This window comes from Haloglomus halophilum, assembly GCF_024298885.1.
GTDB lineage: Archaea > Halobacteriota > Halobacteria > Halobacteriales > Haloarculaceae > Haloglomus > Haloglomus halophilum.
The window spans coordinates 3,705,666-3,929,019 of record NZ_CP101166.1 but is presented as its reverse complement, the minus strand read 5'-3'; the positions used below and the strand labels follow the sequence as shown (position 1 = coordinate 3,929,019).

Genomic DNA, 223,354 nt, shown 5'->3' with positions numbered 1-223,354 from the left:
CGTGGAAGGTCAGCATCACGGGGTGGCCCGTCTGGGCGGCCTGGAACGCCATCTGCCCCTCCGCCCCTCTGACCTCCCCGACGACGATGTAGTCCGGGCGCGACCGGAGCGCGGCCGCGACGAGGTCGAACATGTCGACGTCCTGACTGCCCTCACCCTCGCCCTCGCGGGTGAGCAGTTGCTGCCAGGTGTCGTGGGGTGGCAGGACCTCGGCGGTGTCCTCTGCGGTGTATATCTTGTCGTCCCGTGGGATGAACGCCATGATGGAGTTGAGCGTCGTCGTCTTCCCCGAGGCCGTCTCGCCGACGACGAACACGGTCTGTTCGTTCTCCAGGCAGAGCCACAGGTAGGCGGCCAGCTCCGGCGAGAGGGTGCCCCACTTCGTGATCTGGTTGACCGAGAGCGGCACCTCCTCGCCCTGGCGGATGGTGAGCGAGGGGCCCTTCAGCGACACGTCGTCGGAGTAGATGACGTTCAGGCGCGAGCCGTCGGGGAGCGTGGAGTCGACGATGGGGTCCGAGTCGCTCAGCGGGTCGCCGATGCGCTCGCCCATGTTCCGGAGCCAGGTGTCGAACGCCTTGTCCGACTCCCACTCGACGGTCGTCTCCAGCATCCCGTAGGTGCCGTGGTCGACGTAACACCCCTCCGGCCCGATGACGTGGATGTCCTCGTTCGCAGGGTCGCGCATCACCGGCTCGAGCGGGCCCAGCCCGACGATGTCGCGGTTGAGCCGGTAGCGGATGTTCTCGTAGGTGGAGCGCGAGACCTCCTGGACCGAGGGGTCGAAGCGGAACTTGATCTGTTCGAGGAGGCTGTCCGGGCCACCGTCCTCCTCGACCTGCGTGGTCTCGGAGAGCAGTTCCTCGATGCGGTCGCCGTACTCGGACTCGTTCTCCGGCGCCGGCTTGCTGACGCTCCGGCGCAGCAGTTCGTCCTTGATGTCCGCGTACACCTCTCGCTCCGCGCCAGAGAGCGTCGGCTCGATGGCGTAGTACTTCGTGTCCCGGCCGAGGTCGCCGTAGATGTGGCAGTAGATGGGGCCGCCGACCGAGTAGAGCACGTTGGGCCGGTGCGTCTCGTACTCGCCGGACGGCTCGTCGATGAGGAGTGGGAACTCGCCGGTGATCTGTTTGAACTTCTTGAGATGCTCGCGCAGGTGGGGCCTGCGGGCGGCCTCCTCGCGCAGCTCGTCCGTGGGCCGAGCGGTTCCCAGTTCCGTCATGCGATGGAGCGGTTCTCGATGACGATTCCGGTGCCCGACCGGACACTGTACCCGACCGAGTCACCCACCTGTTCCCCCATGCCGGCGAACCGCTTGACCGCGATCTGCCGGCGCACGTCGTTGCCGACCTCTATCATCTCCAGTTCGAAGAAGACGTCCGCGATGGCCCGGAACGGGCCGATCGCCTCCTGGTCTACCGTGGACGGGTCGACCGTCAGCACGATGACCTTCCCGCTGGAGATGATGTTCCGGAAGAAGGAGATGATCTCGAGGGCGGCCTGGCGCTCCTCGTTCTGTCGGATGAGCGCCTCGAACGTGGGGTCGTTCCGGAGGATGGCGTCGAAGGTGTCGATGATGACGACCTCGGGTTCCCACATCGTCTCGGCCTCCATCAGGCTCGAGAGGAGGTCCATCCGCTCGTTCTCGGCGTCACCGCCGCCCGACAGCACGCCCCCCGTGTCGATGTCGGCGTGGAGGAAGAGGAGGTCCTCGTTCAGGAGGTGGTCGACCACGCCGTACTCCAGGGAGTGCATCTGGTCGATGAACCCGCCGATGGTCAGCTCCGTCGAGAGGTAGGTGACGCTCGTCCCCGTCTCACAGAACCCGTAGGCGAGCCGCTGTGAGAGCGCGCTCTTGCCGGCACCGTAGTCGCCCTCGACGAGGACGATGCTCCCCCTCGGGATACCGCCGCCCAGTTCCTTGTTCAGCCGGTCGTGGTCACTCAGCCCGAGCGAGAGCAGGTTCCGTTCGGCGTTGGTGCCTGGCATCTTACTGGTCGGTGGGGTCGTCGGTCGATTCGGGGGTCGGTGCCTCGGCCCCGGCCCGCTCGACACCGCGGCGGCCACCCGGCGGCGGCCCGTCGTCGGTCCCCCGGGCCCGGGTCAGCCGTCCCTCGGGTGCTGGGTCGTGGGCCTCCCCGGTATCGGTCGCCCCCGACTCCGGCGGGTGCTGCCAGGCCGGTTCCCGGCCGTCGTCGGTTGCGGGGTCCGTCCCGCTGTCGGTCGGGTCCGTTCCACCGTCGGTCGCCGGCCCACCGGCCGCCTCCGCGGCGGGCGCGGCGCGTGCAGCCGAGTCGTGACCGTTGCCCGCCAGCCAGTCCGGGCGAGGCGAACGCGCGTCCGGCGCTGGGGCACGGGCGGCATCCCCCTCGTCCAGCCGGTCCATCACGTCCATGCCCATCGAGGCGCTGGAGAGCCGGCTGACGTAGCGCAGGCTCGTCCGGTGGCACTGCACGCTGAGCGGCGAGCGGGCCTCGACGGTCTCCGGGTCCGGAAGACCCTCGGCGGTGGCCTCGCCGAAGCCACCGAGATACGTCTGCAGGTCCTCGGCGGCGGCCTCGCCGAGCCAGCCGATGGACTCGTAGTAGGCGATGGTCCGGGCCGCACCGTCGACACCTCCCTGGTCGACCAGGAACTCGAGCCACTCCATCACGACCACGTCGCTGGCGTAGCCGTCCGGGAGCGAATCGAGATGGGGGCGACGGCCGTCCGAGGGGCCACTCGCCGCCGCGTCCGTGGTCGTGGCCCCCGCATCGTCGGCCGCGTCCTCGTCCAGCCCGTCGGTGCCGAACGTCTCGTCCGCGTCCGGAGCGTCCCCGCCGAGAGCATCATCGAGAGCCCCGTCCGTCCCGTCACCGTCCATCCCGGCCGGTCCCGAGTCCGGGGCGTCCAGCGCCTCCCCGGCGTCGGCCTCCTCACCCTGCCAGTCCGCGTCGCCGGCGTCGTACTCGGCCTTCAGCTCCTCGAACGACTTCCCCTCGTCGTCGGTGTCGCCGCCGTCACCGAGGTCGTCGCCGCTGTCGTCGAACTCGTCCATGCCACCGTCGAGGGCGTCCGCATCATCGTCGAAGTCGTCCATGCCACCGTCGAGGGCGTCCGCATCATCGTCGAAGTCGTCCATGCCACCGTCGAGGGCGTCCGCATCATCGTCGAAGTCGTCCATGCCACCGTCGAGGGCGTCCGCATCATCGTCGAAGTCGTCCATGCCGCCACCGAACTCGTCGCCCCCCTCGTCGAAGTCGCCCATGCCGTCGTCGAACTCGTCCTCGCCGAGGTCCTCGTCGAAGAAGTCCTCGGCGTCGGCGCCAGCGACATCCTCGTCGAGTGCTTCCTCGTCCCCGTCGCCGTCGTCGCCCCCGAACAGGCTGGCGCCACCGCCGGCGGCGCCACCGCCTCCGCCGCCGTCGAAGGCGTCGCCCAGGTCGTCCTCGTTGACGAACGGGTTGACGCCGCGGGTGACCATCTCGTACACCTCCAGTAGCTTCCGGATGTTCTCCTCGATGTCGTCGACGGACTCGCTGATCTGCTCGTTCTCGCTCTTGACCGTGTTCACCGTCGAGGAGAGGGAGCCGACCTCGTTCTCCAGCTCGTCCATCCGGTTCTCGAGTTCGGCGTTCCCGGCGCCGCCGGCACCGCCGTCGTCCTCCTCCATGTCGCCGAAGGTCATGTCGTCGTCCCCGTCGAGGAGGTCGTCGCCGCCGTCGTCGAGGAGCGGGTCGGTCGCCTCCTCGGGTTCCTCGTCCGCGGTGTCCTCCTCGTCGCCGCCACCGAACAACCCCATCAGTGACCACCTCCCGGAACGGTCACGTCGTCGGTCACCGGACTCGCCGCGGTCGGCGTGGCGGACGCCGGCCGGCCGGTCGCCGTCGGGCCCCGCTCGTGTCCGAAGGGGGCTCGTGCTGAGGTCTCGCGGGTGAGAGGCATGGGTTGGTACCACTTGTCCGGCACCCTCCTATTACGTCAGGCCCACTTCGAGCCCCGGAACGAGGGACAGGTTGAAGTTACCCGGGCAGCCCCGCCGCCGTGCCCGGGGAGGACTACAGGACGGTCCGTTCGCCGTCGGTACGCTCGACGGTCAGCTCGCCGGTGGCCGTGTCGAAGCGCATCGACCGGCCGTGGTCGCCGCCGACCTCCCGGCCGACGATGTCGATACCGGCCTCGTCGAGGACCTCCTCCGCGGCCGCCACGTTCCGCTGGCCGATGGAGCCGCCGGCGTCGTCGTTCCAGCCGAACTCGACGACTGCGGCGCCGCCGACCACGCGGGCGACGAGGCGCCGCCGGTCCGCCCCGATGTCGACGAGGTCGTCGACCAGCCGCTCGACGCCGGAATCGACGTACCGCTCCCGGCGGCGCGTCTCGTCCTCGCGGAACGGGAGCATGGGGTGGAGCAGTCCACCCACGCCGGCCTCCGGGTCGTGGAGCGCGATACCGAGACAGGACCCCAGGCCGCTGGTCCGGAGGCAGCCGCCGGCCGAAACGCCGCTATCGGCCACCGAGACCGAGAGATCCGCTGCGCCGGGAGCGTCGTCACTCGCCGGCACCGACATCAGAACACCTCGCTCGGGTCGGCCTCCAGCTGGTCCGCTCGCTCGACCAGCAGCGCGTCCAGCGCGGCGGTCAGCTCCGCCTCGTTCGGCAGGGCGAACAGCTCACACCGGAACGCCCGGTCGTCGGCCGTCTCGATGGTCGAGTCCAGCAGGAACGCGTGTTCCTGGCTCTCGGCCATCCGGCCGACGACGGGACTCAGGATGGACGACCCCATGTCCGCCACGAACTGCGGCGGGGAGTGCTGGATCTCGGATTCGAGGACGTTCGCCCAGCCGTCGATGAAGCCGCTGGTCATGATGTTGCAGAGCTCCTCCAGCGCGCTCTGTTCCATCTCGCCCCAGCCGTCCTCGCTCCCGCCGGGCATCATCGCGTCCACCACTGCCCGGGCCGAGGGCTGGTCGAACAGGATGACCAGGTAGCCGCCGATGGAGCCCTCGTACTGGAGGACCGTTCCGACGTAACGTTCGTCGCCGACCTGTGCCGGGACGTCCTCGATGGGGACGAAGCTCATCCGGTTGACCTCGAGGTCGGCGTCGATGCCGGTCATGGTGCTGATGTTGCCGGCGGCGTTGGCGCTCCCGGCGGCGGTCATCTCGTTGAACACCTCCAGTTTCTCGAAGTCGATGCCGCTGTCGGCGGCCGGCTCCATCGCCTCGGCCATCGTCGCCCGCTCGGGCATCAGGCAGATGCGGAAGTCCACGGCCTCGTCGACCGCCTGCACCCGGCTCCGGAACATCATCAGCTGCTCACCGCTGGCGACGTTCGTCGGGAGCACCTCCTCGCCGGACCCCTCGACGTACGTCGGCGGGCTCATGTCGATACCCGTGTCGAGGTGGTCGGCCCAGCCGTCGATGAAGCCGCTCATCATGATGTTGCCCACCTCCTCGACGGCGCTGCGCTCCATCGTTCCGTCCGGTGCCAGCACGTCCGTGATGGCTTCCCGGGCCTGGTTATCGAACGCCATCACCGTCTCGCCCGAGAACGCGCCGCCCAGCGCGATGCGGACGCCGGCGAACTCCCGACCGACGAACTCGTAGCGCAGGTCCGCCGCGGACGCCAGCGAGACGTTGGTCACGTCGACCCGGGTCTGGATGCCCGTCAGCTGCGAGAGCGACGCGGCCGCCGACTCCGCCCCGTCACGCGCCAACTCGTTGTACGTCTCCAGGGCGTCGATGTCGATCTGCATCAGCCGGTGACCTTCTGTATCTCCTGGAGCACGCTCGGCTTCTGGAAGGGTTTCTTGATGTAGCCGCTCGCTCCGGCCTTGATTGCGCTCTTCATCTTCTCCTCCTGCCCGACGCTCGTGCACATGATGACGTTCGCGGCGGGGTCGCCCGACGTGATCTCGTCGGTCGCCTCGATGCCGTTCCGGATGGGCATCGTGATGTCCATCATCACGAGGTCCGGCTCGGATTCCTGGTACAGTTCCACCGCTTCGACGCCGTTCTCGGCCTCGCCGACGACGTCGTGGTCCTCCTCGAGGATCTCCCGAAGGAGGTCACGCATGAAGTCCGAGTCGTCGACGATCAGTACGTCCAGCTCCATACTCCACGACAGGACGGATACCCCCGTTAACGTCCGGCAGCCCTCGGCGACCGAAACGCGGACCAGACTTTTTACGCCACCCGACCGGCCGGGTCACCTTCGACGAGCCGACGACTCGCCCGCCGAACGGTGGTCCGTGGCTGCCGACCTCGCGAGCGAAGACGGTCTGCGTGCCGGTCAGTCGCCAGACTCTGCCGTGATGGCCGCGACCAGCTCGGCGATGGAGTCGTGGGGGGTCAGGTCGTGTTTGTCCAGGAGTTCCTTCAGGTTCGGGGTCCCCGGGTCCGGAACCACGCTCGCCTCGCGGAGGAGGATCTCGATGACCTCCTCGGCCGGCGTCTCGTCGGAGACGTGGCGGGCGTACCAGAGCACCAGGTTCTCGAACGTCGCCACCACGTCGTTGGAGACGGTCCGATGCCGGGCGGACTCCCCGTCGAACCGCCCGACCACGTCGATGCCGTAGCGCGCCCGGGTCCGGCCGAGTTCCTCGCCGAGCAGGTTCCGGGCGGCCTCGGGGCTCGCCGGCCCGCCAACTCCCATGCCCGGAGTGCCGACGCCACCCCGCTCGTTCCCCGCGCCAGCGGGACCGGAACCGGAGTTCGAACCGTCGTTCCCACGGTCCGCGCCGGTCGTGGGGTCGGGCGGGTCGTCCGGTACGTTCGGCGGGCCGCCGCCCGCGGAGACGACGAATCGCCCGTCGTCTATCTCCTCGACGGCCTCGTCGTCGGTAATGTCGAGGTCGTTCGGCGAGAGGACGCGACCCTTCTCGGGCCGCCCCTCCGGCGGGCCCTCCCCGGACGGACTGTCGCCCGACTCGTCGACCGGGAACAGTGGCTCGTCCGTGTCGTCGGGCTCTTCGTCCGGGCTGTCTCGGTCGGACGGCGGGGTATCGTCGCTCATCTGGAATCAGTGTCTGAACCGCAGGACCTCTTCGTTCCCATTGACAATAACTGTCACGCGGTGGTCGCCGGTGGCGAGGCCGCCGTAGTCGATTGCCACCTTCACCACCTCGCCCGGGCCCCAGGAGCCACCGCCTCCGCCGGCCTTCGTCACCGTGAGGTCGCTCTCGCCGACGTAACTGCCGTTCACCAGCACGTCCAACTGCCCGGGGTCGGTCGCGAGCGTCCCCGAGCCGGTGTTCTTCACCAGCACCGTGATGGGTGCGTTCCCGTCGTAGATGGAGTCCGGCCGCCCGGCGTCGCTGATGATGGCGATGTCCGTGTTGATGTTCTCCTCGACGTCCTCGCCGCTGTCGGTCACGGAGTGGGTGATATCCCCGACCTGCGTGACGAGCGTGCCCGCGACGGAGGCCGCGACCACCAGGCTGGCGATGAAGATGATGAGCGAGGAGACGGAGGCGCTGGCCATCTAGGTGGCCACCTCCGTGGCGTCGGCGACGCCCGGCCCCGTCACGAGCTTGAGCCGGAGTTCGGCCCCGGCCGTCCCGGGCGTCGCCGATACCTCCACCCGGAGGACCTCGCCGGGGAGCCACACCTCGGAACCGCTGTTCCCAACGACGTCGACTGTCGCCCCGTCGCGGTAGGTGCCGTTGACGAGAACGTCGACCTCACCTACCGCCAGGGCGGTCGTGCCGCTGTTGGACACGTTGGCTGTCAACGTGTCGTTGCCCGCGTAATAGGTCGCGGTCTCGACCGTGAGCTCGCTGTTCTGCTGTTCGAGCATCCGGTCGGACTGCTGACCCTGGGCCTGCGAGATGGCCTCCGTACTGTCGACGACAGCAGGGTAGGCGCTACCGAAGGCGATGACCGCGCCGAGGAAGACGATGGCCGTCGCGCCGGAGACACTGAAGCCCATTTGTGTTTGTTCGCGGGAGATTTGAGAGGGTTAGTTAGCGGGCGAGACGAGGGAGTTGAGATTCGTTAGAGCCGGACCTGATCGCCGTCGTCGTCCGTCGTTAGTGGCTCGGGCACCGTCGCGATGACGGTTGACTGGCCCCCCGAAGGCGTGGTGATTGTCATCTCGACCTCATCGCCGGCCTGAAGATTGTTCACACCCAAATCAGCGAGACTGATGGTGATGGTAATCGGGCTGGAGTCGTCAGTCAGAATATCACTATCAGTAGTGAACCCCGCTGACGATTGCTCTGCTCCGATTAGCGTCGTCGCATCATCGGGGCTGACGTACTGGATGGTGGAGTTGGTCACGTTGACTGGTCCGGCCCCGGGCGATTTTGAAACGACCAGCTCGATGGTATCGATGTTACCGCTACCATCGGCGGTCCCGAGGGTGTTTTGGACATCCAGTGACTGGGTTACCTGATTTGTACTCTCCTGTCCAGTCGACTCGGCCTGGTTCTGCAGGAAGCCGGCGGTGTTGATGAGCACACCGGCGGCAATCGCTGCGACCAAGACGAGCGCGATGAACACGATGAGGGTACCGATTCCCACCTGTCCACGCTCCTCGTCGGTGTTGTTGATATTATCGAACATTGTTCTATAGCACCACTGCGTTGTCGTCACCGATTGGGTCGGGGACGTTCAGGACTTCTGTGGTCGTAGCTCCGGATTTGGTGATAATCTTGAACTCTGCCTCATCGCCTGGGTCCAGTCCCCCTACGGGAATTGAACCCGGCCCATTTTGAAGCTTGACAGTAATCTCAACGCGGTCACTCGATTGTGTAAGCGTCGTTGAACCGCCTTTAACCGCGTTCAAGCTTACGTCTGCATCCGTAGAATCGACTGTCGTCGCGGATTCGTCTAGGTACTCGAACTTCGCGTCGGTCAGGTCAATAGGGTCTGCGCCTGGTGACTGCGAAACGGTAATAGTGAATCTATCGACCGTATCATTGGCATCGTCAGAGATGCCAGAGGCAGAGACCACATTCACGCCGTTCGTCACTTGATCGCTACTCTCCTGTCCAGTCGACTCGGCCTGGTTCTGCAGGAAGCCGGCGGTGTTAATGAGGACACCGGCGGCGATTGCCGCGACCAAGACGAGCGCGATGAACACGATGAGGGTACCGATTCCCACCTGCCCGCGCTCCTCGTCTGAGTTGTTGATTGTCTCGAACATTGTTTTATAGACGCACGTCGTTGCCGCTCCCGTCGAACGGGTCCGGAACGTTCAGAACCTCGACCGTTTGCGAGCCATCCGGAGTCGTGAGGGTCAGCTCCGCTTCATCACCCTCTTGGAGGTTCTGTGCGAAGTCAGAATCGAGGTCGAACTCGACTTGAACGCGGTCGCCCTCTTCCAGATTGGTCGTTACAGGGGTGCCAAGATTTTTGCCGAGGACTGCGTTCGCCTGCTCATCAAGCAGTTCGAACCGGGTTTCACCGATGTTAACAGGGTCGGAACCCGGCCCAAGTCCAATCGTGATTGTGACGGTATCCACTGGGCCACCGGAGCTCGACATTGAGCCGGTCGCACTCAGGACCTCCACGTTATTCGACACCTGTTGTGTACTTTCTTCACCGGTCGATTCGGCCTGGTTCTGCAGGAAGCCGGCGGTGTTGATGAGCACACCGGCGGCGATCGCGGCGACGAGAACCAGCGCGATGAACACGATGAGGGTACCGATTCCCACCTGCCCGCGCTCGTCCGCGTCGCGTTCGATGTTTTCGAACATGTTACTTTGACTCGACGCCCAGCCAGTCCCGGGCCGACGCGTGTCGGCGCTGGGGGACGGCCCCGGGCGTTACCACCACCGAACCACCCTACTCCACTAAAGCCAGTATCGAGGTTCGAAACGGAATGGGGGGAAACTATTAAAAATGAGAAGCCGGAGTAGAACGATGATTTAAGTACTCTCTCGGACGAGACGACGGGTCGTGCAGCTCGCAGCCGCACCACTCCGGCTATCGGTGGTCCCGGTCGGCACGACGGCCTGCTGGGGGGCGGTCGCTGCTGGCCAGTGTCTCGATTTCATCGTGTACGGGCCCGCGCCACGCGTGGGGACGAGAATACGGGGACCGAATCATCGGTGCGGAGTGACGCATAGGGCAGGTGTCTCCGGGAGCAACTCGAGGCTATCGAAGAGCTTGCAGAACCGAACCGACGGTTTCCTGTCGCGTCGTCGCGGAGAAGTGGTCCTCGTGCTACTGGGTGGTTCCGTCGACCGAGAGGTCTGCGACGTAGTTCGCGAGCGCGTCGACGCGCTGTGACTGCTCCTCGGTGACGCTGACGATGTCGGCGGCGCGGTCGCCGGCGTGTTCGGACTGTTCGAGGGTCGCCTCCAGGGTGGCCGTCACCTCCTCGATGCGGGCGGCCTGGTCGTCGGTCGTGCGTGCGACCTCGGCGACGCCGTCGGCCGCCTCGTCGACCTCCTCGGCGATGGCCTCCAGCGAGTCGAACACCTCGCTCAGGCTGTCCTCTGCCGCCTCGATGCGGTCGTGCGAGCGCTCCGTGGCCGCGGCGGTCGCGTCCGTCCGGGACTGGAGTTCGGCCAGGCTCTCGCCGATCTCCTCGGTGTGGGCCTGGGTCTGGTCGGCGAGGTTCTTGACCTCCTCCGCGACGACGGCGAAGCCGGCACCTTCCTCGCCCGCGCGTGCAGCCTCGATGTTGGCGTTGAGCGCGAGCAGGTTCGTCTGCTCGGCCACGTCCGCGATGATCTCCGTGACGGCCTCGATGTCGTCCATCTTCTCGTCGAGGGCGGCCACGCTCTCGGCCAGTTCGTCACCGATCTCGACGACCTCCGTCGTCGCCTCGCGAGCCTCCTCGCTGGCTTCGAGGCCGTCGGTCGCGGCCTCCCGGGCGGTCGTCGTGGCGTCGTTGACGCGGTCGGCCGTGGCCGCGACCTCCTCCATCCCGGCCGAGAAGTTCCGGATCTCGTGGACGCTCTCCTCCAGGCTCTCGTTCTGCTCGGTGACCGTCGTGGAGATGGCCTCGGCCGCGGACGTGGCGGCCTCCGCGCCCGTCTCGAGTTCGTGGGTTTGTTCGGTCACCTCCGCCACGAGCCCGGCGAGGTTGTCGGCCATCTCGTTGACCGCGGTGACGACCGCGAGCAGGTCGTCGTCGAGGGTCGCGAACTCGTCATCGCGGGTGACACGGGCGTCGAGGTCGCCCGCGCCGATGGTGTGGGCGGTATCGCGCACCTCGCCGACGAGCGACTCGACGGCCTCGCGCTCGCGAACCTCCTCGGTCTGGTCGATGACCACCTCCAGCACGCCGACGAACTCCTCGCCGTCGTACAGCGGTGTCGCGTGGAAGTCGATGTGCTTCTCCTCCCCGTACTGGTCGACCATCGTACTGGTGTCGCCATAACGCGGGACCGACGGGTCCTTCACCCCGACGCCGAACTCGCTGGCCGCGCGCTGGGGGGCCTCGGTCACCTTGTCGGCGAGCGTCTTCGCCCGCCGGCCGTCGGGATAGAACAGCTCCGAGACGTGGGCGTGACCGATGGCATCGTCGCGTGTGGCCCCCGTCAGCTCCTCGATGGCGTCGTTCCAGCCCGCCACCGTCCCGTCGGCGTCGAGGACGAACGCGGGCACCCCCAGCGCATCGAGCACCTGTACGTGCCCGGCGGCCGCCATCGGCCCCGCCTCGGTCGTCGTCTCGGTGCTCGGGCGCTCCGAACCGTCGGTCATCGCTGACCCGGTCGGTCCGTCCCGCGCTCCGGCCGTACCCGATGTCGCCTCGGGTGCGGCCGGGGGATCCGGCTCGGCCGGCTCGGCCGAGGCGTTCGGCTCCTCGGTACCGTCCGCTGTACTCGAGTCGAGGACTGTCGCGCTTTCCCCTCCGTTCATCTCTTGACCACCGTCACTGCGGAGTGGGTGCCGTTCACGGCCACCGATTCGTGCGCGGATGCGTTCGACGAGTCCAAGCATGTCACCGACATCACTAGTACCGGTGATAAGTCGCGGCACGGACTCAGCGTTCGAAACGGTCGACGAGGGGGTCGTGGCCCGAATCGAGACTCGAAACGCGGCGAGTCACCTTCAGGGTGGGGGGCGACATCCCTGCCATGGCGACCGAGGAATCCTTCAAGCAGGCGGGGAGACCGGGAGAGCGGGCCCCAGAGGGGTACGTCTCCCCGACGGTCGATTTCCTGGCGCTCTTTGCCCTCTCGATGGGCATCGCGCTACTGGCTGCGAGCGTGCTCGTCCTGTGAGGTGGGCGAAGCCGTTACCACCGTTCCGGCGTACGAGTCACGCATGAACACGGAGGGTGCCGTCAGACGGCTCGGCGACCGCGACACCCAGCTCTGGGTCGCGGCGGTCCTCCTCTACGGTGTCGGTGACACCGTCGCAACCCTCTGGGGGCTCTCGACGCCGAACGTCGCGGAGGGGGGACCTATCGCGGGACCGGCACTGGCGACGTTCGGACCGCTGGGGCTCATCGGCCTGAAGTGCATCGTTCTCGCCGCGTTCTATCTCGTGTGGCGGTCCGTCCGGACGCCGGGGCGCGTGGCGCTCCCGCTCGCGCTCGCGGTCACGGGCGTCGTGGTGACCGGCTGGAACCTCCTCATCATCAACACGGCCTGAGCCGACCCGCTCGGCGCGGTGGGGGTTATAACTCTGTACCCGGTTTCGGGGTCGCGTAACCCCCCCGAGGACTATTGAGTACGGATACGGACGAGGAGTAATGGCATCCGAGCGTCCGGGCGGTGGGTCCTCCTCGACGGGGGGTGAGGTACCCGACAGCTGCGACCTGCGGGCGACGGTGGAGTGGCACTTCGGCGAACTCATCGAACAGGTCTCGGTCGAGCATCCAGTCTCCCGACGCGAGCTGCGGGCCGTGCTGGCCACGGTCGAGCACGAGGGCCAGCGTCGGGAGGAGGAACTCCGGTCGGTCGGGGTCCCAGTCCAGTGCGAGATGCCGGGTGCCGTGTTCCACCTCCCCGGTAGCGTCTGGCGGTCGGTAGAGGCTGCCGGCGAGGTCGATCAGCGGGAAGCCGTCGCCGCCCGGGATGTCCACCGCCGGATGGCAAGGACGGTCACACACTGCTCGGCACCCTCCGACGCCGAGACCGACCTGTTCGTCCTCTGCTCCCCCCGCCGTTCCCACCAGCGGTAACCCCACGCCCGCCTGCTCTGGATGCTCGGGAATCCGGCCCAGCCGTCTGACGTGCGCGTGCCGGACAGGTCACACACGGGGAGGGATGTTTTCACCCATATGTGGGATAAAATCCCCCGTGATCACTCCGCGACGGCCCCATCTATTATAAATGCGGTTTTCATGGCCAGATAACGCCCCTCGGGGGTTTTTATTCCCCCTCGATATCCCCCGCTCACACGATGTCATCGCGATCCGACGACACCATGGACGGAGATAGCTCGATCTCTGATTTACAGCGCCTCTACGCCGAGGTAACTGGAGGAGACGAGGAGGAAGGCTCTCCCGACTCGGTGCAGTCGGCGGACGAGTTCCTGTCGGAGGTGCTGGAGTCGTTCGCGCCGGCAGGTGAGTTCGCGTTCAGCGAGGAGACGGTGAAGGGTGACCTGAGTGAGATCCTGCTGACCCTGGTGGCCCACCGGTCGGCGGAGACGAACGGGAAGCGGCTGATGGAGGACCTGGGTCGAGTGTTCGACGCGGACCTGTCGCCGGGGACGGTGTACCCGCAGCTCCACGAGTTCGAGGAGGAGGGGCTGCTGGAGCGCCACGAGCTGGTCCGGACCAAGGAGTACCAGCTCGACGACGCCGAGGCCTGCCGCGAGCGGATCGCCGCGGAGATGCGCCAGCATCTCGTGCTGGGCCTCTTCTACCACCGCGCACTGGCGGAGCTCTGAGGGTCGGTTCCGGGTGGACATCCCCCATACGTCGCCGGGCCGCCCGACCGCTCGCGGTTTCAGTCCGCTTTTGGGTCTCGAACGGCCAGTGGTCACTATGTCCCCCAGGAGTTCCTCCGAGGCGACGGCCACGTCACACGACGACGGTGATGCCGGACCAGCGACCCCGACATCGCTCGACAGCGACGGGGCGTTCTCGACCGGTCAGCTCCTCCTCATGCTCACGCTGGTGCTGCTGACCGTGGCCTACTTCGTGACGCTCGTCGTGTAGGCCTCACGTCCACGTCAGAACTGCTATGTGGGAGGCCCGGTCGTTCCCGGTATGCGACAGGTCCTCGTCGCCGTACTGATGCTCATGCTGGTCCTCCCGACCTTCGCCGGCGTCGCCTCGGCACAGTCACAGCAGCGACTCGGTGGCACCGTCGTCGTCCAGGAGGGCGAGACGGTCTCCGGGTTCACCGCGTACGCCGGTCGCGTGGTCGTCAGTGGGCGCGTGGAGGGCGACCTCACCGCGTTCGGTGGCCGGGTGGTCATCGAGGAGGGTGCGACGGTCACCGGCCGTGTCAGAGCGTTCGGTGGGTCCGTCGTCGTCGCCGGGTCCACCGGCGGGAACACGGTGACGTACGCCGGCCACGTCGAGGTAGCTGAATCCGGCCGGGTCGGCGGGTCGTTCGGCGCCGTCGCCGGGAGCGCCGTCCTCGCGGGGACGGTCGACGACGACGCCACGACGGTGGCGGGAACCGTCACGCTGGCTCCGTCGGCCGATGTCGACGGCTTCCTGACGTACGTCGGCGAGTTCGACGACCGTGGGGGCACCGTCTCGCTCGGGGCCCGCCACGTGAGTGACCTCTCGCTCCTCCCGCCGTTGTCGGGTGCCGGCGGGGTGTTGTTCACCCTGTACCTGCTCGTCGCCGACCTCCTCGCCGGGTCCCTGTTGCTGTACGTCTTCCCGGCGTTCGCGAGCGACGCGGTCGAGACGGTGGGGGAGCAACCAGAGCGCGTCGCGGCGGCGGGCGCGGCGGCCATCGTCGGCATCCCTCTCGCCGTGGCGCTGGCCGCGCTCACCATCATCGGTCTCCCGCTCGCGCTCGCTGGACTGGCCGCGTACGTCGTGCTCCTCTGGGTCGGGAGCATCTACGGCCGCTACCTGCTCGGGTCGGGGGTCCTCTCGTACACGACCCGCGAGGACCGCTATCTCGCACTCCTCGTCGGCGTGCTCGTGATGGCCGTCCTCTCGCTCGTTCCACTCGTCGGTGATTTCGTCCGCCTGCTCCTGGTCGTCGCGGGGCTGGGCAGCGTTACGCTCGGGCTCTACGTCGCCTACGAGTCGGTGGGCGACCGACGCGCCCGGCAGTCCAGCGCGCTCTGACCGGGTGCGGACGACCTCCCGAGACCCGGGGGCGGGGCGACCGGTGAGCCACCAGAACGCCAACGTTGAGGTGGCCGCGGTACGCGGTCGCTCCCATGCTGCTGCTGGACCTCGAGGATTTCATGTTCGAGCTGAAAGACGGCGCCATCAAGCACGCGGGGGCCTCGAACCGGAGTGCCACCGCGAAGCTCTACGACGTCGAGGGCATCGATGTCCGGGAGTACGGCGACCGCCGGGTCAAACTCACCTTCGAGGACGAGGACGGGAGCGAGGTCGAGATCGCCCTCGCCCCGGACCAGGCGAGCGAGGTTGCCCGGGGCATCGAGATGTTAGAGGAGGAGAGCCGCGTGTTCGAGTGACGACAGGACTGCTGTCGGACGGCGCTGCCGCCGTCCGCCGGCCATCCGGAGGACCACTTTTGCCGGCGGCCCGCGTACCCCGGGCAGATGAGCCGGAACGACGACAGCGGGAGCGGGACCGTCGGCACGGAGCGGTGGGGATTCGATACCGGTGACCCGATAGAACAGCTCGCAGCGGCGGACGGGACCCTGTACGTCGGGAGTGGTCGGCACCTGCACGCGGTGTCCGCGACGGACGGCACCGAGCAGTGGCACGCGTTCACCAACGGGACCTCCCGGCCGGCGGTAACGGCGGGGACGGTGTACGTCGGTGGACGCAAGGGAGGGCTCCGCGCTATCGACACGGTGACTGGCGAGGAGCAGTGGCGCTTCGAGACCGGGGGCCCCATCCACGGGTCGCCGACGGCCGCGTCCGGGACCGTCTACCTGGGGAGCAACGACGACCATCTGTACGCGGTGGACGCGACGACCGGCGAGGAGCAGTGGCGTTTCGCGGCCGACGGTGGAATCGCGACATCACCGACCGTCGCCGACGGGACAGTGTACGCCGGCGGGTACGACGACCATCTGTACGCGATAGACGCCGCGACCGGTGAGGAGCAGTGGCATCTCGTGACCGACGGTCCCGTCGTCGGCTCGCCGGCGGTGGCCGACGGGACGGTGTACGCTCCGAGCGAGGACGGCACCCTGTACGTGTTGGCCGCGACGACCGGCGAGGAGCAGTGGCGCTTCGAGACCCGCCGGAACCTCCGGTCCCCGCCGGCCGTTTCGGGCGGCGCGGTCTACTTCGGAGGCGACGACGGCCACCTGTACGCGGTGGCCGCGAACAGCGGCGAGGAGCGGTGGCGCTTCGAGACCGACCTGTACGTCCGGGCCGGGCCGACGATCGCCGCCGGAACGGTCTACGTCGGAAGTCACGACGGCCATCTGTACGCGGTGGCCGCGAACAGCGGCGAGGAGCGGTGGCGCTTCGAGACCGACAGCCGGGTCAAGGCCACACCGGCGGTAGCCGGCGGGAGTGTGTACGTCGGTGGCACCGACGGTACCCTCTACGCGCTCAGGGCCAGCGATGACGCCGCACTCCCCGGTGATCAGCCGTCGACCGACAGGGTGGCCTCTGAGGGTGACGAGTCGAAAGGCCTCCCCGAAGACGAATCGGAAACCGGTAAGCTCGACGACCGCGACCGCTGTCGGGAGTGTGGTGGCGACCTGTCGCCGCTCGACGACCCGGCGTTCTGCCCGGACTGTGGTACCGAGCTGAACTAGGTGGCCGGCCTGCGGCGGTCACTGCCCGATTCGCTTGGTTCGGTTCCCGCGTCGCTCCTGCCGCATCTCAAGTACGGACGGAGACGACCCCAGCGGATTGAAATCCGGACCGGCATCACTCGAGACTCCGTGTAAGAACACTCTACGGGGCTGGCGGCGGCAGCATATCCGACTCCCTGTCACATCACGGCGGGACGAGGCCTGAGAGATTGGAACCACGGTCGGACGTGCTCGCTTCGCTGCGTGCGTCCTCCCTGATTCAAATCCCGCGGCCGCCGCTCTCGGTCACATCTGTTCGCGAGAAGCGAGGCCTGAGGGATTTGAACCCCCGGCAACGTGGTCCGAAGCCACGCACTCTGTCCGAGCTGAGCTAAGGCCCCTCATCGAAGCGAAGCGCCCTCCCGGACATAATTCTGTCCATACCCCGCGGCCGGCTCGTGAGCACGGCCCCGCCGTTCCACGCCGTTTATGCTTCGACCCCGACAGCCGACGGGTATGCGCGAGACTGCCGGGGGGCTGCTCGAACTCACGCGGCCGGGGAACGCCGTCGCGTCGGGTGTCCTCACGTTCATCGGTGCGTTCGTCGCCGGGCTCGCGGGGTCGACCGGCGGGCTCGTCGTCGATACCGCGCCCGAACTCCGGGCCGGCGCGGCCGTCCTCGCGACCGTTCTGGCCGTGGGGGGCGGGAACGCCATCAACGACTACTTCGACCGCGACATCGACCGCATCAACGCCCCGGGGCGCCCCATCCCGCGCGGGGCCGTCTCGCCACGTGGGGCGCTCGGCTTCTCGGTGGGCCTGTTCGGACTCGCGGTCGGACTGACGCTCCTCCTTCCCCCGCTCGCCATCGGTATCGCACTGTTCAATCTCGTGGCGCTGGTGGCGTACACGGAGTTGTTCAAGGGCCTGCCCGGGGTCGGGAACCTCGTGGTCGCGTATCTGGGCGGCTCGACGTTCCTGTTCGGCGGCGCGGCCGTCGGCGGTGATCTCTCGACGGCGGGCGTGCTGTTCGCGCTGGCCGCGCTCTCGACGTTCGCGCGCGAGGTCGTCAAGGACGTGGAGGATATCGCTGGCGACCGCGAGGAGGGGCTGAACACGCTGCCCATCGCCGTCGGGGAGCGCCGGTCGCTGGTCGTGGCGGCCGCCGCGCTGGGGCTGGCAGTGCTCGCGAGTCCGCTGCCCTACGTGACGGGCACGTTCGGCGCCGCGTATCTGGTGCTGGTGCTCCCGGCGGACGCGGTGATGGCCGCCGCCGCCTACGAGTCGTTCTCGGACGCGACCGCAGGCCAGTCGCGGCTCAAGTACGGGATGTTCCTCGCGATGGCCTCGTTCGTGGTCGGACGGACTGTGGTGGTCCTGTAGGAAACGGTCGGACACGCGCCGGCCGTTGCAACTCCCCTCCCGCATGTCACACGTTCACCAACCTTTATCAACACGTCAACCAACTCTGGAAGTGTGGTTTACGAGACAGGCAACCGGACGATAGACGACGCCGTCGAGCGCGTGCTGGCGGGCGAGCAGCTCGGCCGCCGCGATGGGCTGGCGCTCATCGCCCAGCCCGTCGAGGAACTCGCCGCCGCCGCCGATATGGTGCGCAAGGAGTTCTCCGACGGGACGGTCGACGCCTGCTCCATCGTGAACGCGAAGGCCGGCAACTGCGCGGAGGACTGTGGCTTCTGCGCCCAGTCGGCCCACTTCGACACCGGCATCGACACCTACGGGTTCCTCGAACCCGAGGAGATCCTCGACGCGGCCAAACGCGCCGAGGCCGACGGCGCCCAGCGGTTCGGCATCGTGGTCGCGGAGAAGGGCGTCTCCAAGGAGCAACGGCCCGACGAGTGGGAGAAGGTCATCCGCGCCGTGCGCCTCGTGCGCGACGAGACGGACGTGGAGGTCGACGCCTCGCTGGGCATCCTCACGGAGGAGGAGGCCGAGATACTCGTTGAGGAGGGGCTCAACCACTACAACCACAACATCGAGACCTCCCGGCGCTACTTCTCGGAGATCGTCGAGACACACGACTTCGAGGACCGACTCCACACGCTCCGTGTCGCGAAGGAGGCGGGGATGGACCTCTGTGCCGGCGTCATCCTCGGGATGGGCGAGTCGCCCACGGACCGCGTCGACGCGGCCATCGAACTGCAGGACATCGGCGTCTCCTCGCTCCCGGTCAACATCCTCAACCCGGTGGCAGGGACGCCGCTGGGCGAGGAACACGACACCGCGCTCATCAGCACGGAGGAGGTCATCGCGACCATCGCCGTCTACCGGCTGCTCCACCCGCACGCCCGCGTCCGCCTCACGGGCGGCCGCGAGGTGAACCTGAAAGGCGACGAGCAGCACCTCCCCTTCGAGGCCGGCGCGGACGGGATGCTCACGGGCGACTACCTCACCACCGAGGGCCAGGACCCCGCCGACGACATCGAGATCATGCGCAAGGCCGGCCTCGAACCGAACAAGTCGGTCAACGACTTCGACGAGGCGGCGGTCCGGGCGCGACACAGCGACGACGGCCCCGCGACGGCGGCCGGAACGGCCACCAGCAACGCCGAACTCGACGACTGACGAGATTATCGTTCGATTCGACGCAGAAGCGAACAATCTGAACACTTCACGACGAACACAGCGAATTACGAACCTATGCACGAAACGACGTTCGCGGTACTCGGCACGGGCGGCATCGGGCGGCGAGCACTCGAGGTCTCGAAGGACAAGGAGGAACTGACACCGGTCGCGGCCTGTGACCGCCACGGCGTCGCCGTCGACCACGACGGCCTCGACGTGGACGAACTGCTGGCGGCGACGGAGGGCAACATCGCCTCCGACGGTGGCACTGCAGCGGCCAAGAGCGAGGGCGGCATCAAACAGGCCGGCACCGACAAGGGCGTCGCTGCCTCCGTGCAGGCCGACCCGACAGAGACGCCCATCGACGACATCATCGACGAATCGGATGCCATCGACGCCGTCCTCATCGCGCTCCCGAACCTCGAGCACGACTTCATCCCGCGCGTGGCCGAGCGCTTCGCGGAGGCCGACTACGAGGGTGTCCTCGTGGACGTGCTCAAGCGCTCTCGCGTCATCGGGATGCTCGACGACCGCGAGGAGACGCTGCAGGACTCGGGCATCACGTTCGTCTGCGGCGCGGGTGCCACGCCGGGCTTCCTCACCGGCGCCGCCGCGCTCGCCGCGCAGTCGTTCGTGGAGGTCCACGAGGTCGACATCTGGTGGGGCGTCGGGCTGAAGTCGGGCTACGAGGACAACCGCGGCACCGTCCGCGAGGACATCGCCCACCTCGACGGCTACGACATCGAGACCGCCCGCGCGATGACGGACGAGGAGATCGAGGCACTGGTCGACGAGCACGACGGTGTGCTGGAGTTCCACGACATGGAGCACGCCGACGACGTGCTGCTCGAACGCGCGGGCATCTGCGACGCCGAGGACGTGACCGTCGGCGGCGTACTGGACCTCCGCAACGACGAGAAGCCGACCACGACGACCGTCACCGTCACCGGCGAGACGTTCGACGGCGAGGTCGCCACCAACACGTTCGAACTCGGCGACGACACGAGCATGGAGGCCAACGTCAACGGGCCCGCGCTGGGCTACCTGAAGGCCGCCGTCCGGCACAACCGCGCCGGCGACTACGGCGTCTTCGGCCCGGCCGAGCTGATGCCTGGCTTCTGAGCCAACCTCCGAACGCTCGATGAGCTTCGAATCGCGACACACCGACGACGCCCGGGAGGCGCGTGTCGAGCGGGGCTTCGACCTCGATGCGCGCCTCGCCAGTCGCGAGGCTGTCGACCTCCGGCGCGACCTCGCCCCCGTCGACCGCGTAGGTCCCCGCGCCCGGACCGCGCCCGACCCGAAGGGCCAACCGGCGGAGTGGACCGAGGAGCGCCTCGTCCTCGCGTCGAACGACTACCTCGGACTCGCGGGCGACCCGCGGCTGGCCGAGGCCGCCGCGAAGACGGCCCGCGAGGTCGGCGCGGGCGCCGGGGCGTCACGGCTCGTCGTCGGAGACACGCCCGCGCACCGTGCGCTGGAACGTGACCTCGCTGCCACCAAACGGACCGAGCGCGCGCTCGTCTTCTCCTCGGGCTACGCTGCCAACGTCGGTACCATCACCGCGCTCGACCCGGACGCCGTCTTCTCAGACGAACTCAACCACGCGAGTATCATCGACGGCTGCCGGCTCTCGGGCGCGGACGTTGAGATATACGACCACTGCGACCCCGACGCGCTCCGCGCGGCGATGCGCGAACGCGCCCGGGAGGTCGATGCGAGCGGCGAGTCGTGGCTCGTCGTCACCGACACCGTGTTCTCCATGGACGGTGACGTGGCCCCGCTGGCGGCGGTCTGCGACGCGGCCGAGGACTTCGGCGCGTGGACGATGGTAGACGAGGCCCACGCGACCGGCCTGTACGTCGATGGTGGCGGTATCGTCCAGCGCGAGGGCCTGAGCGAGCGCGTGGACGTGCAGCTCGGCACGCTGTCGAAGGCGCTCGGCGCACAGGGCGGCTACGTCGCCGGGAGCGAGCCGCTCGTCGAACACCTGCTCAACACGGCACGCGCGTTCGTCTTCTCCACGGGCCTGGCGCCGCCGGCGGCCGGCGCCGCACGCGAGGCCCTCCGCATCGCTCGCGCGGACCGGCGCCGTGACCGGCTGTGGGACATCGTCGAGCGGACCCGCGAGGGACTCGAAGCGCTGGGGTACGAGGTGCTCGGCGAGACACAGATCCTCCCCGTCGTCGTCGGTGATCGTGCCGATGCCGTCGCCCTGGCCGACCGCCTCCACGAGGCCGGCCTCGTCGCCCCCGCCATCAGGCCGCCGACCGTGCCCGAGGGAACCAGTCGCATTCGACTCGCGCCGACCGCGGCACACACCCGCGCCGATGTCGACCGCTGTCTCGCGGCGTTCGAGGCCGCCGGCACCGAACTGGACCTCCGCTGAGCCCGGTGCGACCCGCCGGGTTTCAATACCTCGTCCGCTCTTCGCGTTCCCATGTCGAACATCGCTGTCGTCGGGACCGACACCGGTATCGGGAAGACCGTCGTCACCGCCGGACTCGTGGGGCGCCTCCGGAACGAGGGCGTCGACGCGGTCGGGGTGAAACCCTGTCAGACGGGCCACCCGCCGGACGACGACGCCGGGTTCGTCCGCGAGGCCTGCGACGACGAGGCGGCGGGGGTCTGTGGCCGCTACCTCGGCCCTGCACTCGCACCCGAGGTCGCCGCAGACGAGGCCGACGAGGAACTCTCCTACGACGAGGTCCGTGACTTCTGTGCGACCGAACTCGACGCCGCCGAGGTCGGCGTGCTGGAGGGAATCGGCGGGCTCCGGGTGCCGCTCGCAGAGGGCCGCGAGGTGGTGGACCTCGTCGCCGACCTTGGCGTCCCGGCGGTCGTCGTCTCGCGCTCCGGACTGGGCACGCTCAACCACACCGCACTGACCGTCGAGGCCCTGGAGCGCCGCGACGTGCCGGTCCGGGGTATCGTCCTCAACGAGTACGAGGGCGCGTCGGTCGCCGAACGGACGAACCCCGCCGTCCTCGAGGAGATGACGGGCCACGAGGTGGCGACGCTCCCGCCGAGCGACCTCTCGGACCCGGCAGCGGCCGTCGACCTGGCCGCGGACCTGCCCCGATACGTCGACATCGCGTGACCCGGCGCTGGCGAGCGATGAGAACGGGCGAGAGGTCGAGCGTGGTCGAGACGCGGGGGTGTGTGCCCCGCGTGTGACACTACGGAGCCGACTTGGCTCCGTGGACTCGTAGTGCGGATTCGGTCATAAATTCCCGGGGACACGGCCGGCCCGGCGCACACTGGGCCGAAGGCTCATACTGCCTGCCGTTCTGTCCGCGGGTATGTACGAATCCATCCTCGTCCCCGTCGACGGGAGCGAGGCCGCCGAACGCGCGGCCACGGAGGCGTTCGATGTCGCCCGCGAGCACGGCGGCACGGTCCATCTCCTCTTCGTGCTCGACGAGTCGGCGACGGCGCTGCTCCTCTCCTCGGAGTCGATGGGCCACCGGTTCGACCGGCTCCGGGGGGAGGCCGAGGAGTTCCTCTCCGAACTGGCCGCTCGTGCCGACGGCGTGCCCGTCGAGACCGCCGTCGTCCGGGGGATGGGCGTCTATCGGGGCATCATCGACTACGCCGAGAATCAGGGGATGGACCTCATCGTGATGGGATCGACGGGCCGACACGGCCCGGGTGGGGTCCTGGGGAGCACCAGCGAGCGCGTCGCCGCCAACACCTCGCTCCCGGTGCTCCTCCTCTCGGAGCCCCGGAAGTCCGGAACGGACGCGAGCGACGATTCCGCCTGAGCCGACTACCGAACGACATGGCGGATGCCCACGGCCCCGGTCGTGGGGACCGCCGCTCTGCATCTCCCGACCGTGGGCGTCGGATATCCTCAGTCGCCCGTTCCCAGCAGCATCGCGTCCACGTCGGCGTACTCCCCCAGCAGGTCACCCATCCGTTCGACCGTCCGGGCGTCGCGGGCCCGCCCCGAGCGGATGACTCCCTCCAGCCGCTCGATGGCGGTCGTGGTGTCGGCCTGGACCAGCAGGACCGGGACGCCGGCCTCCTCCGCACGGCCGAGGACCGCCGCCGGCGGCTGGAACCCGCCGGTCAGGAGGATGGCCTCGATGCCGGACGCGTCGAGCGCCGCGGTGACGATCTCGGGGCGGTCCCCGCCGCTGACGAGGACCGCCGAGCGAGTCCGCCGGAGGGCCGGCAGCGCCTCGCCCGCGCTCATCGCCCCGACGACGAACCGCTCGACGATGGCGTCGGTCGGTGCCTCGTCCGTCAGCGTCCGGGCCCCCAGCTCCTGCCCGAGGTCGGCCACGGCGACGCCAGCGAGTTCCTTGACCCGCGGGAGCGTCCCGAAGGTCCGGACACCACGCCCGGAGAGGAACGGGACCACGTCGCTGGCGAGGTCGTCGAACGCGGCGTCGCCGACCGCGTTGAACAGGATCCCCGAGAGGCGGTCGCCGAACCGCTCGCTCGCCACGAGGACATCGTCGACATCCTCGGGGCCGCCGTACGGGGCCACCAGCAGCACCCGCGCGTCGAGCAGGTCCGCGACCTCTGGGTCCGTCAGGCCGACGGTCGCGCCGGCGTTCAGCCCACCCCCCTCGACCACCAGCAGGTCGCGCCCGGCCGCGAGGCCGTCGAAAGCCTCCCGCACGGTCTCCCGGAGCGCCGCCGGGTCCTCGCGGCCCCGGACCGCCTCGCGGATGAAGGTCGGCGAGTAGACGACCGGCTCCAGCTCGTGCATCGGGTCGTCGAGGTCGAGGAGTTCACGCGCCAGCATCGGGTCGGCGTCGAGCGTCTTGCCGACGTTGCTCTCGAGGCGGGTCCCCTTCGGTTTCATGTAGCCGACCGACTGCCCCTCGTCACGCGCGGCCAGCGCGAGGGCGAGCGCGACCGCCGTCTTCCCGGTCGAGTCCGCGGTCGACGTGACCAGCAGCGTCTCGGCTGCCCGGTCCCCACCGCCGTGTTCGTCGGGGTCGGTCGCCGCACTCGGCTCCGTCTCGGTTCGCTCGTCGGATGTGTCGTCGTGTTCGCTCATCGGTCCGTCTCCGTGGTGTCCGCGGTGTCGGTCGTCGTCCGGTGCTGGTCGCCGTCGGCCGCTTCCCCCGCGGCCTCGGGGTCGATGCCCGCGACCTCATCCGGATCGATGGTGAGCCGGATGTCGACGGCCGTCGCGCCCTCGGGTGTCACTACGAGTGGGTTCACGTCCAGTTCGAGGATCGCGGGGAAGTCGGTCACGAGCTGGGAGAGCCGCCCGATGGTCTCGACGATGGCGTCCTCGTCGACCGGCTCACGGCCCCGGGCACCGCGGAGGAGCGGCGCCGAGTCGATGTCGTCGAGCATCCGCCGGGCCTCCGGTTCGGCCACCGGTGCCACCCGGACGGTGGTGTCCTCCAGCACCTCGACGAAGACGCCGCCGAGACCGAACAGGACGAGCGGCCCGAACTGCGGGTCGCGGTTCGTCCCGACGATGGTCTCGACGCCGTCCTCGGTGTCGAGCAACTCCTGCACCTGGACGCCGAGGACCGTCGCGTCGGGCTGGTAGCGCCGGGCCCGCGAGACGAGGTCCTCGAACGCGTCGGCCACGTCGTCGGGCGGGACGCCCACCTTGACGCCACCGATGTCGCTCTTGTGGAGGATGTCGGGGCTGACGAGCTTCATCACGACGCCCGCCTCGTCGTCCGTGCCGTCGGCCGTGTCGCCCACGATGTCGCGCGCAACGCGCTCGGCCTCGCTCGGGGAGTCGACCACCTCGCCGGCGGGGGTCGGGATGCCGTACGCATCGAGCAGGTCCATCGCCTCGACGCCGAGGCGGGTCTCGTCGTTCCGTGCGGCCTCGGCGAGGCGCTCGCGGACGTGCCCGCGGTCGACATCGAACTCGGTCGGGGCGGCGTACTCGCGTTCACGCACCTCGCGGTAGCGCCGGAGCGCGTCCAGCGACCGGACCGCCCGCGCGGGGTCGAAGTACGTCGGGACACCGGCCTTCGCGAGTCGTCGGTTGGCGTTCGCCGCGTCGGCGCCGCCCATGAGACAGGCCGCGAGCGGCACGCCCGACTCGTTGGCCGCCACGACGGCGTCCCCGAAGTCGTCGAACGAGAGCGTCGCCGTCGGACAGGTGATGACGACGCAGGCACCCACGTTCGGGTCGTCGAGGACGATGTCCATCGTGTCGGCGATGCGCTCGACCGGCGCGTCGCCGATGACGTCGACCGGGTTGTAGACGTTCGCGTTGTCCGGGAGCCGCTCGGAGAGTGCCTCGTGGGTCGCGTCGGTGAACGAGGCGAGCTCGAGCCCGCTGTCACCGACGGCGTCGGTCGCCATCACGCCCGGGCCGCCGGCGTTGGTGACCACGGCGACGCCGTCGCTCTCGGGCACCGGCTGGCCGGCGAGGGCGGCCGCGGAGTCGAACAGCTCCTGGACGCTCTCGGCGCGCAGGACGCCCGCCTGGTCGAGGCCGGCCTCGTAGGCCGCCTCGCTCCCGGCGATGGCGCCCGTGTGCGAGGCCGCGGCGTGGGCGCCGGCCTCGGTTCGGCCCGACTTGACGAGGACGACGGGCGTCTCCGCGGTCACCTCGCGGGCCGTCTCGATGAAGCCCGCGCCGTCGTCGATGCCCTCGAGGTAGCCCAGCACCACGTCGGTCCCCTCGTCGGCGCCCCAGTGTGCGACGAAGTCCGATTCGTCGAGGACGGCCTTGTTCCCCAGCGAGACCACCTCGCGGAAGCCGAGGTCGCGCTCGGCCGCCCAGTCCAGCACGGCCGTCACGAACGCGCCGGACTGGCTCATGAACGAGATATCGCCCGGCAGCGCGTTCCGGGGGGCGAACGTCGCATTCAGCCCCACGGGCGTCGAGATGATGCCCAGGCAGTTCGGCCCGACGAGGTTGAGGTCGTACTCGTCGGCGACGGCCACGAGTTCGCGCTCGCGAGCGACGCCCTCCGGTCCACCCTCGCCGAACCCGGCGGTGATGACGACCACGTCGTCGGTGCCGGCCTCGCCGGCCTGTTCGACGACCTCGACCGCCGCCGCTGGCGGGACGATGACCACCGCGAGGTCGGCGTCCGCCTCGGCGACGCTGTCGACGGCCGACAGCCCCAGGACAGCCTCGGCGGAGGGGTTCACCGGGACCACGTCGCCGTCGAACGACCGTTGCAGGTTCGCCGTCACGGCGCGGCCGACGCTCCCCTCGCGCTCGGTGGCGCCGACGACGGCCACGCGCTCCGGGGCGAACAGGCCGGCGAGCGGACTGGCATCCGCCACCGTGTCGGCCGCTCCGGCGTCAGGGCTCGCCTGCCCGCTGCCCTCGTCCTCCCCGTCGACACTCGCGCCGTCGCTGCCGTCCATCGTGTACCTCCCACGACTCGGCCTCCGGGGATAAAACCACAGCCGAGGGCCGTGGATTGCCTCTTCTCGAGCGGCGCGATTGACCTGGTTGTGCGGTAATAGAAGCCACTGTCCAGAAGAAATTCACATTGGGGGCGAAATGGATATGTTTGTAGAAAATCACTTCGGCCAGATGGATACGCTCCAGTCAGCCGCCGGAGGCGACCACGACGACGGCGCCCTTCATGCCGAGCGACTTGTGCGGGACGCACTCGTAGAGCGCGACTCCGGCCTCCTCGAAGGTGAACTCGTAGCTGTCGTCCGCTTTCGCGCTGCCACTGTCGAGCGCGAAGTCCGAATCACCGGTTGCTACGACGTTGTGCTGGTTCCCCTTCCCGGTCCACTCCCAGTTCACGGTCGTTCCCGTCTCCACGGCGATGGCGGCGGGGGCGAACGCGTAGTTGCCCTGGTTCCCCTCCGCGCCGACCATCACGGTCCCGTCGCCGGCCGCCGCGATGGTGCCGTCGTAGTTGCTGGCCGACGGCTCGGCGGTGAGGAAGTTCTCGACGCGGGTCTGCGCCTCGCTGGAGACATCGAGCGAGGTACCACCGCCGCCATCCCCGCCATCGCCGTCACCGCCATCGCTGCCACCATCTCCGCCGTCGCTACCACCGCCGTCACCGCCATCTCCGCCGTCGCCGGTACAGCCGGCGAGCCCGACCGCGAGCGCCGAGCCTGTGGTCGCGAGTACACGCCGTCTGGTGGTACGTTCCATGAGTACCTGTAGGAGACGAGCCCTGAAAAGGGGGCGTCAGGGGGTGGGGTTTGCCGCTTCGGCGACTGTCTCAGTCGTCACCGAGTAGATCCCGAACGCGGTCGCCGAGTCGGTCACGCTGGTGGGCGAGGGCGCCAGCGGCCCCGCCCGCGGCGCCGAGCGTCAGGCCGCCGCCGAGGGTATAGACGCTCTGGGAACTCCCGGCGAGGGTGTGCCACGTCTCCCCGCCGTCGTCGCTCACCTGCATCGGGCCGAAGCTGCCGCCGCCGCTGCCGCCCGCGTCGGCGAAGTACCGCATGGCATCGTCACCGGACTGCGTCCCGGAGAACTGGACGAAGGTGTCCTCGCCGACCTCGACGTCCGTCCCGTCGCCGCCCGCGTACGACCAGCCCTCGGGGAGGCGGTCGCGGACCAGCAGGTCCCGGTCCGCGAACTCGAGCGTGAGGTCGACCTGGTTCGTGTCGCCGCTGCGGAAGACCTGCCCGTCCATCTCCCGCGAGACGTTCGCGACCGGGTCGGCGCCACCGACGGGGATGCCGTCGGCCTTCACCGCGTGGACGCCCTGGTTGATGTCGGAGGCGAAGGTGATGCCGTTGGACTCGGACGCCCCCCAGACGAACGGGGTGATGTAGTTGAGCCCCTCCAGCCGGGAGTCCTTCGGCGTGTCGTAGGTGGGCCGGGAGTAGCCCCGCTTCACGATGCGCCAGTCGGTCGTGTTGTGCGGTGCGGCGGCCCCGGAGAGTTCGTTCCCGTCGGCGTCCTTGACAGGTTCCTGGAAGCGGGCGTCCTCGCCCACGAGCCCGTCGTCATCGCCGGGCACGACCTCGAGGAACTGGATGCCGCCGCCGTAGTGGGCCTGGTGGATCCAGAACGACTCCTTCCCGCTCCGGTCCATGTGGCGAGCGAAGTCGGAGTTGTGCGGTGACAGCGAGAAGTCGTACGGGCCGAAGTCGATGTCGCTGTCATCGTTCGTCGTGTCGGTGCCCGTGTTGGCCTTCATCGGGTTCTCGTACTCGTTCTGCCACTCCCACATGTCGAGTTCGCCCATCTGGACGACGCCGTTCTCGCGGGGTACCGAGTCGAAGTTCGGGTCGCTCTCGAACAGCCCGTCACAGTCGACCAGGTAGACGCGGCCGGTGTGGTTGCTGTTCGCGGGCACCTCCTGACTGGCGACGGCGACGCGCTTGCCGTCGACGAGCGTCGGGGCCGGGGCGGCGAAGTGTGCCGAGCCCATCTCGAACTGCCCGAGCGCCTCCAGGTTCGACGGGTCGGAGGCGTCGAGTGCCCACATCCCGCGGCCCCAGTAGGCGAGATAGACGACGGGCGTGCCGGTCCGCGGGTCGTCCTGTACCTCCATGTCGTGGATGTACGCGCCGCCCTGAACGTTCTGCGCCCCGGCCTCGCCCTGGGCGAAGTTGCGCTCGTACTCCCACTGGTTGACCAGCTCCAGCGTCCCCGTCGTGCGGTCGAACCGGAGCACGAACATCCCCTCGCCGGCGCCGGCGAGGTTGCCCGAGTCGTTGATGGCGAAGATGTAGTCGTCGCCGCCGATGCGGTGATGGTAGGCGTTGTGCGAACCCGACCCCTCCAGCGAGAAGTTGCTCAGCACCTCGGGGTTGGACTTGTCGGTCACGTCGACGGCGACGATGCCCGCGACCTGCGTCGTGGCCCCCTCGTCCTCCAGGTTCGGCGTGGGGTCGAAGCCCTCGATGACCGTCGGGTCCTGTGTGTTCCCGCTCGCGGAGCCGAACAGCTGCTGATACGGCTGCGTGGAGAGGAACACGTAGTTCCCGTCGTCGCTCACCTTCACGTCCATCACGGACGCCGAGGCGGTGTTGTTCCGGAGGAAGGAGACGACGGAGATCTGGGCGTTCTCCAGCATCGCCTCCTGCTCGGGCTTCGGGGCATCGGCCGGGATGCGGTTGTAGTCCGAGATATCGAGGATGGCCATCCCGCGGCCGGGCGTCTCCGACCCCGAGGAGAAGAACCCGACGTAGGCGTAGTCTCCGTGGGTGCGGATCTCGGTGATGCCCCCGTAGTGTGGGTTCTGTGCCTCGGCCTCGGGGTCCGGGTTCGCGGTGTCGGCGTCGCCCAGCGCGTGGTAGCCGACGACCTTCGCGCCCTCGGTCTCCCCGCGGGAGTTCTCCCGCTGGCTGGTCCAGGTGTTCTCACCGGCCGGGCCGCTCTCGTCGCCCCACTCGTGAGCACTCGCGGTGCCCATCGCGCCGACACCGAGTGCGCCGGCGGTGCCCTTCAGCACGGCCCGCCGCGTCGCGTCCGACAGCTTCGGATCGTCCTTCCCTGACATAGCGTGTCCGCAACTCCCGAACGTACCTCAAAAGGGGTTCTGACAGACCCGTCCAAACCAACGTTACAGTCGCTGAACGTACATTCTGTGGTATCGGGCCATCGCTGGCGACCGCCAGCAGAAGCTGGATTCCTCCCGGCCTGGAATCGAAGAGAGTGAACTGTAACCTGCCCGTTGGGCGCTCACCCGGACAGTCGGCGGAGCCGGTCCTGGGCGTTCACGAGGGCGGTCTCGTCGTCCTCCGTGAGATACCGCCACAGCTCCCGTGTCGCCACCACGAGTACCTCGGCGTCCTCCGGCGGAACGTCGCCGTCGAGCGCCTGCATCCGCTTGGTATGGTTGTCCAGCGGCCCGAGTACGTCGGCCACGTCCGGGTCGGGATGCTCCTCGAGGTACTCTCTGAGGTCCCCACGATAGGCCTCGATAGCGGTGGCGTACGCGAGACCGCGAGCCGCCCGCAACGAGTCGGGTACCGCCTCAGGCCCAGGTCGTTCGGACACGTCGCCCTGCAATAGCGAGAGGAGGTAGTACTCCTCGGGTTCGTCGACGGCGCGATGGCGCGAGAGTTCGCTTCCGACGTGGCGAAGCTCCATCGCCGCGAGATAGCGGTCCGACAGTGGTTGCAACGCCCCCGCGTCGATGAAGCCGTACCCCCGGGTGAACTCGCGGGCGATCCCCGCGGCGGTCTCGGCGACCTGCCGGGGAGGTTTCCCCGCCTCCAGTTCGTCACGGGCCGGCGTGAGGTTCAACGACCGCGGGGTCGCCGTGTGGAGGGTCCGGTCGTCCTCGACACCGACCGACCGCAGGCTCCCACAGGACGGACAGTCGACGCTCCCGGTCTCGTAGTAGGCCCACCGCGTGCCACAGTCCTTGCACTCGCGCTGCCCGCGGATCTTCATGTGGCGGCGTACGCGGCACGAGCGGAAAAACTCTCAGTTCGGACCTGGCTCCCGAGCGTGTCGCTACTGCTCGACCGTCCCGCCTCCCTCCACCTCCTCAGCTGCCGCCAGGAGCTCGGCTGCGAGCCGCCGTGCCTCCGCCGGCGTGTACTTCGTCCGGTCCCCTCGGGGCTGGGTGATGTCCACGTACCGCTCTCGTGGGTCGATGTATATCGGGGCACGCTGTTCGAGCGAGGTCACGGACCGGGACTTCGACATACATCTTCCCTCGACCCGATATCTCTTCAAACTTATCCAGAGTAGTCGGAAGAGAACAGACGTACAATAATTTCTGAGCCGATACGACCGTCGTACATTTCGAATCCTCGGTAGTAGTCGTACAGGTGGTCGGTATCAGGGGTCGTCGACGCGCACGCTGCCGTCCGCCTCGGCCGCCTCGGCCGCCGTGAGGATCTCCTCGGCGATCTCTCGTGCCTCCTCGGGCGTGTACTTCGTGTGGTCGCCGAACTCCTGCTCGATATCCACGTATCCCCCCGTCTGTTCGATGAAGACGGCCGCTCGGTGCTCGATGGGCGTCACGGGGTCGGATTTCGACATGTCGGTATGTATGTTGGCAACGTATGTCAAACTTTCCCGTCGGAGCCTCGCTCGTACGGACTCCGTTTCGCGAGACCGGAAGGCTGATAGCAGACGGCCCGGCAGAATCTCCCTGTATGCTCAGGCGGTTGGTCCCCGCAGTAGTCGTGGCTGTACTGCTCGTCACGAGTCCCGTCGCCGCGGTGGCGGCGGTCCCTCCGGATAGCGGTGATGGCGCGGGTGGCACCCGGTCGGACGGCGCTGGGAACGGTAGTGCCGCTGGTAGTGCCAGTGGCAGTGCCTCCGGTGGCGTCGAGAGTGGCGCCGGCGGGAGCGGTGCCGCTGGGGATGCCGGGGGCGCAGCGAACGACACCCGTACGGTCCCTGGCGTCGGCGGTATCATCGATGCTGCTCCGGCGACCGATGGCGGCCGGTATCTGGTCGGAGCCATCGGTCTCCGCGAGACGAACTCGACGGTCACCCGGGTCGCCCCGAACGGGACGGTCCGGTGGACCCGTTCGTTCGGAAGCCCCAACGAATCCCGCCGTGTGACAGCCGTCGTCAGCGGTGACTCGCCCGGCGCCTTCCTGCTCGAAGTGAGCGGCCGCCCCGGTCCGGCCTCGGACGAGACACCACCGACGCTCCGCCTGCGCCGCATCACCGCGGATGGAGACCTGGCCTGGCAGCGCTCGCTCGGCAACGCCACGAGCGTCGTCCGAGGCCCGGTGCTGGTGGCGACCGACGACGGCGTGGCGCTCGCCCGAACCGTCGACTCGGAGCCGCCCGCAGCCCGTCTGACACGGTTCGCGCATGACGGTACACTCCTCGGCGACCGGACGTATCGTGGCGGCGTCCCGCGTGCGCTGGCCGAGACGGACGACGGCGGACTGGTCGTTGTCGGGCAGCGGGAGTTCCGACGTGGCTGGTACCTCCGGCTCGACGGTGACGGCGATATCGTCCGCAACGAGACCTTCGCGACCGGCGACCGGCGAATCGTTGGTGCCACGCCGGCTGATGACGGTGACCTGCTCGTCGCCGGAAGCGCGGAGGTCCGTGGATTCAGCGGGAGTGACCCGTGGGTGGCGCGGCTGGACGCCGACGGAACGGTCCGCTGGAGCCGCACCTACGGGACGACCGACCGGGAGTACCCCAGAACCGCGGTCGCGACGGACCGTGGCATCCTGCTGCTCTCGACGCGCGACACCGGAACCGGCGCGCGCTCGACGGTCCTGACACACGTCACCGCGGAGGGTGAGGTGGCCACCGGCGCCGTCGCCGCGGAGCGCGGACTCACGAGTCCGGTTCCGACCGGCGACAGGAGCGTCGACCTCTACGGCTTCGCGCTGGACCGCGAGAACCGAACCGCAACCGGTATCGCGCGGACCGTCGACCTACCGCGCCCGGCCGCCCCCGACTGGCCGGTTCACGACACGGTCACGTCGAACCGGACGTTCTACCGGGGCGAGAACCTCCGGCTCCCCGGAGACGCGAACCGCACGTACGGGCTGTATCAGCTCCCGGGCGAGTACACGGAGTTCGACCAGCCCCGTCTCGTCCGCCGGGTCGGCCCCACGACCGAGGGCGTCCCGGCGTTCGAGACCGCAACGCTCCGCAGCGGTAAGTACGCGTTCCGGGCGCCCGGCAGCTTCTGGTACCGTATCGACGACGGGCGCTACGAACTCGTCGAGGACCCCGGGGCGGCTGCGTTCACGCTCGCGGAGCAGGACATCTGGCGTATCCAGCCCCGGCGGTCGGTTCTCGAGACGTTCGCCGGCGACCGGCTCCTGCACGCTCGCGTGGAGTCGGACCCGGCCAGCATGACCGCCCGCGTCGGACTCGCCCGGATGAACGGCTCCAGCGTCGGGCAGGCGACCCTTGCGGACGCGCTCGCCCCCGGCGCCGACGAGCGGGTCGACGATGACCGCGTCTTCACCGTCGGCGACCGTGCGTACGGCACGGTCGAACTCCGTGATGACCGGAACCTCACGCTCGATGCCGGTGCGCTCCCGGCCGGACTCTACGAGGTGACGCTCACCGGTAACCGGACCGCCGACGCCACCGAACCGGCGACGGCCACGCTCGTCGTCGTGACGGAAGAGCGAAACGTCACGCTGACACCCGTGAACCGGACGCTGAGCGTCCCGCAGAACGGCACGGCCACGACGGACCTGACGCTCGCCGGCACGGACGCCGGCCTGCGCGCCATCCGAATCGATGCGGAACGACGAGGACAGCCAGCGCTCAGGCTGGATCTCGAACTGACCGATGCGCTCGATACCGGCTCGCTGCGGTCCGGTGCGGGCATCGGTGCCGGTCGCTCGACGGCGGACATCCAGACCCTCGATGTCCGCGAGGCACCCAACGGTAGCTTCGCCGTCGCAAGCCTGGCTGTCTCCCAATCCCAGTTCGGCCGGGACCGGTCCGACGGCGAGACGCCCGACCAGCAGACGGTCACCGTCGGGCTGACGTACGCCGTGGACGCCGAGGGTATCCCGTACAGCGTCGCTCAGGACGAGACCATCACGGTCGTCCTCGAGGACGAGGACGGTAACTGACGCCGCCTGGGGCCCTGGACGGCCCTACCGCTCTTGGAACAGCGTCCGCGGAGAAATGCTCCGGCAGGGATTTGAACACGGCGAGACGGTCGCCCTCACTTCGTTCGCGCGCTGCGACTCGCTTGCTCAGATCCGCCGTGCGCGTTTCGCTCGCACCGCTCCGCGGTGCGAGACTGCAATGCTCCGGCAGGGATTTGAACCCTGGTCGTCGGCTTTCTTCACCGGCGCCGATATGTCAGCGAGCCGATACGAAAGGCCAACATGATTGGCCGGACTACACCACCGGAGCGCAGTCGCAGGTTCCGGTTGCGGGGATAAAACGGGTTCGGTTCGGGAACGCTGCCGTCGGGTCGAGACGCCCCGTCGGCGCTCTACTTGCCCTCGAACTCGGGCTCCTCGTCACCCATGAAGGCGGTGATGCCCGTCATGAGGTCGTCCGTGTTGATGAGGTGGCCGAACGCCTGGCTCTCCAGCTCCAGTCCGGCCTCGCGGTCGTGGAGACCCTTCAGCATCGCACGCTTCGTGAGCTGCTGGGCGATCGGCGGCCCGCCGGCGAGGTCCGCGGCCCACTCGTGGGCCTTCTGTTCGAACTCCTCGTTGTCGACGACCTCGTTGACGTAGCCGTAGTCGTACATCGTCTCGGCGTCGAACCGCTCGGCCGTGAAGACGATCTCCTTCGCGCGGCCGAGGCCGACGATGTCGACCAGGCGCTGGGTGCCGCCCCAGCCCGGCAGCAGACCGAGGTTGTGCTCGGGCGTGCCCAGCTCGGACCGCTCGGAGGCGACGCGGATGTCGGCGCACATCGCCATCTCGAAGCCGCCGCCGAGGGCGAAGCCGTCGATGCCGGCGACGACCGGCATCGAGCACCCCTCCAGCTTGCCGAACGTGGACTGGCCCTTCTGCGAGAGCCCGATGGCGGAGATGGGGTCGGCGTTGGAGGCCATGCCCGTGACGTCGGCACCAGCGGAGAAGGCGCGGCCCTTGCCCGTGATGAGGATGGCGCGCACGTCGTCGTCCTCCTCGAAGAGGTCGACGGCGTCGGAGAGGTCCTCCAGCATCTGCGGGTTCACCGTGTTCATGCGGGCCTCACGGGACAGCTTGATGTGGCCGACCATGTCGCCGGGGTACTCCAGCTCGATGGTCTCGAACTCCTCGAGGTCCTCCTCGTCGTCGGCGTCGTGGAAGCCGCCGGCCTTGGCGGCCTCGCGGAGGCCGTCGCTGACCTCGTAGCGGGGGTGCTCGGACTCCTCGTACTTCTCGTCGAGGTGCTCGACGAGCGTCTCCAGCCCGGCCTCGTCGGCCATCTTCGCGGGGCCCTCGGGGTAGCCGGCGCCCAGCATGACGGCCTGGTCGATGTCGCGCGGGTTCGAGACGTCCTGCCCGACGAGGTTGCCGACCTCGTTGGCCATCACAGCGAGCAGGCGGTTCTCGATCTCCTCGTTACCCGCGTCGACGGGGACGTCGACGCCTTCGCCGTCCTCGTAGTCGTAGAAGCCCTCGCCGGTCTTCTTGCCGAACTTCTCGGCCTCGACGGTCTCCTCGAGGAACGGCGCGGGCTCGTAGGCGTCACCGAGCACGTCGTGCATGTACTCGAGGACGTGGTAGGTGACGTCGTTACCGACCTGGTCGCCCAGCTCGAACGCGCCCATCGGGAGGCCGACGTCGAACTTCGTGGTGGAGTCGATCTCCTCGATGGTCGCCTCGTCCTCGGAGACCATCCAGCAGGCCTCGTTCATCAGCGGGACGAGGATGCGGTTCACGATGAAGCCGGGCGAGTCCTTGCGGACGCGAACGGGGGTCTTGCCGAACGCCTCGGCGAGCTCCTCGGTCACGTCGAGGGTCTCGTCGGCCGTCTCCGCGCCGGAGATGACCTCGACCAGCTGCATCCGCACCGGCGGGTTGAAGAAGTGCATCCCGCAGAACTGCTCGGGACGCTCGGTCTCCTCGGCCAGGTTCGTGATGGAGAGCGAGGAGGTGTTGGTCGCGATGATGGCCTCCTCGGGGAGGTGCTCCTCGACGTCGCTGTAGACGTCCTTCTTGATCTCCATCTTCTCCGGGACCGCCTCGATGACGAAGTCGGCCTCGCCGACGGCCGCCTCCACGTCGACGTACGGCTCGACGCGGTCCATGGCACTGTTGGCCTCGTCCTCGGAGATCTGGTCCTTCTCGGCGAGCTTCTCGAGCGACCACTCGATCTGCTCGTAGCCGTTCTGGACGAACTCCTCCTTGATGTCCCGCAGGTTCACGTCGAACCCCGCGAGCGCAGCGACCTCCGCGATACCGTGACCCATGCTCCCCGCGCCGAGCACGGCAATCGTCTCGATTTCGTCGAACTCCATAACAGGTGTGTGGTCCCACGGGTCGGGTTTCAACGTTCCTTTTCGATAGGCCATAACCCCACCCGTCAGTGTGAGGGTGGGGTAGTCCCCTATCGCGCCTGCTGACCGCCGCTGCAGGCCGTGAGACGGGTTGCGTGTCAACGGCACTCGAAGGGTTTACAACCATGTACCTCTGCAGCGTGTCTATGGACTTCGGTCTGACAGACGAGCAGGAGCAACTCCAGAAGGAGGTCAAGCGGTTCGCCGACAACGAGATTCGACCCAACGCCGTCGAGTACGACGTCGAAGAGAAGTTCCCCCACGATATCGTGGACGAAGCCGCCGAGATGGGCCTCATCGGGATGTCCATCCCGATGGACTACGGCGGCGCGGGCTACGACCCCATCGACAACATCCTCGTCGGCGAGGAACTGTTCGCGGCGGACCCGGGCATCGGCCTCTCCATCATGGCCTGCTCGTTCGGGACCGAGAACATCATCGAGTTCGGGACCGAGGACCAGAAGGAGCGGTTCCTCCCCGACGTGGCCGCCGGCGACGCCATCTCCGGCGCGGCCATCTCCGAGCCCGACACCGGCTCCGACGTCTCCTCCATCTCCACGCGCGCGGAGAAGGATGGCGACGAGTGGGTCATCAACGGCAACAAGATGTGGATTACCAACGGGACCGTCGGTGACTACTTCACGACGCTGTGCAAGACGGACCCGGACGCTGAGGGCCGCTACAACGGCTTCAGCCAGATTGTCATCGAGGCCGACCGCGACGGCTTCGAGGCCGACAAGATCACCGGGAAGATGGGCATCCGCGCCTCGGACACGGCGGAGCTCATCTTCGACGACGTCCGCGTCCCCGAGGAGAACCTCATCGGGACGGAGGGCATGGGCTTCCTGCAGCAGATGCAGTTCTTCGACGCCACCCGAACCGGCGTCGCCGCGCAGGGTGTCGGTATCGCGAAGGGTGCCTGCGAGCGCGCGCTGGAGTACAGCCAGCAGCGCGAGCAGTTCGGCCAGCCCATCGGCGAGTTCCAGGCCATCCAGCACAAACTCGCCGACATGCACACGAAACTCGAGGCGGCCCGCCAGCTGACCTACAAGTCCGCCTGGTCCGTGGAGAACTCCGACGAGCCCGTCACGAAGCTCGCGTCGATGGCCAAGGAGTACGCCTCCCGCGTGGCCGTCGACGTCGCGAACGAGGCCGTCCAGATTCACGGTGGCGCCGGCTACGTCAACGACTTCGACGTCGAGCGGTTCTACCGCGACGCCAAGATCACCCAGATCTACGAGGGCACCACCGAAATCCAGAAGAACATCATCGCTCGGGAGCTGCAGGGCAAGGGCTTCTAACGCACCTTTTTTCGCCTCGGGTTCCGCGCCGGAGGCGCGGAACCACTCGGCCAAAAAATCTGCACCAAAAAAGCCGGGCCTCGCTTCGCTCGGCCCGGTGATCCGCTCGCGCGCCGGAGGCGCGCTCGCGGATGCAGAGCACAGACTACGATACACCGAGCAGCTTCCAGCATTTCCGGACATTATCGAGATATATACGAAATACTGAGTATATTCTGTGGATTTTCTCTTTGTCCTCCAGGCATAGATTCAAGTACGAATCCGCGACCAACGCCCCGCGTGACCTGACGAGCCATCGCCGGACCGCCGACCCGAACAGTCAGGACGCCACTGGCTGGTCGGTTCCGTCAGTGCGGCACCACGGTCCGGCGCGGGGAGCGGTGCCGCCTGTTCGCTATATCACTTCAGTGGGCCAGTAATAAACGGGCCTCGCTCGCGGCGGGGTACCTACATGGTTCTTCAGGTCGTGTGCTGTGGTGTCATGTCACGGTACGCCGACGACTCGCGGGAGATGCGGCTCGACCCGGACTCGTTCGCAGGGGGCTACTTCCGGCACGCCGTCTACAACCACTGGGACCCGTACGAGGATATCCCCGAAGAGAAGCTGGAGACGGACCTCGAGCGGCTGGTAGCCGACGAACCCAGCGAGGCCGAGTTCGACGAGTTCCGGCAGCTGCTTGCGCAGTTCGGCGCCGGCGAGGAGGCCGTGACCGAGGACCTCGCGCCGATGAGTATCGTCCTCGAGGACATCAACGACCAGCTGTTCCTCTCCAGTCAGATCTACGAGGAGGCCAAGCACACGGCCTTCTTCGACCGCTACTGGCGGAACGTCGTGAACCCGGCGGCCGAGGAACTCGGCTTCGAGGTCACGCCACCGACCCACGGGGACTACTTTAACGACTCCTACACCCACATCTTCGACGCGACCGAGCGCAACATGGCGCACCTGCTCGAGGACGACTCGCCCGAGCAGATGGCCCGTGCAATCGCTCACTACCATATCGTCGTCGAGAGCGTGATGGCCCAGACGGGCTACTACTCCTTCCAGGAGATCTACGGCGAGCAGGACAGCGACATCACCGACCGGGAGATGCCCCACCTCCCCGGCGTGCTGGAGGGCGTCGGCTACATCCGGAGCGACGAGGGGCGCCACGTCGGCTGGGGTGTCCGCAAGCTCCGGGAGTTCGTCCAGAACGATGTCGTCGCCCCGCAGGTCGTCCGTGACACCCTGCAGGACCTGATGGTACACGTCGCGAAGAACAACAACGACTACTCCGTCATCTCGGACCCCGGCGCGATGATCTCCTACTCCCGCGACAAGCTCACCCGTCGTATCGAGATCATCACCCAGGGGGACGCCGAAATCCCGGACGTGGAGGAGCTGGTGGCACTGGAGAACGAACCCGACGCGGCGGCCGACTGACCCCCTGCCCCCCGTCAGGAGAACAGCTGGTCGTTACAGCGCTTGATGAAGGCCGACAGGTCTTCGCTCACCGAGCGCTCCAGCGAGACGTACGCGGCCTCCTCCCCGCCCCCACAGGGAATCAGGAGCATGAACGCATCCTCGAAGGCGAACAGGCCGGCGTGGGACTGCCCCAGAGAGGTGTGGTAGGTGTTGAGGCCGTGGAGCGCCCCGGCGGTCTCCGTGGCCGCGTCCTCCAGCCCGTCCAGCTCGCTCTTCGTGTACCGGCGCTGCAGGTCGTCGCGCATGTAGGTGGGCTCGACGGTACCGTCGGTGACGAGGCCGACCGCGCGCACCTCGTCGCCGAGCTGCTCCCGGCAGAACCTGGCCAGCTGCTCGGCGTCGGCCATCGTCATAGCGGGCGATATCCCTCCCCGACACAAAACACCACGGGCCACCCGGCCGGTTCCTGGCAGGACGGGGAAGCCGCCGTTACTCGGCCCGTGTCGGTCGCTCCCGGGCGATACGCAGTACCGCATCGGTCAGCAGGTCGATACCGATGGGGAGCGAGCGCTCGTCCACGTCGAACGTCGACGTGTGGTGTCCGCCGGGATGGTCGGTGCCGACACAGACGTACGCGGCCTGCCCCCCACGCTCCTGGACGTAGCGCATCAGTTCGGTCGCGTCCTCGCTCCCGCCGAGGTCGTCACGGTAGACGACGGAGTCGACGCCGGCGACGCCACTCGCCACGTCCTGCACCAGCGAGACGAGCGCTTCGTCGCTCGTCGCCGAGGGCGCGGCGCCCTCGTTCTCGATGGCCACCTCGCATTCGTGCATCGTCGCCGCGGATTCGATGACGCGCTCGGCTCGGTCGAGCATGTAGTCCCGCAGCTCGGTCGTCTCACCGCGAACCTCGCCCTGGATGTGCGCCGATTCGGGGATGATGTTCGAGGCGGACCCGCCGCCCACCTGCCCCGCGTTGACCCGGGTCGCGCCGTCGCTGTGTCGCGGGATGGCGTACAGGTTCTGGACCGCCGTCGCCATCGCCTGCACGGCGTTGCGGCCCTCCTCGGGATGCGCGCCGGCGTGACCGGGTTCCCCCATGAACTCGGCCCGGAGCTGTGTGACCGCGAGGAACCCATCGATGCCCGCGACGACCTCACCGGTGGGGTGGTCGAGTCCGACGTGGACCGCGAGCAGGTAGTCCACGTCGTCGAGATGCCCGGAGTGCGCCAGCGGCTTCCCGCCGCCGATGACCTCCTCTGCGGGCTGGAACAGGAGCTTCAGCGTCCCCTCGAAGTCGCTCGCTCTGACCCATTCGAGGACGCCGACGCCGAACGTGGCGTGTGCGTCGTGGCCGCAGGCGTGCATCGCGCCCGTCTCCGAGCGGAACCCCTCGCGGGCCGGGTAGTGGTCGTCGTCGGTCGATTCCGCCCGCGGGAGTGCGTCGATATCGACGCGGAGCGCGATGGTGGGTCCGTTCTCGTGGTCGCCCTGCCGAACGACCGCGACCGCGCCGGTGACGCCCGCTCCCAGCTGCTCGACCACGTCCGGGTCGGCACCTGCCTCCAGGGCCCGCTCGCGCCACTCTGCGAGTTCGGCAGCCTCGGGGACCTGGACTCGATGTTCGGGGTCGATGGCGTCCGGGCCGAGGTAGAGGTCGTCGACGCCGATACGTTCGAGCTCCTCGACGATGCGCGCGGTCGTATAGAACTCCCGCCATGCGGGCTCCGGGTGCCGGTGGAGGTCACGCCGGAGGGCGACGAGGTGGTCGGGGGCCGTGGGGCCGGAGTCCGGTGACTCACCGTCCGGACCTGTGGGACTCTCGCTCATGCCCGTCCGCTGGTCGGCCGGGTGGTTAAACGCTCGGAGCGGTAGCCGGCGGCGATACCGATACGAACCGTCGAGCGCAGGGCTGTGGGAGCGCTGTCGGTGTCACGAACTCGCGTACCTGTCGCCCGGTTCTGCCCGGTGGCTCAGCCGGGGTTGCTGACCTGTTCGATGTCCGCCTCGATGTGGATACTCGACGGGTAGTCGGCGCCGGCCACGTTCCGTGCGAAGTCGTCGTAGCCGACGATGACGATGGAGCGGACGTAGACCGGGTACGTCCAGCCCTCGAACCGGCCGCCGTCGGGGTCGAGCCGGCGGTACTGGGGCGCCGTCACGTCACGCTGCGGTTCCGGGTTCGGCCCCCGGAGTTCGACGCCCTTGCGCTCGGCCCGCTCCTTGATGTCGGTGACGACCCGCTCGAGTGTCTCGCGGTCCCCGGACTGGAGCGTGAGCCGAGTCACGAACGGCATACCCGTCCGTGGTCCGGGCGCGGACAAAACGGGTTCGGTTGCCAGCCGGTGCGCGAGCAGTTGACGGGCCTCGCCCGCAACCGGCAGGTTGAGGCGGTGGCCCTCGCAGGGTCGGGTATGCGTGCCGCCGCGCAACTCGCCCTGTTCGGGAGCGGGTCGTTCCTGCTGGTCGGGCTCCTGACCGGGGTCTGGAAGTACGCCCATATCCGTGCGACGGCCGACGGGGCGGCCAGTGCCCCCACGTACGTCGATATCGCCCACCGGGCGTCGCTGCTCTACTCGTTCGCGGCGCTGGTGCTGTTCGAACTCGCCGCCGTCGCGCCGTTCTCGGAACCGGTCACCGTCGCGGCCGTGGTGCTCCCACAGGTGTTCTTCGCCGGCGCGGTCGCCTCGTACGTTATCCACGGCGTGTTGCAGGACACGAACAACCAGTTCGCCCGGCCGCACGTGCTGGGCGACCGTGAACTCGACCCGCGCCTGGTGACCGGAGCGATGGTCGCACTCGTCGTCGCGGAGGTAGGGGGCGTCGGAGTGCTGCTGGCTGGCTTCCTCGTCCGATACGGACCGTGAGACGGCCGTTCGGCCCGAGGATACGGGCGCCCGTTCGATTTATCACGGTCGATGGTGTATGACAACCCATGGCAGTGCAAGGCCCGACCGGCATCACGGCGCTCGACCGGCTGCGAGACAGACTGACCGAGACCGAGTCCCGCTGTCCGGAGTGCGGGAGCGACGCGGCCGAGTGGCGCTGTGAAACCGATGGCGGCCGGGTTCGCTACCAGCGGACCTGCCAGTCCTGCAACGCGGTCGCGAGTCGGACGCTCCGGCTTCGCGAGTAAGCCACGGCGACCCCCGAAAGGCTACGTATCCTCGGGATGACCAGCGGGTCGTGAGCGACGAATTCGAGAACTTCCGCGTGTCCGACGAGGACGGCGTCCGGCACGTCGTCATCGACAGCACGAGCAAGATGAACGCGATGAACCGGACGATGATCGACGAGTTGACCGACATCTTCGTCCAGCTCGAGGACGACCGGCCCCGATGTCTCGTCCTGACCGGCTCCGACGGCGTGTTCTGCGCCGGCGGCGACGTGCTGGACCTCGGGAGCGCCGATGCGGCGACGCCCGCCCGCGGCTTCCGGAAGGGCGCGGCCGTCCTCCACGACGCGATGCTCCACCTCCACCAGGCCGAGGTGCCGGTCGTCACGGGTATCAACGGTCCCGCCGTCGGCGCGGGCTTCTCGCTGGCCATCGCCGGCGACTACACCATCGCCTCCGAGGACGCCTACTTCCAGTACGGCTACCCCAGAATCGGGATGACCGGTGACGGTGGCTCCACCTTCTACCTCCCGCGCACGGTCAACCGGCGCGAGGCGAAACGGCTCGTCCTCCTCAACGAGCAGGTGAGTGCGGCCGAGGCCGCCGAGCGTGGACTCGCCACGGAGGCCGTCCCCGAGGACGAGTTCGACGACCGCCTCGACGAGGTCGTCGGCCGAATCGCCGAGGGGCCGACGGTCGCGCTGGGCCGGACGATGCGGCTGCTCGACGAGTCGTACGCCAACGACATGCCGACGCAACTGGCTCACGAGACACAGGGGATGGCCGACTGCGCGCAGACGGACGACCACCTCGAGGGCATCACGGCGTTCGCACAGAAGCGCGACCCCGAGTTCGAGGGGGAGTAGCGCGGTTCGAGAGCGGTCAGACCGTCGCGCCACACTCCAGACACACGGACCCGAGCCACGGCTTGTCGGTGTGGACGGCCGTCGTGCGGTCACAGCGCGGGCAGTGGGCTTCGTCGGTTCTGCTGGACATAGCTCGACGTGCTTCGCCCGACCACTTGCTTATCGACCCGATAATCGCCTTCGATCACGTACCGGTCCACGCACCGGTGTCCGTGCGCGACCGGGGAGGTGGGTTCTCCAGAACAGCGAGACAGCGTGTCGGTGCCGTTACTGCAGTTCAGCCGGGCGCTCGTACTCGGAGTCGACCATCTGGGCCGACATCGGGTGCGGGTCGCCCTCGGTCAGGTTGTACTCCGAGAAGTCCGTGATGCCCTTCTCGACGAGGAAGTCCTCGTCGTAGACCGCGTTGCCGGTGAACTCGGCGGGGTCCTCGTTCAGGATGCCCAGTACGGTGTCGGAGACGATCTGCGGGGTCCGCCAGTCGTCCTCCGTGCCCATGCCGAAGTGCCGGGTCGCGCGCGTGTCGATGGCGGTGACGGGCCAGAAGGAGTTGCAGCCGATGTCGTCGCCGGCCAGCTCGCCGGCCAGCGAGAGCGTGATGAAGCTCATCCCCATCTTCGACCACGCGTAGGCCGAGCCGCCGGTCTTCCGGTCGGTGCGGACGGGCGGCGCGTTCGTGAGGATCCACGAGTCCTCGTCGGCCTCGCGGAGATGCGGGATGAACGCCCGCGAGGTGATGTACGTGCCGCGGACGTTCACGTCGGTCAGCAGGTCGAAGCGGTTGGCGGGCAGGTCCTCGACGTTGGCGGGCTGGATGGCCGACGCGTTGTTGATGAGGATGTTGACCTCGCCGAAGTGGTCGACGGCCTCCTCGACGGCAGCCTCGACGACCTCCTCGTCGCGGACGTTGAGTTCGATGGGGTGGGCCTCGACGCCCTTCTCCTCGCACTCGCGGGCGGTCTGCTCGATGGTTCCCTCGAGACCCTTGTCCTCGCCGTAGTCGTTGTTCTCGCTGGTCTTGCCGGTCGAGACGATGTTGCAGCCACGCTCGGCCAGGTCCAGCGCGATGGACTTGCCGATGCCGCGCGTAGTTCCAGTGATGAACGCCGTACTGCCTTCGAGGTCCGGCCTCTCGAGACTCATAGGCGGCGTTCAGGTGGGTTCCGCATAATGCTATTCATTCACACTGACCCCGCGACGGGGACGGGATGGCGGTTCCCGCCGGACTACAGCTCGGCCAGCGCCGCCATCGTCCGCTCCTTGTCCTCCTGGCTCATCCCCGCGACGAACGCACACCGGACGGCGTCCACGCCGTCGACGCTCGCCAGTTCGCGGTAGTGCTCGCGGACCTCCTCGGGCGTCCCCGCCGCGGCGAGTTCCTCGAGCGCCTCGTCCGGGAGCGCGGCGGCCATCGCGGCCGTGTCCTTCTCCTCCCACGCCGCGCGGATCTCCTCGACGGCGTCGGGGTACCCCTGTTCGGCGACGGAGTTGCCGTAGAACGGGCCGTACGCGCCGACGAGGAACGCGACCATCTGCCGGGCCATCGACCGCGCGTGGTCGCCGTTCTCGTGGGCGAACGTCCGCACCAGCGGCGCGACGCGTACGTCGTCGACGGAGCGGTCACCGAGGTCGGCGCCGCGTTCGAGGTCCGCCAGCCGGTCGCGGAGCCCGTCGGCGGTGAACAGCTGCGGGACCCAGCCGTCCGCGAACCGCCCGGTCATCTCGACCGCCTTCGGCCCGAGCGTCGCGAGGTCGATGGCCGGCGGGTCGTCGGGGACCTGCCGGTCGTACCCCATTCCGCCCAGCTCGTACACCTCGCCGTCGTAGTCGACCTTCCCGCCCTCGTACACCGCGCGGACGATGTCGATGGTCTCGCGCGTGCGGCGGAGCGCCGGTTCGAACTCGCCCGAGTGCCACCGCTCCACCAGCGCGGGCGAGGACGGCCCCAGCCCCATCCGGTAGTCGCCGTCGCTGGCCTCGTGGAGGGTGAGTGCGGTCTGTGCCAGCATCGCCGGCGAGCGCGAGGGCGGCGAGAACACGTCGTTCGAGATGCCGATGCCGGTCTCACGGGCGATGGCCGTCAGCACCGGCACGATGTTCCACCCGGTCACCTCGCCCATCGAGACGCGCCTGAACCCGTGGTCCTCGTATCGCTGCGCCTGCGCGACGGCCTCGTCGATACTGGAGTGATCCGACAGCATCAGCGTGCCGTCCAGTGCCGCGTCGAAGGTCATGCCCACCGAGTCGGGGAGCCGTCACTTGAAGCTTCGTCCGCGACGGGGTCCCGGGTCACTCGGAGGGCCGACCGCCCGCCGCGGACACACGGCCTTCGTGGCACTCGGTGATGTATCGGATGGAGTTACACGCGTGGAAGACGGCGTGGCGCCGGCTCAGAGCGGCGGCCGGTTCCGTCGTCGTCGCACGGCGTCGCGAGCGTCCATGAGCGGCGCCTGCACCGCGGGCGGAAGCGAGAGGAACGCGCGCTTGATGCCCCACTCGACGAGGTGGTCGGTCGTGCCCTGCCGGCGCGTCGCATCCGTCCAGTCGGTCTGCCCGAGCAGGACCTGGCGGTAGTCCCACTTCTCGAGGAAGTACTCCTTGCTGTGTTCGAGTTTCGCCGCGCTCTCGCGGTTCGAGACGTATCCCTCGTCACCGCCGGGCCGGTGGTCGAACAGGACGGTCGGCGAGACGGCGAACTCCCAGTCGGTCCGCTCGGCGTGTGCGACGTAGAAGTCCAGGTGCTCCTTGCCGATGACGTACTCGTCGTCCCAGGCCTGCTCCTCGAGGCACTCGCGCCGGAGGAGCACGACGTTCGGGAGAAAATCGAACTCCACGAGCGGCGCTCCCGCTACCAGTTCCACCTTCTTGTCCTCGCGAACGTCACGGACCAGCAGGTCCCCGCGCTCGTGGAGGTCGTGGCAGGTGCCCCGTATCTTGCCGTCCTCGTAGAGGAGGCCGCTGATGCCGCCCAGGTCCGGCCGGGCCTCGGCCTGGGCGACCAGCGTGTCCACGTTCCCCGGGACGCGGTGGTCGCTGTCGACGACGAGGAGGTACTCGGCGTCGGACGCCTCGACGATGCGGTTCCGGCCCCGTCCCAGCCCGGCGTCGTACGGCAGGTCGAGGACGGTCAGGTCGAACGGGTACTCCGCGGCGTACAGCTCGTCCTTGCGGTCGCTCGGCTCGCCGTCGTCGGCGACGTACACCGCGTCCAGTCCGGCGGCGCCGGCCGAGTTCAGGAGCTCCCCGAGCTTGTCCGCCCGCGAGAACACCTTCGTCGCGAGCGCCACGTCCGTCATGGCGTGACCGGACAGCCCCCGGCTACAAGCCGGTTCCGGACGACGGTAGGTACGCTGCCGGCGGTTCGGGAGGGATGGCAGGAAATATGTGCGGCGTCGGCAGAGTACGGCTGTGCAGCCGAACGTCCTTCTGGTGGTGCTCGACAGCGTCCGGGCGCGGAACGTCGGCCACCTGGGACATCCCGAGCCGACGACGCCGCATCTCGACGCGTTCGCGGAGCGCGACCGCGCCGTCTGCTATACGAACGCCCGGGCGCCGGGGACGTGGAGCCTCCCGAGCCACGTCTCGATGTTCACGGGCCTCCACGTTCGGGAACACGGCATCACGGACCGGGCTCAGCGGCTCCAGCAGGGGCATACGATATGGGAGACGCTGGCCGACGCCGGCTACGAGACTGGCGTCTTCTCCTCGAACCCGTACCTGACCGAGGTCGACGTCGGGCTCCGTGACGCGTTCGGGACCGTAGCGGGCCGTATCGACCTCCCGTACCCGGCGGCGGGTGACCCGCGCGAGTTCGTCCGCCAGCACGGGACCGGCTCGTTCCTCGCGTACGTCCAGCACTGTCTCGAGAGCGACCGGCCCGCCCAGGGGCTCGTCAACGGGGCCTTCGAGAAACTGGAGCGGGACCTGCCGGCGGTCGCCGAGCGCCTCCCGGCCGGCCTCCGCCCCGGAACAGGGGGTGACGTGTACGCCGACCGCGTGCTGGAATGGACGGCGGACCGGACGGGCCCCTGGGCGGCCTGCGTGAACCTGATGGACGCCCATCATCCGTACGAGCCACGGCCGGAGTTCGACCAGTGGGGCGGTGAGCGACTCCGGGACCTGCAATCCGACATCGACAGCCACGCCTGGGAGTTCGTCGGTGGCCAGCGTCCCTGGTGGCAGCGCCGCGCGCTGGAGGCGCTGTACAACGGGGCCATCCGACAGGCTGACGCCGCCATGGGGGACCTCCTGGGGACGCTCGCGGACCGGGGTGTCCTCGACGAGACGCTCGTCGTCGTCACGAGCGACCATGGGGAGGGGTTCGGGGAACCGGACCCGTCACGGCCGGGACACCGAGCCGTCGGGCACGGCAACGGCGGCCTCGCCGAGCCACTGCTCCACGTCCCGCTGGTGGTCCGCTATCCGGACGGAGTGACACCGCCCTCGGTCCGAGAGACGCCCCCGGCGACCCTGACACGGTTCCCGGAGGTCGTGAACGGCACGCGGGAGGGCGAGGCGACCTCGTTCGCTCCTGAGGGCCCCGTGCTGGCCGCCACGACGGGACTCGACGGGCCGATGCGGAGCGCAGCCGCCGAATACGTCGACGATATCGGCCCGCACGAGGCCGGCGGCGACGCCGTCTACCGGGCGACCGAGGAGCCAGGCGTCGTCAGAAAGGCGACCCGTATCGGCGATACGTGGTCCACGCAGGTCGTCCGCGATGCACTCACCGCGTACGACGTGGACGGCGAGACCGCGACGGCGGCCGAGATCGTCGACGCCCTGACCGACGCGGGCGTCGGCGAGGCCGGTGGCGAGGTGTCGGACGCGGTCGCCGACCGGCTGGAGGACCTGGGCTACGCGTAATATGTCGATAATAATTTGATTCTGTGACAATATTGGGGGGTTATTCACTAATTTTGGATATTCACATGTATCCGAGGTCTTCCAGCTGTTCTTTCACGACGTCGGACTGCTCGCTGTGCCCGCTCGCCTCCGACCCGGCCCACGGGTCCGCGGGCGTGTGGTCGTTGGCGTCGAGTTCGGTGTCGATAGCCGCCCGCACGTCCGTCACGGAGTCGATGTCGGCGACCAGTCGCTCGCTGGTCCCGGCCACCATCGCCTCGTGGGTGTGGACGCCGTCCTGCAGGCCGTGGTCGGAGACGAGCAGGAGTTCGTCGTCCTCGCCGAGGTCCGCACGGAGTTCGCCGACGAACGCGTCGGCCTCCTCGTACGAGCGGTCCTGCAGGCGCGGCTCCTCGTAGGCGATGTGGCCGACCAGGTCCAGACCGCTGGTGTAGCCGAACACGAGTTCGTGGGTCCCGCTGCGGAGCCCCCGCCGCGTGCGCGCCAGCCGGATCATCAGCATCTCCAGGCACTGCTCGTAGAACTCGCGGGGCGCCGAGGAGACGTGTCCCCCGACGGCATCGGGGTCGCGCTCGAACAGGTCGCCGAGGTTGCGCCGGAGCTGGTGCTCGCGGTCCTCGGCGTCCGGGTCGGTCACGTAGTTGGGCACGCCGATGGCGAGCGCGTCACGCCCGTCGAACACCGTCGAGAGGCCGTGCTCGGCGTAGTAGGTCGCCGGCGTCCGGAAGGCGTCGGTCCCGGTGTTCGTGAGCAGCCAGGCGCCGATGCGGCTCTGGAGCCCGTCGGGGAGCACGCGGTCTGCCACGTCGCTCCCGAACTCCAGCAGCGGGTTCCCCCAGGCGACGCCGTCCTCGAGTTCGAGGCCGTGCTCGGGCGGGCGCAGCCCCGTGATGATGGTCGGCCAGAGCTCGTGGGTGCTCGGCTCGCCCGCGACGCTGTCGATGGTGTCGATGGTGCGGCGGGCATCGAGCGCGAGGTTCGGGTGCTCGTCGGGGTCGACGAGGTCCGGGTCGAGGGCGTCCAGCCCGAGGACGACGAGCGTCATGGCTCGCCGTCCGGCGCGTGCGGGCAAGACTCTGACGGGACCGGCCGCGGAGATGGAAAGGTTTGGTAATCCCGGCAGTCAACGCCGGCCATGGACAGCCGGCCGAACGTCGTCTGGGTCACCCTCGACAGCGTCCGTCAGGACCGGACCACGATGGGTGGCCACGACCGGGACACGACCCCGCGCCTCCAGCGCATGGCCGAGGCGGGCCGGTCGTTCTCGACCTGTATCGCCGCCGGTATCTGGACGTTGCCCTCCAGCGCGAGTATCCTCACGGGAACGTACCCATCGCACAACACGGTCGGCGTCGACGGGGAGACCATCCCGCCGGAGCTGCCGACGGTCGCCGAACGGTTCGACGACGCCGGCTATCGAACCGCCTGTCTGTCCCGGAACGGCCACCTGAGCGAAGCGACCGGGATGGACCGCGGGTTCGACCGGTTCGAGTGGATCGCTGCCTCGACGCTGCTCTCGGCGGCGGGCCCACGGACCCTCGCGAAGTACCTCCTCAACATCCGTCGACACTCCGCGGGGCTCACCACCGACACGGCGAAGCACGCCACCCCGTTCCTGATGAACGACATCGCGAAGCGATGGCTCGACGACCTCGCCGGCGAGGAGCCGTTCTTCTACTACCTCCACTACAACGAGCCGCACCGACCGTTCGTCCCACCCCTGCCGTGGCAGGACCGGTACACGGCGGACATCGACGCGACGGCCGAGGAGGCCATCGACATCGCGATGGACGCCCACCGGAACATGCACGCTCGCGTGGCGAGCGGTGACCCGTTGACCGAGCGCGAGCGGGAGGCACTGCTCGCGATGTACGACGCGGAGGTGGCGTACACCGACGAGTGCATCGGCCGCCTCCACGACAGGGTGCGGGGGCTGGACACCGACCGGGAGACCGTCTTCGTCGTCACCGCCGACCACGGGGAGATGCTCGGTGACCGCGGCCTCCTGGCCCACAACCTCGTCGTCGACGACGCACTCGTGAACGTCCCGCTCGTCGCCACGGGCCTCGACGACCTCGCTGTCGAGGACGACGACCTCGTCCAGCACACGGACCTGATGCGGACGCTCCTCGAAGCGGCTGGCGCCGACACCGACGGCGTCCAGGGGGTCGACCTCCGGGAGGAGGCTCGTGAGTTCGCCATCAGCCAGCGCGGCCCGGCCAACTTCGACCTGTACCTCGAACACGACGCCTCCTTCGACACCTCACGGTTCCACGAGTCGCTGCTGACCGGTCTCCGGACGGAGACCCACCGCTACCAGCGGAGCGAGGGCCGGTCGGAGCTGCTGGCGCTCCCCGACGAGACGACCGATGTAAGCGACTCGGAGCCGGACCTCGCGGCCGACCTCGCAGCGCGACTCGACGAGTGGCTGGCCACCGAGGGCGCACCCGTCGGCGAGGGCCGCGACGCGGAGTTCGACGACGCGATGCGCCGCCAACTGTCCGACCTCGGGTACGTGGAGTGAGATGCGGCTGGGTCGAACCGCGTTCCTCCACTTCCTCTCGCAGGTCGCCGTCTCGGTCTCCGGGTTCGCCGCCACCTTCGCCATCGCCCGACTCGGTGGTGCGGACGTCCTCGGACTGTACGCGGTCGCCGTCGCCCTGACGTTCTGGTTGAACGTTCCCGCCAACGCCATCGGTGACGCGCTGACCAAGCGGCTCAGCGAGGCGACGGACTCGCAGGGCATCGTCGCCACAGCCGTCCTGGTGAACGGGCTGTTGGCGGCCGTCATCGCGGTCGTGCTCCTCGCCGCCCGGCCGTTCGTCGAGTCGTACGTCGGTGCGCCCGTCGGTGGGCTGGTCACGGCCCTCGTCGTCAGCAATATCGGCCTCGTGACCGTCGTAGCGGTACTGAACGGCGAGAAGCGGGTTGGATGGTCCGGCGGGATCAAGGCGCTGGAGCGGGTGGTCCGTTCGGGCATCCACATCGGAGCCGTCGTCGCGGGGTTCGGGGTCGCCGCCCTCATCGCCGGGCACGTGGTCGCGACGCTGCTTGCGGTCGTCGTCGGGACCGTGCTGTCGACGGTCGTCATCGGTCGGCCGAGCCGTGAGCGGGGGCAGAGCTTGCTGTCCTACGCGCGCTACGCCTGGCTGGGGAAGCTGAAGACACGGGCGTTCGGCTGGATGGACACCATCGTGCTGGCGGTGTTCGTCTCGCCGACGCTCATCGGTGTCTACGAGGTGTCCTGGAACCTCGCGTCGCTGTTCGCCCTCGTCGCCGTCTCCGTACAGACGACGCTGTTCCCGGAGATGAGCGAACTCAGCGGTCGCGAGGACAGCGAGGAGCGCATCCACCACTACCTCAACGAGGGGCTGGTGTTCGCCGGCGTGTTCATCATCCCGGGCCTGTTCGGCGCGGCCGTTCTGGGCCGGCGGGTCCTCCGAATCTACAGCTCGGAGTTCACGCAGGGTGTCGAGGTCCTCGTGTTGCTGGTGGTGGCACGGCTCCTCGCGGTCTACGGTGAGCAGTTCCTCAACGCGGTGAACGCGGTCGACCGCCCCGACATCGCGTTCCGTATCAATCTCGCGTTCGTGGCGCTCAATCTCGTTCTGAACGTGGTTCTGGTCGCGACGTACGGCTGGCTCGGCGCTGCGGTGGCCACACTCGTCTCCGCGGGCGTGACCGCCGTCCTCTCCTACTGGGGGCTCGTCGCGGTCATGGGAGTTCCAGACCTGCCGTTCCGGGAGTTCAGTCGACAGGTCGTCGCGAGCGGCGTGATGGCCGGGGCCGTACTCCTGCTTCGTCGGGTCGCTCCGGGCTCCCAGTACGCGACTATCGGACTGGTGTTCGTCGGTGTTCTGGTGTACGTGGGCTGTCTGCTGGGCGTCTCGCCCCGCGTTCGCGAGAAGTTCGGCAACCTGGTCCGGTCGGCCGCAGGCTGAGCCCCGCCGGGGGCGGCCCTCAGTCGCCGACGGCCGCCGTCAGGATGGCCCGATAGCGCTCGATTGCCGCGTCGAGGCTGAACTCCGTCTCGATGAGCCGTCGCCCCCGCAGCGACACGTCGGCGAGGTCCTCGCGCGCCAGGATGCTCTCGATGCCGGCCGCGATGTCGTCCGGGTCACGCGAATCCATCAGGAAGCCCGTCTCGTTCGCCCGAACCACGTCCGGCACGCCGGAGACGGGGGTGGCGTAGACGGGCGTCCCGCAGGCGAGCGCCTCCAGGATGGTCGTTGGGAGCCCCTCGGTCGGCTGGGAGGGCATCACGAGCAACTGGAGCCGCGACAGCTCCGCCGGCACCTCGTCGTGGTCCACCCAGCCGCGGAGTTCGACGCGGCCGGCCGCGATCTCGTCGGCGAGTTCGGTCTCCAGCCACCCGGAGAGCCGGCCGTCGCCGATGAACGAGAACGTCACGTCGTCGGGCAGTCGCTTCGCCACCTGTGCGAGCTCCCGGACACCCTTCTCCTCGTCGAGCCGGCCGAGGAAGCCGACGCGGCGCTCGCGCTCCGTGAACGGCGTCCGGGGGCGGAACTCGTCGACACGGATGTAGCGCGCTCCGTTCGGGTAGACACGCGGCGAGTCGGGGTCGAGCCCCAGCTCCTCGGCCATCGACGGCGTGTACGTGATGGCGCCGTCGGCGATGGCGTAGTCCAGGCGCTCCAGCGCACGGACCGAACCGGCAAGCAGCCCCGCGAGCGGCGAGGGGACCCGCTGTTCCCAGTTCAGCCGGAGTGTCAGTGGCACGTCCCCGCGAGGCTGGAGCAGGACGGTCTTCCCGCGGAGTCGGGCGAACAGGACCGGCAGGAGGTACGCTGTCGCCCCGAAGAACAGCACCACCTCCTCGTCGCGCCGGGCTATCGCTCGGCACATCCGGAGCTGGTTGCGAAGGAAGCGGGTGGCGGCGACCGGGAGCGAGTCGCCGGCGCCCCGCTCGGTCAGCTCGACCACCTCGTGTCGGTCCCGGATCTCGGAGTCGGCCGGGAGGTCGGCCGTGACGAGCGACACCGTCGTCAGAGCACCGAGGATATCGAGGAGGCTCCGGGTGGCGTTCTCCCCGGCCGAGGAGAGTGGATGGGTGACGACGCAGACCTCGGGGACCGACTCGGACACGCCGGACCGTCCCGGAGCCGGCACCAAAGCGGTACCGGTCGCGGCCGTTCGGGGGCGACGGACTGTCGGTGGTCAGCGAACGACGGTCACGGGGGCGGGGGAGTTGTCGACGAGCCGCTTCGCGACGCTGCCGAGCACCCGCTCTTGCTCCTCGCTGAGGTCGCGATGGCCGACGAACACCCCGTCGGCGCCGATCTCCTCGGCGTACTCGGCGATGGCGCTCGCGGGGGAGCCGTAGAGCAACTCCGTCTCCGCGTTGACCCCTTCGACCCGCTCGGCGGCCCGCTCCAGGAGCTGCTCGCCGCGTTCCTCGGCGTCCTCGGTACTCTCCAGCAGGAGCCGCTCCTCGGCGTTGCTCCCGTCCCGAACGGGACCGTCCATCACCTCGTACACGGAGGGGTTGACCGCGTGGACCAGCACCAGGTCGGCGTCCGCCGCCCCCGCCAGCGACGCCGCGTGTTCCAGTACACGCTCGCTCCCGGGCGTTCCGTCGACGGCTACGACGAATCTCATACGTGGATGTTGTTCGTTGACACGCCTAAACGCATCGGTGATTCCGACTCGTATGTACGTGGGTGGCGGCGATATTACTGGCTTACTTACCTTTCTTCGGCACCGAAACCCGGCTATCTGGTTAAGATGGAGGATATGTGGTATGTCACAGCAATTGCTCCGAGATGATGTTCTTCTGTATCTCGGAGGTGCCGTCGTAGATCTTCGTGACGCGGGCGTCGCGGTAGTAGCGCTCGACGGGGTGGTCGTCGACGTAGCCGGCGCCCCCGTGGACCTGGATGGCCTCGTCGGTCACGTCGACGGCGTGCTCGGAGGCGAACAGCTTCGCCATCGAGGCGAGCCGGGTCGCCTCGTCCGTGTCGCCGCTGTCGATGGCCGACCCCGCCCGGTAGGCCAGCGAGCGGGCGGCCTCGATGTCGGTCGCCATCTCCGCGAGCTTGTGCCGGATGGCCTGGAACTCGGCGATGGGCTGGTCGAACTGCTCGCGCTCGCTCGCGTACGCGACGGCCGCGTCGAGTGCGGCCTGCGCGACGCCCGTAGCTTGCCCGGCCACGTCCGCACGGGCCGGCGCGAAGAACTCCATCAGCTGGTAGAACCCCCGGTCCACCTCCCCGACGACGTTCTCGGCCGGGATTCGGAGCCCGTCGAACCGGATCTCGGCGGTGTCCTGGGCGTGGATGCCGAGCTTGTTGGTGATGCGGGCGGCCTCGATGCCGTCCCGGTCGGACTCGGTGAGGAAGGCCGTGATGCCGGCATGGCCGTCCTCGGGTGAGGTCTTGGCCATCACGATGTAGACGTCCGCGACGGTGCCGTTCGTTATCCACATCTTCTCGCCGTCGATGACGTACTCGTCTCCCTCCTGCGACGCCGTCGCAGGGCTCGCCGAGCTTTGCTCGGCGGTGTCCTTCCGGGCGCGCGTCTCCATCCCGGCGACGTTCGAGCCATGGGCCGGTTCCGAGATGCAGGTCGCGATGGGCGTCTCGCCACCCGTGACCCGCGGCAGGACCTCCTCCTTCATCCACTCGTCGCCGTACTCCAGTATCATCCCGGTCCCGAAGTCGGCGGCGGCGATGGCGCCGCCGACACCGGGGTCCGCGCGCCACAGTTCCTCGGTGACGATGACCGTCGAGACGCCGTCCATCCCCGCGCCGCCGTACGCCTCCGGGATGTGCGGTGCCACGAGGTCGAGGTCGGCGGCCTGTTGCCGGAGTTCCTCGGGGTATCGCCCCTGCTCGTTGTACTCCTTCGCGACCGGCCGTATCTCGGACTCCCCGAAGTCGCGGACGGCCTCGCGGATCGCCCGTTGCTCGGCCGTGAGTTCGAACGACATGGCGTACGCTGGGGTCGGATGTCGCTTATGCGTTCGGCTGGGGTGGCGGTGGCTTCTCGCCGGCCGGCTCAGCCCCACTTCACGATGCCGTACAGGTAGCCCGTGCCGACAGCTCCCGTGAACACGAACAGGAACAGGAGCTGGAGCGCCGCGGCCGCGGATGGCCGCAGCACGAGGCCACGTAGCCGGTCGGGGACGAACTCACCGAGCAGATCGCCGAGGAACTCCCCCTCCGCGCCCGTCGACTCGGGGACGAACCGCTCCATCCCGCGCTTCGAGTAGCCCTGCCAGAACGCCCGCTCGAGGAGCCAGTCGGGTTCCGTCCGATACTCGAAGATGCGGTGTTCGACGGTCGCCTCCGGGACGTACCAGACGCGCTGGTCGTACTCGGCGCGCAGCCGGGCACAGAGTTCCGACTCCCCGCCCTGTAGGTGGTTGTCGCCCTTCCGCCCGCCGATGTCCACGTCGAAGCCGCCGAGTTCGGCGAACACCTCGGCCCGGAAGGAGATGTTCGAACCCATCGTGTTCCGGACCCACCCCGGCTCGCCGGGGTCGCCGTCCGGGCCGAAGCCGCGGTGGGTGACGCCGACGAGCCAGTAGAACTCCTCGGGGAGGATGCCCGGTTCGCCATCCGGTGCCTCCCAGCGCGGCGTCATCCGCCCGCCGACGGCGAGGGCGTCGTGCTCCCGATAGGCGTCGACCAGCAGTTCCAACCACGCCTCGCAGGCGATGGCGTCGTCATCGAGGAAGGCGACCACGTCGCCGGAGGCCAGCTCGGCGCCGTGGTTCCGTGCGGTGAGGAGGCCGCTGTTCTCATCGAGGCAGTCCGTCACGACCGTCGGATGGTCGCCGTAGTCCTCCTGCATCCGCTCGTACACCGCCTCGTTCCCGTCACTGACACAGACGAGTTCGAGGTCGTCGTACGTCCCGGTGAGGACGCTCTCGGCGGCGTCGGTCAGGTACTCGTAGCGCTCCAGCGTGTGCGTACAGAGGACGACGGAGACCTGCACGCCCGGCCGGTCCGGGGACGGCGCGCATAGGCTTTCCGGGTCCGGCCCCCGCGGTCACTCCTCGTCTCCCCCGACCGCGAACGGGCTCTCGCCCTCGGTCCAGTTCCAGCCCGGGAGGCGGGTCTGGAATCCCGCTGCGAGCGCCGCGTCGAGGTCGTCGGTGCCCGCGGGCTCGTCGGGAGTCCCGTGCGTACCCACGTCGGCGACGTGGAAGGTGGCCTCCGCGAGCATCGAGAACGGGCGGCCCTTCGTGCTGGCGATGGTCGCTGCCAGCTCGCGACCGAGATACTCGTCGACCACGAACCCCGGGTAGTCACCCTCGACGTCGAGGTCCCGCAGCAGCCCCACGAGCGCCGCGACGTTGACGGCCACGTCGCCGTCGGCGAAGACGCGGTCCACCTCCGTGCGGTACTGGTCGGTGGTGATGGAGTCCACACTCGTGTCGAACGCCGTGCCGAGGTCGGCACGGACCCGGTTCACGAGGTCGACCACCGAGTCACGGTCGCGGACCCACTCGTGCTCGTCGGCCACGACAGCAGGTGTGACGCGCATACACCCTGGTCGTCCCGAAGGCTTTTAATAACAGTCGGCGATAGGAGCAGGTACACGCGGGTTTTCCGGCACCACGTCCCGCAGACGTCCGGATACGCTCCGGACCGGTCAAGGGTATGATAGTTATCCCGTCGCACACGTCGTTGCACGGAGACGACCGACACGGTCGGTCCCGAGCTTCGGGTGGCAGTTGCCGGAGCCCGCTCTCGTATCTATGAGCGCAGTAGAGCGGCAACTCGACGAACTGAAGGAAACGATCACGGACGAGGTCCCCAGCGATATCTCGATCTCCGACGTGAAGTACGAGGGTCCGGAACTGGTCATCTACACGAGGGACCCGAAGAAGTTCGCGGAGAACGGTGACCTCGTTCGGAGCCTCGCCTCGAAGCTCCGCAAGCGTATCACCGTCCGACCGGACCCGGACAGCCTCTCGCGCCCGGACGACGCCCGCGAGCGCATCACGGGTATCATCCCCGAGGAGGCAGGTGTCACAGACCTCGACTTCCACGCCGACACCGGCGAGGTCGTCATCGAGGCCGAGAAGCCCGGGATGGTCATCGGGCGCCACGGCTCCACGCTCCGCGAGATCACGAAGGAGGTCGGCTGGACCCCCGAGGTCGTCCGCACACCGCCGATCGAGTCCTCGACGGTCTCGAACGTCCGGAACTTCCTCAAGCAGGAGCGCGAGGAGCGACGCGACATCCTCGAACGCGTCGGTCGGCAGATCCACCGCGAGGAGATGGCCAACGAGCAGTGGGTCCGCATCACCACGCTCGGCTGCTGCCGCGAGGTCGGCCGCGCCGCGTTCATCCTCTCGACGGCCGAGACGCGCATCCTCATCGACTGCGGCGACAAGCCCGGGGCCGAGGACGAGGTGCCCTACCTGCAGGTGCCCGAGGCCCTCGGCGCTGGTGCGCAGAACCTCGACGCGGTCGTCCTGACCCACGCCCACCTCGACCACTCCGCGCTCATCCCGCTGCTGTTCAAGTACGGCTACGACGGCCCCATCTACTGCACCGAACCGACACGCGACCTGATGGGCCTCCTGACGCTCGACTACCTCGACGTGGCCGCGAAGGAGGGCCGGACGCCGCCCTACGAGTCCGAGATGGTCCGGGAGGCCATCAAGCACTGCATCGACATCGAGTACGGCGACGTGACCGATATCGCGCCGGACATCAAGCTCACGCTGCACAACGCCGGGCACATCCTCGGCTCCTCCATCGCGCACTTCCACATCGGCGACGGCCTCTACAACGTCGCGTTCTCCGGTGACATCCACTACGAGGATACCCGACTGTTCAACGGAGCCGTCAACGAGTTCCCCCGCGTCGAGACGCTCGTCCTGGAGTCGACGTACGGCGGCCGCAACGACTACCAGACAGACCAGGAGGACTCAGAGCGGAACCTCAAGCGCGTCATCAACGAGACCTACGAGCGCGACGGGAAGGTCCTGATTCCGGCGTTCGCGGTCGGCCGCTCGCAGGAGATCATGCTCGTCCTGGAGGAGGCGATGCGCTCCGGCGACATCCCGAAGATGCCGGTCCACCTCGACGGGATGATCTGGGAGGCGACGGCCATCCACACCACCTATCCCGAGTACCTCCGCGACGACCTCCGCGACCGCATCTTCCACGAGGACGAGAACCCGTTCCTCGCCGACGAGTTCAACCACATCGACGGCGGCGAGGAGGAACGGGAGGAGGTCGCCGACGGTGGCCCCTGTATCGTCCTCTCCACGTCGGGGATGGTCACCGGCGGCCCCATCATGTCCTGGCTCCGCCACCTCGGGGGCGACGAGCAGAACCGGATGGTGTTCGTCGGCTACCAGGCCCAGGGGACACTCGGCCGTCGCATCCAGAACGGCTGGGACGAGATCCCGATGAACGACCGCGGCAACGGCGGCGGCCGCGGGAACACCCTCTCGCTGGATCTCGATGTCGAGACCGTCGACGGCTTCTCCGGCCACGCCGACCGCCAGGGACTGGAGAACTTCGTCCGCACGATGAACCCACGCCCGGAGAAGGTGCTCTGTGTCCACGGCGACGAGTCCTCCACGCAGGACCTCTCCAGCGCACTCTACCACGAGTTCAACATGCGGACGTTCGCGCCGAAGAACCTGGAGACGTTCCGGTTCAAATAGAGCTTTTCTGCGCGGCGGGTTTCCTCGGCGGGCGCCTGACGGCGTCCGCCTGCGGAACCGGCTGGTCGGCCACGCCGACCAGCTATTCGTTCGCGGGCGGAGCCCGCGAACCTCTTGCGCAAAAAACGTTCAGAAGAAGGCCGCTCCTCGCTCCGCTCGCGCGTATGCAGCGACGATATTGGTGGGGATTCTAGGTAAGTGACACGAATACCGGGACCGATACAGAGGGTGAGTTCATCGACCGCGTACGGACGACTGACTGCGACTGAATCCGGCCAGTAACTTTATTTTCCACGACTTCCCCAATTCACACATGAGTTTTAAGATTGACATGACTTCGATGAGTAAAAGGGCGGCATAACATGCCGGGTCAAGGATTTTCACGCCGGCGACTACTCCAGACGAGCGCCGCACTGGCCGCGGCGACAGGCCTCGCTGGCTGTTCCGGTGACGGGGAGAGCGGAAATGGCGGGGACGGGAGCGGCGAGGGCAACTCTGGAACAACCGTCCAGGACCTGTGTAGCCGCTTCCCGGGGGGGTTCGTCGCCTACGACGTCGGCGCGGTGCCCACGATCTGTGACTTCGACATCCCTGCGGTGCTGGAGGGGAACTCCTCATCCGGCGACCTCCCGGGCGACAATGGGTGGGGCATCGGGTCGGATGGGGCCAACGGCAGCAGAATCGGAGTCGCCGTCGGCATCAACCTCAATGAGGATGCCGTGACGGACGAGCCGGGTGAGCCCAGGGGGGAGCCAGCGGTGGCCGACGTCGAGTTCGGCAGCGAGACGGTCACGCTCTATTCGTTCGAGAGAGCCAATATCTCCAGCGAGACGGACGAGATATACAAGCTCAACGGACACCTGCCCTACACCGTCGGTGACACGAAGCTGTACTTCCCGGTCAACATCTCCAGCAACGCCAGGGCCGGGGCCGACGAGTCGATTCCCGAGGACTGCCGGGCGTCGGTCATGGAAGTCGCCCACCGTGTCGGCAAGAGCCTCCGTGTCAACGAGGAGACGACCGTCGAGGCGCACCTCGAACAGCGATGGGACGACCCACCCTGACGTCAGCACGGAACTTTGGAACTGACACCCACGGGCGATTCGATATCGCCGTTCAGCGCCGGAGAAGACCCTGCCCTCACTCACTCTCTCCGTCATCAGCGGCAACCGGCTCCTCGGACGCCACCACGCTCCCGGCTAGCCCCAGTTGCCGCTCGTGCTCTGCCATCGGCACCATCCGGCCGAACCGCGAGAGGCCGACGCCCTCGACGTTCCGGAAGAACGTCTCGTAGTTCTCGGGTTCGATGACGTACAGTTCGGCCCAGAAGGCGAGGCCGCCATCGTCGCCCTCGTTGAACCACCGCCACGCCGGGACGTGCATGTCACCGGGGTCGATGCGGTCCTCGCCAGTATCCCCGTCACGCTCGGCTACGATGCCGTGCTCACCGGGAGTCACTGGACCGTGTCGCTGGCCGGCTTCCTCGCGACGGGACTCGGAACCGTGCGACTCGTCCGTGCCGGTCGCGCGCTGTGACGCCCCGAACGCTATTGCCGGCGGACGGCGATGGGCGGGGCATGCATCGAACGGAACACCGTGGCGGGCAGGGGCGTGAACGGGTGACTCGGCGGTGACGGACTCCTCCGCCCTCGTCGATGAAGCCGCGCTCGCCGCGTTCTGCCGCGAGCAACTGGGTGGTGGGGCCGACACCGACCTCACCGTCGAACACCATGGCGACGGGCTCTCGAACGAGACGCTGTTCCTCGAGTGGGGCGACCGCGACCTGGTCCTCCGACGGCCGCCCGCCGGCGCCCACGCCGAGGGCGCCCACGACGTCCTCCGGGAGGCTCGTGTGATGGATGCCGTCGGGGGCGAGGTGCCCGTGCCCGAGGTCGTGGCCACCTGCGACGACGAGTCCGTCCTGGGCTGTGACTTCGTGCTGCTGGAACGGCTCGACGGGGACGTACTGCGGACGAGCGAGCCCGAGCGGTTCGCCACGGCCGACCACCGTCGAACCGTCGGCGAGGAACTGGTCGACACGCTGGCCGAGGTCCACGCTGTCGACCACGAGGCTGTCGGCCTTGCAGAGGGCGAGTTCGGCTATCCCGAGGGCTACCTCGAGCGCCAGGTCGAGACCTTCACCGAGCAACTGGAGTGGTTCCTCCCGACGACCGAGCAGGACCGCGAGGTCCCCCACATCCGCGAGGTGGGCGAGTGGCTCGCCGACAACGTCCCCGACGAGGCCGACCACACACTCGTCCACGGGGACTACAAGCTCGACAACGTCATGTTCGCGCCCGGAACACCGCCCGAGATCACGGGCGTGCTGGACTGGGAGCTGGCGACGCTCGGTGACCCACTCGCGGACCTGGGGTGGATGCTCGTCTTCTGGCGGGATGCGGGCGACGCCGAGCCCGCCCTGCCGGAGGGGCTGGTCCCGACGTTCATGGAGCAGGAGGACTACCCGACCCGGCGGGAGCTCGTCGCCCGCTACGAGGAGCGCACGGGTCGGGAGTTCACGAACGAGCGGTTCTACCGCGGCCTCGCGGCGTACAAGATCGTCACCACGACGGAGGCGATGTACTTCCGCTACCGGGCCGGCGACGCCGACGACCCGCTCTACCCCGCGCTGGAGGCGGGCGTCCCGAAACTGGCTACCCGGGCGAAGCGCATCATCGAGGGCGAGGAACCACTGTAGCGGACGCCTGCTCGAATCGTCCCGGTGCAAACGCCTTTGCCCTGTCCACTGCTGCCGAGTGTCATGGCAACCACTGAACGGCTGGACAGGTACCAGTTCCACGAGCACGACTGGGAGAGCTTCGACGAGTTGCGCGACTGGTTCGAGTGGGAAATCCCGGACCGGTTCAACATGGCGGCGTACGTCTGCGACCGCTGGGCCGAGGAGACACCCGACGAGACGGCGCTGTTCGTCGAGGACCACACCGCAGCGGGCGAAGCCCGCGAGGACGGGTCCGGCGAGCAGGGCACGTACACCTTCGCCGAGTTCGAGGCGGAGGCGAGCCGACTCGCGAACCACCTCGCCGCGAACGGCGTCGAGCGGGGCGATCGTGTCGGCGTGAACCTCCCACAGAAACCCGAGGCGGCTATCGCCCACGTCGCCGCGTGGAAGCTCGGGGCCGTCTCCGTGCCGCTCTCGACCCTGTTCGGGCCTGACGGGGTCGGCTACCGGCTGGCCGACGCGGATGCCAGCGCCTGCGTCGTCGACGGGAGCAACGTCGACGCGCTCCGGCGGGCCCGCGACGAGTACGACATCGGCCTCGATGCGGTCCTCGTCGTCGACGGGTCCCCGGAGGGTGACGAGCGGGCGTACAACGAGGCCGTTCCCGACCAGTCACCCGACCACGAGGCCGTCGAGACCGACGCCGAGGACGACGCGCTGCTCATCTACACCTCCGGGACGACGGGCGACCCGAAGGGCGTCCGGCACGCGCATCGGGTGCTGCTGGGCCACCTGCCGGGCATCCAGACAGTCGGTAACTTCGAGTTCGGCGAGAGGACGCGCTTCTGGACCCCCGCCGAGTGGGCGTGGATCGCCTCGCTGTTCAACATCGTCTTCTCGGCGCTGTTCTACGGGCGCCCGGTTCTGGCTCATCACGGGGGCGAGTTCGACCCGGCGACGGCGTTCGACCTGCTCGACCGCTACGACATCACGATGGCGTTCATCCCGCCGACCGCGCTCCGGTTCATGATGCAGGTGCCGAGCGAGGGGCACGACGTCGACTCGCTCCGCGTCATCGGGAGCGGCGGCGAGTCGCTGGGCGAGTCCGTCGCCGAGTGGGCCGAGGACACCTTCGACGGCGCGCTCGTCCACGAGGGGTACGGGCAGACCGAGGCGAACGTCTCCGTCGTCGAGAACGCCGCGCTCGCCGAGCAACGTGCCGGGAGCATGGGCCTCGCGACGCCCGGGTACGAGGTCGCCATCCTCGACCCGGAGACGGGCGAGGAGCCAGTCGAGCCCGGCGAGGTCGGCGAGATCGCCGTCCGGTACGAGGGGAACCCCATCTGCTTCAAGGAGTACTGGAACGAGCCCGAGAAGACCGCCGCGAAGGTGCAGGACGGCTGGCTGCTGACCGAAGATCTCGGGCGGATGGACGAGGACGGCTACTGCTACTTCGAGGCCCGGAAGGACGATGTCATCATCTCCTCGGGCTACCGCATCGGCCCCGAGGAGGTCGAGGACTCGCTCGCCAGCCACGAGGCCGTCGCCGACGCCGCCGTCATCGGCGTCCCGCACGAGGAGCGTGGCGAGGTTCCGAAGGCGTTCGTCATGCTCGCCGAGGGCCACGAGGCGAGCGACGACCTCCGGGAGGCGCTGAGGGCCCACGTGAAGGACCGGCTTGCGAAGTACGAGTACCCCCGCGAGATCGAGTTCGTCGACGAGCTGCCCCGGACATCGACCGGCAAGGTCCGCCGGCAGAGTCTCCGGGAGCGCGAGGGGCTGGCGGACTGACCCGGAGCCCACAACCCGACCGCCGGGGGAAGCTATTTCCCCACGCCACTCCGCCACCGTGCCATGTCCGAACCGGCCGATTCGACCCTCGACACCGCGGCGCTCCAGTCGTTCCTCGAGCGCGAGGTGGGTCCCGCCGACACGCTCGACGTGACCGGCGAGGGGGGCGGCTACTCCAACGAGACGCTGTTCGTGGCCTGGGGCGACCGCGACCTCGTCGTCCGGCGACCGCCGCCGGACGAAACGGCCGACACCGCCCACGACGTGCTCCGGGAGTACCGCATCCTCGACGCGCTCCAGGGGACCGACGTGCCGGTGGCACCGACGGTCGTCTCCTGCAGCGACGAGTCCGTGCTCGGTGTGCCGTTCTACGTGATGGACCGCGTCGCGGGCGACGTGATCCGGACCGACGAGCCCGACCGGTTCGGCACGCCCGAGCGTCGCGGCGCCCTCGCGGACGCGTTCATCGACGCGCTGGTCGCCGTCCACGAGGTCGACTACGATGCGGTCGGCCTGGAGGCGGGCGAGTTCGGCTATCCCGAGGGCTATCTGGACCGGCAGGTCGAGCGGTTCCAGGAGGCCTGCATCTGGGCGCTCGACACGACGAGCGAGGAGCGGGAGGTCCCCGAACTGTACGAGGTCGGCTCCTGGCTCGCCGAGCACGCGCCCGCCGAGTCCGACCACGCGCTCGTCCACGGCGACTACAAACTGGACAACGTGATGTTCGCGCCCGACGACGACCCGCGCATCGCCGGCGTCTTCGACTGGGAGATGTCCACGCTGGGCGACCCGCTCGCGGACCTGGGGTACGCGCTCCACTTCTGGCCCGACCCGGACGACCGGCGGCGAGTCGTCTCCGAACGGTTCGCACCCGCCTTCCTCGCCGGCGAGGACTACCCGACCCGCACGGAGTTCATCGAGCGGTACGAGACGCGCTCCGGCCGCGAGTTCACGACCCCGCGCTTCTACCTCGCACTCGCGGCGTTCAAGATGGCCGCGCTGGGCGAGATGTTCTACGCCCGGTTCCTGCGTGGCGGCGTCGACGACCCGATGTACGAGCGGATGGGCGAGGGCGTCCCCGCACAGGCCGAGCGGGCGCTCGCCATCATCGAGGGGGAGTGGACGCTGTGACCCGGCGACCGCATCGGGTCGGTATGGTCGACACTCGCTAGACAGGCAGTAGTTTTAACGCGAACTGACACTGTCATCCGTGCGGTGACTGAGAGTGTCTGACGCGGACGCACGCACGGGCCGGGCCGGGAGCAACACGGACGTAGACGCCGTCGTCGTCGGGGCGGGGTTCTCCGGGCTGTACATGCTCCATCGCCTGCGCGAGCGGGGGTACGACGTGCAGGTGTACGAGAAGGGCGACGGCGTCGGCGGGACCTGGTACTGGAACACGTACCCGGGCGCGCGCTGCGACAGCGAGAGCCACATCTACTGCTACTCGTTCTCCGACGAGATCCGCGAGACGTGGGAGTGGACCGAGCGCTACCCCGAACAGCCCGAGATCCTGGAGTACCTGAACTACGTCGCCGACGAACTCGACCTGCGACGCGACATCGCGTTCGAGCGCGAGGTGGAATCGGCCACGTACGACGAGGACGCGGGCACCTGGACGGTCGCACTGGCCGACGGCGAGGTGGTCGAGACGCGCTTCTTCATCACCGGCGTCGGCTGCCTCTCCGAGCCGTTCAAACCCGACTTCGACGGCCTCGACGAGTTCGAGGGCGAGTGGCACCACACCTCCCGCTGGCCCGACGAGGGCGTCGACTTCTCCGACAAGCACGTCGGCGTCATCGGCACCGGGTCGACGGGCATCCAGTTCATCTCCGAGACGGGCGGGAAAGCCGAGCACCTGACGGTGTTCCAGCGGACGCCGAACTACGCCGTCCCCGCGCGCAACCGACCGCTGGAGGACGACGAGTACGAGGAGATCCGCGCCAATTACGACGAGATCTGGGAGAAAGCGCGCGATTCACGGCTGGGGATGCCGTTCGACCACGAGCACTACTCCGCCGCCAGCCTCTCGGAGGAGGAGATCCGCGAGACGCTGGAGGACCGGTGGCAGCAGGGCGGCTTCCGCTTCCTCCACGCCTTCGAGCCGGGCCACGTCCTCACGAACATGGAGGTCAACGCCGTCGTCTCCGAGTTCATCCGCGAGAAGATCCGCGCGAAGGTCGACGACCCCGAAACCGCCGAGAAACTCGTCCCGAGCGACCACCCGTACGGCGCGAAGCGGCCGCCGATGGACTACAACGACTACTACCGCACCTACAACCGGGACGACGTCTCGCTGGTCGACGTCAGCGACGACGGCGAACCCATCGAGCGCGTCACCGCCCGTGGCATCCAGACGACCGCCGACGAGTACGACCTCGACGTCATCGTGTTCGCGACGGGGTTCGACGCGATGACGGGCGCCATCCTGGCGATGGACATCGAGGGCCGCGACGGCCTCACGATGCAGGAGAAGTGGGCCGACGGCCCGCGGACCTACCTCGGCCTGATGACCCGTGGGTTCCCCAACCTGTTCACCATCACCGGGCCGCAGTCCCCGTCGGTCCTGACGAACATGCCGCTCTCCATCGAGCAGCACGTCGAGTGGATCGAGGACTGCATCGGCTACATGGACGAGCACGGCCACGACACCATCGAACCGACGGAGGCGTCCGAGACCCAGTGGGTCACGAACACCAACATGCTCGCGGACAACATGCTGTTCTCGGAGGCCGACTCCTGGTACCGTGGTGACAACGTTCCCGGCAAGACGGCGGTGTTCACGCCGTTCCCGGGCGGCCTCGACATGTACCGCGACATCTGCGACCGCGTCGCCCGCGACGACTACGACGGCTTCGAGTTCTCGGACGCTGCTGACGCACCCCTGCCGGAGCAGTAGCTCTGGAACGATTCGAGCCGACTCCTCATCTGCCGAATAGGTCCGAAAACGAGGAGCCTATCCGGGTACTCGGCGAGTAGTTCTACTCTTCGTCGTCCTCGTCCACGTCCTCGAAGTCGGCGTCGACGTACTCCTCGTCGTCGGCCTCGGCGCCCGGGCCGGCACCGCCGGGGCCGCCGCCCATGCCGCCAGGGCCGCCACCCATGCCGCCCGGACCGGCGCCACCGGGACCGGCACCCGCGCCGGCACCGCCGGCGCCGGCCTGGGCCTGCTGCTGGTACATCTGCTTGCCGATCTCCTGAAGCTCCTGGCTCAGGCTCTCGGTCGCCGATTCCAGCGCCTCCGTGGCCTCGTCGATCTCCTCGAACTCGACGTCCTCGTACTCGTCGAGGGCGTCCTCGACGCGCTCGACCTCGGCCTCGATGTCGCTCCGGAGGTCGTCGTCGATCTCCTCCTCGTTCTCGTCGAGGAGCGTCTCGGCGCGCTGGACGGCCGACTCGGCCTCGTTGCGCGTCTCGACGAACTCGCGGCGCTTCTGGTCCTCCTCGGCGTGCTCCTCAGCTTCCTCCTGCATCTCCTCGATCTGCTCGTCGGAGAGGCCGGCGCCGCCCTCGATGGTGATGGACTCGGCGTTGCCCGAGCCCTTGTCCTCGGCCTCGACGTTGACGATGCCGTTCTCGTCGATGTTGAACGTCACCTCGATCTGCGGCGTGCCGGCGGGGGCCGGCGGGATGCCGGTGAGCTGGAACTCGCCGAGCAGCTCGTTGCCCTCGGCCATCTCCCGCTCACCCTGGAACACGCGGACGTTGACCATCGTCTGGTTGTCCGCGGCCGTCGTGAAGATCTTCGACTCCTCGGTCGGGATGGTGGTGTTCTTCTCGATGAGGCGCTCGAACAGGCCGCCCTTCACCTCGATACCGAGCGAGAGCGGCGTCACGTCCAGCAGGACGATGTCGTCCACGTCACCGGAGAGGACGCCACCCTGGATGGCCGCGCCCAGCGCGACGGCCTCGTCCGGGTTGACGGACTTGCGCGGGTCCTGGCCGGCCATCTCCTCGACCTTCTCGCGGACCTGCGGCATCCGGGTGGAGCCGCCGACGAGCAGCACCTCGTCGATGTCGGACTTGTCGTAGCCGGCGTCCGAGAGCGCCTGCTCCGTCGGGCCGACCGTCCGCTTGATGAGGTCCGACGTGAGCGACTCGAACTTCGCGCGGGTGATGGTCTCCTCTAAGTCCTTCGGGCCGTCGTCGTCGGCCGCGATGAACGGCAGCGTGACGGTCGCCTCCTTCCGGTTGGAGAGTTCGATCTTCGCCTCCTCGGCGGCGTCCTTCAGTCGCTGGAGCGCCTGCCGGTCCTCGCGGAGGTCGATGCCGTGCTCGGCCTGGAACTCGTCGGCGAGGTGGTCGATGAGCGCCTGGTCCCAGTCGTCGCCGCCGAGGTCGTTGTCACCGTTCGTGGCGACGACCTCGTACACCCCACCACCGAGGTCGAGGATGGAGACGTCGAAGGTGCCGCCCCCGAGGTCGTAGACGAGGACGGTCTGGTCGGACTCGTCGTCGAGGCCGTACGCCATCGACGCCGCGGTCGGCTCGTTGATGATGCGCTCGACCTCGAAGCCGGCGATCTCGCCGGCGTCCTTCGTGGCCTGACGCTGGCGGTCGCTGAAGTAGGCGGGGACCGTGATGACGGCCTTCTCGACCTCGTCGCCGAGGTAGTCCTCGGCGTCGCGCTTGATCTTCTGGAGGATCATCGCCGAGATCTGCTCGGGCGTGTACTCCTCGCCCTCGATGTCGACCGTGTAGCCGTCCTCGCCCATGTGCCGCTTGATGGACTGGATGGTGTGCTCGGGGTTCTGGACGGCCTGGTTCTTCGCGGGCTTCCCGACGAGGCGCTCGCCGTCGTCCGTGAACGCGACCACGGAGGGCGTGGTGCGGTCGCCCTCGGCGTTCGCGATGATCTCGGGGTCGCCACCCTCCATCACTGCGAACGCGGAGTTGGTGGTCCCCAGGTCGATGCCGAGGATCTTGTTGCTCGCCATTGTTGGACGGGAGTAGCAGTCTTGCGCCGTTAAGCCTTGCTGAATCGGGTCGATTCACCTCGTAGCGGCCCCGTCGCCCTCGTGCGGTTTTCCGTTCGACGATTCTCCGGGACCGACACGTACAAACAGAAGTGCATCACCAGTGCGCCGTCCCGGACTGGCCGCGGGTCAGTCCGGGCCCGCAGCACGCAGGTCGACCACGACGGGCAGGTGGTCCGAGGGGTGGCGCCACGTCGCGTCCACGTCGGCGGCCGTCGCGTAGAGGGCCACGTCGAAGCTGCGGACGAGAACGTAGTCGATGCGCTTGTCCCGGGTCGGGTCGCGGTCGGTGCCCTCCTCGACCCCCTCGCCGTCGAAGCCGACGTACGTCTCGCCGGGGCCGAACCGCGTGTCCGCGGCCTGCCGGGCGTCGGTGAACGGCCCCGGCGTCTCGACGAGCGAGCGGTACGGGCCGGAGGCGGGCCGGGCATTCAGGTCTCCCACGAGGAGTGCCGGGGCGGCGTCGAACCGTTCACGGACGAGGCGCGCGCTCTCGCGCCGTGCCAGCGCGCCCGCGTGGTCGAAGTGGACGTTGACGAGGTCGAACGTGTCATCCGTCTCCTGGTCCCGGAACCGAACCTCCGTCGCCACCCGCGGGACCGAGGCATCCCACCCCGTCGCGCCGATATCGGCGGGGTCGGGCGCCAGCGCGAACGGTTCCACCGTCTCGGCAGTCAGTCGCTCGGGCCGGTAGCCGACGGGCGTGTGCTCTCCCGTCTGCTGACGCTCCGTGGCCCACTCGTAGCCAGGGAGCCGCTCGCGGAGGTCCGGGAGCTGGTCCTGCCAGACCTCCTGCAGGCAGAGTACGTCGGGCCGGTGGACACGGACCGTGGCCGCCACGGCGTCCCGGCGGTTCGCCCAGGCCCGGGGGCCGTCGTCCAGCGTCGCGTAGCGGACGTTGTACGTCATCACCCGCAGCGGTGCGACGCCGCTCACGGTCGGTCGTCCTCCGTCGCCCTCCGGGGCCGTCCATGGCCGCGCTTCGTCATCACCCGAGCGTGCGCGGGCCGAGCGCAAAAGGGTGGTCCCGGTGGGTCGGCACCGGACCAGAATGTGGGGTGTCGGGTCGTGCTGGTTACTCGCCGGAGCCGTCGGAGACGGTGACCTGGGCGGCCTGCAACACCTTCTCGGCCATCTCGTAGCCCGGGCGGTGGAGCTCGTCGACGGTCCCCTCGGGCTGGTTGCTCCCGACCCGCATCAGCACCTCGTGGCGCTGGGGGTCGACCTCCTCACCCGGTTCGGGCTCGATGGCGACCACGTTCTCGGCGTCGAGCACGCGGTCGAACTGGTCCAGCGTCGTCCGCACGCCGCCACGGATGTCGGCGTCCTCGTCCTGCTCCAGCGCCCGGACGAGGTTGTTCCGGACGTCGAGCAGCCGCTCGACGAGTTCCTCGGTGGCGCGCTGCTTCTGCTCCTCTTGCTTGCGCTCCATCCGCTTCTTGAAGTTCTGGAACTCGGCCTGCTTGCGCTTGAGCTTCTCTTCGAGGTCCTCCACCCGTTCCTCGTACTCCGCGGCAGCGTCCTCGGCGTCGTGGCGGGCCGACCGGAGCGAGGCGATCTCGCGGGCGATGGTCTCCGGGTCCGACTCCTCGACCCGGGCCACGAGCTCCTCGTCGGCTTCGACGTCCGTGGCGGCGTCGTCCTCGGCGGCTCCGTCGGTGTCCGCCGCGTCCTCGGCATCGGGCGCGGCGTCCTTCTCGCTCATACGTCCGGATTGGCGACGGTAGCGGATAAGGGTTGTAGATGCGACTCCGCGTCCGGACTGGCTCGGTCGGGTGGTGACGGAATCCGGGGCCCTTATCCTCGGTCCTCCGGCTCGGCGCGCTCTCCCCCGGAATGGCCGATTCCGTCTCCTTCCGGGACGGCCGCCTCGCAGCGCTCGCTCGCGTAGGCGTATTCATCGGCGTTCGCCCCCTCGATCTCGTTCCCGCACAGGACCGCCTGTGCTTCCGGGCTGGACCCGACGACATCCCCCGACGATTCGAAGTTGAATACCTTCTCGGAGAAGTCGGCGAACCGATTACCGTAGATTTCGTGGTCTCGTGCCCACTCGCTCCCGTCGATATCACCCGTCGGTACCCAGGCCGCGAGGTTCACGCCGACAGGCCCGTCCGCGAAATCGTTCCACCGTATCGTACAGCCGTTGCCGCCGAGATTGACAGCCGACCACGACGCGGGCTCGGTCGAGTGCCCCGAGTTGCGGTTGGTACAGTACTCGACCGTGACATCCGTACTGCCGAGTTTGATATCGACGAACTCGGCGTTCCGGTACCCCTCGCTGTTGTCGATGTGATGGATACGGATGTTCCGACTGCGGTCGAGTGTCTCCCACGGGTGATACGAGGTCCCGCGTGCGGTTTCCGAGTTGCCGATGTAGACAATCTCGCGGATGTGCCCCTCCTTGTGGTTCTCTACACGTTGATCGTAGTGCATCCCCACGGGTCCGATGAGCTCGAAGTCGCCGATCGACGCGTCGCGAAGCCGCATCGTCTGGATCAGGGCCCGACCGGAGTTCCCGATGCGAGACGGTTCGATGACGATATCGCGGAGATACTCGACTCCCGCCTCGTATCGCGGTGTCGGAGTGACGAGCACGCACCGGTCGGCCCACGCGCTGTAATCCGCGAACCTCCGCTCCGGTTCCAGCAGGCCGTCTATCGTTATCCCGGTGACGTGGAAGTGACTGTGGTGGACGATGAGACAGTCGTCCGACCGGGCCGGCGGTCGAACGACCGCCTCAGCGGGGCCGGTCAGCGTTATCGGTCGGTCGGATGTCCCATCCCGTGTTGTCCGCACGACCTCACGGTACTCGCCCGGGTGGAGACGGACCGTATCTCCGGGAATCGCCCGTCGGAGCCCCTCCTGAATCGATGCAAGCGGTGCATCTTCGATGCCAGGAGCGGAATCATCGCCGTCCGGGGCGACGTGGAGGACCTCCGGCGGCTCGACGGTAACGTCACCGGCGGGCTGACCGTCGACCGACACGCTCACGATGCCGGCTCGGGATGTTTCAGGGCTGGTCAGCACGACCCGGATGTCCTCCCCGGCTGGTACCTCGACCCGCTCTTCGCTGACCGCCTCGCCGTCGACACCGAGCGAGAGATCGGTCGTCCCATCGGCGTCACCGGAGTTGCGGGCGACGACCTCGACCTCGATGGGCTCGCCGACCGTAACGGTATCCGGCTGCAGTGTGATCGATGTGATCTCCAATTCGGCCTCGGGTTCCGGTGTCGATGTCGCCGTCGGCACTCCAGTCTCGGTCGGTGAGGCTGTCGTGGTCGTCGCTGGCGATGATGTCGGCGTGGTCTCCTCCTCGGACGGGGACCCACAACCGGCGAGAGCGCCAGCGATTCCCACGGCGGCGAGCATTCGACGGCGGGAAATCTCGTCGTCGAGCACAGATATCGAGTAGCAACACCGACACATCATTGTAGGGGCCAGGGGCAACACGCCCGGCGCCACCGGTTCCGCGACCGGGGGCGCTCGGCGGTCCCGGTGGGAGAGCACCCACACGATTCAAACCGGACGGGGCCGGACCCCCGACCGTGACCGACGCCGCGCCCGTCCGCCTGCGCTTCGACGAGGGGACCGTCCGCATCACCGGTCCCGAGTCCGTCGTCGCGGACCTCCCCGGTGCCGAGTACGACGACCGCTCGGAATCCTGGCGTGCCCCCGCCCACCGCTACGCCGACCTCCGTGACGCGCTCGCCGAGCGGGACGTGGCCGTCGACGACGCCGTCCTCGACGCCGGCGACCTCCCCGACCTCGCGACGGCGTACGAACTCCGAGACTACCAGCGCGACGCGTTCGACGCGTGGCGCGGGGCCGACTGCCGCGGCGTTCTCGAACTCCCGACCGGGAGCGGGAAGACGGTGGTCGCTATCGCGGCCATCGCCGCGCGCTCGGCCCCCACGCTCGTGGTCGTCCCGACCATCGACCTGCTGGACCAGTGGGAGCGCGAACTCGCGGCGGAGTTCGACGTGCCCATCGGCCGCCTCGGAGGGGGTGAGCAGCGCGTCGAGGACATCACCGTCTCCACCTACGACTCGGCGTACCTCCGGGCGGACGAACTCGGCGGGGACTTCGAACTGGTCGTCTTCGATGAGGTCCACCACCTCGGGGGCGAGGGGTACCGCGACATCGCGCGCCTCCTCGCCGCGCCCGCCCGGATGGGGCTCACGGCGACCTTCGAGCGCCCGGACGGCGCCCACGAGGTCATCGAGGAGCTGGTCGGGCCCGTGGTCCACCGGCTCTCGGCCGAGGACCTCGCGGGGGACCACCTCGCCGACTTCGACATCAAGCGCGTCGCCGTCGAACTCACCGAGGAGGAACGCGAGCGCTACGAGGAGTACCAGGGCACGTTCACGGACTACCTCGCGCAGTCGGGCATCCAACTGCGCTCGGGTAGCGACTACCAGGAACTCGTCAAGCGGTCGGGCAACGACCCGCGGGCACGGGAGGCGCTCCTGGCCAAACAGCGTGCCCGCGAGGTGATGATGAACGCCGAGAACAAGGTGCGCGAACTCGAGCGGGTGCTGGATCACCATCGCGAGGACCGCGTCATCGTGTTCACCGCGTACACCGACCTCGTCTACCGGCTCTCCGAGCGGTTCCTGATACCGGCCATCACCCACGAGACAGCCGCGGCCGAGCGGCGCGAGATCCTCGAGCGGTTCCGCGAGGGCGATTACTCGCGCGTCGTGACCGCGAACGTGCTCGACGAGGGCGTGGACGTGCCGGACGCGAACGTCGCGGTGGTGCTCTCGGGGAGTGGGAGCGAGCGCGAGTTCACGCAACGTCTCGGGCGGGTGCTGCGGCCGAAGGCGGACGGCGGGCGGGCGACGCTGTACGAACTCGTCACGGAGGAGACCGCCGAGGAGCGGGTGGCGCGGCGGCGGCGGTGAACGCGAGTGTACGTCCCCGCCGGCACCTGGCCGACGGGGCGAGGCGAACCGTTTTGTCGGGTGGCATCGCGCACCCCGTATGGCATTGCCGCCAGTGACGACGGGGATGGCCGTGACGTTCGGCCTCGTGTTCGCCGCACTGGCGCTGTTCGTCTCGGAGAAGCTCCCGCCCGACGTGACCGCTATCGGCGTCCTGGTGGCACTGGCCGTCCTCGAACCGCTCACGCAGGTCTCCCCCGTCGAGGCTCTCTCGGGCTTCGGGAGTGCGGCGACGCTCACCGTCCTCGCGATGTACATCCTCAGCGAGGGGGTCCAGCGGACGGGCATCGTCGAGCGGCTGGGCCTGTTCCTGGGCCGCATCACGGGCGGCGAGGAGCGACGCTTGCTGGCGGCGACGGTGTCCACGACCGGGCTCTCGGCCGGATTCGTCAACAACACCCCCGTCGTCGCCGTGTTCATCCCGATGGTGACCGGCCTCGCGGAGCAGGCCGGCATCTCGCGGTCGCGGCTGCTCATGCCCCTGTCGTTCGCGGCGATGCTGGGCGGGAAACTCACGCTGATCGGGACCGCGAGCAACCTCATCGCCAGCGACCTCGCCGTCGAACTCCTCGACCGCGGCCCCATCGGGATGTTCGAGTTCACACCGCTCGGTGTCGTCGTCCTCGTCGTCGGCATCGCCTACCTCCTGACGGTCGGGCGGTACCTCGTCCCGGAGCGCGTGGCGGCCGACACCGACCTGACGGAGGCGTACGAACTGGAGGACCATCTCTCGCTGGTGACGGTCCGGGAGGACTCGCCGTTCGTCGGGCAGTCGGTCCACGAGGTCCAGGAGACCATCGACGGCGAGGAGGACATCCGGGCGGACCTGCTGCGCATCGAGCGCGAGGGCGAAGGGGTCATCGCCGCCACCACCGACCGCATCGTCGAGGCGGGTGACGCGCTGGTCATCCGGTCGACGCTGCGCGACCTGAACCGCCTCGTCGAGCGCTACACGCTCCGGCAGTTCCCCCGCGAGGTCGTCACCGAGGAGGACCTGCTGGGCGAGCGCGGGCAACTTGTCGAGGCTGTCGTCCTCCCGGACTCGGACCTCGTGGGCACGAGCATCGGCGAGAGCATCCTCACCCGCCGCCTGGATACGACCGTCCTGGCGGTCAAGCGCGAGGGGGGGCTGCTCCGCGAGGACCTGCGCGAGCGTCGGCTCCGGGCCGGCGACACGCTGTTGCTCCAGACGACGCCCGCCGCGGCGCGATACCTCACCGACACCGACGACCTGGCGCTGTTGCGCGAGCCGAAGCGTCCCGTCGATTTCGACGAACTGGAGCCCGAACCGCTCTCGCCGCGGACGCCCGTCGCGCTCGGGACGCTCGTGGGCGTCATCCTGCTGGCCGCGCTCGACCTGCTCCCCATCGTAATCGCGGCGCTGGGCGGCGTCTTCGTGATGCTCGCCACCGACTGCCTCTCCACCCGCCAGGCCTACGACGCCGTCTCCTGGAACGTCATCTTCCTGCTGGCCGGCATCCTCCCGCTCGGGGTGGCGCTCCAGCGCACCGGCGGCGCGGCACTGGTGGCCTCGCTCTTCGCGGAGGTCAGCATCTACGTCCCGACCCTCGCGCTGCTGGGGGTGGTCTTCCTCGTCTCCGGCCTGGTCGCGGCCCTCATCACCCCCGTCGCGATGACGGTCCTGATGGTCCCGGTCGCCGTCGACACCGCCTCGCAGGTCGGCTCGGACGGGTTCGCGTTCCTGCTGGCGGTCCTGTTCGCCGGCGGGGCCGCCTTCGCGACCCCCATCGGCTACCAGACCAACCTGATGGTGTACGGGCCGGGCGGCTACCGGTTCACGGACTTCACCCGGGTCGGACTCCCGCTGCAGTTGCTCCTCGCGGTCGTCGTGACGCTCGGCATCGCGGTCATCTACGGCGTCTGAACGCCGTCGAGAGCGCACTCACCCCTCGGGGCCATCCCGCTGCCGGAAGTACGCCCGCGTCCGGCGTTTCCCGTTCCAGATGAACCTCAGTCGGTCCAGCCGTGTCGCGTTCCGCATCGATGTCGAGCTGCCGGGCTCGAACCGCACGCTGTCCGCCCCAGCGTCCGCGACGCGCCCCCGGAAGAGCCGCTGCCCGAGTTTCGACAGGTCCGGCGTGTGCCAGTGGCAGAGGAGGGACGCGGGCTGACCGTCCTCGACGGCGAGGGGTGTGTCCAGCACCACGGCGTCCGCGCCACGGTGCTCGACATCGCGGACCGTCCGTGTCGTCGGCCAGCCGTCCTCGCCGACGACGGTGAGCGCGAGCCGGTCGTACGAGTCGGCCTCCGCGGCGTCGACACCCTGCTCGGGCCACGGTGGCAACCGGCCGGGCGTCGCGTCCTCGAGCGGTTCGACGCGTACCGGCTCCACCTCGACGACCAGCCGCAGCGCGTACCAGCCGAAGAGGAACCGGCCGAGACGTGAGTCGAGCAGCGACGAGGTCTTCGTGAACCCCTCGCGCTTCTCCGACGGGGGCTCGGCCCGGATGAGGTTCTGGACGTACTCCGCGTTCGCCTCCAGGTCGTCGTCGCGGACGGTGCCGCGGCCGTACAGCACGAACGGCTCGCCGGCGTCGTAGAACAGCAGGGAGAGCTTCGGATTCTCGCGGACGGTGTCGACCTTGCCCGCGTAGGCCGGCGGGGAGGTGACGACCACGGCCTCGCGGGCCTCGTCGTAGAACGGCGTCAGCGGGTAGGTCCGTGGCCGGTCCCCGGCGGCCGTCGCCACCTCGACCGCCGGGGAGTCGTGGACGGCCCGCTGGAGGCGGTCGACATCGAGACCTGCGCCGTCGAGACTCATGGCCGCCCTCCGCTGTGCATATCGTGGCACGGTGTCACGCAGGTACTTAACTGGTTCCCGGCGGCGCGCCATCCGGACACGGCAGGGCACGCGGCAGGACTCACGACGGGGCTCGTAGCAGGACTCACGACGGGGCTCGTAGCAGGACTCACGACGGGACGCGCGACAGGAGGTGACGGCTCCGGTGGTGATGGCTCAATGGTGGCTCTCGGGCTCGGTCTCCGCCTCGAGGATGATGAGGTCGCGGGCCAGGTATCCGATACCGCCCATCATCACCAGCGTCCCCGCGAGAAGGGTCGGGTTGATACCCCCCTGGAGGACACCGAGAATCATGATGACCATCCCGACGACGGTGCCGGCGATCGGGATGCCGACCGAGACCGTGTGTGGGCTCATGTCCGGCCACTCCCCCCGGGAGACTGTAAATCTCTAGCATGGCTGGTGCCGATTCCGATGGTTCGGTCGAGCGACGGAGCCCTTAACCGCCCGCTCTCCGACCACCCGGCCGGATGCTGACGAAGGACCTGCTCCGTGTCTCGCGGGCCGGTGGCGGCTATCATCCCCGGTTCGTCGGCGACGACGCCGACGCCCGGGCGCTGGCGGCTCGTGCCATCGGGGTCTACCAGGGGCACGTCGGCGAGGAGCGAGCGACGCTGGACACGGTGCTGACTGACCTGGAGCGGTCGGCGAGCGACTTCAAACTCGTGCGTGGGTTCGCGAAGCTTCTGGAACGGGAGGCGACCTTCGAGACGCGAGCGGCCGTCGAGCCACGGCGCGCCCGGGCGGCCGCCTTCGAGGCCGCAGAGGCTGTGGGTGTCGTCACCGAGGGCGAGCGCGGGACCGCACTCGAGCGGGCGGCCGAGGGGCTCGACGCTGCACCCGGCGACGTGGCCGACTCGCTGTACGCCGACCTCGAATCCCGGCAGGTCCTCACGACGTTCGACTCGCGCTACGACCCCGAATCCCTCGTCACACAGTACGACCTCTCGCTGGCACAGACCGCGCTGTTCGACGCCGTCGAGGTGCGGGTGCGCTCGGCCGAGCCGAAGGAACTCGTCTCCGTGGTCAAGCGCCTCCGGCTGATGTACGAGGTGCGCCGCGTCGAGGACGGCGAGCGCGACGCCGGGCCGGGCGACCGCGAGGTGGTCGTCACTGGTCCGAGTGCTCCCTTCTCGCGCTCGCGCCGCTACGGCACCCGGTTCGCCCGTCTCCTGCGGACGGTCGCGGCGGCGCCCGAGTGGCGCCTCGAAGCCACCGTCGACGACCGCGGCACCGAGCGGCAACTGGTACTGACCGACGCGGACGTCTCGGTGCCGGGGACAGAGCCCGTCGTCGAGCCCACCTACGATTCGGGCGTCGAGCGCGACTTCGCCACCCGGTTCGCGTCGCTGGACCTCGACTGGGATCTGGTGCGCGAGCCCGAACCGCTCGCCAGCGGCGCACACGTCGTCATCCCGGACTTCGCGTTCGACTACCGACACGGGGATTTCCGCGTCTTCTTCGAGATCATGGGGTTCTGGACCCCGGAGTACGTCGAGAAGAAGCTCTCGCGGCTGGAGACGCTGGAGGACGTGACGATGCTGGTCGCGGTCGACGAGTCGCTCGGCGTCGGCGAGGCGGTCGCGGAGCTGACCGACGGCGCCATCCCCTACCAGGGGAGCGTCCGGGTGAAGGACGTGGTCGACGCCCTCCGACGGTACGAGGACGACCTCGTGGCGGACGCGGCCGCGGACCTGCCGGACGAGCTGGCACCGGACGACGACGTCATCACGCTGGAGACGCTCGCCGGACGCCACGGCGTCGGTGAGGAGGCGGTCGAGGACAAGGCGTTCCCCGAGCACGAGCGCGTCGGGCGGACGCTCGTTCGTCCCGCAGTGCTGGAGGCGGTGGGCGACCGCGTCGAAGCGGGGATGGACCTCGCCGACGCGGAGCACGTCCTCGACGAGTACAGCCTGGACGACGCGAGCGCGGTGCTCTCGCGACTGGGCTACCGCGTCGAGTGGGAGGGCCTCTCCGGCGGCACCGTCCGGGAGAAGTGAGCCGGCGGTGACGGATGTCGGGTGAGAGTTATGCCCACCGGTGTGGTACCCACCGCCATGCAGCCGGACACTCGCCCGCGTCGGGCGTGGCGCAAGCAGGCCACGGCCGTGGGCAAGCGCGTCCGTGAGGGGCGGCCGGGGACGAGCGGCGGGTCGGCGGGGGACCGGGAGGTTCTGGACCTGGTGGCGGAGCCGTACGACTCCGTCGCGGAGTCGGAGCGCCGGCTCGCCGAGTTACAGCGCGCCTTCGCGACCCGTGAGGACGACCGCGCGGTCTTCCTCGCCGTGTACGCCCGGACGACGGAGGCCGTCGCGGCCCGGATCGAGCGCGACGAGTTCGAGGACCCGGACTGGGTGGCGGACTACCTCGTCGCGTTCGCGAACCGCTACCGCGAGGCGGTCCACGACTACGAGCGCGGGGACCTGTCGGCCGTGGCCGACCCGTGGCAACTCGCGTTCGACTCCGCCGCGGCGCCGGATTCGCTCGTCATCCAGGACGCGCTGCTGGGCGTGAACGCCCACATCAACTACGACCTCGCGTTCGCGCTCGCCGACGTGGGTATCGACTCGGAGCGCTCCGCAAAGCTCGCCGACCATCGCGCCGTGACCGAGGTCCTCCGGACCATCGTCGACGACATCCAGGACCTGCTCGCCGAGACGTACGCCCCGGGCCTCGAACGGGTGGACGAATCGATGGGCCGGGCCGACGAACGGCTCGCCATCTTCACCATCGACGAGTGCCGGTCCAGCGCCTGGCGCAACGCCGTCGGCCTCACCTCGCGGTTCCGGGTCCGCCGCTGGTTCTCTCGCCGCATCACCCACGCCACCGCCACGGGTGCGGCCTACCTCCTTCTGGGCACCCGTGCGAGCGACACCGTTCAGGAAGCACTGGGGGAGTTCGAGTCCGGAGTGGAGACCGACGGGCAAGCGGAGGCACAGCACGGTGGGGCGGAATCGCAGGGCGACTCAGCAGGGGACGATCCGGTCCATGAGATGTGACTCGGCCCGGTCGAGGGTTCAGTCGCCCGCGACGACCGCCCGGTTGCAGGACAGACACTCCGGTACGAGGTCGGCTCGGGTGGGGGACCGGACGAGTCTGACCTGCTCGCGGGAGTGGTTCTCACCGCACTCGTGACAGCGGTAACTGGTCGACTCGGGGAGCCAGCACCCCGTCTCACAGACCCGAACCCGGCGGTCGATGGCGGGGTCGGGGTGGTCGATCTCGCGGAGTCGGTCCGCCGTGTCGCGACAGCGCCAGCAGACATCGAGGGGCGGGGAACTGCCACCGCGGGTGGATGCACTGGGATCCGGCGCCTCGTGGCGGGTCATATCGACCGACCCCGCTCTCTGTCCGCCCCGGATGGTGGGTACCTCCCGCGTTCGGCCTTCCGGACGGCGGTAGCGAGTGGAGAGGGCTTCGACATCGAATACGCGTACTTCTCGGAGACAGTAAAATTGTTCGACGTATGTTCTAGGCGGATTGATTAACCTCCGTGTCTGTTTAGAACTATGGAGTATTATTGATTCGGGGGTTGCGAGTGATTCCCTCGGTATCTCGCTGTCGGTCACCGCGCTGGAACCGCCGACGGCGGGTACATCGCTGACCGCGCCGAGAGGACATGGGCGGGGGTGCGGACCACTCTACAGGTCCCGCCGTCGTCCCTTCGGCACCTGCGAGCGCAACTCGCCGTGCAGGAACAGCCCCACGCCGATGGGTTCCGGGCGGCCGCTGTCGGCCCGGTCCGGCGCGGCTCCGGTCACGGACTCGCCACCGTACTCGTGCCGGACGATGAGATACCCCCAGTCCCCATCCCAGTCGAGTTCCTGGTCCTCTCCGGCGAGAAAGCGGGTCGCCTGCTCCCGTGAGAGGTCGATGACCGTATCGTCGGCCGTCGCGTAGCGGCCGAAGCGCTGGACGGCGTCCGTCGTCGGCTTCCAGTGCTCGCCGCCGGTTCGGAGGAAGGTCATCCCGAGCGCCTCCACCTCGACGGGCGAGGGGAGGTCGTCCGCGAACGCCCAGACCTTGCCCGCACCCTTCTCCCAGAAGGTGTAGCCCTCCCAGACCGACGGGTCGACGCCGTAGCGGTCCTGCCAGAACTCGACGACGCCCTCGCGCGTGGCGCGCTCGGGCACGTCGCGGTCGTCGGCGGTCGCGGGGAGGCGCTCGAACTGGTGGGGCTTGTTCTCTGCCGGCGCGCCGGTGCCGGTCGTGTCGTCGCCGGTCGTGTCGTCGCTCATGCCGCCACCTCCAGTTTCGCGCAGAAGAACCCGCCCGTGTCGTTGTGATGCGGGTAGATGCGCCGGGCCCGTTCGACGGCGGGGTCGTACGTCTCGCCGTCCCACTCGGTGACGCCGGGACGCGACTCGAGCGGCAGGTCGAACTCCACGAGGTCGCACGCGCTGTTGGCGAGCGCGTGGTCGAGGACGGCCTCGTTCTCCTCGGGCGCGAACGTACAGGTGGAGTAGACGACCGTGCCACCGGGCTTGGTCATCTCGATGGCCCGCTCCAGGATGCCCTTCTGGACGCCCGCGACACCCTGCACGTGGTCGAGCGTCCAGTCGGCCAGCGCGTCCGGGTTCTTCCGGATGGTCCCCTCGCAGGAGCAGGGCACGTCGACGAGGACGCGGTCGAACGGTTCGTCCTCGTCGCCCTCCGAGAACGGCTTCAGCGAGAAGTTCCGGGCGTCGGACTTCGTCACGGCGACGTTCGAGACGCCACAGCGCTCGGCGTTCGAGCGCAGCGCCGAGAGCCGCCCGAGGTTCGAGTCGTTGGCGACCAGAAGCCCCGTATCCTCCATCAGTGCCGCCAGCTGCGTCGTCTTGCTCCCGGGCGCCGCGCAGGGGTCGAACACCCGCTCGCCGGGCTGGGGGTCGAGCACGAGGGCCGGCACGGCCGAGACCTCCTCTTGGCCGTACACCCAGCCGTGGACGTACGCCCACGAGTGGCCGGGGTCGCCGTCCGGGAGTCGGAGCAGCCCGTCGTGCCAGTCGACGGGCTCGAAGTCGATACCCTCCTCCTCGAAGCCGGCCCGGACCTCGTCGGGCGTGGCCTTGATCTCGTTCACGCGGACGACTGCCGGGAGCGGCCGGGCGCACGCCTCGCGGAACGACTCGACATCGTCCACGAGGGGCTCGTAACGGCCGAGGACATCCCCGGGGTCGTCGATACCGTCGGTCATTGGCATCGCTGGGTGGGGGCGGGGTTAGTGGGTTTCGGAGCGGGCGGCGACACGGTCCTCAGCCGAACCGTTCGCGGAACAGGGCGACCAGCAACCCGAGGTGGACAGTGGCCCCGAGCGTGGCGGCGAGACGGCCACCCGTGACGAGGTACGTCCCCCCGCCGAGCAGGCCAGCGACCTCGACCAGCAGCCCGCCCGCGACGAGGCCGATGACGGCCAGCGCCGTCCGGTCACTGGCGCCCCGGAAGCTTCCCGCGGTCGGCGGGTAGAACTGGTAGCTCGCGCCGATGATGGCGAGCCCGAGGAAGCCCAGCACGTTCAGGCGGCGGTGAGCCGTCACGAGTTCGGCTGTCGGGGGGTCGACCGCGAACGTGAGCCCGAGGAACGCGGCGAGCGACCCCAGCGCCACCGCCACGAGGACGGCATCGAGGCCGATGCGGCCCCGGTCCGAGCGCACGAAGGTCACGCCGAACGCGGTCGCGAACCCGATGACGGCGGTCGCCTCGACCGTCGCGCCGAGGCGGAACATCGGCCCGGCGGGGAGCCCGACGGCGAGCAGTGCCGGGCCGACGGCCCCGGCCGGGAGGACGACCGCGACGAGCGCCCTGGGCGGGTGGGCGACGAGGAAGCGGGGCAGGAGCCGGAAGCCCACAGCGAACAGCGTAAGCGTGGCGAACCCGGCCCCGAGCAGGTGCGACGCACGGGGGGCGTAGCCGTCGAGGAGTGTCGGGAGCGGCGCGTGCGCCGCCAGCAGCGCGTACGACCCCAGAGCGAGATAGGCCAGCGCGACCGGCATCGCGAGGTTCGCGGCCCGGTCGACGGGTCGGCGCTCGGCGTTCGCCTCGCCGGTGCCCGTCGCCCCGCCGAGGAGGTTGTCGCGGACGGTCCAGCCGAGCGTCCCGAGGAAGACGGCGACGCCGACCGTCCAGAGGGCGGCGCCCGCCAGGGACAACAGCTCGACGGAGGGTGTCGGGAGGACCGCCTGGCCCACTCCGGACGCCGCCCCCGCGAGCAGGAGTGTCCCCGTCACCGAGCAGGCGAGGTGGACCGGCATGAGTCGCGTCGTCGCGAGGTCGCGGTCGAAGTAGGGTGGCACCAGCGCGTACGCCTTCCCGAAGACGGTATGCAGGACGAACCCCAGCAGTCCGAGCGTGACGGCCGCTCGCCGGGGGGTACCGGCCAGCTCGGCGACCTGCCAGACGGCGAGCCACGCGGCACCCGCCAGGACGAACCGGCGTGCCCACCGCGAGGCACGTTCGGCGTGGGTCATGGCGGGTAGCCACGGCGGAGGGCCTTGAATCCGGCCCCGAACGCCCGCGTCATCGGCAGCGCATCACCTCGACGGGACCAGTTCCACCGCGGGAGGCGACCCCTTAACATCCTGCCGGCCCTCCGTCGAGGCACGGATGGGGAGCCACGGCGACGACCTGTCGGGCGAGGGTCGCGAGCTACTGCGCGCGTGTCACGACGACCTCCCGTTCGACCCGACGACCGTCGACATCGACGACGCCGACGTGCTGGCCCGGCTGGAGCCGGAGGTCCGGGAGTGGTGGGCCGAGACCTTCGGCGAGTACGTCCCGGGCAACGGCGGGTTCTTCACGCCACCGCAGAAGGGGGCCATCCCGCTGGTCGACGACGGGGAGAACACGCTGGTCTGTGCGCCGACGGGAAGCGGGAAGACGATGGCCAGCTTCGCGGCCATCTACAACGACCTCTTCGGCCGCGCGAAGACCGACGACCTCGACAACTCCGTCTACTGCCTCTACCTCTCGCCGCTGAAGTCGCTCGCGAACGACATCCACCGGAACCTCGCCGAACCCATCGACGCCATCACCGAGAAACTCGCGGCGAACGGGCACGATGTCGAAGTCCGCCACGCCATCCGGCACGGCGACACGAGCGACAGCGACCGGCAGGCGATGCTGGAGACGACGCCGCACATCCTCAACACCACCCCGGAGACGCTGGCCATCCTGCTGAACTCGCCGAAGTTCAAGCGGAAACTGGAGACCGTCGAGTACGTCATCGTCGACGAGATCCACTCGCTGGCCGACAACAAGCGCGGGACCCACATGGCCGTCTCGCTGGAGCGACTGGAGGCGATGGCCGAGGAGTCACCGACCCGCATCGGCTGTTCAGCGACTGTCGAGCCGCTGTCGAAGATGGCGGAGTTCCTGGTGGGGTGCGAGACGCCCGGCGACCCGGACGCGGATGGAGATACTGCGGGTGCTCCGCAGTTCCGCGACTACGAACTCGTCGACGCGCGGTTCGTCCGCGACTTCGACATCGAGTTGCACTGCCCCACCGACGACCTCATCGACACGCACCCGTCGGTCGTCAACGACCGGTTCTACGACCAGTTGCACGAGTGGATCCAGGGCGCGACCAACACGCTCGTGTTCACGAACACCCGCTCGGGCGCCGAACGGGTTCTCCACAACCTGCGCGAGAACTACGACGGCTACGATGAGGCCAACTCCGGCTGCCACCACGGCTCGCTCTCGAAGGAGGAGCGCGAGCGCGTCGAGGGGATGCTGAAATCCGGCGATGTCGAGGTTGTCACCACGAGCACGTCGCTCGAACTCGGCATCGACATGCCCCACATCGATCTCGTCGTGCAGGTGGGGTCGCCGAAATCGGTCGCGTCGCTGCTCCAGCGCGTCGGCCGCGCGGGCCACCAGCTCGGCGAGACCGTCACCGGCCGCGTCGTGGCGCTGGACCGCGACGAACTCGTCGAGTGCACGGTGATGCTGAAGAAGGCCGAGGAGGGGTTCGTCGACAGGGTGTTCGTCCCGGAGGACGCCCAGGACGTGGCCGCCCAGCAGGTGTACGGGATGGCCATCAACGGGCCACGCCCGGAGGCCGAGGTGCGCGAGATACTCACGAGTGCGCACCCGTACCGGAGCTTCTCGGACGCGGAGTTCGAGCAGCTGTTCCGCTATCTCACGGCGGACTACGAGGGGCTGGAGGCGAAGAACGTCTACGCGAAGGTGTGGCGCGACACCAACGACGCGCCCGGCGGCGAGCACCACTACGAGGCGTACGCGCCGGGGACGCCGCTGGTCGGCAAGCGCGGCCGCATGGCGCGGGTCATCTACATGACCAACATCGGGACCATCCCGGATTCGTTCACCTGCGACGTGTTCGTCCGCGGTGGCGACGAGTGGGTCGGGCAGCTGGACGAGTCGTACCTCGACACCCTCGAACCCGGCGACGTGTTCGTCCTCGGCGGGTCGAACTACGAGTACCGCTACCGGCGCGGCTCGAAGGTGTACGTCGACCCCACCAGTGCCCGGCCGACGGTGCCGTCGTGGTTCTCCGAGCGGTTGCCGCTCTCGTACGACCTCGGCCGGGAGATCCTGGCGTTCCAGCGCGACCTGCTGGAGCGGCTGGCCGACGGCGGCCCGCCCGCGGTCCGGAACTGGCTCCGCGCGTTCCCACTGGACGAACACTCCGTACGCGCGGTGACGCGGATGTTCGACGAGCAGGTGCGGTACGCGGGTACCGAGAGCGTCGCGACCGACGGCCGCCTCGTCGTCGAGGAGGAGCTCGACCACGACGAGTACGAGCGCCACTACTACGTCCACTCCAACTACGGCCGCCGGTTCAACGACGGCTTCTCGCGGCTGCTCGCCTACCGTTGCGCGCAGGCGGCCGACGCCAACGTGCAGGTCGCCGTCGCCGACCACGGGTTCACGCTCTCGATGCCGCTCAACCGGAAGGTCGACGTGACAGGTGTCCTCGAGTCCATCGCGCCGGACGAGGCCCGCGCCGACCTCCGTGCCGCGCTCGACGGGACGGACCTGCTCAAGCGCTACTTCCGCATCAACGCCACCCGGTCGCTGATGATCCTCAAGCGGTACAAGGGGTACGAGAAGTCGGCCGCCCAGCAGCAGGTCTCCAGCGAGATGCTGCTCTCGTTCGCCCAGGACCTCGAGGAGTTCGCGGTCATCGAGGAGACCTACCGCGAGATCCTCGAGGACAAGCTCAACCTCGCGGGTATCGAGGACGTACTGCAGGACATCCAGCGAGGTGCGGTCGACGTGGTCCACCACACGGTCGAGACGCCGACACCGCGGGCATTCGGGCTGGCCACGCTGATGGCCAGCGACGTGGTGCTGGCGGAGGATGAATCGGCCGTCCTGCAGGAGTTCCATCGGCGGGTGCTGGATGCCATCGATGAGTCCGAGACTGAGGGTGACGGAGCGGTCGCCGAGAGCGACGACTAGTCCGGGTCCGTTCGGACGGTCGTGGCCGCGCCTGTGTGGGAGTGCTACACTCACGATGGGGTACCCTCGGGCGATTATTTTGCACTCTACGGAAGCCTTATGAATGGAAGCTCCTCCACTTGATTCAGGGGGACACATGACACTAGCTGACGCCTATCGCCGTCTCGGTACGGTTCTCTCGGGACTGGAAGCCGACGGTATCGAGGTGGTGGACGTGACGCCGGTTCAGGACGACTCGGGGGACGTGCTCCACGTCGATGTCCAGGTCGGGATTCCGACGGCCGCCGACGCCCCGGAACCCACTATCGGGGTGTCCAGCGAGCGGGGCCGAGCCACCGCGGATGCGGCGGTGGTGGGAGACAGCGACACGGACTCGGCCGACAGGACGGACGATGTCGACGGTCCGGACGCCGATGCCGAGAGCGACGCTGCGCCTGATGCCGGGTCGCCGTCCGGGCACGAGCAGGCGGCGGCCCATCCCTGCGAGGCGCCCGACTGCGGGGCCGGATTCGACTCGGCGGCGGCGCTGACGGTCCACCGGTTCGTGGCACACGACCGACCGGACGAGTCAATCCACAAGCACGAACCCGCCCTCCGGGCCGCGTACGACGCCTACGACTCGTTCTCGACGATGACCGATGCACTCGGCGCCGATGTGACGCCTCAGACTGTCCGTCGGAACATGCTGAAGTTCGGCATCCACGAACTGGACACCGCGGACGACGGTGCGGCATCCGCCGACGGGGACGGCACCCCATCGCCCGGCGGCAGCGACACTGGCGACGACGCCGTCGGGGAGACGGACGGCTCGATGGGTGCCGCCGAGGAACGGCCCGTGACTGACGGGGCTGGAAGCGCCGCGGCGGAGGCGGCTCCGGACGCGGAACACGACGGCCGGACCCCGGATACGCTGCCCGACGACATCGGCGTGGCCGTCCTCCGGGAGGCCGTCGTGGAGGGTGGGAGCCTGCGGGCTGCGGCCCGCCGTCTCGACCGCTCCCGGGGTGCTACCCGCGACCTGCTTCGGGAACACGACCTGCTGGACCTGGTCCATGGGCGGGTCGCGACGAGGCCGGGTCGCGAGGAACGGGCTGACGCCTTCGAGCAGTGGCTGGACGACCAGTGAGGCGGCGTCCAGTCCTGACCGTCGCGGGTGGCCGGAACCGTTTTGCTCCTCCTCGGTGTGATGCTTCCACATGGACGCGCGCGAGGGGGTCGCCTTCCTGACCGGGTCGGAGGGTCGGGTTGCCGTCCTTCGACTCCTCGCCGAGACGCCGTGCCGGCCGTGCGAGCTCCGCGAGCGGACCGAGGCCTCACGCACCGCGATCCACCGCGCCCTGACGGGCTTCGAGGAGCGTGGCTGGGTCCGCAAGGACGACAACCGGTACGCCCTGACCGCGGCCGGTCGACACGTCCACGAGCAGTACGAGGAACTCGCCGCGGCCGTGGAGACCGGCGACCGGTTCAGCGAGTTCCTCACGACGTTCCCGCGGGCCGATGACCTCCCTTTCCCCTTCGACGGGGAGGTGCGTGTGGCGACGCCGACCGAGCCACAGGCTCCCCGGACCTTCTTCCACGACCGGCTCCCCGCCGATGCCGACCGCTTCCGGGGCTTCACGCCGGTGCTCACCCAGCGACTCGCCGAGTCCCTCGAACCGACGGTCGAGGCGGGAACGGAGGTCGAACTCGTCTACGACGAATCGTACGCCCGGCAGGCGCTGCAGTCGTACCCGGAGACGATGGAGCTGGCGATGAGAACCGATAGCGTGACCATCCACGTGGTCCCGGACTCCATCGAGGCGGGACTGGCCATCGTCGACGGCGAGGTGTTCCTGAAGGCCTACGGCTCGCGTGGTGACCTCCGGGCCTGCCTCCACTCGACCGACGAACGCCTCCACGGATGGGCATCCGACTGGTTCGAGCAGGTCAGGTCCGGCTCGCGGTCACTGGAACGCTTCGCTCCGGAGACTCCGTACTGTTCCGGGGGGTGAAACAGTTGAGCCGGCGTTGCCAGTCCGTGGTGCCGGAACAGAACACCCCGGTAAATACTATAGAGAACAGACGTGACCCTCTTGCGGGACCGCCTAGCCGGACCCGGAATCTCGGGCCGAGATGGCGTCCCGAACGGGCACGCTCGGCGGTGGGGGGAGGAGGATGCACACCCTTGCGGGGGGAGGTGTGCACCCATCGGGCGAGGGAGGTAGAACGACGGACGGACCTGCCCCGTCCGTCCGGGTCGGCCTGTACCGACCCCGTTATCGGCCGCGTCGCCCCGGTCGAGTGCCGGCCACTACACCAGGAGCGAATCGAGCGCATCGGGCACGACGAGCACCCGACTCCCCGGTTCGATGGCCGCCGGAACGGTATCCCTGGCGTGCATCAGGCAGTCCTCGACGACCGCGGGTGCGGCCGAGTCGGTCACGTACAGGTCGTGGTCGCGGAGCGCTCGTGCGACGACGAAGGCGCGTTGGGCACCGGGTTCGTAGCCGTCGGCCAGCTCGCCGTACAGCGCACCCGCCGAGTCTGCCCCGGAGAGCCGGTCGTAGAAGCGCTGTTCCCCCGTTCCTTCGCCGGCGCCCTCGTGCAGGGCTGCCGGAACCACGACGCGCCCACGGCCGCAGCCGTCACCACCCGCGAGCGGGTTCTTCGCGCCCAGTGTGACGTAGGTGAATGCCCGCGTCGTCTGGTAGAGGTTCGCGTCCTTCGGCGCGCCGACGCCAGCGACGACCGCGTCGTACGTGTCGTCCACCTCGACGGAGAGCGCTTCGCGTGCGGTTCCGGCGAGGTCCCGAACGACCTGGCGTGGCTGTCCCGCTGCCGCCCCCAGGATTCCCGACGGGCCGTGGGTGACGTTGAGGCAGAAGTCGAGGCCGACCTCGTCGCCGGCACGGTCGACGGCCTCCCGGAACGGGTTGTCCTCGATGCGGCCGAGCCGGATTCCCTCCCGACCCAGCATCTCCGGGCCGTGGGTGTACCGGATGAACGACTCGCTGCCGGCACCGATGGCGACGGTCTTCGCGCCGCCCGAGAAGCCCGCGTACTGGTGGGGCTCGACCATCCCCGTCGAGACCACGCGGTCGGCGTGCGCGACCGAGGGGTGGACCTCCACGGCCACGTCGTCGACCTCACCGACCTGCACGCAGTCGTCGGGGTCGTGGTTCACCGCGCGGTCGGCGTACTCGCCGAGGCCGGCCTCGAGTTCACCGTCCGTCATCGGCCGGTGGAGACCGAGACCGACCAGCACCCGGACCTGCGCCGGCGGGATGCCCGCCCGCCCGAGTTCGTCGAACAGCGCATCCAGCAGCAGGTCGTCGGGCGTCGCGCGGGTCACGTCCGTGACGACGATGCAGACGAGGTCGTCGGCGTCGACGAGCTGCGAGAGGCGCGGGCCGTGCGGGTTCTCGACGGCCTCGTGGGCCGCCCTGGGTACGTCCACAGGCTCGGCACCCGGCGGCTCGGCCACGTCCACCTCGCAGTCGGGCAGGTCGAACCGTACGCTGCCGTCGCCGAGCGGGAGTTCGTACATCGGCGTCAGGCCGCGTCGGTCAGGTCGGCCACCTCTGCGTCCGTGAGTTCGATGTCGGCGGCCGCGACGTTCTCGGCCAGGTGGTCGCGGTCGCTCGTCCCCGGGATTGGGAGGGTCACGTCCGAGCGGTGGAGCAGCCACGACAGCGCGACCTGGTACCGGGTCGCGCCGTGGGCCTCGGCGATGGGGTCGATGGTGTCGGCGATGGTGTCCAGATCGCCCGCCCCGACCGGGAAGTACGGGATGAAACCGATGTCGTACTCCTCGCAGGCGTCGAGGACGCGTCGTCCGTCACCGCCGACCCGGTCGGTGTCGCGGGTAACGACGTTGTAGTGGTTCTGGACGGTGGCGACCTCGACGTGGTCGCGGGCGGTCTCCAGCTGATCGGCGCTCACGTTCGAGAGGCCGACATGGCGGACGAGCCCGTCGTCCTGCAGCTCGCCGAACGTCGTCACGGCGTCCTCGAACGGCGTGTCCTCGTCGGGCGCGTGGTACTGGTACAGGTCGATGGTGTCGACGCGGAGGCGGTCGCGCGAGGCGAGGACCTGGTTGCGGATGTAGTCGGGCTCCCCGTGGCGGAGCCAGTCGCCATCCGCGTTGCGCAGCAGGCCGGCCTTCGTGGCGACCACCACGTCCCCGGCGTCGACGCGGTCGCGGCCGTCGGGAACGGGGCCGTCGAGTGCGAGCGTCTCGCCGATGAGCCGTTCGCTGGTGCCGGGGCCGTACGAGTCGGCGGTGTCGATGAGGTCGACACCCTGTTCGACGGCGTCCCGGAGGATCTGCCGGGCGTTCGCCTCGTCCTCGGGCGCGCCGATGATGTCCGGACCACAGAGCCGCATCGCACCGAAGCCGAGCCGGTTGACCGTCAGGTCGCCGCCGATGTCGAAGGTCGCTGGTGGCATGGTCCGTTCCACTCGCGGCGGTCGGATAACGGTTCGTGCCGCGGGTGGCACGTGCCGGTCGGTGGCCCGTGCGCTCGCGTGTCACCCCCGGGAACGTTCATACACGCTTTTACGTGCCGGAGCGGAACGAGGGGGTACAGCCTGTACCGGGTTGTGATGCTCCTAGCCTCTCAGGATACGCCCCCTGTGGTCTCACGGGCGGGCCAGGGCGCGGTGCCCGAACCGGCGGGGGAGCGCGAGCCCGCGTACAGGAGGTGAACACATCATGTCAGTATACGTCGACTACGACGTTCCGGCGGACCTCGAGGACGACGCCCTCGAGGCACTCGAGGTCTCCCGGGACACAGGCGCGGTGAAGAAGGGAACGAACGAGACGACCAAGGCCGTCGAGCGTGGCAACGCCATGCTCGTCTTCGTGGCCGAGGACGTCAGTCCGGAGGAGGTCGTCATGCACCTCCCGGACCTCTGTGCCGAGAAGGACATCCCGTACATCTTCGTCGGCGCACAGGACGACGTCGGGCACGCGGCCGGTCTCGAGGTCGGCTCGGCCGCCGCCGCCATCGTGGACGCCGGCGAGGCGACCACGGACGTCGAGGAGATCGGCAACAAGATCGAGGAACTCCGGTAAGATGTCCGCGGAAGAAGGTGAGTCCGGTGCGACCTCCGCCGAGGTCATCGAGATCGTCGGCAAGACCGGGATGCACGGCGAGGCCATGCAGGTCAAGTGCCGCATCCGGGAGGGGTCGAACCAGGGCCGCATCATCACGCGAAACGTCCTCGGCCCCGTCCGGGTCGGGGACGTCGTTCAGCTGCGCGAGACCGCCCGCGAAGCAGACTCCATCGGAGGCCAATAATGGTACGAACGCGCGAGTGCAACTTCTGCGGGGACGACATCGAGCCCGGTACGGGCACGATGTTCGTCCGCGTGGACGGCACCACGGAACACTTCTGCTCGGCCAAGTGCGAGCGATCGGACGAGCTGGGTCGCGAGCCACGGAACGTCGGCTGGACCGAGGCCGGCCGACAGGCCGCTGAAGCGAACCGCGCGGCCGACGAGGCCCGCGCGGCCGACGCCGCCGAGGCTGAGCCGGAGCCCGAACCGGAACCCGAGGCCGACGCGGACGAATCCGACGCCGATGTCGACGAAGCGGCGGCGGAGGCCGAGGAGGACCCCGAAGCGGAAGAAGCGGAGGCTGACGCGGACGAATCCGACGCCGATGCCGACGCTGAGGCCGAGGACGAGGACGAGGCCGACGCCGAAACCGAGGAGGAGCAGGAGGCATGAGCCACCACGACGAGCGCACCTTCGTGATGGTCAAGCCGGACGGCGTCCAGCGCGGCCTCATCGGCGAGGTCGTCTCCCGACTCGAGGACCGCGGACTGAAGCTGGTCGGCGCGAAGTTCATGCAGATCGACCGGGACCTCGCCGAGGAGCACTACGGCGAGCACGAGGACAAGCCGTTCTTCGACGACCTCGTGGAGTTCATCACCGCCGCGCCGGTGTTCGCGATGGTCTGGGAAGGCGCCGACGCGACCCGCCAGGTCCGCCGGATGATGGGCACCACCGACCCCGCCGAGGCCCAGCCGGGCACCATCCGCGGTGACCTGGGGCTGGACCTGGGACAGAACGTCATCCACGGCTCCGACCACGAGGACGAGGGCGCCAACGAGCGCGAGATCGCCCTCTTCTTCGACGACGAGGAACTCGTCGACTGGGAGCAGTCCGCCGAGGGCTGGCTCTACGAGGACGCGGACTTCTAAGACGGGCTCTCCCCCGTCGTTCACGCCGACCGAGGAGCGGCCGCGCTCGGCCGCTCGCTCCGCGGTCCGCCGCGGCGTCGATCTCCGACTAACTCATCAATCAGTGAACTATCCATAGAAACTGACCCTCCCGAACGAAATCACCCGTATTACCGGAATACCTGCCATTCAGGGGCTCGCTACGGTTGACAACGTTTAACACTCCCAGTGTGCACCCGAAGGATATGCGCTTCGTGACGGGGACGATAAAACCGGACAAGGGGTTCTTCCAGCCGATGGAGGAGGCGCTGATGGCCGACCCAGAGGTGCGCCGGGAGGCCATCCACCATCTGGACCGGCTCGCCGACGGGTCGGCGGTCGCGATGTACGAGATCAGCGGGGACCCGGACCGCATCATGGGCATCATCCAGGAGCACGACCAGTCCATCGGCTACCAGGTCACCCGCGGGGAGGGGACCGTTCTCGAGCACGCGCATTTCGAGCCGACGCCGGTCGTCGACGAACTCCTCGACATGATGGAGGAGTACGAGTTCGCCATCGATATGCCGATGATATTCACCGACGACGGTCGACTCCGGGTCACACTCATCGCGAACGATAACACCATCTCAGAGGTGTTCGCGTCGGTCCCCGAGGATATCCACTTCGAGGTCGAGCGGACGGGTGAGTACGAGGCCGGGAGCAGCCGCATCTTCTCACTGCTGACCGAGCGCCAGCGCGAGGTGCTCCGCGCCGCCATCGAGTGTGGCTACTACCAGGAGCCGCGGGAGGCCACCCACGCGGACGTGGCCGACGCGGTCGGCCTGACGGCGACGACCGTCGGCGAACACCTCCGGCGTATCGAGGCGACACTGATGAACGAGGTCGTCCCCTGACGGCGGGCCCGATCCCCGGATAACCGGGGGAAGACGGAAGGTGGCTCCCCCGCCTCCCATCCCATGGTCGAGAACGCCATCGAGACCGTCGCCGCCGTCGAGGCCGGGGCTCGTGCCCCCGAAATCGTGCAGGTCACCGACCGAACCTACTTCTGTCCGCTGTTCAGCGGCGTCACTGCCTTCGAGACCGACGACGGGCTCGTTCTCGTCGACACCGGACTCCAGCAGCTGGCGCCCCACATCGCCGACGCCCTCCGCGAACACACGGACGCCCCCGTCGACACGGCCATCTACACCCACGGCCACGTCGACCACGCATACGGGCTCGAACCGTACCTCCTCGACGGGCAGGCCGACCCGGAGGTCGTCGCCCACGAGGCCGTCACCGAGCGATTCGCTCGCTACGGGCGGACCCGGGCACACAACGAGGCCATCAACGCTCGGCAGTTCGGCGGCACCGTCGACCTCGCCGACATGATGTACGAGGACGGCTCACCCTTCGGCTATCCCGACTACCAGCCGACGACGGAGTATCGCGACGAACTCGTCCTGACCGTGGGCGGCGAGCGGTTCGAACTCCACCACGGAAGAGGCGAGACCGACGACCACACGTGGGTCTACTGTCCCGGGCGAGAGGTGCTCTGCTCCGGGGACTTCTCCATCGGCGCGTGCCCGAACGCGGGCAACCCCCAGAAGGTCCAGCGCTACCCCGGCGAGTGGGTCGACGCGCTCCGCGAGATGGCCGCCGAGGAGCCCCGTCACCTCTGTCCCGGCCACGGCGACGCCATCGTCGACGACCCCGACGCCGTGGACGAGCGGCTCGTCCGGACCGCCGCGTACCTCGAGGACCTCGTCGACGAGACGCTGGCGGCACTCAACGACGAGTCCCCACCCCACGTCGACATCGTTCACGACGTGGACTACCCCGACGCCGACGCGGAGTGGCTCGCCCCGCAGTACGACGAACCCGAGTTCATCGTCCGGTCGGTGATCCGGCGCTACGGCGGCTGGTGGACGGGTCGGCCGTCGGAACTGAAACCGGCGCCGCGCGCGGCGCTCGCGTCGGAGGTGACCGCACTCGCGGGCGGACCTGCGGAATTGGCCGAGCGCGCGGAGGCGCTCGCCGACGATGGCGAGTACCGCCTCGCCGGGCACCTCGCCGACTTCGCGCTGGAGGCCGCGCCCGAGGACGACGCCGTGGCCGCGGCGGTCAACCGCGTCTACTCGGCGCGCGCCGACCAGGCGTCCAGCCTGATGGCCGGGAACATCTACCGGTCAGCCGCATCGTACGCGGGCGAGCGCCGGCCGTTCAGGTGAGGGCGGCGCGTGGGTGACCGCTGGGGACTCAGTCGTCCGTCTTCGGGGCCGCCTCGGAGTCGGCCGGACTCCCCGTGATGGCCGTCACCTTCTCCGGGTCGAGTTCGAGCGCCCGGATGGCCAGCACCCCAAGCAGCGGCGGGAGTCCGACGACGAGGACGGAGGAGCGGAGCCCGGCCGTGTCGAGAACACGGCCGCCCACGACGGGCGCGATGGTGCCGCCGAGCTGTCCGAGCGCCAGCAGTGCGCCGGCCATCGTCCCCGCGCGGGCCGGCCCGATGCCGGGGAGTTCGCCCGGGAGGACGTACAGCATCGCGAACAGCCCGCCGCCGAAGACGCCCGCCGTGACGAGCACGACGACAAGCGCCGGGATGGTGGCGACGAACCCACCCGCGACGAGGGCGAGCGCGTTCCCCACCAGCCCGAGATACAGTACGGGCTTGCGGCCGACCTGGTCGGAGAGCGGCGGCAGCGTGAGTGCCCCGACGATACCGGCGTAGAGCGGGATGCCGGCATACCAGGCGGGGACGGGAACCGGCGCGTGTTCGAGCCAGGAGGGGATGACCCCGAGGCCACCGATGACGGCGTAGAACGCACAGACCGCCAGCGCGACCGCGACGTACGTGTTCCGGCGGCCGAAGACCGCCCGGAGGGTCTCGCGTGTGGACTCGGCGGTCCCCTCCGCGACGGCGGCCGGGGCTCCCGCGGCGCCGCTGTAGTCCGGACGCTCGGCCTCGGTCGGGTTCCGGACCGTCGCGAGCCATACGACCCCGACGAGGACACAGACGACACCGTAGACCAGATACACGTCCGGCCAGTCGCCGACGGCAGCCAGCAGGATTCCGGCCGAGAGGGACCCAGCGAGGCCCGCGCCGACGTTGTACCCGGAGATGGTCACGCCCTGTGCCAGCCCGAGTTGCCCGGGCGGGAACCACTCCGTGACCGCCTTGATGACGTTCGGGTTCGCGAGCGCCATGCCGGCGCCCGTGAGGACGCTCGTGGCGATGAGCCCCCTGAAGGTCGGGACCACGGCCCGGAGCGCGGTGCCGACGCCGGCCAGCAGCACGCCGCCTCCGACGACCCACCGCAGCGGGTAGCGGTCGCCGAGCACGCCGGCCGGCACCTGTCCCACGAGGAGAACGAGATTGATGACGGCGTACGGCAGGAGTGCGGCTGTCGTACTCACACCGAGGTCCTCTGAGACGACGGGAGCGAGCGCGGGGATGGCCAGCCACACGACGCCGAGTGCGACGGCGTGGGTGACCGCTACGTTCGCCAGTACGACCCAGCGATAGGGAGCGGCCGCGCCCGACCGGGTCCCCGACCTCCCGTCGTCCGTTCGTGCCTCGGGCATCGTCAGACCAAGCCGGGGGACCGGGCCTAACCGTGCTGCCGTCTATAACAGGTCGGCGCCGAGAGCCGGTCGCCGCGGCCCGCGCTGCTCAGACCGTCGCCACGCCGATGGTGACGGTCACGCCCTCGAACTCCCACGTCTCGACGTAGTCGTCGGCGTCCGCGGCGTAGTTCTCACAGCGGGTCTCCTGAGCGATGAGCTCCCGGTGTCGCTCGATGAGGTCGTCGGCCTCCGCGTCCTCGAACTGGAGGTCGAGCTCGATGGACTGGTGCAGGTCGAGGTCCATCTCCTTGCGCATCTCCTGCACCCGACGGATGACCTCCCGTGCGTACCCCTCGCTCCGGATGTCGTCCGTGATGGTGAGGTCGACGTAGACGCTGCCCTGGCCGAACTCGGCGGCCGAGACGTGCTCGGGCACGGATTTCCGGAAATCGACCATCTCCTCGGTGACCTCGATGGTGTCGCCGTCGACCGTTATCGTCGGGTCTGCCTCGAACTCCGCCCGGGTCATCCCCCTGATGGCGTCGGCGATGGCGCTCGCCTCGCCGCCGAACTCCGGCCCGAGAACGTCCATCTGCGGGCGTGCGACGAACTCCACGCCGTCCCACGTCCCCTCCACGACCGTCACGTCGCGGCAGTTGATGCGGTCGCGCAGCACCGGCTCGAGCTCGGTGGCGGCCTCGACCACGTCGGCCTCGTCGGTGCTCACGATGACCTCCGAGACGGGCCAGCGGAGCTTCCGCCCGGCGTTCTGCCGGGCGTTCGAGGCCGCCTTCTCGATGGCCTGGACCGTCTCCATCTGCGCCTCCAGCGCCGTGTCGTGGTAGGCCGCCTCGGCGGCCGGCCAGTCGAGGTCGTGGACGGTCGTCTCCGACCCGACGAACGTCTGGTAGAGCCGCTCCGCGATGTGCGGGACGAACGGCGCGAGCAGGCGGCTGGACTCGTCGAACAGCCGGTACAGCGTCAGGTAGGCGGCGTGCTTGTCCGCGGAGTCCTCCGGCTCCCACACCCGGTCGCGGATGGACTGGATGTAGAACCGGGACACGTCCTCGACGAGGAAGGAGAGCACCGCCGAGAAGGCCTCCGGCAGGGCGTAGTCGTCCATATGGGCACCGACGACCTGCTTCGTCGACTCCAGCCGGGAGAGCACCCACTCGTCGATGGGGCGCAGGTCGGCGTCCGCCAGCGATTCCTCGCGGGGGTCGAACCCGTCCATCCGCATGTACGGCGCGGGGAAGCGGAAGACGTTCCAGACGATGTTGAGCTGGTCGGCCTGGTTCCCGATCTCCTCCCAGGAGAACCGCATGTCCTCGCCGTCCAGGTTCCGCGTGAGCAGGAACGAACGGACCGGGTCGGCCCCGTGGCGGTCGATGGCCTCCTGTGGCGTGACGATGTTCCCGCGGGACTTGGACATCTTCAGGCCGTCCTCGTCGAGGGCGTGCCCGTGCATCACGACCTCCTCGTAGGGGTTCTGGTCGAGAGCGGTCACGCCCATCCCGAGCTGGGACCAGAACCAGCCCCGGGTCTGGTCGTGGGCCTCGACGATGAGCTCCGTCGGCCACATCTCGTCGAACAGGTCGCTCCGGTTCGGGTAGTCGATAGCGGCCCAGGAGGTCACGCCGGAGTCGACCCAGACGTCGAACACGTCGGGGACGCGGTGGTACTCCTCGCCGTCCTCCGTGATGGTGATCTCGTCGACCTCGGGGCGGTGCAGGTCGATGTCGGCCGGGTCGAACTCCTGGTCGGCCCGCTCGCGGAGCTCCTCGACCGACTCGATGACGATGATGTCGCCGTCGTCGTTCTCCCAGATGGGGAGCGGTGTCCCCCAGTAGCGCTGGCGCGAGACACACCAGTCACGGGCGTCCTCGATCCAGTTGCGCTGCCGGTTGTCACGGGCCCACTCGGGGTGCCAGGTGCTCTCCTCGAGTTCCTCGAGCAGTCGGTCCTTGATCTCCGAGACCCGGATGAACCACTGCGCCGTCGCCATGTTGATGATGGGCGTATCGCACCGCCAGCAGTGCCCGTAGCGGTGCGAGACGGTGCCGGACGACAGGAGCGCGCCGCTCGCCTCCAGGTCCGCGATGATCTCGTCGTTGGCGTCCCAGACCTGCTGGCCGGCGTACTCCCCGGCGTCGTCGGTGAACACGCCGTCCGTGGCGACCGGCGCGAACACGTCGAGCCCGTACTGCTCGCCGAACTCCGCGTCCTCGACACCGTGCCCCGGGGCGGAGTGGATGAGCCCCGTGCGCTCGGCCTCGACGAAGTCCGTCGCGTACACCTGATGGTGGTCGGGCTCGTCGTCGTACTCGGCCTGGGCGGGCACCTGCTCGCCCAGCGGGCTCCGGTAGCTCGCGCCGACCAGGTCCGACCCCGGCATCGTCTCCAGTACCTCGTGCGAGTCCGCGCCAGCGGCCTCCACCACTTCCTCCACGCAGTTCGAGGCGACGATGACCTCCTCGTCGCCGTCGAGACGGAGTCGTGCGTACTCCAGTTCCTCGTCGACGGCCACGTAGAGGTTCGCCGGCAGCGTCCAGGGGGTCGTCGTCCAGATGACCAGCGACCCCGGCTCGTCGACCAGCGGGAACTTCACGTAGATGGAGGGAGAGTCGATGTCCTCGTACTCGACCTCGTTGTCCGCGATGGCGGTCTCACAGCGGGGACACTGGTTGATGACCTGGTGCCCGCGGTCGACGTGGCCCCGGTCGTACGCCTGCTTGAAGCCCCACCAGACCCCCTCGATGTACTCGTTGGAGGCCGTCCGGTACGGGTCGTCCCAGTCCATCCAGACCCCGAGCGACTGGAAGTCCTCGTTCATCTTCTCCAGGTTCTCCTCGGCGAAGGTCCGGCACTCCTGGATGAACGTGTCGATGCTGGCCTCGGCGATGTCCTTCTTGCTCTCGAAGCCGAACTTCTCCTCGACCTTCGTCTCGATGGGAAGCCCGTGCATGTCGTAGCCGGGGCGGTCGTAGACGGAGTGGCCCTGCATCCGGAGATATCGGATGATGGCGTCCTTCAGGGTCTTGTTCCAGGCCGTCCCCAGGTGCATCTGTCCGCTGGTGAACGGCGGCCCGTCCAGAAAGTAGAAGTCGGGGATACCCTCCTCGCGAACCGTCTCGTAGGCGTCGACATCGTCCCAGAACCCGTTGATGTCCGCCTCGACCTCGTGTGGGTCGTACTGCTGGTCTAGCTCCGAGAGAAACTCGAACTCGGACTCGGGGTCGCTCATAGCTGTTCGGGGCAGGCGCTCGGGCATAAATCATAACATCTCGTCGGCTTCCCGACGATTCCCGCCGGTGGTTGTGGCCGTCACCACCGAGATTAATGGGCCGCCGCGAGAGGCCACTCACGATGGCCGACGACGACGAGATTCCGATTCTGGAGCCATTCATGCCCGCCGAGGTCGGGGACCGGGTGGTCGAGGTCCTCCAGTCGGGGTGGATCGGGGGTGGCCCACGGGTGGAACGGTTCGAGGAACGCATCGGCGACCGCATCGACAACCCGCACGTGGTCGCGGTGAACTCCGGGAGCAGCGCGCTCTCGCTGGCCTACGACCTCGCCGGCATCGAGCCGGGCGACGAGGTCGTCACGACGCCGTTCACCTGCGCCGCGACCAACGTCCCGCTCCTCCACTTCGAGCCGGACCTCGTGTTCGCCGAGACGGACCCGGCGACGGGACTCCCGGACCCGGCGTCGGTCGCCGAACTGGTCAGCGACGAGACGACCGCACTGGTCGTCGTCGACATGCACGGGACGCCGGCGGCCTACGACGAACTCCTCGAGGTGGTCGACGAACACGACGTGACGCTCATTCAGGACGCCGCACAGAGCTTCGGCGGGGCCTACGACGGCGTCCCGGTCGGCGCCATCGCCGACTACACCACGTTCAGCTTCGGCCCGGTCAAGACCATCACCTCGGTCATGGGCGGGGCCGTCGCCGTCCCGGACGCGGCCACGGCAGAGCGGGCGAAACGACGCCGCTGGCACGGTATCGAGACCGACAAGGCCGACAAGCTGGACCGGAAGCGTCCCTGGACCTACGAGATCACCGAGCCCGGCTACCGGTACACGCTGAACGACGTGTTCGCCGCCGTCGGCAACGTCCAGCTCGACTACCTCGACGAACTGGTCGCGACCCAGCGCGAGCAGGCCGCCCGCTACGACGAGGCGTTCGCCGACCTGGAGGCCGTCCGGACGCTCTCGGTCCCGTCCGGGAGCCGGTCGGCCCGGTGGCTCTACCCGGTCCTCGTGGAGGACCGGCTGTCGTTCATCGACTTCATGGCCGACCGGGGCATCCAGTGCTCGGCGCTCCACCAGTCCAACATCGAGGCGTCGGTGTTCGACACGGCGGTCGACGAGCGGCCCCGGACGCGGTGGTTCGACCAGCGGGTCGTCTGTGTCCCGAACGGGTGGTTCGTGGACGAGGAGGCACGAGAACGCATCGTCGACGCCGTCCGGGCGTACGACGACGGGCAGCGGACGCCCGTCACGGAGCCGCCAGCGGGGGCGTTCTGAGACCGATGGCGGACTCGCTGTTCCTGCCGGCGGAGAACGAGCGGCTGTGGAACCGGCGGGTGGACGAGCAGGTATCGTTCCTGCTCGAGACGCTCCCGGAGCGGATTACCGACTCGCCGGACGCGACGCTGCTCTCGGCGGGCTGTGGCACTGGGCGGCTGCTGCGGGCGCTCGCCGACGAGACCGCGTGCGAGCTGGTCGGCTTCGATGTCGACCGGGAGATGCTGACGTACGCCCGCGAGCAGTCCGACGATATCAGGCTGTTCCAGGCCGACCTCCGGGAGTTCGGGAGCCGGTCGGTCGACGCTATCGTCTGCATGTACACGACGTTCAACTACCTCCTCTCGAACGCGGACGTGGTCGCGGCGCTGGACGCGTTCGGCGACGCGCTGGCCGAGGACGGCGTGGTCGTCGTGGACGCGTCCAACTTCATGGCCCATCTCGTCGACGGCTACGAGGCCGAGCTGACCGAGACGCTCGACCACGAGGACGGCCGCATCGAGAAGCACGTCAGCCACTCGGTCGACACCCTCGACAACCGGTGGCATCACGAGGAGACGCTCCGGGTGTTCGAGGACGGCGAACTGGTCGAGACGCACACGGCCACGCACGAACTCCGGTACGTGACGGCCCACGAGTTCCGCTTCGCCCACGACCGGAGTTCGCTCGCCGACCGCGAGGCCCACCTCGCGACGGGGTACGGCGACGATGACGACCGCCTCATCTACGCCGTGGGGGTGGAGCCGTGACCGACCTCGCGATACTGCTCCCCTACTACAACGGGGTGGACTACATCGAGCGAGGGTTCCTCGACGAGGTGCTCGATGCCGCGGCCGCCGCGACGCCGGAGACGGCGGTGCTCGCGCTCGACGACGCCTCCACGGACGCGACTCGGGAGCATCTGCGCGACCGCTCACGGCTCACCGTGCTGGGCCACGCCGAGAACACCCACTACGTCGGGAGCGTGAACGACCTGCTCCGGTACGCCGGCGACCGGCTCGACCCGTCGGCGTTCATGCTGCTCGACCAGGACGCGACGCTCGACGCCGACGCCATCGACCGGCTCTGGGCGACGCTCCGGGCGAACGACCGCCTCGGCGTCGTGCAGCCGCTCGTTCGGGATTTCCGCGGTGGCATCTACTCGGCGGGCCACCGGTTCAACCGCTACCGGATGTGCCATCCCATCACCCGCGAGCCGGATATCGACGACCGGCTCGTCCGTCGCCCCAGCGTGACCCTGCTCGGGACGGTCGTCCGCGCCGAGGTCGTCGCGGAGGTCGGTATCCTCGACGAGCGGTTCGGCATCTACTGGGAGAGCTCCGACCTCGGGTTCCGGGCGCGAAAGCGCGGCTGGGACGTGGCGCTCGAACCGCGGGCCGTCGCCAGGCACGACCGCTACCTCTCGGAGACCGACTCCGGCGGGCTCTACCACGTCTACCGGAACTGGCCGCTCTTCTGGGCGAAGTACGACCCACCGACCGCACGGCGGATACTCGACGAGTACTGGCCCAGCACGGACGGGCTGGCCGTCGGCATGGTCACCGAGGACGTGGACGAACCGGCGGACGCCGACTTCCTCGCCCGGGCCGCCGAGGACGCCCGCGAGCGCCTGGGTGCGTTCGTCCGGACGGTCGAGTACCGGATGGACGACTGCCCGGCGGACCGAGCGACCGTCGTCCGGGACTGACCGCGGTGGCGGTGCCGGCCATGTCCGTCTTGGCGGGCACGGTCACTACCGGTACACCTCGTCCCGGAGCGGCGACGTGACCCGGGCACCGGGCGCGACGATGCTCCGCGTGACGCTCGTGCCGTCGGCCACGGTGGCCCCCGAGAGCACGATGCTGTCGCTGATGCGCGCCTCGCTTCCGACCACGACATCAGCGCCGAGCGTGACGTTCGGACCGAGCTCCGTCCCGTTGCCGACTTCGACGCCCGCACCGACCGAGACGGGGGCCCGTACCCTGACCCCCTCCCCGAGTCCGGAGTCGGCGTCGGCGCCCACAGCGTCCGTGGCGGCGGCCGGTCCGGAGCCACCGGACGCGGCGAGTACGCGACGGTTCGCGGTGAGCAGGCCGTCGGGCGTCCCCGCGTCCACCCACCAGCCGTCGAACCGGTGGACGTGGGCCGAGCGGCCGACGTCGAGCAACGACCGGATGGCGTCGGTGACCTCCAGCTCGCCACGGTCGGAGGGTTCCAGGCGCTCGATATGGTCGAACACCGCCGGCGGGAATCCGTACAGGCCGGTGACGGCGTACTCGCTCGGCGGGTCGGCCGGCTTCTCCACGATGTCCCGGAGCGCGCCGGACTCGAACGCCGGAACACCGAACCGGGTCGGGTCGTCCACCCGACGGAGACAGAGGCCGACCCCGTCCTCGGTGGCCGCGAACCCGCGGACGAACGGCTCCAGCGACGGCCCGAACAGGTTGTCGCCGAGGTAGACGAGGAACGGCTCGTCGCCGACGAACGGCTCCGCGTGGGAGATGGCGTCCGCGACCCCGCGAGCGGCCCCCTGGACGGCGTAGCTGATATCGAGGTCGAACCGGTCGCTCTCCCCCAGGTGCTCTCGGATGGCCGTCGCGCCGGTCTCGCCGAGGACGACACAGACCTCGTCGACGCCCCCTGCCTCCAGGTCCGACAGGGCGTGTTCGAGCAGCGTCCGCTGGCCCACCCTGACGAGGTGCTTCGAGAACCCGTCGGTGAGTGGAGCCAGCCGCGTCCCGGACCCCCCAGCCAGCAGTACACACTTCATCCGACTGTCCGCCGAATCGAACCTGTCGGAAAGACAAAAGTATTATGAACGATACCGCAGTACAGCCGTCGGTTTTCGATGACTGACTCCGGTGAGACGAACGTGCTCTACGTCGTACTCGACGCGTGTCGTCGGGACGCGACACGGCGGGCGATGGACACGTTCGCCGACCTCGCGGCGTCGAACCTCACGTTCGAGCGCGCGGTGACGCCCGCGAGCTGGTCGCTCCCGGCACACGTCTCGATGCTTACCGGCGCGGACCCCTCCGAACACGTCCGGTACTCCCGCTCTGACCACTCCGTCGGCCGCCTCGACCTCGTCGAGGGGTTCCGCCAGCGGGGCTTCACGACCTGGGGCGTCTCGGCCAACATCTTCGCCTCCCAGCACTACGATTTCGACGCCTCGTTCGACGAGTTCCACTACACGAACGGAATCGACCGCGAACACGCCGACGGGCTGGACGCGTCGAACGCACTCGGGGAACACGGGGCGACGCCGCGTGGCTATGCCCGGGTGCTGCGTGCGGCGGCGACACACGAGAACCCGTCCGAGAGCCTCGTGAACGTGGCGCGGGCCACGGTCGGCCGGGCGGTGTCCCGCTGGGAGCCGCTCCGCCGGGTTCCGCACCCCTGGTTCACGAACGGCGGTCGCTTCGGTTACAGCTACGACGCCGCCGACAACACGGACCGCGTGGTGTCGTTGCTCCAACGGGCTGCCGAGGACGATGCGCCCTTCTTCGGGTTCGTGAACTACATGGACCTGCACTCGCCGTACCGACCGCCCGAGGCGTACCTCCCGGAGGGGCTCTCGCGCCGTGCGGCCGACCGGCTGAACCGGGAGTACGTCCTCCCGTGGTCGTTCCACGCGGCGAACGAGCGCGGCGACGTGGACGAGGCGACCATCGAGGCGATACGGGCCCTCTACGACGCCGAGGCGCGGGCCGTGGACGAGCAACTGGCGCGGCTCCGGGCTGCGCTCGACCGGCTCGACCTGCTGGAGAACACCCTGCTCGTCGTGACCGCCGACCACGGCGAGAACCTGGGCGAGCGGACCTGGCGCGGCGAGCGGGCGATGGGCCACGAGGCGACGACCAGCGACGCCGTCCTCGAGGTGCCACTCCTGCTCGCCCACCCGGCGCTCGACGGGCGCTCCGTACCCGACCGCGTCACGCTCGCGGACCTGCCGTCGCTACTCACAGACGACCTCGACACCGTGCTGGCGAGCGGCGGCCGGGACCTCGGCGCGTTCACCGGCCGCGAGGTCGTCCCGAGCGCCAGCCCGGCCCACGAATCAACCCAGCACTACGACGAGTTCGACGCGGTGCCACGGGAGCTGCTCGCCACGGCAATCGAACACCACACGACGGTCGCGTTCCAGGGTGACTGGAAGGTCGAGGCCCGGTCGGACGGCCACCGGCTGGCGACCTGCGACGGCGAGCGGCGCCCCTACGAGGACGCCCCCGAGGCGGCGCGACACTCCTGCGAACAACGCCTCGCGGCGTTCGACGGCGGGGAGGGGCCCACCGTCGACCTCGGCGGCGACGTGGAGCAGTCGCTCCGGGACCTGGGCTACCTGTAGGTTCCGAACGCGCCGGCACCGCTAGCCGCCGAACCGCTCGCGCCCCCACCGGATGGTCCGTTCGAGCCCCTCCTCCATGTCGACCGACGGCGCCCAGCCGAGGTCGCGGAGCTTCGTGTCGTCGACGTCGTACCGCATGTCGTGGCCCTGGCGGTCGGGGACGAACTCGACGAGGTCCCGCGACCGTTCGAGACGCTCCAGCACGGTGTGGACTAGCTCGAGGTTCGACAGCTCCCGCCCGCTGCCGATGTTGTAGGTCTCGCCGGTGGCCCCCTCGTCGAGGACGGTGGCGATGGCCCGGACGCAGTCGTCGACGTAGAGCCACTGGCGGCGGGCGCTGCCGTCCCCGTAGACCGGAATCGGCTCCCCGGCGAGCGCGTGGCGGAGGATGGTCGGGATGAACTTCTCGGCGTGCTGGCGCGGCCCGTAGGTGTTGCTCGGGCGCACGCTGAGCACGGGCAGGCCGTAGGTCGCCGCGTAGCTTCCCGCGAGATGTTCGGCGGCGGCCTTCGTCGCGCTGTACGGGTTCCGCGGGTCGAGCGGGTCGCCCTCGCTTTGCGCGCCGGTGAGCGTCTCGCCGTACACCTCGTCGGTGCTGAGCAGGACGAACCGGTCGATGTCGGCCGCGCGTGCGGCGTCGAGCAGGACCTGCGTGCCACGGACGTTCGTGTCGACGAACGCGCCGGGGTCGGCGATTCCCCGGTCGACGTGGGTCCGCGCGGCGAAGTGGACGACCCGGTCGACACCCTCGATGGCGGTCGCCACTGCATCGGGGTCCGTCACGCTCCCCTCTCGGAACGTCACGGCCTCGTGCTCGGGGACCCGGCCGCGGTCGCCCGCGTCGGTCAGGGCGTCGAGCACGACGATCTCGTCCACCGGCCGGTTCCGGGCGTACGCGCCGACGAAGTGACTCCCGATGAACCCGGCGCCGCCGGTCACCAGAAGTCTCATCCGTGGACCCGGTCGTCCGGCAGGACCCAGTCGTAGTCGATTTCGTCGGTGTCCGGGTCGTACCGGATCTCGTCGGGGTCCTCGTAGTCGTACGTCGTCGTGGGGACGTTCACCACCATCGCCTCGTCGTCACTGATGCATTTGAACCCGTGCGTGACGCCTGGCGGAATCGAGACCAGCCGGAAGTTCCGCTCCCCGATGAAGTACTCGGCTATCTCCCCCTCGGTCGGGGAGTCGGGGCGCGTGTCGGCCAGGACCAGTTTGATGCGCCCGGACACCGGGACGAAGTTGTCGCGCTGGGCCTCGTGTTCGTGCCACGCCTTGACGACGCCCGGGCGGGCCGTCGTGAGATACACCTGGCCGAACGCCTCGAACTCCGGCCAGTCCGAGCGAAGTATCTCCATCAGCCAGCCTCGCTCGTCGACAATCGGCTCGAGTTCCCGCTCGCGTACCCCCGCTATTCCGCTCACAGGCGCGGTTGGCCGCGCCCGGAGATAAATCGTCTGGAGGCGGCGCGGTCAGGGGGTGCGGTCGGGAGCGGCGCGGCCGATGGTCGGTGCAGGCTACCCCTCCCGGTCCACGTCGGCGCCGAGTTCGTACAGCACCTCGAAGAAGTCCGGGAAGGAGACGTCGACGTGCTCGGCCCCCTGGATGCGCGTCTCGCCGTCGGCGACGAGGCCCGCCACCGCGAGCGACATGACGATGCGGTGGTCCGCGCGGCCGTCGACGGTCGCGCCCCGCAGGTCCGTCTCGCCGCCGTGGACGACGAGTTCGTCCGTGAACTCCTCGACCGTGGCGCCCATCTTCTCGAGTTCCTCGGCCATCGCGCTGACGCGGTCGGTCTCCTTGTAGCGGACGTGCTCGCAGTCCGTGATGCGCGTCGTGCCGTCTGCCGCGGCGCCCAGTGCGGCGATGGTCGGGAGGAGGTCCGGCGTGTCGGCGACGCCGACCTCGACGCCCGTGAGCGACGAGCGCGCGACGGTGATGCGCTGCTCGTCGAGGTCCCAGTCGATGTCCGCACCCATCCGCTCCAGCACGTCGATGATGACGGTGTCGCCCTGGGCGCTCTCTTTGGCGCCCTGGACGACGAGTTCGTCGTCGGGTGCGGCAGCGAGCGCGCCCGCGGCGACGAGATAGGAGATGGAGGAGAAGTCGCCGGGGACGTGGTACTCGCCGTCGGTCGGCTCGTAGGACTGGCCGCCGTCGACCGCGAACCCGTCGTCGGTGTCCCACGCGGCGACGCCGAACTCGTCGAGGACCTCGACCGTGATGTCGACGTACGGTGCGGATTTCAGTTCGGTCTCCAGGTCGACGCGGACCCCCTCGTCGGTGACGGCCCCGGCCATCAGGAGCGCGGTGATGTACTGCGAGGAGACGTCGCCCGGGATCGAGACGGTGCCACCCCCAACGGGGCCGCCGACGACGAGCGGCGCCTGCCCGTTGGCGCGGGTGGACTCGGCACGCCCGCCGAGCTGGTCGACGGCGTCCAGCAGCGGGCCCTGCGGCCGCGACCGGAGGGAGCCGTCGCCGGTCAGGACCGTCAGCCCGTCCGCGAGGGCTGCGGTGGCCGTGGTCAGGCGCATCGTGGTGCCGGAGTTGGCACAGTCGATGACCTGCGCCGGCACGTCGGGCCGGCCGCCGAAGCCCGTGACGAGCAGGTCGCCGGGGTCGGCGTCGATGGGGCTGTCGACGAAGCCGACGCCCTCGGGGTCGACGCTGGGTGGCTGGTCGTCCTCGCCGAGGCGGTCGACGGTGCCGCCGTAGCGTTCGACCGCACGGGCCGTCGCGCGGGTGTCGGCCGAGTCGAGCGGGCCACGGACGAGCGCCCCGTCGGCGTAGCCCGCGGCGAGGATGGCACGGTGGGTGTAGCTCTTCGACGGCGGGGCGCGTGCGACGCCCCGGACCGCCGACTCGCGTACGATTGCGTCCATAGCGGTGGGCACTCGTGGCCCCTGTAAACGGCTTTCGGAGGCGACGGGACGGCGGTCGCTCCTGCCCCGGGCGACCGGCCGCCCGGTAACCATTTACTCGCCCCGGACCCACCCCCGGTCATGGACCTCGACCTCTCGACGCTCGACGCCTACCTCGACGAGGCCGGCGTGGACGGCTACCTCGTCGACGCGGACGGCGAGGACGCGACGCAACGGTATCTCTCCGGTTTCGACGCGCCCGACCCCTACGTGACGCTGTACGTCCGCGAGGGCGCGGGCGAGGGGAGCGCCGACGCGTCGGGCGGCACGACCCACCTCCTCGTCTCGGCGCTGGAGTACGGCCGCGCGGCGAAGGAAGCCCGTGCGGACACCGTCGAGCGTGGGTCGGCGTACGACGCCCAGTCGCTCGTCGACGAGTACGGCCCCCACGAGGGGAGCGACCGCGCGGTGGCGGCGTTCTGCCGGGCCCACGGCGTTGAATCGGTCGCGATGCCAGAACGCGCGCCGCTCGGGCCGGCCGACGGCCTCCGCGAGCAGGGTCTCGACGTGACCGTCGACCGGGACGAGACGGTCGAACGCGTCCGCGCCATCAAGACCGAGGCGGAGATCGACCACATCCGCGAGGCCCAGAAGGCCAACGAGAAGGCGATGGCCCGGGCCGAGGAACTCCTCCGCGAGGCCACCGTCGACGACGGCGTGCTCCACCACGACGGCGAGGTGCTGACCAGCGAGCGCGTCCGGACGGCCATCGAGATCGAACTGCTCCACAACGGCTGCGCGCTCGACGAGACCATCGTCGCCTGCGGGGCCGACGCCGCCGACCCGCACGACCGCGGGAGCGGGCCACTCCGCACCGACGAGCCCATCATCGTCGACATCTTCCCGCGCTCGAAGGAGACCGGCTACTTCGCGGACATGACCCGCACCTTCTGCGTGGGCGAGCCGACGGACGTGGCACACGACTGGTACGACCTCACGTTCGAAGCGCAGGAGGCCGCGCTGGATGCCATCGAGGCCGGCGTCTCGGGGAGCGAGGTCCACGGCGCGGTCTGTGACGTGTACGAGGTTGCCGGGGAACCGACGCTCCGGGACGACGACGCCACGGAGACGGGGTTCATCCACACCACCGGGCACGGCGTGGGGCTGGACATCCACGAATATCCGCGGCTGAGCACCGCCGAGAACGAACTGGAAGCGGGGATGGTCGTGACCGTCGAGCCGGGGCTGTACGACCCCGACGTGGGTGGGGTTCGTATCGAGGACCTCGTCGTGGTGCGCGAGGACGGCGTGGAGAACCTGACCGACTACCCGAAGGAGTTCGTTATTGAGATATAATATATTCTCTATGTCAATTTCTAGTATTAGCTCTCAATAGAAGATTTTAACGGTCGAAGCGGTATATTCTCGACTTGATATTCGAATACGAAATAAATTGAGGCGTCCTATAGAAAGCCGCCGCCCGCTCTCTGCACGACGACGACAGCCACAACCGAACCGGATAGAAAGCCCCCGCTCGCTCGACTCGGGGGACTCGCTGCGCTCCTCGCTTCGCTCACTTCGTTCGCTCCGCTGCGGTGCTTACTTCGTCCGCCGTCGTCGAGCGAGCGGCCCCTTTCAGTCCCGCCCTGTTGCCGGTTCGGTCGAGCGTTCGCGCGTGGTGGTTCCGGGGGAGTGCTAGTGTCCCCACACCTCCCCGCGCGGGCGCCGGCGTGTTCCGGCACGCTCGCTCAGGCAGACGTTCCTGCTCGGTCGCTTCGCTCCCTACGCGGGCTGCGACTGCCAAGGCCCTCGTTCGCTTCGCTCACGAGGACTCCGCTCGCGGCCTCCACGGCTGGAGCGCCCGCGCGCTTCCTGGTCTCGGAACCGGGCGGCCGAGCAACCACTCCCCGGCCGGGAGCGCGTGGCGCAGCGCGGACGCGCAAGCCCGCGCGACCCGGGGAAGGGCAGGGGCGCCGCGCCGTGACACGTTCAACGTTTCTGGCGGACTCGAAGGGCGAGCGCGCTCAGCGGTGCCCGGGCGACGTAAGCACCGCAGCGGAGCGACCGCAGGGAGCGGAGCGAGGAGCGCAGCGAGCCCCGGCGCCCTGAGCGCGCGAGGGCTTCGTAGGTGTCTTGGTTGTCGCCATGACCGTGAGAGAGCGCGAGGACAACGCAGCCAGCCCTGAGGCCGCTACGACACCGGACCAGCCCCCGATTACGACCAATTGAGTCCGAGCGGGATTCCGACAGGGGTTTTAGGCACGGCCCGCTCTCTCGCAGTAATGGGTAACTGCATCATCTGTGGTACGGCGACTGACGGGCCTATCTGTGACACCCACCAGGAGGACGTCGTCTTCGAGTTCGAGGGGAACAGCCCCAGCCAGCTGACCGAGGGTCGCTTCTACGAGGGCACCGTCGACGGCTACGCCGACTTCGGCGTCTTCGTCGACCTGTCCAGCAGCGTCACCGGGCTGCTCCACCGTTCGAAGCTCGACCGGCGGCTCGAATCCCTCGACTGGGAGCCGGGCGACAGCGTCTTCGTCCAGGTCACGAACGTCCGAGACAACGGTGACGTGGACCTCGGCTGGTCCATCCGCCAGTCCGACCGGGACTTCCGCGGCCGCCTCGTCGATACCCCCGACGGCGACTACCTCGCCGACGAGGACGACGATGACGACGAGCCGGACGCCAGCACGGGCGGAAGCGGACAGGGAAGCTCGGAGCCCGAGCCGGTCTCGGAATCCGACGAGTCCACGGAATCCGAGACCGCCGACGAGTCCGAGACCGAGTCCGAAGCGGAATCCGACACCGCCGACGAGTCCGAGGCACCATCAGGACGTGACTCGGAGCCGGCGCCGACCGCCGGCCAGGGCCGGGCCGCCGCCGTGAGCGAGGCGGCCGAACCCGAGGCGAGCGAGCCGACGGGTGAGGAGACGACCGACGAGACCGAGGTCGAGAGTGAGTCCGCGGCCGACAGCGGATCCGAACCGACGACCGAGGCGTCCGTGGACGAGTCGGCCGAGGAGCCGGCCGACGACGCTGACGAGGAACCGACGGAGGCCGCCGAGGCCGAGCGCGCGGCCGTCGAGGGGCTACGCGAGCGCGTCGGCGAGGTCATCGCCGTCGAGGGGGAGGTCGTGAGCGTGCGGCAGACCTCCGGGCCGACCGTCTTCGAGCTGCGCGACGAGACCGCCGTGGTCGACTGTGCCGCGTTCGAGGAGGCCGGCGTCCGGGCCTATCCCGAGGTCGAGACGGGCGACATCATCCGGCTCACCGGCGAGGTCCGGGTCCGCCGCGACGAGCTGCAGGTCGAGACGGAGGAGCTGGTCGTGCTGGAGGGTGCGGAGAAGGAGGCCGTCGAGCAGCGGATGGCCGAGGCGCTCGACGAGGAGGCCGAGCCCGAGCGCGTCGAGCCGCTGGCCGTCGACGAGGTCATCGCCGACCTGAACGACGACCTCCGCGAGGCCGCGACGGCCATCCGGCGCGCGGTCGCGGAGTCGCGCCCGGTCGTCATCCGCCACGCCGCGACGACGGACGGCTACGTCGCCGGTGCGGCCATCGAGCGCGCAGTCCTGCCGCTGGTCGCCGAGGAGCACGCCGCCAGCGACGCCAGCTACCACTACTTCGACCGCCGGCCGCTGGAGGGCGCCGTCTACGACATGGATGACGCCACGAAGGACGTGACGGGGATGCTGGGCGATCAGGAGCGCCACGACGAGAAGTTCCCGCTGTTCGTCTTCGCCGCCGCCGGCGGCACCCGGGAGTCGCTCGACGGCTTCGACCTGCTGGAGGTGTACGACACCGAGCGCGTCGTCGTCGACGGGCAGGCCGTGGACGACGAGGTCCGCGACGCCGTCGAGACGACCGTTGCACCCGACGCCGACGCCGAGGAGCGGACCGCAGCCACCGTGGGCGCGACGCTCGCGGCCGCCATCAACGACGCCATCCGTGACGACCTGGGCCACCTGCCGGCCGTCTCCTACTGGAACGACGCGCCCGAGGGGTACGTCACGCTCGCCGAGGAGGCCGGCGTCGACGCCGAGACCGCCCAGCAGCTCCGCGAGGCCGTCGCTCTGGAGGCGTACTACCAGTCCTACGAGGACAAGCGCGAACTCATCATCGACCTGCTGTTCGAGCGAGGCGAGGGCGGCGACGGCGTCGGCCTCGCCGAGCAGGTCTCCGAGCAGTTCGACACCAAGCTCGAGGCCGAGATGGACACGGCGCTCGCGAACCTCGAACGCCGTGAGGCGGCGGGCGTCTCCTTTGCGGTGCTGGACACGGACTCGTACACCCACCGCTTCGACTTCCCGCCGAAGCGCCTCCTGCTGGACGAGCTCCACCGCCGCGAGGCCGAGGGCGACAGTTTCGTCACCATCGGCATCGCGAAGGACGAGCTGTTCCTCCGCGCGACCGAGGAACTGGACCTCCGTGCCATCGCCGAGGAGGTCGCCGAGGAGGCCGAGCACGCCGGCGTCGCCGCACGCGGCGCTCGCGAGGGGAAGATCGAGTTCCTCTCCGGCGAGCGCGACGCGGTGCTGAAGGCGGTCATCAAGTCGGTCGCGGACCGCGTCGCCGCCGCGGCCTGAGCCTCGCACGAACGCGTCCTCGTTTTCGCCGGTCGTGAATCCGCCAGCCGTCGCGCTACAGTTCGGCCGCCAGTCGTCGGATCGCGTCCCGGCCGCCCGTCACGAACGGCCGCCCGTGTGACATCGCGGCCACGTCGAACTCCGGCGCCTCGCGGTCGAATCGCGCGATGGACTCGCGGATGGCCCGCATCTCGTAGGAGTCCAACCAGAACGGGGGCGTCAACTCGCCGTCCTCCTCCCAGACGAGGTCACCGAGACACGCCACGGAGAGCCCCTCGTGGACGAAGACGGTGTGGCCGTGGTTGTGGCCGGGGGTGTGGAAGGCGACGAGCCCGCCGATGCGGTCGCCGTCGTCGACCGGTCGGAGGTCGACCTCCGGGAAGCCGAAGATGAAGCGTGCGGCGCGGTGGAACGCGCCCTTGTGGTGTGCGAGCGGCGGGTCCCACTCCCCGCGGACGAGTTCCACGTCGCGTCGACCCATGTAGACCGGGCCGTCGAACCCGCGTTCGAGCAGGCGGCCGAGGCCGGTCACGTGGTCGAGGTCGTAATGCGTGAGCAGCACCCGGTCGATGTCTGTCGGTTCGTAACCGGCGTCGGCCAGTTCGCCAACCAGCGAGGGTCGGTTCCGCCAGAGCCCGGTGTCGACGAGTGTCACCTCCCCGTCCGTCCCGTCGGTGCGCTCCGAACCAGCTTCCGCCTCGCTCCCGTCGAGCAGGAAGGCGTTCGTCGCGAGCGGCGGGACCAACCCGACATCCAGCAACCAGACCCCGTCGGCCAACTCGCGAGCCATGTCCGGTGGTTCGGGAGCCGCACACAAGAAGGGGGCGGAGGTGGACCGGGCGCTCGCGCCCCCCACCCCGGCTATCCCCGGGCCATGACCCTGTGACATGTACGCAATCAGCGCGCCGTCTGGTAACACTCCCCGTAACGGATAAGTGACCGGGCGGGGATTCCCGCATGAACGATGATATCAATCGGCGGCCGCGCACTGCTTGCGCTCCAGTCCGGACTCGTCCCACGGGGAACTCGGGTGGAGGTGTTCTCGCGCATCTACGACGTGTTCCTCTTCCTCGGGACCGTCGTGGGGGTCGTGGTACTGGGCTACATGTGCTGGAACGCCTACAAGTACCGCGAGGGTGGGGGCCACGCCGCCGAGGGTGACGACGAGCGCCCCTCGCTCGGGGAGGTGCCCACCGGCGGCGGGAAGGGGAAGAAGCTGTTCCTCTCGTTCGCGCTGAGTGCGATCATCGTCATCTCGCTCATCCTCTGGACCTACGGCACGTTGCTGTACGTCGAGGCGAGCCCCGGACCGGACAACGAGGTGGCCCAGGGGGACCCGGTCGAGGTGAAGGTCATCGGCCACCAGTTCTACTGGGAGTTCGTCTACGAGAACGGCTACTCGACGAAGGGGTCGGGGGTGATGCGCGTCCCGACGGACCGCGAGGTCGAGTTGCGTGTCACCTCGGCGGACGTGTTCCACAACTTCGGCATCACCGGACAGCGGGTGAAAGCCGACGCCATCCCCGGCCACACGACCGACGCGTGGTTCGTGGCCGACGAAACCGGGAACTACAGCGCCGCCTGTTACGAACTCTGTGGCCAGCAACACTCCTACATGACCGCGACGGTGGTCGCCATGGAGCCCGACGAGTACGAGCAGTGGTACGCGAACACGACGGACAACACGACGCCGACCCCGACCGCGACGGAGGCCGGTCACGGCGGCGGCGGAGGTGAGTCACATGCCTGAAGACACCAGCGACGACGAGCGGGACGCACAGCCCGGGTCGGTGGCCGACGCGAGCGTGGGCGCCCCGGACCCAGACCCGGACCCGGATACGGACTCGGACACGGACCCGCGGGCCGATGGCGGGACGGTGGCTGGGCAGGACCTACCCGTCTCCGAGGTCGAGGAGGAGGAGGACGACCACGGCCACGGCCTGCCGGACACGAGTTCGCTGAAGCGATGGCTCGTCACGACGAACCACAAGGACGTCGGCATCCTCTATACGGTGACGGCGATGTTCTTCCTGCTGTTCGGTGGCGTGCTGGCGCTGCTGATGCGGCTGCAGCTCTGGACCCCACGCGCCCCCGGCGCGGGACCGCTCTCGGCGGCGGCCTACAACCAGGCCGTCTCCCTGCACGGCCTGCTGATGGTGTTCTGGTTCCTCTCACCGTTCGCCTTCGGGTTCGCGAACTACATCGTCCCGCTGCAGATCGGGGCGAAGGACCTCGCGTTCCCGCGGTTGAACGCGCTGAGCTACTGGTTCTATCTCGCGTCGGGCATCCTCGTCGGGGTGTCCTTCTTCCAGAGCGGCGCGTTCCCGGGCGGCTGGACGATGTACGCCCCCCTCAACATCCCGACGTACACGCCGGGCGTGGGGGCGACGACATCCGTGCTCGGGCTCATGTTGTTCACCGCGTCGGTCACGATAGGCGGGGTGAACTTCATCACCACCATGCACAGGATGCGGGCGGAAGGGTTGACCATGCGGCGGTTGCCGCTGTTCTCGTGGTCCATCCTGCTGACGGTGTGGATGATGCTGTTCGCGTTCGCGGCGCTGCTGGCCGCGCTCATCATCCTCTCGGCCGACCGCATCCTGGGCACGACCTACTTCGCCGCACAGTCCGCGGGCGGGTCGTTGCTGTGGGCCCACCTGTTCTGGTTCTTCGGCCATCCGGAGGTGTACATCGTCTTCTTCCCCGCACTGGGGGCGATGGCCGAGATCTTCCAGACGTTCACCGGCCGCCGCATCGTCGGGCGGAAGTGGTTCATCGGCGCGATGCTGCTCGTGGCCATCCAGTCGTTCGTCGTCTGGATGCACCACATGTTCCTGACGAGCATCAACCTCCAGATCAAGACGCTGTTCATGGCGACCACCATCGGCATCTCCCTGCCGTTCGACCTGATGGTGTTCGCGCTCATCTACACGATGATAAAGGGGCGGATACGCTTCACCACGCCGTTCCTCTACGCGTTCGGCGCGCTGTTCCTGTTCATCATCGGGGGTATCACCGGCGTGTTCCTCGGCGCCGTCGTCCTCGACTACGAGTTCCGCGGCACCTACTGGGTCGTCGCGCACTTCCACTACGTGATGGTCGGGGGCGTGACGGCGCTCATCGGGGCGCTGTACTACTGGTTCCCGAAGATGACCGGGAAGATGTACGACGAGTTCCTCGGGAAGGTCAGCTTCGCGCTGTACTTCATCGGGTTCAATCTGCTGTACTTCCCGATGTTCGTCGCCTGGGAGACGCCACGGCGGGTGTTCAGCTACGACGCCGCGTTCGCGCCCTGGCACAAGCTCGCCACCATCGGCGCGTTCATCCTCGGCTTCAGCTTCCTCCTGACCGTCTACACCATCGGGAAGGCCATCTTCGTCGGCGAGGAGGCCGATGACAACCCGTGGGCCTACTCGACGACCGCGGAGTGGGCGGTCCCGTCACCGCCGCCGCTGGAGAACTTCCCCGGCATCCCCAGCTACGGGGACGGGAAGCTCTCGTTCCGACCGGAGTCGGCTGCCGATGGCGGTGAGGCAGCGACGGACGGTGGCAACGCGGCAGCTGACGGTGGTGAGGTCGCGCCGACGGCCCACGACGGCCACGACGACGACCACGTCAGCCACGCGAGCATCTGGCCGTTCGTCACCGGCGTGGCCGCGTTCTTCGCGTTCTTCGGGCTCTCGGGTATCGTCGACGGCCAGCTCATCGACGGCATCTGGGGCATGGTCCACCTCGGGTCGCTGGTGTTCGGCGGTGTCCTCGGGCTCGGCGCGATGGTCGCGATGGGCCTCGAGGAGTTCCACGGTCCGACCGGGCCGTTCGGCGAGAGCTGGCCGTTCTCGAAGACCTCGAACCTGAAGACCGGGATGTGGGTGTTCCTGGCCTCGGACGTCGTGTTGTTCGGCGCGTTCATCGGCTCGTACGTCTTCATCCGCGTCGCCTTCCCCGGCGGCTGGGCGGCGTGGGAGCCCATCCCCCATCGCTCCTTGCCGGGGCTCATCAACACCTACCTGCTGTTGACGAGTTCGTTCAGCGTCGTGCTGGCGCTGGTGGCTGCCGAGCGCAACTCCACCAAAGGCGTCGTCGCGTCGATGCTGGTGACCCTGCTGCTGGGCATCGGCTTCCTCATCAACAAGGGCATCGAGTGGTTCGAGCTGTTCCACGAGGGTATCTGGCTGTCGACGAACATCCGGGCCTCGACGTTCTTCCTGACGACCGGCCTGCACGCCGCCCACGTCATCGTCGGGCTCATCATCGCGACGTACATGATCGTCCGTGCCTCGCGGGGCGCGTACCTCGACGACGACGGGCCACTGGAGTTCTTCGGCCTCTACTGGCACTTCGTCGACATCGTCTGGCTGTTCCTCTTCCCGCTGTTCTACATCCTCTAACCGAGAAAACAGCCACACAAATACCAAAACAAAAATATAAAACACATGTCACATGCAAAACTGTACACGTGGATCTACGTGGTACTGTTCGTCGGGGCGACAGTCCAGGTCGGCGTCGAGTACGCGGGCCTGCTGGAGCCGGGCACCTACTGGCCGGCCGTGGGCGCCATCCTCGTGCTGTCGCTCGTCAAGGCCGTCATCGTCGCGGCCTACTACCAGCATCTCCGCTGGGAGCAGCGCTCGCTCAGCTACCTGATGGGGATGGGCCTGCTGGCGGCGCTGGCATTAACCATCGCCGCCTCCTACTCCATCACGTGAGCGGACATGGGCGTCTCACCGTGGCTCGTCGCGGCGCTGGTACTCATCCCGGCGGTCCAGGTACCGCTGGTGCTGTACCTCTCGAAGTACGTCGCGGCCGACGAGTCCGAGCTGCCACCGGTCGCCTCGGGGGACGCAGGCACCCCGAAGCAGTGGCGGCGGCCGGACCCCGCGACCGCGGGAGCCACGGACGGCGCAAGATGCCCGACCTGCGGGACGGTGAACGAGGAGGGGTACCGCTTCTGCCGGGCGTGTGCCTCGCTGCTGTGAGCGCTCGGACTGCGGGTCGGTCCGCCTCCGACCCCGAGGTGCACCGATGAACCTCCCCGGGACGCTCGACGCCGAGGGGGTGTTCTGGGCACTGTTGTTCTCGCTTCCGACCGGCGTCGGCGTCGCGCTGGCCGCCGGCCGCTCGGTGAACGCCCCACCGACGATTCCACTGGCGCTGGCGATGGGTGGGGTCACCTTCCTCGTCACCTTCGTGCTCGTCGCGGCGGCCGCGGCCACCAACCCCGAGGAGGAGCCCGCGCCGGAGCGAGCAGGCGACGAATCGGCACCGCCCGAGCCCTGAGGCGTGGGTCAGGCGAGGACGATCATGTAGACGAGCACCAGCACCGCGTACAGCACGCCCAGCGCCGCGATGACACGGAGGTGGTACATGAACAGCTCGTCACCCTCCTCGTCGCGGGCCGACTCGTAGGCCGTCCGCTCGGCGTCCGTACACGCATCGCCGTGTCGCTCTCCGACGTGCAGCGCGAGCCGCGTCGCGTCGCGGAAGGGGTGGTCGCAGTACGGACAGCGGTCGGCCTCGGCGCCGGCCGGCACGGTGGTCTCGGGGTGGTGGTGGTCCGACTCCGGCGGTGGGTCGTGCGAGGCGGTGTCGTGTGGGACGGTCGATGCTGGTGACATTGTCGGGTCAGACGGCGAGCGGGCGGGCGAACGGTTGCGAGACGATCCACATGCTGGTCGCGGTGTAGGCGACCATCACGACGACGAACGGGTACTGGCTGCGGATGGGCTGGAGCCGCCCCGGGAACAGGTCGAACGCGATGGCGTGGGCGACCCACACCGCGACGAGGTGTGCGACGACGACCAGCGCCAGGGCGATGCCGCCGAACCAGCCCGGCAGTACCACCGCCTGGAGCGCAGGGGAGGTCAGCGGGTTCGTGACGGCCGTCGCCAGCGCCGGCGACAGGCCGACCACGTAGCCCAGGTAGTGCGCGAGGTGGTAGCCGGCGGCGATGGGGAGCAGCGCGGGGGCGAACCGGCGCTCGATGGCCACCGCCGAGACGTAGGTCGCGGCGGTCCGGCGGGCGTAGCGTGACGCCAGTCGATAGCCGCCGAGGAAGACGCCGAAGCCGGCGAGGGTGGCGGCGAGGTAGACCAGCGGCGCCGGGACGCCGAGGTCGACGACTGACCCGACCAGCCCGTTCCACGCGGGCGTGGACACGAGGCCGTCGAAGGTCGTCACCCAGAGCAGGGCGACGACGAACGCCACCTCGGAGCGGTCCGCCAGTTCGCGCTCCGGGAGGGTGCCGCCGGGGACCCGAAGCGCCAGCCCGTCGGCCGTCCGCTGGACCGGCGCCAGCCAGCCGTACAGACGGAAGACACGGGCGACGGGGTCGACGCGCTCGAACCACGCGTCCCCGAATCTGGCGCCCCCCGCGAGCGTGACCACGGTGTATCCGAGGACGACCAGCGCCAGGAAGCGTGGGTCCGAGGCGACCGGGCTGACGACCTCCAGCCACACCAGCCCGAGCAGGCCGACGGTGGCGGGCCACGCCCCCACGTCCGGGAGGTCGCGTTCGGTCGCGGGTATCAGTTCGGTGAGGGTCCGCCACGGGTTGAGCGCCGGCCAGCTGTTCCCGACGAGGTACGTCGTCGCGGTGTAGCCGGCCCACCAGCCCACCCAGACGACGAGGACTGCCGCGTTGGTCGACCCGGCCGGGCCCACGAGCGCGACGGCCAGCACCGCGAGCAGGCCGAGGACGCCGAGGGCGCGAGCGCCACGGCGGACCGTCCGCGCGAACGCCGCGACTGACCGCATCCGGAGCCGGCTGGCGTTCACCGACCGGATGGTCTCGTGGTCGGTCATCAGGCTGGTGAACAGGAAGGAGCCGCCGACGAGGCCGCCGCCCGTCAGCGCGACGAGCCAGAAGGGAACCGGCTGTGGGGTGCCGGCGCCGCCGAGCGCGCCGACGTGGGCCGCGGCCGTGCCGGCGAGGAGTGGGCAGGCGGCCAGTACGACGATGAGGCGGTCCAGCCGGGTGCCACGCTCGCCCGGCGTCGGTGGTCCCGTCACGGTGCGCTGTGGCCCCCCCTGTGGCCGGGACGCCACGTCAGCAGCCCGACCGCGACGAGGAACGCGGCTGTCGAGATATCGAGCGAGTAGGGCGCGAGCCCGCCCATCACCGCCGCGCCACCGAGACCGCCGAGGGCGGACGCGACCAGCGGGAACGCACAGCTGAGGCAGGTCGCGATGCCGACGACCCCCGAGAGCGCGACTCTCGTCGCATCGAGCAGCGTCGCGTACACCAGATACCCCAGCGCGAGGTAGCCGATGACCCGGAAGGGGACGAAGTAGACGTGGAACGCGTGGCTCACGTACGAGATGCGCGGGCCCCAGCCGGGCGAGGTCATCGTCACCTGCAGCCCGTGGACGTGCGAGTGGCCGTGCGATCCCCCGGCGCCGCTGGAGAGGTAGATGGCCAGCAGCCCGGTCAGGAACGCGAGCACGAGGACGTAGCCGGCGGCCACGCCGCCCGCGACCCAGCGCGCCCGCTCGTTCGCGACAGGGGGCGAGGTCCGGAGGACCGCCCAGACACCGACTGTGATCCACACCAGCGGGTAGAGGACGTACCGGGGGCCGGTGATGCCGGCGTCGGTGAGGCCGAAGTAGGCGACGAGCGCGAGCAGTTCGGCGGCGAGGAGGCTGGCGAGCCACCACTCCTCGCTGCCGGGCCTGAACTCGAGGGTACGCGTCGACATCAGGTCAACCGAGGAACAGCTTGGCGGCCACCGAGAGCACGAACAGGAGGCCGAGTGCCCAGAGGCCGACCAGCAGTGCTTGCGCGTAGCCGGCGCCGTGCGAGCGGGCCGTCGAGTACGAGCCGACGACCGCGAACCCCGCCAGGAGCAGGCCGAGGAGGGCCGAGACGGCCACCGCCATGTCGATGGACGGCGCGGAGGTCCCCATCGTCGTCAGGCCGCCGGCCAGCAGGACGACGGCCCCGCCGACGACGAAGACGATGGCGATGAACCCCAGCGCGAGCATCCCCGGCCGTTCGGACATCGGCTCTCCGCTCGCTCGGGTCGCGGGGAGCGCGGTCGGCGAGTAGCTCCGCCACCTGCGGCCGTTCGCCATCAGTATCACGAGCCCTGCGGTGAGCACGCCCATGAGGACGGTGCTCGCGAGTAGTCCTGCCTGTGCCATGTGTGCGTCTCACTTGGTACTCGTTCACCCGGGCTAGCTCAAAAAGGCACCGGCGCTGGCAGGTGGTAAGCCCGGTCGTTGTGCCCCCTCAGCAGACCGCGACCACGACGGCCAGCCGGCCGCCGTCGCTCGCGACCCCCACGCCGACACGGGAGGCAGACGGGTCGAGGAACGGGTCACCGCTGTCGCCCGACAGGAGCGTGGAGACGACGGCACTGGAGAGTTCGGCCGTCGTCGGGTCGCCGCCGTCGCCCGGCGGGCGCTGGTCACCGGTCGCTGTCACCTCTCCGCCGGTGGCGTCGCATTTGCTCACGCGGTCGGCGATAGCGGCACCGCCGTCACCGGACGCGAGGGCCGTTGCACGTGCGTCCGCGGCATCGTCGAGGTCGGCATCCGACCCCAGCGGGGCGGCCCCGTTCTCCTCGCGGGCGTCGTCCAGGTCCTGGGCGACGGCCGATTCGAGCGCGGACTCGTCGACGGTCGCGGTCCACGGCGGGTCGGGCGCCAGGGGACCGACGCCGAGGAGCCCGGCACCGACGATGCCCACCAGGAGGACGGCGACGAGCGCCAGCCCGATGGTGGGCCGGTCGAGTTCGTACCAGCGGCCGTCGACGAACTCCGTCGGTGTCACCTCGTCCGCATCGACGTCGACCCGCTCGAAGGTGCCGTTGCCACAGCGCTTGCAGGGTGGGTTGTTCCGCTGGTGCGAGCGGCCACACTCCGTGCACTGCCATTCCTTGTATCCCGTGGCGACCTCGCCGGCGGTCGGGCCCGCGTCGAGGGGTTCGAACGACCGGAACCCACACTCCGGACAGCTCTCGATGCCTCTCGCCACGAGCGTCCCGCACTCGGTACACTCCCGGGTGAGCCGCTCTGTCACCGGCCGGAACGAGGCCGACCCGCACTCGCAGGTCGACATGTCCGTCGGGTGCTGGCGACCGCACTGGGTACAGACGTACCCCGTATCCGCGTCGTCGGCCATTCACTCCGGGTAGGCGGTCGCCGCGTAAAAGCGGTCCGAGGTGCCGCGCCGGCGTCACACGCTGGTTCGCGACGACGGCGATGACCGCGGTCAGAAGTCGTCCAGCCGCGCGTGCATCCGCGTTCGGACATCCGTCACGAGCGCGTCGAGCTCCAGGCCGAGGACGGACTCGGCGGCCGGCCCGACGGTCTCGGTGTGTTCGTCCGGGCAGTAGACACCCATCCGCCACTGCTCGCGCTGGGCCGTCCGGAGCGCGTCGACGAGCGCCGACTGCTGGTCCAGGCGTCGGGCCTCGCCGTTGACGACGACCTTCGTCGTGGACTCCTTCATCCGCGGTTCGCCGGGGATGTCGACGACGACCGCGTCCGGGTCGACCCCGGCCCGGTCGGCGATGTCGACCTCCAGCGACTGTATCTCGTAGTGGTCGGACGCGAGCAGATCGTCGGGCACGTCGACGATCTCGGCCCAGACCGCGCGCTTGAACAGGTCCCGTCGGTCGAGCCGGTGGGCGATGGCGGCCGTCGACTCCTCGTTCCGGAGCGCGACGTGGAAGGCCCAGTCGTCCATCCGGCGGAGCTCCTCGGGCGCGACGCCGCTCTCGAGCAGGCGCTCTGCGCCGCGGCGGAGCATCGCCTTCCCGACACGGGCGGCGTGGTGGTTGTAGACGGTTGGATTCATCAGCGCGCGGGCGAGGAGCAGGGATTCGGCGGTCTGGACGTTCCCCTCGTCGAGCGCGAGCTCGCCGTCGACCAGCGCGAGCTCACGGACGAGCCGTGCCTGGTCGATGGTGCCGTACGGGACGCCCGTGTGGTGGGCATCCCGGACGAGGTAGTCCATCCGGTCGACGTCCAGTTCGCCCGAGACGAGCTGCCCCAGCTCCCCCTCGCCGCGAACGAGGCCGGCGACCTCCGCCGGGTCCAGGTCGTACTCGGTCAGCACGCGCGCGACCGGCCCCTCGGTGATGAGCGGCCCCACGTCGTCGTGGGCGCGGCCCGTGTACCGCTGCACCACGTCCTCGGTGTTGTGCGAGTACGGGGAGTGACCGATGTCGTGGAGGAGCGCGGCCGCCCGGACGCGCTCGGCCTGCTGGCCGGCGACGGAGAGGTGCTCCAGTGCCCGGTCGGCGAGGTGGAGCACCCCGAGCGAGTGCTCGAAGCGCGTGTGGTTGGCCGACGGGTAGACCAGCTGGACGGTCCCGAGTTGGCGGATGCGCCGGAGCCGCTGGACGGGCGGCGTCTCGAGCAGGGCCTCCGCCACACCCTCGATGTCGATGTGGTCGTGGACGGAGTCCTTGATGGTGACCATCGGCCGTGCGTTGTGCGGGATACGGCAAAAGGCTACGCGTGGCCGTCGCCGCGTTCCGGCGAGCGAAACGCGTTAGTCGGGTCGCACCCGAGCCGGGAGTATGGTCACCTTCCTCGCCGGCGGCACGGGCACGCCGAAGCTGCTGGCCGGCGCGGACGCCGTCTTCCCACCCGAGGAGACGACGGTCGTCGCCAACACCGGCGACGATGTCGAGCTGGGCGGGCACCTCGTCTGCCCGGACCTCGACACCGTCCTCTTCCTGGAGGGCGGCGTCCTCGACCGCGAACGCTGGTGGGGTATCGAGGGCGACACGACCGCGACTCACGACCGCCTCCGCGAACTCGGCGCCGAGGCCGGGTTCGAGGCCGGTCCGCGCTACCTCTCCGACGACCTCCAGACCGCAGGCCGCGATATCGCGGCCTGGCGCCGGTTCTCCGGGGTCGCGGAGTTCATGGAGATCGGCGACCGCGACCGCGCCGTCCACGTCACCCGCACCTCGCTGCTCGACGAGGGCCACTCGCTCACCGAGGTCACCGGGCGTCTCGCCGACGCCTTCGGCCTCGAACGGACGCTCCTGCCGATGAGCGACGACCCCGTCGCGAGCATCGTCCACACCGAGGAGGGGCCGATGCATTTCCAGGAGTTCTGGGTTCATCGGCGCGCGGAGCCGGCCGTCGAGTCCGTCGAGTTCCGTGGCGCCACGACGGCCGAGCCGACGGACGAGGTGCTGACCGCGCTCACCGAGCCGGTCGTCGTTGGGCCCTCGAACCCGGTCACGAGCATCGGCCCGATGACCGCGATGGACGCGTTCCACGAGGCGCTCGACCGAACGCCGACGGTCGCCGTCTCGCCGTTCGTCGAGGACCAGGTGTTCTCCGGGCCGGCGGCGAAGCTCATGGCGGCGGTCGGGTACGAGCCCTCCACGCGGGGCGTGGCGAACGCCTATCCCGGCGTCGACGCGTTCGTCCTCGACGACGAGGACGGCACCGACCTCGACCGGCCGGTCGTCCGAACGGATACGACGCTGAACACGGCGGCCGACGCCGAGCGCGTGGCGCGCGCGTGCCGGGATGCGCTGGAGGTCGTCGGCGTATGAGCGAGCCCGGAACCGACGCCTCGCCCGACACCCGGAACGGACCGCCGGCCTTCGCACCCCGTGTCGCCGTCGCGTCGCTCTCCGGCGAGTCGGACGCGGCCTGGGCCCGGGCGGCCGCGCCACACGTCGGCTGTGCCTTCCTCGGCGGTATCGCACTCGACGAGCCGACCCGTGAGGCTGCCCGGGGGCTGGTCGACCGTGACCGCGAGGAGTTCCTCCCCGAGGACCCGCTGGCGTTCGTGGACCGGCAGCTGTCGGCGCTGGCCGGGGCGCCGCTCCGGCCGGCGTTCAACGTCCGTGCTGCCGGTCCGTCTCCCGTGGCCGAGGCCGCCGCGGTGTGCGCCGAACACGGTGCCGTCATCGAGGTCAACGCCCATTGCCGGCAGGAGGAGATGTGCGTGGCCGGCGCCGGCCAGTCGCTCTTGCACGACCCCGAGCGACTCGCCGCGCAGGTCCGGGCTGCGAGCGAGGCCGGCGCGACGGTGAGTGTGAAGTGCCGGACGGAGGTGCCGGGTGTCGACCTGCCCGCGGTCTGCCGCAAGGCCCACGAGGCCGGAGCGGCCCTCCTGCACGTCGACGCGATGGATTCTGAGGGTGTCGTGGCCACGGTGGTCGCAGCCTGCCCGGACGCGTTCGTCGTCGCGAACAACGGCGTCCGCGACCGGCGGACCGTCCGCGAGTACCTCGCCAACGGCGCGGATGCGGTCTCGGTCGGTCGCCCGAGCGACCGGCCCGAGGTCCTCCGACGCGTCCGCGCAGCCGTCGACGAGTGGTTCGACGGGGACCGCGAGGGGCCCGGTCGGCCCTCTCGTGCCGCCACGGATGGCAGCGGAGGTGGGCCGGCGTGACGAACCGGGGTCCGGATGCCGGGTCGAGTCCGCGGACGGTCGCTCAGGACGCGGTGCTCGCGCTCCTGCTGGAGGTGACCGGGACGCCGAAGCCGGGGAACGTCGACCGACACCACGACCACGACGACCTCCGGTTCGAGCATTTCCTCGCGGGCGCCGTCGGCGCCGAGCCGGCCTTCCGAGACGTTCCGGAGGCGCCGCTCGGGGCGACCTTCCGCCGGGCCGTCGAGGGGATGAGCTATCAGCAGGGCGGTAACACCCAGTTCGGGGCCATCCTCACCGTCCTGCCGCTCGCGTACGCCGCGCACGCGGGTGACCTCTCACCCGCCGGGGCGAGCGCCGTCGTGGAGGCGACGACCGTCGACGACGCCGTGGACTTCTACCGCGCGTTCGACGCCGTCGACGTGGCCGTCGACGACCCACCCGAGGGGATGGCCGACCTCGACGTCCGGCAGGGCGGCGACGCCGAGCAGGTACTCCGCGAGCGAGGCCTCACGCTGGCGGACGTGATGGCTCGTTCGGCCGACGTGGACGGGGTCGCCGCCGAGTGGGTCGACGGCTTCCCCCGCGTGTTCGAGGCCGCCGAGGCCATCCTGGCCGACGACGGGCCCGTTCCGGACCGCGCCGCCCGGGCCTTCCTCGGCCTGCTCGCCACCGAACTCGACACGTTCGTCGTCAAGACGCACGACCGCGAGACGGCCGTCTCCGTCCGCGAACGAGCGCGTGCGGCCCGCGACGGCGAGACCGACCCGGTGGCGCTTTCGGACGAACTCGTCGCCGAGGGGGTCAACCCCGGCACGACGGCCGACCTGACGGCTGGCGCACTGTTCGTGGCGCTCCGCCGGGGGGTGGCGGTGTGACCGCCGACCCACCGGGCGGCGACGCGCCCCCGAGTGCCGACTGGCCGGTCGACCTCGACGGGCGCGGCGTGACCGAGTCCGTCGTGACGACCCGTGGCCCGAACGACCGCTGGAACGTGGCGGCACTGGGCCTGTCGGCACCGGACTCGAAGGCCGCCCCGGTCACGGCCCGGACCTGGGGCCGGACCCGGACCCGTCGCAACTTCGAGGAGCGTGGGGGTGGCTACGTCCAGTTCTGGACCGACCCCGTCGACTTCGTCGAGGCCGCGTGTAGCGTCCGCGAGGCCGACGAGCCGGTACTCGAGAGCGCCGCCGCCTGGGCCCGGGTCCGGGTCGAACGCCTCGATGCGGGAGCCGAGGACGGCACGGAGTGGGTCGACTGGGCGCTCTCTCCCGTCGAGTCGGTCGTTCGCTCGCGCGCGGTGCCGGTCCACAACCGGGCCCGGGCGGCCGTCGTGGAGGCGACCGTAGCGGCTTCGCGCCTCGGGGTGCCCGGCTTCGACGACGAGACGCTCCGTGCGCGTATCGCTCACTACGCCGACGTGGTGGACGCCTGTGCGGGCGAGCGCGAGGCGGCCGCGTGGGAACGGTTCGAGGACCTCGTGGACTGGCGCGGCGACGGTCGTGCCGACGCCTGACACGGCGAACCCGGAGTCGAACGTTTTTAGGTACGGAGCGTCGAGTTGTCGGATACCATGGCTATCAAGCCCGCCTACATCAAGAAGATCGGGAACCGACTGCTCGAGCGCTACCCTGACGCCTTCGGCCAGGACTTCGACCACAACAAGGAGGTCGTCACGGAGACCACCAACGTCGAATCCAAGGGCGTCCGCAACCGCATCGCGGGCTACGTCACGCGCAAGAAGCGACCCGTCGCCTGAGGCCGAGATTCCTTCGTCGAGCGCACTACCTCGGTAGTGAGAACGCTCTCGTTCCGGCGTGTCTCTCTGTCTTTCGCTGACTGAATCCGGGGTATCAGTTGGAATCTGTGAATAGGGCGGAAGATCGGGGGATATGGCTGTTATCCGGTCCGGATGCTCACCGCCAACCCCTCCCCGAGGGGGAGCAGCGTCGTCTCGAACGCCGGGTCGGTGCGGACGGTCTCGAGGTACTCGGCGATGCCGTGGGTCGCGTCGGTGGTGTCGATATCGCTCTCGCCGGCGACCAGTTCCCTGAGTGCGTCGAACTCGATGGGGCCGGCCGTCATCGCGTTGTCCGCACAGACGATCCCGCCGATGGGGACCTTCTCGCGGACGGCCTCGAACGCCTCGGCGTAGCGTTCCTTCTCGTGGTCGAGCAGTACGAGGTCGAACGGGCCCTCGTAGCGCTCGACCGTGGCGAGCGCATCGCCGGCCTCGAACACGGCACGGTCAGCGTAGCCGCCGCGAGCGAGGTACTCGCGTGCGTCGGCCAGTTCGTCCGCGTCGACCTCCGTGAGGACGAGTTCGCCGTCCGTGGGGAGCGCGGGGGCCACCCAGTAGGCCGAGTAGCCGAAGCCGGAGCCGAACTCGAAGACCCGCTCGGCGTCGACGGCGCGGGCGAGCAACCGGAGCCAGCCACCGACGGCCGGCCCCACGGTCGGGAACCCCTCGCGGTCGGCGCGAGCGTCCATCTCCCGTACCACCTCGTCGGCGTCCGGACCGACGGCCGCCGCGAACGACGCCGTCACCGGCGGCAGGAACTCCTCGGTGTCCATACGCCGGCGTGGGTCGGCCGGGGGTGTAAAGCCACGCCCGGCGCGCCGGCGGAGGACGAACCGTTATCACGGTCGCTGCGTAGCCTCGACCATGGACGAGGACCCGCTGGGGGCGCGGTACGAGGCGCGCCTGCCCGACGCCCGGCGCGAGGGGCTGGGTATCTACTACACTCCGCCGGCCATCGCGGCGGGCATCTGCGAGTGGGCGATCCGCCCGCGGGACGGTCCGGCGCGCGTGCTGGACCCGGCGGCCGGCAGTGGGCGGTTCGCCGTCGCGGCGCGAGACCGGCTCGCGGAGACGGCCCCGACGGCGACCCGACGCGAACTGCTCGAGCACGTCGTGGCGGTCGATGTCGACCGGGCCGCGCTCGACCTGACCGCGAGCAATCTCACCCAGGAGGACGGGTCCCTGTCGGACCGCGACGTACGGACCGTCGCGGCGTCGTTCTTCGACTGCTCGCCCGGTACCCTGCTGGGGAGCGTGGGCGACGAGGCGGCGTTCGACGCCGTGGTCGGGAACCCGCCGTACCTCCGCCAGGAGGACCTGTCACAGGACCGGGACCACTACCGCGACCACCTGCGGACGTACGGCCCGGACGGCGAGCAGCCGTACCACGACGGGAGCCGGAAGCTCTCGACGAGAGCCGACGCCTACGCCTACTTCGTGACCCACGGCCTGCAGTTCCTCCGCGAGGGCGGCCGTCTCGGGTTCGTCCTCCCGAGCAAGTGGCTCGACACGCGGTACGGGGAGGACCTGCAGGAGTTCCTCTACGACCACGCGACGGTGACAGCCGTCGTCGGCTTCTCCGCGCGTGCGTTCGACGCGATGGTTGACACGGTCCTGCTGTTCGCCGAGCGATGCGACGACCCGGACGCGCGTGCCGACGCCGTGACGGACTTCGTCCGACTGAACGAGCCCGTCGAGCCCGGGGGGCTCGCGGATATCGTCGGGGAGAACCGCACGGTCCCCGAGGGCCAGCCGTTCGCGCTGGATACCCGGGAGGCGTATCGCGTCGTGAGCGTTCCGCAGCGCCGGCTCGCGGAACGGGGGGGGACGAAACTCGGGTACTACCTCACGGCACCGTCCCCGTTCGTCGGGCTGGTCGACAGCGACGGGCTGGTCCGTCTCGACACGTACGCCGAGGTCTCGTTCGGGAACAAGACCGGGAACAACGGTTTCTTCCTGCTCGACGAGGGCGACGTGGCGAAGTGGGACCTGCCCGACGCCGTCCTGCGGCCGGCTGTCCGCTCGCTCCGGGACATCGATACCCGGCGGCTGGAGACGACCGACCGGTACCTCCTCGACCTGCACCCGTACGTCGAGGCGGTTCGCGAGGGGGTCGAGGCGCCCGTGGACCGCTCCGAACTCGCCACCCGGGTGAAAGATGCCCTCCGCGAGGACGGCCACGAGGCCGTGCTGGACTACATCCGGCACGGCGAGGCCGAGGGCGTCCCTGAGGGCCGCACTGTCTCCCGGCACACGCCCTGGTTCAACCTCGGCGAGTTGCCGGCTCCGGAGGTCCTGCATCCCGTATTCTACGACGAGCGCGTGTTCACCGTCGAGAACGTGGGCGGGTTCGCGCCGACCAACGCCATCCAGCGCGTCGACGTGACGGAGTACGAGGATGTCGTTCCGCACCTGCTGAACTCCACCCTGCACAAGGTCATGCTCGAACTCTGGGGCCGCCACGAGGGTGGCGGCGCGCTCCAGCTGCTCACCTACGAGCTGTCGTCGGTCCCGATACTTGACCCGGCGCGGCTCTCCGGGGCAGAACGCGGGGCCATCCGCCGGGCGGGCGAGCGACTGCTCGACGGCGCGGCGGCACAGCACGACCTCGACGAGGCGGTTCTCGCGCCGCTCGACGTGGCGCTATCCGTCGAGGACCTGCAGGCCGCCCACGAGGCCATGCTGCGGCGGCGTATCGACGGGGCCGGGACGGTGTCCGAACAGGTCCGTCACGTCGACGCGCTCGACAGCGCCGGTCGTGCCGGGAACGAGCCGTCAGGCGAGGAGGCCCCGGGAACTGCGGGAGACGGCGTGGGCGACGACGTGGGAGACGGCTGAGGGACGAGCCGCCACACAGGCTACCGGTTCCGGCTGACGGGGAACTTCACGCGCTCGGGCTCATCGTTCATCCGCTCGAGGATGCGCTCGTACAGTTCGTTCCGGACCCGCTGCCCGCGGCGCGGGTGGACCAGGTAGCGCAGGCGGAGTTCGACCCACGACTCCTTCTGGACGATGTTGACCGCCGGCCGGTCGCGGACCTCCAGTTCCACGGGTGTCTCGGCCAGTCGCTCGCGGTACTCCGCGATGTGGTCGGCCATCTCGTCACCGAGGAACGCGTCGGCCTCCTCGACCATCAGCTCCCGGGCGAAGTCCAGCTCCGTCTCGTAGGCGACCTGTATCGGGAGCTCGTTCCAGACGTACGGGAACCCCTCCCAGGAGTAGTTGTAGACGTGCGAGGAGAGGACGACACTGTTCGGAAGGGTGACGATACGACCCGACGGCTGGTTCGAGGTGACGAGCTCGCCGTTGATCTCCCAGACCGTCGTTACGAGGAAGTCGACGCTGACCACGTCGCCTTTCGTCCCCTCGATGGCGACGCGGTCGCCGACCTGGTAGGGACGCTTGACCATGATGTAGATCCAGCCGATGAGCGAGAACAGCGGCTGCTGGAGCGCGAACGTGACGGCGAAGCCGACCACGCCGAGCGAGAACAGCACGCCGACCCACTGGTCGGTGATGATTCCCAGGACGGCGATGAGGACGGCCGCGATGAACAGCAGCCGGAGCACGTTCCGGAGATCGTGCTGGCGGCGCTTGTCGGGCGTCCGCTGGGTGAGGAATCTCAGGAGGAGCGCGTACAGTCCGTACGCGCCGAAGGAGATGCCCAGCGCGAGCAGCGACTTGCTCACCACCAGCCAGAGCGGCGTTCCAGCGATGGTTCCGACGTCCGGCTGCCGGGCGGTGATGGCACTTCCGGCCAGCAGGGCGATGACGGCGAGGACGAAGGAGGCGTAACCGAGCGGGCGTCTCACCCGAGAGCCGTCTCCCGGTCGGGGGAAAACGGTTGCGCCGGGGGGTCGCGTCGCCGGCGGCAGTCAGCGGCGGTCGGCGGCCGCCCGAAGGGCGAAGGGGAAGGCTCCCCTATCGGGACGCATGCTCCCGGACCGCGTCTACACCTTCCCGCTCACGTTCGAGCAGGGTGACCGCGAGGTCACCATCCACCCGGCGGGTATCGAAACCGCGGACGGACTCCTGCTGCTCGATGTCGGACCCGAGGAGACGCTGGGCCAGCTCGCCGACCACCTGACCGACGCCGGGTTCGACATCGACGACGTGTCGCGGGTGCTGGTCACCCATCACGACTGGGACCACGCGGCCGGGCTGGCCGCGTTGCAGGACCGCACCGTGACCACGGTCCTCGCGAGCGAGCCGGAGGCACGGGCCGTCGACGGCCGCGCGGAGACGCGCGGGTCGGGCGAGCGGTACCCGCCGGCGCGCGTGGACGTGACGTTCGAGGCCGTTCCCGAGGCGGGTGTGACGTTCCACACCGCGGCTGGCCCGGCCCGGGTCGTCCCGACACCGGGGCACACGGCGGGCCACGTCTCCGTCCATCTCCCTGACGAGCGGTTCCTGTTCGCCGCGGACGCGCTCACGGCGGACGCGAACGGCCTGCAGGGACCGAACGAGGGGTTCACCGAGGACATGGACACGGCGCTGGCGTCGGCCGAGCAGCTGGGCGGACTCGATATCGAGACGACGCACTGCTTCCACGGTGGCACCGTGGCTGCCGGGAGCGAGCGGATCAGCGAAATCGCCGCGTCTCGGACGGGCTAGAGGCACCCGCTCAGGGCCGGTTCCACTCGTAGGCCATGTACGCGAGGCCCAGCAGGAAGATACCCGCGCCCAGCGTCGTCGTCGCGGGTTCGGGGATGACGATCAGTACGAGACCGACGAGGACGAGCGCGGCGGGTTCGGCTTCGTCGAGATAGTCGGTGAGGGCCATACCTGGCTGCTCGACGCCACCGGTGAAAACGATTGCCGGTCGGTCCCACGCCGGTGGACTCGGGTGCCGCTCAGTCCCGCCACTTGATGGAGCAGCCACGCGAGGGTCGCATCTCCGCCTCCACCGGCTCCCCCGTCAGCACCGTGTCGATGATATCGCGCATCTCGAAGCCGGGTTCACCCGAGGGTTCCTCGTCGGGGCTCATCGCGTCGTCCAGCCGGCCGTGGTACTTCAGGTGCCATTCACTCCGCGGCTCCGCCGCTCCGTCGTTCGAGGCGCGTGGCGCCTCGCTGCCCTCGTGCCGGGCGAACAGGAACGGGTCCGGCGTGCAGGTCGCGCCGTACGCTTCGGCGACCGCCTGGTTCTCGTCGCGGAGGTAGGCATCGTACTGCACTTCGCCGGACTCGACGTACTCCTGCATCGCCTCGAAGGAGTCCTCGGGATACTCCTCGGCGTCGTTCGGGTTGATACCGACGACGGCCACGTCGTCGTAGTCCGCGGCGATACCGTTCAGCGCCTCGAACTTCGCCTTCGCGTACGGGCAGTGGTTGCAGGTGAACACGACGAGCAGTGCGTCGTTGTCGACGAAGCTCTCGAGCGTGTACGTCTCGCCGTCCGTGCCGGGCAGTTCGAAGTCGGGGGCGGCGTCGCCGCGCTCCAGGGCGTCCGCCTCGGATTCCATCATCACCATGTCGGCCGGGAGTTGGGCCGGGTCCGGGATGTGCGTTCCGGCGAGTGGCTCCCTGTCGCGCGATACGTGCACTGAGTGAGAGATTATCAAACTGCCACCGATTTATCTATCTTCTCTGTTCCCTTCGGGGTTTGTAGTCGGTATTATGCGACTAGTACGGCGATTGCCGCACGAGGTGCCCCCCGTCGACCTGATAGTACGAGCCCGTGACGTACGCGGACGCGCGGCTCGCGAGGAACACCGCGAGGGGCACACAGTCCTGTGCGACGCCGAAGCGGTCCGCAGCCATCTCGTCGAGCAACTGCGGTGGGAGCGCGCCGCCAGCTGCCTCCGAGACACCCTCCGTCTCGATGATGCCCGGCGCGATGGTGTTGGCGCGGATACCGTACTTCGCCCACTCGCTGGCGACGGTCTGCATCAGGTTGTGGACGCCCGCCTTCCCGGCGCCGGAGTGGCCGTGGAACGGCGCGCCGTCGACGCTGTTGGTCGCGCCCATCGCGATGATGGAGCCACCGCCGTTCTCGCGCATGTGCTCGCCGACGCTCATCGTGCAGTAGGCGGTGCCGTCGAGGATGGTCCCGACGACGGCCCGCCAGCCGTTGACGGAGAGGTCCTCGAACGGGGTGAGGAAGTTGGCGCCCGCGTTGTTGACGAGGACGGTGATGTCACCGAGTTCGTCGAGCACGGTGTCGCGCATCTCGTCGACCTTCTCCTTGTCACGGATGTCGACGGTCGTGGCGCAGGCGTTCACGCCCCGCTCCTCGATGGCCTCGGCGACGGGTTCGAGGTGGTCCATGTCGCGGCTGGCGATGGCCACGTCGGCGCCGTGGTCGGCGAACGCGAGTGCCATCTCCTCGCCGATACCCGTCCCGCCGCCGGTGATGAGGCAGGTCTCGCCCTCCATGAGGTCGTCGGCGAACACGTCGGTGGAGGGGGGAGTGGCTGGCCAACTTTCCGTGGGTTCACTGTGGTCCGACATGCCAGATTCCACCGCCGGCGGGTACAAGTAACCTCTCCCACACGGAGACGGGACGTATTTATTGGGTGGTCCGGGTCGTCGGGATACCTCCGAACGGCCCAAGACACTTGTCGGGGGCGTCGAGACGGGTCCCATGAACCGACGACGCCTGCTCGCGTGGCTCGGCAGCGCGGGCGCGCTGGGGTTCGCCGGCTGTTCGAACCAGCAGGGGCCGGCCGCCTCCGAGACCCCCCGGACCGGCACGGCTACCGGGACCGCTTCCACCACGCCCACTCGTCGACCGGCGACCGACTCGCCGACGGGCATCGACTCCCCGACCGCGACCGACGCGGAGACCGCCACGGACACGCCGACCGACACGGAGACGGACAGTCCCACGGAGACGGCAACGGAGGCCGAGACGCCGCAGGACACGGAGACCGACTCGCCGACGCCCGAGGAGGAGACGGCCACGGAGACGCCCCACGAGGGGCTCCAGTGGACCGTCTCGGTGGCCAGCGTCGACTCGGTCCCCGCCGGGTTCGAGGTCGAGATGGACGCCGAGCTCCTGCGCTCGCGGGTGACGGACACGGCGACCGCGCGCCTGCGCATCACCACGACCAACACCGGCTCGTCGCGCTCCATCTCCGTCGCCCCGGACGACTGTAGTCTCCTCAACCGCTCGAAGGGGGGGAGTGACCGGCCCGCCGGACTCTGGTTGCACGACCCCGAGAGCGCCCAGCATATCGACCGCGACGGGAACCGCTGGGAGGCCGATAGGGACGCCGACGAGCCACGGGCGTACGCCGCCTACGGCTGCCTGAAGAAGGAGTACGCCGAGGGCGAGTCCGTCGAGAACGAGTACGTCCTCTGGAGCGACTACCGCGTCGAGGGCTACATGGAGCTGGGGACCTACCGCTGGGAGGAGGAGGTGTCGGTCTCCGAGGGTGAGACACCGACCGGAACCGCCGACGAGAACTCGTTCACCTGGGGCTTCTCGCTGACCGTGGAAGACGCCTGACGGAGCGCCCTTCAGTCCAGCCGCTCGCGCAGCGCCACCTTGTCCATCTTCCGTGTCGAGGTCTTCGGCAACTCGTCGACCACGCGGAACTCCTTCGGGACCTTGTAGTCCGTCAGCGTCCCACGACAGCCGGCCTCCAGTTCGTCGGCGGTCACATCGCCGACGACGAACGCGACGATGCGCTCACCGAGGCGGTCGTCCGGCGTGCCGACGACGGCGACCTCCGCCACACCCTCGACGCCGTACAGCACCTCCTCCACCTCGCGTGGGTAGACGTTCTCCCCACCGGTGATGATCATGTCGTCGATGCGGTCCTCGACGAACAGGTGCCCGTCCTCGTCCTGCCGGGCCACGTCGCCCGACCGGAGCCACTCTTTGCCCTCGCGCTGCACGAAGGCCTGCTCGTTCTCCTCGGGCAGGTTGTAGTAGCCGGGCGTGATGGTGTCGCCGTGCCAGAGCATCTCGCCCTTCTCGTTCGTGCCGACCGGCTCCTTCGTCTCGGGGTCCTCGATGCGGACGTCGACCACCTCGCGGGCCGGCGGCCCGATACTCCCGGCCTTGTAGACGTCCTGGTCGGGTGTGTTGATGGCCGCCAGCGGCGTCGTCTCGGTCATCCCGTACCCCTCCAGCAGTTTGATGTCGAGTAGCTCCTCGGCAGCGTCGATGCGCTCTTTCGGCATCGGCGAGCCGCCGACACCGACGGTCTCCAGCGCCGAGAGGTCGTGGTCGCCGATACCCTGGTTGAGGATGTCGACGAGCATCGTCGGGATGAAGAAGGCGTACGTCACGTCGCGCTCGGCCATCGTCGACAGCGCGAGGTCGATGTCCCACTGCGGGAGGAGATGGTTCTCCGCGCCGGCGACGACGAACGGCGTCGTCGTCACGTTCAGGCCGGAGACGTGGAAACACGGACAGACCGTCAGCGCCACCTCGTCGCTCGTCCAGTTCATGGCCCCGATGAGGCCGTCCGCGTTCGCCTGCAGGTTGCCGTGGGTGTGCTTGACGCCCTTCGGCCGCCCCGTGGTCCCGGAGGTGTAGACCAGCTCCGCGAGTTCGTACGATTTGCGCGGGTGGATCTCGTATCCCGTGCCGGCGTGCTCGCCGACCAGCGACGCGTAGTCGTGGCCCCGGTCCCCCTCGGCGACGATAAGGTGTTCGAGGTCGTCCGTCTCGAACGAGGCCGCAGCGTCCTCGAACTGCCCGACGGTGACGAGTGTGGTCGCGCCTGCGTCGTCGAGGACGTACTCCACCTCCGGGCCCTCGAACCGCATGTTGATCGGGAACGGGATGGCACCGCGCTTCATCGCGCCGAAGTACGCCGCCACGAATGCGGTGCTGTTCGGGAGGTAGAGGGCCACTCTGTCCCCGGGCCCGACGCCGAGGTCGGCCAGCGCGTTCGCGAAGGCGTCGGTCTCACCGGCGAGCTCCCGATACGTCAGATCGCGCTGGACATCGGTGATGGCGATGTCGGTCGGTGCCTCCGCTGCAGCCATGTCGAGGTAGTTCGCGAAGTTCATACTCCAGCCGCGGGTGCCGGGCGCTTAGTGGTTGCGACGAGCTATCAGTTCACATGACAGGCGCGGACGTGGTCTGGAAACGGGCCCCGGCCGCTGGAATCCACCGGTGTCGACCGCCGCCGGGTGAATCAACTCTACATTAGTGTACCATTGATACAAGGACAAACACCTTCCCTCGGGCCCTCTCTGGGGGAGGTATGGTCGATTTCGGCTTGTCCGAGGAGGAACGTGCCATCAAGCAGACGGCCCGCGAGTTCGCCGAGAACGAGATCGCCCCGGTTGCCCAGCACCACGAGGAGACGGGCGAGTGGCCACGGGAGGTGTGGGAAAAGGCCGTCGACACCGGGCTCGTCGGTGGCAGCATCCCCGTCGAGTACGGCGGTGCCGGGCTCTCGCAGCTGGAGATGAGCCTGTTCATGGAGGAGATCGCCCGCGTCGACGCCGGGATGCTCGCCGCCATCGGCACCGAGTTCGGCACCCGGATGATCAAGGAGTACGGCACCGAGGAGCAGAAGGACTGGATTCTCCGTGGCGTCGCTAACGGCGACCTCATCGGCGCGCTCGGGAACACCGAACCCAACCACGGCTCCAACGCTGCCGGCATCGAGACGACCGCCGAGAAGGACGGCGACGAGTACGTCATCGACGGCGTCAAGACGTTCATCACACACGGCACCATCGCGGACTACGTCCTCACGATGTGTCGGACCGGCAACGAGGGCCACAGCGGCATCTCGGCCATCATCGTGGAGACGGACCGCGACGGCTTCGAGGTCGAGAGCGAGATCCACAAGCTGGGCTGGAACGCCTCCGAGACCGCACAACTGCGCTACGACGGGGTCCGCGTGCCGGAGGAGAACCTCGTCGGCTACGAGGACGCCGGTTTCTACCAGCTGATGGAGTTCTTCGAGGAGGAGCGCGTCGGTATCGGCGCGCAGGCGCTCGGCATCGCACAGGGCTGCCTGGAGGAGACCGTCGACTACGTCAAGGAGCGCGAGCAGTTCGACCGCGAGTTGCGGGAGTTCCAGGCCGTCCAGCACAAGGTGGCCGACATGGCGATGAAGGTCGAACTGGCGCGACGGCTCATCTACGACGCCGCCCAGCGCGTCGACGAGGGCGAGAAGCCGACGAAACTGGCGTCGATGGCGAAGCTCTACGCGAGCGAGATCGCAGAGGAAGTGGCCTCCGACGCGATTCAGCTGCACGGTGGCAATGGGTACACCACCGATTACGCCGTCTCCCGGCACTACAAGCACACGAAGATCTACCAGATCGGCGAGGGTGCCAGCGAGATCCAGCGGAACATCATCGCGAAGGAAGTGCTGGATCTATAGTGTACCTGGGTGACGCATAGGGAGCGATCTGGTCACCTCCCGTCGCTGGAGCCGGGCGATCAGCTGATGGCAAGGAATACACCGTTCCGCCCTCATGGTCGGGACGAATGGCTGACTCGGTCTGGTACCCGTCAGTCGAGGATGTCCTCAGCATCCACGACGATATCCTCTCGGAGTACCCCCAGACGGGACGCGGTGTCCAGGGCCGAGGTGACATCGAATTCGCCCTGCAGTACATCGACGGCGGGACGTTCGGAACGGCGCCCGAGACGATCCACGAGAAGGCGTTCCACCTCCTGCGCCTCCTCGTGGCCAATCATCCCTTCGTCGACGCGAACAAACGGACGGCACTCAACACGACAGTCGTGTTCTACTTCCTCAATGGGTACCGCTTCGAGTACGACGCCGGAGTCAGGTCGCTCCTCAAGCAGTTCGGAGTCGATCAGGCCGAAGTTGACGAGTCCGAAACTCTCGCGTATCTCCAGTCCCACACCGCCGAGATCGACCTTCCAGGCGAGATCGAAGCGTGGCGGGGCGACCTCGTCCAGTACGGACTGGACGAGTTGACGGGAGGATCGTCGGACCCGAACGATTAACGGGCTACGAACCGGTAAGTCGGGTATGGCGACCGAAGAGGGAGCGGACTCCGCCTCCCCGCTCGACGAGGTGATGGACGATATCCGGCGGGAACTCGTCCGACGGGTCGCGGCAGCCGACCGGGAGGAGAACCGAGACATCTACGACGCACTCGAGGACGAATAACGCGTCACTTGTCCCGCTCCGAACCTCCGTCCGACACGACTCCCGAACCTGATAGCGTCTCAGCAGTTCTCGCGCGGATGCTGGTGTCGACTACAGCCTCTGTACCGAGCATGTTCATCGTGGCAGATCGGCTCCATCTGTCTGAGCCTCTGGACCTCCCCGCCTACGACTGACTGTAGATGAGGTTCCGCTGGATCTCGTTGGCCCCCTCGTAGATGACCGGAATCCGTGCGTCCCGGTAGGTCCGCGCGATGCGTCGGTCCGTGAAGATGGAGCGCCCGCCGTGGAGCTGCATCCCCCGCTCCGAACAATCCACGGCCGCCTCCGTCGACGCGACCTTCGCCATCGACGCCCACAGGCCGGCTTTCTCGTTCTCGACGACCTTCTCGGCGGCCCGCCAGTTCAGCGACCGGGCCTGCTCGAAGGTCAGGCGCATGTCCGCGAGTGTGTGCTGGACGGCCTGGAACTCGTTGATCTGCTTGCCGAACGCGTTCCGCCCGTGGACGAACTCCCAGGCCTCCTCGACCGCGGCCGCGGCGATACCGAGCCCCTGCCCGCCGACGACGATGCGGCCGTGGTTGAAGAACTCCGCGAGCATGTAGAAGCCGGCACCCTCCTCGCCGAGGAGGTTCGTCTCGGGGATGCGGCAGTCATCGAGGACGATATGGGCCTGTTTCGAGGCGCGCATCCCCATCTTCTCGGGGATATGCTCGGCCTCGTAGCCCGGCGCGTCGGTCGGGACGATGAACATCGAGTAGTTGCCGTACCGGTTGTCGGGGTCGTCGCCGGTCTTCGCGTACAGCGTGACCCAGTCGGCCTCGACACCGTTGCCGACCCAGTACTTCTCCCCGTTCAACACCCATTCGTCGCCCTGTTTCTCGGCACTCGTCGTCATCCCGGCGAGGTCGCTCCCCGTTTCGGGCTCCGAGACCGCGAGCCCGGTGATCTGCTCGTTGCGGCCGACGGGCGCCAGGTACTCCGCCTTCTGTGCCTCCGTGCCGTACTCGGCGGTCATCTCGGCGCCGAACGAGGCCAGCTGGAGCGTGAGCCCGATGCCGGCGTCGGCGCGGTAGAACTCCTCGGCGGCCGCCAGAATCTGGTACAGGTCCCAGTCCCGGCCGCCGTACGCCTCGGGCACGTCGGCGGCCACGAGGCCGGCGTCCATGCCCGCCTCCAGCACCTCCCACGGGTAGTCGCCGCTGTCGTAGTACGCCTCGGCGTTGGGTGCGATATGTTCCTGCGCGAACTCGCGCGCCTCCGCCTTGACGTGGCGTGCGTGCTCGGGGACGAGGGACGCCTCTAGCAGGTCGAGTTCCATACAGCATTCCGTTGGCGCGCGAGCGACAAGAACCGCACGGCGGTGGGCGCCTGTCTGTTCAAGTACCCGTGACACCCGAACGGGAAACGGCACGGAACGGGGCCGCGACCGGACCTGTGCCGACAGCGCCGCGTCGCGAGACTCAGTCGTCGTCCGGGGCGGCTTCCTCGGGCGCCTCGGTCTCGTCGATGAGCGACTGCCCGGCGTACTCCTCGCGGAGGTCCTTCTTCGAGAACTTGCCCGTCGCCGTCTTGGGCACCTCGTCGATGTAGACGATGTCGTCCGGGAGCCACCACTTGGGGTAGTCCTCCCGGAGGAGGTCCATGATCTCCTCGTCCAGCGTCGACTCGTCGGCGTCCGCACCGGGCACGACGAAGGCGACAGGTCGTTCCTGCCACTTCTCGTGGGGCACGCCGATGACGGTGGCCTCGGCCACGTCGTCGTGGGCCATGATGGCGTTCTCCAGTTCGACGCTGGAGATCCACTCCCCACCGGACTTGATGACGTCCTTCGCGCGGTCGACGATCTGGAGGTAGCCGTCCGTGTCGACCGTGACGATGTCGCCGGTCTTGAGCCAGCCGTCCTCGAAGTCCTCCTCGTTGGCCTCGGGCCGCTCGAAGTACTCCTTCGTGACCCACGGCCCGCGGATCCACAGTTCGCCGAACGCCTCGCCGTCGTGGGGGACCTCCTCGCCGGAGTCGTCGACGACCTTGAACTCGACGCCCGGTACAGTGAGGCCCTGCTTGGAGCGGCGGTCGATCTGGGTATCGTATGAGGCGTCCTCGAGGTCGGACTTGAGGTGCGAGACGCTGCCCAGCGGGGACATCTCCGTCATCCCCCACGCGTGCAGCAGCGTCACGTCGTGGTCGTCGAACCAGCGGATCATCGACTCGGGGGCCGCCGACCCGCCCACGATGACCGTATCCAGCGTCGAGAGGTCGACATCGTTGTCCTGCATGTAGTCCTGCAGGCCCATCCAGACGGTGGGGACGCCGGCCGTGATGGTGACGCCCTCCTCCTCGATGAGGTGCGCGATGTCCTCCGGCTCCGGGGACGGGCCGGGGTAGACGTGTTTGGAGCCGCCCGCGGTCGCCGTGAACGGCATTCCCCAGGCGTTGACGTGGAACATCGGCACGACGGGCATGACGACGTCGTCGTCGGCCATCGGGATGCCCTGCGGCGTGAGCGAGGCCATCGTGTGGCTCCACAGCATCTTGTGGGTGTACTCGACGCCCTTCGGCATCCCCGTCGTCCCGGACGTGTAGCACATCCCGGCGGGCTGGTCCTCGTCGACGTCGGGCCAGTCGTACTCGGTGGGGTGGCCCTCGACGAAGTCCTCGTAGGCCACCACATCGACCGGGAGGTCGTCGGCACCCTCGGGGACGCCCTCGCCCATCGCGACGACCCGGTCGACGGCGTCGAACTCGCCGTCGGCGCCCTGGATGGCACCCGCCAGTTTGGGGAACAGCGAGTGGTCCACGAAGATGGTCCGGTCCTCGGCGTTCTGGACGATGAACCGGATGTGCTCGTCCGGCAGGAGCGGGTTGATGGTGTGGAGCTGGGCGCCGATGGTCGGCACCGCGAAGTAGGTCTCGAAGTGGCGGTGATGGTTCCAGCAGAACGTCGCCACCCGGTCGCCCGCCTCGATACCGGCCTCTGTCAGTGCGTGCGCGAGCTGGGCTGTGCGGTCGCCGTACTCGTCGTACGTGTAGCGCTCGATACCTTCGTGGGTGCGCGAGACGATCTCGGTGTCCTCGTACAGCGTCTCGGCGCGCCACAGGAACGGTCGCAGCGTCTGGTCGTGGCCTCCTGGCATACCGATTCGGGGTTCGCCCGGCTCCGGCTTGAAGGTTGCCGGTCTTCCACGGGGTATTTATGCCCGATCACGGTCCGCCATGACCGGACCAGCGCTCGGGAAGGTGATGGGCCGGCCGTCGGCCGGCCGTGTCACCCGGCCCCGAACCGTCATAACCAGCCAGCAAGTCCTTCCCCTCCGAGCGAGCATCCGCTGGCATGGACAGGCGCAAGTTCCTCGGCGCATCGTCGGTCGCGGCCGGGGTCGGCCTCGCCGGCTGTGGGTTCCTCGGGAAGGTGCTCGGGAAGGTCCCCCCGCCGGAGGTCGACCAGGAGAAACTGGAGGCCGGTGGATGGCGCGAGGACGAGGAGGAGTCGGGCACGGTGTTCACCCAGGAGTACGCGGCCGGGACCGTCACCGCCAGGGGCCACACCATCCGGTATCAGGACGAGGCGCTCCGCCAGGAGATCGCCGAGAAGACCCTCGGCTCGGTCACCGGGCAGCTGAGCGTCTTCTTCGCCACCCGCATCGAGTTCGACCCGGAACTCGACGACCTCCCGCTGGCCATCGGTCGGGACGAGGTGCTCCAGCGGACGAAGGAGTCGGCGAAGGCCGACTTCGAGACCGAGATGGAGGCCGACGGCCTCACCGACATCGAGGTCCTCGGGGAGTCGACGCTGGAGGTCGACTCCGGACAGACGGCCGACCTCGTCCGGTACGGTGCCATCTACCCGGTCGACGACTTCGGCTTCACCGTCACCGGCGGCGAGACCATCTCGCTGGAGGGCCAGCCCGTCCCCGTCCGCGGGTGGCTCGCCGTCTGGTACAACGACGACGTGGAGTCGACACTCGTCTCTGGGGCTGTCCACGCTGCCGAGAACTACACGGACACCATCGAGAAACAGCTGAGTTCGGCACTGGATATGACGCTGGATATCGACCTCGGGCTGACGCCCGGGGCGTACCAGGAGGAGGCGTTCGGGCTGATGCGGACCGTGAACTGAGGCGGTCGTCGGGCGACCGTCCGCCGAGTAGGGGGCGAACGGCTGTCGAGACCGTTACTCCAGTGCGCTGCCCGCGCGGATGATCGTCTCCTCGCCGAACGCCGGCCCGACGAGCTGCAGCCCGACCGGGCCGCGGTCCGTCTCGCCCGCCGGCACGGAGATAGCCGGGAGATTGGCGAGGTTCACCGGGACGGTGTTCGCGTCGGCGAGGTACATCTGGAGCGGGTCGTCCAGCGACTCGCCGAGTTCGAACGGCGGCACCGGCATCGTCGGCGAGGCCAGCACGTCGGCGTCCTCGAACGCCTCGTCGAAGTCCTGCTTCAGCCAGGCACGGGCGTCCTGGGCCTGCTTGTAGTACTTGTCGTGGTAGCCCGCTGAGAGCGCATACGTGCCCAGCAGGATGCGTCGCTTGACCTCCTCGCCGAAGCCCTCCTCGCGTGCCTTCGCGAACGTCTCGTTCCAGTCGCCGTCGTAGCCGCCGGACTGGCCGTAGCGGACGCCGTCGAAGCGCGCGAGGTTCGAGGACGCCTCGCTCATCGCGATGACGTAGTAGGCCTGCACGGCCGTCTCGACCGAGGGCAGGGAGACCTCGTGGACGGTCGCGCCCGCCGCGCGGAGGTCGTCCAGCGCGGCCTCGAAGTTCTCTACGACGGCCTCGTCGGCCCCCTCGACGAGGTTCGTGACGACACCGACCGAGAGGCCCTCCACGTCGCCGTCGGCAGCATCGGCGTACGTCGTCGCGGCCGCAGGATGCTGCCCGTCGTACTCGTCCGCGAGGTCGTCACGGGTGTCGTGCCGGGTCGTGGCGTCGCGCTCGTCCGGTCCGGCGATGGCGTCGAGCACGGTCGCCGCGCCCTCGACATCGCGGGCGATGGGGCCGATCTGCTCCAGCGAGTTCGCGTACGCGACGAGGCCGTAGCGCGAGACCAGCCCGTAGGTCGGCTTGATGCCGACGACGCCGCAGAACGCGGCCGGGCAGCGGATGGAACCGCCCGTGTCGCTCCCGAGCGCGTAGTCGGCCTGGCCGGCGGCGACGGCCGCAGCAGAGCCCCCCGACGAGCCGCCGGGGACGCGCCCGGGTGCGGCCGGGTTGTCGGTGGGACCGAACGCGCTCGTCTCGGTCGTGGTGCCCATCCCGAACTCGTCCATGTTCGTCTTGCCGACGATGGTCGCACCCGCGTCCTTCAGGCGCTCGACGACCGTCGCGTCGTACGGCGGGACGTAGTCGGCCAGCATCGCCGAGCCGCAGGTCGTCCGCATGCCGTCCGTGGAGATGTTGTCCTTGACCGCGACCGTGGCACCGGCGAGCGGGCCGTCGTCGGCCCCTTCCACTCGCTCGACGGTGAGGAAGGCGCCGTGCTCGTCGTCGAAGTCGTCCGCGACGAGGCGCCCCTCGCCGGGGGAGTCCTGCGCCGCCATCATCCCACCCGCGGCCCCTTGAAGCGACCGTCCTCTGACTCGGGGGCGTTCTGGAGGGCCTCCTCCTGGGTGAGTCCCTCGTGCACCTCGTCGGCGCGGAAGACGTTCACGAGGTCGGCCTCGCGGTCCGTCTCCGGCACGTCGTCGAGGGCGTCGAAGTACGCGAGGATGTCGCCGAACTGCTCGGCGAACCGCTCGACCTCGTCGTCCTCGAGGTCGACGCGGGCCAGCCCCGCGACGTGGCGGACCTCCTCGGGGTCGACGGCGTCCGTATCGCTCATGCCTGGGCATGCGATTGACCCGGCACTAAGGGTTTCGACTCCACGGCCCGCCAGTTCCGAGGACCTTCCGTGAACGCGGCCGGTTGCTCGGCGCCCCTCGATAGCAGATATCCGACCCGGTGTTCGTCGGGTTGGTCTGTCTCTGGGGCGACATCCGTTCGGAATAGTGATACTTCTCCGACGAGGGGATTCGAGATGAATTTGGGCCTCTTCCGCGACCGTGCGGTGTGTTTCCGCCCGAGAATTTAAGTCGGCTCGGCCCCAACGTGATAACGAGTAGGGAGCTTCTTATCTCCATCCCTATCCCGGCCCAGCACACCAATGACAGACACGAGTGTCAGACGCTTTCAACGGGAGAACGAGGAAACAGCCGAGCGCGAGGACGAGGCAGCCGACGAACTGACCTGCCCCGAGTGTGGTGGTGACGTCGCCACCGACACGGAGCACGGGGAGGTCGTCTGCCAGGACTGCGGCCTCGTGGTCGACGAGGACAACATCGACCGCGGGCCCGAGTGGCGCGCGTTCGACGCCAGCGAGCGCGACGAGAAGAGCCGCGTCGGCGCCCCGACGACCAACATGATGCACGACAAGGGGCTCTCGACCAACATCGGCTGGCAGGACAAGGACGCCTACGGCAACAGCCTGTCCAGCCGCCAGCGGCAGAAGATGCAGCGGCTCCGCACCTGGAACGAGCGGTTCCGCACGCGCGACTCCAAGGAGCGCAACCTCAAGCAGGCCCTCGGGGAAATCGACCGGATGGCCTCGGCGCTCGGACTCCCGGACAACGTCCGCGAGACCGCCTCGGTCATCTACCGGCGCGCGCTCGACGAGAACCTCCTCCCCGGCCGCTCCATCGAGGGGGTCTCCACCAGCGCGCTGTACGCCGCCGCCCGCCAGGCGGGCACGCCGCGCTCGCTCGACGAAATCACGCAGGTCTCCCGAGTCGAGAAGGACGAGATCGCCCGCACCTATCGCTACGTGGTCCGGGAGCTGAAGCTGGAGATCCAGCCGGCGGACCCGGAGAGCTACGTGCCCCGGTTCGCCTCCGACCTCGACCTGAGCGACGAGGCCGAGCGCCGGGCCCGCGAACTGCTCCAGTCCGCGAAGGAGGCCGGTATCCACTCCGGGAAGTCCCCAGTCGGACTCGCCGCGGCCGCGGTGTACGCCGCGTCGCTGCTCTGCAACGAGAAGGTCACGCAGAGCGAGGTCAGCGAGGTGGCGAACATCTCCGAGGTCACCATCCGCAACCGGTACCACGAACTGCTCGAGGCCGAGGACGGCCTCGCGGCCTGAACACTCCTCTCCAGCGGCGACCGGGAACCCGAACGGATTAAACGGGGCCCCGTCAACCGTCGGGCGATGGCGGTACCGACGGTCGCGGCGTTCACCGACACGTACCTGCCGACCGTGAACGGCGTCACCTACACCGTGAGCACGTGGCGCGAGCGGTGGGGCAGTCGTGGCGGTCGCATGCACGTCGTCTATCCCGACGCCGCGGACCACCAGCCAGCGTCGACCGAACACCCCGTCAGGAGCGTCGCGTTCCCCTACTACGAGGGGTTCCGCGTCGGTGTTCCGGGCGTACCCACGGCCGTCGAGCGTGACGATGTGGATATCGTCCACGCGCACACGCCCTTCCTCCTCGGCCTGGGCGGCGCCCGCTTCGCCCGGAACGAGAGCCTCCCGCTGGTCGCGTCCTACCACACGCCCACGGCCGAGTACGCGGACTACATCACCGACGGCCGGCTGGCCGACGCCGTCGAGCGCGTCGCCCGGCGCTACGAGCGCTGGTATCTCGACCGGACCGACACCGTGGTCGTCCCCTCCGAACCGGCCCGCGAGCACCTCACCGATATCGGCGTCTCGGCGCGGATCGAGGTGGTGCCCAACGGCGTCGACGTCGACCGGTTCCGGCCGGTCGACACCGACGCGTTCCGTACCCGTCACGACCTCGACGACGGGTACCTGCTCGGGTACACCGGCCGCCACGGCTACGAGAAGGACCTCGATGTCATCCTGGATGCCGTCGACGGGTTCCGCATCGACGGTGAGCGACCCACGGTCGTGTTCGGTGGTGACGGACCCGCCCGGCAGGGCCTGATGGCCCGTGCGGAGACCATCGACGCCGACGTGCGCTTCCTCGGTTTCCTCGACCGCGAGGAACTGGCGGCGTTCTACACCTCGCTCGATGCCTTCCTCTTCCCGAGCCCGGTCGAGACGCAGGGGCTGGTCGCGCTGGAGGCCAACGCCTGCGGGACCCCGGTCGTCGGCGTCGATAGCGGCGCGCTGGCAGAGACGGTCGACGAGGGCGAAACCGGGTTCCACTTCGAGCCCGGGGACGTGGACTCCTTCCGGGAGGCCATCCGGTGGACCATCGCGGACCGCGACACCCTCTCCCGGACCTGCCTCGACCGGCGCGACGCTATCAGCGTCGAACACGCGGTGGACACGCTCGATGAGCTCTACCGGGACACGCTGGACCGGCACTGACGGCGGGAGCTACCTGTCAGGGCGGACGATAGCATCAGTCAGCCCACGCTGTGTGTCGACAGGAGCGGCCGCTGGAACAGATGTGAACGGAAGAGGCGAGGGGGAGTGGGGCCGGTGGATGATGCGTCGGGGGCCGGGCGACCCGACGCGTTGTGGCGGGCGCGTTGTTGTTGTCGCCCTCACGACGAGAAAAGCGTCGTTTGGGCATCTGGTCGTTGCTCCCCGTTGTATATAAAATCTCGCTTCGGTGATGGGCGGTTCGGCCCCCGATTTCCGACGTGTCGGCCAGTCGTCGGACGCGTGTCGGGTGCGGGACGGCTCAGTTCGGGTGGCGCCGGTCCTGGAGCGCCGGGAACTCGTCGCGAACCTCGCGGACGCGCTCGGGGTCGACCTCGGCAGTGACGAGCGCGGGCTCCTCGCCCGAGGACGCCAGCGGCGTGCCCCACGGGTCGTACACCGTCGAGCGCCCCACGAGCCGGTCGTCGCCGAACTCGGCGCTCCCGTTGGCGGCCGCCACGTAGCAGAGGTTCTCTACCGCCCGGGTTCGCGGGAGCAGCTGCCAGTGCTCGACGCGCGGGTACGGCCACGCGCTCGGGACCGCGACGAGGTCGACACCCCGGTCGACGAGGTCGCGATACAGCTCCGGGAACCGGAGGTCGTAGCACGTCGTCATCCCGACGGTGAGGCCGCCGAGGTCCGCGACGCCGAGCGACTCGCCCGGCGTCAGTAGGTCCTGCTCGGCTGAGCCGTAGCCGAACAGGTGGTGTTTCCGGTAGATTGCTCGGCGCTCGCCCGTACGGTCGAACAGGACGGCGGTATTGGCGTAGCCGTCCGTCTCGGGGACTGCAGCGTCCGTTTCGGCGGCCGTCGCCGCGAGGTCCTCGACGAACGTCCCCGCGAGCACGGCGCAGTCGTGGTCGGCGGCGACCGCCGCCATCCGGGTCATCGTCTCGCCCGCCAGGGACTCCGCGGTGCGGGCGTACGAGTCGAACGCGAAGTAGCCGACGGTGAACATCTCCGGCAGGACGACGAGGTCGCTGCCGCGGTCGGCCGCACGCTCGATGGCCGCGACGGCGCGCTCGACGTTGCCGTCGACGTCCGCACCCTCGAGCGAGACTTGTGCGCACGTCACCGTCCAGGTGTCGGTGTCAGCGTCGCCCACCCCGGCGTCGGTGCGTGGGCTCATGGTCCCGGCGCCAGCCCGAGGTCGGCGCGGATGGCCGCCTCCAGGTTCTGGAGTTCCCCGTCCAGCTTCCCCTTGAAGTAGCGCTCGACGCCGGGCACCTTGCCGTCGACGACGAAGCGATTGATGAGCCGTGTTCCCCCGTCGTCGGTCGGTTCGAGGGTGTGCTCCCCCTGCACGTTCATCGCCTTCGACCGGCCGACGAACTCGACGTAGGACGGCTCGTCGACGCGGGTGTCCTCGGTCTCGACGGCGATGGTCCGGTCGGTGTACGGGATGGGGAGCGCGACGTGCCAGATGGCGGTGTGGTCGCCGGTCACCTCGAACTCCTCGACGACGCTGATGGGCTCGGCCCGCTTGCGCGGGTCGGCGATGAAGGCCCACACGTCGGCCGGCGGCGCCGCGAGGTCGAAGGTACGCTCGACGCGGACGGTCATACGGTCATGTCGGGCCGTCGGTAGAAAAGCGGGACGGTACGACGGCCGTGGGTGGTCAGCCGGGTCGTCACTCGGGGGTGACGCGCCACGTGGTCGAGCGCGCCCGGCCCCACTTCTCGATGTCGACGTCCTCGGACTCCTCGGCGAGGCGTGGGAGTCTCGCACCGACCTGCTTGGCGGTCAGTCCGACCTTCGTGGCGATGTTCTTCGCCCGGAAGTAGCGCTCGCCCCCGGAGACGCTGTCGCGCAGATAGGACAGGATGCGCTCGTCCTCCTCGCTCATCTCGCTCATGGGAACACGTAGGCGCGGGACGGACTTAACGGTTGTCGGTTCGTGTCATACGTTCCGGATATCGGGAGGCAGGATGCGTGCTGCCGGGAGTTGTCCTGGGACGTTCAGCTGTAGACGTGAACGGCGGCGACCGCAAGTGCCCCGCCGAGCATCGCGACGGCGAAGGCGATTCCCGAGCCGAGCTGGTCGTGGGCGATGGCCGTGAGGAACATGCCGAGCGCCGCGACGAGGCCGAGCGCGACGAAGAGGACACTCAGCCCCACGGACTTGTCGGACGTGGCCGTAGATTCCATACCCGAGCGTCCGTCGGGGCCCACTTGAGACTGCCGTTTCGCCCGACCGGGCGTGGCGGCCGGTATAACGGCCCTGTGATGTCCGGCAGTGGCCTTTCGCTCGTCCCCGTGGCACGGACACCCATGACCGAGGCGACGGTGACCACCGGCCACGCCGACAGCGACGGAACGGACTGGCTCGCCGGGCGCCGACTGGACTGGCTGGTGACCGCCTGCGTCTGCTGGGGGACGGCCGGACTCGTCCTCGACGTTCGGTCCCACGTCGAGGGGTTCAGCTTCGCGGAGGAGGGCTTCCTCACGCCGGAACACGCGGTCATCTACTCCGGGTTCCTCGCCGTGGCCGGCCTCCTCGCGGTGGTCGTCCAGCGGGAACGCTGGCGCGGCGCGGACTGGCGGGAAGCGGTTCCGACGGGCTACGGCCTCGGACTCGTCGGGCTCGTCCTGTTCGCGCTCGCCGGGCCGGGCGACGCGCTCTGGCACGCGACGTTCGGCTCGGAGGCGAACGTGGAGGCGCTCGCCAGCCCGACCCACCTCGCGCTCGCGTCCGGAGGCGTCCTCTTCTGTACCTCCCCACTGCGGGCGACGCTCGCACGAGTGCACGACGGCGCGGAGCCACGAGGCTGGCTCGCCACCGGGCCGCTCGTGCTGACCAGCACGCTCGCCGCCGTCGTCGTGACGGTGTTCACGGTCTACGCCCATCCCGCCTTCCTGCTCGCGGGCGAGGGCGGCGTGAGCGCGGCCCACGGCCTCTCGGGCATCCTCTTCCACGCCGCACTCGTCGCGGCCGTCGTCCTGTTCCTCTCGACGCGGGTCACGCTCCCTGCTGGCGCCGTGACGCTGCTCGTCGTGGTTCCGGCAGGTGCCGTCGCGTGGCTCGGCGGGCACGTCTGGCTGATTCCGTGGTACCTGGCTGCCGGACTGGTCGCGGAGGTGGCCGCGACGCTCGCCCGGCGCCGTCTCGACCACCGCCGCTGGCCACCTCTCGTCGGCGCCGTGACGCCGGGCGCGTTCGTCGCGGTGCACTTCATCGCGCTGGCTGCCCGTGGGTCCCTCTCGTGGACGGTCCACCTCTGGGTCGGGGCCGTGTTCCTCGCCGCGGTGGTCGGGGGATTCCTCGGCCTGCTGAGCGCGCCCCGGCCGGGACCGCACGGAGGCGCCGCGGACTGAACGAAACGTCAGCGAGACGGGGGCAGAAGGTTGATACGCGGGCCACGACTCCGGCCGATATGATGGACGACCGTGCCATAGCACGGGTGAAGGCCGTCGTCGCCGCGCTGGGCGTGTTGACGGCCAGCGTCGGTGGGGCCTTCGCCCTGGGTCTGGTGGGTGCGCCGTCGGTCGTCGACGTGGAGAACCGGTTCGGCGACGTGAACGACGAGCGGACGATGATCCTGACCGACCTGGTGGTGAACAACCCCAACCCCATCGGGGTCCGACTGGGCGGCTCGACGGTCAACTACACCGTCTACATGAACGACGTCGAGATTGCCCACGGGTCGAAGGCGGGACTCGACGTGGACTCGGGCAACACCACGCTCCCGTTCCGCACCCGGATGCGCAACGACCGTATCCCGCCGTGGTGGGTCTCGCACATCCGCAACGACGAGGTGACCAACGTCACCATCGACGCGACGGTGCAGACCTCGGTGCTGGGCAACCGCTCGTTCGACCTGAACCAGCGCAAGCAGGTCGAGACGGATATCATCAGCGCGTTCGCCTCGGATGAGACGCGGCCGGTGAACGGCCCGGAGAACCCGCTCTACTCCAACCCGGTCCTCTACATCAACCGGACGGACGCCGAGTGGGGGCAGGTCGACCGCCAGGAGACGCCGATTCCGATGGAGTTCGTCGTCTACAACCCGCAGCTGAAGCCCTACACCATCACGGAGGTCGGCTACGACATCACGATGAACAACATCTCGATGGGCTCCGGGGCGACCGACGAGACCTACGTCATCCCGGGCGAGAGCACCGAGACCCTCCGCACGACCCCGACCATCGACAACGGCAACCTCGACGAGTGGTGGGTCTCGCACCTCCAGAACGACCAGGAGACGACGCTTCGCATCGACTTCTACGCGAAGGTCGAGCTCCCGACCGGGAACGAGATCCGCGTCCCGCTCGACCGGATGACGTACGTCCAGGAGTTCGAGACGGACATCTTCGGCACCAAGAACGAGTCGGGCGACACCACGGGTTCGACCCCGACGCCCACCCCGGCGTCGGGTGGTGGGGAGTCCGGTGCCGGTGCCGCCACCGCGACCCCCTCGCCGACCGAGGCGACCGGCGGACTGGTCGGTGACGAAACCTCGACGAGCGCCCCCGGTGCGACCCCTGCCGCGACACCGACGGAGCCACAGGGCCCTACCGCCACCTCGACCGACGACGGCGGCCTCATCGGGGCCGTGATGCGAGTGGTTCCCATCGGGGCATGACGGGATTCTAGCCGAATATTCGACATTGTTCGGTTGATTCTCTGATATGGTTCGAAATATCTGATTGCAGATTCTATCGGCGTGCTGACGACGATAACGACCTCTCTGCACACCTCCCCGCTCCACCGCCTCGCCGCCCACAAGGGTTTGACCGCGCCGCCCCTACGACGGGTATGGTCGAGATGGACCTCCACCTGCTGGACCGTGGGACGATCATGTCGGACCGGAACTTCGCCATCGACGGGACGACGGCGGCGACCTACTCGAACCGGAATCCCGATTCCGACTACGGCGAGTTCGCCGTCTGGAACCTGCTCGTCGACCACCCCGACGGGACCATCCTGTGGGACACCGGGTCGCACCCGGAGGCCGGCGACGGCTACTGGCCGGAGCCGCTGTTCGAGGCGTTCGCACACCCCGACGCGGGCGAGCGGGACCTCGAAACGGCCCTCGGTGACGTGGGCTACGCGCTCGACGACATCGACATCGTGGTCCAGAGCCACCTCCACCTCGACCACGCCGGCGGGCTCTACGAGTTCGCCGGCACCGACGTTCCCGTCTACGTCCACCAGCGCGAGGTGGAGTTCGCCTACCTCTCGGCGAAGACGCCGGCCGGCGCGAACGCCTACCTCGCGAGCGACTTCGACCACGACCTGAACTGGCAGGTCGTAGCGGGCGAGCGCCAACTCGTGCCGGGCTTCGAGCTGCTCCACCTCCCGGGCCACACGCCGGGTCTGCTCGGCGCACGACTCGATACGGACGCCTACGGCACCGTCCTCGTCGCCGGCGACGAGGCGTTCCTGCGCCCCAACTACGAGGACGAGGCGCCGATGGGGCAGTCACTCACGACGAGCAACGCCGACTGGCGGGAATCGCTCCGCCGGCTGAAGGACATCGAGCGCCGGACGGACGCGACCGTCCTGTACGGGCACGACCCCGAGCAGGCCGCGTCGCTCCGCGACGAGTGGCACTGAGAGAGATAGAGAGACCGTCCCGGTGTCCCATCCGGGGCCTCGTACCGCCGCGAACCGCTCCGGTCAGCTCCGCGCCGGCAACCACTCGGCGGGCAGCGTCTCGACCCCTCGGCCGCGGGCCTCGGTGCCGCCGAGACCGCTTCGGAGTTCGACCTGGCCGTCGAACAGCTGGGCGAACGTCCGGACCGTCCGCCCGTCGTGGGCGCCGTCGTCGACGAGGTACATCCCCAGGCCGTTCGCGCTCGCGATCTGCGTGCTCAGCACGGAGAAGAACCGGAAGGCCTCCCGCGTCTCGTTGTAGAGGAGGAGCGAGGTCAGCGAGTCCACCGCGACGACCGGGCGGTCCGCGTCGCCGAGGAACCTCGAGACGGGGATACCGATGCCCGTCAGGTCGGCCGGGGAGTTCACGGACACGGCGTCCTCCGATTCCGGGCCCGGCGTGCAGTCGACGACCGACACCGGGTCCGGGACGGGCATCCGACCGGGGCCGCGGGCGGCCGAGATGAGGAGGGTGTCGCGGCCGGCGTCGGCAGCCGCCTCGAGCGCGTCGAAGGCGACACCGCTCTTTCCGACCATCGGCTCGCCGACGACGGCGATGTTACTGCCCGAGGCCGTCGCCAGGCGGGCCGGGGCCGCGTGGGCGATGGGGTCCGTCGAGGTCGTGGGCTGGGACATGGGTACGGGGTGGCGTACCTGAATCGATGGCATCCTCCACTTAATGGATTCTGACAAGAGCATCAAAAGGTGCGGCAGCGGCGCTCAGGTAGCAGTTCTCGTCCAGGTGGCCGAAAGAGCCTCCGTAGGGCACCGCCGGTCAGTCCGCGTCGCCGGCCGCCGCCGATGACGGTGGCGTGTCGCCGCTTCGGGCGGTCGTGCCGCCGCCACCGAACAGTCGCGCCCAGACGACGAGTGCCGAGGGCAGGACGAGCAGCGAGGCGACGAAGGCGTAGATGACGCTCAGCCCCGTGAGGATGCCGAACTGGCCGATGGCGGGGAACACCGACAGGACCAGCACGCCGATGCCGAAGACGGTGGTCAGCATCGAGCCGGCGAGCGCCCCGCCGGTCCCCCGCACCGTGCGGTCGAGTGCCTCGTACAGGTCCCGCTGCCTGTACTCGTCCGCGAACCGGTGGGTGACGTGGACCGAGTAGTCGATGCCCAGCCCGATGGTGATGGCGAGGATGGTCGCCGTGAAGGCGTTGAACGAGATGCCGAACACGCGCATCGACCCGGCGACGAACGACACCGTGACCACGATGGGGACGAGGTTGGCGATGCCGAGCGAGGGTTTGCCCTCGAGCACCCAGTAGACCAACAGGAGGAAGACCGCGGTCCCCCCCAGCGCGATGATCAGCGAGGTGAGCGCGGAGTCGAGGATGAGGCCGGAGATGGCCTCGAACACGACGGTCGAGCCCGTGGCGGTCGCCCGGAACGAGGTGCGTGGCCGCTCCATATCGGCCGCGACGGACCGGGCATCCTCGGTGATCTCGCTCTGTGTGGCGTCGGCCTTGACGCTGTAGACCAGCCGGGTGGAGCGCCGGTCGCCCGTGATGTAGCGCAGCGCCTGCCCACGGACCGGCGAGTCCTCGGCCGTCAGCGCGGCGTACACCGCCGGCAGGTCGTCGTCGGGGACGCCGTTGCCGTTGCGGTCGTTGCGTTCGACCAGCTTCCGGAACTCCTCGTCCCGGGCGGCGTACTCGTCGATGACGGTGATGATGGAGGTCGCGTCGGCACGACCGCCCTGGCGGACGAACGCGTCGGGCGGGTCGTCGCCGGCACGGTACAGCACCTCCAGCGACTGGTCCTGGCGCATCGGCCCCTCGACGTACACCGTCACGGTGTCGGACTGGCTCGACTCGAAGTTCTCCTGGAGGAAGTTGGTCAGGGCCGTCACGGTGTACTCGGAGGGCTTGAACGGCTCCGGGAGCGCCATCAGGTAGTCCGGGTTCTCCTCCGGCGGCAGGAAGTCCTCGTTCGAGAAGGTCGTGTCGACGCCGGTCGCGTGGTAGGCCATCCCGCCCGTCGCGAGCAGGGCGACGACGAGGAAGACGGCGGGGGCCCGCTTCGCGATGAAGACACCCCCCGAGAGCGCCCTGCCCAGCCGTGAGCCCTCCGCGCCCAGGGGCGTCGTCGAGAACGTCGGGATAGGGTACTTCTGCCGGGAGCGGTCCAGCAGCACCTTCGCCGCGGGGAGGAACACCCCGAAGATGAGGAAGGTGAACACGATGCCGACGGCGGCGACGATGCCGAAGTCCCGGATCGGTGGCAGCGCCGACGTGAGGTTGGCCGAGAAGCCGATGACGGTCGTCCCGGTGACGATGAAGAAGGCGACCAGCAACTGGTCGGTCGTGATGCGCATCGCCGGGCCGATATCGGCGCCCGCCACCCGTTCCTCGCGATAGCGGTTCACCGCGTGGATGCCGAAGTCGATGCCGACCGCCAGCAACAGCGGTGGGATGGTGATGAGAATCTGGTTGAACGGGATGCCCGCAAGCCCCATGAACCCGAACGTCCAGATGAGCCCCATCGCCAGCGCCACCATCCCCAGCAGGAGATCCGCGAGGTCCCGGTAGGAGATGATGAGGAACAGGAGGATGAACAGCACCGCGGCGGGCACGACGATGATGAGCGAATCACCGATGACGTTGGCGAACTCGGCCGAGATGATGCCGGACCCGAAGACGATCATCTCGCCGCCGACGCTCCCGACGACGTAGTCCGTCCGGAGCTGGAGCGGCGTCAGGGGGCTGGAGCCACCCTGTCCCGCGGAGGCCGAGAGCCCGGCCGGGACCTCGTGGGTGACGACGCCGATGGTGGCGCCGGCCGACGCCGAGCCGCGGTTGAAGTCGTTCGAGAGGAGCCCCACGAACCGGGGGTTCCGGTCGGCAGCCGTCCGGACGGCCTGGTCTATCTCACGCGGCGTGGCCCGCTCGACCGCGCGGAGCTGCTGCTCGGTCGTTCGGGCCTGTGGGTCCAGCGTGGTCGCCACGATGGTCGCGGCCGAGGCCGTCGAGGTGACCCGGAGCTCATCGTGGTCCTCGACGCGGTTCTGAGCCTTCAGCATCCGCAACAGCCCCCTCTTCGAGAGCACGTTCTCGCCGCGCTGGATGAGCTGTGTGCTCCCGGTGTCGGTCGTGAACGCGCTCGTCTCGAACTCGTCTTGCACCTCCTCGAACGCCACCTGCGCGGGCACGTCCTGGGTGAACCCCTCGGTTCCGGCGTCCGTGGAGACGGCGCCGAGCCCGGCCCCGAACACCAGTGTCAGGACGAGGAACGCCCCGACAACCCGCCTGGGATGGTTGACGATCTGGTGGTCCGCCGCGTCGACGAACCGCTGGTAGTCGACGGGGCCGCTCATTCCCGTCGCCCGACGAGGCCCAGCCCGACCGCGGCCAGGCCGCCCAGCGAGAGCACGACACCGAGGCCGACACCGGCCCCGCCAACGCCGCCGGGGACGGCGAACGTGGACAGCAGCCCGCCGCCGCTCCGCTCGGTCACGTCGATGGCGACCTGGTAGCTGTCGGAGACCTTCGTGTCACCGTCCGGTTCGTCGTACTGGAAGTCCAGCGAGACGGGGTACGGCTTCGCGATGGCGTCACCGCTCGCGGAGATGCGGAAGGTCAGCGTCGCCGTCTCGCCGGCGCCCAGCCCTTCGACGAAGGCCTCGTCGTTGCTCGCGCTGATGGGGGCGTCGGCGAACAGCTTCGCACTCACCGCGGTCAGGGGTTCCTCGCCCTCGTTCGTGACCTGCATCTCGATGGTCTCCGACGACCCGGCCGCGACGGCCGCGTCCGTGTCGACGGAGAACGTATCACGCTGCTGGGCCACGGTGCCGCGGGCGTACAGCGGGTCCGAGGTCACGGTGTCGTCACCGGCCGTGTCGTAGCGCAGCCGGTAGGCGAACTGGCGCGGCCCCTCGCGGGCCTCCGAGGAGACCTCCACGTCGTAGCGGAAGTCGACGCTGGCGTTCTCGTCGAGGTCGCCCAGCGCGTACTCGCGCTCGGCGGTCACGACGTTGGCCGGTGGCTCCAGCACCAGGACGGCGTTCTCGATCTCCCTGGGCCCCTCGTTGACGAACGTGCCGGTCAGCTGGCCCTCCTCACCGACCCGGAGGCTCGTCTCGTGGCTGGCGAGGTCGAAGGACTGCTCCTCCGCCGGCGTGATGCCGAACGTCCCGACATCCACCTGTTCGGTCCGGTCGGCGGGGGAGGTGTACGAGATGGTCGCGTCGACGGCGTAGCTGCGTCGCTCGGCGGACGGGGCGAACTGCGTCTCCACCTCGGCTCGCTCGATCTCGCCCGCTGGCCACCTCCCGATGTGGACGCGGGCGGTCCGGGCCCCACCGAAGGTCAGCGCCGCGTTGTCCGATTCGAGTCGTACCGTCGCGTCCTCGAGTGTCCGGTTACCTTCGTTGGTGAACAGGAGGACGGTCGAGTCCGTATCACCGACGGAGGCCCCGGTGGCGGCCGATACGACGGTGAACCGCTGCTCCGGGTCCGGAGCGACACCTGTCGAGAGCGTCGACTGCCTGGCGTTCCCGTCGGCGTCCTCGTAGTCGACGGTCGTCCGGAGCGCGAGCGACCGGTTCGTCGCGCTCTCGGCCACGGTGGCACCGACCGAGACCGTCCGGCGCTCGCCCGGCGCCCATCTTCCCACGTACGACTCGGTCGTCCCCGACCCGCCGAACGTCAGCGCGGCGTTCGTGGACTGCAGGGAGAGCGACGCGTCAGAGGCCACCTCGTTCCCGACGTTCGCGACCGTGACGTTCACCGTCCCCGGGCCGCCGATGGGGGCGTTCGTCTCCGTGTCGACGACCTCGAAGCGGGCGGCCTCCTCGACGGTCACCTCGACGGTGAACTCCTTCGTCCGGTGCTCCTCCCCGTACCTGTTGACGGGTGCGCCGGGGATGATGTCGTAGTAGTCGTACTCGACCGCCACGTCGAACTCGTACGTGCCGGGCTCGGCGTCCTCGGGGACGCTGACCTGGACGGGGACCGAGCGAGCGCCTTCGGGCATCGACCCGACGGCCACCTCGTCGGTCTCGACCTCGATGGGGTTGTTCTTCGTCGCCGGGTCGACCCGGACGACGGTTCCGCGCGCCGTCGTGACGACCTGTTCCTTGCCGGCGAGGGCCTGGCTGGTCGCACCGATCTCTACATCCCCGCTGTTGACCAGGGTCAGGTCGAGCGTCGTCGTGCCACCGGGCTGTACGGTGTCGTCCGAAAGTGTGACCGAGATATCCGGTTTGCCACGGACGAACGCCGACGCGGGTGCGGCGAACGCGGCGACCATCGAGAAGACCAGTACCAGGGCGAGCAGGACGCGTAGCGCACGCGTCACGCGGGAGGAGTCGGAACTCATTGCTCTGCAGGACACACGGAGGGTATTTAACAGCCAGTAAACAACTGAATAGTTAGTAAGTATTCTACTGCCGTACGGTCGGGTCGTTGTCGGGCGACGCGAACGGGGGATACAGCAACCGATACGAGGTTGAAAGAGCTGGACAGGGCGTGCGGGACCGGGATCGCCCGCGTCGGTCGGGGGACGGGTGCTCTCGGCCCAGAGGGGTCGCTACTGCTCGATGAGGCCGTAGGCGCCCTCGAGATACTCGATGAGCCAGTCCACGGTGTCGGGATCGTACGTCCAGAAGCCGTAGAAGGCCCGTGACTCGCGTTCCTCGGCGAGCAGGGCACACTTGTTCACGTCGACCCCGTTGCCATCGTAGACGACGAACCAGGACTTCGCGATCTCGTCGGAGCGCTCGACGTGGATAGTCAGATCGGTGTCGTGTTCCGGGACCTCGGTGTCCGGGCAGGCGTAGGCGTGGACATCGAGGTCCTCACGCGAGGCCAGCCGAGTGTACACCTCCATCTGGTCTGAGAGGATAGAGAGCTGCTGGAAGCCGGCGTGGAGCGACCCCTCACCGAGCCGCCAGGCGCGGTCCTCGATCTCCCGGGAGGCCGCCACCATCTGCCGAGTGTCGTAGGAGGTGAACATCGTCTCGTCGAGATGGTCGAGGATGGGATGGCGGACCTCGCTGTCCAGTTCCGCCCCCTCACCACGTGGCGCCGAGAGCACGTCGTCGACGCTGGTGGCGGTCACGAACTCGTCTTCCCCCTCGGCCCGCTCGCTGGAGAGCACGACGAACGAGCCGGGACGCCCGCTCTCGGACCGGTCCCCGACGACCGTGAGGTTGCGGTCGCGGAACTGCTCCCGGACGGCCTCGACGGTCTCCTCGTCGGTGTTGAAGACCGTGAGGCGTTTCTCGTGGTCCTCCACACCGGATATCAGTTCGGTGAGGGACATTACTCGTCAAACGGGGGGACGACAGTTTCGGTTTTAAAACTTCTCCCAAATCACCTAGAATCCACGGTCGGTCGGCGTGCAAATCGGTCCCTCATCGCCGTTCCGTCACGGGAAAGTCACGAACTTTCGTGTGCTACCACGGCGCAAACGCTTTTCACCTCTCCCGGCAAATCTCGCACCAAGGCGCCTCCGGGCGCATGGTATCATGACAGGAGAAATCGTCTGGCGTATCGCGGGTGGTTCCGGTGACGGGATCGACTCGACCAGCCAGAACTTCGCGAAAGCACTGATGCGGTCCGGCCTCCACGTGTTCACGCATCGCCACTACCCCTCGCGGATCCGTGGTGGCCACACGTACGTTGAGGTTCGGGCCGACGACCAGCCGGTACGGGCCCGTGGTGACGGCTTCAACTTCCTGCTGGCGCTAGGTGACTCGTTCGCCCGCAACCCGAAGGAACACGCCTACTACGGGAACGAGCAGGCCAAGCCGCTCGCCGAGAACCTCGACGAACTCCGGGATGGCGGGGTCGTCGTCTACGACGAGGGCCTGCTGGACGCAAGCGTCATCGAGGACTTCGAGGCGCGTGCCGAGGAGCACAACTGGCACGTCTACCCGATGGACCTCCGTGGGATGGCCCGCGACCAGGGCCGCGAGGTGATGCGCAACACGGCCGGTGTGGGCGTGACCTGTGCGCTGCTTTCCTACCCGCTCGAACCCATCGAGAAGCTGATGGAGGACCGGATGAGCGGCGACGTGCTCGAGGCGAACCTCGAGATACTCGAGTACGCCGCCGAGCAGGCCAACGAACTGGAGCACACCCACGACCTCCGGATGCCCCAGGGCGAGCACGACGCCGAGCAGGCGCTCGTCTCCGGCTCCAACGGCATCGCCTACGGCGCCATCGACGAGGGCTGTCGGTTCGTCGCCGGCTACCCGATGACGCCGTGGACGGAGGTGTTCACCCTGCTCAGCCAGCACCTGCCCGACATGGGCGGTATCGCCGAGCAGGTCGAGGACGAGATCGCCGCGGCCGCGCTGGCGCTCGGGGCCTCACACGCCGGTGTCAAGTCACTCTCGGGCTCCTCCGGTGGTGGGTTCGCGCTCATGTCCGAGCCGCTGGGACTCGCGGAGATGACCGAGACGCCGCTCGTCCTGGTGGAGGCGACCCGCGCGGGCCCCTCGACCGGGATGCCGACGAAGACCGAGCAGGGCGACCTCGAACACGTCCTCTACACGAGCCAGGGTGACTCCTGTCGCGTCGTCTTCGCGCCGGGCAACCAGCGCGAAGCCTACGAGCAGACCCGGCTCGCGTTCGAACTCGCCTACGACTTCCACCTGCCCGCCATCGTCGTCTACGACCAGAAGCTGTCCGGCGAGCTGCGCAACGTCGACGCCGAGTTCTTCGACCGGGAGCCGTCGCCGGACCTCGGGAAGACGCTCACCGAGGAGGAACTCGCGGAGGCGGCCCACTACGCCACGGGCACGTTCGAGCGGTTCCAGCACGACCCGCCGGAGGGTGATGGGGTCGCGCCGCGCTCCATCCCGGGGCAGGCCGACGGCCGCTACCTCGCCTCCGGCAACGAGCACCACCCCACCGGCCACATCTCGGAGGACCCCGACAACCGGGTCGCCCAGATGGACCGGCGGATGCGGAAACTGGCGGCCATCCGCGAGCGCCTCGACGAGCGCGAGAGCAACCAGGTGCGCCACGGGGCGACCGACGCCACCGTCGGCGTGATGACCTACGGCTCCAACCAGGGCACCGTCCACGAGGCCGTCGACCGGCTCGTCGACGACGGGCACGACGTGGCCTCGCTCTCGGTCTCGGACCTGATGCCGTTCCCTGACGGAGACATCCGGGAGTTCCTGGACAGCGTGGAGACCTGCCTCGTCGTCGAGATGAACGCGACGGGGCAGTTCCGCGGCCTCGTCCAGCGCGAACTCGGCGCCTACGGCGACATCCTGCACAGCCTCCTCAAGTACAACGGCGAGCCCTTCGAGCCCCACGAGATCGTGGAGGCCGTCGAGGGCCTCGGCAGCGGTGACCCCGCGACCGCGTCCACGCGCTACGTCCCCGCGGGGAGCGACTGAGATGAGCTTCACACCACTCCACCAGCACGACGACGAGACCGAGCGGGAACCGACCGACCGGGAGGCGTTCACGCCTGGTATCGAACCGCAGGCCACCTGGTGCCCCGGCTGTGGCGACTTCGGCGTCCTGAAGGCGCTGAAAGGGGCCATGGGTGACCTGGGCTACACGCCCGAGGAGGTACTGCTCGTCACGGGCATCGGCTGCTCGGGCAAGCTCTCCTCGTACTTCGAGAGCTACGGCTTCCACTCCATCCACGGCCGCTCGCTGCCGGTCGCGCGGGCCGCGAAACTCGCCAACCCCGGCCTCGAAGTGGTCGCCGCGGGTGGTGACGGCGACGGCTACGGCATCGGCGGGAACCACTTCATCCACACCGCCCGCGAGAACCACGATATGACGTACATCGTGTTCAACAACGAGATCTTCGGGCTGACGAAGGGTCAGACCTCGCCCACCTCGCCGAAGGGCCACAAGTCGAAGACCCAGCCCCACGGCTCCGCGAAGGCGCCCATCCGCCCGCTCTCGCTCTCGCTCGTCGGGGGCGCGTCGTACGTCGCGCGCACCGCGGCCGTGAACCCGAACCAGGCCCAGGAGATACTCAAGGAGGCCATCCAGCACGACGGGTTCGCGCACGTCGACTTCCTCACCCAGTGTCCCACCTGGAACAAGGACGCCAAGCAGTACGTCCCGTACATCGACGTCCAGCAGTCCGACGACTACGAGTTCGACCACCGGGACCGCCGCGAGGCCTCCGAGATGATGCACGACGTCGAGGACGCCCTCCACGAGGGCGAGGTGCTGACGGGCCGGTTCTACCACGACCCCGACCGGCCGTCCTATCAGCAGGAGAAACGCGAACACGGCGACGTGCCCGAGGACCCGCTCGCGGAGCGCTACCACGACGACGACTACGAGTGGGAGCGCAGTTACGACCTCATGGACGCGCACAAGTGAGATCTGCATAATCTGATAATCGTCGACTTTTCTGTCATGTGGTGGAACTCTGACAGTCACGGGCGCATCTATCGACAGTATCCACGCTGATTCACCGCCAGCGCGGACGTTATACGCCACGCCGGCCTACCCGAAGGTATGTTACTCATCCGCGGGAGCGCCGGGGGGACGGCGCTGACCGGCACCCTGTACGAACCGGGAGAGGAGGCGCCGTCGTTCAAGGGTGCGCCGGACGACGGGTCCCCGTACGTCTGGGTCTGCGACGCGTTCTACGAGGTGGAGTCGGGCGGCCAGGTCCAGCAGGTCGGGGACCGCGAACTCCGTGTCGCGTTCGAGACGCCGATGCCGCGCGGGTTCGAGGACCGCGAGGCGGCCATCGAGGCCGCGAAGGAGCACGTCCGCACCCAGTTCGCGCGGCTGGGCGTCGTCGGGGACAGCGTCGAGGTGGCGGTCATCGAGAGCGCCGAGCCGCCTGAGAACTGACCGGTCGCCGGACCGGGCCTGCCCCGCCGTCGGCCCACCGACGGGCCACCTACCCCTCCAGCCCCCACTTCGCGGCCCGCTCGTCCCCGTAGTTCGTGTCCAGTTCCGAGTCGAAGGCCCGCTCCAGCGCCTCCCGCAGGGCCACCGTCTCGCGCCGCGAGATGCGTGCCAGCTGGTCGGCCTTGCGCACCGCGAGCGGCGGCCCGCGCTCGGTGGCGACGGACTTCAGGACGTGTCGGGTCAGGCGCTCGCGCAACTCCTCGTCCCGGGTGAACACGGCGGGCGACTCCACCCGGTAGACGGTGTCCGTGCGCGGGTCGTACAGCATGCAGAACGTCACCTCGTAGTCGGCCGGGTCGCGCTCGCGCTGGATGTCGTACGGGACCGAGGGTGCCGAGAGTGCGCCGTCGGTCCCCCCGCGGGAGGTGAACCAGTTCGTGAACGTCAGGCAGGAGGTGTCGCGGTCGGTCTCGTCGGTGCCGTACGTGTCGGGTGCGAGCACCTGCGAGAAGAACGCGGCGTCGTTCACCCACGGTGCCGAGCCCTCCTTCTCGCGGATGGTCCGGGTGACCTGCCGGGAGACGGGCGTCTTCACGAAGCCGATGAGCGGTACGCCCCGCTCGGCGAAGTGCTCGACCATCCGGACGTACTGGCCGATGATCTCCTGGGGTTGCTCCTCGGCGGCGAGCAGTTCCTGTAGTTCGGGGTCGCGGTCGGCCCACGTCAGCAGCCCCTTCGGGTAGACGGGCCCGTCGAGGACGAGCAGGTCGTCCACCACCTCGCGGTTGCGGTAGGCGTGCGTTATCTCGGCGAGGTAGAGCGCGAGTTCGTGAACGACGGGCGTCACCGTGCGGTCCACGCGTGGCACGTGCAGCACGCGCCCGCGGACGTATCCCTCGTCGTCCATCCGCCAGTCCTCCTCGAAGGTCGTGGTCGCGTCGTTGGTGTGGACGGCGGTCACCATCGTCCGGCCACGGTGGAGGTCCACGTCGGAGGGGACCGCGCTCATCGCGGCCTGGGCCACGTCGACGACGAGGCCGTTCTTGAAGGTGGTCGGGTTGATGGTTCCCGAGTCGAGGCCGTGTCGGGTCGGGAACGGGTCCTCGGCGAGCGCGATGTCCTCGGCGTGGACGCGCCGGCGTCGGTGCTCGCCGAGCGACTCCAGCACGACCGCACCGTCGCTCCGGAGCGGGTCGAGGAACTCGTTCCAGACGGTCTCGGCGAAGTCGCGGTGGTCCCGTTCGGCGTCCTCGCGGGACACCCGGCCCGCGAGTCGCGTGATGGCCTTGAAATGGACCGGGTCCAGGGTCATGGCGGCGGTTGGGGCGCCGGCGCACAAGAACCCCCCGAGAGCCCGGCGGAAGTGGAGTCCCCCGTTCGGGGGCCGATTCCGGACCGTGGCGGCTTTGCCTCGTGACCACCCACCGTCGGATATGCAACTGCTCGTCGCCGGCGGAGACCGCGTGGACGCCGGGAAGACGACGTTCTCGGTGGGGCTACTGGCCGAGACCGGCGCGACCGGCTACAAACCCCGCGCGGGCAACGACTACTGGTTCGACCACGACGACTACCGCCGGGCCGTCGACGACGGCCGACTCTACGGCAAGGACGCGAAGCGACTCGCGGCGGCCGCCCCGGGTGACCACCGTCCCGAGGCCATCAACCCGGTCCACCGGCTCTGGACGCCCGCGCCGGGCGCCGGGAAGGGGTTGCTCGGACAGGACGAGCGCGAGTTCCTCGTCGACCGCGTTGGCGGGATGGCGCCCGACGAGGACCCATCGTTCGTGGTGAACGCCACGGCCGACCTCCCCGACGGCCTCGCGGAGCGGCTCCCGCTCGAGGACGCGCGCCGGGTGACGGACCTCGACGAGGCGAACGCGGCGATGGCCGACCTCCACAGGCCGGCGATGGACGCCATCGGCGAGGCCGTCGTGACCGCCGACCGGGCCGTCGTCGAGTCGTACGCCGACATCGCGCGGCCGCTAGAGGGGTTCGAGCCGGACGCGGTGGCGGTGGTCGAGCCACGGCGGGCCCGTATCTACGACGGGGAACGCTACGCGAACGCCTGCGAGGTGGCCTCCGGGAGCGCTCACGAGGGGCGACTGGAGGAACGCGTCGCACACGTGATCGAGCTGCTCGAGCCCCGGGCACGCGTCGCGCTGCCGGCGCTCACGGGCGCGGAGCGCGACGACCCCGATACCGTCGCCGAGGCGTACGGTCCGGCGTACGAGGCGTTGCTGGCGACGGCGTTCGACTGAACCTCCTGGCGGCCGGGAATCGGCGTTCGATTTATCCCGTGACTCCGACATATGCCGCCGTATGGTCACGTACCTCATCGGAACGGACGGTCGCTCGGCGAGCGAAGCCATCTGTGCCAACCTCGAGGCGGACGGCCTCGGGCCGGACGACCGCCTCGTAGTCGTCAACGTCCAGATGACCGACGATGTCGACCACATCCGGGCTGGCGAGGCCGCACTGGAGGTGTTCGAGGACCGCTTCGCGGACGGCCCGGAGGTGGAGGTCCACCAGCTCAACCGAGGGAAGGCCCCCTCGCGCGAACTCGTCGACTACGCCGACAGGGTCGATGCCGACCGGATGGTCATCGCGCTGCGCCGGCACTCGCGCACCGAGCGCGTCATCTTCGGGAGCGTCGCTCACTCGCTCCTCCAGCGCGTCACCATCCCCATCACGCTCGTCCCGCTCGACGAGGGGGCCGACTAGGAGGCCTGACCCGACCCGCGCGGAGTGCCCGCTGGCTGCCGGCATCGGGGCCGAGAAAGAGCTACCCGCTCCGGGTGCGTACACCGATGCGAGATGAGCTACATCAACGTCGACCGGCCGGGTCGGGAGGCACTGTTCGCGGTGGCGCTGGTCGTCGCGGTGAACGCGCTGGGTGCGGCACCGTCGCTGTTCGTCGGCGCGGACACCACCTGGTTCGACCGCCCCTGGTTCTTCCCGCCGACCATCGCCTTCCCGGTGGTCTGGACGCTCCTGTTCACGCTCATGGGCGTCGCGCTCTATCTGGTCTGGCGGGCCGAGGCCGACGCCCGTGACACCCGACTCGCGCTGGTGGCGTTCGCCGGCCAGTTCGCGCTCAACATCGCGTGGACGCCGGCCTTCTTCGGCCTCCAGCGCCCGGGGCTCGGCCTCGTGATAATCGTGCTCCTCTGGGTCGCCATCGTCGCCACCATCACCGCCTTCGACCGCGTGGACCGCCGCGCGGCACTACTGCTGGTTCCCTATCTCGCGTGGGTGTCGTTCGCCGCCGTGCTGAACTACGCCATCTACGCCGGGTGAGACGCGCAGAGACAAAGCACAGATGTAGCGAATTATTGATTAATATGCGGTTTTCTGAGCCAAAGGCCTGTTCTGCCTCAGGAAATCGAGACAGTACCGATCTATTGTCGGACGACCGAGTTCACATCGTCCGCGCCGCCCGCGCGGACAGTTCGATGTCCTCGTACGGTGACTGTGTGACGCTCGGGCCGTGGCCGGTGTGGAACTCGCGCAGGTCCGGGCCGACGGCCTCCAGGATGCGGTCGATGCTGTCGATGAGTACCTCCCGGTTCCCTTCGGGAAGGTCGGTCCGCCCGAAGCTTCCCCCGGCGAAGATGAGGTCCCCGGCGAACAGGACGCCCGCCTCGGGGGCGTGGAAGCAGAGGTGGTCCTCCTTGTGGCCTGGCGTGTGGATGGCGTCGTAGGAGTTGGCGCCTAGCTCGACGGTGTCGCCGTCGGCGATGCGGTGGTCGACGAGCTGGTGGTCCGGGTCGAACCCCCAGACGTCGACATCGAAGGCGTCGACTACCGCGTCGGTGTTGCCCACGTGGTCCGGGTGGGTGTGGGTGAGGACGACCGCGTCGATGTCGTCGACGAAGCGCTCGACCACGGGGACGATATCGAACTCGTTGCCCGTGTCCACGAGGACCGTCCGGCCGTCTGCATCGACAACCGACCCCTCTGGGTCGGTACCGTCGCTCATCACGTCCGCGCCGGCGACGAGGAACGCGTTGCTGGTGAAGCCACGCTGCCCCTGCGCGAGGTTCCGAATCACGCTCCACGATTGCGGGGGCCCCGGTTAAGTCGTTGCGAGTCCGTAACAGTAAGGGGGACGGCGGAGCCAGCCGCGGACATGTCCCCTGTTTCGAACCGTTTAGCGACTGCTCTCCTCCTGTGTTGTCTCGCTGCGACGGCCGGCTGTAACAGTCTCACCGGCGCTCCGTCCCCCTCGTCGGCCGAGACCCCGGCGCCGGTGCCGACCGGTGATGAACTGCCCCCCGGTGTTTCGGACTCCCGGCTGGAGAACCAGAGTGCGCTCCTCGTGGCCCACGCCGACACGCTGGCGGGCCGGAACTACACCGCCACGACCCGCCGACGCATCGATTTCACGAACGGCACCACCTACAGCCGGGTCGAGGCACGGTCGCTAGTCGCGGCCGACGACACTCACTACCTGTCCGTCTCGTACGAGGGGCGCGCCCGTGACCAACTGACGGCCCCGTCGCCGGTGGTCCGTTTCGAGGAGTGGACGAACGACTCGGTGAGCCTGGAGCGGACTCGGTACGCCAACGGAACCGTACGGTACGACCGGACGCCCGGCTTCGGGACCCCATCGAACGGCACCGGGTGGCTCGGGGGGAACGTCGAGTCCTCACCGGTCAGGGTCGAGTCCGGCTCGGACGGGGTGGTGTTGACGATGGAGCGACCGTTCGGACTGAGTATCGGTGCTACCTCTCGGGGAGCTGCCCACCACGAGGCCGTCGTCGGACCGGACGGTCGAATCCGGTCGACGAGCATCCGCTCACCCATCGCCATCGAGGGGCGGAACGCCACCATAACCAGGCAGACCCAGGTCAGGAGGGTCGATGAGACGGGCCTCTCGAAGCCGCCGTGGTTCCGGGAGGCCATCGAATCGACGGAACCCGTCGACGGGTGAACGAGACGGGTCGCCGCCCGGGAAGCCGCCCGATTCCACCATCCGTATCGCTCCTGACCGTGACCGGCGGACAGTCGCGAACGGCACTCTTTTGCCGGGGTCGCTCGAAGCCGCGGACATGAAGGAGGACCTGATGGACATCATCTGCTGTCCCCTGGACAAGCACGACCTCGACCTGGAGGTCATCCGCCGGGACGAGGACGACGAGATTCTCGAGGGCCGCCTCGTCTGCACGGAGTGTGGCGAGGAGTACCCCATCGAGGACGGCATCCCGAACCTGCTGCCGCCGGATATGCGGGACGAAGCGGCTGCCTGAGCGGCATCTGAACCGTCGACAGCTTTTCCTCGTGGCGGGGTGTCTCCCTCCCCGTGACCGACGCGACCGACAGACTCGTAGTCGATATCAACCAGGACGGCGCCCGGTCGCTGGCCGCCCCGGCCTCGGTGACCGTCGACCGGTCGTTCACCGTGGACCTCCGGAACCACGGGATGGCCACGCACGTCCATCTCCACCTCGACGACGCCCTCTCGACGGTCGCGCGACTCTCGAACGCCAACCTCTACGTCTCCAGCGAGGACTCGCGCCGTGTCCAGGTCAACGTCTTCGAGCCCGAAGACGGCGAGTACGAGCCGGTCACGGGACGGTTGAAGATCGCCATCGCGTACGGACAGGAGACACGCTTCGTCGACCTGACCATAGACCTCAGCAGCCATGAGCCCGTGAACGTTGACCCCGACCTGGCGACGCCCAACGGCGGCGGTGACGGGGCCGAACGGACCGCTGCGCGCCCGGATGGAACGGCGACGGGAACGGCGACGGACGTCTCGGGGACAGCCGGCGGCTCGTCGCCGCTGGCACGGAGCCGGACGGTGAAACTGCTCCCAGCGGTCCTGCTCGGGCTCGTCGCGGTCGGGCTCGCGGCCGCGGCCGTGGTGCCCGCGGGCACGCCGAACCTCTCGCTCGGCGGACTGGCGGTCGCGGCGGCCGTGCTGGCGGCCGCCTATCTCCTCCTCACGTGACCGACCGCCGGAGGCAAACGGTCCGGGTCCGGGTCGGGACTCAGTGTTCCTCGTCGGGCGCCTGCTCCTCGCCGGGGTCCGTCTCGACGCCACAGAGGTTCCCCTCGTCGTCGAACCGCTTCGCACGGAGGTACCGTGCCCGGTAGCGGTTCGCGCCCTCGTAGATGTCGGCCTCGCGGATGTCGTCGACCCGGCCGTCCGCGACGGCGTCGATGATGGCCTCCACCTGCTCCTTCTCGCTCGGCGTGAGCTCGAACTCGTAGGTCCGGGACTGTTCACCCTCCAGCCGGGTCCACTTGCGCGCGGCTGCCACGACCAGCGAGCAGGGCTCCCGGCACGGGAAGACGCCGTCACCGCCGTCGGCGTCGAGGTCCGTCTCCTCGTCGTACTGCCACTCGCGGCGTTTGAGACACTGGGAGTCGTCACAACACGCTTCGGCGACCCACTCGACGTGCTCGTGGCCGTCGCCGCGGTCCCACGTCTCGATGACGCCGTAGATGCCGGTCTGTCGCTCCATCGTCGGGCGCCAGTGGTCCACATCCAGGTCGCCCTCGCGTTCGAGATGCCAGTTCGCGACCGTCGCGGGGTAGATGAGGTCGAGCGCGCGCGTGCAGTCGCGTCCCGCCAGCCCGACGAAGGCCCAGCCCGTCGGGAGCGTGGGCGCGGTCTTGAGCGGTCGGTAACGGCCCCGGTCGTCGTGCTTGACCAGCTCCCGGGCTGTCAGGGGGTCCTCGTGCCGGTCGAGGTCGGGGAGCGGGGTACCGACATCGTCCTCGTGGCGGAGCTCGTAGCGACGGCCCCCGGCGCCCAGCATCGCCGTCACGGCGACCTGCCCCCACGAACGGACGATGCCCTCGCGGAGCGCGTCGTAGCGGGTCGCCACGTCCCAGTCCTCGGCGTCGCCGCTCTCCAGCCACCGGAGGAAGTCGCGGTCGGCGGGCGACCGGTCGGCCCCCTCGAAGAACCACCAGTTGTCGACGTACTCCGGGTGGTTGCTGCAGGCGTCGCGGAACTCCGACTCCGTGAGCCCCTCGCGGGTCACCTCGGGCGTCTCGAAGCGGTAGCCCGCGTCCCCGTCGCCGTCGCGGACGGCCCGGAGGCCGTCGAAGGCGACGCCCTCCTCGGCCGCCGCCACGAGCGCGGCGATGGCCCCGTCGCTCACGGTCACCCGCTCGTCGCTCGCGCTCGGCGTGTCCGGCGCGCTCACGCCACCACCCCGCCCGTCCGGCGTCGGTCCTCGGTCATGACTCGACGTACGGGTTCCCCCTGCAAGAAGGCTATCGAAGCGGCCGGACACGGCGGGGATCCAGCGGCCGGACACGGCGGGGATCCAGCGGCCGGACACGGCGGGGATCCAGCGGCCGGACGAGGCAGGGGCTCAGTCGTCGGCGGGTGGAGCCTCTGCCCCGCCGTCCTCCTCGGCGACCCGCGTGAGTTCGCGGACACGCTCGATCGCGTCACCCACGTCGGCGCCGGCGTCCGCGGCACGCTCGATGATGACGTCGGCCATTAGCGCCTCCGTCCCCACGGCGCCCGCGTACCAGATGCGCTTGCCGTCCACGGGTTCGGGCACGTCGTAGCCGTCGCGGTAGTCCTCGCACAGGCCCATGTCCTCCGGGATGTCCTCCTGGGTGTGGTAGCCGTCGGCGACGAACAGCGGGACGACCACGATGTCCTCGCTCTCGAAGAACTCCGTCACGTCGTCGACCTCCGGGTCCTCGTCCATGTAGAGGTCGCGCACCTCGTCGAAGCGGTCCATCTCGCGGATGCGGTCGGCGTGGTAGCGGATGGCCTTCGCCGAGTTCTCGTTGCGGTTCGTGCCGTGGCCGACGACGGCGAGGCCGAACCCCTCGCCCACGCCCGGGTCGCCGGTCACGGACTCGGCCCGCCGGACGATGACATCGGTCATCGCGTCGTGGGTGCCGGCGGGCCCGCAGTAGTGGATGCGCTGGCCGGTATCCGCGGCCGTGAGCGTCACGGACGTGGCGCTCGTCCCGTCCGACTCCCAGGCGTCCTCCGCCCAGCCGTCGAGTCGGAGTTCGCGGGGGATGACCTCCTCCGTGAAGTAGCCCTCGCTGATGAACAGCGGGACGACGAACACCTCGTCGGCGGTGACGGTCCGCAGGACCTCGCGGACGTGGGGCTCCTCCTTCCAGAACCCGGCCACGACCTCGTCGAACGCGCCGACCCGCCGGATGGTGTCGGCGTGCTCGTAGGTTGGCGTGCTGGACTCGGGGTTGAGATGCGACCCGTGGGCGACGATGACCAGCGCCTGACTCATACGCGGAGAGACGGGCGTCGCGGGCTTAGGGGTGTCGGAGGCGTAGTCCGCGAGGAGCGCTGCCCGTGTCGACCGAGAGCGCGTGGCCAGAGATCAGTCCGCAGCGGGGGCCTCGATACCCAGTTCGTCGATCAGCGTCTCGGCGCCGGCTGCCGACGACCCCGGCCCACGGACCGTGATGAGGTCGCCGTCAACGGTGACACTGGTGTTGGCATCGAGTTCGGCATCCCAGTTCCCGCCGACGGCCTCGACCTCGTCCTCGACCCAGTACGGCAACTTCCGGCCGTCCGGCATGATGTCGTTCTCGTCGACGATGTCCGCCTCCCACGCGTTGGGGAAGCCGGTCACGTCGCGGCCGTCGACGAGGAACGACCCGTCGCTGGCTCGGGTGTGTGCGAGGATGCCGGCCGCGTGGCAGATGACGACCCCGAGTCCGGACTCGCCCTCGACGGCGTTCCGCAGAAGCGTCCGGGCGTGGCGGTCCTGGTTCACGTCCCAGACCGTGCCGTGGCCGCCGGGGAACACGACGGCGTCGTAGTCGTCGGCGGACTGCTCGGCGAGCGGCTCGGGGTCGTTCAGGCGCGCGTCGTTCTCGTGGACCTCGAGCACGCGCTCGGCGGTCTCCGCACCGACCTCGTCGGGGTCGACGGACAGCTCGTCGACCTCGGGGGCCGCGCCCGAGGGGGTCGCGACCGTCACGTCGACGCCCGCGTCGTCCAGTTCGGTCAGCGGCGTGGTACACTCCTCTCCCCAGTAGCCGTGTTCGGTGACGACCAGCAGTGCCGAAGTCATTGTACGCTCCGATAGGACACCGACGCGGAAGAGTTCCCGGGTACCTGTGGAACTCTCTGGTTCAACGCCGAGGATTCTCGGTATAATTGCAGTATATCGGGCGTAATCTGCAACTATTACGCGTGTAGATATTATTGTCCGGAAACGGAATGCGGCCCGTGGTCGGGCGTTCTGCAGGGTGACTCAGACCAGTCCGACTACGACCGCCAGGAGTGCCGTCGAGCCCAGCATCGCCACCACGCCGGCCACCCCGACGAGGACGCGACGCTTGCGGGACTGCTGGATGTCGCTGGCTCGCTCGGCGTGCAGGGTTCCCGATTCCCCGACCGTGGCGACGCCGTTCCGGGTCACGACCTTGCCGGTCGCCGTGACCGTCTCGTCGGCGGTCAGGCGGCATTCCTCGTAGATGCGCTCGTCGCCGTCAGAGAGGTCGTGGTCGTCCCGGTAGGCCGCGACGCGGTCCGGGAGGCCATCGCGCGCCTCGACACGGTAGTCGCCCGAGCGTGGCGGCACTGACCAGCCCCGGAGCTCGAGCGCCGCCGGATCGACCCGGACGCCGCCGGTCGCATCACGCACCGTGAACGGGACGCCACCGTGGTCCGTCCGGGTCAGGCCGCGGATACCCCGCTGACCGATGCCGTGGCGCTCGCGCACCCTGACGGCCCACGCGAGGCAGGGTTCGCCGCTGAGCGGTGCCACCGTCTCGCCGTCCGGCCCCGGCTCGGCCGTCCCGGTGACGGTCACGTGGCCGTCCGTGGCGTCGATGACGTCGTCGATGGTCCGGACGCGGCGGTAGCGGCGGAGATTGCCGAGGCCGACCGAGAGCGCGAAGGCACCGACGAACAGCCCCGCCATCGCGCCGTTCGCGAGGGCCGACCCCGGCTCCCCCTCGCCCGGGAGGCCGGCTGCGAACTGGATGGTGAACACGACCGCCAGCGCCAGGACCGTCGGGAGGGCGGCCGACCAGCGGTCGATTCCGAGCACCCGGCCGTAGACGGCGAGTTGCGAGGGCAGCCCGAACAGGCAGGCGACGGCGTAGCCCGCTGCAGTGCCGACCAGCAGGGCCGGTATCAGGAAGGCGAGAACGAGGAGCGTGACGAGTGTCTCGACGGAAACCACGGCGGGAGCGGTCGGGCCACGGACACCTGTCTACGGGTAGCGGCAGACTACTCGGCGAACCGAACCGTCGCCGGGACCCCTTCGGGCGGGCGAAGCGTCGGCGTCGCGCGGAGGTCGTCCAGCGCGTGCCGGGGCACGTCCACGTCGAACTCCTGTGCGATGCGAGCCATCGCGAGACGGGCGCCCGTCAGCGAGAACTGCCGGCCGATGCAGGCGTGCGGCCCCGAGGAGAAGGGGAAGTACGCCTCGACCGCCTGCGGATTGCGGTCGTCCCAGCGCGATGGGTCGAACTCGTCGGGCCGGTCGAAGTAGCGGCCGTCACGGTGGATGGACCACTGTGGCATGATGACGCCGGAGCCCGCCGGAACGCGGTAGTCGCCCAGTTCCACGTCCTCGGTGGTCCGGCGGAAGACAGCCCACGCAGCCGGATACAGACGCAGCGCCTCCTGGAACACCTGCCCGGTGTACTCCAGGTCCGCGACGTGGTCGTGACGGGGTGTCTCGTCGCCCAGCACCTCACGCGCCTCCTCGCGGACCTTCTCGCGGACCTCGGGATGCCACGAGAGGAGCGTCGTCGTGTAGGTCAGCGAGAGCGCCGTCGTCTCGTGGCCGGCGATGAGGAAGGTGGCCACTTCGTCTCGGATCTGGTTCTCGGGATAGTCGACCTCGGGGTCGTCCTCGCGGGCGAGCAGGAGCGTCAGCATGTCCATCGAGCCGTTCTCGCCGCGCGCCATCGCCTCGCGGCGCCGCTCGATCATCAGTTCCGCGAGCCGGAGGACGCCCTCGGCCGCGCCCTCGAACTCCGCGGTGACGGGGGTGGGGAACCACGCCGGCGCGGCGGCGCTCGCGTCGAACTCGAACTCGTCGCCCGCGACGCTCATCCAGGAGTGGAACCGGTCGGCCATCGACCGGCCGATGTCCTCGCCCAGCAGTATCTCGCTGGCGACCCGCACGGTGAGAGTGGTCATCTCGCGGTGGAGGTTGCGGTCGAGGGTCGGGCCTGCGCTTGTCACCGTCTCAGCCGCACCGCCGCTCGCCGTGGCTCCCCCGTCCGCCGCGGCGGTCGGCGCCTCCTCCAGCGCCTCGCGCCACTCGCCGGCCAGTCCCTCGACGCGCTCGCCGACCGTGTTCGCGTACGCCCGGACCTGCGGCCCGGCGAAGGCGTCGCCGACGATGTCGCGCTGCTGGCGCCAGAGATCGCCCTCGCTCTGGACGAGGCCCTGCTCGGCGATCATCGCCGAGGGACCCTGCGCCGGAACGCGAGGGAAGTCCTCGGGGCGCGAGAGCGCTTCGTGGACCAGAGCCGGGTTCGTGACGATGACGAGCGGGCCCCGACCCGGGACCGGGACGGCGACGATGTCCTCGAACCGGGACTGCACTCCCTCCAGGAACCGGAACGTCTGTGTCCCGAACCGCAGCGCGTTGAGGATGCCGGCCTCGGGCGGTTTCGGGAGTTCGCGTGCCATACGTGTACGAGGGACGCGAGCGGTTAGTGGGTTTCGCCGATTCGGACGACGGCGCTCGGGACCGGATCACCAGCCTCGCCGTTCCGCTAGTCGAGGGGGCGCTCCATGCGGACGAACGAGAGCGTCTCCCGGCCCATCTCCAGGTCGAACGTCTCCGGCGTCGTCTCGTAGCCGTGACGCTCGTAGAACGGGACGGCGTTCCGGGACGCGGCCATCACCACGCGGTGGTGTCCGGCTTCCCGGAGCACCCTCTCTGCGTGGGTCAGGAGGTCGCTCCCGACACCCATCCCGGCGTGGTCGGGATGGACGTACAGCGTCTCCAGCACACCATCGGCACGGTCGACGCCGACGAACCCCACCACCCCGGCCGCATCGGTCTCGGCCACCGCCAGGTACTGGCCCGCATCGTCGAACGGGTACTGTGTGGGGTCGTCCTGTGCAGCCGCCCAGGCGTCGAGTTGCGCCGCCGTGTACGCGCCCGGTTCGATGGCCCCGATGGCGGCCCGGTGGACGGCCAGCACGTCGGGCGCGTCGTCGCTCGTCGCCTCCCGGACCTGCATACCGTCCCGTCGGGGGATCTCGAACAAGTAGCTGGCGTCCGCTCGCGGGGAACGTTTAATCACCCGGTGGCCGAACCGCGGACGAATGAGTACGGTCCGAGGGCGGCTGCCGGTCGTCACCGACGCCGGGGCGGCGGTGTTCGTCTCGGGCGTGGCCAGCATGGGCCTGGAGATCCTCTCCGGGCGCATCATCGCCCCACAGTACGGGAGCAGCATCTACACCTGGGGAACCATCATCGGCGTGTTCCTCGCCGCCCTGAGTCTGGGCTACCACCGCGGCGGCCAGCGCGCCGCCGAGCACGCCTCGACCGACCGCATGGCGTGGGCGCTGATGGCGACCGCGGGGTACGTCGCCGCCATCATCTTCGCGGGCGACCTGATGCTGGCCGCGGTCGCGGGACTCCCCCTGCCGGCCCGGTTCGCATCGCTCCCGGCCGTCACGCTCCTGTTCGGTCCGCCCACGTACCTGCTCGGCTACATCAGCCCGTACGCGGCCGAACTGGCCGAAGCCGACGGTGTGGGGCAGGCTTCGGGCCACGTCTACGCAGTCGGCACCGTCGGGAGCATACTTGGCGCCTTCGGCACCACCTTCCTCCTCATCCCGACGCTGTCGGTCGAGTACATCGGCCTCGTCTTCGGAATCCTTCTGGTCGGGACGGCGGTCTACCTCAGCTACCCGCCGCTGTCCGGGATGACGGCGCGTTCGCTCGCCGTCGCGGTGCTCCTCGTCCTGGCGGCGACCAGCGGCTCGTTCGGCTTCGCCGTCGAGGGGCGCGTCCTCTACGAGACACAGACGCCGTACCAGGAACTCGAGGTGACCCAGATCAACGACACCCGGACGCTGTACCTCGACGACCAGCAACACAGTGCGATGGACGTCGACCGGCCGACGCGACACGTCTTCGAGTACACGCGGTACTTCCACCTCCCCTATCTGCTGGCCGACGACCCGGACGACATCGACCGCGTGCTGTTCATCGGCGGGGGCGGGTTCACCGGTCCCAAGCGGTTCGTCGAGGAGTACGACGCGACCGTCGACGTGGTCGAGATCGACCCCGAGGTCATCGACGTGGCGAAGGAGTACTTCGCGGTCGAGGAGTCCGACCAGCTCAACATCTATCAGGGCGACGGCCGGCGCTACCTCCGCGAGACGAACCGGACCTACGACCTCATCGTGCTGGACGCGTACAAGAAGGACAAGGTCCCCTTCCAGCTGACGACGGTGGAGTTCTTCGAGCTGGCCGAATCACAGCTCTCGGCCGACGGGATGCTGTACGCGAACGTCATCTCCGCGGAGAGCGGGCCCGCGTCGAAGTTCTACCGCGCGGAGTACCGCACCATGTCGGAGGTGTTCCCGCAGGTCTACACGTTCCCGACGGTCGGTGGCTCGATCGTCCAGAACATCCAGCTCGTCGCAACCCGGAACGACACGCGGGTGAGCGAGGCGGCCCTCCGGGCCCGCGAGGAGCGCCGTGACATCGGTATCGACCTCTCGTTCGAGGTACGGAACCTCCGCGAGGAGCCGCCCCCGACCGACGATGTCCCCGTCCTGCGTGACGACCGTGCCCCCGTCGACAGCCTGCTCGACCCGATGGTGGGCCAGCGGTACGTCGTCCAGGAGACGACCCGGAACGGAACGTCGACGGCGTCACCCGCCATCGAGCCGCCGGCCCGGTCCCCGACGGCCACCGTCGGCGCAAGAACCGTCCCCCTGCCGACCGACCGGACCGGGCCCGCCGCCCGTGTGTCGGGCGTCTGACGGAGGTTTAAGCCAGTCGAGCGGGAACCGTCGGACCCGTGGTACAGCAGCTCGACATAGAGAACATCGCCTACGTCCAGCTGACGGGCATCGAGTGCGACGAGTGCGGGCGCCCGTTCGAGGAACGGGTGCGTGGCGGTGAGATCGGCGTCCTCAACGGCTGGACGGTCGAGGCGGTGACGGAGCTCCGGTGTCCCTACTGCGGGCACGCCACCCGGCTCGTGTTCGAGGAGGAGCTCCGCCAGTCCTACGCGGACGAGTCGACCGGCGACGGGTCGACGGCCTCCGGCACCCCGTCCGGGCCGTCGTCGCCCTGAGTCGATTCACTCGGCCACGAGGTTCACGACCAGTACCGGTACGTCGACGTTGGCGGTCAGTTTCCCCGAGACGCTACCCATCATCGAGCGGCTGAACTCCCCGCGTTCGGTCCCCATCACGACGAGGTCGATGCCCGCCTCGGCGACCGTCGCGGACAGCTCCTCGGCCGGGTCGCCGCTCCGGCATTCGGTCGTCACCGTCAGGCCCGCCGTCTCGAACCGGTCGGCGGCCGCGGCGACGGCGCGCTCGCCCTGTTCGGCCAGCTCGGCCTCCACGTCGGCCTTCATCCCCTCGTCGAGGGTGAGGAAGGCCCGCCTGTCGAGGACGTGGACGACGTGGACCGAAGCGTCGTACTTGCCTGCGAGGTCCGCGGCGTGGTCGAACACCGTCTCCATCGCGTCGCTACCGTCGGTCGGGACGAGGATGCGGTCGTACACGGATGCCGGTTCGACATCCGAGTAAATCACTCGGCCGGTTTCGTTCCGCCCCGGGCGCCGCCACACCCGTGTGCCGGCACCACACGCCGCGAGACAACGGAAGGCCTTTTTAATACAGAATATCCTACTGCCGCGTACTCATGACCACGGTTGCGGCGACCGCTCGTACAGCCGAACGATTCCGTCGTTCCCTCCTGGGTGAGTTCTCATAGATGTCCACGTCCGAGGCCGACAGCCGTCCTCTCCTCGTAGTGTCCGAGTTGGTGTTACGATACGATGATTGATACACCGTCCTCCAGCCGGGTACAGAAGTCCTTCCTGAAGTACCAGCACGTGTTCGTCTTCCTCGCGCCGGTCCTGTTCGTCGCGGGCGTCTACCTGTTCGCGCCGACCGGGACCATCGAACAGGGCTACTGGTTCGAGTACTGGTGGCTGTTCTTCTTCTTCCTCCTCGGCGCGACCATCGTGAACACCGTCGGGATCAGTGGTTCGGCGCTGTTCGTGCCGTTCCTCATCTTCATCTTCCCGCTCCTGGCGCGGCCACTCTCCCCCGAGACCATCGTGAAGGTGGGGCTCATCAGCGAGTCGTTCGGTCTCTCCAGTTCGTCCATCGCGTTCATCCAGTACGGGCTGGTCGACCGGCGGGTAGCACTCACCATCGTCGGCGGCTCGGTCCCGTTCGTGGTGGGCGGGGCGCTGCTCTCCTTCATCATCCCGGAGCCACTGTTCCACCTGGCCCTCGGGCTGGCGCTGATAACCGCGTCGTACCTCCTGTTCAAGGCCGACCTCGGGCATGGTCACGAGTCGGGCAGCGAGAGCGAGGCCAGCGCTGCGGCCGACGGGGGCGAGCCTCGCTCCGACGGTGGCCAGCGCGACCTCCCGAACGACGACGACAAACTCGGGCCGGCCGGCGTCGAGACGGACGCCGAGGGCAACGTCACCCGTGTCGACCGCGAGGGTGACGACTACAGCTACACCCGGAGTGGGTACCTCGAACGGTTCGCCAACTACGCCGTCGGTGGCACGTTCCAGGGGCTGGCCGGCTTCGGCTCGGGCGAACTGGGTATCATCTCGATGCTCCGCACCGAGGTGCCGGTCCGCGTCGCCATCGGAACCAACCACATCATCGTCGCGACGACGGCCATCCTGGCCTCGCTGGTCCACGTCTTCGGTGGCGGCCTCGTCGGCGGTCACTCGCTGGACCTCGCCGCCACGCCGTGGAACATGGTCGTCTGGACCGTCCCGGCGACGGTGACGGGGGGACAGATCGCCCCGTACGTCTCGAACGCGCTGGACACCGGGACCATCAAGAAGGGCGTCGGCGGCCTGTTCGCCGTCATCTCGGTAGCGCTGTTCCTGATGGCCGCTGGCGGTGCCGGCTTCATCGGCCTCTGAACCGCGGATTCAGCGCGCCCGGACGGCGTGGAACAGCCACCACGGGCGTTTTCTATCCGGCCGTCGAACTCCCGCTCATGTACGACGACATCCTGCTCCCCACCGACGGGAGCGAGGGGACCCGGGCCGCCGTGACGCACGCGAACGAACTCGCGACCACCTACGACGCGACGGTCCACGTCCTCTCGGTGGTCGACACACGCAACCGGTTCGAGAGCCCGTCGGCCGGCCTCGCGCCCGAAGCCTGGACCGAGCGCGAGCGCGAGCGCGCCGAGGAGGCCATCGACGAGGCGGTCGCGGAGCTGGACGACGGACTCGCCATCGAGCGCGTGGTGCAGGAGGGAACACCCAAACAGGGGATCCTCGACTACGTGGACGAGGCCGGTATCGACGTGGTCGTCATCGCCACGCACGGCCGGACGGGGCTGGACCACTACCTCATCGGGAGCGTCACGGAGGAGATCGTCAGGAAGTCACCGGCACCGGTGCTGACGGTGAAGCTGGCCGCGGACTGAGCTACCGGTCGAGGCCACCGAGGGCCTCCTCCTGCATCTCGACGAATCGCGTCGGCCACTCTGCGACGTGCGTGCGGAAACGCTCTGCGAGACGGTGCAGGACAGTGGCGACCGTCGTCGGGGCCCCATCTTCCCCGCCAGTGGGTCGCTGTTTGTAACTCATGTGTATCGATACCACGCGGACTGTCATAAATGTTGGTGGGTCATCCACCAGTCGGTAGCGTGTGGTCGTGAGAAACGGCTCCCGCCACCTGCCGACCGCGGATTCCAATCAGTACCAGCCGGTGGCACGGAGATCACCGCCCGAATCGCTCCCGTGTCTCGTGGTACCGCGGCTATCAGGAACCTTATACGGCCACACGACGTACTGAATGTATGAGCGAAGAGAGCGGGCGCCGGAACCTCCGGATGCCCAACGACGACGAGCTGTTCGCCGTTGTGACAGAACACAACGGCGGGAACCACGTCCGGGTGCAGTGCCAGGACGGCAAGAACCGGATGGGCCGCATCCCCGGTCGCATGAAGTACCGCGTCTGGATCAACGAGGGCGACGTGGTCCTCGTCGAGCCGTGGGACTGGCAGGACGAGAAGGCCAACGTGGAGTGGCGCTACGACGAGCAGGACGCCGAGCAGCTCCGCCGCGAAGGCCACATCGAGTAACGCCGTCGGCCGGCGGTCGGCGGCTACGCGGGCGGATTTCTCCATCCGACGCCGCCTTGAGCTACTACTACGCTAGTTCCAAGATCTGTGCCCGATATAGCTTGGTAATCTGGCACCTGGGATGGCCAGTCACGGAATAGCCGAGCAAGCGTCAGGGCTCGCCGTCGTACTCCTGGTAGATGACCTCGCCGCAGGCCTTGCAGTGCGAGGCATCGCGGTCGTGGGCCGCGAGGCCGCAGTTCGAACAGGTCACGTCCACACGGTCTCGGCGCGCCCACTCGCGGACGATGCGGCTCCCCTGCCACGGGATGAGGATGATGGCACCGAGGATGGAGGCGACGGTCACCCACCGCCCGGCGGCGGTCGTCGGCAGGATGTCACCGAACCCGACCGTCGACAGCGTGACAACGGTGTAGTAGAACGCGTCACCGAACGTGTTCACGTCCGGGTTGACGGCGTACTCTGCGCTGTAGAACAGCCCTGCCGAGAGGAAGAAGACGACGAGTACGGTCAACAGGAGTTTCACCGCCCGGAGGGTGTTGTCCGAGACGGTGCCGAAGAAGAACTCGGCGTCGCGGGTGAACCGGTAGAAGCGGAGGACTCGGACCACCCGGAGCGCCCGGATGAACCCGATCTCCGCCACGAACGCGAGGGCCACACCGGGCACGACGAACACGAGGATGGTGGGAAGGACCGCGAGGAGGTCGGCCACCGTGTACGGGTCCGTCGCCTCCGACATCCGTGACTCGGCACCGTACAGCCGGAGGACGTACTCGACGAGGAAGAGTATCGCCAGTGACACCTCGGCCGTCCGGAGGAGGTCCGCCGTCGCCGGCCGGAGCGGATAGGTCTCCACGACCAGCACCACGACGAACAGCAGGTTCAGGACCAGCAGCCCGATGTCGATGGCCTTCCCGAGCGGAGTCTCGTGGTCCAGCAGGTAGAACCGGACGGTCCCTCGGAGGTTGGCCGGAGGCATCGTCACGTCACGCCCGCACGCGGGCGGCCCACGTAGACCCATCGGGTCTTCCGCCCGCGGTGACATCTGCCCCCGGGCGGCTGCCCGCCACGCCCGCAAACCGTTAGGCCCTCGCGGCCGAACCTCGGTCACGATGGAGTCACGGGACCCGGCGACCGGAGACCGGATCGAGACGTACGAGGAGCCGACCGAAGCGGAGGTGGACGCCGCGCTCGACCGGGCGGCGACAGCGTTCGAGGACTGGAGCGCGCGAACTACCCAGGACCGCTGCGGCCATCTCGAACGCGCGGCCGACCTGCTGCGCGAGCGGACCGACGAGTACGCCGAGCTGATGACCCGGGAGATGGGCAAGCCCATCGAGCAGGCCCGGGCCGAGGTCGAGAAGTGCGCGTGGGTCTGTGAGTACTACGCCGAGCGCGCCGACGAGCAACTCGCCGACGAGGTCATCGGTACCGGGGCCGACACCCGCTCGTTCGTGAGCTACGAACCGCTGGGACCGGTCCTGGCGGTGATGCCCTGGAACTTCCCGTTCTGGCAGGTGTTCCGGTTCGCAGCGCCCAACCTCGCCGCCGGGAACGTCGGGCTCCTGAAGCACGCCTCCAACGTCCCGGGCTGTGCGCTCGCCATCGAGGAGGTGCTCCACGACGCGGGCGTCCCGGGGGGCACGTTCCAGACGCTACTGGTGGGCTCGGGGACCGCCAACGAGATCATCGCCGACGACCGCGTCCGGGCGGTGACGCTGACCGGGAGCGAGCCCGCGGGCCGTGCCGTCGCCGAGCAGGCCGGGAGCGAGCTGAAGAAGACGGTGCTGGAACTCGGCGGCTCGGACCCGTTCGTCGTGCTCGAGGACGCCCCGCTCGAGGAGACCGTCGAGAAGGCCGTCACCGCGCGGGTCCAGAACAACGGCCAGTCCTGCATCGCGGCGAAGCGCTTCATCGTCCACACGGACGTCTACGACGCGTTCGTCGGGGGCCTGGTCGAGAAGGTCGACGCCCTGACCGTCGGGGACCCTGCTGACGAGGGCACCGACATCGGCCCGATGGCCCGCCCGGACCTCATGGAGGAACTCCACGACCAGGTCGAGCGGTCGGTGGAGGCGGGTGCGGACGTGGCACTCGGCGGCGAGCCACTGGACCGCGAGGGCGCCTTCTACCCGCCGACGGTGCTGACGGACGTGCCGCGCGATGCCGCGGCCGCCTGCGAGGAGACGTTCGGCCCCGTGGCCGCTGTGATGGAGGTCGAGAGCGAGGCCGAGGCGCTCGAACTCGCCAACGACTCGGACCTCGGACTGGGCGCGAGCGTCTGGACGAGCGACCTCGACCGCGGGGAGCGGTTCGCCCGCGGGTTCGAAGCGGGCTGTTGCTTCGTCAACGAGTACGTCAAATCCGACCCCCGACTGCCGTTCGGCGGCATCAAGAATTCGGGCTACGGGCGCGAACTCTCCCGCCACGGCATCCACGAGTTCGTCAACCGGAAGACCGTCTTCGTCAACCACGGCCTCGAATCGGAAGGTGACGGGGCGTGACGGACGATGGCTCGCGGACCGTCGCGGAGTGCCTCGTCGCCTGTCTCGAGGCCGAGGGCGTCGAGCACGTCTTCGGCGTCCCGGGCGAGGAACTGGAGGACCTGCTGTTCGCCATCCGTGACTCCTCGCTCACGTTCGTGCCGGTCCGCCACGAGCAGGGAGCGGCGTTCATCGCGGACGTCCACGGCCGCCTGACCGGCGAGGCTGGTGTCTGTCTGGGGACCCTGGGCCCGGGCGCGACGAATCTCCTCACCGGCGTGGCCGACGCGCAACTGGACAAGTCGCCGCTCGTCGCCATCACCGGGCAGGGCGGTCGCGAACGGCTCCACAAGGAGAGCCACCAGAAACTCGACATCGTGGGCACGTTCGAGCCGCTGGTGAAGTGGAACGCGCAGATCTCGGACCGGACCGCAGTCGCCGAGTCCGTCCGGAAGGCGTTCAAGGTCGCCGAGTACGAGAAACCCGGCGCGACCCACCTCGAACTCCCCGAGGACGTCGCGGCCGAGACGACCGATGCCGAGCCACTGCCGATTCGCGAGTCGGTCGCCCGACCGGCGCCCGACGACGAGACACTGGCTGCGGCCGTCTCGCTCCTCGAGTCGGCCGACCAGCCGCTCGTCCTCGCCGGCAACGGCGCGGTCCGAGCCGACGCCGCGAGCGCGCTCGCGACCTTCGTCGACCGGACAGGGGTCCCCGTCGTGTCGACGTACATGGCGAAGGGCGCGCTCCCCGACCGCGACGAGCGCTCCCTGATGACGCTCGATTCGGGCCCCGATGGGAACGCCGGAGGCGCCGTCGACGCCGCCGACACCGTCCTCGCGGTCGGGTACGACATCGCCGAGCACGACCCGGCGGGGTGGAACCCCGACGGCGAGAAGCAAGTCGTCCACCTCGACAGTGAACCCGCCGAGGTGTACACCCACTACAACCCCGACGTGGAGCTGGTCTGTGACCCCACGGCCGGACTGGAGCGACTCGCCGCCGCCGTCGACCGGTCGTGGGACCCCTGGTGCGTGGACGCCCACGAGCGCGTCTTCGAGCACGCGACGACCCGTCCGTCGGCGGACGACCCCGTGACGGTCGCGAACACGCTCCCGCTCCTGCGGGAGTCGATGGCCGACGCGGACGTCCTCGTCTCCGACGTGGGGAGCCACAAGATGGCCATCGCCCAGCGCTTCCCCGTCTTCGAGCCCGGCCGCTGCATTATCTCGAACGGGCTCGCGAGCATGGGTATCGCCGTCCCCGGTGGTCTCGCAGCGGACCTCGCGGTGGACGCGAACGTCGTGGTCGGGACCGGCGACGGCGGGTTCCTGATGAACGCCGCCGAACTGGAGACGGCGAAGCGGCTGGACTGCTCGTTCACCACCATCGTCTGGCGCGACGACGACTACGGCCTCATCTCGGAGAAACAGGCCGACCACACCGGTGAACACTACGGAACCGGGATCGGGAACCCGGATCTGGTGGCGTTCGCCGAGAGCTTCGGCCTCGATGCCACCCGCGCGGCGTCGCTCGACGAGTTCGAGGATGCGCTGTCCGCGGTCGACGACGACGCGCTCTCGCTCATCGAGGTACCCCTCGATGGGTAGAACCGCACGCCGAGATGCCACCCGAGCGGGAGGTCGGGTCGGCACGCTGGATGTGGGCGAGCCGGGTGTCGACTCACCCCTCGGTGACCGACACCCGAAGCGCCCCCGTCCCCGACTCGACGCGGACCGCCGTGTCGAACCGCGACGAGAGCGTCCGCATCCGTTCGAACAGCCAGCGCGCCACGTCGCCCGTCGCGCGGTGGGCGGTGCTCCGGCGGATCTCGACGGGATGCAGTCGGACCGCGACGACGCTGCCGGCCTCGACCACGAGTTCGAACAGGAAGCTCCGGTCGTTGTGGAGGCCCTCCTTCACGAGGTAGTCATCGACGAGGTCGCCGCAGTCGTAGAGGATGGGGGCGCCCTCGTACACCTCGATGCCGTGCGGGACGTGCGCGCTGTGGCCGTGGACGACATCGACGCCCGCGTCGACGAGCCACCGGCCGAAGGCTCGGCGTGCGGGGTGTTTGACCAGCGTCCAGTTCGGCCCCCAGTGGAGCGAGGCGACGACGAGGTCCGCACGGTCGACGGCCGGCCGCCGGAGCACGTCCCGGACGAGCCGGCGCGCACGCCAGCTCCGCTCGCCGAGACCCATCCTCGCGGTGCCCGGCCGCCGGGGGCCGGCGGCGAAGGCCGGCATCCGGTCGGTCAGCGCGAGGATGGCGACCGAGACCTCGCCGACATCGATGATGGCGGGTTCCAGCGCGGCCCGCCGGTCCGTCCCGGCGCCGGACGATCCGATTCCGGTCCGTTCGAGCCCGGCGAGCGTGTCCCGGAGCGCCGAGGGCCCGAAGTCGAGCGTGTGGTTGTTGGCGAGGCTGACCGCCCCGATGCCGGCCACGTCCAGCGCCGGAAGCGCCCACCCGCCAGTCCGGAAGTAGTAGCCCTTCCCCGGCCACCGGGTACCACGCTCGGAGATGCAGCATTCGAGATTGGCGAGGGTGCCGTCGAGTCGACGCAGGTCGGGCAGTAGCGTCCCCCAGACCGACTCCGGTCGTCGGTCGGCGTGGCGCTCGTCGACCCCCCGCCCCAGCATCACGTCGCCAGCCAGCCCGATCCGCGCGTCGCCACCGGCTCCCCCGTCGCTCGTCGACCCCGGCAGGGACGACCAAGCACAGCCCCCCATCGGGACGAGCGACGCGGTGGCTGCGAGAGTGGCCCGGCGTGTCGGCGACATCCGTGAGGAACGCGCGGGACGAACGGAGGAAAACCCTCGGGCGCGAACGATCCACGGCATGACGGAACCGTCACGGGACCGTCGTCCCGGAGTTCTGCTGCCCGGGGGTCGGTCGTTCGTCCCCGGAATCCATCAGGAGGACTACATACCTCGTTAAGGGCCCGGGATGTGCATGGTTCTCTCAGGCACGCCTCGGGCGGACACGGGCCGTGCGCCGGGCGCCGCACACGCGAGGCGGACCTCCCAGCCTGGAGTGTGGTGCCCCGGTAGCCTGCCACGGGGCCGCCGTGAGTGACCCACCATGACCACATCCGAGGACCCACCGACTGAAGACCTGGCGACCGAGGACCCACCGACCGAGGAGTCACCGGCAGGGGACTCGCGGATAGCGCCGACCGACCGCCCGGACGGAGGCACGGACGCGGCTGCCCGGCGGCTCCACGTGCTGCTCGTCGACGACTCGCCGGAACTCGTCGACGCCGTCGCGGGACTCATCGAGCGCGACAACGACGATATCAGGGTGACGACCGCCACCGGTGCCGTCACCGCGTTCAGGGAGCTGACCACCGCGACGGTGGACTGTATCGTCAGCGACTACCGGATGCCCGCGGTCGACGGTCTGGAGTTCCTCGACGCGGTCCGCGAACGCGACGAGGAGGTCTCGTTCATCCTCTTCACCAACAAGGGCTCCGAGGCGGTGGCGGACGCGGCCATCGAACAGGGGGTCACGGACTACGTCCCGAAGGGGACCGACCCGGACCACGAGCTGCTCGTCGAGCGCATCCGCGAGGCCGTCGGGGACTCGGCCGCGAGGTCCTCGTAGCGGCGTCCGGGCGAGCACGCCCGCCCGGCCCCGGCCGCACCCCCACGAGCTGGGCCGATGAATCCGACGGGTCTATCACGCTGCTCCCGGTTGTATCACTGTGGATTCTCACGATGTCCGGCGTCAGTGGGCGGAACGGTCCGGTGAGTTCTCACCGGCGTACTACGCCTACTACGGCCCGGACGAACGCAGCGAGGCCGTGCTGGGCGTGCTCGAGCGGTTCGTGGACCGCGACGCCCGGGTGCTCGAGCTGGGCTGTAGCTCCGGGCGTCACCTCGCGCACCTCCACGACGAGGGGTTCGAGCGCCTCGCCGGCATCGAGCTGAACGACGAGGCGCTGGCGGTGATGACCGACAACTACCCCGACCTCGCCGCCACGGGACGGTTCTACCTCGACGCCATCGAGGATGTCGTTCCCGAGTTCGACGACGACGCGTTCGACGTGACCTACTCCGTCGAGACCCTCCAGCACATCCACCCCGACGCCGAGTGGGTGTTCGACGACATCGCCCGCGTGACTGGCGACCTCATCGTCACCGTCGAGAACGAGGGCCACGACGAGGAGCCGCCGGCCGAGACGGAGGTCAACTACGTCCAGGACGAGGTCCCGCTCTACTATCGGGACTGGAACGCGGTCTTCACGCAGCGGGGATTCGAGCAGGTGGCCGTCGAGGACTGCGACCGCGACACGCTGCGGGCGTTCCGGGCCGTCTGACGGGTGCGTGCCCCAGAACGGGGCCGGCGGCTACGGTGCTCATGGATGGACCCCCTCGGAGACACATCCGACGGCCAAAATGAAGGCCTCGGCACTCATAGGGGTCGTCATCGCCGGGTGCCTACGCCGGCTCGGTGCGAGCGCTCGTCATCGGCCAGTCACCGGTAGTCCGGCCGGTGACAAAACGGGTCGGGTCCACTGCGAACCTGCCGCTCGTCGTGTAACAGTCAGAGAAGTTGCGGTGCGTGTGTCGCCGTCAGGCGACGTACGAAACCGTCAGTTCAGGCGCGGACGACGTTCGTCGCGCGCGGGCCCTTCGGGGCCTGTTCGATGTCGAACTCCAGATCAGTACCTTCGGTGAGGTCCTCGCCGCCGACGTCGTCCATGTGGAAGAAAACGTCCTCGTCAGAGTCCTCAGTCGTGATGAAACCGTAACCGCCCGTGTCGTTGAAGAAGTCAACCTTACCGTTTGCCATTGCGAGTAAACGGAAACCGAGAGCGGGGATAAGGGTTCCGAAAGTAGCGATACAGTTCGAAAAAACTCGATGGTGGCTTCCAATACGACCATTTCGTGAGAAATTGTGGAATAGATGTGCCTTCTTCCCTTCCGAATCACCTGTGCAGTCGGTGAGGGCGCTGACTTCGGCCGGAACCACAGTTCTCGGCGGGTCCCGGCGACCGTTCGTGCCGGGGTCACGACACCGCCGTGGCGGAGGGGCGCTGCGACCGGATGGGGCCGGAGTGACCCGGCCTGTTATGAACCTGCGGTTCACATCGAGAGTCGATGGGGGTCAACCCGCTGGAGTACGACGTGGAGGAACTGCGGGAGCTCCGGGAGCGGTCGGCATCGGGACCGGGAGAGGGCGGCAACCTGGGGGTCCAGCTCCCGTACCTGTCACACCTCCCGGCGGGTGCAGAGACGCAGGCGTTCGTGCTGGACTGGCTGGAGGACCTCGTGGCGGCCGCCGGGTTCGAGGGCGCCGTCGCGGCGCTGGAGTACTACCGCTTCATGGGGTGGATCACCCCGGAAGTCCGCGACGAACTGGAGGACCACCTTCTCGGGGTCGGCTACCGCCCCGGCCGGTTCGGCGACCTGGAGCGTGCCCACCACATGCGGAGCCTCGCACGCATCGCGCGGCTGGCGGAGATGGCCGACCCCGAGACCAGATAAGGAGCCGTCGGGAGCCGGTGTAGCCCGGAAGTATTTATCTTCCTCACGATACCGGGTCGTATGGCGACCGAACCTGACGACGTGGGGCAGGAGGGAGAACAGGACGAAGAGCGGATGGACTGGGACCGGGGGGACGAGGAGGAGTCCGAGGAGTCGGGCGCGGCGGCGTCCGGGAACGCGGAGAGCGCTCGTTCGGCCGACGCCGCGGCAGCGGGCAGTGGCGACCCCTCCCCGGTGGGCGTCAAGCTCGGCAGTACGCGGACGGTGCTGGTCCATCCGGACACGGACGGCGAGATGGCGACGACCACCACGCTGACCTGTCTCGCGACGTACGAGGACGCCATCACGGGCGAGGAGCGGCTCCTCTACGGCGAGGAGGCCGCGACGGAGTACCCCGACGAGGTGGAGTTCATGCTCCGGTCGGGGCTCCCCGAGGACGACGAGCGGGCCGACCTCGCCGGCCGCTTCTTCCGCGAGGTCGTCACGGCGAACGGCGTCGACCCGGACAGCGTGGTCGTGTACGCCATCCCGAGCATCGACAACGAGCAGGGGCTGGCGAACCTCGAGCGCGTCATCGACGACAGCGGCATCGGCGACCGGGCCATCCGGTCGTACCCCGAGTCGCTGTGCGGGGCGATTCCGGCGATGGGTGACGGGCTGGAGGCCATCGAGTCCATCTTCGTCGGCGTCAACCTCGGCTCGACGAACCTGGAGGCGTCGGCCTACCGGCGTGGCGAACAGCTCTCGCACTTCGCCACCGGCGCCGTCACCGGCAACGAGGTCGACCGGCGCATCGCGAACCTCGTCGAGGAGGAGACGCAGGGTCGGGTCAACATCGACGGGACGACCGCCCGCGAGTACAAGGAACAGCACGCCGACTTCGAGTCGTTCGAGCCGTTCACGGATGTCATCCAGCAGCCCGGCGGCGGCAGCCACGAGTTCACCATCGAGTGGAGCGTGATGGAGGCGCTCGACGAGTACGTGGACGAGGCCGTCGACGAGCTGGCCAACACCTTCCTCTCGGAGTTCGCCAACGACTCGATGAAGACGTACAACCTCGCACTGGACAACGACATCGTCCTCACGGGTGGGATGACCTGCATCCCCGGCCTCGTCGACGAGTTCGAGTCGCGGCTGGCCGATGAACTGCAGCGCGACGTGACGGTCATCGCCCCGGACGACCCCGTCACCGCCGCGGCCCGCGGCGCACAGCGCATCGCCGACCGACTGGTCGACCGCGGCGCGTACTGACTCCGCCGACACGCCATCCCAGGCACGATGCTGCTGCGGACGGGCAGCTATCCTTCGGTGCTGTTCCGGTCCGACGCCTCGTCCGCGCGGACGAACTCCTCACCCCGACTCAGCAGCCTCGCCTGCACACCCTTGTCGACGATATCCGGCTCCCGGTGGATGTCGTACCCCGAGACACCCTCCATGTAGACCTGCGTGTCGGTCGCCCAGAGGAGCGGCTCGAACCCGCCGGACTCGTGCCGCAGTTCCAGCTGGACCACGAGTCCCCGATGCCGGAGCGACCGGAGCGCGGCCGTCGGCGTTCGCCCGTGTCCGACACCGAGGACCCGTACTCGGTGATCGTACGCCCGGACGCGGGACAGCGGGAGGTCGAAGGTGTGTACGAGCGGCGTGGTCATCACCGGCGTCACACCGAACCGGTGGACCGGTTCCCCGTCGCCCGTGCGGTCGACGACGCGGCAGGAGAGGTGGTCCAGCCCGTCGGGGAACGACGGCAGCGCCGTCTCGACGGTCGCCCGGTACCGGTGGTCATCGGCGTCGGGGCCCGGATCCCGGTCCCGGTTCCGGCCCCGGTCGAGGGCTTCGAACACCCGTTCGGGCTCGGTGAAGTCGAATCGCATCCGTCGTCGGGGACAGCCCGCCGGCCGCAAAGAAGCCCACGACCCGCTGGGTGGACCCCTCGCAGCCCTGCGGGAGCAAGAAGGGCCCTCCGGAGGCGCAGGAAAGAGGGATGTATCGGGCCCGGTTAGGGGTAGTCGATGCCGGACCGTCGGGCCCGAGTCGTGCTCGCGCTGGTGGTCTTCAGCGTCCTGCTCGCGCAGGTCCTGCTCTACCCCGGCGTCGACCGGCTGGTGGGGGCGCTGGGCGCGACCACCGACCTCGACGCGAGCATGTGGTTCCTCGCGGCCGAGTTCAGCGCGTTCGTCCTGTTCGCCGGGCTCTGGGGCGCCGCCAGCGACGCCGCCGGTCGCCGCGTCCCGTTCATCGTCGCGGGGGCGCTCGGAGGGACGCTGGGCTACGTCGGACTCGCGCTCCTCCCGCGGCTGTTCGACCCCTCGTTCGAGGTGGTACTCCTGGTCCGGGCGCTGCAGGGTGCCGCGACCATCGCGCCCTTCTCGCTGGCGATGACGGCGCTGATGGAACTCGGCGGCGGCCACGGCCGCAACATGGGCGCCGCGGGTATCGCCATCGGCTCGGGCACGGCGCTGGGCGCGCCGCTGGGTGGGCAGCTCTACGGCGTGAGTCCCCTGCTCCCGCTGTGGGTCGCCGCCGGGGTCCTGCTCGTCGCTGCAGGACTGGCGCTGGCCGTCGGCGAGCCCGCTGCCGGCGCTTCGACGGCCGATGACACCGGTCGGGACGGCGACTCACTCCGTGAGGTCGTCGCGGGACTCCAGCGGACGCCGGCGCTGGCGGTCCCGTACGCGTTCGGTTTCGTCGACCGCCTGACGGCGGGCTTCTTCGCGCTCGTCGGGACGCTCTACTTCCGGTCGGCGTTCGAGGCAACCCCCGCGACCACGGGACTCCTGCTCGGGGCCTTCTTCGTCCCGTTCGCCCTCCTCCAGTACCCCTTCGGCGTCCTCTCGGACCGGATCGGCCGCACCACGCCGATCGTCGCCGGCTCCGCACTGTACGGGGTCGGCGTGGTGCTGGTCGGCCTCGCCCCGAGCGTCCCGTTCGTCGCGGCGGCGATGGTCACGGTCGGCGTCCTGGGTGCCTTGATGGCACCCGCGACGATGGCCCTGGTGACCGACCTCGCCGGGAGCGGCGAGCGGGGTGCGGCGATGGGCGGGTTCAACATCTTCGGCAGCGTCGGCTTCCTCGTGGGCATCGTCGGCGGCGGGACCGCCGCGGACGCGTTCGGATTCGAGTCGGCGTTCCTGCTCGCAGGGGGGCTCGAACTCCTGCTCGCGCTGGCGACGCTCCCGTTCCTCCTGCGGCTGGATGTCGACAGACGGGCGCTGTTCGCGCGATAGAAACAGCGTCGGCGGGTTCCGCGCGGCGCGGCTCAGTTCGTCCGTTCCTTCAGCGACTGCTTCAGGTCCTTGCCCTCCTGCTGGATGTCCTGCTTGAGCTCCTGGAGGAAGTTCTCGCCGGACGAGTCGCTGGACTGGAAGGCGTCCTCGATCATCTGTCCGACGTTCTGACCCGTGTCCTGGACCTGCTGTTGCAGGTCCTGGACGGCCGAGCCGGAGCTCCCGCCGTCCGACTTCGCCCGGTCGAGCAGGTCCTGAAGGCTATCGCTGGTGTTCTCGATCTCCTGCTGCAGGTCCTCGATCAGGTCGGACTGTGAACGACTGCTCATTGCACCCGGGAGAAGTCGCGTGATACTCAAGGGATTTTTGGCGGCTATCGTACAGAACAGGGCTCTCTATGCGTTCAGCCGCCGTTCGGCCTGTGATGGCCGGTCCGTTGAAGATGGTCAGTTCCGGCTGCCGCGGTCACCCATCTCCTCGGCCGCGTCGCGGAACATGTCCAGCAGCTCCTTGCGGGTCTGCTGGGTCTCCTCGCCCAGTTCCGCCAGGAGGTCGCTCCCGGGGAAGGGACTCGACTCGTTGAACTCGATGAACAGGTCCTCGAGCGCGGTGTTGGTCTCGTCGGCCGCGTCGATGAGGTCCTGCACGAAGTCCTCCGGGTCGATGTCGGTGTCCTCGAGCAGGTCCGAGAAGGGGCCGTCCTCGAACATCTGTGTCAGCTCCTCCACAGGGTCGTTGTCGTCGTTCGCACTCATGGCGGTCGGGGGTAGGGGAACCCAAGTGATAGTTGTGACGACAGGCCCGAAACCTGCGATGCAGTCCCGTATCGGGCCGCTACCGGGCCCGGCCGGTCGCTCAAATCCGCCTTTGATGCTACGTCGCCTACATGTGGCAGAGACACACACGTTCTGGTATCATGCGTCGGATGGCCCTCGCGGTGGCGACGGCTGCACTGCTGGTGACCGCTGGCTGCTCCGGGATGGGAGGCCCGGATGGGGGCGGGTTCGCCGCGAACGGCGGGGGAAGCGTCGGGCTCGCCGCGGGCGGCGCACAGGACGCTCACGCCTTCCGCGAGAACATCGACGCGGGCTACGTCCCCCAGCCGACGGACATGACCGCCGCCGGGCTCTACCACGACTACTACTTCGATACCGGGAACGGGAGCTGCGACCGGACGTTCTGCCCCTCGGCATCGCCCGCGGTGAGCCGTGACCCGCTCTCCAACGAGACCGAGTACTTCACGACCGTCGGGCTGAACTCCGGCATCTCACAGGCCGCGTTCGAGCGCCCGAAACTGAACCTGGTCGTGGTGGTGGACACCTCGAGTTCGATGTCCAACGAGATGCGCCGGTACTACTACGACGGCGATGAGGGCACACCCTCGGACGGGAACCCGGAGACGGTGCGGAAGATGCAGGCCGCGAAGCAGGCGGTCACGGCGATGACCGCTCGACTGAACGCGAGCGACCGGGTCGGCATCGTCGCCTACGACGACTCCGCGCGGGTGGTCCAGGAGCTACAGCGCGTCGACGAGACCGGACAGGCTCGTCTGACCGACCGGGTCGACTCGCTCCGGGCCGACGGTGGGACGAACCTCGACGCCGGGATGCAGACCGCGGTCGAGATGGCGAAACGACGGGCCGACCCCGAGAGCGACCGCGCTACCCGCATCGTCTACGTCACGGACGCGATGCCCAACACCGGGCAGACCGACGAGCGGGCCCTGGAGGAGCGACTCGGCGGCCACGCCGCGAACGGGATACACTCCACCTTCGTCGGGGTCGGCGTCGACTTCAACTCGGGGCTGGTCGAGCAGCTCAACGCCGTCGAGGGGGCGAACCACTACACCGTCCGCTCGGCCGAGGCCTTCCGGGAGCGCATGGACGAGGGGTTCCAGTACATGGTGACGCCGCTCGTCTTCGACCTCCGGGTGCAGGTGCAGTCCGACGGGATGGACGTGGCCCGGGTCCACGGCACGCCGGACGCCAACGCGACGAGCGGCGAGGTGATGCACGTGAACACGCTGTTCCCGTCGCGGCGCGAGGGGAACCGGACCGAGGGGAGCGTGACCCTCGTCGAGCTGGAACCGACCGGCGACGGCCCGAAGCGGGCGACACTGGTGGCCACCTACCGGACCCGTGACGGGGAGCGTCACCGGACGACCCGGACGGTCGACCTCCGGGACCGTGAGCCGGAGTTCTTCGCCACCACGGGCGTCCGGAAGGCGGTCGCGCTGGCGCGTTACGCCGAACTCGGGCGGTCGTGGGCGGCCTACGAACGGCGGAAGGCGGCCGGCCGTGGACCGACCACACCCGCCGAGGGCGACGGGATTCCGGCACTCACGGCGACCGGCGGCAGCGAGTGGGAACAGCGCTCGCTCGACCTGCAGGTGTCCCCGGTGTATCGCGCGCGGTTCGACCGGTTCGCGGACTACTTCGCCCGCGAGAAGCAGGCACTCGGAGCCGAGCGGATGGAGCGCGACCTTGAGATCGTCCGGACCCTCGCCAACGGAACCTGGTCGGGGGCCCCGACCGTCACCCCGGGTGAACCGGGCGAAGGCGTGGCCTGACGGCGGTCGCAGCGGGACGGTCACCCGCTCCAACGGACCGCGTCAGTCCCCGTGATGCCCGGCGATGTGGACGAGGAACTCGAGGCTCGTGCGATGGTCCTCGGTCGTCAGCCCGGGCGGGTCGCCGGCCGGGTCGGGCAGGCCACCGAGGTAGTCCTGCAGGTTCGCAGCCGCGTCCTCGGTCAGCCAGTCGATGGCCCGGTAGTACTCCAGCGCGTCGTGTGCGCCCTGGCTCCCGGCCCGTTCGACGAGGCCCTCCAGCCACCGGAAGATCAGCAACTCGGTCGCCGCTCCGCCCGGGAGAGAGCGCAGGTACGGCCGTTCCTGCGAGGCCGCGCCGGTGAGTGCCGCGGACGCGAGTTCCGGCCGGCCGTTGTGCGGTGCCCGGCTACGGGCCGGCGGCTCGCGCCCGGCCCTCTCGCGTCGGCGGGTCGCGGTCCCGTGGGTCGTCCGCCCATCCGAGGCCCGGAGGTGGACCGGGACCTCGCCCGTGTACTGCTCCTCGCCCGCCACCGACCGCTCGCCGTGCTCCGGCGACCGGTTCGTCGCCCCCGGTGGCGTCGCATCCGGCTGCTGCGGCCCCGTCTCCCCCCACGGGTCCGGCCCGCCAGCGACGGCGGCCCCACCGTCGGCTCGATGCTCTCTCCCCTGTCCCTCCGGCCGGTCCTCCGGAGGCGGCTCCGTCCCATCCGCCGCCGGCCGCGCGACCTGTCGGAGCTCCATCAGGTCGTACTCCTGGGGGCTCAACTGCATGCTATCGCGAGGATGGGTGTCCTCGGTTGATAAAGGCGGAGTCGGATTCGACGCTCGAAACGGCCCGCCGCCAGTGGGTGCCTGCCCGGTCACTCCAGCCGGTCCAGCGCGCCCGCCACGACCAGCGGGAGCGTGATGGTCGCGTCCGCGTAGACGGAGACGTTCCGGGCCTCCTTCTCCAGTTTCCCCCACGACCGGGCCTCGTCCAGCGTCGCACCGGAGAGGCCGCCGGTCTGTGGCGGGTCCATCGTCAGCTGGACGGCGTAGTCGTACGCGCCCGGCGTGACGAGCATCGTCTGGAGGACGTAGTTCTTCGGGACGCCGCCGCCGACGACGAGCGCGCCCGTCTCGTCGGCCTCGTACGCGAGGTCGTTCAGGTCACTCATATCCGAGAGCGCGTCGAGCGAGAAGCCCGACACCTGCGAGTGGAGCCACGCCTGGAGCCCCAGTACGGAGTCCTGCACCGCCGGGACGTAGATGGGTACGTCGTGTTCGTGGGCGGCCGCCGCGATGCCGGCGTCCTCGTCCACGTCGTCCGCGTCGTTCACGCGGGCGTTCGCCGCGCCGAGTGCGTCGGTGAACGCGGCGATGGAGACGACCTCCTCGCCCAGCTCCGGGAACACCTCCTCGCGGAGGTGCTCCTCGAACGCCGCGAAATGCTCCTGCGGGAGGTAGACGTTGTAGATGCGGTCGACGCCCTCGTCGCGGAGCTGCTCGTCGTGCTCGCGCTCCGTGCGGTCGGGCGCGTGGACCCGGCCGTGGTGGTGCTTCCCGCCGATGGCCTCGATGGCGTCGTGGGTCAGGTTCGCGCCCGTCGTCACGAGCGCGTCGATGTGGCCATCCCGGATCAGGTCGGCGACCAGCGCCCGCATCCCCGCCGGCACCATCGCGCCCGCCAGCCCCACCAGCGTCGTCACGTCGTCGTCGAACAGCTCTGCGGTCACGTCGACGGCCTCGTGGAGGTCCGCCGCGCCGATTCCGGCGTCGCCGTACTCGGCGACGAGGTCGGCGACGCTCATCCCGGCGCGCACGTCGACGTGGTCGACTGGGTCGTGGCTGAACTCCTCGCGGGGTGGCTCTTCGTGTGCGTCGTCCTCTGGGGCGTCTTCGGTCATACCGGCGATGCGGGCGGTGGGTGTTTGAACGGCGTGGTTGGCGGGGATGGGCGACCGGGTCGAGGCCGTGACGACGACCGGCCTCAGTCGTGGAAGCGGGCCTCGAACCGCTCGACGCTCGCGTCCGTTCCGGCGACGACCACCTCGTCGGTCGGCTCGAAGACGAACTCCTGTGGGTCGATATCGGTGACGGTGTCGCCCTCGCGCTTCACCGCGAGGACGGTACAGCCGGTCGCTTCGCGCACGGCGGCATCCGCCAGGGTCCGCCCGTCGAGGTCGCCGGCCGGCAGCTGGACCACCTCGATGCGCTGGTGGTAGCCCAGCACCTCCTCGTCCTCGAAGACGGTCGAGAGCATCATCCGGCCGCTGACGGTGGCCAGCGACTGGACGTAGTCCGCGCCGGCCCGGTAGAGCTTAGGTTCGTCGGCCTCCGCGTCGGCGCGGGCGACGATATCGAGGTCCGGGTTGCGGTCGCGCGCGACCAGCGTCGCGAACACGGTCGAGGTATCATCGCCGAGCGTGAGGACGAACGCCTGCGCCTCGCCGATGCCGGCGGCATCGAGCTGGTCCGGCTCCCTGGCGTCGCCGACCACGTCCACGCCCTCGGCGTCCTCGCGGTCGAGGACCGTCAGGCGGGTGTTGGTGTCGGCCAGTGCCTCGCGGGCGGCCACACCGGTCTGCCCGAGCCCGGCGATGACGACGTGCTGGGGGGCGAGCGGGCGGACGCTGGCGGCCGTCGCGTTACGGAGTTCGTCGAGCTCTGCCTCGCTTCCCGCGACCAGCAGCCGCGTTCCTGTCCGGATAATCGTCCCGGGGTCGACGGGCATACGGAAGTCGGTGTCCACCCACGCGCCGATGACCGTCACGCCGAACCGGTCGCGGATGCGGGCCTCCCGGAACGACTGCCCGGCGAGGTCGCTCCCCTCGCGGACGGCCACCTCGACGAGTTCGAAGTCCTCGCCGATGACGACGCCCTCCTCGACGTTCGTGGAGACGGCGGTGGGGACCTGCGCGGCGAGACTCCGGCCCAGCAGCTGCCGGGGCGAGAGGACGTCGTCGGCGCCCGCGATGCGGTGGTACTGGGCGAGGTCCGCGTCCTCGATGAGCGTCACCACGTCCACGTCGGGCGCGACCTCGCGGGCCGTCAGGACGACGCTGGCACTGATATCGTCCGGCGCGTCGACGAGGACGGCCCGTGCGTCGGCCAGCCCCGCGTTCTCCAGCGTCTCGCGGCTCTCCGGGTCACCGTGGACGACCGGTACCTCCTCGCGGTGCAACTCGACGGCGGCCTCGCGGTCGGGTTCGACGATGACGTAGTCGTGGCTCCGGCTCCGGAGTTCCTCCAGGAACGTCTCGCCGAGCGACGTGTAGCCACAGACCACGACGTGGTTGGCCAGGTCCGGCGCCGCCGTGGGGGGCTCGACGGCCAGCGCATCCCGTATCCACGGCACGGCGAACACGTCGACGGCCGTCAGGATGAGTCCGATACCGGTCAGCTGCATCACGACCACGAGGACGTTCATCTGTGGCGTCGCCCACGGCGCGTCCTCGCCGTACCCGGTCGTGGTGAACGTCTGGAAGACGACCTCGACCGACCGGTACAGCGGCTGGGGCCGGCCCTCCCACACCCGCATCCCGGCGTTGTAGGTCAGCGTGAACGCGACCGTCACCAGCAGGACGGCGGCGAAGTAGTAGGCAGCACGGCGGTTACGCCACACCATGGCGGCGTTACCCCGGCGGGGGTCCTGAACCCACCGCCCTGGCTCGCGCGCTCGTCGGGTCGGTCCACCACGCTCGTCGAACCGCCGGTTTCCGTAGGTCTTTCCGCCCGCCGCCCCTCGATTCGGCTATGCGAACCGTCGACGCGGCCGGCCTGGCCATCGGCGACGACCAGCCCACCCGCATCATGGGCGTGCTGAACGTCTCGAAGGAGTCCCCGTACAAGCCCAGCGTGTTCGACGATTCCGGCGCAGCGGCCGAGTACGTGGACGAGGCGCTCATCGGCGAGGGCGCGGACATCGTCGATGTCGGTCTCGAATCCGCGAACAAGCGCCTCGATGTCCTGTCGGCCGAGGAGGAACTCGACCGCCTGGACACGGCCGTCGAGACCATCCAGTCCGTCTCCAGCGACGCCGTCTTCTCCATCGAGACGCGCTACCACGAGGTCGCCGAGGCCGCCCTCGACCGCGGCTTCGACATGGTCAACGACATCTGTGGCTTCGCCGACCCGGAGATGCCCCGCGTCTGCGAGGAGTACGACGTGGCCGTCGGGAAGATGGCCTCCCCGCCGGACCTCGAACGGCCGGGCGCCGTCGAATCGGTGGACGACATCTACGAGGCCCTGTCGATGAACGGCTTCACCGAGAAGACCATCGTCGACCCGGCCTTCGGCGGCTGGTCGGAGGCCAAAACCCTCGAGGACGACCGCAAGACGTTCCGCCGGCTCCGGGAGTTCCGGGGCTACGGGCGTCCCATCCTCGTCTCCATCAACCGGAAGAACTTCCTCCGCGACCTGGCCGGCCGCGACACCGAGGCGGCCCTCCCGGTGTCGCTGGCCGCGACCGCGATGGCCATCGAGCGCGGCGCCCACGTCGTCCGCACGCACGACGTGGCCGAGACCCGCGACGCCGCGCTCGTCGGCGACGCGTTCACGCCGAACCGCCTGCACGAGGCGTCCGCGGGCGTCGAGGAACTGGACGCGCGGACGCCGACGGAGGTCCAGCGACACCTGGACCGGCTCGGCGCGCCGGCCGACATCGACCACGCCGCCCGTGCTGCGACCCGGGTGTTCGAGCTGTCGGGGCTGACCGAACCCGACCGCGCGACGCTGACGGCACCGCCCGTGGGCGCCGGCTTCGCTCCCGGGAGCGAGCCGGGGACCGGCGTCCTCTACGGGACGCCCGCGGCACTCCGGGCCGTCGTCCGCGAGGTGGACGGCTCCGACCGACTACGGGCGGCGCTGGAGCGTATCGAGGACGCGCTGTAGGAGATAATCAACTTCTAAAGGAAGTTGTCCTGTTCTTTCAGATACACATCAACAATGTTCGCAGTTATCCAATGAGGAGGCGGATATTGTAGGCAGTCGCGAACGCCCCGACCACCGCGAGGAAGACGGGTGGCGTGTAGTAGAGCATCCGGTCGTGGTCGCGGGTCGCGTAGATGCTGACGGCGATACCGAACAGCATCGCCACGAGTTTCAGTCCGATGAGGCCGGCCTCGCCGAACGCGTCGATGGCTGTGGCCATGGCCACGTTCCCCTCGGCCACGGTCTGTGAGTGATTGACGATCGCGAGTGTGGTCACACTGTCGCCGACGACGTACGTGGCCGTGGCGATGAGCCACAGCCTGGCGAACTCCTCCGTGCAGAAGCGCCCGAGCGAGGAGAGCTCGCCCGCCCGGCCCACCACACCTGCTCCGTCGTCCGTATCGGTCCCGACGCTCATTCAATCTCCCGTTCGTTACCGGTACTTGAAAGCCCCCCGACCGTTCTCCCAGCGTGAAAACACACGTCCGACAGGGGTCCGACGCCCGAACGCCAGGTATCAGCGTTCGGACGAGAAAACTTATGACATCCCCACGACAACGCGCAGGTGGAAGCCGGAGGGCACACCGGGTAGGGGTACCTTGGTGCCCTTCGGCCCGCAACCTATCTGCGGAGTCACAGCAGCCCCCGAGCCACAGGTCCAGTAATGCGCTTCGAACAGTGGAACCCCGTCTACGAACGACTCCTCGCCGACCTCGGCTACGACCGGGGCGGCGACGAGCGAGCCCGCGACCGACTGGCCGTGCTGGCGAGCCCGTTCGACCTCGTTCCCCTCCGCGAACGGGTTGCGGGTGCGACCGTCGCCGTGGCCGGTGGCGCCGAGCGACTGGTCGACGACCTCGATGTCGCCCGGGACGCCGACGTGGTGTTCGCGGCCTCCGTCGCGGCCGACACCTGCCGCGAGCACGGCGTCACCGTCGACTGCATGGTGACCGACCTCGACAAGAACCCCGACACGGCCCGACGGTTGACCCACGAGGGCGTCCCCGTGGCCGCGCACGCCCACGGTGACAACCTCGCCCTCGTCGAGTCGGTCGTGCCGGACTGCGATCCCGATGCGCTCCTCCCGACGACGCAGGCCGCACCCGTAGGGCCGGTCCGGAACTTCGGCGGGTTCACGGACGGCGACCGGGCGGCCTTCCTCGCCGACCACCTCGGCGCCGACAGCCTGCGGTTCCCGGGCTGGGACCTCCGGGACCCGACGGTCGGCGCGGAGAAGCACGCGAAACTCGACTGGGCCGCACGGCTCCTCCGCTGGCTGGAGCGCCGGCGCGACGAGGCGTTCGCGCCGCTGGACGGGCGCCGTCCGGCGCTCGATGCCGACCCACTCACGCCGCCGTACGACGACTGACGGGCCGGCGCGCCCGGCCGGGAGCCACCCTGGATAACGACCCCAACGTAACAAGGCACATCACTTAACAGTGGTAACACCGAAGCGGACCATCGACACCGATGGCTGAACAGGCAGTCGACTCGGGAGCCGACGAGCGCCGCGTCGCGGTGCCTGATGGCGGTTCCGTGTCGGCGGACGCTGGCGCGAGCGAACCGTCGGACGGCGGAGTGGCCGGCAGCGACGGCTCCGAACACTCCGTGCGGACCGTCGCCATCGCCGTCACCGCGGGTGTCTTCCTCGGCGGCGTCGCCACCGGCGTCGCCTTCCCGACGCTTCCGTTGCTCGACCGCGTGCTGGGCATCTCCGCGGTGATGCTCGGCGTCATCCTCGCGGCCAACCGCATCGCCCGGCTCGTGATGAACACGCCCGCCGGGCAGCTCATCGACGAGCGCGGCGCTCGCAAGCCCATGATCGCCGGCCTGTTCGTCCAGGGCCTCGCCCCCTTCGGTTACGTCGTCGGCCTCTACACGCCGGCCGTCGACCTCGCGACGCTCCCGGTGGTCGGGACCGTCTCGGCGCCGGGACTCGTCTTCGTCCTCGCCCGGGCCTTCTGGGGCGTCGGGTCGGCGTTCGTCTTCGTCGGCGCGTTCGCCATCATCACGGGCATCACGACGAAGGAGACCCGCGGGAAGTGGACGGGCTACATGCGGGGCGGGCAGTCGCTCGGCTTCCCGGCCGGCCTCGTGGTCGGTGGCGTCCTGACGGACGTGTTCGACGTGCAGACCGCCTTCCTCACGGCCGGTACCCTCGCGCTGCTGGCGGGCGTCGTCGCCTTCGTGGTCCTCCCGGACGTGCGGGCCAGCGCCGGCGCACGCGTGCCACTGCGCGAGCTGCCCGGGCTCGCGCGCTCGACGCCCGGCGTCGTCCCGGTCGGTATCGCCAACGGGACCATCCGTTTCCTGTTCGGCGGCATCCTCCTGACGACCGCCGTCAAGTACGCCGCCGAACTCGAACTGCAGGTCGGCGTCCTCACGGCGGCCGGCGTCAGTGGCCTCGTCATGGGCGGTGGGGTCGTCGTCTCCTCCATCTCGACGGTCGTGAGCGGGCGTCTCTCCGACCGCGTCGAGCACCGGGCGCTGGTGACGCTTCCCGCGTTCGCACTGCTCGCGGCCGGCTTCGCCGCGCTCGCGCTCGTCCCCTCGTTCCTCGGCGTGGCCACGGGCGTCGCACTCGTCGGGGCCGGTACGGGCGGCTCCGGCCCGGCGCTGCTCGCCACGCTCGGCGACATCTCCCCGACCGGCGAGACCGGCAAGTTCGGCGGCCTCTACAACGTGTTCGGCGACATCGGCCTCTCGCTCGGCCCGCTCGTCGCGTTCCCCGCCGTCACGACGGTCGGCTACGACCTCACCTATCTCGCGTGTGCGGGGCTGGCGGTGGGCTGCCTCCTGCTCGTGAACGCCACCCTGCTCGGCGCGGAAACCGACAGCGACTCGGTGCCCGACGATGAAGCCGCCGGAAACGCCGCTACGGACGCTGATACGCTGGACCCCGAGACGCTCGACCCCGAAACCTACGATGACTGACTCCACTCCTTCCCCCGACGAGACCGACGGGCGCACCGGCACGCAGAGCGCTCCTGCCGACGCGCCTCCCGTTCACCGTATCGAGACGACCGTCGACTGGCCGCCGGGTCACGCCGCCTGCTACCTCGTCGACGCCGACGAACCGGTTCTCGTGGACGCGGGTGCCCCCGAGGATCGCGGTGCCGAGGAGCTCCGCGAGGGGCTCGACGCGCACGGCTTCGAGCCCGCGGACATCGCGCACGTGCTCGTCACGCACCCGCACACGGACCACGACGGGCAGGTGTCGAACCTCATCGACGCGGGTGACCCGACGGTGTACGCGCCTGCTGCGGCCGTCGAGCGCCTGGAACGCGACCCGGACGACCTCCACGAGGTCGTAACCGAGAACGCCCGCGTGGTCGGCGTTCCCGAGGGACTCCGCGAGTACGTCGTCTCGCAGGCCGTCGAGTCGCTGAAGCGCAACGCCCGCTACTGCCCGCCCGAAGCCGTCGACGTGCGCCTCGCGGCGGGTGACGCGTTCGAGGCCGGCGGCGTCACCTTCGAGAGCATCCACTGTCCCGGTCACCAGGCCGACCAGTTCGCCTTCGCCGCCACGCTCGGCCCGGAGGCCGACGGCACTGATACCGATGGCGCTACCGGTGACGCGGGCGAGCGCGTCCTCTTCTCGGCCGACGCGGTCATCGAGCCGTTCCGCGCGGCCGCGCTCCACGCCGGGCTCGACGACGGTACCTTCGACTCCGTCAGCGCCTCCTATCGCTGCTACGGCTCGCTCCGGTCGTACTCCTTCGACCGCGTCTACCCCGGCCACGGTCCCGTCTTCACGGACTACGCGGGGGCCATCGAGCGCTCCATCGAGAGCCTCGACGACCTGCTCGACGACGTGGAGTCGACGCTCGCGGAGGTCGGCCCGGCCCCCGCCTTCGAGGTGGCGAACACCCGCGCCGACATCGCGGAGGAGCCATACGTCCTGTTCGAGACCATCGGCGCGTGTGCGGAACTGGTCGAGCGGGGCCGCGCGACCGACCGGATGGACGACGGCGTGCGCGTGTTCTCGGACTGACCCGTCCCATCGCATCCCCTCGGATCTCGCTGGCTCCCGTTCAGGCCCCGGATGCCATCCCGATTCAGAACCGTTTTGCGTACCCGTAGCACACGGACTGGTAATGACGACGAAGGTTGGCATCCTCGGCGCGACCGGCGCCGTGGGCCAGCGACTCATCCAGCTGCTCGAACCGCACCCGGACTTCGAGATCGCCGCGCTCACCGCCTCGGCGGACTCGGCCGGCGAGACGTACCGCGACGCCGCGAAGTGGCGCGTCAACTCGCCCATTCCGGCATCCGTCGCGGACCTGACCGTCTCCGCCACCGACCCGAGCGAGGTCCCCGACGACGTGAGCCTCATCTTCTCCTCGCTCCCGTCCAGTGTCGGCGAACAGGTCGAACCCGAGTTCTGCGAGGCGGGCTACGTCGTCTCCTCGAACTCCTCGAACGCGCGGATGGCCGACGACGTACCCCTCGTCATCCCCGAGGTCAACGGCGACCACGTCGGTCTCCTCGAGGTCCAGCGCGACGAGCGCGGCTGGGACGGCGCGCTCCTGAAGAACCCGAACTGCTCGACCATCACGATGGTCCCGACGCTGGCCGCGCTCGACCAGTTCGGCCTCGAATCGGTGCGCGTCTCGACGCTCCAGGCCGTCTCCGGCGCCGGCTACTCCGGCGTCACCTCGATGGAGATCATCGACAACGCCATCCCGCACATCGGCGGCGAGGAGCAGAAGATGGAGACGGAGACGACGAAGCTGCTGGGCACGTTCGATGGCAGCGAGGTCCACCTCCACGACGTGGACGTGGCGGCCTCCTGCAACCGCATCGCGACCCTCGACGGCCACCTCGAGAACGTCTGGGCCGACACCGCCGAGGACGTGACGCCCGACCAGGCCGCCGACGCGATGGCCGAACTGCCGGGTGCTGACCTCCCCTCCTCGCCCGACCGGATGATCAAGGTCTTCGAGGAGCCCGACCGCCCCCAGCCCCGCCTCGACCGGATGCTCGACGACGGGATGGCCGTCTCCGCGGGCGGCATCCGCAGCACGACGACCGGCATCCAGTTCAACTGCCTCGCGCACAACACGATGCGTGGCGCCGCCGGCGCCAGTGTGCTGAACGGCGAGCTGCTGCTGACGGAAGGCTACCTGTAACCCGCGAGGCTGCCGGATGCTCCGCTCGGCGACCGGTGTCGACGTGCTGCTGACTGTTCTGGGCGTCGTGTACCTGATGTTCACTGGAGCCGTGCTCTCCAGTGCCGGAACCGTTATCGTCCGCCCCGCGCTCGCCGTCGGGTTCCTCGTCCCGTTCGCCGTCGCGGCGACCGTCAGTCGGGTACGTGACCGCCTTGCGGGGCTGGAGGAGTGGTTCGGCAGCACCCGCCAGGGCCGGGTCGCCTTCCTCGCGCTCCTGCTCACCATCGTCGGGTTCCGGTTCGGCCTCGGCCTCGCGCCGGAGCCGATTCAGGACGCCGTGCTGGTCGGGACGTTCGGCGCCGCTGGCGGGATGGTAGGGCTGGCCGTGTCCCGTGCCGCCGGCCGGGCGGCCAGGGACCGGTGAGTCGGCTACTCGGCTACCGGTCACCCCGTTCTCAGTGCAGACAGTGCCCCTCGGCACCGGTGAGGCAGGACTCGAAGCACTGCACCACGCCGTACGACGACGTGGCGAACGCCAGTCCGCCGCCGATCGCGACGCTGGCGTCCCCGCCCGTCTCGTGCCGGGTCCGCGCGAACCCCACGCGGTCGCCGCTCTCCGCGTCGACGGCGAGGAGGCCGCTGGGCCCCTTCTCTTCCGTGCGAGCCAGGGCGTACACCCGGCCGTCGGCGATGGCTGGTGTCCCCAGCCCGCTGAAGGCCAGTCCGTGCCGCCACCGCTCCTCGCCGGTGGCCGCCTCCCGGCAGACGATGTCCGAGAGGCGCTCGCGGTGGAAGACGAGGCCACCCGCGGTGGCGACCGACCGCCCGAACCAGGTCCCGTCGCCCTCCGTGCGCCAGTCCGGCTTCCCGGTCCCCACATCGAGGCCCACGACCCCGGACCGGTCGCTGCCCGACGGTTCGACGGAGGCGAAGACCCGGCTCTCGCCCACGGTCGGCGGGCCGGTGACGGGCACGCGACGCTCCCACTGTACCGTTCCGTCCGCGGTGTCCAGCGCGACGACGCCGTGGTCCAGCACGGAGCAGTAGAGGGTCCCGTCCGCGTACGCCGGCGCGAAGGTCCAGCCCCGTACGTCGTTCGGCACCTCGTAGCGCCACCGGACGTCGCCGGTGGCCGCGTCCAGGGCGTAGAGTCCCTCGCTGGCGTCGGTGTGCCAGGTCGTGCTCGCGGTCGGTGCGTACACCGAGCCGTCGACGACGACGGGATGCGCGGTGGCGAGGTTGCTGTTGCTCGGGGCGCCGCCGAGTGGGCGGTGCCAGCGCTCGGTCCCGTCGGGCGCGAGCGCGTGGACGCCGTCGAACGCCAGCAGGTAGAACGTCCCGTCGGCGTACACCAGCGAGTCCCAGGCGACCGCGTCGCTCGTCCCCCGGCCCTCGTACCGGGTCACCAGGCTGTCCAGTTCGACAGCCCCGCTCGCGGCGTCCAGTCGGAGGAACCGGACCGGGCGGGGTCGGTCTCCTGCCCGTGTGGAGGGAACGGCGGCGACGACGTGGACGCTCCCGTCGACCAGTATCGGAGAGGACGAGTGCACGTCGTCCGGAACGTCGGTGGCCCAGCGGCGTGTCAGTCCCGGACCGGGGGCGTCGCGCTCGCGACCGTTCCCCGTCCGCTGGCGGTCGTACGCACCGCGGTGCCACTCGGCGTCGGAGAGGTCGACCGGACGGCGGACACCGGCCACCCTGGCGGCCCCGACGGCGCCCGCCGCACCGGCGGCGCCGAGCGCCGTCAACAGCGTACGTCTGGAGGGCATCCCTGGTCGATGCCGCCTCCGCCGGCAAGTGTCTTGCCACTGCCGCGTCGGGGTCCTGTATTATCCAGCTATCCGCGCCTCTCGACACGTACATCCGGAATAAGTAGAGAACCGCCCTATCCGACGAACTCTACCGTCTCACGGACGGACGCCACGTAGCCGGCATAGGCCGCGACGAGGGTGATGACGGCGCCCCCGGCGATGGCGATGGCGCCCCCGACGCGACCCGGGTTCCGGGCGATGGCCGGAAAGTCCCCGGCGCTGTAGACGAAGCTCAGCTTGACGGCGAAGAACGCGCCGCCGTGGCCGAACGGGGTGAGGCTGTTGAACCGGCTGACCGAGAGCACGTGCCAGAACGCCGCGGCGAACACGACGCCCGTGACGGCGCCCGCGAAGAGGCCGTGGCGGGTGCTCTCGGCGGGCCCACCCCGTGCGAGCCGCCCCGCTGCCGCGCCCGCGAGCGCTCCGGAACCCAGGAGCAACAGGCCCGCGACCAGTCCGACCCGCTCCAGTGCAGGGTAGAGATAGCAGACCGCTAGATACCCCACACCCCAGGCGACGCCGACCAGAACCGCCCGCCAGTACATGGACGGCATTGGTTCCCGGGCGGTTTGGCTCCTCCGACACGGCCGGCCGTCCCGCCCTGCTGGTGCCCACGCCAGCCCACGCTGGCCCCGGGACCGATACGGACTTGCCTGCCGCGGCCGCCGACTCCGACGATGGCGATACTCCACACCTGTCTGAACGTGGCCGACGCCGAGCGCTCCGTCGAGTGGTACGAGCAGAACCTGGGCTTCGAGCACAGCTGGGGCTTCGAGAGCGGCGACACCACCAACCTGTACGTCGCCGACGAGGACGGGACCGAGCTCCAGCTCTCGGAGACCGAGGGCGAAGCGCCCGGCGACGCGGGCGACCTCTGGGACCATCTCGCTGTCGGCGTCGAGGACGTCGACACGGCGTTCGAGGATATCGACCACCACGGCGTCGTGAAGGAGCCGGGCGACCAGCCCGCCGCCGGCGCCCGGACGGCGTTCGTGAAGGACCCGGACGGACACGTCGTGGAGCTCATCGAGCCGCTGGCGGACTGAGCCGCCCCGCGACACCGCTGTGGACCGTCACTTCGGGACGACGAACACCGGTCCCTCGACCTTGTTGAGCACGGTCCGTGTCGTCGTGCCGATGGTCCCGAACCCCTCGCCGCCCTCGCGGCGCGGGCCGAGGATGACCTCGTCGATGTCCTTCTCGCGGACGAACGCGACGATCTCGGCGGCCGGGTCACCCGCACGGCGCACGGTCCGGACGGTCGTTTCCTCCGCCAGCTTGACCTGTGCGGTCGAGAGCGCGTCCCGGTCCATCTCGACGCCCTCCTCCTCGACGGTCAGCACGTACACCTCGTCCCCGTCGTCGAGTTTCGGGATGAGGTAGTCACTCGCGGCCTCGGTGGTCGCCGAGGTGGCCGTGGCCACGAGATACCGTGTCATCGTCTGTCGGACCCCTACGTCGGAGGGTGCTTAAGCCTGTCACCCCCGAGCGAACGGCCACGTGGAGACCCTCGGTGTCGGGCGTCGCTCACTCGACCCCGTCCGGGTCGAGTCGCTCCAGCGGGACGACGACAGCCGGGACGGAGGCCCGGGCCAGCACCGTCCGGGCCGTCGACCCGAGTTCGGTATCGCTGCCCGGCGCACCGGAGCGGGGACCGAGGACGAGGACATCCGCATCCAGGTCGTCCACGGCCTCCAGAATCGCCTCGGCGGGGTCGCCGTCGCGCGTCTCCGTCTCCAGTGTCGCCCGCCCGGCGAGGCGGGCCCGGGCGACGTTCGCCGCGTCCCCGGCGTCGCGGGCGCCGCCGGCCGACACCGTCAGGACCGTCACGGTGTCGGCACCGGGGCCGTCGAGCCGGCCGTCGAGGTAGTCGCAGGCCGCCGCAGTGGTGTGGACCGAGTCCGTCGCGACGAGGTAGCGCATGGTTCGATGTCCGTTCTCCGGGGGCGTGAACCCGACGGTCCCGACCGAGTGCCCGCGCCCGAACCGCGGCGCTCAAGACCGGCGCTCGCCGAGGAGGTGGCGTGTTCCGGTCGGGCCGGACCCAGTGGATACTGCTCGCAACGGCGGCAGCCACGCGCTTCGGCGGCGGCGTCCTGATGGGAACGGCGATGGCCGTCTACGTCGGCCGCGAGGGCTCGCCGCTCGCCGTGAGCGCCGTCGCCACCGCCTACTTCGCGGGGCTGATGCTCGCCTCGCCGGTCTGGGGCGCGCTCGCGGACGTGACCGGCCGCCGCCGCGCGGTGCTGGTGGTCACGGGGACCCTCGCGACCCTCGCCGCCGCGCCGCTGGCCATCGCGGACGGCGTCTGGGTTCCGGTCGGCCTTCGGGGGCTGTACGCGGTCTTCGCGGCCGGGTTCGCGCCGGTCGCGCTCACCATCGCCAGCGAGCGCGGGGGTGCGGACGGGCGCGGGCGCTCGCTCGGAACGTTCAACTCGGCGCGTTCTGGCGGGTTCGCCGGCGGCCAGTTCGTCGCCGGCCTCCTGCTGGGCGCCGTCGCACGCCCCGAACTCTACCTCGTCGTCGCCGGCCTCTCGGCACTGTCGACGGTCGCTGCGGCGTTCCTCGTCGACCCGACCGACACCGGTCCGGGGACCGACGGGGATGACGACGCGCCCGACGACGCATCCGAACCGACCCGCACCGAACTCCTCCGGGAGGTCCGACACCGCCTGTTCCCCGCGGCGGGCGAGCGCGGCCACTTCCGCGTGAAGGGCCTGCGCTGGCTCTACGTCGCGCTCGCCGTGCGCAACGTGACCGTCCTCGGCGTGATGGCGCTGATGGCCCCGTACCTCGTCGACGTGGTCGGCGTCGCCGAGCCTGTGATGGGTGCCCTGCTCGCGGTCAACCACGGCACGCAGGTCGGCGCGATGTACCTGCTGGGCGTCGCGGCCGACCGCATCGGCCGCAAGCCGCTCATCGTCGCCGGGATGGCCGGAAGCGGTGCATTCGCGGTCCTCGCGGCGACCGCGACCGTTCCCGCCGCCGGCGCGGGTCTCCTCGGCGTCACCGGCCCCGCGTGGCTCGGAACGGGCCTGGCCCGGGTGGCTGCTGCGGGCGGGGCGCTGTTCGTGCTCGGTGTCTCCTTCTCGGCGATGACCACCGGCGCCGTCGCCTTCATCGGGGACGTGGCGCCGGCGGGTCGGGAGTCCGAGCTGATGGGCCTGCGCTCGACCGCGAAGGGGCTGGGCGGCGTCCTCGGCCCGACGCTGGTGGGTGGAATCGCGACACTCGCGGGCTACCCGGCCGCGTTCGCGCTGACCAGTTCGCTCGCGTTCGCGGCCGCCGGGCTGGCGGGGCTCGCGCTGGTCGAGAGCCGGCCCGCGGGCGGCCGGACGGTTCCCGCCGATGACTGAGGGGCCGCCGTCGAGTCTGGCTCTACTCGCCCTGGAAGTCGGCCCCGCCCTCGCCGAGGAAGGCGTCCAGTCCCCGCGAGAAGTCCTCGGTGGCGGTGAGCCCGGCGATGGTCTCGGCCTCGGTCGCGAGCTGCTCGTCCAGCGACCGGTCCAGCGACGAGCGCAGGAGGCCCTTCGTCGCGGCGTGGGCCAGCGTCGGTCCCTCGGCCAGCCGCGCGGCCTCCGCGGCCAGCCGCTCCTCGAACTCGTCGTCGGGGACCGCCTCGGTTGCGAGACCGATGTCGGCGGCCTCCCCGGCGCCGACCGGTTCGTCGCGGAAGGCGATGCGCTGTGCCTCGCGGAGCCCCACGAGCCGCGGCAGGAAGTACGACGAGCCGCCGTCGGCCGAGAGCCCGATGCGGGGGTAGGCGAACTCGAACCGGGCCGACTCCGTAGCCAGTACCACGTCCCCGCAGATGGCCGGGCCGACGCCGCCACCGGCCGCGACGCCGTTGACGCCACAGACGACCGGCTTGGGTGCGCGGGCGAGCTGGCTCACCATCCCGTGCAGCGCGCCAGCGATGCGCCGGACCGTGGCCCCGTCGCTCCCGTCGCCGGAGAGCGCGGTGAGGTCGGCCCCCGTGTTGAACGCGCCGCCCGTCCCCGTCAGAACGATACACCGGACCGCGTCGTCCTCGACGAGGTCGATGGCGGCCCGCTGGAGTTCGTCGGCCGCCTGCTGGTCCATCGAGTTGTTCCGCTCCGGTCGGTCGAAGGTGATGCGGCCGACGGCGCCGTCGGCGGCGTGGGTCACGTCGACGTGTTCGGACGTCATGAGCGGGGCCACTCCCGGCTCCGATAAATGCCTGCGGGCGAACCAGGTGCGGGGAGAACCGGACGAGGAACGAACCAAGCGACAGGTATTCGCACGTCGCTGCCGCACCCCCATCGGATGCCGGTCGACCTCCCCGTCGCCTTCCTGCTCGCCGCCGGGGCGCTCGTCCTCGCCCCGGGGCCGGACACGTTCTACGTCCTCGACCGGGGGCTCGGCGACGGCCAGCGGGTCGGCCTGGCCGCCGCGGCCGGCGTCGCGACGGGCATCCTGGTCCACACGGCCGGCGTCACGCTCGGCCTGTCCGCGCTGTTGCGCGCGTCGCCGTCGGCCTACGAGGGACTGCGATACATCGGCGCGGCGTACCTGCTCGTGCTCGGTGGGTCGACACTCCGGCGTCTCGCTCGTGGAACGGGCACCGCCATCGGCACCCGGGGAATCGCCGACGAGGATGAGGACGGGAGCAGCAGACCGTGGCCGACCGACGGCACCCCCGGGGCGTACCTCCAGGGGGTCGCGGTGAACGTCCTCAACCCGAAGGTCCTGGTGTTCTTCCTGGCGTTCCTGCCGCAGTTCGCCGGCCCCGACGCGGTCGACCTGGCCGCGCACGGGGGATGGTACGCCGTCCTCACGATGACCTACCTCGGCGCCGTCGCGCTGTCTGCCCACCGCGCCCGGGGACTCCTGGCCGCCCGCCCGCGGGTCGCGATGGGCCTCCAGGCGGTGTCCGGACTCGTCCTGCTCGGGTTCGGTGCCGAACTGCTGCTGGTCGGTATCGCTTGACTAATCGTCGTCGTCCAGCTTCGTCCACTTCTTCTCGATCTCGGCGTTCCCGCGGACCATCGTGTCCCCTTCGACCCGGAAGCGGGTCTTCCGGAGTTCGATGCTCTTGATCTCGCCGACGGTGCCGCCGATATCGATCCTATCACCGGGCATGAAATCGGGGTCCCGGAGCAGGTAGACCCCGGCGACGGCGTCGGCCAGCATCCCCGACAGCGCGTACGAGACGCCCAGCGCGAGGAAGCCGGTGGCCGTCCCGAGCGACGCCGCGATGGCGGTCAGTCCGACGATGGAGAGGAAGCTCAACCCGACGCCGAAGCAGAGGAAGACGAGCACGATGGTCGAGATGAACTGCCGGTAGACGCCCTGCGAGGCCGGGATGCTCCGCTGGAGCGAGAAGTTGACCACTGCCATCACGACCTTGATGAGAATCGCTGCGATGACGAGGAAGACGAGCCCCGTCAGCAGGCTCGGCAGGGCCGCGGCCACGTCGGCGATGAACTCGTTGATGGCGGTGCTGACGATGGAACCCTGAAGGGGTGTCGGCGCGAACACGGCTCCGGGAAGGCGGCCACCCGAGTTAACTTCCGGGGCGGTGACCGCATCCGCCGACGGACACCGTCCGCTCCTCGTCGGCTGACGCGCTGACCTCGCACCCTCCGGATGGACGAGGGCCTTCCGGTGACCGATATCCGAGATACGGACCACGGGAGCTCCAGCTCAGATGGACCCGTAGTCCCCGAGCCGCGTCCCGTCCAGCAGGTACGCCTCCCCGTCGGCGAGGCCCTCGGGCAGGAACGGCGAGAGGAAGTCCTGGCCCTCGTTCACCCAGGTCCCGCCCGTGAGGTCGTTGAACGCCGGGAACACGACGAGGTCGCCGGCCACCTCGGGCGGTTCCGCGCCGGCGTCCTCGGCGTGGGCCGTGAACGGGGCGGGCACGAGCCGCCCCCGGAGCCACGCGCGCTCGACCCGTCGTCCGCCGACCTCGTCCTCCAGCCGGACGACCGGGTGCTCGTGGGCGGTGCAGACGACGGGCGCCTCGACGACCTCGCGCCCGGGCCACGTATGCCCGTGCGCGAACCCGACCCCGCCGACGCGGGTGCCCGCGGCGTCGGTGACCGTCACGGCGTGCCCGGCCGGCGCGTCGTCCGGAGCGTAACCGAGGTCGGCTACCACGTCCGCGAGGCCACCGTCGTGGTTCCCCGGCGTCACGGTGACGGGGACGCGCTCGGTCAGTGCGGCGAACAGTTCGTCCAGTTCGCGCCGTTCGGTCTCGTTCGGGTCGCCGATGGCGTTCCCCACGTCACCCAGCAGGACGACGCGGTCGGCGCCGCTCTCGGCCAGCAGGCGGCGGACAGACTCGCGGCGGTCGTCGGCACGGTTGCCGAGTTCCACGCCGTCGCGGCGGAGCGCCACCTCCAGCCCGGCGTGGTAGTCCGCCAGCACGAGTACACGACCCTCATCCGTCTCGGCGACGGCCGCCGGTTCGCCGGGGAGCGGTTCGACGTGTGGAGTCTCGGGGGCCACCGCTCAGATGGGCTTCAGCAGGCCGTCCTCGGGCTCGTAACACTGGCCGCCCATCAGTGCGTCCTGCACGGCGTCGTCGATCTCGTCGGGGGACGCGCCGGTCCGGTCGGCGACACGCTCTATCACCGCGTCGGTCGGTGCGCCGTCGCCGTCGTCGAGGGCCTGCATCGCGTCCATCACGGCCTCGGAGAGGTCGACATCCTCGGCCGGCTCCGCGCCGCTGGTGTCGGGGTCGGGGTCGGGGTCCGGTTCCGGGGCCGATTCCGGTTCGGTCTGCGGCTCCGTCTCGGACTCGGCTTCAGGTTCCGGTTCGGCTTCGGGCTCCAGATCGGGCTCGGACTCCACCTCGGTCCCGGTGGAGAACTCCGTCCCGTACTCCTCCTCGACCTGTTCGCGGACCTCGTCACCGAGCGGGTCCTCCTCGGGCTCTTCGGCGTCGAACTCGCCGGGTTCGAACTCCCCGATGTCGTCGTCCGTCCCGTCCGCGTCCGTCTCCGGAGTAGCCGTCGGTTCGGTCGTCTCGGTCGGTTCCGTGGTCTCGGTCGCCGTGGTCTCTGATGGCTCCGACGCCTCGGCCGTGTCGGCCGGTTCCGCCGTGCCGGCTGGTTCCGCCGTCTCGGTCGGTTCCGTCTCGGTCGGTTCCGTCTCCTCGGCCGCTGTCGCTCCACCGCCGGCGGACGGCGCTGTCTCCCCGCCGCTCGGCGCCTCCGACGTGGTCGTGCCGGTCGCATCGTCGGTCCCCTCGGACGGACTCGCTCCGGCCGCGATGTCCGTCGGCTCCACCGAGATGGATGGGGCGTCCGGCGCCTGCAGCGTCGCGAGGTCGGCCTCGCCGCCCTCGTCAGGGGCGATATCCAGCGACCCGGCCTCGTCGCGCTCGTTGGCGACGACGCGTGTCGCGTCCAGCGAGAGGTCCCGGAGCGCGTCGAGGTAGGCCGGCGTCGTGCCGTAGTGCTCGCGGGCGAGGGAGACACCCTGCGCGAGCGCGGCGTCGACACCCTCGGCCTCGAGTCGCTCGCGGAGCGCATCGCCCGAGAGACCGGACTCGATGGCCGCGGCCATCACGCCGATTCGGTCGAGCGTCTGCTCGGCGGTCGAGACCACCCAGCGGTCCCGGGTTGCGGCGTCGACCTCGCTGATGCTCTCCGGGCGCACGGATGAGTAGACGACGTCCGTATCCTCGGGCTGGTAGGTCCGGGCCTTCCCCGTCACCGCGAGGAACGCCGGCGGGTCGGTCCGTTCGAGGAAGGAGAGCGCCTCGGGCTGGTACTGCCCGGCGTAGACCACGAACGCGCCCGTCGGGTCGACGATGCGTGCCCGGAGCATCGACTGGTTGACCTGTTCGAGTTCCGTCAGCACGCCGACGAGGAACATCCGGTTGACCCGGCCACCTGTCGGCGTGATGACGAAGTTCGGGGCGCGCTCCTCGTCGCTCTCGGAGAACTGGAAGTTGCAGTCCTCGAACTCCGCGGCGAACATCCGGTAGGCGACCTCCCGGGTCCCCGGGCCGCTGTCGCCGTCGTCGCTGCCGTCGCCGTTCTCGGAGCCGTTCGCGCTCATGCTTCACCCCGCGATTCGAGGAGGGCGGTCGCACGCGCCGCCGGGTCGTCGTCGACGGCCGCGAACTCGGTGGCGTCGAGGTTGGCGCCGTACTCGTCGACCGAGAGCGTCCCGCGAACGCGGTACTCCTTGCCGACGAGATCGGCGGCGATGTCCTCGGCCACGACCTCGCGGTCCATCGCGTCGCGTGCGGCATCGAGGGCGTCCGCCAGCGTGCCGCCGTAGATGGCTTCGGTCATCTCGCGGTCGAGGACGGCCGTCGCGGTGCCGGTCCCGTCGTCGAGGATGGCCTTGACGCGGAGGTCGTCCTCGGCCTCGACCTGCCCGTGCGAGCGGCACTGGCCGTTCTGCACGACACGGCCACACTCCGGACAGCGCTGGATGAGCCCCGAGCCGTCCCGGACCTCGATGACGTTGCCGACGAGCTCCACGTCGTACGCGCCGCCGCCGTCGACGGCCTCGCCGATGGGGAGCTGCTGGGCCTCGTCGTTGGCCGCGACCTCGCGGTCGATTGGCGCGACGAGCGAGAACTCGGAGACGTTCACCGAGGGAACGCCCCGGAACTCCCGGACGTAGACGTCCTCGATGCGGACCGAGGCTCCCTCGATCAGTTCGGGGTGGGGGTCCCAGTCCGTGAACGGGAGCCGGGTCGACTCGTCGGCGAGGACGCCGCTCAGGATCTCGGTCTCGCCGTCGCGGCCGTCGATGACCTTCGACTCGACCTCCATCACCCGGACCTCCAGGTTCCGCCCGCGGTCGCCCGGAGCGAGGTCGGCCAGCGAGCGGTCGCCACCGACCTCGTACGGGACCTCGAGCGGTTCGTCCTCGAACGCGAGCGTGGTCGAGTCGCCGAGATTCAACTCGGCCTCGCCCTCCCACTCGCGCACGCCGGCGTTGCCCGCGGTGATGGTGTCGCCCTCGGAGAGGCCGAAGTCGTTCCACGCGGTGAAATCGATGACGCCGGTCCCGTCGGCGAGTTCACCCTCGTGGATGACCTGGTCCTCGCCGTTGTAGCGGATGGACCGCTTGCCCACGGTGAGGACGCGCGCCGTGACGGTGACGTTGCCCGAGTCGGGCGAGATATCGGCGATGTCGGCCTTGGTCGGCTCGTCGCCACCGCCGCCGTCGCCGCCGCCGTACTTCCGGCGGAGCGAGCCCTTCGCCTCGTCCACCGGCACGCTGTACTGTACCAGCCGCTCGAGATCCTCGAGGACCTCCTCTTTGTCGACGCCGAGGTCGGAGGCGAGTTCCTCGGCATGGTCTTCTAACTCCATCGGGCGGGCGTTCGCCGGGATTCGACAAAAGGGTTCCCGCCGGTCAGTGCTCGTTCAACCCCCGGTCGAGGGACGCCAGCACGGCCGGCCAGGAGTCCGCCGCGGCGTGTGCGGTCGCACGGGCGGTCACGTCGCCCGCCTCGACACCCCCGAACGGGACGTACGGCACGCCGATGAGGTGACCACAGCCGTCGTAGGTCCGGTGGTCGAACGCGTAGGGGAAGTCGTGTCGAGCCAGCCGCTCGGCGGCGACGGCCGAGAGCCGTCGGGCCGGCCACACCGGGTCCGCACCGCCGGAGAGCAGGAGGACGGGCCCCTCGATCCGCTCGACCGGGATGGTCGCGGCGCGGCGGGCGGCCTCCGAGGCGTTCTCGAAGCCCCGCTCCAGAACCGGCCGCGTGCGGACCCGACCGTCGTCCGTCCGTTCTGGTGGGCCCTCACCCGAGAGGTGGGGAATCGGCGCCCCATCGTCGGTCCAGGCCGGCGTGCCGTCGGGCGTGTCCCAGACGACACCGCTCCCGGCGTAGGAGACGACGGCGCCCACCCAGTCGGCCCTCGCGCCGAGCAGGAGCGCGAGTTCGGCCCCGCGGGATGCCCCGACGACCCCCAGCCGCCCTCCCCGGAGGTCGGGCTGGTCGTGGAGCCAGGCTGCCGCCTCGTCGAAGTACGAGAGCGGCACGCGAGCGAGACCATCCGGAATCGGGTCGGGCTCGCCGAAGTACTGGAGCGAGCACACGGCGAACCCGTGTGTCGCGAGCGTCTGCGCGAGCCTGTGGGAGGTCGGACCGGCCGAGCCGTGCAGGTCGAGGACGACCGGATGTGGCCCCCCGTCCGGAGGGAGGAACAGGTCGCCGACGAGGGCCTCGTGGTCTATCCGCCGGGAGCTGACGCCGGGGTCGTACAGCACCCGCGTCACCTCCCGCTCGGTGGCCGCCGCCTCGGTACTGGCCTGCAACGTGACCGGCACCTCGGCCCGGTCGCCGAGACTCGCGAACCGGGCGTCGGCGTCGGTCCGCATCGACCACAGCCATCCCATCGGTTCGCCGCCGCCGTACGTCCCCCGCTCTGGGGCGCGGTCGGTGCAGTCGACGGTTCCCTCCCCGTCGGCCGTGTATGCCGCTCGCGAGGCCCACTCCCTGCCCTCGTCGTCGACGAGTGTGGCACGGAACTCGACGGTCGAGCCGGGTGCCGCACCGGTGACGCGGAGATCGACTGCCTCGTCGTTCGGTGAGCAGGTCGGGGCTTCGATGGAGAGGGTACGGGAAGCACGATTCCAGTCGCTGTCGTCGGAGTTTCGTGTCATCGTGAGCATCCGGGGACCAGACCCAGTGTCGAATAGAATACGGGCAGAATAATGAATCTAACGAGCTTATAATACAATTATCGATGCTCGAGGAGTCGAATCGGCGAGTGATGAAGGTTGCGGTCGAATCCGCCGTCGAGTCGCCCGGACACGACTCCAGCGCCGAACGCTTAACGGGGTCCCGCTCGCGTTCGTGGACATGGCAGATACGACAGAACACGTGGCCATCCTCGGTGCCGGAACGATGGGCCGAGGCATCGCCCACGCCGCGGCGGTCGTGGGACACGACGTGACGCTCCGTGACGTGGACGAGTCGGTTCTCGAGGAGGCCGCCGACGCGGTCGACGAGAGCATCTCCGGCGCCGCCGACCGTGGCAAACTCGATGCCGACGCGGCCGAGGCCGCGCGCCAGCGCGTGCGGACGACGGAGGACATCGACAAGTGTGCGGACGCGACCGTCGTCATCGAGGCCGTTCCCGAGCAACTCGACCTGAAGACCAGCGTGCTCGATGAAGCCGTGGCCGTCGTGGACGACGATGCCCTCATCACCTCCAACACCTCCTCGCTGCCGGTGACCGAACTCGCCGCGTCGCTCGAGGACCCGTCGCGGTTCTGCGGGCTCCACTTCTTCAACCCCGCGTACGTGATGGGGCTGGTCGAGGTGGTGACCGCCGAGCAGACCGGCGACGGCGCCCGTGACCACGCCATCGACTTCGTCGAGTCGCTGGAGAAGGAGGCCGTCGTCGTCCGTGACGCGCCCGGATTCGCCTCCTCACGGCTCGGCGTGACGCTCGGCGCCGAGGCGATGCGGATGCTGGAGACGGGCACCGCGAAGACCGCCGATATCGACGCCGCGATGGAACTCGGATACCGCCATCCGATGGGGCCGCTGAAGCTCTCGGACGTGGTCGGGCTGGACGTGCGGCTGGACATCCTCGAACACCTGCGCGAGGAACTGGGCGAGCGCTTCCGCCCGCCGGAGGTGCTGCGTCGCAAGGTCCGCGCCGGCCACCTCGGGCAGAAGTCCGGGCGCGGGTTCTACGTCTGGGAGGACGGCGAGGCCGTCCGCCCGGTCGACGAGGCGTAGGATGACCGAGGACGGTGCGGCCCACGACGAGGGCTCGACCGCCAGCGAGGACCACCCACCGCGCCCGCTCGGGGAGCCGCCCCCGACGACGAGCGACGTGCTCGACGAACTGGAAGCCCTCTCCCGAACCGTCGACGACCCCGAGGAGCGCGAGGCGGTCGAGCGCGCGAAACTCGTCCTCGGCGAGATGCAGGCGGGCGCGTTCGGCAACGTCGTCTACGGCTTCGACCGTGCGGACGCCGCCGAGGCGCTGCTGGGGGCGCTCCTGTTCGGCATCCCCATGTTCGTGGAGGGAGGCACCCTGGAGGTCGGCGCGTTCGTCGCCACCAACCCCCTCTACCTCGCCGGGACCCTCGGCGCGTCCGTCCTGCTCACGGTCGGTATCCTCTACGTCGCCGACTTCCAGGACGTACGCGTCTACCGGCCGCTGCTGGGGTTCATCCCCCGGCGGCTCGCCGGTATCCTGGTCATCTCGTTCGTCACGGCGCTCGTCGCGATGACCGCGTGGGGGCGGCTGGACTGGTCACAGCCGTGGCTCTCGTTCTGCCAGGTGTCGGTCACGCTGGTGCCGATGGTCATCGGGGCGGCGCTTGGCGACCTGCTGCCCGGTTCCTGAGTCTGGTCGGCTCGGGACGCCGCCCGATTCCGACGGACACTCGCCGAGTATATTGAATAATGCCGAATATATTGATATAGTTGGAGTATTGTGTAGTAAATGCCGATACAGCTGATGTAGAACTGGCACAAGAGCTAAACTCGGCTTCCACCTATCCCTGGGTGATGCATCGACGCCGGCTCGTCGTCGCCCTCCTCGCTCTCCTCCTGCTTGCGGGCTGCAACGCGCTGTCCGCACCGTCGTCGGGCACGGAGACGCTGACGCCGGCGGCGGTGCCGGAGGGTGTACCGACGGCCGCCCCGGGGGTTCCGGCTGCCGAGGGCGTGACCGCGCTGGACGCCGACCGGCTGCTCGCGGCGGACGAGCGGCGGCGCGAGGCCACGAGTTATCGCCTGATGCGGGCGGTCGAGATTCGTGGCCGGAACTGGACGACCCGCATCGACCGCGACCGGCGGGTCGCCGCGGACGGCACCATCTACGAGCGTGTCGAGACCGAGGGGTCCCCCGGGCTGACGCCGGCGGTCGCCCGGAGCGAACTCTGGAAGGACGGCTCGACGGTGTTCGTCCGGACGTACGACCAGGACGGCACCCGGATCGAACGGGGCCCGTTCCCGTCCGTTCCGGGGCACTTCCGCCGGTGGGTGCTGCTCCGGGAACAGCTCGTGACCGGCGGCGAGTACCGGGTGGAGCGGACCGCCGAGGGGGTCGTCCTGCGCACCGCGGAGCCCCCACCGGTGGGGGAGGCAGTCATCCCCATCTCGCTGGGCGAGCCACGGAACGTGACCGCGCAACTGGCCGTCGAGGAGTCGGGGCTGATCCGGTCGCTCCGGCTGCGCTACGACACGACGTTCCAGGGCGAGACGGTACGGGTCGAGATAACCCACCGACTCACGGCGGTCGGGAACACGACCGTCGACCGGCCGGACTGGGTCGACTAGTCGAACGCTGCCGTACGGTGCTCCTCCAGGGCCTCCCGAACACGGTCCCAGTCCACGGGCGACGCGAACGCGGACAGGTCGCGCTCGAACGCCGCGAGGTCCGAACCGAACCGGTCGTGCCAGGCCGGCTCGCCGTGCTCCGACAGCGTCTCGACGAGGGCTCGTGCCTCCCGCTCCGTCGCTGCGACACGGTCGGCGAGCTCCGCCCGGAACGGGTCGCCCTCGCGGTCCGCCCAGGTCCGGAGGTCGGCGACCTCGGCGCGGAGGTCGGTGGCGAGCAGCGCCAGCACGTGCGCCCGCATCGTGGCGTCCGCCCAGTCCGGCGCGGGCGTCTCGCTCGCGGGTAGCGCGTCGGCCGCGGCCGACAGCTCCTCGAGCGACTCGGAAACCAGGTCGATGTCCTCGGCCAGTTCGTCGTACCGGCGGTTCGGACTGGCGAGCCACGACTCGAACGCCTCCAGGTCGAACGAGAGCTCGTCGGCCTCCCGGGCGACGTTCTGCGCGGTCGCCGCGACCTCGCGGAGCTCGACCGCCAGTTCGTACACCGCACCCGGATCGTCGAGCCGCTCGACTGGGGTGCGGAGCCCATCGGAGAGGTCGGCAGCGCGCGCATCGACCGCTGCCAGCCGGTCGTCGTACGTCTCCAGCCGGGCTGCGACGATGTCGATGTCGGCGACGGGGGCTGCCGCCGTGGTCGCGTCCTCGTGGGCGATACCGGCGAGTTCGACCCGCGTCTCCGCGGTGGCGACCAGCTTGGACGTATCGGAGACGGTGTCGTCGACGGCCTCGCGGGTGACGACGCCGTCCTCGGTGACCGGGTCGAGCGCCTCGCGCACGGTGTCGGGGTCGCGGTCGCCGTCCCCGCGGTCGACAATCGCATCGACCGCGCTCCCCACTGGCAGTCCGACGAGCCCGCTCTCGTTCATGCTCCGGGGTCACCGGCCACAGCCCGTATACCTTCCGTCAGAGCCGTTCGTTCGGGACAGCACCTCTCGGTAGCGGTCGGGTCGGATATATATCCGTCATGGGTCGAACGTGGGCGAACCCCCTCGAACGTGGATGAACCCACCCGAACGGGGCGGACCCTACGGCTCCGAAGCGGCCTGTATCGCCGCATAGCGGTATTATAAACCGCTTTAATCGAATCCCGGGTCCACTCGGGTGATGTCAGACGGCACAACGTCCGGTACCGGCGTATCACGGCGGAAGTTCCTCGTCAGTTCGGGCGCCATCGGGGCAGCGGGGCTGGCTGGCTGCACCAGCAACGGCCAGAACAACAGCGGCGGCGGCGACGGTGGCGACGGTGGCGACGGCGGCAGCGGCGGCCCGGCGCTGCTCACCGCCGAGGGCTCCTCGACCGTCTACCCCATCTCGAACAAGGGGAGCTCCTACTGGAACGCGAACGCGCCGCCGAGCGACGGCGAGTACTGGGGCTCCAACGACGAGGGGCAGGTGCCCGGCTGGAACGAGATCCAGACGGACGACAACCTCGCGGACTACTTCGCGGCCAAGTACGGCTTCGAGAAGACGGGTCAGCGGTCGAACCCGCCGTACAACACGACGGTCAGCCTGAGCCACTCCGGCACCGGCTGCAAGGCGGTCCGCGACGAGCTGGTCGACATCGGAAACTCCTCCGGCCCCATCACGGCCGAACTCGGCTGGAGCGAGGAGAAGGCCAACGAGGAGGTCGTCGACCACGTCGTCGGCCGCGACGGCCAGCCGGTCGTCGTCAGCAGCGATATCTACGACAACGGCGTCCAGCAGCTCACCGGTGAGCAGGTCCGGAAGATCTACCAGGACGAGATCACCAACTGGTCCGAGGTCGGCGGCCCCGACCAGGAGATCTTCTGCATCGGCCGCGCGGAGGGCTCGGGCACGGACACGGCGTTCCGGCTCAACATGCTCGGCAGCGCCGACGCACCGATGCCGGGCGTCGACTCCCGGTTCGGACAGAACCAGCAGGTCGCCGAGGCCGTCTCCAACAACGACGGCGCCATCGCGTACATGGCACTGGCGTTCACCAGCGAGTCGGTCCAGCCGATCGGCATCGAGTTCGAGGGGACCCTGTACCAGCCGGACAAGGACGCCGAGAACACCATCTTCGACAGTTCCTACCCGCTGAACCGCGACCTCCACATGTACACGAAGATCACCGAGGACACCCCGAGCGGGACGGACAAGCGGGAGGGGGCCTTCCTGAACATGTTCCTGACGAACTTCGGTCAGACCGTCTTCGTCGAGCAGAACAACTACATCCCGCTTCCGACGAGCGACATCAAGTCCGAGGCCGACAAGCTGCCTGAGAAGGCCTGAACCGGCGTTTCCGCTGACGGAGTGTGGATCCTCCGACCCCATGATTCATTTCATACGTAACACATCATGACACGCACATCGAACGAGACGGGCGCCGGGACGGGCCCACTGGCGCAGCGGCGCCGTCGGTTCCGCGATTTCGTCGACGAGACCGACCCGGGGGCACTGGCGACGGTCGGCGTGATGGCTGTCTCGCTCCTGTCGGCACTTGCCGGGTTCCTCGCGGTGTCGCCTCTGACCATCATCCCCTTCGCCGTGTTCCTCGTCAGCGCGGGGTACGGCTGGCTCCGGCATCAGGGCCTGACCGCCCGGGTGCTGACCTTCTCGATGATGGTCTCGACCGTCCTGATACTGCTGTTGATCACCGTCTTCATCTTCGTCGAGTCGATCCCCGTCATCCGGTACGAGAGCGCGACCGTGTTCGGCGTCTCCATCCCCGGACTGCGGCTGTTCACGCAGACGCAGTGGGACGCGGTCTCCCCGCCGATCCGGTACTCGATGGTACCGATGATCCACGGGACGGTGATGGTGACGACCATCGCGACGGCGGTCGCGGCGCCGCTGGGCGTGGCCGCGGCGCTGTTCCTCTCGGAGATCGCCCCGCCGACCGTCCGCGAGGTCGTCAAGCCGGGCGTGGAGATCCTCGCCGGTATCCCCTCCATCGTCTACGGCTTCATCGGGTTCACCATCCTGAGCCCGTGGGCGGCCGACCAGTTCCGGACCGTCGGCCAGGGGTCGTACCTGTTCGTCGGCATCGTCGTCGGGCTGATGGCGCTGCCGACGGTCGTCTCGGTGGCAGAGGACGCCCTCTCGAGCGTCCCCGAGTCGATGAAGAGCGGCTCGCTCGCGATGGGAACGACGGACTGGCAGACGATGACCTCCATCACGCTGCCGGCGGCGTTCTCGGGCGTTTCGGCGGCGGTCCTGCTGGGCGTCGGTCGGGCCATCGGCGAGACGATGGCCGCGACGGTCATGCTGCGGGGCGTCCCACAGCTGACGAAACCGCTCTACAACGCCTTCTACGGCCAGGCGACGCTCACCTCGCTCATCGCCAACAACTACGGCGAGGCCGACGGGCTCCAGATGGACGCCCTGTTCGTCGCGGGCGTCATCCTGTTCATCACGGTGCTGCTCATCTCCATCGGCGCACAGTACATCGAGTGGCGGATGCACCGGAAACTGGGGGGTGATGTCTGATGGCGGGCGCGACGCGGACGAACCTCGTCAAGGGTGACACCTCGGAGGCGAACGCGGTCGCGGCGGTCGCGGTCGCGGTCGCGGCGCTCCTCTTTGCCCTCTCGCTGGCGGCGCTGTTCGAACTCGTCACCATCAGCGACCCGGTCGGTGGCGTGCCGGTCGTCACGCTGCTCGGGCTGATCCTCGCGGCGCTGGGCGGTGCCGTCATCACCTTCGGCGTCGGCTCCTACCTGGGCTACGTCGAGACCCAGCCGAGCCCGAGCGCCGGGCTGGTCGCGACGGTGGCCCTCTCGGGTGTCTGGTTCACGGTCGGCGGGCTGGCTGCCTCCCAGACACTCGGCCTCGGCGGGCTCACCTGGCTACCCGTCGCCCTCCTCGCCGGCGGCGGCGCGTTCGCGCTGACCGCGCTCCCCCGCGAGGACATCGGCTCGACACTGCCGGCGGGCGCGCTCACCCTGCTGACCGGGCTGGTCTTCATCACCGGGACTATCGGACCGGCGTGGGTGTGGGAGCTGGGGTTCCAGCAACAGGCCTCGTTCACCGCCGAGTTCGTCATCCCCACGGCGACGCTGTTCGCCGCGCTCCTCTCGGGCTGGGCCGCCGCGAAGGCGTACGGCGGTTTCGGCGCCCGCGGCCGGCATATGGGCGCGTACGTGCTCATCTACCTGAACGCGAGCTCCATCGTCGGCGTGCTGTTCGTGCTGGTCGCGTTCACGGCGATGAAGGGGATTCCGGGGTTGCTGAACGGCGCGCGGGTGGGACTGGGGGTCGGCCCGGCGGTCGGCCCCGTCGCACTCCCGGTCTCGGTGCCGTTCGTGATGAACGGGGCCGGACTCTTCGCCGAGGTGAAAGGTGTGCTGCCGGCGATCGTCGGCACGATCTGGCTCGTCGTCGGCGCGGTGCTGTTCGCGGTGCCGCTGGGTGTCGGCGCGGCCATCTTCCTCACGGAGTACGCCGAGCGCGGCCGACTCACACAGGTCGTCGAGGTAGCGACCAACGGGCTCTGGAGCACGCCCAGCATCGTGTTCGGCCTGTTCGGCTTCGCCTTCCTCGTCCCGCGGTTCGGGGGGAACAAGTCGCTGATATCGGGGATGCTCACGCTCGGGTTCATGCTCCTCCCGCTGGTGCTCATCACGAGCCGGGAGGCGATCCTCGCGGTTCCGGACGAGTACCGCGACGCGAGCGCGGCGCTGGGGGTCTCGAGGTGGCAGACCATCCGCAGCGTGGTCATCCCGGCCGCACTCCCGGGCGTCGTCACAGGCATCATCCTCGGGGTCGGCCGGATCGCGGGCGAGACCGCCCCCATCCTGCTGACGATGACCGGGGGAACGTTCATCTCGGGTGGGCAGACCGTCGACGTGATCGGCGGCTTCCGGTTCACGACCAGCCCGCCGTTCGTGGCGAACCCGGAACTGCTGGAGGCGACGACGGCGCTCCCGTTCCAGCTGTTCGCACTCATCAAGGCGGGCGTCGGCCTCGGCGACAACGTCGCCAGCCCCGAGCAGTTCCAGTGGGCGACGGCCCTGATGTTGCTGGTGGTGGTGCTGTCGTTCTACGCCATCGGCATCGGCGCACGGTACTACTTCCGGAGGCGACTCAACCATGAGTGAAACCACACAGGCGGAGGCAGAGCGGACGGACGCGGAGACAGCACCGGACCAGCCCCTCGAGACGACGAGCGGGGAGACCGAAGAACAGGTCCGCGAGGAGTGGCGCGAGTACGCGTTCGACGGCCGGACGAAACTCGCCGCCGAGGACCTCGATGTCCACTACGGTGACGACCACGCACTGAAGGGCGTCTCCATCGAGATCCCCGAGAACAGCGTCACCGCGCTCATCGGCCCCTCGGGCTGCGGGAAGTCGACGTTCCTCCGGTGTCTCAACCGGATGAACGACCGCATCAGGAGTGCCCGGGTCGACGGCTCCGTCCGTATCGACGGGGAGGAGATCTACCAGGACGGGGTGAACCTCGTCGAACTCCGCAAGCGTGTCGGGATGGTGTTCCAGTCGCCGAACCCCTTCCCGAAGTCGATCCGGGAGAACATCTCGTACGGCCCTGAGAAGCATGGCGACCTGCAGACGGGGCTGCTCGCGCGGCTGCTCGACCGGAGCGACGAGGACGAGCGCGAGCAGCTCGTCGAACGATGTCTCCGCGACGCGGCGCTGTGGGACGAGGTGAACGACCGGCTCGACGACAACGCTCTCGGGCTGTCGGGCGGCCAGCAACAGCGGCTCTGCATCGCCCGCTGCCTGTCGGTCGACCCGGAGGTCATCCTGATGGACGAGCCCGCCTCGGCGCTGGACCCCATCGCGACCGCCAAGATCGAGGACCTCATCGACCAGCTGAGCGAGGAGTACACGGTCGTCATCGTCACCCACAACATGCAGCAGGCGGCCCGTATCTCCGACCAGACGGCCGTCTTCCTCACCGGCGGCGAGCTCGTCGAATACGGCGACACCGACCAGGTGTTCGAGAACCCCCACAGCGAGCGTGTCGAGGACTACATCACCGGCAAGTTCGGGTGACCACGATGCCCCGAACGGGTTACCAGGACGACCTCGACGACCTCCGCGAGGACGTGCTCGCGATGGGACAGCTCGTCCTCGGGCGGCTCGACGACGGGCTGGAGGCGCTGCGGACCGGCGACGAGTCGCTCGCCCGCGAGGTCGCCGAAGGCGACGCGACGGTCAACGAACACTACCTCGAACTGGAGAGCCGGTGTATCGACCTGTTCGCGCTCCAGCAGCCGGTCGCCGGTGACCTCCGGTTCGTCGCCGCCTCGTTCAAGATCCTCACCGATCTGGAGCGGATCGCCGACCTCGCCGCGAACCTCGGCCGCTACGCCCTCGCCGGGGACGAGAGCCTGGTGCCGGAGGTGCCCGTCGGGGATATCGGCACGGCGGCCCGTGACCTCGTCGCCCGCAGCCTCGACGCGTACGCCGACCGGGACGCGGCGGCCTGTCGGGCCATCCACGAGGACGACGACACGGTCGACGCGCTGTGTGGGCGCGCCTCGGAGGCGGTCGCGCGCGACCTGGTCGAGCGCGAGGCCGCGACCGACGCGTGGGAGCTGGAGCGCCTGCTCGACGACGTGTCCCGACTGCTGCTCACGGTTCGTGATCTCGAACGGGTCGCCGACCACGCCGTCAACATCGCCGCCCGTACCCTCTACATGATCGAGAGCGACCCGGAGCTGATCTACTGATGGAGCAGCGCAAGGTCCAGCAGGTCGGCGGCGGCACGTACACCGTCTCGCTCCCGAAGGAGTGGGCCAGGCGGGCCGGTATCACCGCCGGGACGACCGTCCACATCGACCCCCGCAGCGAGGACCAGCTGGTTCTCGAGCCGGAAGCGCCCGAGGAGGACGCGACCGCCCGGGTCCAGCTCCCGGTCGCCGGGGAGTCGCCGGTCCGACTCGAACGCGCGGTACGGGCCGCCTACGCGGCGGGGTTCGAGCAACTGACGCTCCGGGCGCCCGATGGCTTCTCGGCCCAGCAGCGCGCGGCCGTCGAGCGGGTCGCCAACGCGTTCGTCGGCGTCACGCTCGCAGCGGAGACGGGGACGGAGCTCGTCGTGCGGGCGTTGCTCGACCCCGGCGAGGTATCGGTCCACCAGTCGGTCCGTCAGCTCCGGTTCACGGCGCTCTCGATGCACCGCGACGCGACCGACGCGCTCACGACGGATGACACCCCGTACGTGGCCGACCGCGAGGCCGAAGCCGACCGGCTGTACGCGATGATCGACCGGCATCTCGGGCGCGGGCTCGCCCGGCTCGACGAGGTGGACGCGCTCGGACTGAGCC

General features: G+C 69.3%; 218 protein-coding genes and 2 tRNA genes (2 of these 220 only partly in view). 110 read left to right on the top strand and 110 right to left on the bottom strand.

The annotated features are described in order from the left end of the window. The 13 genes from flaI to NL114_RS19035 form a co-directional block, all read right to left on the bottom strand. On the bottom strand, nucleotides 1–1,222 hold the 5' portion of the coding sequence (flaI, locus tag NL114_RS19095) for an archaellum flagellar ATPase motor FlaI (protein WP_254822506.1). It extends 455 nt beyond the left edge of the window; 1,222 of the gene's 1,677 nt are visible here — the first part of the coding sequence; it begins with the start codon at nucleotides 1,220–1,222; its stop codon lies off the left edge, out of view. Then, a complete protein-coding gene (gene arlH / locus NL114_RS19090; RefSeq protein WP_254822505.1) occupies nucleotides 1,219–1,989 on the bottom strand; it encodes an archaellum protein ArlH in 771 nt (256 codons plus the stop codon). The genes flaI and arlH overlap by 4 nt, the downstream gene beginning before the upstream one ends. Before the next feature lies 1 nt (nucleotide 1,990). Next, complete coding sequence (locus NL114_RS19085) at nucleotides 1,991–3,781, bottom strand: FlaD/FlaE family flagellar protein (protein ID WP_254822504.1); 1,791 nt, start codon at nucleotides 3,779–3,781, stop codon at nucleotides 1,991–1,993. Between the two features lie 256 nt (nucleotides 3,782–4,037). Then, nucleotides 4,038–4,547 carry a chemotaxis protein CheD gene (locus NL114_RS19080; protein ID WP_254822503.1) on the bottom strand — a complete coding sequence of 170 codons (510 nt, stop codon included), beginning with the start codon at nucleotides 4,545–4,547 and terminating at the stop codon, nucleotides 4,038–4,040. Then, nucleotides 4,547–5,734 (bottom strand): chemotaxis protein CheC, encoded by a 1,188-nt coding sequence (locus NL114_RS19075; RefSeq protein ID WP_254822502.1) that lies wholly within the window; start codon nucleotides 5,732–5,734, stop codon nucleotides 4,547–4,549. Before NL114_RS19075 ends, NL114_RS19080 begins: the two co-directional genes overlap by 1 nt. Next, complete coding sequence (gene cheY / locus NL114_RS19070) at nucleotides 5,734–6,093, bottom strand: chemotaxis protein CheY (protein ID WP_254822501.1); 360 nt, start codon at nucleotides 6,091–6,093, stop codon at nucleotides 5,734–5,736. The genes NL114_RS19075 and cheY overlap by 1 nt, the downstream gene beginning before the upstream one ends. 177 nt (nucleotides 6,094–6,270) lie before the next feature. Next, nucleotides 6,271–6,993 (bottom strand): DUF7500 family protein, encoded by a 723-nt coding sequence (locus NL114_RS19065; protein ID WP_254822500.1) that lies wholly within the window; start codon nucleotides 6,991–6,993, stop codon nucleotides 6,271–6,273. Nucleotides 6,994–6,999: 6 nt separating this feature from the next. Continuing rightward, nucleotides 7,000–7,461 (bottom strand): archaellum stator protein ArlG, encoded by a 462-nt coding sequence (gene arlG, locus NL114_RS19060; RefSeq protein ID WP_254822499.1) that lies wholly within the window; start codon nucleotides 7,459–7,461, stop codon nucleotides 7,000–7,002. Next, nucleotides 7,462–7,908 carry an archaellum stator protein ArlF gene (arlF, locus tag NL114_RS19055; RefSeq protein ID WP_254822498.1) on the bottom strand — a complete coding sequence of 149 codons (447 nt, stop codon included), beginning with the start codon at nucleotides 7,906–7,908 and terminating at the stop codon, nucleotides 7,462–7,464. A gap of 65 nt (nucleotides 7,909–7,973) precedes the next feature. Continuing rightward, nucleotides 7,974–8,543, bottom strand: coding sequence for a flagellin (locus NL114_RS19050; protein ID WP_254822497.1), 570 nt, complete (start codon nucleotides 8,541–8,543; stop codon nucleotides 7,974–7,976). Nucleotides 8,544–8,547: 4 nt separating this feature from the next. Next, the gene (locus NL114_RS19045) at nucleotides 8,548–9,126 is read right to left on the bottom strand and encodes a flagellin (RefSeq protein WP_254822496.1); all 579 of its coding nucleotides are present in this window, start codon (nucleotides 9,124–9,126) and stop codon (nucleotides 8,548–8,550) included. A 4-nt stretch (nucleotides 9,127–9,130) separates the two neighbouring features. Beyond that, nucleotides 9,131–9,679 carry a flagellin gene (locus tag NL114_RS19040; RefSeq protein ID WP_254822495.1) on the bottom strand — a complete coding sequence of 183 codons (549 nt, stop codon included), beginning with the start codon at nucleotides 9,677–9,679 and terminating at the stop codon, nucleotides 9,131–9,133. 469 nt (nucleotides 9,680–10,148) lie between these two features. Next, complete coding sequence (locus tag NL114_RS19035; RefSeq protein ID WP_254822494.1) at nucleotides 10,149–11,795, bottom strand: methyl-accepting chemotaxis protein; 1,647 nt, start codon at nucleotides 11,793–11,795, stop codon at nucleotides 10,149–10,151. Nucleotides 11,796–12,013: 218 nt separating this feature from the next. Here NL114_RS19035 and NL114_RS19030 point away from each other — a divergent pair, with 218 nt between their 5' ends. The 8 genes from NL114_RS19030 (at nucleotide 12,014) to NL114_RS18995 (ending at nucleotide 16,772) form a co-directional block, all read left to right on the top strand. Further along, the gene (locus NL114_RS19030; RefSeq protein WP_254822493.1) at nucleotides 12,014–12,160 is read left to right on the top strand and encodes a hypothetical protein; all 147 of its coding nucleotides are present in this window, start codon (nucleotides 12,014–12,016) and stop codon (nucleotides 12,158–12,160) included. Nucleotides 12,161–12,203: 43 nt separating this feature from the next. Further along, entirely contained in the window at nucleotides 12,204–12,533 is a 330-nt protein-coding gene (locus tag NL114_RS19025) for a DUF5658 family protein (protein WP_254822492.1), read from the top strand. A gap of 100 nt (nucleotides 12,534–12,633) precedes the next feature. Further along, a complete protein-coding gene (locus NL114_RS19020) occupies nucleotides 12,634–13,065 on the top strand; it encodes a DUF8048 family protein (RefSeq protein WP_254822491.1) in 432 nt (143 codons plus the stop codon). A 221-nt stretch (nucleotides 13,066–13,286) separates the two neighbouring features. Further along, the gene (locus NL114_RS19015) at nucleotides 13,287–13,778 is read left to right on the top strand and encodes a PadR family transcriptional regulator (protein ID WP_254822490.1); all 492 of its coding nucleotides are present in this window, start codon (nucleotides 13,287–13,289) and stop codon (nucleotides 13,776–13,778) included. Nucleotides 13,779–13,875: 97 nt separating this feature from the next. Beyond that, complete coding sequence (locus tag NL114_RS19010; RefSeq protein WP_254822489.1) at nucleotides 13,876–14,049, top strand: hypothetical protein; 174 nt, start codon at nucleotides 13,876–13,878, stop codon at nucleotides 14,047–14,049. Between the two features lie 51 nt (nucleotides 14,050–14,100). Further along, nucleotides 14,101–15,147 (top strand): polymer-forming cytoskeletal protein, encoded by a 1,047-nt coding sequence (locus tag NL114_RS19005; protein ID WP_254822488.1) that lies wholly within the window; start codon nucleotides 14,101–14,103, stop codon nucleotides 15,145–15,147. 95 nt (nucleotides 15,148–15,242) lie between these two features. After that, nucleotides 15,243–15,506 carry a hypothetical protein gene (locus tag NL114_RS19000; protein ID WP_254822487.1) on the top strand — a complete coding sequence of 88 codons (264 nt, stop codon included), beginning with the start codon at nucleotides 15,243–15,245 and terminating at the stop codon, nucleotides 15,504–15,506. Between the two features lie 87 nt (nucleotides 15,507–15,593). Further along, a complete protein-coding gene (locus NL114_RS18995; RefSeq protein WP_254822486.1) occupies nucleotides 15,594–16,772 on the top strand; it encodes an outer membrane protein assembly factor BamB family protein in 1,179 nt (392 codons plus the stop codon). A gap of 305 nt (nucleotides 16,773–17,077) precedes the next feature. Here NL114_RS18995 and NL114_RS18990 read toward each other — a convergent pair. Next, nucleotides 17,078–17,152 (bottom strand) — tRNA-Arg (locus tag NL114_RS18990). Between the two features lie 115 nt (nucleotides 17,153–17,267). Between NL114_RS18990 and NL114_RS18985 the strand changes: the two genes are divergently transcribed. The 6 genes from NL114_RS18985 to NL114_RS18960 all read left to right on the top strand — a co-directional run bounded on the left by NL114_RS18985 (nucleotide 17,268) and on the right by NL114_RS18960 (nucleotide 23,101). Beyond that, nucleotides 17,268–18,134: a geranylgeranylglycerol-phosphate geranylgeranyltransferase gene (locus NL114_RS18985; RefSeq protein ID WP_254822485.1), complete on the top strand. Its 867-nt coding sequence runs from the start codon at nucleotides 17,268–17,270 to the stop codon at nucleotides 18,132–18,134. Between the two features lie 93 nt (nucleotides 18,135–18,227). Continuing rightward, entirely contained in the window at nucleotides 18,228–19,337 is a 1,110-nt protein-coding gene (bioB, locus tag NL114_RS18980; RefSeq protein WP_254822484.1) for a biotin synthase BioB, read from the top strand. Between the two features lie 75 nt (nucleotides 19,338–19,412). Next, nucleotides 19,413–20,459, top strand: coding sequence for a (S)-8-amino-7-oxononanoate synthase BioU (bioU, locus tag NL114_RS18975; protein ID WP_254822483.1), 1,047 nt, complete (start codon nucleotides 19,413–19,415; stop codon nucleotides 20,457–20,459). Nucleotides 20,460–20,478: 19 nt separating this feature from the next. Then, nucleotides 20,479–21,726, top strand: a complete 1,248-nt coding sequence (locus NL114_RS18970; protein ID WP_254822482.1) for an aminotransferase class I/II-fold pyridoxal phosphate-dependent enzyme — start codon at nucleotides 20,479–20,481, stop codon at nucleotides 21,724–21,726. 51 nt (nucleotides 21,727–21,777) lie between these two features. Beyond that, nucleotides 21,778–22,437 (top strand): dethiobiotin synthase, encoded by a 660-nt coding sequence (gene bioD / locus NL114_RS18965; RefSeq protein WP_254822481.1) that lies wholly within the window; start codon nucleotides 21,778–21,780, stop codon nucleotides 22,435–22,437. A gap of 202 nt (nucleotides 22,438–22,639) precedes the next feature. Then, entirely contained in the window at nucleotides 22,640–23,101 is a 462-nt protein-coding gene (locus tag NL114_RS18960; protein ID WP_254822480.1) for a universal stress protein, read from the top strand. A gap of 89 nt (nucleotides 23,102–23,190) precedes the next feature. Here NL114_RS18960 and NL114_RS18955 read toward each other — a convergent pair whose 3' ends face one another. The 7 genes from NL114_RS18955 to NL114_RS18925 form a co-directional block, all read right to left on the bottom strand. Then, entirely contained in the window at nucleotides 23,191–24,351 is a 1,161-nt protein-coding gene (locus NL114_RS18955; protein ID WP_254822479.1) for a phosphotransacetylase family protein, read from the bottom strand. Further along, nucleotides 24,348–26,654: an acetate--CoA ligase family protein gene (locus NL114_RS18950; protein WP_254822478.1), complete on the bottom strand. Its 2,307-nt coding sequence runs from the start codon at nucleotides 26,652–26,654 to the stop codon at nucleotides 24,348–24,350. The genes NL114_RS18955 and NL114_RS18950 overlap by 4 nt, the downstream gene beginning before the upstream one ends. 187 nt (nucleotides 26,655–26,841) lie before the next feature. Next, entirely contained in the window at nucleotides 26,842–27,408 is a 567-nt protein-coding gene (locus NL114_RS18945) for a halocyanin domain-containing protein (protein ID WP_254822477.1), read from the bottom strand. 70 nt (nucleotides 27,409–27,478) lie between these two features. After that, a complete protein-coding gene (locus NL114_RS18940; RefSeq protein WP_254822476.1) occupies nucleotides 27,479–29,716 on the bottom strand; it encodes an LVIVD repeat-containing protein in 2,238 nt (745 codons plus the stop codon). Nucleotides 29,717–29,898: 182 nt separating this feature from the next. Continuing rightward, a complete protein-coding gene (locus NL114_RS18935; protein WP_254822475.1) occupies nucleotides 29,899–30,615 on the bottom strand; it encodes a DUF7117 family protein in 717 nt (238 codons plus the stop codon). A gap of 63 nt (nucleotides 30,616–30,678) precedes the next feature. Next, complete coding sequence (locus tag NL114_RS18930) at nucleotides 30,679–30,873, bottom strand: hypothetical protein (protein ID WP_254822474.1); 195 nt, start codon at nucleotides 30,871–30,873, stop codon at nucleotides 30,679–30,681. A gap of 135 nt (nucleotides 30,874–31,008) precedes the next feature. Beyond that, complete coding sequence (locus NL114_RS18925; RefSeq protein WP_254822473.1) at nucleotides 31,009–31,212, bottom strand: hypothetical protein; 204 nt, start codon at nucleotides 31,210–31,212, stop codon at nucleotides 31,009–31,011. Between the two features lie 116 nt (nucleotides 31,213–31,328). Here NL114_RS18925 and NL114_RS18920 point away from each other — a divergent pair, with 116 nt between their 5' ends. Further along, nucleotides 31,329–33,746: a hypothetical protein gene (locus tag NL114_RS18920; RefSeq protein ID WP_254822472.1), complete on the top strand. Its 2,418-nt coding sequence runs from the start codon at nucleotides 31,329–31,331 to the stop codon at nucleotides 33,744–33,746. 179 nt (nucleotides 33,747–33,925) lie between these two features. On the opposite strand, the gene NL114_RS18915 is transcribed toward NL114_RS18920, so the two are convergent. Together NL114_RS18915 and NL114_RS18910 are read right to left on the bottom strand one after the other, a co-directional pair. Further along, a tRNA-Glu gene (locus tag NL114_RS18915) sits at nucleotides 33,926–34,035 on the bottom strand. A gap of 82 nt (nucleotides 34,036–34,117) precedes the next feature. After that, the gene (locus tag NL114_RS18910) at nucleotides 34,118–36,085 is read right to left on the bottom strand and encodes a 3-hydroxyacyl-CoA dehydrogenase/enoyl-CoA hydratase family protein (protein ID WP_254822471.1); all 1,968 of its coding nucleotides are present in this window, start codon (nucleotides 36,083–36,085) and stop codon (nucleotides 34,118–34,120) included. Between the two features lie 185 nt (nucleotides 36,086–36,270). On the opposite strand from NL114_RS18910, the gene NL114_RS18905 reads away from it, so the two are divergent. Both NL114_RS18905 and NL114_RS18900 read left to right on the top strand, forming a co-directional pair. After that, the gene (locus NL114_RS18905; protein ID WP_254822470.1) at nucleotides 36,271–37,425 is read left to right on the top strand and encodes an acyl-CoA dehydrogenase family protein; all 1,155 of its coding nucleotides are present in this window, start codon (nucleotides 36,271–36,273) and stop codon (nucleotides 37,423–37,425) included. Nucleotides 37,426–37,906: 481 nt separating this feature from the next. Continuing rightward, nucleotides 37,907–38,848: a ferritin family protein gene (locus NL114_RS18900; protein ID WP_254822469.1), complete on the top strand. Its 942-nt coding sequence runs from the start codon at nucleotides 37,907–37,909 to the stop codon at nucleotides 38,846–38,848. A gap of 14 nt (nucleotides 38,849–38,862) precedes the next feature. On the opposite strand, the gene NL114_RS18895 is transcribed toward NL114_RS18900, so the two are convergent. The 3 genes from NL114_RS18895 to NL114_RS18885 form a co-directional block, all read right to left on the bottom strand. Continuing rightward, the gene (locus NL114_RS18895) at nucleotides 38,863–39,243 is read right to left on the bottom strand and encodes a DUF7522 family protein (RefSeq protein WP_254822468.1); all 381 of its coding nucleotides are present in this window, start codon (nucleotides 39,241–39,243) and stop codon (nucleotides 38,863–38,865) included. Between the two features lie 76 nt (nucleotides 39,244–39,319). After that, a complete protein-coding gene (locus NL114_RS18890; RefSeq protein WP_254822467.1) occupies nucleotides 39,320–40,660 on the bottom strand; it encodes an amidohydrolase in 1,341 nt (446 codons plus the stop codon). Nucleotides 40,661–40,803: 143 nt separating this feature from the next. After that, the gene (locus tag NL114_RS18885) at nucleotides 40,804–41,127 is read right to left on the bottom strand and encodes an uS10/mL48 family ribosomal protein (protein WP_254822466.1); all 324 of its coding nucleotides are present in this window, start codon (nucleotides 41,125–41,127) and stop codon (nucleotides 40,804–40,806) included. Between the two features lie 117 nt (nucleotides 41,128–41,244). Between NL114_RS18885 and NL114_RS18880 the strand changes: the two genes are divergently transcribed. From NL114_RS18880 to NL114_RS18870, 3 genes are all read left to right on the top strand, one after another. Continuing rightward, complete coding sequence (locus NL114_RS18880; protein ID WP_254822465.1) at nucleotides 41,245–41,697, top strand: hypothetical protein; 453 nt, start codon at nucleotides 41,245–41,247, stop codon at nucleotides 41,695–41,697. Nucleotides 41,698–41,765: 68 nt separating this feature from the next. After that, the gene (locus tag NL114_RS18875; protein ID WP_254822464.1) at nucleotides 41,766–41,966 is read left to right on the top strand and encodes an HVO_0649 family zinc finger protein; all 201 of its coding nucleotides are present in this window, start codon (nucleotides 41,766–41,768) and stop codon (nucleotides 41,964–41,966) included. Nucleotides 41,967–42,016: 50 nt separating this feature from the next. Continuing rightward, entirely contained in the window at nucleotides 42,017–42,811 is a 795-nt protein-coding gene (locus NL114_RS18870) for an enoyl-CoA hydratase/isomerase family protein (RefSeq protein ID WP_254822463.1), read from the top strand. Nucleotides 42,812–43,078: 267 nt separating this feature from the next. On the opposite strand, the gene NL114_RS18865 is transcribed toward NL114_RS18870, so the two are convergent. The 3 genes from NL114_RS18865 to NL114_RS18855 form a co-directional block, all read right to left on the bottom strand. Next, nucleotides 43,079–43,954 (bottom strand): SDR family oxidoreductase, encoded by an 876-nt coding sequence (locus NL114_RS18865; protein WP_254822462.1) that lies wholly within the window; start codon nucleotides 43,952–43,954, stop codon nucleotides 43,079–43,081. A gap of 83 nt (nucleotides 43,955–44,037) precedes the next feature. Continuing rightward, nucleotides 44,038–45,045: a TIGR04024 family LLM class F420-dependent oxidoreductase gene (locus NL114_RS18860; protein WP_254822461.1), complete on the bottom strand. Its 1,008-nt coding sequence runs from the start codon at nucleotides 45,043–45,045 to the stop codon at nucleotides 44,038–44,040. A gap of 156 nt (nucleotides 45,046–45,201) precedes the next feature. Beyond that, nucleotides 45,202–46,107: a glycosyltransferase family A protein gene (locus NL114_RS18855; RefSeq protein WP_254822460.1), complete on the bottom strand. Its 906-nt coding sequence runs from the start codon at nucleotides 46,105–46,107 to the stop codon at nucleotides 45,202–45,204. A 112-nt stretch (nucleotides 46,108–46,219) separates the two neighbouring features. Here NL114_RS18855 and NL114_RS18850 point away from each other — a divergent pair, with 112 nt between their 5' ends. Continuing rightward, nucleotides 46,220–47,677 carry a sulfatase-like hydrolase/transferase gene (locus tag NL114_RS18850; RefSeq protein ID WP_254822459.1) on the top strand — a complete coding sequence of 486 codons (1,458 nt, stop codon included), beginning with the start codon at nucleotides 46,220–46,222 and terminating at the stop codon, nucleotides 47,675–47,677. Nucleotides 47,678–47,738: 61 nt separating this feature from the next. Here NL114_RS18850 and NL114_RS18845 read toward each other — a convergent pair whose 3' ends face one another. Next, nucleotides 47,739–48,722, bottom strand: coding sequence for an alkaline phosphatase family protein (locus tag NL114_RS18845; RefSeq protein ID WP_254822458.1), 984 nt, complete (start codon nucleotides 48,720–48,722; stop codon nucleotides 47,739–47,741). A gap of 90 nt (nucleotides 48,723–48,812) precedes the next feature. Here NL114_RS18845 and NL114_RS18840 point away from each other — a divergent pair, with 90 nt between their 5' ends. Together NL114_RS18840 and NL114_RS18835 are read left to right on the top strand one after the other, a co-directional pair. Then, nucleotides 48,813–50,201: a sulfatase gene (locus NL114_RS18840; protein WP_254822457.1), complete on the top strand. Its 1,389-nt coding sequence runs from the start codon at nucleotides 48,813–48,815 to the stop codon at nucleotides 50,199–50,201. A gap of 1 nt (nucleotide 50,202) precedes the next feature. Then, a complete protein-coding gene (locus NL114_RS18835; protein ID WP_254822456.1) occupies nucleotides 50,203–51,618 on the top strand; it encodes an oligosaccharide flippase family protein in 1,416 nt (471 codons plus the stop codon). A gap of 19 nt (nucleotides 51,619–51,637) precedes the next feature. On the opposite strand, the gene NL114_RS18830 is transcribed toward NL114_RS18835, so the two are convergent. The 5 genes from NL114_RS18830 to NL114_RS18810 all read right to left on the bottom strand — a co-directional run bounded on the left by NL114_RS18830 (nucleotide 51,638) and on the right by NL114_RS18810 (nucleotide 56,188). Further along, complete coding sequence (locus tag NL114_RS18830; RefSeq protein WP_254822455.1) at nucleotides 51,638–52,783, bottom strand: glycosyltransferase family 4 protein; 1,146 nt, start codon at nucleotides 52,781–52,783, stop codon at nucleotides 51,638–51,640. Between the two features lie 72 nt (nucleotides 52,784–52,855). Continuing rightward, the gene (locus tag NL114_RS18825) at nucleotides 52,856–53,296 is read right to left on the bottom strand and encodes a universal stress protein (protein ID WP_254822454.1); all 441 of its coding nucleotides are present in this window, start codon (nucleotides 53,294–53,296) and stop codon (nucleotides 52,856–52,858) included. Nucleotides 53,297–53,441: 145 nt separating this feature from the next. Further along, complete coding sequence (locus NL114_RS18820) at nucleotides 53,442–54,626, bottom strand: acyl-CoA dehydrogenase family protein (RefSeq protein ID WP_254822453.1); 1,185 nt, start codon at nucleotides 54,624–54,626, stop codon at nucleotides 53,442–53,444. A 68-nt stretch (nucleotides 54,627–54,694) separates the two neighbouring features. After that, nucleotides 54,695–55,636 (bottom strand): glucosyl-dolichyl phosphate glucuronosyltransferase, encoded by a 942-nt coding sequence (gene aglG, locus NL114_RS18815; RefSeq protein ID WP_254822452.1) that lies wholly within the window; start codon nucleotides 55,634–55,636, stop codon nucleotides 54,695–54,697. A 54-nt stretch (nucleotides 55,637–55,690) separates the two neighbouring features. Continuing rightward, nucleotides 55,691–56,188, bottom strand: a complete 498-nt coding sequence (locus tag NL114_RS18810; protein WP_254822451.1) for a DUF7984 family protein — start codon at nucleotides 56,186–56,188, stop codon at nucleotides 55,691–55,693. 214 nt (nucleotides 56,189–56,402) lie between these two features. Here NL114_RS18810 and NL114_RS18805 point away from each other — a divergent pair, with 214 nt between their 5' ends. Together NL114_RS18805 and NL114_RS18800 are read left to right on the top strand one after the other, a co-directional pair. Next, nucleotides 56,403–58,331, top strand: coding sequence for a beta-CASP ribonuclease aCPSF1 (locus tag NL114_RS18805; RefSeq protein WP_254822450.1), 1,929 nt, complete (start codon nucleotides 56,403–56,405; stop codon nucleotides 58,329–58,331). Between the two features lie 362 nt (nucleotides 58,332–58,693). Beyond that, nucleotides 58,694–59,395, top strand: coding sequence for a twin-arginine translocation signal domain-containing protein (locus NL114_RS18800; protein WP_254822449.1), 702 nt, complete (start codon nucleotides 58,694–58,696; stop codon nucleotides 59,393–59,395). Between the two features lie 76 nt (nucleotides 59,396–59,471). Here the strand turns inward: NL114_RS18800 and NL114_RS18795 are convergent, their stop codons facing one another. Further along, complete coding sequence (locus tag NL114_RS18795; RefSeq protein ID WP_254822448.1) at nucleotides 59,472–59,789, bottom strand: monooxygenase family protein; 318 nt, start codon at nucleotides 59,787–59,789, stop codon at nucleotides 59,472–59,474. A gap of 172 nt (nucleotides 59,790–59,961) precedes the next feature. Here NL114_RS18795 and NL114_RS18790 point away from each other — a divergent pair, with 172 nt between their 5' ends. The 4 genes from NL114_RS18790 (at nucleotide 59,962) to NL114_RS18775 (ending at nucleotide 65,701) form a co-directional block, all read left to right on the top strand. Next, nucleotides 59,962–61,029, top strand: coding sequence for a phosphotransferase family protein (locus tag NL114_RS18790; RefSeq protein ID WP_254822447.1), 1,068 nt, complete (start codon nucleotides 59,962–59,964; stop codon nucleotides 61,027–61,029). Between the two features lie 63 nt (nucleotides 61,030–61,092). After that, nucleotides 61,093–62,802 (top strand): acetate--CoA ligase, encoded by a 1,710-nt coding sequence (locus NL114_RS18785; protein WP_254822446.1) that lies wholly within the window; start codon nucleotides 61,093–61,095, stop codon nucleotides 62,800–62,802. A gap of 63 nt (nucleotides 62,803–62,865) precedes the next feature. Further along, entirely contained in the window at nucleotides 62,866–63,933 is a 1,068-nt protein-coding gene (locus NL114_RS18780) for a phosphotransferase family protein (RefSeq protein ID WP_254822445.1), read from the top strand. 94 nt (nucleotides 63,934–64,027) lie between these two features. Beyond that, nucleotides 64,028–65,701 (top strand): flavin-containing monooxygenase, encoded by a 1,674-nt coding sequence (locus NL114_RS18775; protein WP_254822444.1) that lies wholly within the window; start codon nucleotides 64,028–64,030, stop codon nucleotides 65,699–65,701. A gap of 82 nt (nucleotides 65,702–65,783) precedes the next feature. Here NL114_RS18775 and dnaK read toward each other — a convergent pair whose 3' ends face one another. From dnaK to NL114_RS18755, 4 genes are all read right to left on the bottom strand, one after another. Further along, nucleotides 65,784–67,739: a molecular chaperone DnaK gene (dnaK, locus tag NL114_RS18770; RefSeq protein ID WP_254822443.1), complete on the bottom strand. Its 1,956-nt coding sequence runs from the start codon at nucleotides 67,737–67,739 to the stop codon at nucleotides 65,784–65,786. 168 nt (nucleotides 67,740–67,907) lie between these two features. After that, nucleotides 67,908–68,714, bottom strand: coding sequence for an endonuclease/exonuclease/phosphatase family protein (locus NL114_RS18765; protein WP_254822442.1), 807 nt, complete (start codon nucleotides 68,712–68,714; stop codon nucleotides 67,908–67,910). A gap of 139 nt (nucleotides 68,715–68,853) precedes the next feature. Then, a complete protein-coding gene (locus NL114_RS18760) occupies nucleotides 68,854–69,483 on the bottom strand; it encodes a nucleotide exchange factor GrpE (RefSeq protein WP_254822441.1) in 630 nt (209 codons plus the stop codon). A gap of 92 nt (nucleotides 69,484–69,575) precedes the next feature. Then, nucleotides 69,576–71,240: a twin-arginine translocation signal domain-containing protein gene (locus tag NL114_RS18755; protein WP_254822440.1), complete on the bottom strand. Its 1,665-nt coding sequence runs from the start codon at nucleotides 71,238–71,240 to the stop codon at nucleotides 69,576–69,578. 83 nt (nucleotides 71,241–71,323) lie between these two features. On the opposite strand from NL114_RS18755, the gene NL114_RS18750 reads away from it, so the two are divergent. Beyond that, complete coding sequence (locus NL114_RS18750; RefSeq protein ID WP_254822439.1) at nucleotides 71,324–72,682, top strand: DEAD/DEAH box helicase; 1,359 nt, start codon at nucleotides 71,324–71,326, stop codon at nucleotides 72,680–72,682. A 79-nt stretch (nucleotides 72,683–72,761) separates the two neighbouring features. Further along, a complete protein-coding gene (locus tag NL114_RS18745; protein WP_254822438.1) occupies nucleotides 72,762–74,606 on the top strand; it encodes an SLC13 family permease in 1,845 nt (614 codons plus the stop codon). Nucleotides 74,607–74,624: 18 nt separating this feature from the next. Here NL114_RS18745 and NL114_RS18740 read toward each other — a convergent pair whose 3' ends face one another. After that, entirely contained in the window at nucleotides 74,625–75,503 is an 879-nt protein-coding gene (locus NL114_RS18740) for a pyridoxamine 5'-phosphate oxidase family protein (RefSeq protein WP_254822437.1), read from the bottom strand. Nucleotides 75,504–75,698: 195 nt separating this feature from the next. Further along, a complete protein-coding gene (locus NL114_RS18735; RefSeq protein ID WP_254822436.1) occupies nucleotides 75,699–75,899 on the bottom strand; it encodes a hypothetical protein in 201 nt (66 codons plus the stop codon). A gap of 113 nt (nucleotides 75,900–76,012) precedes the next feature. On the opposite strand from NL114_RS18735, the gene NL114_RS18730 reads away from it, so the two are divergent. Both NL114_RS18730 and NL114_RS18725 read left to right on the top strand, forming a co-directional pair. Continuing rightward, nucleotides 76,013–77,542 (top strand): DUF790 family protein, encoded by a 1,530-nt coding sequence (locus NL114_RS18730; protein ID WP_254822435.1) that lies wholly within the window; start codon nucleotides 76,013–76,015, stop codon nucleotides 77,540–77,542. A 57-nt stretch (nucleotides 77,543–77,599) separates the two neighbouring features. Further along, nucleotides 77,600–78,541 (top strand): DUF5995 family protein, encoded by a 942-nt coding sequence (locus tag NL114_RS18725; RefSeq protein ID WP_254822434.1) that lies wholly within the window; start codon nucleotides 77,600–77,602, stop codon nucleotides 78,539–78,541. Between the two features lie 18 nt (nucleotides 78,542–78,559). On the opposite strand, the gene NL114_RS18720 is transcribed toward NL114_RS18725, so the two are convergent. The 4 genes from NL114_RS18720 to NL114_RS18705 all read right to left on the bottom strand — a co-directional run bounded on the left by NL114_RS18720 (nucleotide 78,560) and on the right by NL114_RS18705 (nucleotide 81,991). Beyond that, entirely contained in the window at nucleotides 78,560–78,871 is a 312-nt protein-coding gene (locus NL114_RS18720; RefSeq protein ID WP_254822433.1) for a hypothetical protein, read from the bottom strand. Nucleotides 78,872–79,183: 312 nt separating this feature from the next. After that, the gene (locus NL114_RS18715) at nucleotides 79,184–79,780 is read right to left on the bottom strand and encodes a DUF7122 family protein (protein ID WP_254822432.1); all 597 of its coding nucleotides are present in this window, start codon (nucleotides 79,778–79,780) and stop codon (nucleotides 79,184–79,186) included. Continuing rightward, on the bottom strand, nucleotides 79,777–80,721 hold the full coding sequence (locus tag NL114_RS18710) for an RsmB/NOP family class I SAM-dependent RNA methyltransferase (protein WP_254822431.1): 945 nt from the start codon (nucleotides 80,719–80,721) through the stop codon (nucleotides 79,777–79,779). Before NL114_RS18710 ends, NL114_RS18715 begins: the two co-directional genes overlap by 4 nt. Nucleotides 80,722–80,779: 58 nt before the next feature. Continuing rightward, nucleotides 80,780–81,991 carry a hypothetical protein gene (locus NL114_RS18705; RefSeq protein ID WP_254822430.1) on the bottom strand — a complete coding sequence of 404 codons (1,212 nt, stop codon included), beginning with the start codon at nucleotides 81,989–81,991 and terminating at the stop codon, nucleotides 80,780–80,782. A 136-nt stretch (nucleotides 81,992–82,127) separates the two neighbouring features. Here NL114_RS18705 and NL114_RS18700 point away from each other — a divergent pair, with 136 nt between their 5' ends. From NL114_RS18700 to NL114_RS18690, 3 genes are all read left to right on the top strand, one after another. After that, the gene (locus NL114_RS18700) at nucleotides 82,128–84,950 is read left to right on the top strand and encodes an ATP-dependent helicase (protein ID WP_254822429.1); all 2,823 of its coding nucleotides are present in this window, start codon (nucleotides 82,128–82,130) and stop codon (nucleotides 84,948–84,950) included. 136 nt (nucleotides 84,951–85,086) lie between these two features. Further along, a complete protein-coding gene (locus NL114_RS18695; protein WP_254822428.1) occupies nucleotides 85,087–86,076 on the top strand; it encodes a DUF8073 domain-containing protein in 990 nt (329 codons plus the stop codon). Between the two features lie 70 nt (nucleotides 86,077–86,146). Then, complete coding sequence (locus NL114_RS18690) at nucleotides 86,147–86,941, top strand: helix-turn-helix transcriptional regulator (RefSeq protein WP_254822427.1); 795 nt, start codon at nucleotides 86,147–86,149, stop codon at nucleotides 86,939–86,941. 299 nt (nucleotides 86,942–87,240) lie between these two features. Here the strand turns inward: NL114_RS18690 and NL114_RS18685 are convergent, their stop codons facing one another. Further along, nucleotides 87,241–88,476 carry a lactate racemase domain-containing protein gene (locus NL114_RS18685; RefSeq protein ID WP_254822426.1) on the bottom strand — a complete coding sequence of 412 codons (1,236 nt, stop codon included), beginning with the start codon at nucleotides 88,474–88,476 and terminating at the stop codon, nucleotides 87,241–87,243. A gap of 5 nt (nucleotides 88,477–88,481) precedes the next feature. Further along, a complete protein-coding gene (locus NL114_RS18680) occupies nucleotides 88,482–89,378 on the bottom strand; it encodes an aldo/keto reductase (protein ID WP_254822425.1) in 897 nt (298 codons plus the stop codon). A gap of 265 nt (nucleotides 89,379–89,643) precedes the next feature. Here NL114_RS18680 and rpl7ae point away from each other — a divergent pair, with 265 nt between their 5' ends. The 6 genes from rpl7ae (at nucleotide 89,644) to NL114_RS18650 (ending at nucleotide 93,331) form a co-directional block, all read left to right on the top strand. Beyond that, the gene (gene rpl7ae, locus NL114_RS18675) at nucleotides 89,644–90,006 is read left to right on the top strand and encodes a 50S ribosomal protein L7Ae (protein WP_254822424.1); all 363 of its coding nucleotides are present in this window, start codon (nucleotides 89,644–89,646) and stop codon (nucleotides 90,004–90,006) included. A 1-nt stretch (nucleotide 90,007) separates the two neighbouring features. Continuing rightward, entirely contained in the window at nucleotides 90,008–90,232 is a 225-nt protein-coding gene (locus tag NL114_RS18670) for a 30S ribosomal protein S28e (RefSeq protein ID WP_144262070.1), read from the top strand. Continuing rightward, the gene (locus NL114_RS18665) at nucleotides 90,232–90,663 is read left to right on the top strand and encodes a 50S ribosomal protein L24e (RefSeq protein WP_254822423.1); all 432 of its coding nucleotides are present in this window, start codon (nucleotides 90,232–90,234) and stop codon (nucleotides 90,661–90,663) included. Before NL114_RS18670 ends, NL114_RS18665 begins: the two co-directional genes overlap by 1 nt. Next, entirely contained in the window at nucleotides 90,660–91,139 is a 480-nt protein-coding gene (gene ndk / locus NL114_RS18660; protein WP_254822422.1) for a nucleoside-diphosphate kinase, read from the top strand. Before NL114_RS18665 ends, ndk begins: the two co-directional genes overlap by 4 nt. A 224-nt stretch (nucleotides 91,140–91,363) precedes the next feature. Continuing rightward, nucleotides 91,364–92,014, top strand: coding sequence for a helix-turn-helix domain-containing protein (locus NL114_RS18655; RefSeq protein WP_254822421.1), 651 nt, complete (start codon nucleotides 91,364–91,366; stop codon nucleotides 92,012–92,014). Nucleotides 92,015–92,077: 63 nt separating this feature from the next. Then, on the top strand, nucleotides 92,078–93,331 hold the full coding sequence (locus NL114_RS18650; protein ID WP_254822420.1) for an alkyl sulfatase dimerization domain-containing protein: 1,254 nt from the start codon (nucleotides 92,078–92,080) through the stop codon (nucleotides 93,329–93,331). 28 nt (nucleotides 93,332–93,359) lie between these two features. Here the strand turns inward: NL114_RS18650 and NL114_RS18645 are convergent, their stop codons facing one another. Both NL114_RS18645 and ileS read right to left on the bottom strand, forming a co-directional pair. After that, entirely contained in the window at nucleotides 93,360–94,685 is a 1,326-nt protein-coding gene (locus NL114_RS18645) for an MFS transporter (protein ID WP_254822419.1), read from the bottom strand. Between the two features lie 88 nt (nucleotides 94,686–94,773). Next, nucleotides 94,774–97,911 carry an isoleucine--tRNA ligase gene (gene ileS / locus NL114_RS18640; RefSeq protein WP_254822418.1) on the bottom strand — a complete coding sequence of 1,046 codons (3,138 nt, stop codon included), beginning with the start codon at nucleotides 97,909–97,911 and terminating at the stop codon, nucleotides 94,774–94,776. A 122-nt stretch (nucleotides 97,912–98,033) separates the two neighbouring features. Here ileS and NL114_RS18635 point away from each other — a divergent pair, with 122 nt between their 5' ends. The 3 genes from NL114_RS18635 to NL114_RS18625 are packed head-to-tail and all read left to right on the top strand — an operon-like array spanning nucleotide 98,034 to nucleotide 100,884. Further along, nucleotides 98,034–99,197, top strand: coding sequence for a DegT/DnrJ/EryC1/StrS family aminotransferase (locus NL114_RS18635; RefSeq protein WP_254822417.1), 1,164 nt, complete (start codon nucleotides 98,034–98,036; stop codon nucleotides 99,195–99,197). A gap of 5 nt (nucleotides 99,198–99,202) precedes the next feature. After that, a complete protein-coding gene (locus NL114_RS18630; protein ID WP_254822416.1) occupies nucleotides 99,203–99,946 on the top strand; it encodes a class I SAM-dependent DNA methyltransferase in 744 nt (247 codons plus the stop codon). Continuing rightward, nucleotides 99,943–100,884 carry a glycosyltransferase family 2 protein gene (locus NL114_RS18625; RefSeq protein WP_254822415.1) on the top strand — a complete coding sequence of 314 codons (942 nt, stop codon included), beginning with the start codon at nucleotides 99,943–99,945 and terminating at the stop codon, nucleotides 100,882–100,884. Before NL114_RS18630 ends, NL114_RS18625 begins: the two co-directional genes overlap by 4 nt. Before the next feature lie 45 nt (nucleotides 100,885–100,929). On the opposite strand, the gene NL114_RS18620 is transcribed toward NL114_RS18625, so the two are convergent. Further along, a complete protein-coding gene (locus tag NL114_RS18620; protein WP_254822414.1) occupies nucleotides 100,930–101,946 on the bottom strand; it encodes a sugar phosphate nucleotidyltransferase in 1,017 nt (338 codons plus the stop codon). A 78-nt stretch (nucleotides 101,947–102,024) separates the two neighbouring features. Here NL114_RS18620 and NL114_RS18615 point away from each other — a divergent pair, with 78 nt between their 5' ends. Next, a complete protein-coding gene (locus NL114_RS18615) occupies nucleotides 102,025–103,524 on the top strand; it encodes a sulfatase-like hydrolase/transferase (protein WP_254822413.1) in 1,500 nt (499 codons plus the stop codon). 21 nt (nucleotides 103,525–103,545) lie between these two features. Here NL114_RS18615 and NL114_RS18610 read toward each other — a convergent pair whose 3' ends face one another. The 3 genes from NL114_RS18610 to aroA form a co-directional block, all read right to left on the bottom strand. Next, nucleotides 103,546–104,475: a dTDP-glucose 4,6-dehydratase gene (locus NL114_RS18610; protein ID WP_254822412.1), complete on the bottom strand. Its 930-nt coding sequence runs from the start codon at nucleotides 104,473–104,475 to the stop codon at nucleotides 103,546–103,548. After that, nucleotides 104,472–104,945: a dTDP-4-dehydrorhamnose 3,5-epimerase family protein gene (locus NL114_RS18605; protein WP_254822411.1), complete on the bottom strand. Its 474-nt coding sequence runs from the start codon at nucleotides 104,943–104,945 to the stop codon at nucleotides 104,472–104,474. Before NL114_RS18605 ends, NL114_RS18610 begins: the two co-directional genes overlap by 4 nt. A gap of 93 nt (nucleotides 104,946–105,038) precedes the next feature. After that, on the bottom strand, nucleotides 105,039–106,406 hold the full coding sequence (gene aroA / locus NL114_RS18600) for a 3-phosphoshikimate 1-carboxyvinyltransferase (RefSeq protein WP_254822410.1): 1,368 nt from the start codon (nucleotides 106,404–106,406) through the stop codon (nucleotides 105,039–105,041). A 120-nt stretch (nucleotides 106,407–106,526) separates the two neighbouring features. On the opposite strand from aroA, the gene NL114_RS18595 reads away from it, so the two are divergent. Both NL114_RS18595 and NL114_RS18590 read left to right on the top strand, forming a co-directional pair. Next, nucleotides 106,527–107,741 carry a M24 family metallopeptidase gene (locus NL114_RS18595; RefSeq protein ID WP_254822409.1) on the top strand — a complete coding sequence of 405 codons (1,215 nt, stop codon included), beginning with the start codon at nucleotides 106,527–106,529 and terminating at the stop codon, nucleotides 107,739–107,741. A 926-nt stretch (nucleotides 107,742–108,667) separates the two neighbouring features. Beyond that, nucleotides 108,668–110,971 (top strand): OB-fold nucleic acid binding domain-containing protein, encoded by a 2,304-nt coding sequence (locus NL114_RS18590; protein WP_254822408.1) that lies wholly within the window; start codon nucleotides 108,668–108,670, stop codon nucleotides 110,969–110,971. Between the two features lie 55 nt (nucleotides 110,972–111,026). Here NL114_RS18590 and NL114_RS18585 read toward each other — a convergent pair whose 3' ends face one another. Next, a complete protein-coding gene (locus NL114_RS18585) occupies nucleotides 111,027–111,761 on the bottom strand; it encodes an MBL fold metallo-hydrolase (protein ID WP_254822407.1) in 735 nt (244 codons plus the stop codon). A 174-nt stretch (nucleotides 111,762–111,935) separates the two neighbouring features. On the opposite strand from NL114_RS18585, the gene coxB reads away from it, so the two are divergent. From coxB to NL114_RS18560, 5 genes are read left to right on the top strand one after another with little or no spacing between them, the layout of a single operon-like run. Next, the gene (gene coxB / locus NL114_RS18580) at nucleotides 111,936–112,721 is read left to right on the top strand and encodes a cytochrome c oxidase subunit II (RefSeq protein WP_254822406.1); all 786 of its coding nucleotides are present in this window, start codon (nucleotides 111,936–111,938) and stop codon (nucleotides 112,719–112,721) included. Beyond that, complete coding sequence (locus NL114_RS18575; protein WP_254822405.1) at nucleotides 112,714–115,362, top strand: cbb3-type cytochrome c oxidase subunit I; 2,649 nt, start codon at nucleotides 112,714–112,716, stop codon at nucleotides 115,360–115,362. Before coxB ends, NL114_RS18575 begins: the two co-directional genes overlap by 8 nt. 45 nt (nucleotides 115,363–115,407) lie before the next feature. Continuing rightward, nucleotides 115,408–115,680 (top strand): cytochrome C oxidase subunit IV family protein, encoded by a 273-nt coding sequence (locus NL114_RS18570; protein ID WP_254822404.1) that lies wholly within the window; start codon nucleotides 115,408–115,410, stop codon nucleotides 115,678–115,680. 6 nt (nucleotides 115,681–115,686) lie between these two features. After that, nucleotides 115,687–115,950: a DUF7577 domain-containing protein gene (locus tag NL114_RS18565; RefSeq protein ID WP_254822403.1), complete on the top strand. Its 264-nt coding sequence runs from the start codon at nucleotides 115,687–115,689 to the stop codon at nucleotides 115,948–115,950. A gap of 46 nt (nucleotides 115,951–115,996) precedes the next feature. Beyond that, a complete protein-coding gene (locus tag NL114_RS18560; protein ID WP_254822402.1) occupies nucleotides 115,997–116,251 on the top strand; it encodes a hypothetical protein in 255 nt (84 codons plus the stop codon). An 8-nt stretch (nucleotides 116,252–116,259) separates the two neighbouring features. On the opposite strand, the gene NL114_RS18555 is transcribed toward NL114_RS18560, so the two are convergent. The 6 genes from NL114_RS18555 to NL114_RS18530 all read right to left on the bottom strand — a co-directional run bounded on the left by NL114_RS18555 (nucleotide 116,260) and on the right by NL114_RS18530 (nucleotide 121,400). Continuing rightward, a complete protein-coding gene (locus NL114_RS18555) occupies nucleotides 116,260–116,589 on the bottom strand; it encodes a DUF7410 domain-containing protein (RefSeq protein ID WP_254822401.1) in 330 nt (109 codons plus the stop codon). Nucleotides 116,590–116,596: 7 nt separating this feature from the next. Further along, nucleotides 116,597–117,982, bottom strand: coding sequence for a hypothetical protein (locus NL114_RS18550; protein WP_350355383.1), 1,386 nt, complete (start codon nucleotides 117,980–117,982; stop codon nucleotides 116,597–116,599). After that, nucleotides 117,979–118,668, bottom strand: a complete 690-nt coding sequence (locus NL114_RS18545; protein ID WP_254822400.1) for a DUF7546 family protein — start codon at nucleotides 118,666–118,668, stop codon at nucleotides 117,979–117,981. The genes NL114_RS18550 and NL114_RS18545 overlap by 4 nt, the downstream gene beginning before the upstream one ends. Before the next feature lie 4 nt (nucleotides 118,669–118,672). Continuing rightward, nucleotides 118,673–119,113, bottom strand: a complete 441-nt coding sequence (locus NL114_RS18540; protein ID WP_254822399.1) for a hypothetical protein — start codon at nucleotides 119,111–119,113, stop codon at nucleotides 118,673–118,675. Nucleotides 119,114–119,201: 88 nt separating this feature from the next. Further along, complete coding sequence (locus NL114_RS18535; RefSeq protein ID WP_254822398.1) at nucleotides 119,202–120,095, bottom strand: hypothetical protein; 894 nt, start codon at nucleotides 120,093–120,095, stop codon at nucleotides 119,202–119,204. 90 nt (nucleotides 120,096–120,185) lie between these two features. Then, nucleotides 120,186–121,400, bottom strand: coding sequence for an HD domain-containing protein (locus NL114_RS18530; protein ID WP_254822397.1), 1,215 nt, complete (start codon nucleotides 121,398–121,400; stop codon nucleotides 120,186–120,188). Nucleotides 121,401–121,500: 100 nt separating this feature from the next. Between NL114_RS18530 and cofD the strand changes: the two genes are divergently transcribed. From cofD to NL114_RS18505, 5 genes are read left to right on the top strand one after another with little or no spacing between them, the layout of a single operon-like run. After that, nucleotides 121,501–122,496: a 2-phospho-L-lactate transferase gene (cofD, locus tag NL114_RS18525; RefSeq protein ID WP_254822396.1), complete on the top strand. Its 996-nt coding sequence runs from the start codon at nucleotides 121,501–121,503 to the stop codon at nucleotides 122,494–122,496. Next, complete coding sequence (locus NL114_RS18520) at nucleotides 122,493–123,344, top strand: tRNA-dihydrouridine synthase (protein ID WP_254822395.1); 852 nt, start codon at nucleotides 122,493–122,495, stop codon at nucleotides 123,342–123,344. The genes cofD and NL114_RS18520 overlap by 4 nt, the downstream gene beginning before the upstream one ends. Beyond that, a complete protein-coding gene (locus NL114_RS18515) occupies nucleotides 123,341–124,204 on the top strand; it encodes a triphosphoribosyl-dephospho-CoA synthase (protein WP_254822394.1) in 864 nt (287 codons plus the stop codon). The genes NL114_RS18520 and NL114_RS18515 overlap by 4 nt, the downstream gene beginning before the upstream one ends. After that, the gene (locus tag NL114_RS18510; RefSeq protein WP_254822393.1) at nucleotides 124,201–124,842 is read left to right on the top strand and encodes a DUF447 domain-containing protein; all 642 of its coding nucleotides are present in this window, start codon (nucleotides 124,201–124,203) and stop codon (nucleotides 124,840–124,842) included. The genes NL114_RS18515 and NL114_RS18510 overlap by 4 nt, the downstream gene beginning before the upstream one ends. 57 nt (nucleotides 124,843–124,899) lie before the next feature. Further along, entirely contained in the window at nucleotides 124,900–125,085 is a 186-nt protein-coding gene (locus NL114_RS18505; RefSeq protein WP_254822392.1) for a 30S ribosomal protein S17e, read from the top strand. Between the two features lie 140 nt (nucleotides 125,086–125,225). Here the strand turns inward: NL114_RS18505 and NL114_RS18500 are convergent, their stop codons facing one another. Beyond that, entirely contained in the window at nucleotides 125,226–125,900 is a 675-nt protein-coding gene (locus tag NL114_RS18500; protein WP_254822391.1) for an O-methyltransferase, read from the bottom strand. Nucleotides 125,901–125,991: 91 nt separating this feature from the next. Here NL114_RS18500 and NL114_RS18495 point away from each other — a divergent pair, with 91 nt between their 5' ends. Beyond that, nucleotides 125,992–127,965, top strand: coding sequence for an Eco57I restriction-modification methylase domain-containing protein (locus tag NL114_RS18495; RefSeq protein WP_254822390.1), 1,974 nt, complete (start codon nucleotides 125,992–125,994; stop codon nucleotides 127,963–127,965). A 20-nt stretch (nucleotides 127,966–127,985) separates the two neighbouring features. Here NL114_RS18495 and NL114_RS18490 read toward each other — a convergent pair whose 3' ends face one another. Then, on the bottom strand, nucleotides 127,986–128,939 hold the full coding sequence (locus tag NL114_RS18490) for a mechanosensitive ion channel family protein (protein WP_254822389.1): 954 nt from the start codon (nucleotides 128,937–128,939) through the stop codon (nucleotides 127,986–127,988). Between the two features lie 121 nt (nucleotides 128,940–129,060). On the opposite strand from NL114_RS18490, the gene NL114_RS18485 reads away from it, so the two are divergent. Continuing rightward, nucleotides 129,061–129,741, top strand: a complete 681-nt coding sequence (locus NL114_RS18485) for an MBL fold metallo-hydrolase (protein WP_254822388.1) — start codon at nucleotides 129,061–129,063, stop codon at nucleotides 129,739–129,741. Between the two features lie 10 nt (nucleotides 129,742–129,751). Here NL114_RS18485 and NL114_RS18480 read toward each other — a convergent pair whose 3' ends face one another. The 3 genes from NL114_RS18480 to NL114_RS18470 all read right to left on the bottom strand — a co-directional run bounded on the left by NL114_RS18480 (nucleotide 129,752) and on the right by NL114_RS18470 (nucleotide 131,580). Continuing rightward, a complete protein-coding gene (locus NL114_RS18480; protein ID WP_254822387.1) occupies nucleotides 129,752–129,910 on the bottom strand; it encodes a hypothetical protein in 159 nt (52 codons plus the stop codon). 70 nt (nucleotides 129,911–129,980) lie between these two features. After that, complete coding sequence (locus tag NL114_RS18475) at nucleotides 129,981–130,601, bottom strand: thioredoxin family protein (RefSeq protein ID WP_254824747.1); 621 nt, start codon at nucleotides 130,599–130,601, stop codon at nucleotides 129,981–129,983. Between the two features lie 151 nt (nucleotides 130,602–130,752). Next, nucleotides 130,753–131,580 (bottom strand): SDR family oxidoreductase, encoded by an 828-nt coding sequence (locus NL114_RS18470; RefSeq protein WP_254822386.1) that lies wholly within the window; start codon nucleotides 131,578–131,580, stop codon nucleotides 130,753–130,755. A gap of 133 nt (nucleotides 131,581–131,713) precedes the next feature. On the opposite strand from NL114_RS18470, the gene NL114_RS18465 reads away from it, so the two are divergent. Beyond that, nucleotides 131,714–132,580 (top strand): hypothetical protein, encoded by an 867-nt coding sequence (locus tag NL114_RS18465; protein ID WP_254822385.1) that lies wholly within the window; start codon nucleotides 131,714–131,716, stop codon nucleotides 132,578–132,580. A gap of 11 nt (nucleotides 132,581–132,591) precedes the next feature. On the opposite strand, the gene NL114_RS18460 is transcribed toward NL114_RS18465, so the two are convergent. After that, nucleotides 132,592–134,097 (bottom strand): class I adenylate-forming enzyme family protein, encoded by a 1,506-nt coding sequence (locus NL114_RS18460; RefSeq protein ID WP_254822384.1) that lies wholly within the window; start codon nucleotides 134,095–134,097, stop codon nucleotides 132,592–132,594. A 197-nt stretch (nucleotides 134,098–134,294) separates the two neighbouring features. Here NL114_RS18460 and NL114_RS18455 point away from each other — a divergent pair, with 197 nt between their 5' ends. The 3 genes from NL114_RS18455 to NL114_RS18445 all read left to right on the top strand — a co-directional run bounded on the left by NL114_RS18455 (nucleotide 134,295) and on the right by NL114_RS18445 (nucleotide 136,193). Continuing rightward, a complete protein-coding gene (locus NL114_RS18455; protein WP_254822383.1) occupies nucleotides 134,295–135,431 on the top strand; it encodes an acyl-CoA dehydrogenase family protein in 1,137 nt (378 codons plus the stop codon). 107 nt (nucleotides 135,432–135,538) lie between these two features. Further along, on the top strand, nucleotides 135,539–136,027 hold the full coding sequence (locus NL114_RS18450; RefSeq protein ID WP_254822382.1) for a type II toxin-antitoxin system death-on-curing family toxin: 489 nt from the start codon (nucleotides 135,539–135,541) through the stop codon (nucleotides 136,025–136,027). Between the two features lie 25 nt (nucleotides 136,028–136,052). Next, nucleotides 136,053–136,193: a hypothetical protein gene (locus NL114_RS18445; RefSeq protein WP_254822381.1), complete on the top strand. Its 141-nt coding sequence runs from the start codon at nucleotides 136,053–136,055 to the stop codon at nucleotides 136,191–136,193. 163 nt (nucleotides 136,194–136,356) lie between these two features. Here the strand turns inward: NL114_RS18445 and NL114_RS18440 are convergent, their stop codons facing one another. Together NL114_RS18440 and NL114_RS18435 are read right to left on the bottom strand one after the other, a co-directional pair. Continuing rightward, on the bottom strand, nucleotides 136,357–137,511 hold the full coding sequence (locus NL114_RS18440) for an acyl-CoA dehydrogenase family protein (protein WP_254822380.1): 1,155 nt from the start codon (nucleotides 137,509–137,511) through the stop codon (nucleotides 136,357–136,359). Nucleotides 137,512–137,653: 142 nt separating this feature from the next. After that, nucleotides 137,654–139,327 (bottom strand): long-chain fatty acid--CoA ligase, encoded by a 1,674-nt coding sequence (locus tag NL114_RS18435; RefSeq protein ID WP_254822379.1) that lies wholly within the window; start codon nucleotides 139,325–139,327, stop codon nucleotides 137,654–137,656. A 197-nt stretch (nucleotides 139,328–139,524) separates the two neighbouring features. On the opposite strand from NL114_RS18435, the gene NL114_RS18430 reads away from it, so the two are divergent. Continuing rightward, entirely contained in the window at nucleotides 139,525–140,310 is a 786-nt protein-coding gene (locus NL114_RS18430; RefSeq protein ID WP_254822378.1) for a DUF6517 family protein, read from the top strand. A gap of 54 nt (nucleotides 140,311–140,364) precedes the next feature. Here NL114_RS18430 and gatA read toward each other — a convergent pair whose 3' ends face one another. Next, nucleotides 140,365–141,729, bottom strand: coding sequence for an Asp-tRNA(Asn)/Glu-tRNA(Gln) amidotransferase subunit GatA (gene gatA, locus NL114_RS18425; protein WP_254822377.1), 1,365 nt, complete (start codon nucleotides 141,727–141,729; stop codon nucleotides 140,365–140,367). After that, a complete protein-coding gene (gatC, locus tag NL114_RS18420) occupies nucleotides 141,729–142,010 on the bottom strand; it encodes an Asp-tRNA(Asn)/Glu-tRNA(Gln) amidotransferase subunit GatC (RefSeq protein ID WP_254822376.1) in 282 nt (93 codons plus the stop codon). Before gatC ends, gatA begins: the two co-directional genes overlap by 1 nt. A gap of 321 nt (nucleotides 142,011–142,331) precedes the next feature. On the opposite strand from gatC, the gene NL114_RS18415 reads away from it, so the two are divergent. Both NL114_RS18415 and NL114_RS18410 read left to right on the top strand, forming a co-directional pair. After that, entirely contained in the window at nucleotides 142,332–143,303 is a 972-nt protein-coding gene (locus tag NL114_RS18415; protein ID WP_254822375.1) for a transcription initiation factor IIB, read from the top strand. A 66-nt stretch (nucleotides 143,304–143,369) separates the two neighbouring features. Next, nucleotides 143,370–144,500, top strand: coding sequence for a glycosyltransferase (locus tag NL114_RS18410; RefSeq protein WP_254822374.1), 1,131 nt, complete (start codon nucleotides 143,370–143,372; stop codon nucleotides 144,498–144,500). A 319-nt stretch (nucleotides 144,501–144,819) separates the two neighbouring features. On the opposite strand, the gene NL114_RS18405 is transcribed toward NL114_RS18410, so the two are convergent. From NL114_RS18405 to NL114_RS18390, 4 genes are all read right to left on the bottom strand, one after another. Further along, nucleotides 144,820–145,686, bottom strand: coding sequence for a carbon-nitrogen family hydrolase (locus tag NL114_RS18405; RefSeq protein WP_254822373.1), 867 nt, complete (start codon nucleotides 145,684–145,686; stop codon nucleotides 144,820–144,822). After that, nucleotides 145,683–146,120: an SRPBCC family protein gene (locus NL114_RS18400; protein WP_254822372.1), complete on the bottom strand. Its 438-nt coding sequence runs from the start codon at nucleotides 146,118–146,120 to the stop codon at nucleotides 145,683–145,685. The genes NL114_RS18405 and NL114_RS18400 overlap by 4 nt, the downstream gene beginning before the upstream one ends. 67 nt (nucleotides 146,121–146,187) lie before the next feature. Then, nucleotides 146,188–146,412, bottom strand: a complete 225-nt coding sequence (locus NL114_RS18395) for a DUF7123 family protein (protein WP_254822371.1) — start codon at nucleotides 146,410–146,412, stop codon at nucleotides 146,188–146,190. 104 nt (nucleotides 146,413–146,516) lie between these two features. Next, nucleotides 146,517–146,705 (bottom strand): DUF7525 family protein, encoded by a 189-nt coding sequence (locus tag NL114_RS18390; RefSeq protein WP_254822370.1) that lies wholly within the window; start codon nucleotides 146,703–146,705, stop codon nucleotides 146,517–146,519. Nucleotides 146,706–146,828: 123 nt separating this feature from the next. On the opposite strand from NL114_RS18390, the gene NL114_RS18385 reads away from it, so the two are divergent. The 3 genes from NL114_RS18385 to NL114_RS18375 all read left to right on the top strand — a co-directional run bounded on the left by NL114_RS18385 (nucleotide 146,829) and on the right by NL114_RS18375 (nucleotide 150,114). Beyond that, on the top strand, nucleotides 146,829–147,872 hold the full coding sequence (locus tag NL114_RS18385; protein ID WP_254822369.1) for a hypothetical protein: 1,044 nt from the start codon (nucleotides 146,829–146,831) through the stop codon (nucleotides 147,870–147,872). A 59-nt stretch (nucleotides 147,873–147,931) separates the two neighbouring features. After that, nucleotides 147,932–149,140: an LEA/WHy family protein gene (locus NL114_RS18380; protein ID WP_254822368.1), complete on the top strand. Its 1,209-nt coding sequence runs from the start codon at nucleotides 147,932–147,934 to the stop codon at nucleotides 149,138–149,140. Between the two features lie 173 nt (nucleotides 149,141–149,313). After that, nucleotides 149,314–150,114 carry an N-acyl homoserine lactonase family protein gene (locus tag NL114_RS18375; RefSeq protein WP_254822367.1) on the top strand — a complete coding sequence of 267 codons (801 nt, stop codon included), beginning with the start codon at nucleotides 149,314–149,316 and terminating at the stop codon, nucleotides 150,112–150,114. 63 nt (nucleotides 150,115–150,177) lie between these two features. On the opposite strand, the gene NL114_RS18370 is transcribed toward NL114_RS18375, so the two are convergent. The 4 genes from NL114_RS18370 to NL114_RS18355 form a co-directional block, all read right to left on the bottom strand. Then, complete coding sequence (locus tag NL114_RS18370) at nucleotides 150,178–150,789, bottom strand: DUF7504 family protein (RefSeq protein ID WP_254822366.1); 612 nt, start codon at nucleotides 150,787–150,789, stop codon at nucleotides 150,178–150,180. A gap of 139 nt (nucleotides 150,790–150,928) precedes the next feature. After that, nucleotides 150,929–153,472 (bottom strand): efflux RND transporter permease subunit, encoded by a 2,544-nt coding sequence (locus NL114_RS18365; protein ID WP_254822365.1) that lies wholly within the window; start codon nucleotides 153,470–153,472, stop codon nucleotides 150,929–150,931. Next, a complete protein-coding gene (locus NL114_RS18360; RefSeq protein WP_254822364.1) occupies nucleotides 153,469–155,475 on the bottom strand; it encodes a COG1361 S-layer family protein in 2,007 nt (668 codons plus the stop codon). The genes NL114_RS18365 and NL114_RS18360 overlap by 4 nt, the downstream gene beginning before the upstream one ends. A gap of 210 nt (nucleotides 155,476–155,685) precedes the next feature. Next, nucleotides 155,686–156,420, bottom strand: coding sequence for a DICT sensory domain-containing protein (locus tag NL114_RS18355; RefSeq protein ID WP_254822363.1), 735 nt, complete (start codon nucleotides 156,418–156,420; stop codon nucleotides 155,686–155,688). Nucleotides 156,421–156,622: 202 nt separating this feature from the next. Between NL114_RS18355 and NL114_RS18350 the strand changes: the two genes are divergently transcribed. From NL114_RS18350 to NL114_RS18340, 3 genes are all read left to right on the top strand, one after another. Beyond that, nucleotides 156,623–158,512, top strand: coding sequence for a 2-oxoacid:acceptor oxidoreductase subunit alpha (locus NL114_RS18350; protein WP_254824746.1), 1,890 nt, complete (start codon nucleotides 156,623–156,625; stop codon nucleotides 158,510–158,512). A 1-nt stretch (nucleotide 158,513) separates the two neighbouring features. Then, nucleotides 158,514–159,464, top strand: coding sequence for a thiamine pyrophosphate-dependent enzyme (locus tag NL114_RS18345; RefSeq protein WP_254822362.1), 951 nt, complete (start codon nucleotides 158,514–158,516; stop codon nucleotides 159,462–159,464). A 138-nt stretch (nucleotides 159,465–159,602) separates the two neighbouring features. Next, entirely contained in the window at nucleotides 159,603–159,947 is a 345-nt protein-coding gene (locus tag NL114_RS18340) for a DUF7113 family protein (protein WP_254822361.1), read from the top strand. Nucleotides 159,948–159,996: 49 nt separating this feature from the next. Here the strand turns inward: NL114_RS18340 and NL114_RS18335 are convergent, their stop codons facing one another. Continuing rightward, nucleotides 159,997–161,259, bottom strand: a complete 1,263-nt coding sequence (locus tag NL114_RS18335; protein WP_254822360.1) for a DNA double-strand break repair nuclease NurA — start codon at nucleotides 161,257–161,259, stop codon at nucleotides 159,997–159,999. A gap of 121 nt (nucleotides 161,260–161,380) precedes the next feature. Here NL114_RS18335 and NL114_RS18330 point away from each other — a divergent pair, with 121 nt between their 5' ends. The 3 genes from NL114_RS18330 to NL114_RS18320 all read left to right on the top strand — a co-directional run bounded on the left by NL114_RS18330 (nucleotide 161,381) and on the right by NL114_RS18320 (nucleotide 163,244). Continuing rightward, entirely contained in the window at nucleotides 161,381–162,205 is an 825-nt protein-coding gene (locus tag NL114_RS18330) for an ATPase (protein WP_254822359.1), read from the top strand. A 61-nt stretch (nucleotides 162,206–162,266) separates the two neighbouring features. Then, nucleotides 162,267–162,668 (top strand): universal stress protein, encoded by a 402-nt coding sequence (locus tag NL114_RS18325; protein WP_254822358.1) that lies wholly within the window; start codon nucleotides 162,267–162,269, stop codon nucleotides 162,666–162,668. Nucleotides 162,669–162,761: 93 nt separating this feature from the next. Continuing rightward, entirely contained in the window at nucleotides 162,762–163,244 is a 483-nt protein-coding gene (locus NL114_RS18320) for a TspO/MBR family protein (protein ID WP_254822357.1), read from the top strand. Between the two features lie 121 nt (nucleotides 163,245–163,365). Here NL114_RS18320 and NL114_RS18315 read toward each other — a convergent pair whose 3' ends face one another. Beyond that, nucleotides 163,366–163,998: an MBL fold metallo-hydrolase gene (locus NL114_RS18315; protein ID WP_254822356.1), complete on the bottom strand. Its 633-nt coding sequence runs from the start codon at nucleotides 163,996–163,998 to the stop codon at nucleotides 163,366–163,368. 198 nt (nucleotides 163,999–164,196) lie between these two features. Between NL114_RS18315 and NL114_RS18310 the strand changes: the two genes are divergently transcribed. From NL114_RS18310 to NL114_RS18300, 3 genes are all read left to right on the top strand, one after another. Further along, nucleotides 164,197–164,880, top strand: a complete 684-nt coding sequence (locus NL114_RS18310; protein ID WP_254822355.1) for a hypothetical protein — start codon at nucleotides 164,197–164,199, stop codon at nucleotides 164,878–164,880. A 118-nt stretch (nucleotides 164,881–164,998) separates the two neighbouring features. Next, entirely contained in the window at nucleotides 164,999–165,196 is a 198-nt protein-coding gene (locus NL114_RS18305) for a methytransferase partner Trm112 (RefSeq protein ID WP_254822354.1), read from the top strand. 53 nt (nucleotides 165,197–165,249) lie between these two features. Next, nucleotides 165,250–165,900: a DUF7524 family protein gene (locus tag NL114_RS18300; RefSeq protein WP_254822353.1), complete on the top strand. Its 651-nt coding sequence runs from the start codon at nucleotides 165,250–165,252 to the stop codon at nucleotides 165,898–165,900. A 40-nt stretch (nucleotides 165,901–165,940) separates the two neighbouring features. On the opposite strand, the gene NL114_RS18295 is transcribed toward NL114_RS18300, so the two are convergent. The 6 genes from NL114_RS18295 to NL114_RS18270 form a co-directional block, all read right to left on the bottom strand. Beyond that, entirely contained in the window at nucleotides 165,941–167,107 is a 1,167-nt protein-coding gene (locus NL114_RS18295; RefSeq protein ID WP_434084098.1) for a DR2241 family protein, read from the bottom strand. 171 nt (nucleotides 167,108–167,278) lie between these two features. Continuing rightward, the gene (locus tag NL114_RS18290; RefSeq protein ID WP_254822352.1) at nucleotides 167,279–168,181 is read right to left on the bottom strand and encodes a CbiX/SirB N-terminal domain-containing protein; all 903 of its coding nucleotides are present in this window, start codon (nucleotides 168,179–168,181) and stop codon (nucleotides 167,279–167,281) included. Nucleotides 168,182–168,274: 93 nt separating this feature from the next. Continuing rightward, on the bottom strand, nucleotides 168,275–168,973 hold the full coding sequence (locus NL114_RS18285) for a type 1 glutamine amidotransferase domain-containing protein (protein ID WP_254822351.1): 699 nt from the start codon (nucleotides 168,971–168,973) through the stop codon (nucleotides 168,275–168,277). A gap of 183 nt (nucleotides 168,974–169,156) precedes the next feature. After that, entirely contained in the window at nucleotides 169,157–170,092 is a 936-nt protein-coding gene (locus tag NL114_RS18280; protein WP_254822350.1) for a hypothetical protein, read from the bottom strand. Between the two features lie 47 nt (nucleotides 170,093–170,139). Beyond that, entirely contained in the window at nucleotides 170,140–171,558 is a 1,419-nt protein-coding gene (locus NL114_RS18275) for a cytochrome P450 (RefSeq protein WP_254822349.1), read from the bottom strand. Nucleotides 171,559–171,644: 86 nt separating this feature from the next. Continuing rightward, nucleotides 171,645–172,118, bottom strand: coding sequence for a GNAT family N-acetyltransferase (locus tag NL114_RS18270; protein ID WP_254822348.1), 474 nt, complete (start codon nucleotides 172,116–172,118; stop codon nucleotides 171,645–171,647). A gap of 85 nt (nucleotides 172,119–172,203) precedes the next feature. Between NL114_RS18270 and NL114_RS18265 the strand changes: the two genes are divergently transcribed. Further along, the gene (locus NL114_RS18265) at nucleotides 172,204–173,877 is read left to right on the top strand and encodes a spermidine synthase (RefSeq protein WP_254822347.1); all 1,674 of its coding nucleotides are present in this window, start codon (nucleotides 172,204–172,206) and stop codon (nucleotides 173,875–173,877) included. Nucleotides 173,878–173,915: 38 nt separating this feature from the next. Continuing rightward, nucleotides 173,916–174,194 (top strand): hypothetical protein, encoded by a 279-nt coding sequence (locus NL114_RS18260; protein WP_254822346.1) that lies wholly within the window; start codon nucleotides 173,916–173,918, stop codon nucleotides 174,192–174,194. A 6-nt stretch (nucleotides 174,195–174,200) separates the two neighbouring features. Here the strand turns inward: NL114_RS18260 and NL114_RS18255 are convergent, their stop codons facing one another. Further along, nucleotides 174,201–174,632, bottom strand: a complete 432-nt coding sequence (locus NL114_RS18255; protein WP_254822345.1) for a universal stress protein — start codon at nucleotides 174,630–174,632, stop codon at nucleotides 174,201–174,203. A gap of 276 nt (nucleotides 174,633–174,908) precedes the next feature. Here NL114_RS18255 and NL114_RS18250 point away from each other — a divergent pair, with 276 nt between their 5' ends. Further along, complete coding sequence (locus tag NL114_RS18250; RefSeq protein WP_254822344.1) at nucleotides 174,909–176,027, top strand: sulfite exporter TauE/SafE family protein; 1,119 nt, start codon at nucleotides 174,909–174,911, stop codon at nucleotides 176,025–176,027. 77 nt (nucleotides 176,028–176,104) lie between these two features. Beyond that, nucleotides 176,105–176,542: a universal stress protein gene (locus NL114_RS18245; protein ID WP_254822343.1), complete on the top strand. Its 438-nt coding sequence runs from the start codon at nucleotides 176,105–176,107 to the stop codon at nucleotides 176,540–176,542. Between the two features lies 1 nt (nucleotide 176,543). On the opposite strand, the gene NL114_RS18240 is transcribed toward NL114_RS18245, so the two are convergent. Further along, on the bottom strand, nucleotides 176,544–176,705 hold the full coding sequence (locus NL114_RS18240; RefSeq protein ID WP_254822342.1) for a hypothetical protein: 162 nt from the start codon (nucleotides 176,703–176,705) through the stop codon (nucleotides 176,544–176,546). Nucleotides 176,706–176,917: 212 nt separating this feature from the next. On the opposite strand from NL114_RS18240, the gene eif1A reads away from it, so the two are divergent. After that, complete coding sequence (gene eif1A / locus NL114_RS18235; protein ID WP_286667195.1) at nucleotides 176,918–177,202, top strand: translation initiation factor eIF-1A; 285 nt, start codon at nucleotides 176,918–176,920, stop codon at nucleotides 177,200–177,202. A gap of 151 nt (nucleotides 177,203–177,353) precedes the next feature. Here eif1A and NL114_RS18230 read toward each other — a convergent pair whose 3' ends face one another. Next, a complete protein-coding gene (locus NL114_RS18230) occupies nucleotides 177,354–178,181 on the bottom strand; it encodes an ion transporter (RefSeq protein ID WP_254822341.1) in 828 nt (275 codons plus the stop codon). Nucleotides 178,182–178,314: 133 nt separating this feature from the next. Here NL114_RS18230 and NL114_RS18225 point away from each other — a divergent pair, with 133 nt between their 5' ends. Next, entirely contained in the window at nucleotides 178,315–179,706 is a 1,392-nt protein-coding gene (locus NL114_RS18225; RefSeq protein ID WP_254822340.1) for an NAD-dependent succinate-semialdehyde dehydrogenase, read from the top strand. Further along, nucleotides 179,703–181,295 carry an acetolactate synthase large subunit gene (locus tag NL114_RS18220; protein ID WP_254822339.1) on the top strand — a complete coding sequence of 531 codons (1,593 nt, stop codon included), beginning with the start codon at nucleotides 179,703–179,705 and terminating at the stop codon, nucleotides 181,293–181,295. Before NL114_RS18225 ends, NL114_RS18220 begins: the two co-directional genes overlap by 4 nt. 73 nt (nucleotides 181,296–181,368) lie before the next feature. Here the strand turns inward: NL114_RS18220 and NL114_RS18215 are convergent, their stop codons facing one another. After that, a complete protein-coding gene (locus NL114_RS18215) occupies nucleotides 181,369–182,469 on the bottom strand; it encodes a CapA family protein (RefSeq protein ID WP_254822338.1) in 1,101 nt (366 codons plus the stop codon). A 301-nt stretch (nucleotides 182,470–182,770) separates the two neighbouring features. Here NL114_RS18215 and NL114_RS18210 point away from each other — a divergent pair, with 301 nt between their 5' ends. Then, nucleotides 182,771–183,292 carry a response regulator gene (locus tag NL114_RS18210; protein ID WP_254822337.1) on the top strand — a complete coding sequence of 174 codons (522 nt, stop codon included), beginning with the start codon at nucleotides 182,771–182,773 and terminating at the stop codon, nucleotides 183,290–183,292. A gap of 100 nt (nucleotides 183,293–183,392) precedes the next feature. Next, the gene (locus NL114_RS18205) at nucleotides 183,393–184,007 is read left to right on the top strand and encodes a class I SAM-dependent methyltransferase (RefSeq protein WP_254822336.1); all 615 of its coding nucleotides are present in this window, start codon (nucleotides 183,393–183,395) and stop codon (nucleotides 184,005–184,007) included. Between the two features lie 281 nt (nucleotides 184,008–184,288). Here NL114_RS18205 and NL114_RS18200 read toward each other — a convergent pair whose 3' ends face one another. Then, complete coding sequence (locus tag NL114_RS18200) at nucleotides 184,289–184,483, bottom strand: cold-shock protein (protein WP_254822335.1); 195 nt, start codon at nucleotides 184,481–184,483, stop codon at nucleotides 184,289–184,291. A gap of 308 nt (nucleotides 184,484–184,791) precedes the next feature. Here NL114_RS18200 and NL114_RS18195 point away from each other — a divergent pair, with 308 nt between their 5' ends. Both NL114_RS18195 and NL114_RS18190 read left to right on the top strand, forming a co-directional pair. After that, nucleotides 184,792–185,178 (top strand): FlaD/FlaE family flagellar protein, encoded by a 387-nt coding sequence (locus NL114_RS18195; RefSeq protein WP_254822334.1) that lies wholly within the window; start codon nucleotides 184,792–184,794, stop codon nucleotides 185,176–185,178. A gap of 114 nt (nucleotides 185,179–185,292) precedes the next feature. Continuing rightward, nucleotides 185,293–186,429 (top strand): actin-like salactin, encoded by a 1,137-nt coding sequence (locus tag NL114_RS18190; protein WP_254824743.1) that lies wholly within the window; start codon nucleotides 185,293–185,295, stop codon nucleotides 186,427–186,429. A gap of 47 nt (nucleotides 186,430–186,476) precedes the next feature. Here the strand turns inward: NL114_RS18190 and NL114_RS18185 are convergent, their stop codons facing one another. Then, on the bottom strand, nucleotides 186,477–187,049 hold the full coding sequence (locus tag NL114_RS18185; RefSeq protein WP_254822333.1) for a hypothetical protein: 573 nt from the start codon (nucleotides 187,047–187,049) through the stop codon (nucleotides 186,477–186,479). 138 nt (nucleotides 187,050–187,187) lie between these two features. Here NL114_RS18185 and NL114_RS18180 point away from each other — a divergent pair, with 138 nt between their 5' ends. Continuing rightward, nucleotides 187,188–188,402, top strand: coding sequence for an MFS transporter (locus tag NL114_RS18180; RefSeq protein WP_254822332.1), 1,215 nt, complete (start codon nucleotides 187,188–187,190; stop codon nucleotides 188,400–188,402). A 32-nt stretch (nucleotides 188,403–188,434) separates the two neighbouring features. Here the strand turns inward: NL114_RS18180 and NL114_RS18175 are convergent, their stop codons facing one another. After that, on the bottom strand, nucleotides 188,435–188,731 hold the full coding sequence (locus NL114_RS18175; protein WP_254822331.1) for a hypothetical protein: 297 nt from the start codon (nucleotides 188,729–188,731) through the stop codon (nucleotides 188,435–188,437). Nucleotides 188,732–188,848: 117 nt separating this feature from the next. Further along, complete coding sequence (locus NL114_RS18170; protein WP_254822330.1) at nucleotides 188,849–189,157, bottom strand: hypothetical protein; 309 nt, start codon at nucleotides 189,155–189,157, stop codon at nucleotides 188,849–188,851. 161 nt (nucleotides 189,158–189,318) lie between these two features. Between NL114_RS18170 and NL114_RS18165 the strand changes: the two genes are divergently transcribed. Further along, the gene (locus NL114_RS18165) at nucleotides 189,319–190,971 is read left to right on the top strand and encodes a vWA domain-containing protein (protein WP_254822329.1); all 1,653 of its coding nucleotides are present in this window, start codon (nucleotides 189,319–189,321) and stop codon (nucleotides 190,969–190,971) included. A 42-nt stretch (nucleotides 190,972–191,013) separates the two neighbouring features. On the opposite strand, the gene NL114_RS18160 is transcribed toward NL114_RS18165, so the two are convergent. From NL114_RS18160 to NL114_RS18150, 3 genes are all read right to left on the bottom strand, one after another. Beyond that, nucleotides 191,014–191,724, bottom strand: coding sequence for a FlaD/FlaE family flagellar protein (locus NL114_RS18160; RefSeq protein ID WP_254822328.1), 711 nt, complete (start codon nucleotides 191,722–191,724; stop codon nucleotides 191,014–191,016). 89 nt (nucleotides 191,725–191,813) lie between these two features. Continuing rightward, nucleotides 191,814–192,839 carry a deoxyhypusine synthase gene (locus tag NL114_RS18155; protein ID WP_254822327.1) on the bottom strand — a complete coding sequence of 342 codons (1,026 nt, stop codon included), beginning with the start codon at nucleotides 192,837–192,839 and terminating at the stop codon, nucleotides 191,814–191,816. 83 nt (nucleotides 192,840–192,922) lie between these two features. Next, nucleotides 192,923–194,560: a potassium channel family protein gene (locus NL114_RS18150; RefSeq protein ID WP_254822326.1), complete on the bottom strand. Its 1,638-nt coding sequence runs from the start codon at nucleotides 194,558–194,560 to the stop codon at nucleotides 192,923–192,925. Nucleotides 194,561–194,688: 128 nt separating this feature from the next. Here NL114_RS18150 and folP point away from each other — a divergent pair, with 128 nt between their 5' ends. Further along, the gene (folP, locus tag NL114_RS18145; protein ID WP_254822325.1) at nucleotides 194,689–195,825 is read left to right on the top strand and encodes a dihydropteroate synthase; all 1,137 of its coding nucleotides are present in this window, start codon (nucleotides 194,689–194,691) and stop codon (nucleotides 195,823–195,825) included. Nucleotides 195,826–195,889: 64 nt separating this feature from the next. On the opposite strand, the gene NL114_RS18140 is transcribed toward folP, so the two are convergent. Beyond that, entirely contained in the window at nucleotides 195,890–196,282 is a 393-nt protein-coding gene (locus tag NL114_RS18140; protein WP_254822324.1) for a DUF5658 family protein, read from the bottom strand. Nucleotides 196,283–196,528: 246 nt separating this feature from the next. On the opposite strand from NL114_RS18140, the gene NL114_RS18135 reads away from it, so the two are divergent. From NL114_RS18135 to NL114_RS18115, 5 genes are all read left to right on the top strand, one after another. Beyond that, nucleotides 196,529–197,233 (top strand): 6-hydroxymethylpterin diphosphokinase MptE-like protein, encoded by a 705-nt coding sequence (locus NL114_RS18135; protein ID WP_254822323.1) that lies wholly within the window; start codon nucleotides 196,529–196,531, stop codon nucleotides 197,231–197,233. Between the two features lie 101 nt (nucleotides 197,234–197,334). Then, complete coding sequence (locus NL114_RS18130) at nucleotides 197,335–198,798, top strand: MFS transporter (RefSeq protein ID WP_254822322.1); 1,464 nt, start codon at nucleotides 197,335–197,337, stop codon at nucleotides 198,796–198,798. Next, complete coding sequence (locus NL114_RS18125; RefSeq protein WP_254822321.1) at nucleotides 198,791–199,858, top strand: MBL fold metallo-hydrolase; 1,068 nt, start codon at nucleotides 198,791–198,793, stop codon at nucleotides 199,856–199,858. Before NL114_RS18130 ends, NL114_RS18125 begins: the two co-directional genes overlap by 8 nt. Before the next feature lie 103 nt (nucleotides 199,859–199,961). Next, the gene (gene asd / locus NL114_RS18120; protein ID WP_254822320.1) at nucleotides 199,962–200,996 is read left to right on the top strand and encodes an aspartate-semialdehyde dehydrogenase; all 1,035 of its coding nucleotides are present in this window, start codon (nucleotides 199,962–199,964) and stop codon (nucleotides 200,994–200,996) included. A gap of 16 nt (nucleotides 200,997–201,012) precedes the next feature. Next, entirely contained in the window at nucleotides 201,013–201,402 is a 390-nt protein-coding gene (locus tag NL114_RS18115; protein WP_254822319.1) for a hypothetical protein, read from the top strand. Between the two features lie 31 nt (nucleotides 201,403–201,433). Here the strand turns inward: NL114_RS18115 and NL114_RS18110 are convergent, their stop codons facing one another. Further along, nucleotides 201,434–202,747 (bottom strand): outer membrane protein assembly factor BamB family protein, encoded by a 1,314-nt coding sequence (locus NL114_RS18110; protein WP_254822318.1) that lies wholly within the window; start codon nucleotides 202,745–202,747, stop codon nucleotides 201,434–201,436. A 116-nt stretch (nucleotides 202,748–202,863) separates the two neighbouring features. After that, nucleotides 202,864–203,334 (bottom strand): hypothetical protein, encoded by a 471-nt coding sequence (locus NL114_RS18105; protein ID WP_254822317.1) that lies wholly within the window; start codon nucleotides 203,332–203,334, stop codon nucleotides 202,864–202,866. Nucleotides 203,335–203,466: 132 nt separating this feature from the next. On the opposite strand from NL114_RS18105, the gene NL114_RS18100 reads away from it, so the two are divergent. Next, a complete protein-coding gene (locus NL114_RS18100) occupies nucleotides 203,467–203,835 on the top strand; it encodes a VOC family protein (protein WP_254822316.1) in 369 nt (122 codons plus the stop codon). A 27-nt stretch (nucleotides 203,836–203,862) separates the two neighbouring features. On the opposite strand, the gene NL114_RS18095 is transcribed toward NL114_RS18100, so the two are convergent. Together NL114_RS18095 and NL114_RS18090 are read right to left on the bottom strand one after the other, a co-directional pair. After that, nucleotides 203,863–204,228 carry a universal stress protein gene (locus tag NL114_RS18095; protein WP_254822315.1) on the bottom strand — a complete coding sequence of 122 codons (366 nt, stop codon included), beginning with the start codon at nucleotides 204,226–204,228 and terminating at the stop codon, nucleotides 203,863–203,865. 88 nt (nucleotides 204,229–204,316) lie between these two features. Beyond that, a complete protein-coding gene (locus NL114_RS18090; protein ID WP_254822314.1) occupies nucleotides 204,317–204,712 on the bottom strand; it encodes a universal stress protein in 396 nt (131 codons plus the stop codon). 101 nt (nucleotides 204,713–204,813) lie between these two features. Between NL114_RS18090 and NL114_RS18085 the strand changes: the two genes are divergently transcribed. Next, nucleotides 204,814–206,145 carry an MFS transporter gene (locus NL114_RS18085; protein ID WP_254822313.1) on the top strand — a complete coding sequence of 444 codons (1,332 nt, stop codon included), beginning with the start codon at nucleotides 204,814–204,816 and terminating at the stop codon, nucleotides 206,143–206,145. A 22-nt stretch (nucleotides 206,146–206,167) separates the two neighbouring features. On the opposite strand, the gene NL114_RS18080 is transcribed toward NL114_RS18085, so the two are convergent. Next, on the bottom strand, nucleotides 206,168–206,959 hold the full coding sequence (locus NL114_RS18080; RefSeq protein WP_254822312.1) for an enoyl-CoA hydratase/isomerase family protein: 792 nt from the start codon (nucleotides 206,957–206,959) through the stop codon (nucleotides 206,168–206,170). Nucleotides 206,960–207,076: 117 nt separating this feature from the next. On the opposite strand from NL114_RS18080, the gene NL114_RS18075 reads away from it, so the two are divergent. Beyond that, entirely contained in the window at nucleotides 207,077–207,739 is a 663-nt protein-coding gene (locus tag NL114_RS18075) for a LysE family translocator (protein ID WP_254822311.1), read from the top strand. On the opposite strand, the gene NL114_RS18070 is transcribed toward NL114_RS18075, so the two are convergent. The 5 genes from NL114_RS18070 to NL114_RS18050 form a co-directional block, all read right to left on the bottom strand. After that, nucleotides 207,740–208,261, bottom strand: a complete 522-nt coding sequence (locus NL114_RS18070; protein ID WP_434084118.1) for a mechanosensitive ion channel domain-containing protein — start codon at nucleotides 208,259–208,261, stop codon at nucleotides 207,740–207,742. Nucleotides 208,262–208,456: 195 nt separating this feature from the next. Beyond that, nucleotides 208,457–209,263, bottom strand: a complete 807-nt coding sequence (locus NL114_RS18065) for a metallophosphoesterase (protein ID WP_254822309.1) — start codon at nucleotides 209,261–209,263, stop codon at nucleotides 208,457–208,459. A 3-nt stretch (nucleotides 209,264–209,266) separates the two neighbouring features. Next, a complete protein-coding gene (locus tag NL114_RS18060; RefSeq protein WP_254822308.1) occupies nucleotides 209,267–210,823 on the bottom strand; it encodes an RPA family protein in 1,557 nt (518 codons plus the stop codon). After that, entirely contained in the window at nucleotides 210,820–212,097 is a 1,278-nt protein-coding gene (locus NL114_RS18055) for a Single-stranded DNA binding protein (protein WP_254822307.1), read from the bottom strand. Before NL114_RS18055 ends, NL114_RS18060 begins: the two co-directional genes overlap by 4 nt. Before the next feature lie 43 nt (nucleotides 212,098–212,140). Further along, the gene (locus NL114_RS18050; protein ID WP_254822306.1) at nucleotides 212,141–213,400 is read right to left on the bottom strand and encodes an acyl-CoA thioesterase/bile acid-CoA:amino acid N-acyltransferase family protein; all 1,260 of its coding nucleotides are present in this window, start codon (nucleotides 213,398–213,400) and stop codon (nucleotides 212,141–212,143) included. 199 nt (nucleotides 213,401–213,599) lie between these two features. On the opposite strand from NL114_RS18050, the gene NL114_RS18045 reads away from it, so the two are divergent. The 3 genes from NL114_RS18045 to NL114_RS18035 all read left to right on the top strand — a co-directional run bounded on the left by NL114_RS18045 (nucleotide 213,600) and on the right by NL114_RS18035 (nucleotide 216,041). After that, the gene (locus tag NL114_RS18045) at nucleotides 213,600–214,487 is read left to right on the top strand and encodes a 3-hydroxyacyl-CoA dehydrogenase family protein (protein ID WP_254822305.1); all 888 of its coding nucleotides are present in this window, start codon (nucleotides 213,600–213,602) and stop codon (nucleotides 214,485–214,487) included. Nucleotide 214,488: 1 nt separating this feature from the next. Then, nucleotides 214,489–215,103: a DUF2391 domain-containing protein gene (locus NL114_RS18040; RefSeq protein ID WP_254822304.1), complete on the top strand. Its 615-nt coding sequence runs from the start codon at nucleotides 214,489–214,491 to the stop codon at nucleotides 215,101–215,103. Nucleotides 215,104–215,267: 164 nt separating this feature from the next. Then, the gene (locus NL114_RS18035; RefSeq protein WP_254822303.1) at nucleotides 215,268–216,041 is read left to right on the top strand and encodes a DUF7537 family lipoprotein; all 774 of its coding nucleotides are present in this window, start codon (nucleotides 215,268–215,270) and stop codon (nucleotides 216,039–216,041) included. Here NL114_RS18035 and NL114_RS18030 read toward each other — a convergent pair. Then, a complete protein-coding gene (locus tag NL114_RS18030; protein ID WP_254822302.1) occupies nucleotides 216,038–216,967 on the bottom strand; it encodes a hypothetical protein in 930 nt (309 codons plus the stop codon). The two genes, NL114_RS18035 and NL114_RS18030, sit on opposite strands and share 4 nt — an antisense overlap. 238 nt (nucleotides 216,968–217,205) lie before the next feature. Between NL114_RS18030 and NL114_RS18025 the strand changes: the two genes are divergently transcribed. The 6 genes from NL114_RS18025 to NL114_RS18000 all read left to right on the top strand — a co-directional run. Continuing rightward, the gene (locus NL114_RS18025; protein ID WP_254822301.1) at nucleotides 217,206–218,354 is read left to right on the top strand and encodes a substrate-binding domain-containing protein; all 1,149 of its coding nucleotides are present in this window, start codon (nucleotides 217,206–217,208) and stop codon (nucleotides 218,352–218,354) included. 66 nt (nucleotides 218,355–218,420) lie between these two features. Next, nucleotides 218,421–219,551 (top strand): phosphate ABC transporter permease subunit PstC, encoded by a 1,131-nt coding sequence (gene pstC / locus NL114_RS18020; protein WP_254822300.1) that lies wholly within the window; start codon nucleotides 218,421–218,423, stop codon nucleotides 219,549–219,551. Then, nucleotides 219,551–221,161: a phosphate ABC transporter permease PstA gene (pstA, locus tag NL114_RS18015; RefSeq protein WP_254822299.1), complete on the top strand. Its 1,611-nt coding sequence runs from the start codon at nucleotides 219,551–219,553 to the stop codon at nucleotides 221,159–221,161. The genes pstC and pstA overlap by 1 nt, the downstream gene beginning before the upstream one ends. Continuing rightward, nucleotides 221,154–222,077, top strand: coding sequence for a phosphate ABC transporter ATP-binding protein PstB (gene pstB, locus NL114_RS18010; protein WP_254822298.1), 924 nt, complete (start codon nucleotides 221,154–221,156; stop codon nucleotides 222,075–222,077). The genes pstA and pstB overlap by 8 nt, the downstream gene beginning before the upstream one ends. Before the next feature lie 5 nt (nucleotides 222,078–222,082). Further along, nucleotides 222,083–222,757, top strand: a complete 675-nt coding sequence (gene phoU / locus NL114_RS18005) for a phosphate signaling complex protein PhoU (RefSeq protein WP_254822297.1) — start codon at nucleotides 222,083–222,085, stop codon at nucleotides 222,755–222,757. Beyond that, on the top strand, nucleotides 222,757–223,354 hold the 5' portion of the coding sequence (locus tag NL114_RS18000) for a phosphate signaling complex PhoU family protein (protein WP_254822296.1). It continues 431 nt past the right edge of the window; only the first 598 of its 1,029 coding nucleotides appear in the window; the start codon lies at nucleotides 222,757–222,759; its stop codon lies off the right edge, out of view. Before phoU ends, NL114_RS18000 begins: the two co-directional genes overlap by 1 nt.

Excerpts from the sequence above, each read along its gene's own strand:
- NL114_RS18530 (WP_254822397.1), bottom strand. The coding sequence starts at position 121,400 with ATGGTCACCATCAAGGACTCCGTCCACGACCACATCGACATCGAGGGT.
- NL114_RS18805 (WP_254822450.1), top strand. The coding sequence starts at position 56,403 with ATGAGCGCAGTAGAGCGGCAACTCGACGAACTGAAGGAAACGATCACG.
- NL114_RS18995 (WP_254822486.1), top strand. The coding sequence starts at position 15,594 with ATGAGCCGGAACGACGACAGCGGGAGCGGGACCGTCGGCACGGAGCGG.
- pstA (WP_254822299.1), top strand. The coding sequence starts at position 219,551 with ATGGCGGGCGCGACGCGGACGAACCTCGTCAAGGGTGACACCTCGGAG.
- NL114_RS18125 (WP_254822321.1), top strand. The coding sequence starts at position 198,791 with ATGACTGACTCCACTCCTTCCCCCGACGAGACCGACGGGCGCACCGGC.
- NL114_RS18940 (WP_254822476.1), bottom strand. The coding sequence starts at position 29,716 with ATGTCAGGGAAGGACGATCCGAAGCTGTCGGACGCGACGCGGCGGGCC.
- NL114_RS18920 (WP_254822472.1), top strand. The coding sequence starts at position 31,329 with ATGCTCAGGCGGTTGGTCCCCGCAGTAGTCGTGGCTGTACTGCTCGTC.
- NL114_RS18210 (WP_254822337.1), top strand. The coding sequence starts at position 182,771 with ATGACCACATCCGAGGACCCACCGACTGAAGACCTGGCGACCGAGGAC.
- NL114_RS18095 (WP_254822315.1), bottom strand. The coding sequence starts at position 204,228 with ATGACACGGTATCTCGTGGCCACGGCCACCTCGGCGACCACCGAGGCC.
- NL114_RS18465 (WP_254822385.1), top strand. The coding sequence starts at position 131,714 with ATGAACCGACGACGCCTGCTCGCGTGGCTCGGCAGCGCGGGCGCGCTG.
- rpl7ae (WP_254822424.1), top strand. The coding sequence starts at position 89,644 with ATGTCAGTATACGTCGACTACGACGTTCCGGCGGACCTCGAGGACGAC.
- NL114_RS18240 (WP_254822342.1), bottom strand. The coding sequence starts at position 176,705 with ATGAGTTACAAACAGCGACCCACTGGCGGGGAAGATGGGGCCCCGACG.
- NL114_RS18745 (WP_254822438.1), top strand. The coding sequence starts at position 72,762 with ATGGCATTGCCGCCAGTGACGACGGGGATGGCCGTGACGTTCGGCCTC.
- NL114_RS18760 (WP_254822441.1), bottom strand. The coding sequence starts at position 69,483 with ATGAGCGAGAAGGACGCCGCGCCCGATGCCGAGGACGCGGCGGACACC.
- NL114_RS18560 (WP_254822402.1), top strand. The coding sequence starts at position 115,997 with ATGAACCTCCCCGGGACGCTCGACGCCGAGGGGGTGTTCTGGGCACTG.
- NL114_RS18080 (WP_254822312.1), bottom strand. The coding sequence starts at position 206,959 with ATGACGTCCGAACACGTCGACGTGACCCACGCCGCCGACGGCGCCGTC.
- NL114_RS18725 (WP_254822434.1), top strand. The coding sequence starts at position 77,600 with ATGCAGCCGGACACTCGCCCGCGTCGGGCGTGGCGCAAGCAGGCCACG.
- NL114_RS18485 (WP_254822388.1), top strand. The coding sequence starts at position 129,061 with ATGCTCCCGGACCGCGTCTACACCTTCCCGCTCACGTTCGAGCAGGGT.
- NL114_RS18305 (WP_254822354.1), top strand. The coding sequence starts at position 164,999 with ATGAAGGAGGACCTGATGGACATCATCTGCTGTCCCCTGGACAAGCAC.
- cheY (WP_254822501.1), bottom strand. The coding sequence starts at position 6,093 with ATGGAGCTGGACGTACTGATCGTCGACGACTCGGACTTCATGCGTGAC.
- NL114_RS18545 (WP_254822400.1), bottom strand. The coding sequence starts at position 118,668 with ATGTCGACGCGTACCCTCGAGTTCAGGCCCGGCAGCGAGGAGTGGTGG.
- NL114_RS18330 (WP_254822359.1), top strand. The coding sequence starts at position 161,381 with ATGCAACTGCTCGTCGCCGGCGGAGACCGCGTGGACGCCGGGAAGACG.
- NL114_RS18630 (WP_254822416.1), top strand. The coding sequence starts at position 99,203 with ATGGCGGACTCGCTGTTCCTGCCGGCGGAGAACGAGCGGCTGTGGAAC.
- arlG (WP_254822499.1), bottom strand. The coding sequence starts at position 7,461 with ATGGCCAGCGCCTCCGTCTCCTCGCTCATCATCTTCATCGCCAGCCTG.
- NL114_RS18030 (WP_254822302.1), bottom strand. The coding sequence starts at position 216,967 with ATGAACGAGAGCGGGCTCGTCGGACTGCCAGTGGGGAGCGCGGTCGAT.
- NL114_RS18175 (WP_254822331.1), bottom strand. The coding sequence starts at position 188,731 with ATGAGCAGTCGTTCACAGTCCGACCTGATCGAGGACCTGCAGCAGGAG.
- NL114_RS19000 (WP_254822487.1), top strand. The coding sequence starts at position 15,243 with ATGCTGCTGCTGGACCTCGAGGATTTCATGTTCGAGCTGAAAGACGGC.
- NL114_RS18575 (WP_254822405.1), top strand. The coding sequence starts at position 112,714 with ATGCCTGAAGACACCAGCGACGACGAGCGGGACGCACAGCCCGGGTCG.
- NL114_RS18025 (WP_254822301.1), top strand. The coding sequence starts at position 217,206 with ATGTCAGACGGCACAACGTCCGGTACCGGCGTATCACGGCGGAAGTTC.
- NL114_RS18340 (WP_254822361.1), top strand. The coding sequence starts at position 159,603 with ATGTTACTCATCCGCGGGAGCGCCGGGGGGACGGCGCTGACCGGCACC.
- NL114_RS18050 (WP_254822306.1), bottom strand. The coding sequence starts at position 213,400 with ATGACACGAAACTCCGACGACAGCGACTGGAATCGTGCTTCCCGTACC.
- NL114_RS18785 (WP_254822446.1), top strand. The coding sequence starts at position 61,093 with ATGGCAACCACTGAACGGCTGGACAGGTACCAGTTCCACGAGCACGAC.
- NL114_RS18635 (WP_254822417.1), top strand. The coding sequence starts at position 98,034 with ATGGCCGACGACGACGAGATTCCGATTCTGGAGCCATTCATGCCCGCC.
- NL114_RS19025 (WP_254822492.1), top strand. The coding sequence starts at position 12,204 with ATGAACACGGAGGGTGCCGTCAGACGGCTCGGCGACCGCGACACCCAG.
- NL114_RS18475 (WP_254824747.1), bottom strand. The coding sequence starts at position 130,601 with ATGGTGATGATGGAATCCGAGGCGGACGCCCTGGAGCGCGGCGACGCC.
- NL114_RS18955 (WP_254822479.1), bottom strand. The coding sequence starts at position 24,351 with ATGAGCGAACACGACGACACATCCGACGAGCGAACCGAGACGGAGCCG.
- NL114_RS18935 (WP_254822475.1), bottom strand. The coding sequence starts at position 30,615 with ATGAAGATCCGCGGGCAGCGCGAGTGCAAGGACTGTGGCACGCGGTGG.
- NL114_RS19020 (WP_254822491.1), top strand. The coding sequence starts at position 12,634 with ATGGCATCCGAGCGTCCGGGCGGTGGGTCCTCCTCGACGGGGGGTGAG.
- NL114_RS19065 (WP_254822500.1), bottom strand. The coding sequence starts at position 6,993 with ATGAGCGACGATACCCCGCCGTCCGACCGAGACAGCCCGGACGAAGAG.
- NL114_RS18230 (WP_254822341.1), bottom strand. The coding sequence starts at position 178,181 with ATGCCTCCGGCCAACCTCCGAGGGACCGTCCGGTTCTACCTGCTGGAC.
- NL114_RS18700 (WP_254822429.1), top strand. The coding sequence starts at position 82,128 with ATGGGGAGCCACGGCGACGACCTGTCGGGCGAGGGTCGCGAGCTACTG.
- NL114_RS18835 (WP_254822456.1), top strand. The coding sequence starts at position 50,203 with ATGCGGCTGGGTCGAACCGCGTTCCTCCACTTCCTCTCGCAGGTCGCC.
- NL114_RS19040 (WP_254822495.1), bottom strand. The coding sequence starts at position 9,679 with ATGTTCGAAAACATCGAACGCGACGCGGACGAGCGCGGGCAGGTGGGA.
- NL114_RS19005 (WP_254822488.1), top strand. The coding sequence starts at position 14,101 with ATGCGACAGGTCCTCGTCGCCGTACTGATGCTCATGCTGGTCCTCCCG.
- NL114_RS18895 (WP_254822468.1), bottom strand. The coding sequence starts at position 39,243 with ATGACGATGGCCGACGCCGAGCAGCTGGCCAGGTTCTGCCGGGAGCAG.
- NL114_RS18930 (WP_254822474.1), bottom strand. The coding sequence starts at position 30,873 with ATGTCGAAGTCCCGGTCCGTGACCTCGCTCGAACAGCGTGCCCCGATA.
- NL114_RS18650 (WP_254822420.1), top strand. The coding sequence starts at position 92,078 with ATGGTCGAGAACGCCATCGAGACCGTCGCCGCCGTCGAGGCCGGGGCT.
- NL114_RS18905 (WP_254822470.1), top strand. The coding sequence starts at position 36,271 with ATGGACTTCGGTCTGACAGACGAGCAGGAGCAACTCCAGAAGGAGGTC.
- NL114_RS19010 (WP_254822489.1), top strand. The coding sequence starts at position 13,876 with ATGTCCCCCAGGAGTTCCTCCGAGGCGACGGCCACGTCACACGACGAC.
- NL114_RS19075 (WP_254822502.1), bottom strand. The coding sequence starts at position 5,734 with ATGCAGATCGACATCGACGCCCTGGAGACGTACAACGAGTTGGCGCGT.
- NL114_RS19030 (WP_254822493.1), top strand. The coding sequence starts at position 12,014 with ATGGCGACCGAGGAATCCTTCAAGCAGGCGGGGAGACCGGGAGAGCGG.
- NL114_RS18620 (WP_254822414.1), bottom strand. The coding sequence starts at position 101,946 with ATGAAGTGTGTACTGCTGGCTGGGGGGTCCGGGACGCGGCTGGCTCCA.
- NL114_RS18535 (WP_254822398.1), bottom strand. The coding sequence starts at position 120,095 with ATGGCCGACGACGCGGATACGGGGTACGTCTGTACCCAGTGCGGTCGC.
- NL114_RS18385 (WP_254822369.1), top strand. The coding sequence starts at position 146,829 with ATGACCGAGGCGACGGTGACCACCGGCCACGCCGACAGCGACGGAACG.
- NL114_RS18840 (WP_254822457.1), top strand. The coding sequence starts at position 48,813 with ATGGACAGCCGGCCGAACGTCGTCTGGGTCACCCTCGACAGCGTCCGT.
- NL114_RS18180 (WP_254822332.1), top strand. The coding sequence starts at position 187,188 with ATGCCGGACCGTCGGGCCCGAGTCGTGCTCGCGCTGGTGGTCTTCAGC.
- coxB (WP_254822406.1), top strand. The coding sequence starts at position 111,936 with ATGATATCAATCGGCGGCCGCGCACTGCTTGCGCTCCAGTCCGGACTC.
- NL114_RS18090 (WP_254822314.1), bottom strand. The coding sequence starts at position 204,712 with ATGCGCTACCTCGTCGCGACGGACTCGGTCCACACCACTGCGGCGGCC.
- NL114_RS19045 (WP_254822496.1), bottom strand. The coding sequence starts at position 9,126 with ATGTTCGAGACAATCAACAACTCAGACGAGGAGCGCGGGCAGGTGGGA.
- NL114_RS18590 (WP_254822408.1), top strand. The coding sequence starts at position 108,668 with ATGGGTAACTGCATCATCTGTGGTACGGCGACTGACGGGCCTATCTGT.
- NL114_RS18730 (WP_254822435.1), top strand. The coding sequence starts at position 76,013 with ATGCTGACGAAGGACCTGCTCCGTGTCTCGCGGGCCGGTGGCGGCTAT.
- NL114_RS18570 (WP_254822404.1), top strand. The coding sequence starts at position 115,408 with ATGTCACATGCAAAACTGTACACGTGGATCTACGTGGTACTGTTCGTC.
- NL114_RS18710 (WP_254822431.1), bottom strand. The coding sequence starts at position 80,721 with ATGACCGACGGTATCGACGACCCCGGGGATGTCCTCGGCCGTTACGAG.
- NL114_RS18540 (WP_254822399.1), bottom strand. The coding sequence starts at position 119,113 with ATGGCACAGGCAGGACTACTCGCGAGCACCGTCCTCATGGGCGTGCTC.
- NL114_RS18615 (WP_254822413.1), top strand. The coding sequence starts at position 102,025 with ATGACTGACTCCGGTGAGACGAACGTGCTCTACGTCGTACTCGACGCG.
- NL114_RS18945 (WP_254822477.1), bottom strand. The coding sequence starts at position 27,408 with ATGGAACGTACCACCAGACGGCGTGTACTCGCGACCACAGGCTCGGCG.
- NL114_RS18265 (WP_254822347.1), top strand. The coding sequence starts at position 172,204 with ATGAGTACGGTCCGAGGGCGGCTGCCGGTCGTCACCGACGCCGGGGCG.
- NL114_RS18450 (WP_254822382.1), top strand. The coding sequence starts at position 135,539 with ATGGCTGACTCGGTCTGGTACCCGTCAGTCGAGGATGTCCTCAGCATC.
- NL114_RS18950 (WP_254822478.1), bottom strand. The coding sequence starts at position 26,654 with ATGGACGGCAGCGACGGCGCGAGTGTCGACGGGGAGGACGAGGGCAGC.
- NL114_RS18390 (WP_254822370.1), bottom strand. The coding sequence starts at position 146,705 with ATGGAATCTACGGCCACGTCCGACAAGTCCGTGGGGCTGAGTGTCCTC.
- pstB (WP_254822298.1), top strand. The coding sequence starts at position 221,154 with ATGAGTGAAACCACACAGGCGGAGGCAGAGCGGACGGACGCGGAGACA.
- NL114_RS18690 (WP_254822427.1), top strand. The coding sequence starts at position 86,147 with ATGGACGCGCGCGAGGGGGTCGCCTTCCTGACCGGGTCGGAGGGTCGG.
- NL114_RS18355 (WP_254822363.1), bottom strand. The coding sequence starts at position 156,420 with ATGTCCCTCACCGAACTGATATCCGGTGTGGAGGACCACGAGAAACGC.
- NL114_RS18910 (WP_254822471.1), bottom strand. The coding sequence starts at position 36,085 with ATGGAGTTCGACGAAATCGAGACGATTGCCGTGCTCGGCGCGGGGAGC.
- NL114_RS18740 (WP_254822437.1), bottom strand. The coding sequence starts at position 75,503 with ATGAGTCTCGACGGCGCAGGTCTCGATGTCGACCGCCTCCAGCGGGCC.
- NL114_RS18345 (WP_254822362.1), top strand. The coding sequence starts at position 158,514 with ATGAGCTTCACACCACTCCACCAGCACGACGACGAGACCGAGCGGGAA.
- NL114_RS18060 (WP_254822308.1), bottom strand. The coding sequence starts at position 210,823 with ATGAGCGCGAACGGCTCCGAGAACGGCGACGGCAGCGACGACGGCGAC.
- NL114_RS18365 (WP_254822365.1), bottom strand. The coding sequence starts at position 153,472 with ATGAGCGGCCCCGTCGACTACCAGCGGTTCGTCGACGCGGCGGACCAC.
- NL114_RS18155 (WP_254822327.1), bottom strand. The coding sequence starts at position 192,839 with ATGACCGAAGACGCCCCAGAGGACGACGCACACGAAGAGCCACCCCGC.
- NL114_RS18960 (WP_254822480.1), top strand. The coding sequence starts at position 22,640 with ATGTACGAATCCATCCTCGTCCCCGTCGACGGGAGCGAGGCCGCCGAA.
- NL114_RS18495 (WP_254822390.1), top strand. The coding sequence starts at position 125,992 with ATGGACGAGGACCCGCTGGGGGCGCGGTACGAGGCGCGCCTGCCCGAC.
- NL114_RS18800 (WP_254822449.1), top strand. The coding sequence starts at position 58,694 with ATGCCGGGTCAAGGATTTTCACGCCGGCGACTACTCCAGACGAGCGCC.
- NL114_RS18670 (WP_144262070.1), top strand. The coding sequence starts at position 90,008 with ATGTCCGCGGAAGAAGGTGAGTCCGGTGCGACCTCCGCCGAGGTCATC.
- arlF (WP_254822498.1), bottom strand. The coding sequence starts at position 7,908 with ATGGGCTTCAGTGTCTCCGGCGCGACGGCCATCGTCTTCCTCGGCGCG.
- NL114_RS18285 (WP_254822351.1), bottom strand. The coding sequence starts at position 168,973 with ATGACTTCGGCACTGCTGGTCGTCACCGAACACGGCTACTGGGGAGAG.
- NL114_RS18185 (WP_254822333.1), bottom strand. The coding sequence starts at position 187,049 with ATGCGATTCGACTTCACCGAGCCCGAACGGGTGTTCGAAGCCCTCGAC.
- bioD (WP_254822481.1), top strand. The coding sequence starts at position 21,778 with ATGTCGAACATCGCTGTCGTCGGGACCGACACCGGTATCGGGAAGACC.
- NL114_RS18395 (WP_254822371.1), bottom strand. The coding sequence starts at position 146,412 with ATGAGCGAGATGAGCGAGGAGGACGAGCGCATCCTGTCCTATCTGCGC.
- NL114_RS18405 (WP_254822373.1), bottom strand. The coding sequence starts at position 145,686 with ATGAGCCCACGCACCGACGCCGGGGTGGGCGACGCTGACACCGACACC.
- NL114_RS18520 (WP_254822395.1), top strand. The coding sequence starts at position 122,493 with ATGAGCGAGCCCGGAACCGACGCCTCGCCCGACACCCGGAACGGACCG.
- NL114_RS18665 (WP_254822423.1), top strand. The coding sequence starts at position 90,232 with ATGGTACGAACGCGCGAGTGCAACTTCTGCGGGGACGACATCGAGCCC.
- NL114_RS18250 (WP_254822344.1), top strand. The coding sequence starts at position 174,909 with ATGATTGATACACCGTCCTCCAGCCGGGTACAGAAGTCCTTCCTGAAG.
- NL114_RS19015 (WP_254822490.1), top strand. The coding sequence starts at position 13,287 with ATGTCATCGCGATCCGACGACACCATGGACGGAGATAGCTCGATCTCT.
- aroA (WP_254822410.1), bottom strand. The coding sequence starts at position 106,406 with ATGGACGCAATCGTACGCGAGTCGGCGGTCCGGGGCGTCGCACGCGCC.
- NL114_RS19050 (WP_254822497.1), bottom strand. The coding sequence starts at position 8,543 with ATGTTCGATAATATCAACAACACCGACGAGGAGCGTGGACAGGTGGGA.
- NL114_RS18055 (WP_254822307.1), bottom strand. The coding sequence starts at position 212,097 with ATGGAGTTAGAAGACCATGCCGAGGAACTCGCCTCCGACCTCGGCGTC.
- NL114_RS18135 (WP_254822323.1), top strand. The coding sequence starts at position 196,529 with ATGCGCTTCGAACAGTGGAACCCCGTCTACGAACGACTCCTCGCCGAC.
- NL114_RS18500 (WP_254822391.1), bottom strand. The coding sequence starts at position 125,900 with ATGGACACCGAGGAGTTCCTGCCGCCGGTGACGGCGTCGTTCGCGGCG.
- NL114_RS18415 (WP_254822375.1), top strand. The coding sequence starts at position 142,332 with ATGACAGACACGAGTGTCAGACGCTTTCAACGGGAGAACGAGGAAACA.
- NL114_RS18455 (WP_254822383.1), top strand. The coding sequence starts at position 134,295 with ATGGTCGATTTCGGCTTGTCCGAGGAGGAACGTGCCATCAAGCAGACG.
- NL114_RS18680 (WP_254822425.1), bottom strand. The coding sequence starts at position 89,378 with ATGCCACCAGCGACCTTCGACATCGGCGGCGACCTGACGGTCAACCGG.
- arlH (WP_254822505.1), bottom strand. The coding sequence starts at position 1,989 with ATGCCAGGCACCAACGCCGAACGGAACCTGCTCTCGCTCGGGCTGAGT.
- NL114_RS18865 (WP_254822462.1), bottom strand. The coding sequence starts at position 43,954 with ATGAGTCTCGAGAGGCCGGACCTCGAAGGCAGTACGGCGTTCATCACT.
- NL114_RS18320 (WP_254822357.1), top strand. The coding sequence starts at position 162,762 with ATGAGCTACATCAACGTCGACCGGCCGGGTCGGGAGGCACTGTTCGCG.
- NL114_RS18215 (WP_254822338.1), bottom strand. The coding sequence starts at position 182,469 with ATGTCGCCGACACGCCGGGCCACTCTCGCAGCCACCGCGTCGCTCGTC.
- NL114_RS18325 (WP_254822358.1), top strand. The coding sequence starts at position 162,267 with ATGGTCACGTACCTCATCGGAACGGACGGTCGCTCGGCGAGCGAAGCC.
- NL114_RS19035 (WP_254822494.1), bottom strand. The coding sequence starts at position 11,795 with ATGAACGGAGGGGAAAGCGCGACAGTCCTCGACTCGAGTACAGCGGAC.
- NL114_RS18610 (WP_254822412.1), bottom strand. The coding sequence starts at position 104,475 with ATGAGACTTCTGGTGACCGGCGGCGCCGGGTTCATCGGGAGTCACTTC.
- NL114_RS18970 (WP_254822482.1), top strand. The coding sequence starts at position 20,479 with ATGAGCTTCGAATCGCGACACACCGACGACGCCCGGGAGGCGCGTGTC.
- asd (WP_254822320.1), top strand. The coding sequence starts at position 199,962 with ATGACGACGAAGGTTGGCATCCTCGGCGCGACCGGCGCCGTGGGCCAG.
- NL114_RS18900 (WP_254822469.1), top strand. The coding sequence starts at position 37,907 with ATGTCACGGTACGCCGACGACTCGCGGGAGATGCGGCTCGACCCGGAC.
- NL114_RS18695 (WP_254822428.1), top strand. The coding sequence starts at position 85,087 with ATGACACTAGCTGACGCCTATCGCCGTCTCGGTACGGTTCTCTCGGGA.
- NL114_RS18035 (WP_254822303.1), top strand. The coding sequence starts at position 215,268 with ATGCATCGACGCCGGCTCGTCGTCGCCCTCCTCGCTCTCCTCCTGCTT.
- NL114_RS18505 (WP_254822392.1), top strand. The coding sequence starts at position 124,900 with ATGGCTATCAAGCCCGCCTACATCAAGAAGATCGGGAACCGACTGCTC.
- NL114_RS18825 (WP_254822454.1), bottom strand. The coding sequence starts at position 53,296 with ATGAGATTCGTCGTAGCCGTCGACGGAACGCCCGGGAGCGAGCGTGTA.
- NL114_RS18275 (WP_254822349.1), bottom strand. The coding sequence starts at position 171,558 with ATGGCACGCGAACTCCCGAAACCGCCCGAGGCCGGCATCCTCAACGCG.
- NL114_RS19085 (WP_254822504.1), bottom strand. The coding sequence starts at position 3,781 with ATGGGGTTGTTCGGTGGCGGCGACGAGGAGGACACCGCGGACGAGGAA.
- NL114_RS18430 (WP_254822378.1), top strand. The coding sequence starts at position 139,525 with ATGGACAGGCGCAAGTTCCTCGGCGCATCGTCGGTCGCGGCCGGGGTC.
- ndk (WP_254822422.1), top strand. The coding sequence starts at position 90,660 with ATGAGCCACCACGACGAGCGCACCTTCGTGATGGTCAAGCCGGACGGC.
- NL114_RS18720 (WP_254822433.1), bottom strand. The coding sequence starts at position 78,871 with ATGACCCGCCACGAGGCGCCGGATCCCAGTGCATCCACCCGCGGTGGC.
- NL114_RS18105 (WP_254822317.1), bottom strand. The coding sequence starts at position 203,334 with ATGTACTGGCGGGCGGTTCTGGTCGGCGTCGCCTGGGGTGTGGGGTAT.
- NL114_RS18445 (WP_254822381.1), top strand. The coding sequence starts at position 136,053 with ATGGCGACCGAAGAGGGAGCGGACTCCGCCTCCCCGCTCGACGAGGTG.
- ileS (WP_254822418.1), bottom strand. The coding sequence starts at position 97,911 with ATGAGCGACCCCGAGTCCGAGTTCGAGTTTCTCTCGGAGCTAGACCAG.
- NL114_RS18860 (WP_254822461.1), bottom strand. The coding sequence starts at position 45,045 with ATGACCTTCGACGCGGCACTGGACGGCACGCTGATGCTGTCGGATCAC.
- NL114_RS18225 (WP_254822340.1), top strand. The coding sequence starts at position 178,315 with ATGGAGTCACGGGACCCGGCGACCGGAGACCGGATCGAGACGTACGAG.
- NL114_RS18555 (WP_254822401.1), bottom strand. The coding sequence starts at position 116,589 with ATGTCACCAGCATCGACCGTCCCACACGACACCGCCTCGCACGACCCA.
- NL114_RS18400 (WP_254822372.1), bottom strand. The coding sequence starts at position 146,120 with ATGACCGTCCGCGTCGAGCGTACCTTCGACCTCGCGGCGCCGCCGGCC.
- NL114_RS18360 (WP_254822364.1), bottom strand. The coding sequence starts at position 155,475 with ATGAGTTCCGACTCCTCCCGCGTGACGCGTGCGCTACGCGTCCTGCTC.
- NL114_RS18115 (WP_254822319.1), top strand. The coding sequence starts at position 201,013 with ATGCTCCGCTCGGCGACCGGTGTCGACGTGCTGCTGACTGTTCTGGGC.
- NL114_RS18685 (WP_254822426.1), bottom strand. The coding sequence starts at position 88,476 with ATGTACGAACTCCCGCTCGGCGACGGCAGCGTACGGTTCGACCTGCCC.
- NL114_RS18140 (WP_254822324.1), bottom strand. The coding sequence starts at position 196,282 with ATGAGCGTCGGGACCGATACGGACGACGGAGCAGGTGTGGTGGGCCGG.
- NL114_RS18075 (WP_254822311.1), top strand. The coding sequence starts at position 207,077 with ATGCCGGTCGACCTCCCCGTCGCCTTCCTGCTCGCCGCCGGGGCGCTC.
- NL114_RS18110 (WP_254822318.1), bottom strand. The coding sequence starts at position 202,747 with ATGCCCTCCAGACGTACGCTGTTGACGGCGCTCGGCGCCGCCGGTGCG.
- NL114_RS18045 (WP_254822305.1), top strand. The coding sequence starts at position 213,600 with ATGGCAGATACGACAGAACACGTGGCCATCCTCGGTGCCGGAACGATG.
- NL114_RS18875 (WP_254822464.1), top strand. The coding sequence starts at position 41,766 with ATGGCAGTGCAAGGCCCGACCGGCATCACGGCGCTCGACCGGCTGCGA.
- NL114_RS18460 (WP_254822384.1), bottom strand. The coding sequence starts at position 134,097 with ATGAACTTCGCGAACTACCTCGACATGGCTGCAGCGGAGGCACCGACC.
- phoU (WP_254822297.1), top strand. The coding sequence starts at position 222,083 with ATGCCCCGAACGGGTTACCAGGACGACCTCGACGACCTCCGCGAGGAC.
- NL114_RS18370 (WP_254822366.1), bottom strand. The coding sequence starts at position 150,789 with ATGTCCCAGCCCACGACCTCGACGGACCCCATCGCCCACGCGGCCCCG.
- NL114_RS18925 (WP_254822473.1), bottom strand. The coding sequence starts at position 31,212 with ATGTCGAAATCCGACCCCGTGACGCCCATCGAGCACCGAGCGGCCGTC.
- NL114_RS18435 (WP_254822379.1), bottom strand. The coding sequence starts at position 139,327 with ATGCCAGGAGGCCACGACCAGACGCTGCGACCGTTCCTGTGGCGCGCC.
- NL114_RS18890 (WP_254822467.1), bottom strand. The coding sequence starts at position 40,660 with ATGAGCGAGAGTCCCACAGGTCCGGACGGTGAGTCACCGGACTCCGGC.
- NL114_RS18335 (WP_254822360.1), bottom strand. The coding sequence starts at position 161,259 with ATGACCCTGGACCCGGTCCATTTCAAGGCCATCACGCGACTCGCGGGC.
- NL114_RS18810 (WP_254822451.1), bottom strand. The coding sequence starts at position 56,188 with ATGCGCGTCACACCTGCTGTCGTGGCCGACGAGCACGAGTGGGTCCGC.
- NL114_RS18195 (WP_254822334.1), top strand. The coding sequence starts at position 184,792 with ATGGGGGTCAACCCGCTGGAGTACGACGTGGAGGAACTGCGGGAGCTC.
- NL114_RS18270 (WP_254822348.1), bottom strand. The coding sequence starts at position 172,118 with ATGCAGGTCCGGGAGGCGACGAGCGACGACGCGCCCGACGTGCTGGCC.
- gatA (WP_254822377.1), bottom strand. The coding sequence starts at position 141,729 with ATGGCGGCGCAGGACTCCCCCGGCGAGGGGCGCCTCGTCGCGGACGAC.
- dnaK (WP_254822443.1), bottom strand. The coding sequence starts at position 67,739 with ATGGCGAGCAACAAGATCCTCGGCATCGACCTGGGGACCACCAACTCC.
- NL114_RS18130 (WP_254822322.1), top strand. The coding sequence starts at position 197,335 with ATGGCTGAACAGGCAGTCGACTCGGGAGCCGACGAGCGCCGCGTCGCG.
- NL114_RS18165 (WP_254822329.1), top strand. The coding sequence starts at position 189,319 with ATGCGTCGGATGGCCCTCGCGGTGGCGACGGCTGCACTGCTGGTGACC.
- NL114_RS18645 (WP_254822419.1), bottom strand. The coding sequence starts at position 94,685 with ATGCCCGAGGCACGAACGGACGACGGGAGGTCGGGGACCCGGTCGGGC.
- folP (WP_254822325.1), top strand. The coding sequence starts at position 194,689 with ATGCGAACCGTCGACGCGGCCGGCCTGGCCATCGGCGACGACCAGCCC.
- gatC (WP_254822376.1), bottom strand. The coding sequence starts at position 142,010 with ATGAGCGATACGGACGCCGTCGACCCCGAGGAGGTCCGCCACGTCGCG.
- NL114_RS18595 (WP_254822409.1), top strand. The coding sequence starts at position 106,527 with ATGGACCTCGACCTCTCGACGCTCGACGCCTACCTCGACGAGGCCGGC.
- NL114_RS18170 (WP_254822330.1), bottom strand. The coding sequence starts at position 189,157 with ATGAGTGCGAACGACGACAACGACCCTGTGGAGGAGCTGACACAGATG.
- pstC (WP_254822300.1), top strand. The coding sequence starts at position 218,421 with ATGACACGCACATCGAACGAGACGGGCGCCGGGACGGGCCCACTGGCG.
- NL114_RS18440 (WP_254822380.1), bottom strand. The coding sequence starts at position 137,511 with ATGGAACTCGACCTGCTAGAGGCGTCCCTCGTCCCCGAGCACGCACGC.
- NL114_RS18855 (WP_254822460.1), bottom strand. The coding sequence starts at position 46,107 with ATGACGGACGTGGCGCTCGCGACGAAGGTGTTCTCGCGGGCGGACAAG.
- NL114_RS18820 (WP_254822453.1), bottom strand. The coding sequence starts at position 54,626 with ATGTCGTTCGAACTCACGGCCGAGCAACGGGCGATCCGCGAGGCCGTC.
- eif1A (WP_286667195.1), top strand. The coding sequence starts at position 176,918 with ATGAGCGAAGAGAGCGGGCGCCGGAACCTCCGGATGCCCAACGACGAC.
- NL114_RS18880 (WP_254822465.1), top strand. The coding sequence starts at position 41,245 with ATGCGTGCCGCCGCGCAACTCGCCCTGTTCGGGAGCGGGTCGTTCCTG.
- NL114_RS18655 (WP_254822421.1), top strand. The coding sequence starts at position 91,364 with ATGCGCTTCGTGACGGGGACGATAAAACCGGACAAGGGGTTCTTCCAG.
- NL114_RS18200 (WP_254822335.1), bottom strand. The coding sequence starts at position 184,483 with ATGGCAAACGGTAAGGTTGACTTCTTCAACGACACGGGCGGTTACGGT.
- NL114_RS18885 (WP_254822466.1), bottom strand. The coding sequence starts at position 41,127 with ATGCCGTTCGTGACTCGGCTCACGCTCCAGTCCGGGGACCGCGAGACA.
- cofD (WP_254822396.1), top strand. The coding sequence starts at position 121,501 with ATGGTCACCTTCCTCGCCGGCGGCACGGGCACGCCGAAGCTGCTGGCC.
- NL114_RS18290 (WP_254822352.1), bottom strand. The coding sequence starts at position 168,181 with ATGAGTCAGGCGCTGGTCATCGTCGCCCACGGGTCGCATCTCAACCCC.
- NL114_RS18190 (WP_254824743.1), top strand. The coding sequence starts at position 185,293 with ATGGACTGGGACCGGGGGGACGAGGAGGAGTCCGAGGAGTCGGGCGCG.
- NL114_RS18150 (WP_254822326.1), bottom strand. The coding sequence starts at position 194,560 with ATGGTGTGGCGTAACCGCCGTGCTGCCTACTACTTCGCCGCCGTCCTG.
- bioU (WP_254822483.1), top strand. The coding sequence starts at position 19,413 with ATGCACGAAACGACGTTCGCGGTACTCGGCACGGGCGGCATCGGGCGG.
- NL114_RS18565 (WP_254822403.1), top strand. The coding sequence starts at position 115,687 with ATGGGCGTCTCACCGTGGCTCGTCGCGGCGCTGGTACTCATCCCGGCG.
- NL114_RS18470 (WP_254822386.1), bottom strand. The coding sequence starts at position 131,580 with ATGTCGGACCACAGTGAACCCACGGAAAGTTGGCCAGCCACTCCCCCC.
- NL114_RS18040 (WP_254822304.1), top strand. The coding sequence starts at position 214,489 with ATGACCGAGGACGGTGCGGCCCACGACGAGGGCTCGACCGCCAGCGAG.
- NL114_RS18160 (WP_254822328.1), bottom strand. The coding sequence starts at position 191,724 with ATGCAGTTGAGCCCCCAGGAGTACGACCTGATGGAGCTCCGACAGGTC.
- NL114_RS18585 (WP_254822407.1), bottom strand. The coding sequence starts at position 111,761 with ATGGCTCGCGAGTTGGCCGACGGGGTCTGGTTGCTGGATGTCGGGTTG.
- NL114_RS18380 (WP_254822368.1), top strand. The coding sequence starts at position 147,932 with ATGATGGACGACCGTGCCATAGCACGGGTGAAGGCCGTCGTCGCCGCG.
- NL114_RS18480 (WP_254822387.1), bottom strand. The coding sequence starts at position 129,910 with ATGGCCCTCACCGACTATCTCGACGAAGCCGAACCCGCCGCGCTCGTC.
- NL114_RS18705 (WP_254822430.1), bottom strand. The coding sequence starts at position 81,991 with ATGACCCACGCCGAACGTGCCTCGCGGTGGGCACGCCGGTTCGTCCTG.
- NL114_RS18375 (WP_254822367.1), top strand. The coding sequence starts at position 149,314 with ATGGTCGAGATGGACCTCCACCTGCTGGACCGTGGGACGATCATGTCG.
- NL114_RS18780 (WP_254822445.1), top strand. The coding sequence starts at position 62,866 with ATGTCCGAACCGGCCGATTCGACCCTCGACACCGCGGCGCTCCAGTCG.
- NL114_RS18985 (WP_254822485.1), top strand. The coding sequence starts at position 17,268 with ATGCGCGAGACTGCCGGGGGGCTGCTCGAACTCACGCGGCCGGGGAAC.
- NL114_RS18845 (WP_254822458.1), bottom strand. The coding sequence starts at position 48,722 with ATGACGCTCGTCGTCCTCGGGCTGGACGCCCTCGACCCGGACCTCGTC.
- NL114_RS18245 (WP_254822343.1), top strand. The coding sequence starts at position 176,105 with ATGTACGACGACATCCTGCTCCCCACCGACGGGAGCGAGGGGACCCGG.
- NL114_RS19080 (WP_254822503.1), bottom strand. The coding sequence starts at position 4,547 with ATGTCGGTGCCGGCGAGTGACGACGCTCCCGGCGCAGCGGATCTCTCG.
- NL114_RS18735 (WP_254822436.1), bottom strand. The coding sequence starts at position 75,899 with ATGAGCCCACACACGGTCTCGGTCGGCATCCCGATCGCCGGCACCGTC.
- NL114_RS18715 (WP_254822432.1), bottom strand. The coding sequence starts at position 79,780 with ATGAGCGACGACACGACCGGCGACGACACGACCGGCACCGGCGCGCCG.
- NL114_RS18100 (WP_254822316.1), top strand. The coding sequence starts at position 203,467 with ATGGCGATACTCCACACCTGTCTGAACGTGGCCGACGCCGAGCGCTCC.
- NL114_RS18410 (WP_254822374.1), top strand. The coding sequence starts at position 143,370 with ATGGCGGTACCGACGGTCGCGGCGTTCACCGACACGTACCTGCCGACC.